Origin of the sequence: Janthinobacterium kochi, from assembly GCF_051380715.1 — a bacterium.
GTDB lineage: Bacteria > Pseudomonadota > Gammaproteobacteria > Burkholderiales > Burkholderiaceae_D > Janthinobacterium.
This window is the reverse complement of sequence record NZ_JBNYXO010000001.1, coordinates 1-227808: the sequence shown is the minus strand read 5'-3', so window position 1 is coordinate 227808 and position 227808 is coordinate 1. Positions and strand designations below refer to the sequence as shown.

Genomic DNA, 227808 nt, shown 5'->3' with positions numbered 1-227808 from the left:
GCACCAGCAGCATTTGCTGCCAGTCATGCGCCATCGGCAGCAAGCCCTCGCCCAGCAAGCGCAAGGTGATGGCAAACGCGGCCAGTTTCGGCGCGCCGCCCAGCAGCAGGGTCACGGCCGTTGGCGAACCTTGATACACGTCAGGCACCCACATGTGGAATGGCACGACGCCCAGTTTGAAGGCCAGGCCGGCAACCAGGAACACCAGGCCGAAGACCATGATGGTGCCGTTGGTCTTGCCGTTTTCCAGCGCCACGCGCAGTTCGCCCAGGTCCAGGGTACCGGAGGCGCCGTACAGCATCGAGATACCGTACAACATGAAACCGGAAGCCAGCGCGCCCAGGATGAAGTATTTCATGGCCGCTTCCGTGGCCTTGGCATTGTCACGGCGCAAGGCGATCAGCGCGTACAGCGACAGCGACATCAGTTCCAGACCCAGGTAGATGATCAGGAAGTTGTTGGCCGAGATCATGATCATCTGGCCCAGCAGTGCAAACAGGGCCAGCACGTAGAACTCGCCGCCCAGGTTACCCGACAGCATGTTGCGGTCGGTAGCGTAAGCACGCGAGTAGATCAGGGTCAGCGCCACGGCGCCGTACGAGAACAGTTTCAGCAGCTGCGACATCGGGTCCGACACGAACATATTGTGGAACGTGTAGACGGTGGTGCCCGCGTTGAAGTCGCCCACGGTCAGCAAGGCGCAGCCGGCCAGGGTCAGCAGCGACAGCGCATAGGTGATCGAACGCTTCGCCGCAGGCAAGAACATATCGATCAGCAAGAGCGCCGACGTGGCGATCAGCAGAAAGATTTCCGCGTACAGCGGTACCAGATTAGGTGCATTAGTCATGTTATCGGTCTTCTATTTAAGGCAACTTGCTGATGGCGACATGCTGCAGCAGGTCGGCAACCGAAGTTTGCATCGTATCGGTGAACGGGGCTGGGTACAGACCCATCACGAGCACGGCGATGGCCAGCACGCCAAGCATGAAGAATTCACGTTTGTTGATGTCGGTCAGTTCGGCCACATGCTTGTTCTTGATCTTGCCGAACACCACGCGCTTGGCCATCCACAGCGAGTACGCCGCGCCCCAGATCAGTGCCGTTGCAGCCAGCAGACCAATCCAGAAGTTGTATTTCACCGCGCCCAGGATCACCATGAACTCGCCGACGAAGCCGGAAGTCGCTGGCAAACCGCAGTTGGCCATCGAGAACAGCACGAAGAAGGCGGCAAATTTCGGCATGCGGTTCACGACGCCGCCGTAGTCGGCGATGTTACGGGTATGCATGCGGTCATACAGCACGCCGATGCACAGGAACATCGCAGCGGAGATGAAGCCGTGCGAGACCATCTGCACGATACCGCCCTGCACCGAAATGTCGTTGAACATGAAGAAGCCCAGGGTGACAAAACCCATGTGCGCGATCGACGAATAGGCGACCAGTTTTTTCATGTCGGTTTGCACCAGGGCAACCAGACCGATGTAGATGACGGCGATCAGCGACAAAGCGATCATGAAGCCCGACAGGTAGTGGCTGGCGTCCGGCGTGATCGGCAGCGAAAAACGCAGGAAGCCGTAGGCGCCCAGTTTCAGCATGATGGCGGCCAGCACGGCGGAACCGCCGGTAGGCGCTTCCACGTGGACGTCCGGCAACCACGTGTGGACCGGGAACATCGGCACTTTCACGGCAAACGCCATCAGGAAGGCCAGGAAGATGAAGATCTGTTCGTTCATCGTCAGCTTGAACGCATGCCAGGCCAGGATGTCGAAGCTACCCGTCACGTTGCGCAGGTAGATGATGGCAACCAGGGTCAGCAGCGAACCGAAGAAGGTGTACAGGAAGAACTTGAACGAGGCGTACACGCGGTTGTAACCGCCCCAGATACCGATAATGATGAACATCGGGATCAGGGTTGCTTCAAAGAAGAAGTAGAACAGCAAGCCATCGAGCGCGCAGAACACGCCGATCATCAGGCCCGACAGGATCAAAAAGGCACCCATGTACTGGGCGATGCGCTTCTCGATCACTTGCCAGGCCGAAATGACGACGATGACCGTGATGAACGCCGTCAGTGGAATGAACCACAGCGACAGGCCATCGATACCCAGCGAGTACCAGATATTGAAAGTTTCAATCCACGGTGCTTTTTCGACGAATTGCATGCCGTGTGCGGCGTTGTCGAAATGCTGGATCAGCGGCAAGGTGCACAGCATGCTGAGCACGGCGCCAGCCAGCGACAGCCAGCGGGTAAAGCCCGCTTTGCTGTCACGGCCAAGAGCCAGGACCAGGACGCCGCAAATGATCGGCACCCAGATCGACAGACTCAGGTAAGGAGGTAATGTAGAAATCGTAGACTGCATCATGGTTCTCAGTATTCTTTTATCAGGTCAGCTTACTTAGCGGGCCAGAATGGCAGGAAATAGATCAGGAAGCCCAGCACGCCCAGGATCATCACGAATGCATAGTGATAGATGTAGCCGGTCTGCAACACTCGCGACAGCGAGGACAGCCAGGCGACAACCTTGGCGCTGCCATTCACGACGAAACCGTCGATCAGCTTCTTGTCACCGAAGTTCCACAGGCCATTACCCAGCAAACGGGCACCGCCGGCGAACACGACTTCATTGAACTTGTCCAGGTAGTACTTGTTGTCCAGCAAGGTGTGGATCGCGTGGAACTTGGCAAAGAACCAGGCCGGTACGCGCGGGTTGACCATGTAGCAGTAGTAGGCTGCCACCACGCCGGACAATGCCAGCCAGAACGGTGCCGTCGACAAGCCGTGGAGCGCCATCGCCATTGCGCCGTGGAATTCATGCGACAACTCTTCCATTGCTGGATGGTTTTCGCCGACGAAGATCACGCCCTTGAAGAAATCGCCATGCAGCATCGGGCCGATCGTCAGGTAACCGATCAGCAGCGACGGGATCGCCAGCATCACCAGCGGGAACCATACGACGAATGGGGATTCATGCGGCTTCTGGCCAGGTTCCAGACCGTGATGCGCATGATCGTCTTCCTCTTCTTCATGATGGTCGTCATGCGCATCGCCGTTCGCGCCATGGGCCGCTTTCGGTGCGTGGTGGTCGTCATGGCCGTGCGCATGCACCTGACCGAAACGTTCCTTGCCGTGGAAGACCAGGAAATACATGCGGAACGAGTAAAAGGCGGTGACGAACACGCCAGCCAGCACGGCGAACTGGGCAAAGCCAGCGCCCCAGATGTGCGTCGCTTCGACGGCTTCGATGATGCTGTCTTTCGAATAGAAACCGGAGAACAGCGGCGTGCCGATCAGGGCCAGCGAACCGACCAGAGAAGTGATCCAGGTGATCGGCATGTACTTGCGCAGGCCACCCATGTTGCGGATATCCTGGTCATGGTGCATGCCGATGATGACGGAACCGGCGCCGAGGAACAGCAGTGCCTTGAAGAAGGCGTGCGTCATCAGGTGGAACACGGCCACGGAGTACGCGGACGAACCGAGCGCGACGGTCATGTAGCCCAGCTGCGACAGGGTCGAGTAAGCGACGACGCGCTTGATGTCGTTCTGGATGATGCCCAAAAAGCCCATGAACAGCGCCGTGATGGAGCCGATCACCAGGATGAAGGACAGTGCCGTGTCGGACAGTTCGAACAGCGGCGACATGCGCGAGACCATGAAGATGCCGGCCGTCACCATCGTCGCGGCGTGAATCAGTGCCGAGATCGGGGTAGGACCTTCCATCGAGTCAGGCAGCCACACGTGCAGCGGGAACTGCGCCGATTTGCCCATCGCGCCGATGAACAGGCAGATGCAGGCAACGGTCAGCAGGGCCCAGTCGGTACCTGGCAGTGTCAGGACGGACAAGGCTTCCTTCTTGGCGAAGATTTCCTGGTAATCCAGCGATTGACCATACGCCAGCAGCAGGCCGATGCCTAGGATGAAGCCGAAGTCGCCCACGCGGTTGACCAGGAACGCCTTCATGTTGGCCACGATGGCCGTCGGACGCTGGTACCAGAAACCGATCAAGAGGTAAGAGACCAGGCCCACGGCTTCCCAACCGAAGAACAGTTGCAGGAAGTTGTTGGCCATGACCAGCATCAGCATCGAGAACGTGAACAGCGAGATGTAGGCGAAGAAGCGGTTGTAGCCTTCGTCGTCCTTCATGTAGCCGATCGTGTAGATGTGCACCATCAGGGAGACGAAGGTGACCACGCACATCATCATCGCCGACAGCGAATCGATCTGGAAGCCGACTTCCATCTTCAAGCTGCCGATCGTCATCCAGTTATAGATCGTGCCATTGAATGTCGCGCCATCCATCACTGCCAGCAATGTCTGCACGGACAGGATGAACGCAATCAGTACGCCCAGGATCGTCGCGGTATGCGACGTCTTGCGTCCGACCAAATTACCCAGGAACTGGGTGCCAAGCAAACCTGCAATCGCGGCACCGGCCAGCGGCGCCAGCGGTACGGCAAGAAGGAGGTTAGGGTTGAGGAGTTGCCCCGCCATGATGAACCTTAATCGTTATTATTCGAGAGATCGAGTCTGAAAAACATCAGCCTTTGAGGCTGTCCAGGTCTTCGACGTTGATGGTATCCAGATTACGGAACATCACCACCAGAATAGCCAGACCGATAGCCGACTCAGCGGCGGCAACCGTCAGGATGAAGAAAACGAAGATCTGACCGGCCGCGTCGCCCATGAAATGGGAGAACGCGATGAAATTCATATTCACCGCCAGCAGCATCAATTCGATTGCCATCAGCAATACGATGATGTTCTTGCGGTTCAGGAAAATACCGACGATCGAGATTGCGAACAGGATCGCGCCCAGGACCAGAAAATGTGTGAGCGATAATGTCATGGTGCCTCCTTAACTTCCGGCTCAGCCGCAGGACGCTCGACGACCGCGTCCATCTTGATGATCTTCAGGCGGTCGTTGCGCTTGACGCGTACCGCATCGCCTGGAGCAAAATGCTTGGTGTCCTTGCGTTTGCGCAGGGTCAGTGCAACCGCGGCAACGATGGCCACCAGCAGCACGACGGCGGCGATCTCGAAGGCGAACACATATTCCGTGTAGATCAGCAGGCCCAGTTCCTTGGTGCCGCCCAGGTTGACGTTCACCGGAGCGATGCTAGGCGCAAAGTTGCGGAAACCGTGCCACAGGACAGCAGCCATTTCCAGCACGATGATCACACCCACCGTCACCGACAATGGCAGATAGCCCCAGAAGCCTTCGCGCATGCGGTCGATATTGATATCGAGCATCATGACCACGAAAAGGAACAGCACCATCACGGCGCCGACATACACCAATACCAGCACGATGGCCAGGAATTCAGCTTGCAGCAGCATCCAGATGCCCGCTGCGGAAAAGAAGGACAGCACCAGGAACAGTACTGCGTGGACCGGATTACGGGCCGTGATGACGCGCGTCGCTGCCAGAATCAAGATCAGCGCGAAGGCGTAAAACAAAATTGTTTTAAAGTCCATAAAAAACCCAATAGACGTACAGATGAACGAGGGGCGCGCCGCAGCCAGTGGCTACGGCGCATCCATCAGCGATAAGGTGCGTCGGCGGCGCGCGCAGCGGCAATGTCATTTTCATAACGATCACCCACGGCCAGCAACATCTCTTTCGTGTAATACAAATCCCCGCGTTTCTCGCCGTGGTATTCCAGGATTTGCGTCTCGACGATCGAATCGACCGGGCAAGACTCTTCGCAAAAACCGCAGAAGATGCACTTGGTCAAGTCGATATCGTAACGCGTGGTGCGGCGCGAACCGTCGTCACGCTGTTCCGATTCGATCGTGATGGCCATCGCCGGGCAAACCGCTTCGCACAGTTTGCAGGCGATGCAACGTTCCTCGCCGTTCGGGTAGCGGCGCAGCGCGTGCAAGCCACGGAAACGCGGCGAGATCGGTGTCTTCTCTTCCGGGAATTGCACCGTGATCTTGCGCGAAAACATGTACTTGCCTGTCAGCGCCATGCCCTTGATCAGCTCGCCTAACAAGAGGCTGCTGAAGAAATCTTTTACCTTATCCATTCGTATGCACTCTCTTACTTCCAAATATTCCAGGATGTCTGCATCCAGGCAGCGACGAAGACCAGGTAGACCAGCGTCAACGGGATAAACACTTTCCAGCCGAGGCGCATGATCTGGTCATAACGGTAGCGTGGGAAAGTACCGCGCACCCAGATGAACACCGAGACGATGAAGAAGGTCTTGGCGAACAGCCAGAAGAAGCCGCCGAAACCACCCCAGAACTCAAGGAAAGCAAATGGCGCGGACCAGCCACCGAGGAACATGATCGAAGCCAGGGCGCCGATCAGTATCATGTTGGCGTATTCGGCCAGCATGAACATGGCGTAGGACATGCCCGAGTACTCGACCATGTGGCCGGCGACGATTTCGGACTCGCCTTCGACGACGTCGAACGGGTGACGGTTGGCTTCAGCCAGGCCCGACACCAGGTAGATGACGAACATCGGCAGCAGCGGCAGCCAGTTCCACGACAGGAAGTTCACGCCCTTGTCGGCGAAGAAACCGATTTGCTGGCCGCCAACGATGTCGATGAAGTTCAGGCTGCCCGAGACCATCAGCACGATGACCATCACAAAGCCCATCGGGATTTCATACGAAATCATCTGTGCCGAAGCGCGCATGGCGCCCATGAACGAGTACTTCGAGTTCGAGGCCCAGCCGGCGATGATGATGCCGTAGACTTCCATCGAGGTAATCGCCAGCAGCATCAGCAAGCCTGCGTTGACGTTGGCCAGCACGGCTTGCGGACCGAACGGCACGACCGACCAGGCGGCCAGGGCCGGCATGATGGTCATGATCGGGCCGATCACGAACAGGCCTTTGGCGGCCTTGGACGGGATGATGATCTCTTTGAACAAGAGTTTCAGCGCATCGGCGATCGGTTGCAGCAAGCCCAATGGACCTACGCGGTTCGGGCCGACGCGGATCTGGATCCAGCCAATCAGCTTGCGTTCCCACAAGGTCAGGTAAGCAACCAGGCCCATCAGCGGCAACAGCACGCACAGGATCTTGATCAGGGTCCAGAAGAACGGCCAAGAGCCGCCCAGCAAATCCTGGCCACTGCTGTTGATGACGTTTACAAATTCAGGCAGAGCCATCAGATTTTCCCCTCTGCTGTTTCAACTGTGATGTCACCGAACATGCCGCCCAGGCTAGCCGTCGAGGCATGCGCCGCCGACACTTTGACCACATTGGCTGGCAGGCCGGCATGGAGTGCCGCCACCAGGATGGCGCTGCCGGAGCCTTGCGCCACTTTGACCTTGTCGCCCGCCTTGATGCCCAGCTTGTCAGCCAGCGCCAGGGACAGGTGCACTTGCGGCGCGGCGCCATCAACCGTGCGCAGCAGCGGTTCGGAGCGGCGTACCAGCGCGTCGGCGAAGTAGATCGGCACGTCGGCGATGCGTTGCAATGCCGGCGAAGCCGGTGCGTAGCTTGCCGCTTCCGGTGCATTTTTCGCGATGTTGTTCAGCTGTGCCGACAGATCGGTCACGCCAGCGCCAAACGCTTCGTCGCGGATCGCTTCGGAAGTGTCGTAGTCGAAACCGGCCAGGCCCAGGATGTTGCCCAGGACGCGCAGCACTTTCCAGGCTGGACGGGTATCGGCCAGCGGTTTCACGGTGCCGTTGAAGCTTTGCGCGCGGCCTTCGCAGTTGACGAAGGTACCCGAGGTTTCAGCGAACGGGGCGATCGGCAGCAAGACATCGGCGTAATCCATGCCGTGCTTGAAGGCCGACATGGCCACGACCATGTCGGCGCCATCCAGGGCGGCGCGGGCCGCTTGTGGATTGGCGGCATCGAGTTCCGGCTCGGCGTGCAGCAGCACGTAAGCTTTTTTCGGTACGGCAAAGGCGGCTTGCACATTGGCGCGTGGCTTGGCGACCAGGTGCGCGCCAACCGTGTTGGCCGCTTCCGTCAGGTAACCGAGCTTGGCGCCCGTCTGCTCGGCGATCCATTGCGCGGCAGCATGCAGTTGCGACGCTTGCGGGTGTTGCGTTGCCGCGTTACCCAGCAGCACGGCGCCATGGTCGCCAGCCATCAGGCTGGCGGCGATGGCGACCGCCACGTCCGAAGCGGCAACCGCTTCAAAACCGTTTGGCGCGGCGATTTCTTTCGCTTTGGCAACAGCAACGACCACTTCCGACAAGGCCGCCAGCCAGTCACTCGGCGCGACGATCATCTTGTTGGCGATGGTGATCAGTTGATCATCGTCGGACGCGTGCAGGATCGACAGCTTGGCGCCGCCCTTGACGGACGCGCGCAAACGCGTGGCCAGCAATGGGTGATCCTTGCGCAGGAACGAACCGATGACGAAGGCGCGCTTGATCTGGCCAAATTCGTTGATCGGCATGCCCAGCCATGGCTTGACGCCGGCGTCGAGGGCGAAGTCGGTCTGGCGCAGGCGGAAGTCGACGTTCTCGGAACCGAGACCGTGGGCCACTTTTTGCAGCAGGACCAGCTCTTCGACGGTCGAATGCGGCGTTGCCAGCGCGGCGATGGCGTCGGCGCCATGCTCGTGCTTGATGTTTTTCAAACCGTGCGCCACGTATTCCAGCGCGGTTTGCCAATCGACTTCTTTCCATTCGTTGCCTTGTTTCAGCATCGGGGAAGTCAGGCGTTCGGCACTGTCCAGCGCCTCGTACGAAAAACGGTCCTTGTCCGAGATCCAGCACTCGTTGACGGCTTCGTTTTCCAGCGGCAGTACGCGCTTGACCTTGCCAGCTTTCACTTGCACGATCAGGTTCGCGCCCAGGCCATCATGCGGGCTGACCGATTTGCGGCGCGACAGTTCCCACGTACGGGCGCTGTAGCGGAACGGCTTCGAGGTCAGTGCGCCGACCGGGCACAGGTCGATCATGTTGCCGGACAGTTCGGAGTCGACCGTCTGGCCGACGAAGGACACGATTTCCGAGTGTTCGCCGCGGCCGATCATGCCCAGCTCCATCACGCCGGCCACTTCCTGGCCAAAGCGTACGCAGCGGGTGCACTGGATGCAGCGCGACATTTCCTGCATGGACACCAGCGGACCGGCTTCCTTCGGCTGCACGACGCGCTTGTCTTCCTTGTAGCGCGATTCGCTCTTGCCGTAGCCCACTGCCAAGTCTTGCAACTGGCATTCGCCGCCCTGATCGCAGATAGGGCAATCGAGCGGGTGGTTAATCAGCAAGAATTCCATGACCGACTTTTGCGCCTGCACAGCTTTATCGCTGGCGGAGCGCACGATCATGCCGGCACTGACCGGGGTCGCACAAGCGGGCAAAGGCTTGGGCGCCTTTTCCACTTCGACCAGGCACATGCGGCAGTTCGCTGCGATCGACAATTTCTTGTGATAGCAGAAGTGCGGAATGTAGGTTCCCAATTTGTTGGCGGCGTCCATCACCATGCTACCAGCAGGGACTTCGACTTTTTTGCCGTCTATTTCGATTTCAACCATGGTGATCGTTACCTGACGCAGCTTAGATATATGCGGGCACTAAGCAATGCTTGTGCTCGATATGATATTCAAATTCTTCACGGAAATTCTTAATGAAGGCCCGTACCGGCATGGCAGCCGCATCGCCCAGCGCGCAAATGGTGCGGCCCTGGATGTTGTCGGCGATCGAGTTGAGCATGTCCAGGTCGTCTGGACGACCCTGCCCCTGCTCGATGCGGTGCACCATGCGGTACATCCAGCCTGTGCCTTCACGGCAAGGCGTACACTGGCCGCACGATTCTTCAAAGTAGAAGTAGGACAGGCGCTCCAGCGCCTTCACCATGCAGCGTGTTTCGTCCATCACGATGACGGCGCCCGAACCCAGCATCGAACCAGCTTTCGCGATCGAGTCGTAGTCCAGGTCAGTCTGCATCATGATGTCGCCGCGGATCACCGGCGCGGACGAGCCGCCAGGGATCACGGCCTTGATCTTTTTGCCACCGCGCATGCCGCCTGCCAGTTCCAGCAGTGTGGCGAACGGCGTGCCGAGCGGCACTTCGTAGTTGCCCGGTTTTTCCACGTCACCCGAGATCGAGAAGATCTTCGAGCCGCCATTGTTCGGCTTGCCCATCGCCAGGTATTTCTCTGGGCCAATGTTCAGCACGAATGGCACGGCCGCGAAGGTTTCCGTGTTGTTGATCGTCGTCGGCTTGCCGTACAGGCCAAACGAGGCAGGGAAAGGCGGCTTGAAGCGCGGCTGGCCTTTCTTGCCTTCCAAGGACTCCAGCAGGGCCGTTTCTTCGCCGCAGATGTAGGCACCATAACCATGGTGCGCATGCAACTGGAACGAGAACTCGCTGCCCATGATCTTGTCACCGAGGAAACCGGCGGCGCGCGCCTCTTCCAGCGCTTCTTCGAAACGGGCGTACTCGGCCCAGATTTCGCCGTGGATATAGTTATAGCCGACGGTGATGCCCATCGCATAAGCGCCAATGGCCATGCCTTCGATCAGGGCATGGGGATTGTAACGAATGATGTCGCGGTCCTTGAAAGTACCCGGTTCGCCTTCATCTGTATTGCAGACGAGGTACTTTTGACCCGGGAACTGGCGCGGCATGAAGCTCCACTTCAAGCCGGTAGGGAAACCCGCGCCGCCACGGCCGCGCAAGGACGAAGCCTTGAGGTCGGCGATGATCTGTTCCGGCGTGATTTTCTCTTCCAGGATACGCCGCAGGGCGCTATAGCCGCCGCGGTTCACATAATCTTGCAAATGCCAGTTCTTGCCATCCAGATCCTTCAGGATCAATGGATCGATATGGCGGTTGTGGAGTGACGTCATTTCTTGAGTTCCTCCAGCATGGCGTCGATTTTCTCGTTCGACATCCAGCTGCACATGGTTTTATTACTGACCAGCAAGACAGGCGCATCGCCGCAAGCACCCATGCACTCGCCCTCAACCAGGGTGAACTGGCCATCGGCGGTGGTTTCGCGGAAATCGATACCCAGTTTCTGCTTCAGGTACTCTGCAGCGCGCACGCCGCCCGACAGGGCGCATGGCAGGTTGGTGCACACGGTGATCTTGTGCTTGCCCACGGGTTTCACGTTGTACATATTGTAGAACGTGGCCACTTCCTGCACGGCAATGGCCGGCATGCCGATGTAATCGGCCAGTTCCTTCATGGTTTCCGGCGCCAGCCAGCCCAGTTCATCCTGGGCATGGGCCAGCGCGGCCATGACGGCCGACTGACGCTGGTCGGCCGGGTACTTGGCCAGCTCGCGGTCAATTTTCTTATAGCATTGCTCTGATAACAACATACTTTTTGCCTCTTAGCGGTCAATACTGCCGAACACGATATCTTGCGTCCCGATGATGGTCACGGCGTCGGCAAGCATGTGCCCACGCGCCATCTCATCGAGCGACTGCAAGTGGGCGTAGTCTGGCGCGCGCAGTTTCATGCGGTACGGCTTGTTGGCGCCATCGGACACCAGGTACACGCCGAACTCGCCCTTCGGATGTTCCACGGCGCTGTAGGCCTCGCCTGGCGGCACGTGGAAACCTTCGGTAAACAGCTTGAAGTGGTGAATCAAGGACTCCATGTTGGTCTTCATGTCGACGCGACCCGGAGGCGCCACCTTGCGGTTGCTGGTCATGACAGGACCTTCATTGTTGCGCAGCCACTCCACGCATTGCTTGATGATGCGGTTCGACTGGCGCAACTCTTCCACGCGCACCAGGTAGCGGTCGTAGCAATCGCCGTTGGTGCCGATAGGAATGTCGAAATCCATCAGGTCGTACACTTCGTACGGCTGTTTCTTGCGCAAGTCCCACTGCACGCCCGAGCCGCGCAGCATGGCGCCCGTAAAGCCCATGGCCAGCGCATCTTCCGGCGAGACCACGCCGATGCCGACGGTACGCTGTTTCCAGATACGATTGTCGGTCAGCAGCGTTTCGTACTCGTCCACGGAATTGGGGAAACGGCGCGCGAAGTCTTCGATGAAGTCCAGCAGGGAGCCCTGGCGGTTTTCATTGAGCTTGCCGATTGCCTTGGCGTTGCGGATGATCGAGGCCTTGTGCTGCGGCATCGCATCCGGCAGATCGCGGTACACGCCGCCCGGACGGTAGTAAGCCGCGTGCATGCGCGCGCCCGAGACTGCCTCGTAGGCGTCGAACAAGTCTTCGCGGTCGCGGAAGCAATACAGGAACGGGCCCATGGCGCCAACGTCCAGCGCGTGGGTGCCGAGCCACATCAGGTGATTCAGGATGCGCGTCATCTCGTCGAACATGACGCGGATGTATTGCGCGCGCAGCGGCACTTCCAGGCCCAGCATCTTTTCGATGGCCATCACGTACGCATGTTCATTGCACATCATCGACACATAGTCGAGACGGTCCATGTACGGCACGGATTGCAGATAGGTCTTCTGTTCGGCCAGCTTTTCGGTGGCGCGGTGCAGCAGGCCGATATGCGGATCGGCGCGCTGGATGACTTCGCCATCCATCTCCAGCACCAGGCGCAGCACACCGTGCGCGGCCGGATGCTGCGGCCCAAAGTTCAGGGTGTAGTTCTTAATCTCAGCCATTATTTCATCCCGTAATGTTCTTCGCGGATCACGCGCGGCACGTTTTCCCGCGGCTCGATCGTCACGGGCTGGTAGATCACGCGCTTTTGTTCCGGATCGTAACGCATCTCGACATAGCCGGAGACGGGGAAATCCTTGCGGAACGGATGGCCGATGAAACCGTAGTCGGTCAGCAGGCGGCGCAAGTCGTTGTGACCCTCAAAGAGGATGCCCAGCAAGTCGAACGCTTCGCGCTCGTACCAGTTGACGGCACGCCAGATGCTCACCACGGACGGCAGCAGCGGCATGTCGTCGTCGGGTGCGAACACGCGCACCCGTACGCGCCAGTTGTGCTTGACCGACAGCAAGTGCGAGACGGCCGCGAAACGCAGGCCATCCCAGCTACCGTCGCCATAGGTCGAGTAGTCGACGCCGCACAGGTCGAGCAACTGCTCGAAATGCAGACTCGGATCGTCGCGCAAGGTCTGCATCACGGCCAGGTAGTCCTCGGCCTTGACGACCAGAGTGACTTCGCCCAGCGCAACGGTCGTGCTAACGCGATCGCCCAGGGCAGTGCCGAGGGCGTTTTGCAATACTTCTAAATGTGTTGTCATAATCTGAAGCGGCCCGGTTAGCGTGCGATCGTGCTGGTACGCTTGATCTTGTTCTGCAACTGCATGATGCCGTACAGCAAGGCTTCAGCGGTTGGAGGACAGCCAGGCACATATACGTCGACGGGCACGATGCGGTCGCAACCGCGCACCACGGAGTAGGAGTAATGGTAGTACCCGCCGCCATTGGCGCAGGAACCCATCGAGATGACCCAGCGTGGCTCTGCCATCTGGTCGTAGACCTTGCGCAAGGCCGGCGCCATCTTGTTGCACAGGGTGCCGGCAACGATCATGACGTCGGACTGACGCGGCGACGGACGAAACACGACGCCGAAACGGTCCATATCGTAGCGGGCTGCGCCCACATGCATCATTTCGACCGCACAGCAGGCCAGACCGAACGTCATCGGGAACATAGACCCGGTGCGCGCCCAGTTGATCAGCTTGTCGGCCGAGGTGGTGATGAAACCTTCGCTTAATACGCCTTCAATAGCCATGGCTTATTCCCAGTCAAGGGCACCTTTCTTCCAAATGTACCAAAATCCGACCACGAATTCAGCGATGAACACCATCATCGTGACGAAACCGGCCCAGCCCAGGTCGCGCATTGCAACGCCCCATGGGAAAAAGAATGCCGTTTCCAGATCGAACAAAATAAACAGGATTGCGACCAGATAGTAGCGCACATCAAATTTCATGCGCGCGTCTTCGAATGCTTCAAAGCCACATTCGTACGGGGAGAGTTTTGCTGCGTCAGGCTTGTGAGGGCCTAACAGGCGTCCCAGGAGCTGGGGAGCGATACCGACACCAAGGCCGATAATAATGAACAGCAGGACGGGGAAGTAATTTTCGAGGTTCACGATTGATAAGCTTATATTGAACGATCGGTTAAATGAGGACACTGCGATCATTTGCAGCGTATCTAACGCACGACCCCAATCAAAGCTAAGACCAGGATCGAACGACACATCCTCGTAAAAAAAGCCAGCAACTTTGTACGAGCCATGGCTCGTGCGCCGTTGCTGGCTTCTGATTTCTGGTGCCGACGACGAGACTCGAACTCGTACAGCTTGCGCCACTACCCCCTCAAGATAGCGTGTCTACCAATTTCACCACGTCGGCGGTAAGGCCCGTATTCTACTCTGCTTTGCCGCTAAAGTTAATGCACAAATGCATCAAAACATAGATAAAAACGATAAATTTTTACATCTTCCAGCGCGCCACGATTTTTTCCTGCCGCACTGCTAAAACATTGAGCAATAATCTGCTCGTAATGAGAATTACTCTCGATGAGGTATCGAATTAATACAGAATTACTTCGGAATCGCGCCGGCAGGAGTGCTGGCAACCGGTGCCGCCGCTGCCGGAGCGCTGGCCGCTGGTGCCGCCGGGGCTGCTGGTACCGTCGTCGGGATCGCGCCCGCGCCGGTGACCGGCACTGGCTTGACGACTTTATCCATCACGCCGCCGCCCACCGTGGTGGCGCGCTGATTGGCCATCAGCGACAGGGCCAGGGTGGCGCCGAAGAAGATCGCGGCGGCAACGCCCGTCGATTTCGACATGAAGTTCGACGAACCCGTCGCACCGAACAGGCTGCCCGAGGCGCCCGAACCGAAGGCGGCACCCATGTCGGCACCCTTGCCGTGCTGCAACAACACCAGCGCGATAATCGACAATGCCGAAATAACCTGTACTACCACTACCAGATTGAACATCATGTTCATTGCAATTCCATTCTTAGTTTAAAGTAATTCAATCAGCGGCGTGAATAATCGCCAGGAAATCCGCCGCCTTCAATGCTGCTCCACCGATCAGACCGCCATCGATATCCGGCATCGCCATCAATTCTTTTGCGTTCTCTGGCTTCATGCTGCCACCGTACAGGATTTGCACGCCGGCGGCCGCTACCGCATTCTTTGCCGCCAGCTCGCCGCGCAATACCTGATGCACGTCCTGCGCCATTTGCGGCGTGGCTGTCTTGCCCGTGCCGATGGCCCAGACTGGCTCATAGGCCAGCACCAGTTTCGCCACGTCGTCGTTGCCAATGGCCGCCAGTACGGCGCCCAGCTGCTGCGCCACCACGGCATTGGTCTGGCCCGCTTCGCGCTGCGCCAGGGTTTCGCCGATGCAGACGATAGGCGTGATGCCTGCCGCCAGCGCGGCAACCGTCTTGGCCGCCACCTGCGCATCGCTCTCGCCGTGGTAGGCGCGGCGCTCGGAATGCCCGATCACCACATAGCTGCAGCCAAAATCCTGCAGCATGGCAGTCGAGATTTCTCCCGTGTAGGCGCCACTGGCCTGCGCGGACACATCCTGCGCGCCCCAGCCAAGAGCCGAGCCTGCCAATTGCGCCTGGCACTGCGCCAGATACGGCGCGGGCACACAGACGGCGCTGGCGGCGCCAGAGGCAGTCAGGCCCGCCACTATTTCAGACAATAACACCGCGTTCGAGGTGCGACTGCCGTTCATTTTCCAATTTCCGACGACGAGTTTGCGACGCATAGTAGCCTAAATTCTAATAACCCGTCATTCTAACTCCGGCACCGATGCCGGTCAAACAGGCAGTGCCCCGTTTCAGGCAACTTGCAACATGATCTTGCCCACATGCGTGCTCGCTTCCATCAAGGCATGCGCCTCGTTGGCTTTTTCCAACGGGAAAGTTTGATAGATCACAGGCTTGATCTTGCCCGCTTCGATCAGGGGCCAGACGGTGGTGCGCAGGTGGTTGGCGATGGCCGCCTTGAAGGCGACGGGACGGGGGCGCAGGGTCGAGCCGCTGACGCTCAGGCGGCGGCGCAGCACTTGCCCCAGGTCCAGGGTGGCCTTGCTGCCACCCTGCACGGCGATCAGGCCGATGCGCCCATCGTCGGCCAGGCAATCGATTTCGCGCGGCAAGTAGTCGCCGCCCACCATGTCGAGGATGACGTCGACACCGCGGCCAGCGGTCAATTCCTTGACGACAGCGACGAAATCTTCCGTGCGGTAATTGATGCCCCGTTCGGCGCCCAGCGCCTCGCAGGCGCGCGCCTTCTCGTCGCTGCCCGCCGTGGCGAACACGCGGTGGCCGAGCGCGGCCGCCAATTGAATGGCCGCCACGCCGATGCCGGACGTGCCGCCCTGCACCAATAACGTTTCGCCGTCAAGCAGCGCGCAGCGGTCGAAGACATTGCTCCACACGGTAAAGAAGTTTTCCGGCAGGGACGCACCCTCCAGCGCCGTCAAGCCTTGCGGCAAGGGCAGGCACTGGCCGGCGGGGGCGGCGCAGTATTCGGCATAGCCGCCGCCCTGCACCAGCGCGCAGACCAGGTCGCCTTTTTTGAATTCAGTGTTACTAAAGTCGCCATCGACGACTTCGCCCGCCACTTCCAGGCCAGGCAAGTCCGACGCGCCGGCGGGCGGCGCGTACTTGCCCAGGCGCTGCAGCACGTCAGGGCGGTTGATGCCGGCCGCGTGCACCTTGATCAGCAGTTCGCCCGCTTTATATTGCGGCATGGGACGTTCGGCGATCTGTAAAACGTCGGCGGGACCTGGCTGGCTGATGGCAACTGCACGCATGGCGGGACTCTTTCAAGGGAAAACGGCGATTGTACGCCAAGCCGCCAGCCCTTGCAGAGTGCCACCTCCCCCGTCAGGCACCACCCGTCTTCGACTGGCGCGGCAGCGGCGTGCCCGGCTTCCATTTCGCCGACAGGGCCTGCCCTTCCTCGACCTGCTCATGCGTCATCTTGCGCACTACGGCGGCGCGCTGGTCGGCCGCATTCGCGTTGCCATTGGCCGCCGCCAGGTTCCACAGCATGTAGGCGATGACGTTGTCCTGCGGCACGCCACCCATGTGGTAGCGGTACATCAGGCCCAGCACCTGCTGCGCCTCGGCATGGTTCTGCTCGGCAGCCTTGCGGAACCAGCCCACTGCCTGTTTATGATCCTGCAGCACGGCGTTGCCCGTGTAATACATGGCGCCCACCACATACTGGGCGTCGGCCTTGCCCTGCTCGGCCGCTTTGCGGTGCCAGAACATGGCTTGCTTGTAATCCTGCGGCAAGCCGCGTCCCATGTAATACATCAAGCCCAGCAAATGCTGGGCATCGGCGTTTCCGGTCTTGGCAAGGGGCAATATTTCCTTGTAAGCCTGCGCGTAATTCTTGTTGTTGTAGGCGCTGGCGCCTTCGGCGAAGCCAGCCCGCGCGGGTAGCTGTATCGTCAACAGCATGAGTAAGGTAATGATCAGTTTTTTCATCGGAATGGGATGTGGTCTGACTACTTATTCTTGTCCTGCCAATAACGGCTGCGGCAGGATGCTTTTATTTCCAGCTAACTTTGCCCAGGCCCTCGACGCTGACATCGCGGTTGACCGGCTTGCCATACACCACCACCGAACCGAGGCCGCTCAAGTTCAGCTTGGCATTCGTATGGGCATTCACCGTGGCATTGCCGAGGCCGCTCAATTCCAGGTTGACGGCATCGGCTTCGAATTGCTGCGCATTCAGGCTGCCCAGACCGCCCAGGCTGGCCTTCAAGATGCGCCCGCGCCCGCCCAGCACCACCGAGCCGGCGCCCTGCAAATCCAGCTCGGCACGCTCATTGTTGCCTATCCAGAGCTGCATGCTGCCTACGCCGCCCAGGCTGGCATTGAGCTTGCGGTAGTCGCCCACCAGCTTGATGCTGCCCGCCCCTTCCAGAGACAGGGTCAGTTCCTCGCCCTTGAAACCCGTGATGTCCGTGCTGCCAAAGCCTTCCGAGCTCAGTTCGCGCAAGTTCGGCAAGACCAGGTCGGCGCGGATCGCCGAAGGACCGATCTTGAAGCCGCGCACTTCCGTTTCGATATGCAGGGTATCGCCGCTTTGCGCCGTGCTGACATCGGCGATGTAGCGCTTGTCGGCCGTGATGCTCAAGGACGCCACGTTGCCCTGGCGAATGCGCACCTCCATCACGCCATCGAGCTTGACGCGCACCACGCGGGCATCGACGTTGCGCATTTCCAGCAAACGGGTCTCGGCGGCCGCGCCGCGCACCAGGCCCAGTGTCGCCAGGAACAGCAGCGCCAGTTGCAGTGTCTTTTTCATGTAGTACATCCTCGGTATCTTGTTTTTATGTGTCGCGGCGCCTCGCGGGGTTACCGCGCATTGCCATTGGCTAGCACTGTAGCAGCGCCGAAAACTGCTGACAATCAATTAAGCGAAACGGGCTTTTCCCGTGGCAGTCAGGCGCTTGGCCTTGACCACCACCACATGCATGGCAGCCTTGCCCGCTGGCGCGGCCAGAGTAGCCGTGGAGCTGGCCACTTGCAGGGCCGGAGCGGCCGGGGCGATGGCGTAGCAGCTGGCGCCGAGCACGATGGCGGCGGCAACGGCGATGACTTCCATGTTTTTAGCGACGTTCATTTGAATCTCCTCGGGTGTCTGGCAGTGGGCTTGCGGTATGGTGTCACTATAGCCATACCGCCCCCGGCCGACACGCCGATTGCGACGAACTGCGCTTTTGGCAGGCTGGCCTGACAAAAACGCGGATAAACGTTCATTTACTGCACAGCGATTAAAACTCTTCCCACTCGTCGGCGCCGGACTTGGCTGCCTTGACCGGCTTGGCCGGCGACAGCGCACGGGCCGACGCACGCGGCGCTGGCGCTGCCGGCCTGGCCTTGAGGCGCGTCACGGGCGCAGGCGCCGCGCCAGCACCTGCATCACCGAGGCGGAACATGCCGACCGCCTGCGCCAGGTCCACCGCCTGCTCCTGCAGGCTTTCCGCGGCAGCGGCGGCTTGCTCGACGAGGGCCGCGTTTTGCTGCGTCATGGTATCCATGTGCGTGACGGCCGTATTGATCTCGCCGATGCCGGCGCTCTGTTCGCGGCTGGCCACGGTGATCTCGCTCATGATGGTCGTCAATTGCTGCACCGAGGCCACCACCTGATCCATGGTCTGGCCCGCCTCATCGACGAGGCGCCCGCCCGCATCCACTTTTTCCACCGAATCGCCGATCAATGCCTTGATTTCCTTCGCCGCGCCAGCGGACCGTTGCGCCAGGTTGCGCACTTCGGACGCCACCACGGCAAAGCCCCTGCCCTGCTCGCCCGCGCGCGCCGCCTCGACGGCCGCGTTCAGGGCCAGGATATTGGTCTGGAAAGCGATGCCGTCGATCACGCCGATGATGTCGACGATCTTGCGCGAGCTTTCCTGGATGCCAGCCATGGTGCCGACCACCTGCTGCACCACGCGGCCGCCCTTGGCCGCCACTTCCGAGGCGGACACGGCCAGCTCATTGGCTGCATGCGCGTTTTCCGCATTCTGCTTGACGGTCGACGTCAGCTCATCCATCGAACTGGCCGTTTCTTCCAGCGCGCCCGCCTGCGCTTCCGTGCGCGACGACAGGTCGGCATTACCAGCGGCAATATCGGCCGATTCGCTGCGCACCAGGGTGCTGATGCTGCGGATCTGCACCAGCACGGTGGCAATCTTTTCGACGAACAAGTTAAACGCCTTGGCGATCTGCGCCAGCTCGTCCGAACCTTGCGCGTCGAGGCGGCTGGTCAGGTCGCCGTCGCCCGTGGCGATCGCTTCCATCGCATCGCGCACCAGACCCAGACGGCGCAAGGCACGCGCTACCAGCGCACTCAATACCGTGGCAGCCAGGGCCAGCACCAGCAATGCCGTCAGGGCCGAGGCGCGCAGCATGGAGCTCAGGGCCTGCGTCGCTTCTGCGCGGTCGAGCACGGTCGCCAGCAGCCAGTCGCTGCCCGGCACTTTACTTACATGCAAGATACCGTCACGCTCGCCCAGGCGAATGGCGGCGCCGTCGCCGCTCTTTTCAATATTACCCAGTGCCTGCGCGCTCAAGCCCGGGTCCAGCTCGGCCAGCGGCTTCAGGGTCAGCTTGCCATCCGGGTGGGCGATGATCTTGCCGCCGCCATCGACGAGGAAGGCGTAGCTGGACGCAGTCGGTTTGATCGAAGCGACGTTTTGCACCACGGCATCCATCATCACGTCAGCCGCCAGCACGCCCGTCACGCTGCCCTTGCCGCCCAGCGGCTCGGCAAACGTCACCACCAGCTTGCCCGTGCTGGCGCCGATATACGGCGCCGTGATGACGGGGCCGCCCGCTTCGGACGCCAGCTTGTACCAGGGCCGCGCCGTGGGATCGTAGTCGGCGGCGCGCTTGCGCTCCTGCGAAAAGACGGCGTGCTTGTCGGCAAAGCCGATATACGCCATGTCAAACGTGCCGGCCTGTTCGGCCGCCTTCAGGGCTGGCAGCGGATCGGCCGCCGTGGCGCCCTGCTTGAGCGAGCCCACGACAGCCTGCTTGGAACGCAGCCATTCGGCAATCGCCTGCGCGTGGCTGTGCGACAGCTGCAGCATCTGCGTGTCGAGCGCGGCCAGGGTGCTGGAGCGCGTAGTGAAGAAATTGGCGATGGCGACGGCCAGCATGGCCAGCACGACGATGGAAACGGCGATGGCGATCAGCCGCGCCTTAAGGGAGGACAACATGGTGCATCCAATAAAAAAGAGAAAATCGGGAGGGATGCGCCATGGTCGATGAATAAGATTTTGTCGTCAAGCAATACCGACAGTCAATTACCCATAAACAACAATTGATACCAAATATTAACTACATCTCAGCTACGTCTCGCCGCGCAGCTTGCGCAGGGCCGGCGACTCACCGCCCGTCGCCTCGATGCGGAAGCGGGCAAATGCCTGTTCCAGCTCGGGATAGCGGCACAGACCGCCTTCGGTAAAGTAGCGCCCGCCGGGGATGTCGCCCCATGCCAGGGGCGCGCTCAAGGCGCCGCCACCGGCCAGGGCCAGCAGCGGCTCGACCGCGCTGCGCAGGTCGTCCACTTCCGCATCGACGGGCGCCAGGCGCGCCAGCAACTGTTCCAGTTCGGCGGCATGGGCTTGCAAACGCTGTTGATCCATCAACTCTCCTCAATTCCTGATCGTGCCGATCAGCACGGGGGCCGACCACAGGCTGCGGTTGGGCAATAGATACTGTTGCGCGCCGCCACGGCGCCGCACCAGCCCGCCCAGCTCTTCTGTCGGCGCCACCTGGCTGACAAACACGTTGACGGTGCCCTTGGGCAGTATTTGATATACATCATACAGCGGCGCCTCGCTCTTCAAGGGCAAGCCGAAACAGTCGGCCAGGGTCACGCAGCGACCTGAGGCCAGCTGCAATTGCGCGCTGGTGGTGAAATACGGCGAGTACGGCGACACATTCTGGCCATGCGGCACGATCTTCACCAGCGCCGCCGACATGGCTTGCAGGTCGGGCAAGGTGCTGCCGGAAGCGAGCTGTTCTACTGCCCGCGCATAGATGGTCTCGGCCGGGGCGGCGGGATCGGCGGCGCGCAGTTCGCGCAGAAATTGCTGGCCCGGCGCGCTACCCAGGTAGGGATCGATCACCTCGCGCTGCAAGCCCGCCGTCTTGAAGGTGCTGAGGTCATTGATTTCGCGCGCATGCACGGCGCGCAAGGCCTCGAGGTCTTGCGCCGGCATGGCCGCGGATGCGGCGGCAACGGGAATCGGTAGCGGCACCGGCGTGGGCGCATTGTCCAGCTGTGCCCGGACACCGGGCGCGACGGCAAGCAGAAAGGCGGCGGCCAACCCGCAGAATATGCGCATGCTGCAGCTCCTTGGAAGGCTCGGTCAGGGGAAGATCCTCTCCCGAATCTACAGAGAACGGCGGCAGCCAATGTGAGCTGGATCAAGGCCAGCGCAGACAGGCGGGCAAGTCGCCCCCCACCTTCGATACAGCGCAAACAAGACGTAAAAAAACCGCCAGGGCTTGCGCGCTGGCGGTTTTTCAGCATGCGGACCAAGCCGCATTCAAGCTAACTTAAGCGGCTGGCGCTTCGTTGCCTTCAGCAGCTTTCATCGACAGCTTCAGACGGCCACGGTCATCCGTTTCCAGCACTTTGACGCGCACCAGCTGGCCTTCTTTCAGGTAATCGGCCACGGCGTTGACGCGCTCGTTGGCGATCTGCGAGATGTGCAGCAAGCCGTCCTTGCCTGGCATGACTTGCACGATGGCGCCGAAGTCCAGCAGTTTCAGCACGGTGCCTTCGTAGGTCTTGCCCACTTCGACGGAAGCGGTCAGTTCTTCGATGCGGCGCTTGGCTTCCTGGCCGGCGGCAGCGTCGACGGAAGCGATGGTGACCACGCCTTCGTCGCTGATGTCGATCTGGGTGCCCGTCTCTTCGGTCAGCGCGCGAATCACGGCGCCGCCCTTGCCGATCACGTCACGGATTTTTTCCGGGTTGATCTTGATGGTGATCAAACGCGGTGCGAAATCGGACAGTTCGGTTTTGACGTGCGGCATGGCTTTTTGCATTTCGCCCAGGATGTGCTCGCGGCCTTCCTTGGCTTGCGCCAGTGCCACTTGCATGATTTCCTTGGTGATGCCCATGATCTTGATGTCCATCTGCAGCGCCGTGATACCGTTGCGCGTACCGGCTACCTTGAAGTCCATGTCGCCCAGGTGATCTTCGTCGCCCAGGATGTCGGACAGCACGGCAAACTTGCCGCCTTCCTTGATCAGACCCATGGCGATACCGGCCACGTGTTCTTTCATCGGCACGCCCGCGTCCATCAGCGCCAGGCAGCCGCCGCAGACCGATGCCATCGACGAGGAACCGTTCGATTCCGTGATTTCCGAGACCAGGCGCACCGAGTAGCTGAACTCTTCAGCTGCTGGCAGGGCGGCGATCAGCGCGCGCTTGGCCAGGCGGCCGTGGCCGATTTCGCGGCGTTTAGGCGTACCGACACGGCCCGTTTCGCCAGTGGCGAACGGAGGCATGTTGTAATGCAGCATGAACGAATCGGTGAACTCGCCCATCAGCGCGTCGATCTTCTGGCTGTCGCGGGCGGTACCCAGGGTAGCGACGACCAGCGCTTGCGTTTCGCCGCGCGTGAACAGGGCCGAACCGTGGGTGCGTGGCAGCACGCTGGTGCGGATCGAGATAGGACGCACGGTGCGCGTATCGCGGCCGTCGATGCGTGGCTCGCCGTCCAGGATTTGCGTACGCACGATTTTCGCTTCGATGTCGAACAGGATGTTGTTCACTTCCGCGCTGTCGATGGACGCGCCACCGTTGGCGGCAGCTTCAGCCGACAGGTCGGCGATCACTTCCGACGTCGCTGCTTTCAGCTTGGCCGTACGCTCTTGCTTGTCCTTGGTTTGATACGCATCATTGATCTTGGCGTTGGCGAAATGCGCGACGCGGGCGATCAGTGCTTCGTTTTTCGGCGCAGGCGCCCATTCCACTTCCGGCTTGCCGCCGTCACGCACCAGGTCGTGAATGGCGTCGATGACGACTTTCATCTGGTCGTGGCCGAAGACCACGGCGCCCAGCATGATTTCTTCGGACAGCTGTTTCGCTTCCGATTCGACCATCAGCACTGCCGTTTCGGTACCGGCGACCACCAGGTCCATTTCCGACGTTTTCAGCTGCTGGACGGTCGGGTTCAGGATGTACTGGCCATTCGCGTAACCGACGCGCGCAGCGCCGATCGGGCCGCTGAAAGGCACACCCGATACGCACAGGGCAGCCGATGCGCCGATCATGGCGGCGATGTCCGGATCGATTTCAGGGTTGACCGACAACACGTGAATGATGACTTGCACTTCATTCAGGTAGCCTTCCGGGAACAGCGGACGGATAGGACGGTCGATCAAACGGGATGTCAGTGTTTCTTTTTCGGAAGGACGGCCTTCGCGCTTGAAAAAACCGCCCGGGATTTTACCGGCAGCATAGGTTTTTTCAACATAATCAACCGTCAAAGGGAAGAAATCCTGGCCTGGCTTGGCATCTTTGCGTGCCACCACCGTTGCCAGAACGACGGTATCTTCGATCGACACCAGCACTGCGCCGGATGCCTGACGTGCGATTTCGCCGGTTTCCAGGGTCACTTGGTGTTGACCGTACTGGAAGGTTTTCGTAACTTTGTTAAACATGGGGTATCCCTTTTCTAATTGCCGACAGATTTTCAGGGGCTGTCGTTCACCTCACCACAGGCGGTGGAAAAACCGTTGCCGCCTTTACTACTTTACTTTTAAAACATGATATCGGTAAGAGAATACTTTACTTACAGACATAAATCCGGAATTCAAATGACAAAATGCCCGCGTCAGCGAACTGGCGCAGGCATTTCTGTATAAACCTTGTACGGCAAAAATTACTTGCGCAGACCAAGTTTAGCGATCAGGTCGCGATAACGGGTAGCGTCTTTAGCCTTCAGGTAGGACAACAGGCTCTTACGACGGTTGACCATCATGATCAGGCCGCGGCGCGAGTGGTGATCTTTGGAGTGGGCTTTGAAGTGGCCGTTCAGTTCGTTGATGCGAGCTGTCAGCAGTGCAACTTGCACTTCAGGGGAGCCGGTGTCGTTTTGACCACGTGCGTTGTCCGCGATGATAGCGGCTTTGTTGATGTTTTCTACTGTCATGATAAACCTTTCACATGCGGTGCACAGAGTCTGAACCCTATCCACCGTGAACTACGATTATTAAAATACTGGCCTATGCTGCCAACCAGACGCGCAAGTATATCGGAAAAATGCCCGCCTGTATCCTGTCGTGCGGGCTTTTCTCGGCGCATGATAGGATTTTCCTGCTTTTCAGGAGCTCAGACATGAAAAAACTGCTCAAATTGGCAACACCGCTACTGTTTGCCGTGCTGGCGGGCTGCGCCAGCTGGAACGTCCCGCCGCCCCAGGCGGGCGAGCCGCGCGCCGCCGTGGAAGCGCGCCTGGGCCGTCCCACGGCCATCTACTCATTGCCCATGGGCCTGGAACTGGAATACGCGACGGGGCCGTACGGCCAATACACGTATATGGCCCGCTTCGGCCCCGACGACAAGTTAATTTCCTACGAGCAAGTGCTCGACACGCCAGGCTTTGCCCGGATCAAGGTGGGCGTGTCGACGCAGCAGGACGTGCTGCACCTGTTGGGCCGCCCGACGGAAAAATCCTACCTGTCGCTACCGAAACTAGTCGTCTGGTCTTACCGCTACAAGGAATCGGGCGTGTGGGATTCCATGATGCACGTGCACTTCGACCACGACGGCATCGTGCGCATGATGATGAACGGCCCCGATCCGGCCAAGGAAGAGCGGCGCTTTTTCTGGTGAATAGCGTCTTGCACCAAAACTAGCGCCTATCCCAAATGCAAATTCTGGGGTCAGACCCGGCGGGTCTGACCCCGGCTTATGGCTGCGGGTCGATCCGCTCATCCTTGGCGTGCAATTTGTTGAGCGCCGACAAATACGCCTTGGCCGACGCGACGATGATGTCCGGGTCGGCACCCACACCATTGACGATGCGCCCGTCGCGCGACAGTCGCATCGTCACTTCGCCCTGCGACTGCGTGCCCGTGCTGATGGCATTGACGGAGAACAAGACCAGCTCCGCGCCGCTGGCGGCCGCGCTTTCGATGGCGTTGACGGTGGCGTCGACGGGACCGTCGCCCTGCCCTTCGCAGCTGCGCTGCACGCCGCCGACGAGAAACTCCACGCGCGCGTGCGGCACCGCGCCCGTCGTCGACTGCTGCGTCAGGGAAATGAAACGGTAGTGCTCACTCTCCTGCGCCTGCTGTTCTTCGCTGACGAGGGCCATGATGTCTTCGTCGAAAATCTCGGATTTCCGGTCCGCCAGCTCCTTGAAGCGGAGAAAAGCCGCGTTGACTTCCGCCTCCGATTCGAGCGCGATGCCCAGCTCGTGCAGCCGCTGCTTGAAGGCATTGCGGCCCGACAGTTTACCGAGGACGATCTTGTTGGCGGTCCAGCCCACGTCTTCGGCGCGCATGATTTCATACGTCTCGCGCGCCTTTAAAATGCCGTCCTGGTGGATGCCGGAGGCGTGCGCAAAGGCGTTCGCGCCGACGACGGCCTTGTTCGGCTGCACGGCAAAGCCCGTAATTTGCGACACCATTTTGGAGGCCGCCACGATTTGCGTCGTGTCGATGCCGACCGTCAAGTTGTAATAGGCGGCGCGCGTGCGCAGCGCCATCACCACTTCTTCCAGCGCCGTGTTGCCGGCCCGCTCGCCGAGGCCATTGACGGTGCACTCGATCTGCCGCGCGCCGCCGATCATGACGCCGGCCAGCGAATTGGCCACGGCCAGGCCCAGGTCATTATGACAATGCACGGACCAGATGGCTTTATCGGAGTTAGGGATGCGTTCGCGCAAGCGCTTGATGGTATTGCCGAAGATCTCAGGCACGGCGTAGCCCACCGTGTCGGGGAAATTGATGGTGGTGGCACCCTCGGCGATCACCGCTTCCAGCACACGGCAGAGAAAATCCTCGTCGGAGCGGCTGCCGTCTTCGGGGCTGAATTCGATGTCGTCCGTGAACTGGCGCGCGTAGCGCACGGCGTTCTGCGCCTGCAGCAAGACTTGCTCGGGCGTCATGCGCAGCTTCATCTGCATGTGCAGGGGCGACGTGGCGATGAACGTGTGGATGCGCTTGCGCTCGGCAGGCGCCAGGGCTTCGGCGGCGCGGGCGATATCGCGGTCGTTGGCGCGCGACAGCGAGCAGATGGTGGACTCGCGCACGGCGCCGGCGATCGCCCGTATCGACTCGAAGTCGCCTTGCGAGGCGGCGGCGAAGCCCGCCTCGATCACGTCGACCTTCATGCGTTCGAGCTGCTTGGCGATGCGCAGCTTTTCCTCGCGCGTCATGGAGGCGCCCGGCGATTGCTCGCCGTCGCGCAAGGTGGTGTCAAAAATGATGAGTCGGTTGCTGGTGTTCATGGCTGCTCCTGGCTGGCTGAAGACTGGCGATGCGACCGACTCAGCGCATCAATGCTCGGGGTCGGTCTGGATGATGCTGACGGGCTTGCCCTTCGCCATGCGCCAGAAAAACACGGCGTAGCCGGACAGGCCATACACGACGAAAATCGGGAACAGCACCTTCGGCGGGTCGATGGAAATGAGCGCAAAGAACAGTGCCAGCAGGAATACCACGATGAAAGGCACGGACTTGCGGAAATTCACATCCTTGAAACTGTAGAACGGCACGTTGGTGACCATGGTCAGGCCGGCAAACAGGGCGATCGTCCACGATACCCAGGCCAGCTGGTTGCCGGCAAATTCCAGGTCGTTCATCAGCAGGATGAAGCCGGCCACCATGGCCGCCGCCGCCGGGCTGGGCAAGCCCTGGAAGAAGCGTTTGTCGACCACGGCAATGTTCGTGTTGAAGCGGGCCAGGCGCAAGGCGGCGCCGGCGCAATACACGAAGGCTGCCAGCCAGCCCAGTTTTCCCATGCCGCGCAGCGACCATTCGTAGATCACCAGCGCCGGTGCGGCGCCGAACGACACCATGTCGGACAGGCTGTCGTACTGGGCGCCGAATTCGCTCTGCGTATTCGTCAGGCGCGCGATGCGGCCGTCGAGGCCGTCGAGGATCATGGCGATGAAAATGGCCCATGCCGCATGTTCGAATTTCTGGTTCATGGCCATGACGATGGCGTAGAAGCCGCAAAACAGGGCTGCCGTCGTGAAGGCGTTCGGCAACAGATAAATGCCGCGGCGGCGCAAGGTTTTCTTGCCAGTGCCATCGGTCACCGGCTGGCGCACGAATTTGCTGAAGCGGGACGCTTTGGAGACTGCGGGAGTGCCGTTCTTGCCTCTACGACGGGGGAAGTTTGCCATGTTGTTCCATATCTTGTGTACTGCGGGGGATTCGGTGCCAGATGGCAAGCGCATTCGTCTCGCGGCATGCGCCTGCCGATGTTGCCATTATAGAGGAGCCACCGCCAAAGAAAAGCGCGACGGCGTCAAGCTGACAATATTGACGCCGATACTATCCTATTTGAACTTGATCTTCGCCACCAGACCCATGTTCAGGGTCGTTTCACCCGCCTCAAAGCTCGGTTCGGCCACCTGGTTGCCGCCATAAGCGATGGAGTCGGCGCTCATGGCGCGTGCACCAGCCATGTTGGCGCGCTGCGCGTAGTTGCCCGAACCTTCGAAATCGATGGTGTCGATCACGGCGTCATTGACATTGCGGCCCATGGCGCCGGCGATGGCGGCCACGCGCTCATTGAGGTTCTTGTAGGCGGCGGCGATGCGCTGGTCATCGAGCTTGCGGATGGTGGCGGGCGCCAGGCCGAAGTTCAGACGGTTCAGGGTCAGCACGCCTTGCGCCGCAGAAACCGTTTTCGGCAAGGCGGCCAGATTCGTCGTCGTCACCTGCAAGTATTGGCCCACGCGCCAGCCAGTCGGCACTCTCGGCTTGGCGACGGTGCCTGGCGGCAAGGGCGCCGTTTCCGGGTACACGGCATACGTGTAATAGCCCTGGGTTTTCAGCACGGCTTGCGGATCGGCTTTCTTGACGATGGCCGCGCCCTGGTTCATCTTCTGGTTCACGCGCGAGGCGGCGGCCGCCTTGTCCTTGTCCTGCTCTTCGATGGCCAGGGTGACGGTCACTTGGTCGTTCGCATGCACCACTTCGCCATTCGCGGGCACCACCACGAGGGTGCCTGAAGTGGGCAAGGCCTGGGCTTGTGCGCCCAGGGCAACGGTAGCGGCGGCGGCAGCCAGCATAGCTTTCATGACGGTCATGGTGTTCTCCTGGAAATAATGGGGCAAAAACAAGCATGGGGCCAACAGCCCCATGATTTTTTAAAACATGCTAACGCGGAAATATTTCCACGCTGGCGAACTGACTTGCGCTTACTTGAACTTGACCTTGCCGACGACACGCATGTCGAGCGTCGTTTCGCCCGGCTCGAAGCTCGGTTCGGCGACAGTGCTGTCTTCGGCCATCTTGGCGCTGCGCATCATCATCGGCGCAGCGGCAGGACGGCTTTCCGTGGCGTAGTTGCCCGAACCTTCGAAGTCCACCGTATCGAGCACGGCGTCGGACACATTGCGGCCCATGGCCTTGGCGATGGCGGCCACGCGCTCGTTCAGGTTTTTATACGTGGCGGCGATGCGCTGGTCGTCCAGCAGGCGGATGGTTTCCGGTTTCAGGCCGAAATTCAAGCCATTCAAGGTCAGCACGCCTTGCGCCGCCGACACGGTTTTTGGCAGGGACGCCAGATTGGCCGTCGTCACTTCCAGGTACTGGCCGACTCTCCAGGCCGTTGGCAAACGCGGCTTGGCAACGGCGCCAGCCGGCAATGGGCGCTCTTCCGGGTACACGGGATAGGTGTAGTAGCCGTACGATTTGAGTGCCGCCGACGGGTCGGCCTGCTTGACGATGGCGATGCCCTTGTTCATCTTCTGGTTGACTCTCGACGCGGCGGCAGCCTTGTCCTTGTCCTGTTCTTCGATGGCCAGGGTAGCGACCACCTGGTCATTGACATGCTTGACTTCGCCAAATGCGGGGACGACCACCAGGGTGCCGGAAGTTGGCAAGGTTTGCGCTTGTGCGCTCAAGGCAATGGTGGCTGCGGCGGCAACAAGGACGGATTTCATCACGGTCATGGGGGTACTCCTAGCTAGTTAATGTGGCTGACAGCCCGCGAAAGGGAAGCTTTTGCCACCCTTTCGCCTGAGAAACTTGTCAAACTGTGTAGATTCTAACGCCTCATTCATTCCCGTGGCGCAAATTAACAAATCGTCACAAAATGCGTCTGCCAGTCACATCTGCTCACATTTCAATACACTGTCATCATAAATAACAATGTTATTAGTGACCTACGACCGCGCCGCCGCTGCGCCGGCCCGGCTTGAAACTGTGGCGGTGTGCGCGCCAGGCGATGGTCAATGCCACCAGCAGCAAGGCCAGCATGGCCCATGGGAACGAGGCCGCGCCATAGCCGTCGAGCAGCATGCCGCCCGCCACGCCGCCGCCCGCGATGGCCACGTTCCAGATGGTCGCCACCATCGCCTGCGCCACATCCATGCCATCGCCGGCCGCGTCCGCCGACGCCGTCTGCAGCAGGGTGCCGGCGCCGCCGAAGGTGACACCCCAGATGGCCATGCTGACATAGATGACGATGGGGGAGTCCATCGCCAGCCCCAGCGCGACCATCACCAGGGCAAAGGCGGCGATGCAGCCCAGCACGAGCGGGCGCAGCCAGCGGTCGATCAGCTGACTGACCAGCCAGATGCCGGCCAGCGAACCCACGCCATACACGAGCAGCACCAGGTCGATGCGGGGGCGCAAGCCGGACGGCGCCAGGAACGGCGCGATATAGGTATACAGAATGTTATGCGCCAGCATCCAGGCGACGATCACTGCCAGAATCGGCCGCACGCCCGGCGTCACGAACACCTGGCGGATCGACAGGCGTTCGCCACGCTTTTGCCCCGGATAATCGGGCACGACCAGCAATACCCACGCGACCAGCACCACGGCCAGGCCGGACATGATACCAAAGATGCTGCGCCAGCCCAGCACGCCGCCCATCAGGGTACCCAGCGGCACGCCCAGCGACAGGGCCAGCGGCGTGCCGATCATGGCAATGGCCATCGCCCTGCCCTGCTGTTCGGGACGCACCATGCGGCGCGCATAGCCTGCCATCAAGCCCCATGCCAGCCCGGCGGCCATGCCCGTCACGAAGCGCGCGACCAGGGCGACCATATAGTTGGGCGCCAGGGCCGTCGCCGTATTGAAGATCAGGAAGCCGATGATGGCTAGCAGCAAGACATTGCGCCGGCGCCAGGTGCTGGTGAGCGCCGTCAGGGGAATCGCCGTCAATATGGAACCGATGGCGTAGACGGTCACCAGCTGGCCCGTCATGACTTCGGAAATGCCGAGGCCCTGGGCGATCTGCGGCAGCAAGCCGGCCGGCAAGGTTTCCGACAGAAGGGCAAGAAACGCCGTCATGGCCAGGGCCAGCAAGGCCAGGACGGGAAGCCGTTCGGAAATGGAAGATTCAGCAGTGCCCGGCATGGGTACTGTGGCGGTAATGCGGTCGGTCATAGGGGTCCTTCAGGTTGCCAAGCGGCTGATCAATTAGCGCCTGGCGTGCGACAAAAGCGGTGATGCGCGTTGCGGTCGGCAGATACCGAAACAGATGCAGTCCATGAGAAACTGCAAAGGAAGGGCGGGATTATATAGGAGACGGGCGAAAAGCGTGCGCACCAAAACAGCCGTGTTAAACCAGCCGTGCTCAAGCTGGCGTCATGCAGGCATCATTGGCCGCCTTGCGTGGCGAAAACCAGGCATTCGATTTCGGACTGAACAGGAACGCGCAGATGACGGCGAACGTGAGCGCACCAGGCAAGACGTTCATCTTCAGCGGCACGGTCGCCAGGTTGAGCGCAATGTCGATCACGCCCCACACCAGATAAACAGTGCGCGCGCCACGCTGCCTTTGCAGCATGGCCAGCGCTGCCACCAGGGTAATGCCCAGGCTGGCGAGCAACATCGCGTATTGCACATCGGCGGGAATCACGCTGTGCCCCATTCCGGCCAGCATGGCGGGATCGTTGCGGCCGAGGTAAGCCGACACCAGCGATGACAGCGAGCCGATGACCAGAAACCAGCAGCTGATGGCAAGCGAGACGGGGCGCTTGACCACATGAAGATTGCCGACAAAAACTTTAGAAAAAACAAGCATGGTGCTCACGGTATGGTTGAATGGCCCTGATTGTAATAAAAAAAGCCGGCTTGCGCCGGCTTCTTCGTGGAACGACTGCTGCCTAAGTAACCCCCAATAAATTATTGTGATTTCTGACTTCCATAACCGGCGCTCTGCGGCGTTGCCCGCTGCTAGCAGTGCTCGCACTGCGTCGCAACGGGCGCCTTGCATAGCATCCGGTTCTGTTCGTCATAATTTCACAATAATTTCCTGAGGATTACTTAGTTCTTCGACTGGTCAACCATCTTGTTCTTGGCGATCCAAGGCATCATGGCGCGCAGTTTGGCGCCCACTTCTTCGATCGGGTGCTCGGACGTCAGACGGCGGCGCGAGATCAGGGTCGGTGCGCCTGCCTTGTTTTCCAGGATGAAGCTCTTCGCGTATTCGCCCGTTTGAATGTCTTTCAGGCATTGACGCATCGCATCCTTCGTGGCCGAGGTCACAACTTTAGGACCGGTCACATATTCGCCGTATTCGGCGTTGTTCGAGATCGAGTAGTTCATGTTGGCGATGCCGCCTTCATAGATCAGGTCGACGATCAGTTTCAGTTCGTGCAAGCACTCGAAGTACGCCATTTCAGGCGCGTAGCCCGCTTCCGTCAGGGTTTCAAAGCCGGCCTTGATCAGTTCCACGGCACCGCCGCACAACACGGCTTGTTCGCCGAACAAGTCGGTTTCGGTTTCTTCACGGAAGTTCGTTTCGATGATGCCGGCACGACCGCCGCCATTGGCCGAGGCGTACGACAGGGCGATATCGCGGGCGATGCCCGATTTGTCCTGGTACACGGCGATCAGGTGGGGCACGCCGCCACCCTGGGTGTAGGTGGCGCGCACGGTGTGGCCCGGGGCTTTCGGCGCGACCATGATCACGTCCAGGTCGGCGCGTGGCACGACTTGGCCATAATGCACGTTGAAGCCGTGGGCGAAGGCCAGTACGGCGCCCTGCTTGGCGAACGGGGCGATGTTTTCATTGTAGACCTGGGCGATGTTTTCATCTGGCAGCAAGATCATGATGACGTCGGCTGCTTTCACGGCGTCGTTGACTTCCGCTACTTTCAGGCCCGCTTGCTCGACCTTGGTCCACGAAGCGCCACCCTTGCGCAGGCCGACGGTGACGTTGACGCCCGAATCGTTCAGGTTTTGTGCGTGCGCGTGGCCTTGCGAACCGTAGCCGATGATGGCAACGTTTTTGCCTTTGATCAAGGAGAGGTCAGCGTCTTTGTCGTAAAAAACTTTCATGGTATTTCCTATAATTTGATGATGCGTTGTTGTTTTAAATGCGGCCCGTGGGCCGCGTAGAGCTGCTGTGGGCTTTTATACTTTGAGGATGCGTTCGCCGCGGCCGATGCCGGAACCACCCGTACGGACGGTTTCCAGGATGGCGGCGCGGTCGATCGAATCGATGAACGCGTCGAGCTTGACCTTGTTGCCGGTCAGTTCGATCGTGTACGTCTTTTCGGTGACATCGATGATGCGGCCACGGAAGATATCGGCGGTGCGCTTCATTTCCTCGCGCTCCTTGCCCACGGCACGCACCTTGATCAGCATCAACTCGCGTTCGATATGCTGGCCTTCGGTCAGGTCCACCACCTTCACCACTTCGATGAGGCGGTTCAAGTGCTTGGTGATCTGCTCGATGATGTCGTCCGAGCCGCTGGTGACGATGGTCATGCGCGACAGGGTCGAGTCTTCCGTCGGCGCCACGGTCAAGGTTTCGATGTTGTAGCCGCGTGCCGAGAACAGGCCCACCACGCGCGACAGGGCACCCGCTTCGTTTTCCAGCAAGACAGAAATAATATGGCGCATGATTAGAGGTCCTCCGAGCCGAGCATCATTTCGGACAGGCCTTTGCCGGCTTTCACCATGGGCCACACGTTTTCGGACTGGTCGGTAATGAAGTTCATGAATACCAGCCTGTCTTTCATGCCAAATGCCTCTTTCAGGGCGCCGTCGACGTCGCCCGGTTTTTCAATTTTCATGCCCACGTGGCCATAGGCTTCAGCCAGCCTTTCGAAATCGGGCAGCGAATCCATGTACGACTCGGAATAGCGCGAACCGTAATCGATTTCCTGCCACTGGCGCACCATGCCGAGGAAACGGTTGTTGAGCATGATGATCTTCGGCGTCAAATGATACTGCTTGCACGTGGCGAGTTCCTGGATGCACATCTGGATCGAGCCTTCGCCCGTGATGCAGGCAACGGTGGCGTCCGGATTGGCCATCTGCACGCCCATGGCGTACGGCAAGCCGACACCCATGGTGCCCAGGCCGCCGGAATTGATCCAGCGGCGCGGCTTGTCGAAGCCATAATATTGCGCCGCCCACATCTGGTGCTGGCCTACGTCGGACGTGATGAAAGCGTCGCCCTTGGTGATCTGGAAGACTTTTTCCACCACCGATTGCGGCTTGATGACCAGGTCGGAGGTCGGGTATTTCAGGCATTCGCGGCCACGCCATTCGGCGATCTGCTTCCACCAGTTGCTCAAGGCATTGACGTTCGGCTTGGCTTCGGCCGCGTCCAGTTGCGCCAGGAATTCGATCAGCACATCCTTGACGTTGCCGACGATGGGGATGTCGACCTTGACGCGCTTGGAGATCGACGATGGATCGATGTCCACGTGGATGATCTTGCGCGGATGCGAGGCGAAATGCTTCGGGTTGCCGATCACGCGGTCATCGAAACGGGCGCCGATGGCGATCAGCACGTCGCAATTCTGCATCGCCATGTTCGCTTCATAGGTGCCGTGCATGCCGGGCATGCCGACATACTGCTCGCTCGAGGCGCGGTAGCCGCCCAGGCCCATCAAGGTGTTGGTGCAAGGGAAACCCAGGCGGTCGACCAGCTTGTTCAGCTCGGGCGCCGCATTCGCCAGGATCACGCCGCCGCCCGTGTAGATCATCGGACGTTCGGCTTGCAGCAGCAGCTGCACGGCCTTGCGGATCTGACCCGAGTGGCCCTTGTCGACGGGACGGTAGGAACGCATCTCGACTTCCTTCGGATAGTCGAAATGGCATTTGTGCATGCTGATATCCTTGGGGATATCGACCAGCACGGGTCCCGGACGGCCGGTACGGGCGATAAAGAAGGCTTTCTTGATCGTTGCTGCCAGATCCTTGACGTCCTTGACGAGGAAGTTGTGCTTGACCACGGGGCGGGTGATGCCGACCGTGTCGCATTCCTGGAACGCATCCTGGCCGATGGCGTGGCTCGGCACCTGGCCGGAGATCACCACCATGGGAATCGAGTCCATGTAGGCAGTAGACAGGCCCGTGACGGCATTCGTGACGCCCGGACCGGACGTGACGATGGCGACACCGACTTTGTTCGAGCTGCGCGAATAGGCATCGGCGGCGTGGATCGCGGCCTGCTCGTGGCGTACCAGGATATGCTGGAATTTGTTTTGCTGGAAGATGGCGTCGTAGATGTAGAGTACGGCTCCGCCCGGGTATCCAAAGACGTGCTCGACGCCCTCTTCAGCCAGACAGCGCACGACAATTTCTGCGCCGGTAATTGGTCCTGCTGCTGCTTCGGTATTCATGAAACATTCCTTTCAAGGTCCATTGGAGATTGATCGGATGTTCTTTCCTGACGAAGTTCGCCGTGCGCGACAGTGCTCCTGCTTCCCTTTTCATGCGGTCACGACATTTCTTTGGGCACCCATAGATACCTTACAAAACAACGCTTAACGCAACTCGTTTGGCCGGAGTTTCTGTGGCGCCTGTACGAACCGCTCGCGCTTGTGGCGCGGGTTAGAACAAACTGCCTACAAATGAAAGCGCGTCTTGCCGCGGATGGCCTTGTGTGCCGGTCGCGACTTGACCATAGGGCTTTGGGGTGTTCAAAGCGTCCCATACGTTATCGCGTTGCACCATTATGGTCAAGGAAAATGTCGGCCTCGCTGCATTTTTGCTCGCACGAGGTGCAAAAACCCTGCGGAAACGCACATTTTTTGCTAGCATGCACGGGGTTGCAAAAAGCATACCCGCCCCCAATTCGCCCACCGCACCCGCAGCCGCTAAGATCCCCCATACCGCATGGCAACAGACAAAGAATTATCCGACTTTCTAGAAAATGTCGAGCGGCGCGCTTTCAAGCAGGCCGCCTACGCGGTCCGCAAAGAAGAATCGGCACTCGACATCGTGCAGGATGCCATGATCAAGCTGGCCGAGAAATACGGCGACAAGCCGGCCGCCGAGCTGCCGATGCTGTTCCAGCGCATCTTGCAAAACACCATCCTTGATTATTTCCGCCGTGAAAAAGTTCGCAACACCTGGGTCAGTCTGTTTTCCAGCATGAAGCCCTCGGGCGACGAGCATGAGGATTTTGAACTACTTGACACGTACGAATCGGAACAGGGCAGCAGTGCCGCAGAATCGTCGGCCGACCAGGTCGAACGCGCGCAAATGCTTGATTTGATTGATATAGAGGTACAAAAACTGCCGTCACGTCAACGCGAAGCCTTCCTCATGCGTTACTGGCAGGACATGGATGTGGCTGAAACAGCGGAAGCGATGGGTTGCTCCGAAGGTAGCGTGAAAACACATTGCTCTAGAGCTACCCACACGCTCGCCGAATCGCTGAAAGCCAAGGGAATAAAATTATGAACACCGACGATCTCAATTTCGCTTACAAAGTGCGCCATGCACTGAACGAAAAACTCGACGACCTGCCCGCATCGGCCACCGATCGCCTGGCAGCGGCACGCAAGCTGGCCCTGTCGCGCAAGAAGGCGGACGCGCCCGCCGCCGTTGCCGTGCGCCAGAACGTGTTCGCCGGTGTCGCCAGCCATTTGCTGGTCGAACCGCTGTCGTGGCTGGGCCGCATGAGCGTGATCATCCCGCTGCTGCTGCTGGTCGGCGGCCTGGTGGGCATCTATCAGTTTGAGCAAGAACAACATATTGCCGAACTGGCAGAAATCGACGCCGCCGTGCTGTCCGACGAATTGCCGCTCTCCGCCTATATGGACCATGGCTTCAACGCCTACCTGACGAAACGCGAGCAATAGGCATGGCACGCATGAGCGTACGCAGAGGCTGGCTGGCTGGTGGTATCGGCTTGGGTGCCTGCGCCTTGGCTGGCGCCGCGTGGATGGGCCAGCACCAGACGCCTCCCGCCGCCACCACCGTGGCGGCAACACCCGCGGCTGCCGTAGCACCTGCCCCGGCCGTCAAGCCCGGCTCGCCCCGCACGGCAGGCAAAGGCAGCACGCCCAAGGCCAGCGACAACCCGTCCTGGAACAAGCTGTCGCGCGCGCAGCAGGAAGCCCTGCAGCCGCTGGCGGGCGAATGGAACAAGCTGGGAGCCTTGCGCAAGCAGAAATGGCTCGATATCGCCAGCCGTTTCGCCTCCATGACAGCCGACGAACAAACCCGCGTGCATGAACGCATGCGTGTATGGGTCAAGCTGACGCCGGCACAGCGCAGCCTCGTGCGCGAAAACTATACGCGCACGAAGAAGATTGATCCGGGTCAAAAAACCGCGCAATGGGAGCAATACCAGCAATTGCCGGAAGATCAAAAGAAAAAGCTGGCAACGGAACTGGTGCCAAAAAAACCGCTGGAGAAAGTGCCTGCAATCAATTCGACCACGAGCAAGCCAGCCGTGATCCTGGCGCCCGCTACCCCGGTCGCACCTGCTGCCGCGCCCGTCCTGCCGCCCGCCCCCGCGGCAGCAAGCGTGCCGCCAGCCGATCCTGCCGCAGCCCCTGCCACCGTGCCCGTCACGCCACCTGCCACGCCTGCCCCACTGACTACCAATGCCAAATAGCACGCCTGCCGCCAGCATCACCCATCCCTCGATCAAGCGCCGCCTGATTTCCATGGTGTACGAGTCACTGCTGGCCCTGGCCGTGCTGTTTTTGCCCTTCCTGCTGTTTGAACTGGCCGTGCAGGGCGCACATACGCCACTGATGGAACACATGCGCCAATGCCTGGCCTTCCTCGTCATGGGGGCGTATTTCATCCATCAATGGAGCCGCGAAGGGCAAACCCTGGCCATGAAGACCTGGCGCCTGAAAGTCGTGCTGCCAGGCCACGCCCACGTGCCGCTGCGCGTGGCCGCCTTCCGCTACATCCTTTCATGGATGTGGCTGCTGCCAGCACTGCTGGTGTCATATGTATTCGATTTGCAGCACTGGACAGCCCTGGGCGCCATCGGCATCGGCATCCTGGCCTGGTCGGCCACGGCGCTGTTCACAGGCAATGGACAATTCCTGCACGACAAGCTGGTGGGCACACAGATCGTGCAATTGCCTGCACCGTCCAAGAAGTCGAAGAACGTCGCCGCCTGAGTTTTTATGCGGCTTGACCTGGGTCATTGAAGCGCCACGGTGGCTCTGCGATCATGGCATGCCATGAACAATACCGCCCCCCTCCCCCACACCCGCTTCGCTCCCTACCGCGAGGAAGTCTGCAGCGAAGACGAAGTCAAGCAGCTCGTCCACACCTTTTATGCGGCCGCGCGCGATGACGCCATGCTGGGCCCCATCTTTGCCGCCGAGGTCAAGGATTGGGATGTCCATCTGGCAACCCTGGTCGATTTCTGGTCAGGCTTGCTGCGCGGCACCATGCGCTACCACGGCAAGCCACTGGCCCAGCACGCGCAAATGGAACACTTGACGCCGTGCATGTTCCGCCGCTGGCTGACCCTGTTCTTCGCCACGACCGAGAGCATGGGCAATGCAGCCCTGCAGGAGAAGGCCGACACCATCGCCTTGAATATTGCCGAACGGCTATGGAAAAGCTTTGCGGAAAGCCACGCCATCGTGGCGCCGCAGCTTTAAAATCTTTCGTAGCCCTGCAAGTAACGCCATTGCCCCGCGGGCATGGCGCCCATCGAAATACGGCCGATGCGCAAGCGCTTCATGGCGACGACGTCCAGTCCCACCATCTTGCACATATGGGCGATCTGGCCTGGCTGCACGTTTTTCAGGGCGAAGCGCAAGCGCGTTTCGTTCTGCCAGCTGACCTTGATCGGCGGCAAAGGCTTGCCATTGAACGGCAAGCCGTGATTGAGCAACGCCAGGCCGTTTTCCATGATGTCGCCCGACACTTCCACGATGAATTCCTGCTCCACCGTTTTCGCTTCGTCGACCAACTTGCGGGCGACGCGGAAATCCTGCGTAAACACCAGCAAGCCGGACGCCATGGTCTCGAGCGGATTGGTGATGGTCAAGCCGATCAGATGACGCTTGAGGAAGCGTGTGACAGAGCTGGGCGCCACATTTTCCGGCGTGAAAATTTCTTCGGGACGCAAGCAACCGAGGGCCGGCTTGCCTTCGCTGCCCACGCCGCCGTTGATCCCGGCCGGCTTGTGCAGCAGGATCGTCACGGGCGGCATTTCTTCCAGGGTGGCGTTCGGCAACAGCACCACCGCCTGATTGTCGGCCACGCGCGCGCCCGACTCTTCCACCAGCTCGCCATCGACCGTGACCCAGCCGCCCTCGATATACAGCTCGGCCTCGCGGCGCGAACAGGGCACGTCTTCAGACAGGCGCTTGGCCAGGCGGACGGTGGGCATTTCGTGTGGTGTGGTCATTGGGAGGCGCAAAAAGCAAGGGAGGAGAAAGCCGGTATTGTAACCGACCCGCTCCTCCCCTCGTGTGCGACAGCGTATGCTTACGCGGTGGCCTTGGCCAATTCTTCGGCAAAGAAACGCTGGCCCATCTCTTCCAGGCCCAGCGTTTGCAGCACTTCCTGCAGGCGCTCCGTCGGACGCTGGCGCGGCAAGTTCTTGTAGCTGGCGATGATCAGTTCATTCTTCATCGAATGCTCCCAGCCCACCAGCTCCGTCACGCTGACCTGATAGCCATGCGCTTCCAGCTGCAAACAGCGCAGCACGTTGGTGATCTGGCTGCCGAACTCGCGCGTGTGCAGCGGGTGACGCCACAATTCCGTCAAGACATTCTTGCCCAGGCTCTTGCCCTTGTTCTTCTTCAGTACGGACGCGACTTCCGCCTGACAACATGGCACCAGCACCATGAACTTCGCCTTTTTCTTCAGGGCGAAGTGGATGGCGTCATCGGTGGCCGTGTTGCAGGCGTGCAAGGCCGTAACGATGTCGATCTGCTGGGGTAGCAAGTTTGACTCCGTCGAATCGGCCACGGACAGGGGCAGGAACGACATACCGGGGAACTTGAATTTCTTCGCCAGCTCTTGCGAGCGCTGCACCAGCTCTTCGCGCGTCTCGATGCCGTAGATGTGCGAACCGTCGTTGCCATTCTTGAAGAACAAGTCGTACAGGATGAAGCCCAGGTAGGACTTGCCGGCGCCGTGGTCAACCAAGGACACGCCAGGGTGATCGAGCTGCACTTCGCGCAGCAGCGGCTCGATGAACTGCGTCAGGTGGTACACCTGCTTGAGCTTGCGGCGGCTGTCCTGGTTCATCTTGCCGTCGCGCGTCAGGATGTGCAATTCTTGCAGCAAGGCGACCGACTGGCCATCCTTGATCTCGGGCATGTTGCTGGCGGCCGTGATGATGTCTTTCGGCACGGAAGCCACGGCGGCGGACGCCGCGCCCTTAGCGCGCTTCATCGATCCACGCCATCTGTATCGCTTCGAGCACTTTTTCGCCGCCGCGCGTGTGGTCATCGTCGAAGCCGTCCAGTTCCACCACCCAGTTATGCAGGTCGGTGAAACGCACGGTCAGGGGATCGATCTCCGGATGCGCGTCGAACAATGCTTCGGCGATCGCGTGAATGTCGGACCATTTCATGTTAGTGACTGCCTTCGCTGACCTGGTTGATCGTGTATTTCGGGATTTCGACGACGAGGTCGGCCTCGGCCACGATGGACTGGCACGACAGGCGCGACACGGCTTCCAGGCCCCAGGCCTTGTCCAGCATGTCTTCTTCCAGTTCCGTCGCTTCGTTCAAGGATTCGATGCCTTCGCGCACCAGCACGTGGCAGGTGGTGCAGGCGCACGATTTTTCGCAGGCGTGCTCGATGTCGATGTCGTTTTCCAGCAGGATGTCGCAGATGGACTTGCCGGCCGGGGCTTCGATGACGGCGCCGTCCGGGCAAAGCTTGGCGTGCGGCAGAATGACGATTTGGGGCATATTACCTCTACAATTTCAATGATTTGGGGCGCCGCCGCAGCAATGGCACACGGCGCGCATGTCAACACTATTACAGCACCTGACAAAACCGTAGCGAGCGGCAGTGATTTGTAGCCGAGAAGCGCAACCGTACTCTAGTACGGTGAGCATCGCCGGCCGCAAAGCGCGACGCGCAGTAGGTTTGGTCAGGAGTCCTCACACGACCTGGTCGAGCGATTTGCCCTTCAGAGCAGTACGCACACTGCGGTCCATGCGGCGCGAGGCGAAATCTTCGGTGCCGTCGGCGAGCAGCTCGATCGCCAGCTTCAAGGCCTGGTGGTCGATGGCGCCGCTTTGCGATTGCGCAATGGCGTCGCGCACCTTGTTCATCAAGCCATCCACGGTGACGCGCTCGGCGTCATCGAGCAAGCCGCCGTCTTCATCGAGGGCCGACTGCGTGGCCAGCAGGATGCGTTCCGCTTCCACCTGCTCTTCGCGCAGCGCGCGCGCCACCATGTCGACGTCGGCCGACGTGTAGGAATCCTGCAGCATGCGGGCGATATCATCGTCGCCCAGGCCATAGGCCGGCTTGACGCTGATCGACGCTTCCACGCCCGAGCGCAGCTCGCGCGCCGACACCGACAGCAAGCCGTCCGCATCGACCTGATACGTGATGCGAATGCGCGCGGCGCCCGCCACCATCGGCGGAATGCCGCGCAGTTCGAAGCGCGCCAGCGAACGGCAGTCGCTCACCAGTTCGCGCTCGCCCTGCAGCACGTGCACGGCCAGGGCCGTCTGGCCATCCTTGAAGGTCGTGAATTCCTGCGCACGGGCACACGGTATGGTCGAATTGCGCGGGATGATCTTTTCCACCAGGCCGCCCATGGTTTCGATGCCGAGCGACAGCGGGATCACGTCCAGCAGCAGCCAGTCGTCGCCGGCGGCGCGGTTGCCTGCCAGCAAGTTCGCCTGAATGGCCGCGCCCAGCGCCACCACTTTGTCCGGGTCGATGTTCGCGTGCGGCGTCGTGTGGAAGAATTCGCTGACGGCGCGCTGCACGTGCGGCATGCGCGTGGCGCCACCGACCATCACCACGCCGTCGACGTCGTCCGCATCCACGTTCGCGTCGCGCAAGGCCTTCTTGATGGCGTTCATGGTCTTGCCGACCAGGTGCTGCGTCATGGCGGCAAATTCCGTCGCCGTGATGCGCAGGTGAATTTCTTCGCCCGAGTTCAGGGCCGCATCGATCATCGTTTCCGACTTGGTCGACAGCGTTTCCTTGATCTCGCGCGCTTTCACCATCAGGATGGCCGTGTCTTCGTCGGACAGGGGCGCCAGCTTGGCGTGTTCGCTGATCCAGCAGAACAGGCGGCGGTCGAAATCGTCGCCGCCCAGGGCCGAATCGCCGCCTGTGGACAGCACTTCGAAGACGCCCTTGCTCAGTTTCAGGATCGAGATGTCGAAGGTGCCGCCGCCGAGGTCATACACGGCGTACACGCCTTCGGAGGCGTTGTCGAGGCCATACGCGATGGCGGCGGCCGTCGGCTCGCTCAAGAGGCGCAAGACATTGATGCCGGCCAATTGCGCCGCATCTTTCGTCGCCTGGCGCTGCGCGTCGTCAAAATACGCGGGCACAGTAATCACGGCGCCGACCAGGTCGTCACCGAGGGAATCCTCCGCGCGCTGGCGCAGGGTGGCGAGGATTTGCGCCGACACTTCGACGGGGCTTTTCACGCCGGCCACGGTTTTCAGCTGCACCATGCCAGGCGTATCCTGGAAGTCGTAGGGCAGGTTTTCCGCGTAGGCGATGTCGGCCAGGCCACGGCCCATGAAGCGCTTGACGGACACGATGGTGTTCTTCGGGTCGGTGGTTTGCGCGGACAGGGCCTTGTAGCCGATGTTCGCATGGCCGTTCGGCAGGTAGCGCACGACGGAAGGCAGCAGGGAGCGCCCGTCTTCGTCGTTGAGCACCTCGGGAATGCTGTTGCGCACGGTGGCGACCAGGGAATTGGTGGTGCCCAGATCGATGCCGACGGCCAGGCGGTGCTGGTGCGGCGCGGTCGACATGCCTGGTTCGGAAATTTGCAGAAGTGCCATTGTATTCGTGCCTCGATTAATTTTGTGCGTGGTGCTGCTGATGCCTGTCGCGCATTATAAGACGCGCGCCGGACTGGCGCTTGGTCAGTCAGGCTTCCATGGCTTCGTATGCAAAACGGACTTCCTCGCCGAATTTGTCGAGGAACATCAGGGCGCGCACGCTTTGCGCGGCATTCACATAGTCGGCCCCGTCGAGCTGAGCCGCCACCTGGGCCAGCAGCGCCTTGCGTTCGCCGCGCAGCTGGCGGTCCAGGGCGTCGAGCGCGTCGGCATCCTTGCCGGCACGCGCGTCGCCCAGTTCTTCGCGCCACTCCATCTGCTGCATCAGGAAGCTGACGGGCATGGCCGTGTTCGATTCCGTCTGCAAATCGACGCCATGGAGCTCGCACAGGTATTGCGCGCGCTTTTGCGGGCTTTTCAGGGTTTGATAGGCTTCATTGGCGCGCGTGGCCCATTGCATCGCCACGCGCTTCTCGGCGCTGCTGGCGTTGATGAAACGGTCCGGATGGACCTTGCCCTGCACGTCGCGGTAGGCCGCGTCGAGCGCGCTCATGTCGAGCCCGAACTGCGCCGGCAACTGGAATAATTCGAAGTGGTTTTGCATAATGGTCGGTGGTCGCTGTACCGCAATCGATGGGTACAGCGCACCGACCGGGGTCTTGCCAGCTGTTTAAATCCTGAAGGACTCGCCGCAGCCGCAGGCGTCTTTTTCGTTCGGATTGTGGAACTTGAAACCTTCGTTCAAGCCTTCGCGCGCAAAATCGAGTTCCGTGCCGTCGATGTAAGGCAAGCTTTTCGGGTCGACGAAGACTTTCACGCCGTGCGATTCGAAGACGCTGTCTTCGGCCGCCACTTCATCGACATATTCAAGCTTGTAGGCCAGGCCCGAGCAGCCCGTGGTGCGCACGCCAAAGCGCAAGCCCATGCCCTTGCCGCGCCGTTCGATATAACGGTTGATGTGTTTCGCCGCTTTTTCGGTCAGTGTGATCATGTATTTCTCCGCTCCTGTTCCCACATGGGAACAGGTATCAAAATCCAACAAATTCTAGAGTGCCTGAAAAACGTTCAGGGCAAGGCGCATTGCCGAAGGCAGTACGACTAGTACGACAAGGCAATGCAACGCAGCCATGGGCGTTTTCTCAGGCGCTCTACGCTGCCGGATGGCGGGTCTGGTAATCCAGCACTGCCGCCTTGATGGCGTCTTCCGCCAGGATGGAGCAGTGGATTTTCACTGGCGGCAGGGCCAGTTCTTCGGCGATCTGCGTGTTCTTGATGGCCAGCGCCTGGTCCAGGGTTTTGCCCTTGACCCATTCGGTCACCAGCGAGCTCGACGCGATGGCCGAACCGCAGCCGTAGGTCTTGAATTTCGCATCTTCGATCAGGCCATCGGCGCCGACCTTGATCTGCAGTTTCATCACGTCGCCGCAGGCGGGCGCGCCCACCATGCCGGTGCCGATGGTGTCATCACCCTTGTCGAAAGCGCCCACGTTGCGCGGGTTTTCGTAGTGATCGAGTACTTTGTCCGAGTAAGCCATTTTGATGCTCCTTTAATATTCTTGCCAGCCCCGTTCGGGGCCTGATTAGCGTAAAGTGCCTGGAAAACCGTAGCGAGCGGCAGTGAGTTGTGGCCGAGAAGCGGAACTGTGCTGTAGCACAGTGAGCATCGCAGGCCGCAAATTGCGACGCGCAGTAGGTTTAACAGGTACTTTTAGTGGGCCGCCCATTGGATCGAATTGATGTCGATCCCTTCCTTGAACATGTCCCACAGCGGCGACAGCTCACGCAATTTGTGTACTTTCGATTTCAGCAGGTTCACGGCGAAGTCGATGTCTTCCTCGGTCGAGAAGCGGCCGATGGTAAAGCGGATCGAGCTGTGCGCCAGTTCGTCGCTGCGACCCAGGGCGCGCAGCACGTACGATGGCTCCAGGCTGGCCGAGGTGCAGGCCGAACCGGACGACACGGCGATATCCTTGATCGCCATGATCAGCGACTCGCCTTCGACGTAGTTGAAGCTGACGTTCAGGTTGTGCGGCACGCGGTGCTCCATGTCGCCGTTGATGTAGACTTCTTCGATCTCTTGCAAGCCCTTGGCCAGGCGGTCGCGCAAGGCCTTGATGCGGCCGATTTCGCTGTCCATTTCTTCCTTGGCGATGCGGAAGCTCTCGCCCATGCCGACGATCTGGTGCGTCGGCAGGGTGCCCGAGCGCAGACCGCGCTCATGGCCGCCACCGTGCATCTGCGCTTCCAGGCGCACGCGCGGCTTGCGGCAGACGTACAGGGCACCCACGCCTTTCGGGCCGTAGGTTTTGTGCGCCGTGAAGGTCATCAGGTCGACCTTGGTCTTTTGCAGGTCGATGACGAGCTTGCCCGTCGCTTGCGCGGCGTCGCAATGGAAGATGATGCCTTTCGAGCGGCAGAACACGCCGATTTCGTCGATCGGCTGGATCACGCCGATTTCGTTGTTCACCAGCATCACCGACACGAGGATGGTGTCCGGGCGCACGGCCGCGGCCAGCTGCTCGACGGTGATCAAGCCATTGTCCTGCGGTTCCAGATACGTCGCTTCGAAGCCGATGCGTTCCAGTTCGCGCACCGTGTCGAGCACCGATTTATGCTCGGTCTTGACGGTGATGATGTGCTTGCCCTTCGTCTTGTAGAACTGTGCCGCACCCTTGATGGCCAGGTTGTTGCTTTCCGTCGCGCCGGACGTCCAGATGATTTCGCGCGGATCGGCGTTCACCAGGGCCGCCACGTAGCCGCGTGCCTCTTCCACGGCTTTTTCCGCCGTCCAGCCATACATGTGGCTGCGCGATGCCGGATTGCCGAACTGCTCGCGCAGATAAGGAATCATCTTGTCGGCGACGCGTGGATCGATCGGTGTGGTGGCCGAGTAATCCATGTAGATCGGAAAATGCGGTGCGGTTTCAAAGTGCACTTGGCCTACGTTTTTTTCAGGGGCGTTCATCAATAACTCCAATGCAATCAGCAACTTAGTATTTTGTATTTATCAACCGAGGGCGGCGTGGTTACGGTGCATCACCATCACGCTTTGCTCGGCAATCTTTTGTCTCTGCTGGTCGACCAGGTCCTGCAGCGACACAGAATCCAGATAATCGACCATTTTTTCGTTGAGTGTGGACCACAATTCATGCGTCATGCAGCGCGCACCCGTAGCCGCGTCAGCGCCGTGGCAATGCTCCTTGCCGCCGCACTGCGTGGCGTCCAGCGGTTCGTCGACGGCGATGATGATGTCGGCCACCGTCACCTTGTCTGCACGGCGCGCCAGACTGTAGCCGCCGCCGGGGCCACGGATCGATTCGACGATTTCATGCCGGCGCAGCTTGCCGAACAGCTGTTCCAGGTAGGACAGGGAAATCGACTGGCGCTGGCTGATGCCGGACAAGGTGACCGGTCCCTTGCCTTGGCGCAAGGCAAGATCGATCATCGCTGTCACGGCAAAACGGCCTTTTGTAGTCAGACGCATACATCCTCGGTTCAACTAGTTTAAAATATTGCGGCTTTTCAACTTCTCAAACCCTGAGTAGTTGAATGATTTAGTCAAGTATAACAAATTCGGCAGGGTTTGTCAGAGCGCCCCTCGATGACCACAGGGCTGGCAGGGGCATAGCCGGCCGCGCCAGGCGCGGCGACTTCAGGAAAACAACAGTACGGTTCAAGCGCGGAGAGCGCTGCGCACTTTCATCAGTTCAAAACCCAGCAGGTTCAAGCCGTCCCAGGTGGCGGGGTCCAGGATGCGCGGGTTGTCCGACGCCAGGCCCACGCCCCAGATGCGGTCGACGGGACTGGCTTCGACGATGACGCGTTCGCCCGTGCCCAGCAAAAACTTGCGCAGCGCGGCCTTTTGCGAGAACTTGGCAAAGTTGCCATCGAAGACGATGCCGGCGCGCGCCGCTTCCCACACCTTGGCGTCAAAGTTCGCCACTTCACGCCCCAGCTTTTTCACTTCCGACGGCCGCCCGGCCGCCACGATGCGCGCCTGGACAAACGTGTCGCCAAACAGGGCCGCCTTTTGCGCCATCATGTAGTGCTCGGCCGTAGCATACGTCACGCCAGCGAGGCTGAATGGCGACGGAAACCACTGGCTGAAGCAGCTCTTGTCGGGCACCTGCGGCTGCGCCGGCGTGTGCCCCCAGAAATACAGATAGTCGGGCACGCCGCCCGCCGCTATCCACGCCTTCAATTCTTCCACATTACTGATTTGCATATTCCCCGCACTTCCGCCAGACAGGCGCCAATTCAAGCACGCAATAGTTGCATCGGGCCAAACAAGGCCTGCATGTCACGATTGCCGATAAAGGACAGATTATACGGATGTTCCGCCGTCACCTGCGGCAGCATTGTCGCCACCGGCAAGCGTTTGATGAGCTCGGCAATCCTTCCCCACAACACCAGTTGCGGCAAGGCCGCGCCGCCCTGCTGCGCCAGCGCTTCCAGCACCACCTGCAGGAAGGGCAGCCAGCCGCGCGCATCCTGCACGGGCGGCACGTGGGCACGGAATACCAGCGCCGCATTGAGCAGCAAAAAACCCTGCTCCGTCATCTTGCGCTGCAAGTCGGGCAGGGTCTGGATCACGCCGCTACCGGCTTGCTGCGCGGCGGCCGCCACGGGCGCCATGGCCGCGCCTGACGTGTCGCCGCCCTGCAACTGGCCATCGGCTACCAGCAGCATCTTCATGAAGTTGCGCAAGGACGTGGCGCGGTTGACGGGCTTCGACAGGCCCGTCGCCGACCACAGACTGCCGACGGCGCCATCCATGAAGCACACGCCCGTGGCGCTCTCGGCGCGCGGATACGGCCCCTCGCCTACCAGCACGTAGCGCACCTGCGCCAGCGGCAGGGCGAAGGCGGCAAACAGCCGGCCCTGCGTGGGCAGGTAATCGTCGACGGCCAGCGCCGGCAGGTAAGCGGGATCGGCCGCCATCACGGCATGCAAGCCGCGTAGCAGGATGGGACGCCAGGAAGCATGCGCCAGGGACAGGGCATCGGTGATGCTGGCAGGAACGGTGGTTGCGGTCATGGCGCGTAAAGTATTTGGACAAACGCAAATTGTAGCGCACCGGCAAGCTGGCATTGACGAAAAAACACCACCCCGTATCAAGCGCGCAAAAAAAGAGCCCCGGTCTGCATGCTGGCCGGGGCTGTTCACTGCTTGACGCGGATCACACTTATTCGGCGTCAGGCTGCTGCGACGGATGCGCGGCGGCAAACGCCGGCAAGCCGGCGCAGTGCGCATGGATGCGCGCCACGCGCGGGTATGGCGCCAGGTCGATGGCGAAACGCTGCGCATTGAACACTTGCGGCACCAGGCAGCAGTCGGCCATCGTCGGGCTCTCGCCATGGCAGAACAGACCCGTGCCGGCCGGGTCGCCCTGCGCCAGCAGCGCTTCGACGGCGGCCAGCCCCTCGGCCATCCAGTGGCGGTACCACTCCTGTTTGGCCTCGTCCGACAGGCCCAGCGTGTTTTTCAGGTATTTCAGGACGCGCAGATTCGTCAGCGGATGCGCATCGCAGGCGATCGCCAGCGCCAGCGCGCGCACGCGGGCGCGTCCCAGCGCATCGCCCGGCAGCAGCGGCACGACTGGCCGCGTTTCGTCCAGGTATTCGAGCATCGCCAGCGACTGCGTCAGGATGGCGCCGTCGTCATCGAGCGCCGGCACCAGCGCCGACGGGTTGACGGCGCGGTAGGCTGGCAGCAACTGCTGGCCGCCATCCTGCAGCAGGTGCACGGGGATGCTGTCGTAATCGATGCCCTTCAAATTGAGGGCAATGCGCACGCGGTAGGCAGCCGAACTGCGGAAATAGGTGTACAACTTCATGCTCATGGCGGGGCGTCCTTTCAGGCGCGGCCGGCGTACAGCGCGACCGTCTGCTCGATGCTGCCAAAGATGCTGGCACCGGCCGCGTCGCGCATCTCGATGCGCACCGTGTCGCCGAACTGCAAGTACGCCGTTTTTGGCGCGCCGTGTTCGATGGTTTCATACATGCGCACTTCGGCCAGGCAGCAGTAGCCCACGCCGCCGTTCTCGATGCTCGAACCGAACAGGTTGCCCTGCTTGTTCGACACGGTGCCGGAACCGACGATGCTGCCGGCGCCCAGTTCGCGCGTCTTCGCCGCATGCGCCACCAGCTGCGCAAAATTGAAGGTCATGTCTTCGCCCGCGTTCGGCTTGCCGAAAGGCTTGTCGTTCAGCTCCACGAGCAGCGGCAAATGCAGCTTGCTGTCGGCCCAGTTGGTACCCAGTTCATCGGGCGTGACGGCGACGGGCGAAAACGCGCTGGCCGCCTTCGACTGGAAGAAACCGAAACCTTTGGCCAGTTCGCCAGGGATCAGGTTGCGCAGCGAGACGTCGTTGACCAGCATGACCAGGCGGATGGATGCTGCCGCATCCGCCACGCTGACGCCCATGGCCACGTCGCCCGTAATGACGGCCACTTCCGCTTCCAGGTCGATGCCCCACTCTTCGGACAGGGCGAAGATGGGGTCGCGCGGGCCGATAAAGCTGTCGGAGCCGCCCTGGTACATCAGCGGGTCCGTGTAGAACGAGGCCGGCACATCCGCGTTGCGCGCCTTGCGCACCAGCTCCACGTGGTTGATGTAGGCGGAACCGTCGGCCCACTGGTAGGCGCGCGGCAGCGGCGAGTGGCACAGATTGGCATCAAACGGCTGCGCGTCCGGCGCCTTGCCCGCATTCAGATCGGCGTAGGCCTGTTCCAGTTTCGGCACGACGGCGTCCCAGTTGTCGAGTGCCGCCTGCAGGGTGGGAGCGATGGCGGCCACGCGTTGGTACTGGCGCAGGTCGCGGCTGACGAGGATCAGGGCGCCGTCGCGGCTGCCGTTTTTCAGGGTTGCGAGTTTCATGGTATTCCTTGTTTGGCGTAGTGTTCAGATGGTGTCAGTCTGCAGTGTTCAATCTGCGGCGTTTACGCGTCGGCCGGCGCGTGCATCCAGGCGGCGTGCTTGGGCGCGCGGCGCGTCTGCGACCATTCTTCCAGCATTTCCCATTTGACGGCGTCCAGTTTGGCCATCATCTCGGGCGTGCCCACGTTGGCCGCCAGTTCCAGGCGATGGCCGTTCGGGTCGAAGAAGTAAATCGACTGGAAGATGGCGTGGTTGACGGGGCCCAGCACCTCGATGCCGGCGGCCACCAGGCGCTCCTTGGCGGCCAGCAGTTCCTCCATGCTGCCCACTTCCAGCGCCAGGTGCTGCACCCAGGCAGGGGTATTGCGGTCGCGGTCCATGGGCGGCTGCGTCGGCAGCTCGAAGAAGGCCAGCACATTGCCCTGGCCCGCGTCGAGGAAAACGTGCATGTACGGGTCCGGCGCCTTGGTCGACGGCACCAGGTCTTCGGCGATGGCGAGGACGAAATTCATGTTCAAATGCTTGACGTACCACTCGACGGTTTTCTTCGCATCGATGCAGCGGTAGGCGACGTGGTGGATTTGCTTGATCTTCATGGTGTTTGTCTCCAATGGATGCGCCCTGGGCGCGATGGCGGGCCTGTTTTCAGCTTTTCACCATTAGAATCGAGTTACAGCTATCATACAAACAATTTTTAACCATTGATTTATCGGATTACCTTATGAGTCCCAGCCTGCGACAGATGCGCGCCTTCGTGGCGCTGGCCAAGACCGGCAGCTTTACCCTGGCCGCCGAATACCTGCACGTGACGCAGTCCGCCTTGAGCGGCTTGATCAAGGAACTGGAAAGCGTGCTGGGCGTGCGCGTGGTCGAGCGCAGTACGCGCAAGACGCAGCTGTCGGAAATCGGCCGCGAACTGTATCCGCTGTTTGAAAAGATGATCGAGGACCTCGATGGCGCCATGGCCGGCATCGCCCAGCGCAAGGCCCTGAAAACGGGCATGGTGCGCATCGCCGCGCCGCAGATGATGGCCTGCACCCTGCTGCCGGAAGTGATCGCCGCCTACCGCCAGGCGCATCCGGACGTGCAGCTGCGCCTGGTCGACTGCCCCGTGGAAAACGTGTCGGCGCGCGTCTTCAGCGGCGAAGTCGATTTCGGCATCGGTCCCGAACGCGATCCGACGGCGGAAATCGCCGCGCAAGTGCTATTTGAAATGCCCTTCGTGCTGGTCTTTCCCGAGCAGCATCCGCTGCAGCAGAAAGAGCGCGTCACCTGGGCCGACGTGGGCGATTACCCATTCATTTCACTGCAGGGCCAGTTCACGGAACGCCTGCTGCGCGACATGCACGGCGCGTTTCGCGAGCTGTCGCTCAATCCCTACAATGAAGTAACCTTCATGACGACGGCGCTGGCCATGGTCAGCGCCAACCTGGGCATCACGGTCTGCCTGCCGTACGCGGAACCGATGGTCAAACTATATCAATTGCACATGCGCGCCCTGCACGAGCCGGAACTGACGCGGCGCTTTTTCGTCTACACGAAGACGGGCCGTTCGCTGTCGCCGGCAGCCGAAAGCTTCATGGCCTTCCTGTTCCAGTTCGTCGAAACACACGAGTGGAACGTCGGCGGAAACAACGGCGCACGCGACGCCCTGCCGGCCGGCGGCCCGGCTGGCAGCGCTTTATAATGGCGCATCGCCCCTTGCCGCTTATGCCATGACCCAGCCTGACCAGCACGACCTGTCCGCTACCGACGCCGCCACCATCGCCATCAACCAGCGCATGAACAAATTCGACGGCCATGCACAGGTCTGGCTGTTCGGCTATGGCTCGCTGATCTACAAGGCCGACTTTCCCTATATCGAACGGCGCCCCGCCAGCATCGAAGGCTGGACGCGGCGCTTCTGGCAAGGTTCGCACGATCATCGGGGCACGCCGATGGCGCCGGGCAGAGTCGCCACCATCGTGCCACAGGCGGGCGCCGTGTGCGACGGCATGGCTTATCTGATCACGCCCGAAGTCTTCGCCCACCTCGACCACCGCGAAAAGAACGGCTATTTGCGCCTGGCCACCGAGATCACCTTCGACGATGGCAGCAACGTCGAAGGCCTGGTGTACATCGCGAACGAAGAAAACGCCGCCTTCCTCGGTGACGCCCCGGAACTGGACATCGCGCGCCAGATCGCCCGTTCAAACGGCCCCAGCGGCCCGAACAGCGAATACCTGCTGCACCTGGCCAGCGCCTTGCGTGAGCTGGGCAAGAGCGACCCACATGTCTTTGCCATCGAACAGCATCTGGCGCTGTTCCAGACCCATACCCAGGATGACGCCACACGATAGCGCCGCACGATAGAGCGCGCAGCGCCCTCCGGCACCTGTGGCAAGATCCTGTCTCCGGGTTCCCCAACGACGGCGCTCCCTTCCCGGTGAGCGGCGGCACTCCCCCAGCCGCAGGTCACCATCGCCCGCATTCCAGCGCGTGAACGCCACCCTGCCGCATCAGCGCTGAGGACGGTTTAACTTAAAACAAATCCAGCTGCCCCACATTGCCCCCTTTTTCCCTTGCCCCCAACGGCGGCACCACCAGCGGCCGGCGGAACTGCGTGCAATCGAGCTGCTTGAAGCGGCCGCCCTTGCCGTGCAGTCCCAGCCGGTGCACGGCTTTCTCGAAACGCTGGCGAATGAGGTCGGCCCACACGCCCTCACCCCGCATGCGCGTACCGAACGCGCTGTCGTAATCCTTGCCGCCGCGCATTTCGCGCACCCGGTTCATCACGCGCTGGGCCCGTTCCGGGAAGTGCGCTTCCAGCCATTGCTGGAACAATGGGCTCACTTCCCACGGCAGGCGCAGCACGACGTAATGGGCGTGGATGGCGCCCGCATCGCGCACGGCTTCGAGCAGCTGCTCGATTTCCGGCTCCGTGACAAACGGAATGATGGGCGCGATGCTCACGCCCACGGGAATGCCCGCCTCCGTCAGGGTGCGGATGGTGCGCAACCGCCGCGCCGGGGCGGCCGCGCGCGGCTCCAGCGTGCGCGCGATGGCGGGATCGAGCGTGGTGACAGTGACGGCCACGGCCGCCAGATGCTTGGCCGCCATGGGCGCCAAAATGTCGATATCGCGCTCGATCAGCGACGATTTCGTGATCAGCGCCACGGGATGCTCGCACTCGTGCAACACTTCCAGCACGCGCCGCGTCAGTTGCCGTTCGCGTTCGCACGGCTGATACGCATCCGTGTTCACGCCCAGGGCGATCGGTTCGGGCACATACGACGCCCTGGCCAATTCCTGCCGCAACAGTTCGGGGGCGTTCACCTTGGCGTAGATGCGGCTTTCGAAGTCCAGGCCCGGCGACAGGCCCAGATAGCTGTGCGTGGGACGGGCAAAGCAATAAATGCAGCCGTGTTCGCAACCCCGGTACGGGTTCAGGGACACATTGAACGGCAAATCGGGCGAGGCATTGCGCGTGAGGATGCTGCGTGCCTGCTCGTCGCTGACCTGCGTTTTCCAGCCCGGCACTGCTTCATCCCCGGCCACCTCGTCCAGGCCGCCCACGTTCCAGCCATCATCAAAACCGGCGCGCGCATGCGCCTCGTAGCGCCCTTGCAAGTTCGACACGGCACCGCGACCCTTGCGGGCTTTCAGCGATTGCGGCGGCAACATGGCTTGCCCGGCGAAGCTGTCATCGTGCTCTGGAATGATTGCTTTCATGAACGGCCTCATTAACTGTATATACGTACAGTATACTATGCCGCTGTGCGGGCAAGATCAAGGGTTACCGTGCTGCCGTTTCACGCTTTTTCACCATGCGGCATGACATAACTCAACTGCTGTTCGACAAAGCCATCAAATGCCGTGATCAGGGGAACGAAGCGGGGCGCGTCCCGCTCCAACTGCATCAAGGCATAGCAGGTCGCTTCCAGGGTCGATAACTGGTCTGGCGCGTGCGCCTTGCGGATCAGGTAATGGGAAGCGGGCGTATCGCGCAGGGGCAGGCGCGGCAACTGTTGCAAGCGGGAATTCAAGTACAGCATCTTGCGGCTCTTGCGCCAGGTGGCGTCCAGCACCACCAGCCGCACTCGGGCGGGATCGAGCAAGATGCCAGGGTCGAGCGCTGGCGGCGGCGCGATGCCCAGCGAACGGTCGCCTGGCGTATCCGGATACAGCAGCACGTTGTGCTTGTCGGCCAGCAGTGCGGCGAGCGTGTCCGGGGCAAACTGTTCGCCCGTCAGCATGCGGCTGTTGGGCAGGCTCAGGTGCAACAAGCGGGCACTGCCCTTGGCGTTGTGGACTTCCAGCGGATGTTGCAGGATCAATACCTCTACCACGTGGGCAACGGAGGTGGTCCAGCGGCAGATGCAACTGGTGGCGGCGCGCAGGCAGACCGCGCAGCGCTCGCGTTTGGGCGGTTCGGCGTGGGAGGGCAATGCAGAGGTCTGGCTGGAAGTGCTGGAGGTGCGACTGGTGGTCATGGCGGAGCGCGTGCGCGGGATTCTTCAAGCCGCGATTGTAGCGCCCGCGCCATGCCAGCGGGAATGGCCGAGCGAGCGGCCGCTTAAAACAAAGCTTAAAACTCTTCCCACTCGTCGGCGCCGGAAGCGACCGGTGCGCGCGGCTTGCTGGTGTGTGCCGTATCCGGTTTCGCTGCCTTGACGGGACCGCTGGCGGAATGGGCGACGACGGTGGGCGCGGAGGTGCGCGCAGCAGCGGTCACGGTGCGCCTTGCGGCTGGCTGGCCTGCGGCGGGACGGGCGGACACGCTGGCCGGGACATATTGCTGCGTAGCATCAAGCTTGAATACCCCCACCACATCGGCCAGCTTGGCCGCCTGTTCCTGCATGGATTCCGCCGCCGCAGCCGCTTCTTCCACCAGCGCTGCATTTTGCTGCGTCACTTGGTCCATCTGGCCGATGGCCTGGTTGACTTGCTCGATGCCGGCGCGCTGCTCATCGCTGGCGTCGGTGATCTGGTTCATGATCTGCGTCACATGGCTGATGCTTTGCACGATCTCGTCCATGGTGCGGCCCGCCTTGTCCACCAGTTGCGAACCGGCCTCGACCTTTTGCACGGAATCGTCGATCAAGCCCTTGATTTCCTTGGCCGCAGCGCTGGAACGCTGCGCCAGGTTGCGCACTTCGGAGGCCACCACGGCAAAACCGCGGCCCTGTTCACCAGCCCTGGCCGCTTCCACGGCCGCGTTCAGGGCCAGGATATTCGTCTGGAAGGCGATGGCGTCGATAACGCTGATGATGTCGACAATCTTGCGCGAGGAATCGTTGATCGAGCCCATGGTGCTGACCACTTCCGACACCACCACGCCACCCTTGCTGGCGATCTGCGAAGCGTCGATGGCCAGCTGATTGGCACTGCGGGCATTGTCGGCATTGAGTTTCACGGTCGAAGTCAGCTCTTCCATGGAAGAAGCCGTCTCTTCCAGCGAACTGGCCTGCTCTTCCGTGCGCGACGACAAGTCCAGGTTGCCGGCGGCAATTTCGCTCGACGCCGTGCTGATCGATTCGGTGCCGGCGCGCACCTGACCGACGATACTGACCAGTTTATCGTTCATGTTTTTCAGCGCATGCATTAATTGCCCCGTTTCATCGCGGCTTTCCACCACGATATGGCTGGTCAGGTCGCCAGCGGAAACGGCTTCCGCCACCTCGACGGCGCGCGTGATGGGACGCGTGATCGAACGCGTGATCCAGTAGGCGCAGGCGATGCCCAGCAAGATGGCGACCGCGCCCAGCGAGATCAGCAGCAAACGGCCATTTTCGTAGCGCGAACGGATGTGCGCAGCCGCTTCATCGAGCAATCTGGCTTCCAGCACTTCCAGCTTCTTCAGCGCCGCCAGGTAAATGTCGCGCTTGGCGGCCATGTCGCCTTCGTACAGGCGCTTGCCCAGTTCCAGGTCACCCGCATTCTTGGCCTTGAACACATTCTTGCGCACGTCCGTGTAGGCCTTGCGCGTGCTCAGCACTTCCTGGTACAACGCCTGCTCTTCAGCGTTCAGCTCGCTCTTGCCGATATCGTTCTGGATTTCCGTGGCGCGGGCGGACGAGACCGCCATTTCCTTTTCAAACTGTTTCTGGTGTTCTGGATCGCTGACTTTCCAGGCGGCCGCCGTGCGCGCCGCGTTCACCTCGATGACCTTGGTCCACTCCGCGATCAGGCGCTCATTGCGCACCTTGACGCTGATCAGTGTATCGGTTTCCTTGCTGGCGCTTTGCATCTGCACGATGCCCACCACGGTCAGGCTCGTCAACAGGAGCAAGACGGCGGCAAAAGCGCCACCGAGACGTATGCCGATTTTGAGGTTTTTCATTGCGTGATTCCTATCTGAAAAAAACAATGCACAGACGCCACGAAACCGACCTGCTGCTACGTATTAAATATAGCAGGCATCTGCCGTGCGGCAATCACGAGCGGCGATGCGACACTAGCCGCGTCACCAGTATGGCGGCACGCCGCAGCGCACCACTTTGGAGCAGATTGTGAGTGAATCAGGTTGGTATTGCAAGAAATAACATGCAGAAAAGCAACAATTGGAAGGCGTTATGCCGCCACGAACGGGCGGCAGGCAAGCAAGGTCAGTTTTGTTTCACATAGATCAATTTTGACGTATCGAAACCCAGTTCCCGGGCTTTCTCGACCAGGCGCTGCTGCAAGGCAGGGTCCATGGTGGGCGTGCGCGACAGCAACCACAAATATGACTTGTCGGGGCCGCTGATCATGGAGTAGCTGTAATCTTGCTGGTCCAAATCAAACACGATGTAGGAACCATAGAAGGGTCCGAAAAACGACACTTTCAGGTAGCCCACGTCTTTCTTGTCCACGAAATACGCCTTGCCTTCGGCTTCCTTCCACTTCGCGTCCGCGTCCTTGTAGCCGCGGTTGAGTACTTTCAGGCCGCCATCCTGGCGCAGGCTATAGTCGGCCGTCACATGGCTGAGGCCCCGTTCGAAGGAATGGTCGAGGCGTGCGATCTCATACCATTTGCCCAGATAACGGGTCGTGTCAAAGTGATTGACGGGATGAATATTCTCGGGCCGGCCCACACAGCCGGCCAGCACGAGCACACTCAGGAACAACAGTTTTTTCATGGTCTTCTCCATAGTTGAAATCAGGGCAGCAATGCGCGGTCGACAATGCGGCGGATCGCGCCACTATTCTGCATGCGCACGATGGCGGCATTGAATTGCTCGATAAAGTCATCGCGATAAGGGTAGGTGGCCGGCTGGCGCGCGGTAAAGCCCAGGTGGCCCTGCTGGCTGGCCAGTTGCGCGGTTTCCTGTATCGCCTGGAGCGCCTGCATCGGCGTGCCCGCAGGCCCTTCGCGCCGGATGCGCTGCAATTCCCACTGCGCAGACAGGCGGTCGCTGACATAGCAATCGATGCGCCCGCGCATCAGCTTGAGCAAATTCGTGCGCGTGCCCTTGGCCGGGGCGAGCACGATTTTTTCGGCGCGCAAGGACGCCGTCAGCGCCGCATCGCCCAGCAGAAAACCCGCGTTCACGCCGATGTGCAGACCGCCGTAATCGGCAGGCCACTGCCGCAGCGCGCGCCTGGCCAGCACGTCCTGATTGCACAGCACCACCAGCTGCTCCATCAGCAGCGGCACGGAATAGCGCACATACGGCCGTTCGCTGCGCCACGAATACGGCGGATACAGGGCAAACGCCTCGCCCGTCTGCAGCATCAGCAGCCCCCGCTTCCAGGGCACGGGACGCAGCTGCACCGCATACTGCGGCATCGATTGCAAGGCGACACGCACGATCTCCGTGTAGATGCCTTTCAGCTGTCCATTCTCGACGTAGGAGTACGGCGGATAATCGTCGTCGCCATAGATCACCAGCGGTGTCGCAGCCCCGGCCTGCGCGCTGGCAGCGATGAACAGGCATAGCGCGGCAGGCAACATGAGCATTCTGGACATGCCCAAAGATTAGCATGGAAGCGCCAACAACGATCACCCGTTCGCGCTGTTCGTGCCCAGCATCTCGTCGAGCTGCGCCAAGGTGCCCGAATCCTTCACGACGGCGCGCAGCCACAGGTGCAGCGGCAGTTCGCCCCAGCTGGCGGCCTTGTCGGCCAGATACGCGACGGGGCTGTGCGGCTCGGTGCGGCGGAAAAAATCGGCCACCTGGCGCAACTGGGCCAGTGCCTGCTGGCGCTGCACGATGGCGCCCCCGCCGTTGCTGGCGCCCTGGCCAGCAGCGGGCGGCGCGCCGGAAAAGTCCACGCCAGATGGCAGCGGCGCAATGAAATGAATGACGTTTTCCAGCGCTTCGCGCGCCGCGCGAAAACTCGGGCCATCGGTGCCGAAACGCGCATCGACACTGCGTTCGAACGCCAGCAGCGACTGCATGCAGTATTGTGCATCGGCCAGCAATGCGTCGGAAAAGGCGCGTGTATTCCTTTGCCGCGCTGCCTCCATCTGCGCCAGGGTCGCCCCTTCGTCGTGGCGCGCATCGCCCCAGCCCTGTTCCGCTGCGCCCTGCGCCAGGCTGGCGGCCGCGCGCTGGCGCGCCACATCGAAATCCTGCACTGAAAACAGGCCGTCGGCGCCTTCGGTCAGCGGAATCTCGCGCAGCAGCTGCGGCGTGCGCGACAGCAGCCAGAAGACATTGCCGATGCGCTGTTCCTGGTCGCCCTCTTCCGCCGGCGGGTACAGGCCCTCCCAGTAACGCTCGCACAGGCCGGCCAGCAGCGCATAGCCATCGCCCAGGCCACGGAAGTGGCGCGTTTTCGCGTGCGCCTCGGCCAGCCACACGGCAAGGCGCAAATCCTTGCTGCGCGCTGCGATCAGCTGTTCGCAGCGCGTCGCCACGAAAGGCCAGTCGGCTTCCTTCAGCGCCGTTACCCACTCGCCCTGGTCCAGGCTGGGGTCATCGTGCTGGCGCGCGCGCGCGATAGCGTCGAGCTCCTGGCTGAAAGTGATGTCTTCGCCGCAGGGACTGACGGCGCTGACGGGGTGCAGCAACTGCTCCAGATTGAACATGGCGCTCTCCGGGCGGTGGATTATCGGATTGTGTACTTGAACTGCCCCTGCTTGCTGGCACTGACGCGTATCGAGGCGATCGGCTCGCCTTCTGCCATGCGCGCCAGCACCGCTTCGGCGATCGCCGGCAGCAGGCTGCCGTTGAGGATATGGTCGACATTGCGGGCGCCCGAGTCGACCTCGGTGCAGCGCGCCAGCACCGCCTCGACCAGGCCCGCGTCATGGCTGAACTGCGCCTGGTGGTTGCGTGCGATGCGCTGCCCGATACGCGCCAGCTTCAGCGCGATGATCTCGGCCAGCACCGCGTCGTTCAAGGGATAGAAGGGCAGCACCTTCAGGCGTCCCAGCAAGGCCGGCTTGAAATGCGCCACCAGCTGCGGGCGCACCAGCTCTTCCAGCGCGGCCGGCGTGGGCAAGTCCTGCGCTGCCCGGTTCAGGCAGGCGGCCATCATCGTGCCCGAACCCAGGTTCGAGGTGGCGATGATGATGGTGTTGCGAAAATCGACTTCGCGCCCTTCCGCGTCATCGAGCACGCCCTTGTCGAAGACCTGGAAGAACAGTTCCAGCACATCGGGATGGGCCTTTTCCGCTTCATCGAGCAGCACCACGCTGTAGGGCTGGCGCCGCACGGCTTCCGTCAGCACGCCGCCCTCGCCATAGCCGACATAGCCGGGCGGCGAGCCTTTCAGGCCGGCCACGCTATGCGCCTCCTGGTACTCGCTCATGTTGATGGTAATGAGCTTGCGCTCGCCGCCATACAGCAGGTCGGCCAGCGCCAGCGCCGTTTCCGTCTTGCCCGTGCCGGAGGGTCCCGTGAACAGGAACACGGCTTGCGGCTTGTTCGGATCGTCCAGGCTGGCGCGCGCCGTGCGCACGCGCTGCGCCACCGCTGCGATGACGTGGTCCTGGCCCAGTACCCGTTCGCGCAGCGAACCGTCCAGGGTCAGCACCGTGCGAATCTCATCCTTGAGCATTTTCCCCAACGGGATGCCGGTCCAGCCGGCGACGATGCCGGCCACCACCTGCGCATCGACTTCCAGCGGCGACAGCGGCGCCTCTCCCTGCAGCGCCGTCAGTTCTTCCTTCAGCGCCAGCAGGCGTGCCGCGCCGATCTCGCCCGGCCGCTCGCCGCGCAGTTGCCCACGCAAGTCGCCGACCTGTGCCACCAGCGCCTTTTCACGCTCCCAGCGCTGCGCCAGCGCCGCAATCACCGCCTGTCCTTCCTCATGCTCGCGCCGCAGCTGCGCCAGGCGCGCGGTGCCGGCCTTGTTGGGCACTTCGCCATCGGCCGCCTCGCGCATCAGGGCGGCGATTTCCGCGCCGATACGTTCCTGCCGCCGGTTCGCGTTTTCCAGCTGCGCCGGCGTGGCGCGCTGGCCCAGCGCCACCTTGGCGCACGCCGTATCGAGCACGCTGATGGCCTTGTCGGGCAACTGGCGCCCGCTGATGTAGCGGTGCGACAGGCGCACCGCCTCGACGATGGCGGCGTCGCGCACGCGGATGCCGAAATGGCGCTCCATCAGCGGCGCCATGGCGCGCAGCATGGCGCAGGCGATGTCTTCGCTCGGTTCTTCCACCTTCACCACCTGGAAGCGCCGCGCCAGCGCCGCATCCTTCTCGAAATATTTTTTGTACTCGCTCCAGGTGGTGGCCGCGATCGTGCGCAGGGCGCCGCGCGCCAGCGCCGGTTTCAACAAGTTGGCCGCATCGTTCTGCCCCGCCTGGCCGCCGGCGCCGATCATGGTATGCGCCTCGTCGATGAAGAGGATGATGGGGTGCGGGCTTTTCGCCACCTCGTCGATGACATTCTTCAGCCGGCTTTCGAATTCGCCCTTCACGCTGGCGCCGGCCTGCAGCAAGCCCATGTCGAGCGCGTGGATGTGCGCGCCCTGCAGCACCTCGGGCACGTCGCCGGCAGCGATGCGCAAGGCCAGGCCTTCCACCACGGCCGTCTTGCCCACGCCCGCCTCGCCCGTGAGAATCGGATTGTTCTGGCGGCGGCGCAGCAGGATGTCGACGGCCTGGCGTATCTCCGCCTCGCGGCCGATCACGGGATCGAGCTTGCCGTCGCGCGCCAGCTGCGTCAGGTCGGTGGTGAACTGGTCCAGCGCCGGGGTTTTGCTGGCCAGGCTAGCAACAGCATCGTCGCCGGTGTCGGAAAGCCGCGGCACGCCAGCGCTTTCCTCCTCGCTGGAGCCGGCCGTCAGTTTGTCCGGATGGTGCTTCAATTGCTCGACGCTGAAACGGGCAAACAGCTTCGAGCCACGGTACGCGAGCTGCGACAGTTCCGGCTCCGTCAGCAGCGCCAATAACAGATGGCGGCTGCGGATGGCGGTCGGCCGGGTGGCATCCGCCACCGTGCCCAGCGAGGCGATCAGCCAGGCATGTTCGAACAGCAGCGGCAAGTGGGGCGAAAACACGGGCGTGCGCGCACTGCCCGTCCTGAAGCTGGCGATCTCGCGGCGCAGGTCGGCATCCAGCGCCGTCAAGCTGATTTCGCTACGCCGCGCAATGGTGACGAAATCGCTGCGCTCCTGCTCCAGCAGGGCCAGGAACAGGTGTTCGATATCGACTTCATACTGGCCCAGTCCCACGCAGATGCCAGCGGCGCGGGTGGCGGCCGTGCGCGCCGTGTCATTCAGTTTGGCGATCAGGGTTTTCAAATTATTGCTCATGCGGCGGCTCCCTTGCGGTTGATCGAATAGCGCAGCGACGACGGCTGCAGCACGGCGTCAAAATTGACCGTCTCGCCGCCGGACATCACGGCCAGGGTGCCGCTGATGACGAAGCCCACGCGGTTGATGCTGCCCGCTTCGCGCTCCAGGCGGGCGCGCACATTGCGCAGGCGCGGTTCATGGCGTTCGATGGCCGCCTTCAGCGCGGCGCAGATGCGGGCGCGGTCATCGCTGCTGGAGAGGCACATGCCGGCGAAATCGATCAAGCCATAGTTGACGATGGAAGCCGCGCATTCCGGATAGGCGTCCAGCGCGCCCGGCGGCAGCGCCACGCGCGTGTTGAGCAGCTCTTCCAGATCGCGCGCCACCGCATCCTTCAACTGCTCGAGCGACAGGCGCACCGCCACGCCGCCCGCTACCGCACCGCCGTCGCCCATCAGGCGGTCGAACAGGCCAGGTACATAACTGTCCATGCGCTCTCCTGAAAAGTCGGCGCGGCGCGCGGGCGCAGGTGGCCGCCGCGCGCCGCGCGCCATGGATCAAGCCACGCGGTTCGCGGCCAGGTCCCAGCCGCCCGAGGTATTGCCGCCAGCGCCGCCCGTCACTTTTTGCTGCGTGTATTTCCACTTCACTTTCGAGAACTTGAAGCCGACGTGTTCACCCAGGATGTCGCCTTCTTCCACGTTCGGCGTGACGGCGCCGATCAGCACATTCTCGATTTCGATTTCAAAGTACTTGACGCGCTCACCCTGGCCGTCGGCGCGCATGAATTCGAAGCGCGCCTTGGGAATGGTCTTGCCGGCCGAGCAGGTCTGCAGCAGCACCGGCGAGGCCAGGTCGGCCAGCTTGGAGATGACGATGTCCTTATGCTCGCAGCGTTCAGCCGTGTGGCCGCCGCCCGTCGAGGCGGTGGCGGACTTCGGCTGCTCGACGCTCCAACTGACCGATTTGCACTCGATCCAGTCCTTGTGCTTGTCATCGGTGGACTCGCCCTTGATGCCGTCTATCTGCAGATATACATCGATTGCCATGGTGTGCTCCTGTGGTTGAAAGATGGGTGAATCAGGAATTGGTCGACTTCGGCAACTCCGCGACCAGTCGGAGCGAAACGGATAATTCATCAAGCTGAAAGTGCGGCCGCAGGAACGACACGGCGCGGTATACGCCGGGCCGGCCCGGCACTTCATGCACCTGCACGGACGCCTCGCGCAGCGGGAACTGCGCCTTCTGCTCCTGGCTGGCGTTATCGTCGAGCAGCACGTACTGCATCAGCCAGCGGTTCAAAAAATCTTCCACGTTGGAGGCGGCGGCAAAGCTGCCGATCTTGTCGCGCATCATGGCCTTCATGTAATGGGCGATGCGCGAAACGGCGAAGATGTACTGCAACTGCGACGACAACACCGCGTTCGCGTTGGCCGCGTCGCTGTTGTACTTGCGGCTTTTCTGCGCCGACTGCGCGCCGAAGAATGCGGCATACGCCGTGTTCTTGCAGTGCACCAGCGAGATGAAGCCCAGGTCCGACAATTCCTTTTCGCGGCGGTCGGTGATCGCCACTTCGGCCGGGCATTTCAGGGCCACGTCGCCCTCGTCCGTCTTGAAGGTATGGGTGGGCAGGTCGTCCACCAGGCCGCCGCCCTCCACGCCGCGGATGGCGGCGCACCAGCCGTAATCGGCAAAGGCGCGCGTCAGCTTGCAGCCGAACGCATACGCGGCGTTACACCACAGATATTTGTGATGGTCGCTGCCATCGACTTCCTCGACAAAATTAAAGCCTTCGACGGTAGTGCCATCGACGGGATTGAACGGCAGCCGGCCCAGGAAGCGGGGCAAGGTCAGGCCCACGTAGCGCGCATCCTCGGATTCGCGGAAGGCTTTCCATTTCGCGTACTCGATGGTGTCGAACACCTTGGCCAGGTCGCGCGGCTTGCCCAGGTCGCCGTAGCTTTCCAGGCCAAACAGCTCGGGCGCGGCCGACGCGATGAACGGTGCATGGGCGGCGGCGGCAATGTGCGACATCTGCTCGACGAAATACATGTCTTCCGGCTGGCGGGAAATGGCGAAGTCGCCCAGCAGCGCGGCGAATGGCGCGCCGCCGAAAGTGCCGAATTCCTCTTCATAGACCTTCTTGAACATGCTGCTCTGGTCGAACTCCAGCGCCGCCTGGAAATCCTTCACCAGTTCGCGCTTGGTGGCGTTGAACATGCGGATCTGCAAGCGCGTGCCCGTATCGGAATTGCCGACCAGGTAGCGCAGCCCGGTCCAGCTTTGCTCAAGCTGCTGGAATGGCGACGCATGCATGATTTCGCTGAGCTGGGCGGAAATCAGGCGGTCGATTTCCGCCACGCGCGCGTCCAGGGTGGCCGACAGGCTGGTCGACATCAGCACCGTGCCGTCGAGCACCTGCGCCACCAGTTCCGAGATCAGGTCGCGCGCGCGCGCATGTTCGGCGCCGGACTTGGCGACGCGGCTTTGCTCGACGATCTGGTCCAGCAAGTCGGTGGCGGCCGGCGCACCGGGGGTGGCTACCGCAAGGGCTTCTGCCTGGGCGCTCATCTCAATCCTCCTGCGCTGGGAACTGCGGTTTCAGGGTGGCCAGGCTGTCCGTGTTGTTCAGCACTTCCGTCAGCAAGTCTTCCAGCTTGTCGTTGCCGGCCAGCTTGTTGCGCAAGTCCGCCAGCTTGGTGCGCGCCTCGAGCAGCTTGCGCAAGGGGTCGACCTGGCGCACCACCGATTCCGGGCGGAAGTCATCCATCGAGCGAAAGTGCAGGTCGACAGCGAACGTGCCGCCCGCCTCGCTGATGCGGTTCGGCACGGCGAAACGCGCCACCGGCTCCACGCCGGCCAGCACTTCGTCGAAATTGTCGCGGTCGAGAGAGACGAACTTGCGGTCCTTCAGGCGTTTTTTTTCGCTGTCCGGATTGCCGCCAAAGTCGCCCAGCACGCCGACCACGAAGGGCAACTCCTTGTTTTCAATCGCGTCGCCAATCTCGACGTCGTAGGTCATTTGCACGCGCGGCGCGCGTATCTTTTGCAGGCGTTTTTGCACGCTGTCGGACTTGGGCATGTCGCTTCCTTTGCAAGGGGATGGTGGGGATGCTGGCTTATTTCAGGCCGCTGAACGGGTCGGCCCCGCTGCCTTGCTGCGCCTCGCCTTTCGCCGCTGGCGTACCGGAACCGGATCTGGCAGCGCGCTTGCCGGCCGCCGGCGGACGCCTGGCCGGCGGCACCAGCACGTCTTCGCCGATGCTCGCGCGCAGCAGCTTGGCCAGGTCCTGCGCTTCCGAGCGCAGCGAGCCATTCAGATTGTTTTGCCGCGACAGGTCGGCCAGCGCCTTGCCGGACAGGCGCAAGCCGCTGACGGCGACGATGCTGTTGGCGACCTTGTCGTCGGGGTCGCGCTCCAGCGCTTCGAGCGCATGGCCGATCGCGTCGCCGTACTGGCCGCGATCGAACTTCATCTGCGCCATTTGCAGCCACGGCGCCTTGTCGGCCGGGTAGCTGCTGCCACCGCCCTTGAGCAGGGTCATGGCGCGCTCGTACTGGCCGGCGCGCGCGGCTGCATCGGCGTCGCTCATCACTTGCGCCAGGGTCGGCGCAGCAGGTTTCCTGGGCGCCGACTGCTCTGGCGTGGCGCAGGCGGCCAGCAGCAAGGCGCTGGCGAGGCAGGCAATACGGTGCAACATGGTGGCTGGCTTCATCGGGGCATTCCTTCACGTGGAGGACGCTACCGCTGGGAAAGATGGGCGGCGCCTTGGTGGAGGCCATTATTGATCGCCAATTTTTTTGCCAGATTGAGATTAATCAGCAAAGAAGAAGTTCCACGCTACAGCCGCGTACAGCGACATGAATCCTGATCTGGCGCAGTAATTGTCTTGATCGCAGACGGACTTTGTGCCAACGCAAGCAGGTCGCCCCTGCATGCGTTTAAATGACTGCAACACTTTTATTTCCACCCTTCACCTTGCAAAGATCACCCATGCCATCTGACGCCCCGCTCCGCCGCTTGGTCCGCGCCACCGCGCTACTGCTGCCGGCCCTTCTGCTGGCCGGCTGTGCGGGCGGCGCCATCGGCACCCTGGCCAACGCGGCGCTGCAAATGGCCGGCGTGGCCAAGCCGCCACCGGAACTGCCGGACGCGCAAAAACCGCCGCGCAACGTCAGCATCCGCCTGCACGCGGCGCAGCGCCTCAACACCGATGCCGAAGGCCGGCCGCTGGCGCTGGTGGCGCGCATCTACAAGCTGCGCCAGAGCGCCGCCTTCGAGCAGGCCCCATACGACAGCTTCCTCGACACGCAGCGCGAAAAGGCCGCGCTGGGCGCCGACCTGATGGAGGTGAAGGAAGTGCTGCTGGTGCCGGGCCAGCGCTACGAAGTGCAGGAAAAAGTCAGCAAGGAAGCGTATTTCATCGGCGTGGTGGCCCTGTTCCGCGCGCCTGCGGCACAGCGCTGGCGCGCCACCTTTCCCGCCGCCGAGGCGGAACGCGGCGGCATCACCGTCGGCCTGCACGCGTGCGCGCTGAGCGTGGCCAGCATGGACAGCGGCATGGCGCCGCTGTCCGCCCTGCGCTGCCAGTAGCGCGCACAGGCACGCCACACATTCAAGGAGAAACGAGATGGGCATGGCAGCGAAAGTCTTGTGGGGAGAAGGCCTGTTCCTGCGGCCGCAGCATTTCCAGCGCCAGGACCAGTATCACGAAGCGCGCCTGCATCACACGGCCAGCGCGCTGCATCCCTACCTGTGGGGCGTGGCGCACATGCAATGGGACCTGGCGGCGCTGAAGACGGGCACCCTGCGCCTGCAAGCCCTGTCGGCGATCTTCCGCGATGGCGAAGTGTTCGAGGCGCTGGGCGACGGCGCACCGGGCAGCGATACCCTGCCCCCGCCGGTGGATCTGGAAGCGCTGCCGCCGGCGGTGCAGGAAGTGACGTACTACGCGGCGCTGCCCATCCTCAACCGCGAAGGCATGAATTACACGGCGCAGGCGTCAAAGGCGGGCACGCCTGCAGCGACGCGCTTTGCGCACGCCATGCGCGCCACGCCCGACCTGTTTACGGAATCCGCCGTGGCCGACGTGGCGTACCTGAAAAAAACCGTGCGCCTGATTCCCGACAACGAGGCGCGCGGCTCCTACGACTGCCTGCCGCTGATCGCCCTGCGGCGCACGGTGTCGGGCGGCTTCGAGCCCGTGCCATCGTTCATGGCACCCAGCCTGGCGATCGCCGGCGCGCCGCGCCTGCAAGGCGTGCTGGAACATCTGCTCGACGCGCTGCAGGCGAAAGTGAGCGCGCTGCACGGCCACCACCGGGAGCCGAGCCGCAACGTGATCGAATTCCGCTCGGGCGACGTGTCCTCGTTCTGGCTGCTGCACACGGTCAGCACGGCCGCCGCCGCGCTGATGCACTATGTGCGCCATCCGGCCCTGCATCCGGAGCGCCTGTACGAGGCGCTGCTGGGCCTGGCGGGCGGCCTGCTCAGCTACTCCAAGCACTACACCCTGGCCAGCCTGCCCGCCTACGACCACGCGCAGCCGGGCGCCTGCTTCGACGCCATCGATGGCATCATCCGCGAACTGCTCGACACCGTCATCTCGTCGAAGTATTTTTCCATCGCCCTGCTTGAAGACAAGCCCTCGTACTATCTGGGCAAGCTCGATTCGGGCAAGATCGACCAGCACACCACCTTGTACCTAGCGATTCGCGCCGCCATGCCCGCCATCGAACTGGTGGACGTGGTGCCGCTGCGCGTCAAGGTGGGTGCACCAGACGACGTGGAAAAATGCGTGCTGACGGCCATGCCCGGCCTCAAATTGTCGCATGCGCCACAAGTGCCGGCAGCCATCCCCGTGCGGCCCGACACCTTTTATTTTGCGCTTGAAAACCGCGGCGTACTGTACGAGCAGATGCTCAAGGCGCAGTCGATTTCCGTCTACGTGCCGGCCGGCATACGCGACCTGCAGCTGGAACTGATCGCGGTGACGGCATGAGCCAGCTCATCGAACGGCGCGCAGCGCCCTCCCTGCTGGGACCACGCGGTGCCGCCCCTGCCGGCACGGCCAGCCGGCATGCCGGCAGCGCCCTGCTGGACCTGATGCACGAAGGCTTTTACATGCTGTTCATGCTGAAGCACGGTTCGGCGCCCGGCGACGAGCAAAGCTTCATGGAGCGCATCACGGCCTTCCTCGGCGACTTCGAGCGCGAAGCGAAAAAGATCCGCGCCGATGGCGACGATATCGAGGCGGCCAAGTATGCGTTTTGCGCCGCCGTCGATGAAATCATCCTGGCCTCGCCTTTCACCCTGCGCAAGCAGTGGGAGCGGCGCCCGCTGCAGTTGCTGATCTTCGGCGACCAGCTGGCCGGCGAACACTTTTTCGACCGCCTCGACGCCTTGCGCGGCAAGGGCGCCATGCGCGTGCAGGCGCTGCAGGTTTTCCACATGTGTTTGTTGCTGGGATTCCAGGGCAAGTATGCGATCGACGGCGGCGAAAAACTCAGCTACCTGACGGCGCGCCTGGGCGACGAGATCGCCCACATCAAGGGCAAGAGCCGTGGCTTCGCGCCGCGCGCGGAACGCCCCGACCAGGTGGTCAACAAACGCGGCAGCGACGTGCCGCTGTGGGCGCTGTCGAGCTTTTTCGCCCTGCTGGCCATCTGCGCCTACCTGGGCTTGAAAACGCATCTGACGCGCGGCACGCAAACGACCCTGGCCGCGTATGCGGACCTGGTCAAACTGGCGCCACGCCCAGCATACCTGACCATCACCCTGCCCTGAACACCTCACAAAACCTACTGCGCGTCGGTATAGGCGGCCTGCGATGCTCACCGTGCTCTAGCACGGTTGCGCTTCTCGACCGCCTCTCCCTTCCGCTCGCTACGGTTTTGTGAGGTGTCAACCCAATCTATTGCGCGATTCTGAACTCGATGCGCCGGTTCCGCGCCCGGCCATCGGCCGTGGCGTTGCTGGCCACGGGACGGTCCGGCCCCTGGCCCGACACCAGCACCGAATCGGCCACGACACCCTTGCTGGCCAGGTAGGCGCGCACGGCTTCGGCGCGCGCCTGGCTCAGGGTCACATTGCTGGCGCGCAGGCCCGTGTCGTCCGTATGGCCGATCACTTCCACCTTGCGTCCCCGCAGCTTGAGCATGACTGCCGCCATCTCGTCGAGGATGACCAGGCCGGCCGGCGTGATGGAAGCCTTGCCGCTGTCGAATTCGATGATGCGCTTGTCGAGCGCCGCATCGAGCAAGCCCTGCTCGGCCTCGGCCGTCTTGACGCGCAAGCCGTTGTTGACGGTGTAGGTGGGATTGAGGCTGGTGGCGATGTCGCTGGCGATCTGCTGGCGCTGCGCCTCGTTGGCCACTTCGCCGCGCACGCTGACGTTGTTGCCGGCGATGCTGATCTGCCCCCGCGAAATGAGCTTCAGGTTCGGTGCGATCAGCTTTTGCACGTAGGCGTTCCAGTTGGCCGGCACGGCCACGTTGCCGATGGCGATCTGGTCGACCACGCGCTCGGCGCCATACAGTTCGCGCAGGCGGGCCAGCACGGCCGCCTTGCCCGCCTCGTCGGCCAGGGTGCCCGTGACGAGGATCTGCCCCGGCATGGGCGTCTGGGGCACTTGCGCCTGCGCCGGGACGTGGCAGGGAGCGGCTGCGGCAAGCAGCAGGAAGAAAACGGGTGGCTTCATCGCAATCCTTCAGGCAAAGGTATCGGCAAACATGGCGCAGGCCGAGCGCAGCGACAGCTGCTCCTGCTGCAGGCAGGCGGACAACTGGCGCAGCGCCGCATCGTGTCCCAGCTGCTCGTCAACCCAGTCGAGCTGGTCGAACACGATCAGCCGTTCGCTGCCGGCCTGCGGATCGATCAGCGCGCGCAAGCCGTGCGGGTCGGCGCCGCAAAAACCGATCACCAGCACGGGCACCTCGTCGAGGTGGGAAAAGAACAGCGCCAGTTCAAAATCAGCCTGCCGCAGGAAAGGCGCGATCAGGTGCAGCCAGAAGCTCGCCACCAGTTCGCGCAGCTGCGCATCCTGCGGCAGCGGCAGCACCAGGCTTTTCTCCGGGCGCGGGAAGCCGCTCTGGCGCACCGGCTGCAGCAGCATACCCAGGCCCAGCAGCAGTTCGCGCACCGTCACGGGAAACGCGGGCGAAGCCAGCATCGCTTGCAAGCCAAGCACCGTCTGCGCCTGCAAAAAGGCGGCCAGCCGCGCCGCATGGCACGGCGCTACCGGTTCGACCTCGACCACGTTGCCGGCCAGCGCCAGCAGGGCCGGCCCCGGCTCGGCGCTTGCCACGATGCCTTGCGACAGCTGCTCCACGCGCTGCCACAGGGGCGCCAGCGCCAGCGGGCTGCAAGCGACAAAGGCTTCGGCGTCATCGACTTCCAGCGCGCCCATGGCCATGAAGGGAAAGCGCCGCTGCGACTGGTCGTTGCTCGCTTCCAGGCGCCCGGCGATGGCGCGCCGGCTGCGCGTGCCGACAAAGGCAAAGCGCAGCGGCGGCAAGGCGTCGTAATTGAGCTTCCAGCGCGGCTCCACCGTCAGGGCGTTCATGACCTGCGCCAGCCAGTCGTCGAGCAGCTGCACCAGCGCGTGATTGTCGCAAGCCTTGATGAAGTCGCCGCGCGCGGGGATCTTGCCGAAGTAGCCGAGGCGCACCGGCTGTTGCGCGCGCGTCATGGCGACACTCCCGCCGCCGCAACGGCGGCAATGGCCGGCACGGGTGCCGCAGCACCGACGATGGTCTCGGGCAGCTGCATGCCGCGAAAGCCCTGCTCCTGCAACGCCGCAGTTCCGCCCGCACCCGTCGCCGTCGTTTCCGCGCTGCTGGTGATTTTCAGGTCGACCGCCACGGCCACCTCGCCGCGCGCCCAGCGCAGCTCGAACACGCCGCCCTCCTTGCGCTTCTTGCTCGCCGCATCGATCATGCGCTTCAAGCCGAATTGCCCCGGCTCGTTGAACAGCTCCACCGTGCGTCCGTCGAAGGTGACGGCGGTGATGCGCGCGCCCTGGGGGCCCGCCGCGCCTTGCGGGCCCGGATGCACCATGTTCGTCCACTGCGCCGGCGTGTTGCGGTAGCGCAGCTGCTGGCCGTCGATCTCCACCGTGTATTCCAGGGTGCCCGGCGCGGGCGACGGCTGGATCTGGAACACCGTTTGCGCCGCCGTCGACGTAGTCGCCACACCGCCCGCGCCCAGCGGCGCGATCCAGCCGGGAAAGCGCGCCACCACCTGCGGCGCCAGGCTGATGCCCATGTCGGCCCAGGTGCGCGGCGCCAGCATGTCGCCGCGCCGCACCACCAGGGGGCCCATGGAGGTGGTGACGAATTTCGCCACCAGGCCTTCCGGGCCGAAGAACTGGCCGATCTCCAGGTTGCTCGCCTCGATGCGCGCGTTCGGGGCAAACGGATATTTGTTCGCCAGCGATTTCTGGAACGGTTCGTACACTTGCGCCGCCCAGGTCTTGTTGATCTCCAGTTCCGCCGGCGCGACGATGACGGCAAAGGTCTGCATCAATGGCCGCACGAGGATGGGACGAATCGCCTGCTTTTGCGCGTCGCTCATCCCCGTGAGCATCTGCTCGTCGACCAGTTTCAGGGTGTCGGCCAGTTCGGAACCGCTGCCCTCCAGCGTCTGCTGCATGAACTGGCGCGCGCCCGGTCCCGCGTCGCCCTGATTCTTCAGCTGGTTCAAACGGCTGCGCAGTTTCGACAGCGCTTCCAGATAGGCGCGCATCAGCGAGGCATTGTTGTCCCTGGCCGCCACCAGCTTGCCCACGCCGGCAAACTCGCGCCCCACGGGGCCCATGGGTTTATCCAGGCGGGCCGGGTCGAGCTGCGCATTGAGACCGGGACTGGCCGTCAGCTGCGATGGCGCGCGGCGCAGCACGGTTTCCTTGAACCAGGCGATGATGCCCCGCTCGGCCTTGCGCAATTGCGCATTCTGCAGCGCCGGGTTGTCCCACGAGGTTTCTGCGTAGATGTTTGTCAGCAGTTTGGCGATCGGCGACGCTTGCGGGTCGCCCAGGCGATTCATCGCTTGCACGGCGCCGTCAAAGCCTTTCAGGTCGGCGACAGCGACACCCTGCACGAATTTTTGCCACTCGCGCGCGTAGTCGGCCTTGTACATGGCCACCAGGTTTTTCTCGATCTGCTCCGGACTGCCTTCCAGGGTCAGGTCGTCGGTGGAGGCGCTTTTCAGCACCCAGTCGGCGCTTTGCAGCTCACGGTTGGCGGCGTCGCGAAACGCGCCCTCGACGAACTTTTCCCACGCCTGGCGCGTAAAGGCGCCGGAGACGGCGTAACTGCCCGCCAGCAGCGCCTGATCCTGTTCGCCGACGATGCGCGCCACCGTCATGCCGGGAAAACGCGTCGAAGCGCGCGCGCGTATGTCGGCATACACGCGCTCGCGCGCCGGCATGCCGCGCACCACACGACGCAGGTTTTCGCGCGCCTGGTCGACCAGCGCCAGCTTCTGCTCGATGCGCGGCCAGGACGGATCGCCGATCTGCGCCAGGTAAAACGTCAGCAGCCGTTCAGCGCTGCGTATCATCTGCTCGCGCGGCATGGCGCCCCGGTTACCTTCCAGCCAGCCGCGCCAGAAGCGCGTCAGCTGGTCGTTCAGGTGGCTGCTCTCGGCATGCGTCTTGTCGGCCAGCATCAGATAGGTTTTCAGCGCGTTGTAGGCATCCTCCACATTCGTCGCGCTGGCCGCCTGGTACTGCACGCTGCGCGGCACGACAGATGATGCAGCGCCTGGCGTCTGCGGCGTGCGCGCCGTGGGCTGCAGCTGGTCGGCGCTGGCGTTCATCTCGAACAGCAAGGCTTCCAGCGCGCCCGCCACGGGCGCCAGCATGACCTGGCGCGCGCCGGAAAAATATTCCTCGCGCAGCTTGCGTTCAAGTAACTCACCCTGGTACAGGCCCAAGCGCAGAGACCAGGGCCGTTGCGTGCGGTACGCTTCGAGCTGCTCGATGCGGTCCTGCAAGATCTCGAGCGCTTCCAGGCGCGACTGCAAGTCCAGGCGCCGCTCCTGCAGCTTCACCACTTTATTTAAATCGGCCTCCACGTTGGCCACCAATTGCCGGTTGCCCAGGTAGGACCAGCTCCAGCCTCCCAGGCAGGCGCCCAGCGACACCGTCACGGCAAAGAACACGGCATATTTGAAGCGCAGCTTGGCGCGGTTGGCATAGTTGGCTACCAGGTGTTTGTCGGCAAAAATGACCTTGCGGAACAGTTCCAGCAGGAAATAGCCATGCTGGCGCGCACCGGACGGCGCTGCGGCCGGGGCCGGTGCGTAGGCCAGGTCGAAGCGGCGCGCCACCTGCTGCGAGGAGGCACTCACGGGCTCGCCCTCCTGCAGCGCGCTGGTAAAGTAAAAGCCGCGGAACACGGGCTGGAACTGGAACGGATTTTCCTCGAACAGGGTGGCGATGAAGGCGCGCAGGGCCGGCTTGATGGCGGCAAATTCCAGCGGAAAAGTAAATACGCCGGGCGCCATCGTCTTGCGTTGCCGGTGTGCCATGTTGGCCAGGCTCAGCTCCGTCAAGCCATCGTGCAATTCATCGAAACTCTGGTCGAAAAACGCCAGCAAGTCCGCCGTGGGCAGCTTGCGCTGGTAAGGCATGGTGGCGCCCCAGACACGCTCGCGTTCGCTGCATTCGGCATCGGCAAAAAACTCCGTGAAGCCGGCGATCAGGTCCGCCTTGGTAAACACGATGTACAGCGGCGCGAACACTTCCAGGCGTTCGATGACGTCCTGCACGCGCTTGCGCAGGCTGCGCGCCAGTTGCATGCCCACATCGGGGTTGCCTCCCAGTTCGGCGATGCTGACGGCGATGAGGATGCCGTTGATGGGTGCCTTGCGCCGGTATTTTTTCAGCAAGTCGAGAAAGCCGAACCACTCGCCGCGGTGCTCGTCGACGACAGAATAACGTCCCGCCGTGTCGAGCACGATGCCATCCGTGGTGAAAAACCAGTCGCAGTTGCGCGTGCCGCCCACGCCTTGCACGATCTTGCCATCGGCGAAGGGGAATTGCAGGCCCGAATGCAGGATGGCGCTGCTCTTGCCGGCGGCCGGATTGCCGATGATCATGTACCACGGCAATTCGTACAGGGCGGCGGCGCCTGCTTTGAGGCCCAGCTTGGACGTCTTGATGGTCTCGATGGCAGCCAGCATGCCCGTGCGCACGGCGTCGAGTTCACCGTGCTGGGTGCTGTTGGCCGTCGAGGCCGAGGCCGCTTGCGCGGCGGCGATCTCGGCTTCGTTGAGGATGGCTTGCCCCAGCGCCTGGGCATTGCGCCGCGCGCGCCGCCGGCGCCACAGCCACAGGCCCAGCCAGGTGACAAAGGCCAGCAACAGCAAGGCCAGCGCCCAGATCAGCGCCACTTCCAGCACCTCGGCGCCCAGGTACAGGAACACGGCCAGCGCCACGAAGCCGAGGATGGTCAGATTGCGGCTGTCGGAAAGGAAATGCCAGAGTCGTCGCAGCATGATGAGCCCAGGGTGAGGTCGCAAAGCAAGGCGGATTCGACCCATGCTGACAGTAATACGGCGCGCCTTTGTTGACATATGGCAAGTACCAGGCGCCAGCGCGCGGCAGGCGCCGGCATGCCATTGACGCTGCGCAAGCAAGCTTGCAGCTGTGAAAATGATGGCGCGGCGCGACGCTAGAATGGCTGGCGCGGCTTACTTGCCCAGCACGCGCGGTTGCGGCAATTCCGTGTGGCCAAAATCCATCATGGTCCAGCGCCCGCCCCAGCGCAGGCCCACCGATTCGGCCGTCACACCATATAAACGGTAGCCGCGCATGGCCCAGGCATTTTTTTCAGAAATGATGAGCTTTCCTTCATGCATGAATGCGCAATCGGCGGCCAGGCCATACTGGTGATAGCTTTGAAACGCCCGGGCGTTCGTCACGTTCGGGCCGGCCGCCGCCAGTTGGTCCTGGCGCGCGGGACTGCGGTAGCCTTCCAGCAAGACCATGTCATAGCCATGCACGTCCTTCATGATCTTGAAGACCAGCAGCAGGCGCTGCGCGAAATCGTGGTCGAGCAATTGCCAGTTGCGGCTGGCGCCGCCCAGCAGCGGACGCAGCTGCGTTACTTCCGCCGTGGAAAACAGCAGTGGCGGCAAGGTTGGCGGCGGCACCAGCTGCTCGCCCTTGAGCAAGTCGCTGACCTGGTCATTGATGACGTGTTGCTGGTCGGCATAGCCACGCAGGGCGATGCGGTCGCTCGACAGCCAGGCCAGCAGCGGCGGCACGATGACCAGCACGCTGCCGGCCAGGCTCAGCCAGCGATGCCGCCACAGCAACTGCCAGGCGCTCGCCATGCCCGAGCCCGTGTGCTGCTGCACGCGCTGCCACTGCGCACCGCTGCCGCCCTTCAAGTGCTGCGCGCGCCGCTGCATGCGCCAGCCCAGGTTGACGAGCGTGTGCAGCACGACGGCGCGGCCGCCGGGAAACAGCAGCAGCCAGCAGGCAAAACAGGCGAGCAGGAAATACATCAGGACCAGGGCGACGAACATGGGGCGCTCCGTGACAGGGATGGGCGTGGGCCGGCCAGCAATTTCCCGGCGGTATCGCTAGATCGTAGGCGTCCGCGGCCCGCATGAGCGCGGTTTACATCAAGGTCAGTCGAGTTTGATCCACTGCGGAGGTGATATTTTGTCTTTATTGAAGAACGGAGATGGCCAGGCGCGCGGTCCGAACCTGCTGAGCAAGGCCGGCGCGGCTGGCGTGCCAATTGAAGGCAAGGGCATCCTGTCGCAGCTCGAACACGGCGTCGCCGCGCCCGTAGCCATGCCGGCCCTGCGCTGGCATCCTGACTGGCGGCACTGGAGCGCTGGCGCGCTGTGCCTGGCGGTGCTGATCACCGCCGTACTCGCCTATGAGAAGGAAGTCCCGCCCCTGCCGCCAGCGCCCGCCACGGCCACGACGGCGTCCGGAATGCCGGCACCAACGCTACTGCCGCACGCGATGCAGGCGGCCACCATCGTCAATACGGCGGCACCGCCCTTGCCCCAGGTGGCAGCCGCGAGTGCGCCGCGCAAGACGCCACCGCCTGCGCGCCAGGCCGCCGCGCGAGCACAGGGGACCAGGCCGGCTGTCGCGCCCGGCGACAGCGACGTCGCCTTGCTGACGGCCATGGTCGCCCATGCGCACCGGCAAGAAGGCACGGCAGCGCCTGCGCGCGACGTGGTGCTGCGCAGGCAGGAAGAAGAAACGGCGGAACTCTTGCGGCGCTGTCAGCAACTGGGCCTGATCGAAGGCATGCTGTGCCGCTCGCGCATTTGCTCGGGCCGCTGGGACAGCGATCCCGCCTGCCATTGAGAAACTCATGTGTTTCGCGGCTGAGTGGCCGCGTCCATGCGGCCTTGCAAAAAGCCTGCCATCAGCGCCAGCAAGGCCTGCGGCTGCTCCTGGTGCGGCGTATGGCCGCATTGCTCGACCAGGGCGGGCACGGCGTTGAGCGCCTGCGCCACGATCGTGTCGACCTGGGCCGCGCTGCCGTACTGGTCCTCGCTGCCCTGCAGCACCAGCGCCGGGCATTCGACGGAAGGCAGCAGGTATTCGATGTTCCAGAACTGGAATCCATAGCTGAGCCAGGTATCCGACCAGGCCTTGAAGATGGTTTCCGTCTTGTCGCCATGGTATTTCGCCAGCGCGCGCAGCTTGCCCGCGCCAAACGCCGCGTCCGCCACACGGATGCCATCGAGCGTGATGCCCTCGACAAACACGTGCGCCGCTTCGGTAATGATGCCGCGCAAGCGCGGCGGCTGCTGCGCCGCATAAATGAGGGCGATGCTGCCGCCATCCGAGTGGCCGATGAGAAAATGGTCCTGTCCCGGCAGCAGTGCAGCAAGCACCTGCGGCAGCTCGCACAGCGCATAGTCGTGCAAATAATGGAGTTGGCGGCGCGCCGCCAGCGGCGACGACTGCCCATAGCCGTGGCGGTCATACAGCAAGCCGCGGCACCCCGTCGCCTGGCATAGCTGCACGGGAAAATCTTTCCACATCGCACAACAGCCGAGCCCCTCGTGCAGGAATACCAGGCAGGGCTTGGCGGGGTCGCCTTCGATCAGTTCGTAATAGATATCGGTTTCGGCACTCAGGTTCAGTATCGGCATGGGCTAGGCTCGCAACAGGTTGCGCATCGACAGGTTGGCTGCACCTATTGTGCCATTGTCCTGCGCGGCATGCGTGCGCCCCATAAAAATAGCCTGCGGGAAAAGATCTTGCCACTTGCCTGCCAGGTGTTTGCGCCAGCACAAATAAGCGCCGTTTTTCCGGTGGCCCTGCGCGCTTTTTTTCCGCACGTTTGCCTAGAATGGCTTACTCCAACAGCATGGAGCAGGCGGCTACCTTATCAGCCAGGACGTGACACTGGCCGTCACGGCAACAGATAGGGCGTCTTGCCGCACGACGTCAGGCGCGGCGTCCAAACTATCGATCAGGAGTACATCATGGAAATGAAAGTAGAACATCGCACCGGCAGCAACCTGGCACTGGAAGAAACCGATGCGCCGATGGAGCAGGAAGGCAAAAGCGCAAAAGGCGCAGCCGCCCAGGACTTGAACCTGAGCGCCGCCGCCTTCACCACCTATTACACGTGGACCGCCAATGGCGTGCATCCTTCGGTCAACTTCGCCAATGCCAATGTGAAGGCCAATTCGCGCGTGCTGCTCAACATCAGCGAATATGGCGCGAATGCCCAAGACCGCTTCATCGGCGCCGCCCGCATGGCCGTGTACAACATCGCACCGTACAACGGCGGCTTCCGTGCCTGGGTGGATATCTCCTGGGGCAGCCCGCTCAAGGTCCGTTTCGATGTGTTTGTCGATCCCTGATCCGGGAAACACGGCGCATGCCCCTGCCACCAGCAGGCCAGCATCGCGCCCATCGCTAAGGACACTGAAGGGATGGCAAGCGTAGACGGAAACCGTGCGCGCATGACAAAAAGGGCCACGTGTTGCCACGTGGCCCTTTGCTACCGCTTGTTCTGGCTCCCCGACCTGGACTCGAACCAGGGACCTGCGGATTAACAGTCCGTCGCTCTACCAACTGAGCTATCAGGGAAAGGAGGCCGAATTATATACGTCAAAATTTCTCATGTCCAGTTTCAATCTGCATGGCCAGCAAAATACGCCGCCAGGGAACAAGCCTTGGCAGGTGGCTGCGTCCGTCTGCGCGGCACCACGCAAGATAGTAGAATAGCCAAGCCTTGCCGACACGCAAGGCGCTAACGGCATGCCGGCAGCGGGGCGTCGACCACCGCGCTGCCAGCATGCGCTTGCAAGGCTCATCCTTGCCCCTGGCTGACTGCTCTCACTTGACATGACAGAATCAAGCGCACCCCTGGTGGACAAGCACGGCAGCGGCGACAGTTCGGCGGAAATTGCCGAACATATGGCGGCCGCCATCGTGGCGCGCCAATTGCCGCCCGGTACGCGGCTGCGCGAAGAGGCGCTGTGCCGGCTGTATGGTGTCAGCCGCACCAAGATCCGCGCCGCCCTGCTCATTCTCTCGAAAGACAAACTGATCCGCATGGTGCCCGACAAGGGCGCCTTCGTCAGCCAGCCGACCGAAGCGGAAGCACGCGACATCTTCGCCGCGCGGCGCATCATCGAGGCGGCCCTGGCGCGCGAATTCGTCGCGCGGGCCAAAGCTGCCGATTACAGGATGCTGGAGCGGCACCTGAAAGCGGAGCGCCTGGCGCTGGCGCAAGCGACGCCGCTGCGCTCGCAACTGCTGGGCGACTTCCACGTCTTGCTGGCCGACATCGCCGGTAACGCCGTGCTGCGCGACATCGTGCGTGAACTGGTGGGCCGCAGCTCGCTGATCACCATGCTGTACCAGTCCGGCCACGCTGCCGCCTGCTCGTGCGACGAACACGGCCGCTTTCTTGAGGCGGCGCGCAGCGGCGACGCCGACCTGGCGGCGCGCCTGATGGTCGAGCACCTGGCGCATGTGGAAGCGGCCTTGCGCTTCGATGGCAGCGCCAGCGAGGCAAAGAAAGACCTGGTGGCCGCGCTGCTGATGTAAGCCACACCAAAAGAAAAGGCCGCCCCTGCGGATGCCCGGGCGGCCTTGTCATTGCGACGGCAACTGCTTGCCGACGCCTGCCCTGCTCTACCCGCTATTCGCCCAGGTAGATAAACTTGAACAGGAAGATGGCAGCGATGATGTAAGCCACCACCGACACTTGCTTGCCCTTGCCCGTCAACAGTTTCAAGACCGCGTAAGTGATGAAGCCGAAGGCCACGCCGCTGGCCACCGAATAGGTAAACGGCATCATCAGCGCCGTGATGGCGGCCGGAATGCTTTCCGTGCTGTCATCCCAGTCGATATAGGTCAGTTCGCGCAGCATCAGACAAGCCACGTACAGCAGCGCGGGCGCCGTCGCGTAAGGCGGCACCGTGTGCGCCAGCGGGGCGAAGAACAGGCTGCCCAGGAACAGCAGCGCGACGGCCACGGCCGTCAAGCCCGTCCGGCCGCCCGCTTGCACGCCGGCCGCGCTTTCCACGAAAGCCGTCGTGCTCGACGTGCCCAGGCAGGCGCCGGCGGCAATCGCCGTGCTATCGGCCAGCAAGGCCTTGTTCATGCGTTCCATCTTGCCGTCTTTTAATAAACCGGCACGGTTGGCCACGCCCATCAGGGTGCCCGTCGCATCGAACAATTCCACCAGGAAAAACACCAGCACCACGTTGACGATGCCGATCGACAGCGCGCCCATGATGTCGAGCTTGAACAGGGTCGGCTCGATGGCGGGCGGCAGCGAGACGATGCCGTTGAACTGGTTGCCGCCAAAGAAGAAGCTGGCAATGGTGATGGCGAGAATGCCGATCAGGATAGCGCCCTGCACCTTCAGACGGTCCAGCGCGACGATGATGAAAAAGCCGAGGATGGCCAGGATCGGCGCCGGCTTATGCAAGTCGCCCAGCGCAATGATGGTGGCCGGGTTCGACACCACCACGCCGGCGCTTTTCAGGGAAATGATGGCCAGGAACAAGCCGATACCGACCGTGATGGCCGTGCGCAGCGCGGGCGGGATGCTGTTGATGATCATCTCGCGTATCTTGAACAGGCTCACCAGGATGAACAGGCAGCCGGAAATGAAAACGGCGCCCAGCGCCACTTCCCAGCTCATGCCCATGCCCTTGACCACCGTGTACGAGAAATACGCGTTCAAGCCCATGCCAGGCGCCAGCGCGATCGGGTAGTTCGCGTACAGGCCCATGATCAGGGTGCCGATGGCGGCCGCCAGGCAGGTGGCGACAAAGACGGAGTCTTTCGGCATGCCCGCGTCGCCCAGGATGGACGGGTTGACGAAGATGATGTAGGCCATCGTCAGGAACGTGGTCAGGCCGGCCAGCAGCTCCGTGCGTACATTGGTTCCGTTGTCCTTCAGTTTGAAATAGCGTTCCAGGAACTGCATGATTAACCCCTTGTTTTGGTAAAACCGCGCGCCTGGTCTTGGACTATGCGCATCTTTTTTTCTTGCAACGACTAGTTACTTTGTCGGCGCGCTGGCCGGCTTGAAGGCCCACCAGCGGCTGCCCGCAAAATTCCAGACCAGCCCGATACCCGTCGCCAGCACCTGCGCCAGCCAGTAATACCAGCCCAGCTGGTGTACCAGCAGCCACATCAGCCCCGTATTGATGCACCAGCCTATGCCCAGCAAGGTGAAATACTTGGAAGCCGCCTCGCCATGCCCTTTGTCGCTCTTAAATGTGAAAAAGTAATTGAGGAGGTAGTTGACGACGGAACCCATGATATAGCCGATGCCGGAAGCGGCGGCGGCGCTGATGCCGGCCCATTCCACGCCGCCCCACAGCACGCTGTATTGCACGGCCGTGCCGGAAGCGCCGACGGCGGCGAAACGCAAAAATTGGTGATGCAGGGAATGGGACATTGTCAATTTTCAAATGGGCGAAAGCAGGATCTGGCCAGAATAAAAAATGGCTACGATTGCTCGTAACCATTTTTCAGCCTGCATTTTACTGCAAGTTGCGCCCAACGTTCATATTCTCCAACGTTTCTCCACCGCTTCGATGCTTACTCCTTGCGCTGGCGGCGCCGGCGCAGCCACACCAACAGCGCGATCAGCAACAAGATGCCCACGATGCCGCCGGGCAGCATGAACGGCTGTACACGCGCCAGCACGGGCTTCTCGCCGCCGCTGCGCGCCTGTGCCACATACGCGGGCGTGACGGAGACGTCCGGGTTGCCGTACTGTTTCAGCACGTAATTGGCGATAGCGGCGATCTGCTCGTCCGTCAATGGCTGCACGTAGGAACGCTGGTCGAAACGGGGCATGAACGCTTCGTGCTCCTCCCCTTCGATCTTGCGCTCGACGCCAAACAACATGGCCGAGACCAGATTGGCCGGCGTGTTGCCGCCCGTCGCCGTATTGTTGAACAGGGCCGGATAGGCCTGGCCCGTGCTGCCGGCGCCGCTGGCCGAATGGCAGCTGGCGCAGTAGCCGGAAAACAGCACGGCACCGCTGTTGAGCGAGTGGTGCTCGGTGGAGCTGGCCATGCCGCGCAGCAGCGGTTCTTCGCTGGCGGCGCTGCCATGGCTGAAGGCGGCCTTGGTCTGCCCCGGCGCGCGCACGGGCGGCACCGTGCGCAGCCAGGCGACGATGGCGGCCACGTCGTCGTCGCGCAGGAACTGCAGGCTGTTCTGGATGGCTTCGGCCATGCCGCTCGCCGCCTGCCCCTTGCCTTCCACGTGACCTGTTTTGAGGTAGGCGGCAATTTCTGCATCCGTCCAGGCGCCGATGCCGCTGACCTTGTCGGACGTGATGTTCGGCGCATGCCAGGACCCGAGCGAGGCGCCGGCCAGGGTTTGGCTGCCGATTTCCGCCATCAGCGCATTGCGCGGCGTATGGCAGGCGCTGCAGTGCGCCAGGCCTTCGGCCAGGTAGGCGCCGCGGTTGATCTGCGCGCTCTTTGAAGCATCTGGCACGAAGCGTTTATTATCGAGAAACAAGGTGTTCCAGCCCAACATGGAGAGGCGCACATTGAACGGGAATGGCAGGGCCGTCTGGCGCGCCGGCGCGTCGACGGGCTGGACGGCCTGCATGAAGTAGTAATACAGGTCGCCCACGTCCGCATCCGTCAGCATCGCATAGCTGGTGTAGGGCATGGCCGGATACAGGTGACTGCCATCGGCGCGCACGCCGTCGCGCAGGGCGCGCGCAAAGTCGGCTTCCGTGTAGTGGCCGATGCCGCCTTTTTTCGACGGCGTGATATTCGTCGCGTAAATCGTGCCCAGCGGCGAGTCGATGGCGTAGCCGCCTGCATACGGCTTGCCGCCCGCTGCCGTATGGCACGCCATGCAGTCGGCCGCGATGGCCAGGTAGCGACCCCGCTCCAGGCGCGCATCGGGGCTGCCGGCGGCAGGCGCGGCCGGGCGGTCCGGTGTCAGGGTGACGGGCGGCACCGCTGCCACCGCGTGCGCGGCCAGCGGCAAGATAGCCGCCAGGATCAGGCACAGCAAGAAACGGCGCATCATGCGGCCTCCTTTGCCAGGGTGCGGGCAATGTCGTCGGCAGCGCGCAAACCGAGCGCGGCCATGCTGAGGGTCGTGTTGACCACGCTGGCCGACGGCATGGCGCCGCCGCCCGGCAGCCACAAATTGGCGTGATCGTGGGCGCGGCAATTGCCGTCGACCACGGAGTCAAGACGGTTCGATCCCATGATGACGCCGCCCATGATGTGGTTATTCGCGTTCAGGCTGTCGGTGATATGGAATTCCACGGCGCCGAACAGCTTGCCGATGTGTTCGAGCTGCGCATGCGCGGCCTTCGCGCCATTGCGCACATAATCGCCCACGTCGTAATAAATGTCGGGGCAGGCCAGGCCCAGCGGATCCTTGCGCGTCTTGCTCAAGGTCAGGCGGTTATGCGCCTCGGGCAGCGGTTCCAGGCTGATCGACAGGTCCACGCCAAACGCGGCGCGGCGGCGGATCTCGTCGTCGAGATCCTTGCCAACCAGGCCCAGCTTCAACGACTGCTGGGTAGCAGGTGCTACCCTGGTGATGTTGTTCAGGATCATCTTGTTGGCCGAATACTGCGCGCGGAAGGCGCCGTCACGCGGACCCACCAGGCAGCTGCTCTGCGCCGGGCCGCGGCCCGTCCAGATCGGTTCATTGGCCAGGAAAGTGCAGTGAAAACCCGAGTGATCCATCATGTTGCGGCCGACTTGATCCGAACTGTTGGCGATGCCGTTCGGATTGTTCCGGTTCGCCGCCAGGAGTAAAAGGCGCGGTGTTTCGATGCCGTTGCAGGCAATCACGAAAGCCTTGCCGGTCGCCATGTGCGACTGTTTTTTCGCGTCATACCAGTGCACGGCCGTCACGCGGTTGTTCTGGTCCGTGTCGATACGGTAGACGACGGCCTCGGCCAGCACACTAGCGCCTTTCAGCTCGGCCCGCTCCACATGGTGGATGCCGTTATACATGGCGCCGATGGGGCAGATCGGCTGGCAATTGTTATTGCCGCAGCAGGTGGGACGACCCTGCCATGGACGCGTCGAGCGCCCTTGCGGAATCGGCACGGAACGGTAGCCGTGCGGGTTGACCACCTCGGCGAAGCGCTTGTCGCCATAACCCCAGGGCACCATGTCCATCGGATACGGCGCGCTGCGCTCGCTGGGCGACTGCAGCGCAGGATCGTTGGGGCCGGCCACGCCCATTTCCTGCTCGGCACGGCAATAGTACGGTTCCAGTTCATCGTAGGAAATGGCCCAGTCGCGCCCTACCCCGTAATCGCTCTTCATGCGCATGTCGGTCGGCAAATGGCGCCAGCACGACGCAGCCCAGTGCCAGGTGGTGCCGCCCACCGTGCGCAGATAGCCCTGCTGGAAACTGCTGCCGCTGGGGCCGGACAATTCCACGTAGTTGTTTTTTGGAAAATACAGGGGTGCGGGCGCGTTGTCCGCCTGCGGATACAGGCCCTGGAAGTCGGAACCGACGCGGTTTTCGAACGGCATATTGCGCCAGTTTTCCACGGCTTGCCCCCGCTCGATGCGCAAGCCCGCTTCCAGCATGATCACGGAATGGCCTTGCGCGGCCAGTTGGTCGGCCATCATGGCGCCCACGACGCCGGTGCCAACGATGACGACATCGGCGACGACGTCGCCATTACTCTTGAATTGGGGTGATTTCATTTTGCTTGCTTGCCTTTCGGTTCGGGAGTGCCGGTGGTGGCCGGGGCCGCTACGGGTTTCGGCGCCACGGGCGCGGAGACGCGCACGGCCGGCGGCGCCTTCAGCCACCACAGGGGGCCGTAGTTGCAATACGTGGGCACGACCTGGCCATCGGCCACCGTGCGGTACATCAACGCTTCCGCATACGCGACGACAATGGACTTGGTGCCCTGCGCGGGATGGCCGCCGACGGTGCCCGTGTACCAGGCGGCAACGATGGCCAGCGCCAGCTCGCGCAAGCTGGCGTCCGCAGCGGTGGCGGCCGCCAGCAGGGCCTTCGCTTCCTGGCCCGTGACGAGCAACGCGCCCAGCTGCGGCAAGCGTTCGGCAAAGCCGGGCACGTTGCTGCGCATGGCTTGCTCGATGCGCGCCGCCGTGGCGGCGGACAGGTCGCGGTGGCCCGTGATCGTTTGCGACAAGGTGTAGAACAGCATGGTGGCCGGTGCCAGGCCGGTCGCCGCAGCGCTGGCCGGAGACGGCATGGCGGCGGACAATGGATTGCTCCAGAAACCGGCCTGCGCCAGCAAGGCGGCCAGGCCGATCAGGGCGTGGCGGCGGCTGATGCGGGGAAGGGATGAAAAGGATGTTGCAGATGGTTCGCTGCCTGGATGGTTCATGAGACTCCCGCAAGACTTGTTGTTTTATTGACTTCGATGATTGCGCTACATTGCGTTTGCGCATAGATGGAACCGGTTCCATATTATCCTACAGAAGTAAATAGTCTGCCAATGTAGTACTACTACTGAGAGTCTGCCTTGTGCAAATCCTGCATGGATGCAGGCGTTTCGCGCAGGCAAAACGCCAGTCCCGGCTGGCCACCCAGGCGGTAATGGAAATCCAGCACGCTGCCGCCGGCCAGGGTCGGCTTGCCGGACAAAAACAGTGGAAGGTTCAGGCTGCAATCATGGTCGCCCAGGACAATGTCGCCATGCACGCGGATGCGCGTCAGCAAGCACGGCGCCTGCTCCAGCACGTCGGGCAGGCGGATGCTGGCGGCCGAGGCCCTGGTGCACAGTGACAGATGCCGGCGCTTGCGCCTGCAGATTGCGCAGGATAGCCACCTGCGGCTCCTTGCCCAGCGCCGTATTCATGGTTGCGCTGACGATCACGTCCGGCATGGCGTCGGCAGGAATGCGGTGAGCGGCCGCGTCGGCGCAAATGTATGCCGCGACATGGCGATCCAGGCCCAGGGCTGCGATCAGTTCGCGCGCATACGCCAGGGTCTCGGCATGCACGTCGAGGATGGCAAACTGCACGTCGCTGGCGCCCAGCAGCGCCATCACCGGCAAGGCCAGCAAGGCGAACGGGCCGCAGCCCGCGTACAGCACGCGTACGGGCCGTCCGCACGGGCGAAATGGCCCAGCCGCTGGGCAGGAAGCTTTCACCGTCGCGCAAGCCGTCCTGCCGCTCCATGGACAGGCGCGAGTGGCGTTCGACGAGCTGGCGCAGCTACACCGTTTCGCCGACCAGGCTTGCCAGGGAACGCTGCGGATCGCACAGCGCGGCCGCCGTGGCGGCCAGTTCCGCGCGTGCCGGATTCACGCGCGAGACAGAATGCATGGCGGCCTCCTTGAAATGATTGCAAGTACGCGGAAAAATTGGCAGCATAGCAAATAAACAAACGCCTGCGCATTTGCCACAACCTGCCGGAGCACCGATGCACAACTTACCGCTTTCCGCCCCTTATCAATTGCGCATCCAGCGCGACGACGACGATGGCTTTGCCGCCGCGCTGTACAGCTCCACACGCGACGACTTGCGCCAGATGCCGGCCGAGCCCGCCGACATCGAACAGCTGATCGCCATGCAGCAGCGCATGCAAAGCCACGGTTACCGCCAGGCGTATCCGCACGCGGCGTACCTGGTGCTGGAGCACGGCGACACCCCCATCGGCCGCCTGATCCTGGACCGCCAGGATCAGGATCAGGTGCTGCACCTGGTCGATATCGCCATCCTGCCCGCCGCGCAAGGTCAGGGCGCCGGCAGTGCCGTGCTGCGCGGCCTGCAGGCCCAAGCCGGGGCGGACCAGTTACACATCCACCTTGCCGTCAACAAAAGCAACACTGCCGCGCGCGCACTGTATCAGCGGCTGGGCTTTCGCCTGCGCGGGGAAAACGAGGTGCAGGAGCAACTGGAATGGAGTGCGCCATAGTGCCGGCGCCCGGCGCACCCAGCACCTGGCTGCAGCTGCCGCTGCACTTCGACGTGGCGCGCATGCAAGGCGACAGCGACCAGTTCGCCACGGACGAGTGGATCAGCCATTTCAACACGGGCGCCTACGACCAGGGCTGGAGCTGCGTGCCGCTGCGCTCGGCAGGCGGCCAGGCCGGCCACATCATGCCCGTCGACGCCGCCACCTATGCCGGCACGCCGCAACTGGCGCGCTGCCCTTGCCTGCGCGAGGTGCTCGCCAGCTTCGCATGCGAGATCCGCGCCGCGCGCCTGATGGCGCTGGCGCCGGGCGCCGTCATCCGCGCGCACCGCGATGCTGGCACGTCGCTGGCCGATGGCTTGATCCGCATCCACATCCCCATCCACACTTCGCCGCAGGTCGTGTTCAGCATCGACGGCGAGAACGTGTACTTCACGGCCGGGCACGCCTGGTACATGGACGCCAGTTGCCTGCACGCGGTGCACAACCGGGGCGCGGCGCCGCGCATCCACCTCGTGCTCGACTGCGTCGCCAATGCCTGGCTCGAAGCGCTGTTCGCCTCGGCCGGTTTCGTGCCGAAAGCGTCCCACAAATATGGCGACCCCAGCATCAACGATGGCAATGTGCGGGCCGTCATCGCCCAGTTGCAGCTGTCGCCCTCGCCTGCCAGCCTGGCGCTGGCCAGCCAACTGTCTGCCTTGGCCGACGGGAGCGCGCCATGAGCGCCGCGCCGTGCCTGGCGCAGCAGGAACGCCTGTTGGCCAGGGGCGAGACGGTGGCATGGCACGAGGGCATGGACTTGCGCGGCTGGTATCCGCTGTATGTGGAGTATATGGAGCGCGGCGGGGCACTGGCGGACGCCGCCATGTGCTGGCGCGAGCTGGGGGAAACGGCTTTCAGCGACGCCTTCTTTGTCAATACCCTGGCGCGCCAGCCGCATGAGGAGCGCCGCGTCTGCCGCACGCCGCTGGCGGCGCTGGCGACACTCGGCGATTGCCTGGCGCCCGACGCCCTCATCTTCCACGTCTCGCGCTGCGGCTCAACCCTGCTGAGCCAGCTGCTGGCGTCCTTGCCGCAGTGCATAGTGATGTCCGAGCCACCCGTCATCGACTCGCTGCTGCGCCTGCATCACGACAACGGCGACCCGGCGGCCAGTATCGCCCTGCTGCGCCAGGCCATCCTGGCACTGGGCCAGCGCCGCTCGGGCGAAGAGACGCATTTCTTCATCAAATTCGACTGCTGGCATATCCACAGCCTGGACTTGCTGCGGCGAGCATTTCCCGGCACGCCCTGCCTGTTCGTCTACCGCGAACCGCTGGCCGTGCTGGCCTCGCACCAGCGCCAGCGCGGACCGCAAATGGTGCCCGGCATGCTGCATCCGGCACAGCTGCCGCTGCCCGAACACCAGCTGGCACCGGGCGATCTCGATGGCTATACCGGCCTCGTGCTGGCCAGCCTGTTCACCGCCGCCGTGCCCCATGCCGCCGCCGGCCAGCTGCAGTTAATTAACTACAAGCAATTGCCAGATATCCTCTTCAGCGATTTATTGGCCCGCTTCGGCATCGCCCCGACAACGAGGCGGTTGCAAACGATGCGCGCACGTGGCGGCGTGCACGCGAAATACGGCACGGCCTACCATGGCGATGCACCAGCGCCCGCGGCAAGCGGCTTGGCCGCCATCGCCGCGCTGTTACAGCCCGGCTATCTGGCGCTGGAAGCATTGCGGCTACATGCCGGGCAAGACCAATGATTTCCATGAAACCAAACTCTGACAAGGAGGCATATCGACGTACCCGATGGAGTCCTTGCGATAGATAGCTGTTCAACTGCGGCGCAATGCACACGTGCAATGCGGCGCCCTTGCAAGCAACCTGAAACTCACCCTCACACCATGATAAAAAAAATGACATTGGCAGTGCTTCTTAGCGCCCTGATTCCCTTCTACGCATGCCAGGCGCAAGCCTTGGCGGAAGCGAAACCCGTTTCCGCTGAAGTCACCACCACCCTGACACCCGACATTGGCGGCATCAAGCAGGTGGTGGAAATCAAGACGGACGACGCAAGCAAACCCGTCCTGCTGTTTTTATCCGGCGGTCCGGGAAGCTCCATGATCAAGGGCGCGGATGCCTTTACGAATAGACTGAAAAGCAGATTTACGATTGTGCAATGGGACCAGCGGGACGCGGGAAAAACATTGACACTGAATCCTTCGCCCACCCAGCCATCCGTCGGACAGATGGAGAAGGATACGTATCAAGTCATACAATTTCTGCGCAAGGAGTTAAAGCAGGAAAAAATATACTTGCTGGGCAGTTCCTGGGGCAACGTCCTGGGCTTTTCTATCGTTAAAAATCATCCGGAACTGCTGCATGCCTATTTCGCTTCCAATCCTGTCGTGAGCCAGCTGGACAGCGAGAAAGAATTGCTGAAAACCTTGAAAGTGTATTTCAAGGACAATCCCCTCGCCAGCCAGGAACTGGACAGCGTCAGTTTCCCGTTTGCCAGTGACGAAAGCATGTTTTATTTAAGGAAATGGCTTTTCTACAAAGATGGCAAGGAATTTGCAGCGAGCGAAAGTTTCAAGAAGGGCTTTCTGCAATGGTCCAAGACCTGGTCGCCCGTCTGGAACGAGGTCATGAACCTTGATTTGCCCAGGACCTTGAAGAGCGTTGACTGCCCCGTGTATTTCTTCGTCGGCAAGAACGATATCCAGACCTCGACCAGGATCACGCAAGCGTATTTCGAGACCTTGAAGGCGCCAAAGAAAGGGCTGTTTTTCTTTGACCATTCCGGGCATCAGATACACCAGGATGAAGCGGTGAAATTTCAAGAAGCCATCATCAAGACATTGGAGACAATTCAACCGAACAATTAAGAGCGCCTGAAACGCAAAAAGCCCAACCGTGAAGGCTGGGCTTTTCGACACTGCTGATGTTCTGGCTCCCCGACCTGGACTCGAACCAGGGACCTGCGGATTAACAGTCCGTCGCTCTACCAACTGAGCTATCAGGGAAAAGAGGCCGCATTCTATAGGGTAAATTTTACGATGTCCAGATTTCCCCCAGAAAAAAGTGTATTTTTCCGACGTCACCCAGCCTGGCAGCGGTCAGCCCGGATGCTCTTGCGGATAGTAGTCAAATACCAGCACGCGACCCAGCCATGGCTTGAGCTGCTCGACAAAGGCCAGGTGGGCCGGATGGGTCAGATACACGTCGCGCGCGCCGGCACCATCGAAGGTCAGGGTAAAGCAATCGGTAAAGCCATCATCGAGGCCTTCCGGGCTGACGTTCGGCCCCCATTCAAATTGCCGCACGCCGGGAATGCGCTGCTTGAGCTGGGAAAACTCGTAGACGAGTTCGGCGTGCTTGGCAGACGTGATGCCATCGAGGAAGTCGCACAGGACAATATGGCGCAAGGCGGAGGTACAAGTCATGGGAAGGTGCTCCTGAAAGGATGCATTCAGGATAGCGCAAAACGCGATCACGCACAGGCAAGCCCAGCGGGCTGCGGCGGAAAACAGAAAAGGCCATGTTTTTCAACATGGCCTTCCGAATTCTGGCTCCCCGACCTGGACTCGAACCAGGGACCTGCGGATTAACAGTCCGTCGCTCTACCAACTGAGCTATCAGGGAAAAGAGGCCGTATTATATAGGGCAACTATTCAGATGTCCAGATTCCCATAGGGAAATTCTACTTTTGCCGCCACTCGCGCCTGTGGCGAAAAACAAAAAAGGCCACGTTTTTCAACGTGGCCTTTCGAATTCTGGCTCCCCGACCTGGACTCGAACCAGGGACCTGCGGATTAACAGTCCGTCGCTCTACCAACTGAGCTATCAGGGAAAAGAGGCAATATTATATGTCGATTGTTTCGTATTTGCAAGACTAATGCTGCATCTCGACAAACACGGCCATCGCCGACTTTCCACTGCCATCAGCGCCACACTTGCATGCAGCGCCGAAGAAGCAATATCTTAAAGCACTTTGGCGATCGCGTCAATAACGATGTCGATATTGCGCGAATTCAACGCAGCCACGCAGATACGCCCCGTGTCGACGGCGTAGATCGATTGCTCGCGCAGGGTCGCCACTTGCTCCTTGGTCAGGCCCGAGTACGAAAACATGCCGATTTGCTGGCGCACGAATTCGAAGTCGTGGCCTGGCGCCTTGGCCTTCAGTTTTTCCACGAAGGCATTGCGCATTTCACGGATGCGCACGCGCATGCCGGCCAGTTCCTCTTCCCACAACTGGCGCAGTTCCGGCGTGGCCAGGACGGTGGCGACCACTTTGCCGCCATGCGTAGGCGGGTTCGAGTAGTTGGTGCGCACGACGCGCTTCAATTGCGACAGCAAACGGGCCGCTTCATCGGCGCTGGCCGCGACGACGCTCAGGGCGCCCACGCGCTCGCCATACAGCGAGAACGATTTCGAGAACGAGTTCGACACCAGCAGCGGGCCGCCCGCGTCGGCGAAGCGGCGCACCACGGCGCCATCTTCGGCGATGCCGTTGGCGAAACCTTGATAGGCCATGTCCAGGAACGGCACCAGGCCGCGCGAGGTGACGACGCCGATGATCTGATCCCACTGGGCCACGCTCAGGTCGGCACCGGTCGGGTTGTGGCAGCAGGCGTGCAGCACGACGATGGAGCCGGCCGGCATGGCGTTCAGGCTGGCCAGCATGCCGTCGAAGTTCACGCCATGGGTGGCGGCATCGTAGTACGTGTAGTTATTCACGACGAAACCGGCGCTTTCAAACAGCGCGCGGTGGTTTTCCCAGCTCGGGTCGCTGATGTAGACCTGGGCACCCGGCGCAAAGCGCTGCAGGAAGTCGGCACCGATCTTCAATGCGCCCGTGCCGCCGATGGCTTGCACGGTAATGGCGCGGCGCTCTTGAATAACGGCGCTATCGGCGCCAAATACGAGTTCTTGCACCGCCTTGTCGTAGGCAGCCAGGCCTTCGATCGGCAGATAGGTGCGTGGCGTGCCCTGCTCGATCAGGATGGCTTCTGCCTTGCGTACGCAAGCTAACAGAGGCACTTTACCGTTGTCGTCATAATAGACGCCAACGCCCAGATTGATTTTGGCGGGATTCTGGTCCGCGTTAAATGCTTCGGTGATGCCCAGGATCGGGTCGCGTGGGGCCATCTCGATGGCGCTAAACAGACTGGCAGAAACAGTTGGGTTCGTCATGATAAGATTGGATTCGATTGGAAGCAGGTTCACAGCGGAGTTGTAGACAGCGCCCCAAATACAACGCCAGGGCCGCCAGCAGAGCACTATTCTAACAAAGGTCTGATTCACATGCCCGAATTATCTACCGCCAGCGAGGCGGAAAGCGCAATTATCTCTTTCCCGGATTCCCCCTTCAAGCTGCACCAGCCCTTCTCTCCGGCCGGCGATCAGCCGGCGGCGATCACCCAGTTGTCCGAGGGCATCGCCGATGGCCTGGCCTTCCAGACCCTGCTGGGCGTGACCGGTTCCGGCAAGACCTACACCATGGCCAACGTCATCGCGCGCATGGGCCGGCCCGCCATCGTCTTCGCACCCAACAAGACACTGGCGGCGCAGCTGTACAGCGAGTTCCGTGACTTTTTCCCGCAAAACGCGGTCGAATACTTCGTCAGCTACTATGATTACTACCAGCCGGAAGCCTACGTGCCGCAGCGCGACCTGTTCATCGAAAAGGACTCGTCGATCAACGAGCATATCGAGCAGATGCGCCTGTCGTGCACCAAGTCGCTGATGGAGCGGCGCGACGTCATCATCGTCGCCACCGTCTCGGCCATCTACGGTATCGGTAATCCGAACGAATACCACCAGATGATTTTGACGTTGCGCGTAAAAGACAGGGTCAGCCAGCGCGACGTCATCGCGCGCCTGATCCAGATGCAGTACACGCGCAACGAGGTCGACTTCGGCCGCGGCACCTTCCGCGTGCGCGGCGATACCATCGACATCTTCCCCGCCGAGCATGCGGAACTGGCCGTGCGCCTGGAAATGTTCGACGACGAGATCGAATCGATCCAGCTGTTCGACCCGCTGACGGGCCGCGTGCGGCAAAAAATCCCCCGCTTCACCGTGTACCCGGGTTCGCACTACGTGACGCCCCGCTCCACCGTGCTGCGCGCCGTGGAAACCATCAAGGACGAGCTGCGCGAGCGCCTCGAGTTCTTCCGCAAGGAAAATAAACTGATCGAGGAGCAGCGGCTGGAACAGCGTACGCGCTTCGACCTGGAAATGATGGCCGAAATCGGTTTCACCAAGGGCATCGAGAACTATTCGCGCCACCTGTCCGGCGCGCTGCCGGGCGAACCGCCGCCCACCCTGGTCGACTACCTGCCGCCCGACGCGCTGATGTTCCTCGACGAGTCCCACGTGCTGACGGGCCAGCTGAGCGCCATGTACAACGGCGACCGTTCGCGCAAGACCAACCTGGTCGACTACGGCTTCCGCCTGCCGTCGGCGCTCGACAACCGGCCCTTGAAATTCGAGGAATTCGAGCAGAAGATGCGCCAGACGGTGTTCGTCTCGGCCACGCCGGGCGACTACGAAAAAAACCATTCCGACCAGGTGGTCGAACAGGTCGTGCGCCCCACGGGCCTGGTCGACCCGCAAATCATCGTGCGCCCCGCCAGCAGCCAGGTGGACGACCTGATGTCGGAAATCGTCGAGCGCATCAAGAAGGATGAGCGCGTGCTGGTGACCACGCTCACCAAGCGCATGTCGGAGCAATTGACGGAATACCTGGGCGACCATGGCATCAAGGTGCGCTACCTGCACAGCGATATCGAAACGGTGGAACGCGTGGAAATCCTGCGCGACCTGCGCCTGGGCACCTTCGACGTGCTGGTGGGGATCAACCTGCTGCGCGAGGGCCTGGACTTGCCGGAAGTGTCGCTGGTCGCCATCCTCGACGCGGACAAGGAAGGCTTCTTGCGCTCCGAGCGCAGCCTGATCCAGACCATCGGGCGCGCCGCGCGTAACCTGAACGGCACGGCGATCCTGTACGGCGACCGCATCACGGACTCCATGCGCCGCGCCATCGACGAGACGGAACGCCGCCGCGCCAAGCAGATTGCCTTCAACACGGCCAACAACATCATCCCGATCGGCGTGAAAAAATCGATCCGCGAAATGATCGACGGCGTCTACAGCCCGCAGGAAGCGCGCGACAATCTGCAAGTGGCGCAGGAAGCGGCGAAGTTCGAATCCATGAGCGAGAAGCAGGTCAGCAAGGAAATCAAGCGCCTGGAAAAACTGATGCTCGACCACGCCAAGAACCTGGAGTTCGAAAAGGCGGCGCAGGTCCGCGACCAGCTGCACATCCTCAAGCAGCAGCTGTTCGGCGCACCGGGCACCGACAATGTGGCGTCGATACTGGGCAAATAAACGGCCATCCGTGCCGGGGCCGTGCCTTGGCCCGCTTACGGCTCCGGCAGCGAGTAATCGATGTCGTAGAAATGCTGGCCATTTTCAATGCGGATGGCCAGCGTGCCGCTGATACCCGTCAGCTGCCCGGTACCGGAATGCGGCACGATCACGATGCTCAGCTCCTGCCTGCCGTCGGCCATGGTGCCGAAATGCTGCGCCACGAAGCTGCCTTCCCTGCCCTGCAGGGTTCCCGTGATGGCTTCCATGGCGACATAGCCGGCCGCGCCCTTGGTGTCGGTGACGGCATTGAGCATCTCGCCCTTGGCAATGGCGACAAGATCGCCTGCATAGACTTTGTCGAGCAGTACCTTGCCCAAGGTCGTGCGCCCCGCGCGCTGCGGCGCTGCGGCCGGCGTCATGGTGATGCTAAAACTTCCTGTGGCGTGCGCGTGCATGCGATGATCTCCCTCTGTAGACGAGGCGGCGCCGGCTGGCGCCACCGATAGACAACATGCGGCCAGCACCAGGCCCGCCAAGCTGTGTGATTTCATGATTCCCTTTCCTTCAATACGAGAGAACCATCCTAGTGCCGCGCAGGAGACAAATATTGGATAAAACCGACAGCACGATGAATCTGCTCGCCGCGCGCGGCCAGGCGCCGAAAGGTATCGTCGACCCGCAGGCGGCGGCGCGCCGCATACGCCTGGCGACCTATCCACCGGCCGCCGCGCTGGTGCCGTTTGTCGAGTATTTCTGGGTCGTCGAATGGGACAGGCGGGGCCTGGCGCCGGAGACGCAGCGCGTGCTGCCCTACCCGAACGCCCACCTGGTATTCGACCTTGGGCGCACCGCCATCCATGGCGTGGTGCACGGCGCCTTTGACAGGCCTTTAGTCGGTGCAGGCAAAGTATTGGGCGTGCGTTTCGCGCCGGGCGGCCTGCGCCCGTTCATCACGCAGCCACTGTCGACCTTCACCGACACGACCATCGCCGCCGATGCGCTGCTCGGCATGCCGGCAACGCAGGCCGAGGTGCGGGTGTTAGGCGAGTCCGACGATCTGGCCATGGTGGCGCAGGTGCAGGCACTGCTGCTGACAAGGCTGCCGCAGGTCGATGACGCCGCCCTCTTGGCCGCCAGGCTGACGGCTGCCGCGGCGGCCCACAACGGCCCGGCGAGCGTAGCGCAGCTGTGCGAAAAAATGGCCATCGGCGAACGCCGGCTGCAGCGCCTGTTTGCCAACTACGTGGGCGTGCCGCCGAAATGGGTGATCCAGCGCTACCGCCTGCAGGAAGCGATCTGGCGCCTGGCGCAGCCCGATGCGCCCGACCTGGCCAGCCTGGCGCATGCACTCGGCTTTTTTGACCAGGCCCATTTCAGCCGCAGTTTTGCGGAACTGGTGGGCAGCACACCGTTCGACTATCGCCGCTCGCAGCTGCCCAAGTCAGTCTAAGCAGCCGCGTTGACGTCGTCCATGTACGCACGGATGATGCTGGCGAAATCCGCATCAGCCGTCAAGCCCAGCGCTTCGGCGCGCGCCGTGTCCCAGGCGCCGGGCCAGCTCTTCACGATGCGCTCGACGGCCGGATCGGGCGCGTGACTGATGCGGGCCGTCACGTCGCTGCCGGCCACGTCTTCAAGTGCCGCGATCATCTCGCCCACGCTGACGCTCAAGCCCGGCAAGTTCACCGTACGGCTGGCGCCAAACATCTCGCCCGCCAGCTCGTGGCCGGCGATCAGGGAGGCGATGGCGCCGCGCGGCGACAGCAGCCACAGACGCAAATCGGTCGCCACGGGGCAGACAGCCGCTTCACCGTTCAAGGGTTCGCGGATGATGCCGCTGGCGAACGAGGACGCCGCCTTGTTCGGCTTGCCGGGACGCACGCTGATGGTCGGCAGGCGCAGCACGCGCCCGTCGACAAAGCCGCGGCGGCTGTAATCGTTGAGCAGCAATTCGCCGATGGCCTTTTGCGCGCCATACGACGACTGGGGATTCAGAGCCGTCGTATCCTGCACCACGTCCGGCAGCTTGCCGCCATACACGGCCACGGAGCTGGTAAACACGACCTTCGGCTTGTGCCCAAGTTCGCGGCAGATGTCGAGCAGCAAACGCGAAGCATCGAGGTTGATGCGCATGCCCAGTTCGAAATCGGCTTCCGCCTGGCCGCTGACGATGGCGGCCAGGTGAAAGATGGATGCCGTCTGCGCATCGAGGGTGGCGCGCATCAGGGCACCGTCAGCGATATCGCCCGTGACCACCTTGACGCGCGCATCGTTGAAGTCATGCGCGGCCACCACGTCGACCAATACCAGCTCGCTGATGGTCTGCAACTGGCCGTGGCTGTCCGTCAGCTGGCCTTGCGCCAGCAACTGGCGCGCCAGGCGCTGTCCCAGGAAACCGGCGCCGCCGGTAATGAGAACTTTCATCTTCATGCTCCTTGTTTGTTGTTATAAGCGGCAAGCCAACCCAGGCCATCCTCGGTGCGCCCGCGCGGACGGTATTCGCAGCCGATCCAGCCCTCATAGCCCAGGTCATCGAGCAGGGTGTACAAAAACGGGTAATTGACTTCGCCATCGTCAGGTTCGTTGCGCGCAGGGACGCTGGCGATCTGCACGTGGCCGATGCCGTCGAAGTTGTTCTTGAACGTCATGGCGATATCGCCCTCGACGATCTGCGTGTGGTAAAAATCCATCTGCACCTTGACGTTGGGTGCGCCCGATTCCAGGCGCAGCGCATGGCCCTGCGCCTGCGTGACGAGGAAGTAGCCGGGCATGTCGCGCCCGTTGATCGGTTCGATCAAGAGTTCGACGCCATGCTCGCCCACGGCCTTCGCCGCGTACTGCAGGTTGGCCAGGTAGGTGGCGCGGTGCAGCGCGAGGTCGGCGCCCACGGGCAGCAGGCCTGCCATCATGTGTACGCGTGGCGTGCCCAGTGCCAGCGCATACTCGATGCCACGCGTCACGCCGGCACGGAATTCCGCTTCGCGGCCCGGCAGCGAGGCGATGCCACGCTCGCCAGCCGCCCAGTCGCCCGGCGGCAGGTTAAACAGCACGTTCTGCAAGCCGTGCTCGCGCAGCCAGCCGGCTACCTCCTGCGGTGCGTAATCGTAAGGGAACAGAAATTCGACGCCCTGGAAACCCGCTTGCGCGGCGGCGGCAAAGCGCTGCGGGAAAGGCACTTCATTGAACATCATGGTCAGATTGGCGGCAAAGCGGGGCATGCGTATCTCCTGGATTTCTTATATGTCGAGTTTGAATGTGTGTTTCAGGTCCGCGATCTGTTCCGCGTCGAGCGGGCGCGTGGGTACATCACGCAGCAGCAGGAACAGCTTGGCCGTCTCTTCCAGTTCCTCGGCCGCATACACGGCCGCTTCCAGGCTGGTGCCCGAGACCACGGGACCGTGATTGGCCAGCAGCACGGCCGAGTGCTTGCGCGCCATGGCGCCGATCGCGCCGGCCAGCGCCGGGTCGCCCGGACGGTGGTACGGCACGAGCGGCAAGCGCCCCACCTTCATCACAAAATATGGCGTGAGCGGCGGGATGCAATCGTCATGGTTCAAGCCGCACATGCACGACACGGCGGCCGAATGCGTGGAATGCAAGTGCACGATGGCGCCGGCGCTGCCGCGCTCTTCGTACATGGCGCGGTGCAAAAATGCCTCTTTTGACGGCGGCGCACCGCTGATCAGGTTGCCGTCCCAATCGAGCTTGGACAATTGCGCGGGATCGAGCCGCCCCAGGCTGGCATTCGTGGGCGTGAGCAGCCAGCCGTCGGACAGGCGCACGCTCAGGTTGCCGCTGCTGCCCGCCGTCAGGCCCCGCTCGAACAGGGACTTGCCGAAATCGACGATCTGCTCGCGCTGGCGCATCTCTTCCGGAGAAGTATGAAACGCAGCGGTACTCATGCCAGCACCTGCCAGGCTTTGCTGAAAAAATCGACCGTGCCGAAATTACCGGACTTGAGTGCCAACACCAAAGGCGCCATGCCATCGTCGCCCGGCGCGGCCAAGGCTTGTGTCCAGGGCACGCCGGGGTCGATCTCTGGCCCGATGCGCAAACCCGCCACGCCCAGCGCCTTGACGACGGCGCCCGAGGTTTCGCCGCCGGCGACGATCAGTTGGCCCACACCGAGGCGCACCAGCCCTTGCGCGATGGCGGCCAGGGCTTCCTCAACGAGGGCGCCGGCCCGCTCCACGCCCAGCTGCGCCTGCACGGCGCGCACGGCGTCCGGCGTGGCCGTGGCATAGATCAAGACAGGGCCTTGCGCCAGATGCGCGCCAGCCCATTCCAGTGCCTGCTCCACCACGGCGTCCACCACCTCACCTCCCGCGGCAAGCTGCAGCGGGTCGACGTGGAATGACGGGGCGCTCTCGCGCACGTGCGCCACCTGCTGCTGCGTGGCCACCGAGCAGCTGCCAGAAATCACGGCGCGAAATCCGGAGGCCGGCGGCAGGCGCCCTGCCTGTCCCGCAGGCGATGGCGACAACTGGCCCCGCTGGCGGAAATTCTGCGGCAGTCCCAGCGCGATGCCGGAGCCGCCCGTAATCAGTTTCAAGTCGGCGCAGGCGGCGCCGATCGCTTCCAGGTCGCGGTTAGAGACGGCATCGACGACGGCAAAATGGCAGCCCTGGCCACGCAAGTCCGTGAAGCGCTGGGCGATGGCGGCGGCGCCCTTCTCCACCACGGAGAAATCGGCCAGGCCCACTTTTGACGTCACCTGCTGCTGCAGCACGCGCACCAGGTTGGAATCCGTCATCGGCGTCAAGGGATGGTCGCGCATGCCTGACTCGGCCAGCGGCACGTCGCCGACGAACAGATTGCCCTTGTAGATGGTGCGGCCATTCGCGGGGAACGCGGGGCAGGCAATCGTGAAGTCCGTGTCGAGCGCCCGCATCAACGCCTCGGTCACGGGACCGATATTGCCGCGCGGCGTGGAGTCGAACGTGGAGCAGTACTTGAAGTAAAACTGGCGGCATCCGGCCTGCTGCAGCCAGGCCAGCGCGGCCAGCGACTCGGCCACCGCGTCTTCAGGTGCATTCGTGCGCGACTTGAGGGCGATGACGACGGCATCGACGTCGCCAGGTGGCGGCCCTTGCGGCACGCCGATCAATTGCACCGTGCGCATGCCGGCCTTGACCAGCATGCCGGCCAGGTCGGTGCCACCCGTGAAGTCGTCGGCGATACATCCCAGTAGTACGGTCATGATGGTTCCTTGTTGATTCAGTTACGCTTTCGCTGGCAATGTAATTCCAGGGAAAAGCTTGATGACGGCGGCGTCGTCCTCGCCGCCAAAACCGGCGGCCGACGCCTGCATGAACATCTGGTGCGCCGTGGCCGACAGCGGCAATGGAAACACGCTTTTTTTCGCGTAATCGAGCACGATGCCCAGGTCTTTCACAAAAATATTCACGGCCGACAGCGGCGTGTAGTCGCCCTTCAGGATGTGCGGCACCCTGTTCTGGAACATCCAGGAACTGCCGGCGCTGTTGGAAATGACTTCGTACAGAGCATCCGGATCGCAGCCGGCACGCAGGCCCAGCGCCATCGCTTCGGCGGCGGCGGCGATGTGCACGCCGGCCAGCAGCTGGTTGATCATCTTGACTTTCGAGCCCTGCCCCGGCTGTTCGCCCAGGCGGTACAGCATGGCGCAGATGGCGTCAAAAATACCGGCGCAGGCGTCAAACGCATCGGGCGCGCCGGCCGCCATCACCGACATTTCGCCGGCAGCCGCCTTGGCAGCGCCGCCGGAAATAGGCGCGTCGATGAAGCGCAATCCCATGGTCGCCAGGCGCGCGCCGAGCGCTTCGGCAAACTCCGGCGCCACGGTGGCACAGGCGATGACCACGCTGCCCGGTGCCAGGGCGCTGGCCGCGCCCTGCTCTCCAAACAGTACGGCTTCCGTCTGCTGCGCATTGACGACGACGATCAGCAGCGCCTGCACCTGCGCCGCCAGCGCGGCAGGCGACGCGGCAGCCCGGGCGCCCAGCTCCACCAGCTTTTGCACGGTCTCGGGCCGCACATCGCAGGCATGCACTTCAAAACCGGCGCGCAGCAGCGATTGGGCGATGCCCATGCCCATGGCGCCCAGGCCGATCACGCCCACTTTCTCGATTGTTGCAGTCATTGTTTACTCCATTATTTATTTACGAGCTTGGCCGGCACCCGCATGATGATAAAGGCACCAAACACGAGGATGCCGGCCAGCAGGTAGATGGCGATATCGGTCGACTGGGTCAAGTCCTTGATGGAGCCGATCATGTACGGCGCCGCGAAGCCGGCCAGGTTACCCACCGAATTGATGGCGGCGATGCCGGCAGCGGCCGAGACGCCACCGAGGAAGGCCGTCGGCAAGCTCCAGAACATGGGCGAGGCAGCCAGGATGCCACCGGCGGCGATCGTCAGGAAGAAGATGGCCCAGCCCGTGTTGTGGGCACCTGCCAGCGCGCTGCAGACGATGGCGGCGGCACCCACCACCAGCGGGATGGCCATGTGCCAGCGGCGTTCGCGGTACTTGTCCGAGCTGCGGCCCAGCAGGATCATGGACGCCACAGCTACCGAATACGGAATCGCGGTGAACAGGCCGATATTGAGCACGCCCGTCACGCCGGCCGCCTTGATCAGGCTGGGCAGCCAGAAGGTCAGCGAATACTGGCCCATCACGCAGCAGAAATAAATCAGGGCCATGACCCAGATGCGCGGATCGGCGAACATGGCGCGGATCGACGGGTGCGAGACCTTGCCCTGCGCTTCCGTGGCGATACGCTGCTCGAGGATGACTTTTTCGTCTTCCGTCAGCCACTTCGCGGCGCGGATGCTGTTATCCAGATACAGCAGCACGGCCACGCCCATCAGCGCGGCGGGAATCGCTTCAAGCACGAACATCCACTGCCAGCCCGCATACCCGTGCCAGCCGGCGAAGGTTTCCATGATCCAGCCCGACAGGGGGCCGCCAATCAGGCCCGCCACGGGAATGGCGGCCATGAAGGTGCACACCATGCGCGCGCGGCGCTCGGATGGATACCAGTAGGTCAGATACAGGATGATGCCCGGGAAGAAGCCCGCCTCGGCGATGCCGAGCAGGAAGCGCATGACGTAGAACTGGGTCGGCGTGGTGACGAACATGAAGGCGCCCGAGATGATGGCCCAGGTAATCATGATGCGGGCGATCCACACGCGCGCGCCGATCTTGTGCAGCATCACGTTGCTGGGCACTTCGAACAGGAAGTAGCCAAGGAAGAACACACCCGCGCCCAGACCGTACACGGTTTCGGAAAACTGCAGGTCGGCCAGCATTTGCAGCTTGGCGAAGCCCACGTTCACACGGTCGAGATAAGCGACGATGTAGCACAGCATGAGGAAGGGAATGATGCGCCAGGTCACCTTGCGGTAGACGGCGTCGTCGATGGTTTTCTGGCTTGCGGCGGCGCCGGCCGGCTGCCCGGGCAATGCTTGTGATACTTCCATGCTTGTCTCCTGATCGCTGGGGGATCGACCGTGCCGGGTTTTTATGGTCCACCGGAGGTGGCTGGCAACTTGTCTAAAATTTGTATGGATGTATATTATGTGTGTGTTTTGTGTGTGTCAAGCTGTATATTCCATATAATGGCAAGCAGGCAAGCCCCATGAGAACCGTTAGCGCAAGGATGCACCCGATGGACCGCACGTTCAGCTTTACCCTTCCCGCGCCGGAGCCCGCCGCGGGCAGTTTCACCACCGGCACCCTGGGTGCGCGCGTGGCGGCCCGGCTGCGCCAGCAGATCCACCACGATGGCCTGGCCGGGGGCACGCGTTTGCCATCGGAGCAAGCGATGGCAAGCCACTTCGGCGTCAGCCGCACGGTGCTGCGCGAAGCCATCGCCCTGCTGCAGGCAGACGGCATCGTCGCCACGCGCAAGGGCAGCGGCACCTTCGTGTGCGCACAGGATGGCGCGAAGACGGGCGAAAGGGGCGATGAGCTGACGGAGCAGTCGGTGCAATCGCTGCTGAACTTGATCGAGGTGCGCCAGGGACTGGAAGCGGAAATCGCCGCGCTGGCGGCCGTGCGGCGCACGCCGGGCCAGCTGGCCGATATCGAACACGCGCTGCGGCGCATCGAGGAAGCCGTGGCGGCCGGTGTCGACGGCGTGGAAGAAGACGTGCGCCTGCACCTGTGCATCGCCGAGGCGACGGGCAACCCCTATTGGCCGAAATTCGTCGCCATGTTCGCCGACCCGATCCGCTCTGCCGTCAAGGTGACGCGCGCGAATGAAGCGCGGCGCACGGACTTTTCCATCGAAGTGCGGCGCGAACATGAAAAAATCGTGCAGGCGATCGCCGCCGGCGACCCGCAGCGGGCGCGCCAGGCAGCCATGGAACACATGCAGCATGCGGCCGAACGCGTACGCCTGGCCGACCGCGAATTCTGGCGCGGCGACGGCGGCGCGCTGGCGCGCACCCTGGGACGCGATCCCATCATGCAGAAATAGCCTGCTCCCGTTCAGGGGTAGCTTGGCCGGCGCATCTGGAACAAGCTGTCCGGACCGATTTCAAAATAATCGGCCGGTCCGCCGCCGCGCAGGATGGGGGCGGCGGCGGCCGTGTCGTACACGCCGTCCTTGAGCAGATGGCGCGCGATATGCACGCCCACCACTTCCCCCAGCACCAGCCAGCTGCCGACGCCGTCGCCCCTGACGCCTTGCAGTTCGATGATCTGCGTGCGCCGGCATTCGAAGGACACGGGGCTTTCGGCCACGCGCGGCACATTCACGATGCGCGAGGCGGCCGGCGTCAAGCCGGCCAGCGCGAATTCGTCGACCTCGGGCGGCGCCGGCGCGCAACTGGCATTCATCGCCTCGGCCAGCGGACGGGTTGCCAGGTTCCACACGAATTCGCCCGTCTGCTCGATATTGCGCAAGGTGTCCTTGCGGCCGATGCTGGAAAAACCGATCAGCGGCGGCGTGTAATTGAAGGCGTTGAAAAAACTGTACGGCGCCAGATTGAGCACGCCATCGCCGCTGCGCGAGGCGATCCAGCCGATCGGACGCGGCCCCACGATGGCGTTGAAGGGATCGTGCGGCAGGCCATGGCCCTGCGCAGGTTCATAAAAGTGAATGGGGTCAAGCACGCGCGCTCCTGAAGTCAAAAGAAGTCAACGGCACCCAGGATGGAGCGCCTGGAACGACAGCTTACTGGAATTGCAGCCACCGCGCTGCCGGCGCGCCGGCGCCAGGCGTGTCCGCGCACAGACTACCAAGGCGACAATTGTATGGCACGCGGCACGCGGCCTCGCTTATGATGAGACAACTCAACCCTTATCATAGCGCTACCGCCCATGCATACCCTCACGCTGCACCAGAAAGTATTCTTGCTCCTCCTGAGCATCGTCACTATCGGCTTCGGCTGGATACTGGCGCCGTATGCGGGCGCCATCTTCTGGGGCGTCGTCCTGGCGATCCTGTTCGCGCCCGTGTACCGCTGGCTGCTGCGGAAAACCAGGGGCCGCGCCGGCCTGGCGTCGCTGCTGACCTTGCTGCTGATCGTCGTCATCGTGATCCTGCCACTGTCGCTCATTTCCGTGTCGCTGGTGAACCAGGCGGCCAGCGTCGTGGAAATGGTACGTTCGGGCGAAATCACGGTCACCATGTTCTTCAATAAAATCATGGCGGTACTGCCGCAATGGTCGATCAACTTGCTCGAGCGCTTCCACTTGAGCAGCCTGGCCAGCCTGCAGGACAAGCTGGCCGAAGGCGCCACGCAGCTGAGCCAGGTGGTGGCGATGAAAGCCATCAATGTGGGCCTGTACACCTTCGAATTCCTCACCAGCCTGTGCATCATGCTGTACCTGCTGTTTTTCCTCATGCGCGATGGCTCGGCCCTGTCGGCCCGCATCAAGGGCGCCGTGCCGCTGAGCCGCAAGTACAAGCAGCGCCTGTTCACCAATTTCACCACGGTGATCCGTGCCACGGTAAAAGGCAACATCCTCGTGGCGATTGCCCAGGGCGCCCTCGGCGGCCTGGCGTTCTGGTTCCTGGAGGTGCCGGCGCCCCTGCTGTGGGCCGTGTTGATGGCCTTCCTGTCGCTGCTGCCGGCCGTCGGCGCCGCCCTCGTCTGGGCGCCCGTGGCCGTCTACTTCCTGGCCACGGGCGCCATCTGGCAAGGCGCAGGCCTGGCCGCCTTCGGCGTCTTCGTCATCGGCCTGGTCGACAACGTGCTGCGCCCCATCCTGGTGGGCAAGGACACCAAGATGCCCGACTACGTGGTGCTGCTGTCGACCGTGGGCGGCATGGCCCTGTTTGGCCTGAACGGCTTCGTCATCGGCCCGGTGGTGGCGGCCCTCTTCATCGCTTCGTGGGACCTGTTCGTCTCGGCCAGCGAATTCCAGGCCGAGGATTGAGGCGTGGCGGCCTGGAATGACGGCTGAACAAAATCATCGCTCAGGCGCATTTTTCAGTACCCTGGGGAGCACCATCCGCGTCCTGCCAAAAACCTGTTTACAGCGCTGTTGCAAATTTGCATACTGGTGCCACCTTCATCACGGCAGGCGTGGAACAGATGCGCATCGACCTTGCACTACAGGAGCATGATTTCTCTCTCGGCCAGCGTCCCCATGGCCGCTACATCGCCGCGATTATCCTGCTGCACCTGGCGCTGTTCTGGCTAGCCACGCGGCCGGCACACACAAGAATCGGGCACGATGACCGGGTCTGGCTGCAGCTGATGCCATCACTGCTGACAACAAGAGCGGTCATTCCACCCACCGAGCCAGATCCGGCGCCGGCACGTCCGCCAGCCCTTCCCTCCAGCGCGGCAAGCGTGTCGCCACCGAAGGAAGCGACGGCATCGGTGCAAGACAAGCCGCAAGACTATGCCCTGCCGGCAGAACCGGTGCCTGCCGCACCCAGGGCCGCCCCCCTCACCCTGGCGCAACAGGCGCTGCAGGCAGCCGGCGCCATCGACCGCCAGCTGCGCGCCGAGCATCCACAGGAGTTCGTGGCGCCGCCCGATACGGCGCACACGCGCCTGGCGAAAGGCTTCGCCGAAGCACATGCGGCAGTCAAGCCGAAGTGGTTCGAAGCAGCGCGTATCGAACTGTGGAGCGCACCAAACGATCCCAAGCGCATCTATCGCGTCATCACGGCGACCGGTGAATACTGCATCTATTTACCGGACAAAGGCAACATGACGCTGAATCTCAGCGCGCGATCCGGCTACGCCGGTTTTGGCGAGGGGACTGCGGCGCCTTGTCCCATCCGGTTCTAACGACGGGTGATGGCGCGTGGCGGCAGGCGCACGAACGGCCCGTATCGCTTGCATTGATCCTGTCCTTGCACTATCGTTGCAGCACGCGCGTGTTGCCAACCTTGCAAAATGACGGGAGATTCACCGTGTCGCTCATACTCTACGGCCATCCCTTTTCCTCGTACACGCAAAAGGTGCTCATTGCCCTGTACGAGAACGCCATACCGTTCGACTTCCGCTGCCTGGCGCCGGACATGCCGCAGCACCTGCAGCAGTGGCTGGAGCGCTGGCCGCTGCGCAAGTTTCCGCTGCTGGTGGATGGGGAGCGCAACGTCGCCGAGACCAGCATCATCATCGAATACCTGCAACTGGCCCATCCCGGCCCGCTGCGCCTGCTGCCGGATGACCCGATGCAGGCGCTGGAAGTGCGCTTTCTCGACCGCTATTTCGACCTGCATGTCATGACACAAGTGCAGCATGCGGTGGGCGCTGCCCTGACTGGTGACCCGGAGAAGGCCCGGGAAGGCCGCGCGTTTGCCGGCGAAAAGCTGGACCTCGCCTACGCCTGGCTGGAAGCCCGCCTGGCCGGCAAGACATGGGCCGCCGGCGAACATTTCAGCCTGGCCGACTGCGCCGCCGCCCCCTCGCTGTTCTATGCGGATTGGACGCAGCCGATTCCCGCAACGCTGCCCCTGCTGCGCGCCTACCGCGCGCGCCTGCTGGCCCGTCCAGCGTTCGCCCGCGCGGTGGAAGAGGGACGCCCGTACCGCCACCTCTCCCCCCTGGGCGCGCCGCAGCGCGATTGAGACGATTCAGCCAAACACCGGCCGGAAAAAACTGCGCTCATAGCTGACGATGCAGCGCGTCTCCTCGGCATAGCGGAAGGCGGCCTGGCATTCCGCATCCTGCATGGAGTCGCTGCGGTACTGTTCGTACAGGGCCAGGCTGGGAAAAGAGAACATGGCCAGCGCGACGTTGCTGGCGCCTTCGGACGGTAAAAAATAACCGTGGTGCTGGCCGCCGAAACGTTCGACCAGCGGTATCCACAGCTTGCCGTAGGCTTCGAATTCCCGCAGTTTGTACGGGTCGATAATGTAGCGCAAATAGCAGGTAATCATGCGGTCTCCTTGTGAAGGTTCAAATCCATCAGCATGCCCGCTTCCCAGGAGCCGATGGCGGCCAGTGGCGAAGCAGGCAAAAAGTCCAGTGCGCATGGATACATAAAAGCGTGTTGTGCCAGGACATCGAGCGCGGGCCAGCCGTAAAACAGCAGCTTGCCCTTGCCGATGCGTCCCAGCGCGCTGCCGTCTGGCAGCCAGCGCAAGGCGTCGCCCGTGCCGCCGCCCGCCTCCACAGGCACCCTGGCCAGCACGCGGCCATCGTCCAGCGCATGCACGGACAGATACTGCGTGCCGCCCGCGTGGTGCAGCATGGCCAGAGACGCTCCATCTGGCGACGGCGCACACGACATCATGCCAGGCAGCGACAGCACCACGCGCGCGCCACCGTCTTGCAAGGGCCAGTCCCACACGCTGCAGTAATCAGGCGGCTGGACCCGCCCCTCGTCCACCGATTTGACGCCGTGCTGGAGCAGCAAACGCCGCCCGCCATCGATGGCGCAGACACCGCGCAGCATCTCGCCCGGATGCTCCTGCGTGAAGAGCACCTCGCCCGTCTGCGCGTCGCGCATCCGCAGACGGCCATCCCAGCCGCCGTCGGCCAGATAGCGGCCGCACGGCGACCACGCGGGACCGCAGCCTTCGCCATCCTTCTTGTTCTGGAAGTTCAGCAGCAACTGGCCCGCCTGGGCATCCACCAAGGCCATCTGGCCCGTCGTGCTCTTGATGGCCAGCCGAGCGCCGTCAGGCGAGAAGGCCATGCCCGACATGTGCGCGATGAATTTGCCGCGCCACAGTTTCTGCCGCGCCGCCACATCCCACAGCACCAGGTCGCGCCCCAGCACGGCCAGGCGCGTGCCATCGGGCGAAAAACGTACGCCGTAGCTGCAGCCCAGCTTCAGGGGCTTGTGCATTGCCGTCATGGGCGCGCCAGGCGGTACACCACGCTGTCGAGGTCGTAGTGGCGCTCCATGCCCGCGTACTGCATGCCCAGGCGCGTCATGACCTTGATCGAGGCGGCATTGTCCGGGTGCGCCACGGCCACCACTTCGGGCGCGCCGACGACGTCGAAGGCATGCGCGACGATGGCGGCGGCGGCCTCGCTGGCATAACCCTTGCCCCAGCCAGAGCGCGCCAGGCGCCAGCCGATTTCATGCGGCTTGGCCTTGTCGCCGCCGATATGCTGCAAGCAGGCCAGTCCCACCAGCACCTCATCTTCGGTACGCATCAAGGCCCACCACGAATAGCCCCACTCGGCCCAGCGCCCCATGATGCGGGCAACGGCGGCGCGCGTGTGCTCTTCCGTCTCCGGCTGGCCCGCATTGAGGTAGGTCATCACTTCGGTATCCGAGTTCATGGCGTGCATGGCGTCGTAATGCTTGTCGGTGACGGGTTCGAGGCGCAGCCGCACCGTGTGCAGAATGGTCATGCCAGATTCCTTCAGACGAAAAAAAAGACGATACATGATCGTCTTTTTTTTGCAAGAGCGCACGCAATTACTTGCCTGCTTCGCCCTTCTTGATCCACGCCGCCAACTGGTGCGGACGCAGGCCGTCGTAGTCTTCGAACGGCTGGTGGATCCACGGATTGTGCGGCAGTTCGTCGAGGAAGTAGTCGGGACGCACGACGGAGCAGCCCTTCAGCCAGATCACGGCCGATTTGACTTCGGTCACGTCAGGGAAGTTTTCCTTCAGGTGACGCGTGACCTTGTCCAGCGTGACGCCCGAATCGGCCAGGTCGTCGACCAGCAGGATGCGGCCGGCCAGCGGGCCCTTGGTCATCGTCATGTACTTGGCGATATCGAGGTCGCCGCGCACCGTGCCCGCGTCTTCGCGGTAGGAGCTGGTCGACAGGATAGCCAACGGCAAATCAAAAATGCGCGAGAACACGTCGCCGGGACGCACGCCGCCGCGCGCCAGGCACAATACTTGGTCGAATTTCCAGCCCGATTCGTAGACCTTGAGCGCCAGGCGCTCGATCAGGCGGTGGTATTCTTCCCAGTTGACCCAGAGATGTTGATCGTTCGATTGTGGGGTAGTCATGATAGTGGAATCTTATTATTAGCGTGATTAAAAAAATCCGCCTTGCGGCGGATTGTGTCCAGCAGCTTACTCGAATGGGTGGCGCAGCACGATCGTTTCTTCACGATCCGGACCGGTCGAAACCATGTCCACCGGTACGCCGACCAGTTCTTCGATGCGCTTGATGTAAGCGCGCGCCGTTGCCGGCAGGGCCGCCAGCGATTTCGCGCCGACCGTGCTTTCCGTCCAGCCTGGCATCTCTTCGTACACCGGCACGCAACGGGCGGCTTCTTCGGCGCCCGATGGGAAGATGTCCGTGGCTACGCCGTCGATGGTGTAGCCGGTGCACAGTTTCAAGGTTTCGATACCGTCCAGCACGTCCAGCTTGGTCAGGCACATGCCCGTCACGCCATTGATCTGCACGGAGCGGCGCAGCAAGGCGGCGTCGAACCAGCCGCAGCGGCGGGCGCGGCCCGTCACGGTGCCGAATTCATGGCCAACCTGCGCCAGGTGGTGGCCGACGCCCGCATCCGTTGGCAGTTCCGAAGGGAACGGGCCGGAACCGACGCGCGTCGTGTAGGCCTTGGTGATGCCCATGATGTAGTGCAGCATGCCTGGGCCCACGCCCGAACCGGCGGCGGCATTGCCGGCCACGCAGTTCGACGAGGTGACGAACGGATAGGTGCCGTGGTCGACGTCAAGCAGGGAACCCTGCGCGCCTTCGAACAGCAGGTTCGCGCCGGCCTTGTGCGCCTTGTACAGCGCGCTCGACACGTCGGTCACCATCGGACGCAGACGCGGCACATAGGCCAGCGCGTCGTCGAGGGTCTTCTGATAGTCGACTTTCGGTGCCTTCAGGTAGTTTTCCAGCACGAAGTTGTGGTAATCGAGGTTTTCCGCCAGCTTTTCGGCAAAGCGCTTCTCGTTCAACAGGTCGGCGATACGGATCGCGCGACGCGCCACTTTGTCTTCGTAGGCCGGGCCGATGCCCTTGCCGGTGGTGCCGATCTTCGCATCGCCACGCTTGGCTTCACGCGCCAGGTCGATCGCGGTGTGGTAAGGCAGGATCACGGGCGCCGCGTCCGACACTTTCAGGCGCGAGGCGACTTCGACGCCGACAGCTTCGAGCTTGTCGATTTCGCGCAGCACGTCCGGCACGGAAACGACCACGCCGTTACCGATGTAGCAGGCGACGCCTGGACGCATGATGCCCGAAGGGATCAGTTGCAGCGCGGTCTTGACGCCGCCGATGACCAGCGTGTGGCCTGCATTGTGGCCGCCCTGGAAGCGCACCACACCCTGGGCGTGATCGGTCAACCAATCGACGATCTTGCCTTTACCCTCATCGCCCCATTGGGTGCCGATGACAACGACGTTCTTTGCCATAATTTTCTTTGACATCACTCAACCTAAGTTTTTAAGAATCCAGCTACTACCATTATCGGCAAGTACCAGCACGCGATCGCACTCGAACTCGTCTTGTTCATTACTGTGACCCGGCATACTCTGGATCACGACCTCGCCCGCATTGCGCAACTCGGCGATTTTTTCCTTCAGTTCTGGCGCGCTGCCCCACGGCGCGCGAATCGAATGCTTCCGTTCCGCGGTCGGCAACAGGCGCGCCAGTTCGCGCAAATCGAGCGAGAAGCCGGTCGCGGGACGTGCCCGGCCGAACGCTTCGCCGACGTGGTCATAACGGCCGCCGCGCGCAACCGCGTTCGGCAAGCCAGGTACATACAGCGCAAACATCGCGCCACTTTCATATTGGTAGCCGCGCAAGTCGGCCAGGTCGATCGCCACTTCGGCGCGGCCCAGCGCCTTAGTTTCCACAGTCGCGGCCAGTGCGGCCAGTTCGGCCAGCGCTTTCAGCACGCCCGGCAGCGGCGGCAGCACTTCGCGCGCACGCGCCAGCACGTCGATGTCGCCGTACAGGTTCGGCAAGGCCAGCAGCGCATCGCGCGTCACGGCATCGTAGGATGCGGTCAGGGCACGCAGGCCCGGCGCATCTTTCGCACGCAGCAAGGTGTACAGCGCAGCCTCGTCGCGCACGGCGGCGGCGTCTTGCGCAATGATAGCGCGCAACAGGCCGACGTGCGACAAATCCAGGCGCACCGCGTCGAAACCGGCCAGTGCCAGCGAAGCGAGCGCCAGTTCCTGGATCTCGGCGTCCGCTTCCAGGCCGGCGTGGCCATAGATTTCGGCGCCGATCTGCAGCGGCTCGCGGGTGGCGTGCAGGCCCGACGGACGGGTATGCAGCACGCTGCCGGCGTAGCACAGGCGGGTCACGGTGGCACGGTTGAGCAGGTGCGCGTCGATGCGCGCCACTTGCGTCGTCATGTCGGCACGCAGGCCGAGCATGCGACCCGACAGCTGGTCGACCAGTTTAAAGGTGCGCAGGTCGGTATCCTTGCCAGCGCCGGTCATCAGCGATTCCAGATACTCGAGCAGCGGCGGCATCACCAGTTCATATCCGTACAGACGGAAATTATCCAGCATGAGGCGGCGCAGCTCTTCGATCTTGCGCGCTTCCGACGGCAGAACATCGGCAATATTTTCGGGCAAAAGCCAATTCGGCATGAGGGAGCGAGATACGGAAGAAAGTTGAAAAAATGCATCATGCGAGGCAGCGGCAGGCGCGCCAGGCATGAGGCCGAACCTGATATTTTACGCGAAAACACGGGCCTTTAGGGACAAGTTCTCCGAATAGCTGCCACGCAACCCTAAAAACACCGCATTTTACGCCTTCCCGCAACAACTAGACGGGCACAAAAAAACGGGGCCGGCGTCAATGCCGGCCCCGCTGCTGCTGCCCCGGTCCTCGCGGCCCGGTGCAGTCTGGATGCTGCTTTACTTCTTGGACGGAGCGGCCGTGCCGTTACCCTTGAAGTACTTGAAGAATTCCGAACTCGGATCGACCACCATCACGTCGCCCTTGTCCTTGAAGGTGGCGCGGTAGGCTTCCAGGCTACGGTAAAACTTGTAGAACTCCGGATTCTTGCCAAACGCTTCCGCATACACCTGCGACGCCTTGGCATCGCCCTCGCCGCGGATCTTCTCGGCTTCGCGATACGCTTCGGCCAGGATCACCGTGCGCTGCTTGTCGGCGTCGGCGCGGATTTTCTCGGAGTCGGCCGAACCGGTCGAACGCAGCTCGTTGGCCACGCGCACGCGCTCGGACTTCATGCGCTCGTACACGGAGTTGTTGATCTGCTCGACGTAATCGACGCGTTTCAGGCGCACATCGACGATGCCCACGCCGATGGCCTCGGCCTCGGCCGCCACCTTGGCCTTGATCGCCTGCATCACCTTGCCGCGCTCGCCCGAGATCACTTCGCGCACCGTGCGCTTGGTGATTTCATCGTTCAGGGCGGCCTTGACGATTTGCGACATGCGGTTGCGGGCGCGGCTTTCATCGCCGCCGAAGCTGCGGAAATAGGTCTTCGGATTGACGATGCGCCACTTCACATACGCGTCGACGAGGATGTTCTTCTTCTCGGCCGTGATGAAGCGTTCCGGCTCCGGCGTGTCGAGCGTCAGGATGCGCTTATCCAGGTAGATGACGTTCTGGAACGGCGGCGGCAGCTTGAAGTACAAGCCTGGTTCGCTGATCACGTCCTTGACTTCACCGAGGGCGAAGACGATGGCGTATTTACGCTGATCGACGACAAACACGGTCGAGGAAAGGAGCATGATCGCGATAAAGCCCGCGATCAGGGCGGCAACGATACGGTTCATTAGCGGCTCTCCCGTTCACGCGAAGAGCGGCTGTCGCGGCGCGTATTGACTTCTACTGTCGGCATGGCTTCCTGTGGCAAAACGGTGTTGGCTGCGGGTGTCGCGGCAGCACGGGCGGCGGCAGCGGCGGCATCGGTGGCAGCCGTCTGGGCGATCAGCTTGTCGAGCGGCAGATACAGCAGATTGCTGCCCGTCTTGGCATCAACCATGACCTTGCTGGCACTGCTGAACACTTGCTGCATCGTTTCCAGGTACATGCGGTCGCGCGTGACGGCCGGCGCCTTCTGGTACTCAACCAGCACCTGCTTGAAGCGCGAGGCATTACCTTCGGAGTTCTCGGTCACCATGGCCCGGTAGGCCTCGGCTTCCTGCACCAGGCGGAATGCTGCGCCGCGGGCTTTTGGAATGACGTCATTGGCGTAAGCCTGGCCTTCATTCTTCTGGCGCTCACGGTCCTGGCCTGCCTTGACGGCATCGTCGAAGGCGGCTTGCACCTGCTCCGGCGGCTGCACGGCCTGCATCGTCACGTTGTTAATCAACACGCCAGCCTTGTAACCCTCAAGAATCTGCTGCATCAATTTCTGCGTGTCGAAGGCCACTTTTTCGCGGCCTTCATACAGCACGAAGTCCATCTTGCTGCGGCCGACCACTTCGCGGATCGCCGTCTCGGCGACCTGGCGCAAGGTGTCTTCCTGGTCGCGCAGGCTGAACAGCCATTCCACCGGGTCTTTCAAGGTGTACTGCACCGCGAACTGGATATCGATGATGTTTTCATCGTCCGTCAGCATCAGCGACTCGCTGGCCTGCTTGTTGCGCAGCGACGTGCGATAACCGACTTCCACCGTGCGCACCTGCGACACATTGACGGTTTCATCGGTCTGGAACGGATACGGCCAGCGCCAGTTGAGACCGGCCGGCGCCGTGCGCGTATATTGGCCAAACGTCAGCACCACGCCGCTCTGGCCCTCTTGCACGATGAAGGCGCCGCTGGCGAGCCAGATGAAGACGGCGATCACGCCGACCACGCCGGCGGTGATGCCGGCACCCTTCATGTCGGGACGCGGACCACCGCCACCGCCGTTGTTATTGCCGCCGTTGTCGGGACGGTTCTTCTGTCCGAAAAAGGCGTTCAGGCGCTGATTGAAATCGCGCCACAACTGGTCGAGGTCCGGCGGACCTTCGCCGGGCTTTTTGCCTTCTTGGGCTTTCTTGCCGTCGTCCTTGCGATTGCCCCAGCGGGGATCGTTCAGGGACAACTTCAAGCCTGTTTTTTTGAGTAGGGAGACAAGCATAACTATCGTGTTCCGACTTGGGAGTGGGTGGAAATCGTATCGTCCTCGCCAGGCTCTTCGTCCTGGTCCGGGGCGGCGCCATCGTGCTGGTCGTACTGACCGTCCAACTGATCTTCCTGCGGTGCTGCGTCGTTCTGATACAGGTGCGCCGAACCGGGCGCCTTCCTGGCCATCTCGACAATCGCATCGCGCAGCAGGTCGAGACCGCTGCCCTTCTGCGCACTGACGAAGACGCGACTGATCGTAGCATATTCATCGCGCTCCACCGAAGGCTCCAGCCCGGCCGCATCGATCTTGTTCCACACGAGGATTTGTGGAATGTGATCGGCGCCGATCTCTTTCAAGACCAGGTTGACCTGCTCGATCTGCTCCATGCGCACCGGCGACGCGGCGTCGACGACATGCAGCAGCAAATCGGCATGAATGGTTTCTTCGAGCGTGGCGCGGAAAGCGGCCACCAGTTGATGCGGCAATTCGCGCACGAAGCCGACCGTGTCGGAGATCACCACATTGCCCACTTCCTGGCCCAGGTAAACCCGGCGCGAGGTGGTGTCGAGGGTGGCGAACAACTGGTCGGCGACATACACGCCGGCCTTGGTCACGGCATTGAACAGGGTCGACTTGCCGGCATTGGTATAGCCGACCAGGGACACCGAGAATGTGTGATTGCGCCCGCGTGCGCGGCGCTGCGTTTCGCGCTGCTTGTGCAGCTTTTCCAGGCGCGCGCGCAAGGCCTTGACACGGTCGCCGATCAGCCGGCGGTCGGTCTCGAGCTGCGTCTCGCCGGGACCGCGCAAGCCGATACCACCCTTTTGCCGCTCAAGGTGGGTCCAGCCGCGGATCAGGCGTGTGGCCAGATGCTGCAACTGGGCCAGCTCGACTTGCAACTTGCCCTCGTGGCTCTTGGCGCGCTGCGCGAAGATGTCGAGGATCAGGCTGGTACGGTCGAGCACCCGCACATTCAGGCGCTTTTCCAGATTGCGCTGCTGGGCAGGTGAGAGGGCATGGTTAAAAATGACGATTTCCAGGCCATCGTTGACGACGACGTCGCCAATTTCATCGGCCTTGCCGCTGCCGACGAAATACGCGGAATCGGGACTGGAACGCTTGGCCGTGATGGTGGAAATCGGGTCTGCACCAGCCGAGCGCGACAACAGCATGAGTTCTTCCATGCTGGCGTCGAAGTCGCTGTGACCGAAGTCAACCCCGACTAGTACGGCGCGCATGATGGCATCAGACAAGTTGCGGCGGACGCCGACGCCGATGCAACCGCATCAGCGCCGCTGGCGCGGACGGAGGCGATGGAGGGTGAAAGGCGCTGGGCCGTCAAGCTCAACGCTTTACTCCGCTTCAGATTCAATATTGAGATTGACGGCACGGGCCGGCACCACTGTCGAGATGGCATGCTTGTACACCATCTGTGTCACCGTATTGCGCAGCAACACGACATATTGATCGAACGATTCGATATGGCCCTGCAATTTAATGCCATTGACCAGGTAGATCGAGACAGGAACATGCTCTTTGCGTAATGCATTGAGGAATGGGTCTTGTAACAGTTGCCCTTTGTTGCTCATAACAGCTCCGTTGTTTATGTTGTTGTGTAAGAATTGGAGGCGACTCGCTTGATTTCAAGTGCTCTCACACCTTTCAAAGAAAGAAAGATGCGTCAGAGCTACTGTAACCTGTTTTCGCGATCGCTGTCGCGCATGGCGCATTAACACTTTATTATTTTCGTGCAAAAGCCATCACATTGGCTGATGGCGCCGCATTATCTCCGCGGCGCCTTAATATGCACTTAATTCAGCATTTAAAACATTACTTGCTCGGCGTGCGTGCAAACGGGTTTTTACCCGTGCGCAGTTCGATGCGCAGCGGCGTACCGACCAGCGCAAACGTATCGCGGAAATGTTTTTCCAGATAGCGTTTGTAAGGATCGCCAACGGCGTCGAGCGCATTGCCGTGAATGACGATCACAGGCGGGTTCATGCCGCCCTGGTGGGCATAGCGCAGCTTCGGACGGATCGAGCCCTTGCGGCGTGGCTCCTGCTTCTCCACGGCCTCGATCAGGGCACGCGTCAGTTTCGGTGTCGACAGGTCGCACATGGCGGCTGCATACGCGGCGTTGAGCGACTTCATCAGTGGAGCGATGTTGGTGCCCTTCAGCGCCGAAATGAAATGCATCTGCGCGAACGACAGGAAATCGAGCTTGCGGTCGATATCGATCTTGATCTCGTCGCGTTCGTGCGATTGCAAGCCATCCCATTTGTTCACGGCCACGACCAGCGCGCGGCCCGATTCCAGGATAAAGCCGGCGATGTGCGCGTCTTGCTCCGAGATATCCTGCTGCGCATCAAGCATCAGCACCACCACATTGGCTTCGGAAATCGATTGCAGGGTTTTCACCACCGAGAATTTCTCGATCGCTTCAAACACCTTGCCGCGACGGCGGATACCGGCCGTGTCGATCAAGGTGTATTGCTGGCCATCGCGCTCGAACGGGATCTCGATCGAATCGCGCGTCGTGCCCGGCATGTCGAAGGCGATCACGCGCTCTTCGCCCAGCAGGGTGTTGATGAGCGTCGACTTGCCCACGTTCGGACGGCCGACGAGGGCGATCTTGATGCCGCGGTCGGTCTTTTCCAGCTCTTCAGGCTCATCCGGACGCTGCGCGAACGCCAGGTCCAGCATCACTTCGACGAGGTCGTTGACGCCGTCGCCGTGGGCCGACGAGATCGCATACGGATCGCCCATGCCCAATTCATAGAATTCAGACACGACGGCGGTATAGCGCATGCCTTCGCTTTTATTGACCACCAACAAGACCGGGCGGCCGCTCTTGCGCAGGAAGTCAACGATGGTTTTGTCATGCGGCGTCAGGCCTTGACGGCCGTCCACGATGAAGACCACCACGTCGGCCTCGGCCACGGCCTGCTTGGTCTGCAGTGCCATCTGGTGCATGATGCCTTCCTTGGCGACGGGTTCGAAACCACCCGTATCGATGACCAGGAAGGGACGTTCGCCGACACGGCCTTCGCCATAGTGACGATCGCGCGTCAACCCAGGCAAATCCGCCACCAGCGCATCGCGCGAGCGGGTCAGACGATTGAATAAAGTCGATTTCCCAACATTGGGTCGACCTACTAGTGCAATTACCGGCTTCATTGTATTACTCGACCGCGAGAGCGGTCACTGTCCCTGATTGGGTTTGAAAAATCAAATTCGAACCTGCCACAACGGGAGCCGAAACAATCGGGCTACCGTCGGTGCTGACCCGACCTATTAATGCGCCATCTTCCCGTGACAGGAAGTGGATATAACCTTGATAGTCACCGACGGCGACGCTGCGGCCGAAAGAGGCCGGCGTCGACAGGCGGCGGCGCGCCAGCGCCTCATTCTTCCAGGCGCTCTGGCCGCCTTCGCGGCTGAACGCCACCACGGCGCCCTGGGCGTCGGCGGTAAACACGAAACGCTGGTCGACAGCCACGCCCACATCGGACGAGATCGGCTTGGTCCAGCGCGGCACGCCCGTGGCGGCATCGAAGCAGCCTGCCTTGCCCTGGTACGTGACGGCGCACACTTCGCCCTCGAACACCACGGGCGTGCCGGCGATATCGGAGACACGCTCCAGCTCGGTGGCGCCGCGCGGTTCGCTGACGACGATCTCCCAGCGTACCACACCGGTGGCGGCCGTCAGTGCCAGCAGCTTGCCGCCCGGCTGGGCCACGTAGACATTTGCGCCGCCCAGCACCATGCCCGGCGCATTGCGCAGGGTCAGTGCCGGCGTGGCGCGCTGTACCGTCCACTTGCGCTCGCCCGTCTTGGCATCGAAGCCGACGATGCGGTTGTCCACACTGCGCACCACGACCACGCCCTGCCCTACGACGGGCGCCGTCAATACTTCGCTGGACGCCTGCGCCTTCCACAGCTGCTTGCCATCGGCGTCAAACGCCAGCACGGCACCCTTGGCGGCGCCCACGGCCACGACCGTGCCATCGCTGCCGGCGCTGGAGGTGATGTCGCTGCCGGCCTTGATGCGCCACGTTTCACGGCCGCTGGCCGCGTCCAGGCGCGCCAGCGCGCCATCGGCATTGACCACATACAGGCTGTTGCCGGCCAGCGCAGGCGTAAACGCGTACACGCCGGCCTTGCCGATCGAATACTTCCAGGCGTCGCGTACGGCAATGCTCGATTTTAACTCGACCAGCTTGGCCGGTTCGACTTTCGGGTCTTTCGAGGCAAACGGGTTCCAGGACGAGCAACCGGCCATCAGGGCCAACAGACTTGCAGCTACCAGCTTTTCAGTGACACGCATAAGTGTTATCCAACCTTTTTCTTGTACTTGTAAGGGCATGGCAGGCGACGCAAAACGCCGCATGGCCGCACCATCAGTGTTCCTGTCAGGCGGCGGCCTTGTCAGCCTTGGCCTTGTCTTCCGGTACCGTACCGCCGATCGCTTCCAGTTTGACCTGGATCAGTTGACGCCCTGGATTGTTCTTGTCCGTCGCGGCTATCGCGGCCAGGTAAGCCGTGCGCGCATCGGCCAGCTTGTTTTGCGCCACCAGAATATCGCCCTTGCGGTCGGCCACGGCGCCGGCAAATTGCGCCACGCTGGTCGTCGCCAGCACTTTCAACGCTTCATCGTAGGCTTTTTCGTCCAGCAAGACACCGGCCAGGCGCAGCTTGGCGATGGCCTTGTACTCTTCCGTGCCGTGCTCGGCTACCCATTGCAACTGGGTCTTGGCAGTTTTCAGGTCATTCGCGTCAAACGCCACCTTGGCCGCGGCCAGGGCGCTCATCTGCGCATATGCCGTGCCGCTGAAACGCGATTGCATGTCGCCGGCCGCGCGCATCACCTTGGCGGTGTCCTTGGCGGCGATGGCGTTTTGCAGTTCGTCGTACAACTGGCCCGCTTGCGCAGCCTGCGTGCGCTGGTAGTACTGCCAGCCAGCCCAGCCGCTATAGCCTGCCAGCGCCACGATCAGGACCCAGGAGGTCAGATTGCCATTGCGCTGCCACCAGGCTTTGAGGGTTGCCAGTTGTTCTTGTTCTTCGTGATCGTATGCCATGGGTCGTCAGTTTTAATGAGTAGTTGATCGAGGGTAGTACGGTCTTGCTTCAAATTAATGGTGGTGATGCACGTGACCGCCAGGACCGTGGTCGTGGCCGCAATCGTTGTCGCCGATGATCTGGTCCACCACGTAATCGACGACATCGTCGAACGGTACCGTGTTCTGCTGCGCGCCAGCATCGGCTTCGCGCATAGCTTTCACCGTGGCAACATTATTGGCGATTTCATCCTCGCCCATGATCACGGCAAACGCCGCGCCGCTGGCATCGGCCTTTTTCATTTGCGTCTTGAAGCTGCCACCACCGTTGCTCGCTGCGCAATGTAGCACAACGTCGAGGCCTGCATCGCGAATCCGCTCGGCCAGCACGAAGGCTTGCAAGCCAGCCTGCTCGCCCTGGTGCACCAGGTAGACGTCGCACTGGGCCGGTTGCTCCGGTTCGGCCGCATCCTTCATCAGCAGCACCAGGCGCTCGACGCCCATGCCGAAACCGACGGCGGGCGTTGATTTGCCGCCGAACATTTCCACCATGCCGTCATAGCGGCCACCGGCGCAGACCGTGCCTTGCGCGCCCAGTTTGTCACTGACCCACTCGAACACCGTGCGGTTGTAGTAATCGAGGCCGCGCACCAGGCGTGGATTGATGGTGAATGGAATATTGTTGTGGTTCAAGATCTTCTGCACGCCGTGGAAGTGGGCCAGCGATTCCTCACCCAGATAGTCCAGCAGTTTCGGCGCGCCATTGACCAGGTCCTGCATGGCAGGATTCTTGGTGTCGAGGATGCGCAGCGGATTGCTGTGCAGGCGACGCTTGGCTTCCTCGTCGAGCAGTTCGCTGTGGCTTTCCAGGTAGGCGATCAGGTCGGCGCGGTGGCGCAGGCGCTCGTCCGCGTCGCCGATCGAGTTCAGTTCCAGGCGGATGCCTTCCAGACCCAGGTCATCCCACAGGCGGCGCGACAGCATGATGATCTCGGCGTCGATATCCGGGCCCGTGAAACCGATGGCTTCCACGCCAAACTGGTGGAACTGGCGGTAGCGGCCTTTTTGCGGGCGCTCGTGGCGGAACATCTGGCCCTTGTACCACAGGCGTTTCGGGCCTTCGTAGACGAGGTTGTGCTCGACCACGGCGCGCACCACGCCAGCCGTGCCTTCCGGGCGCAGGGTCAGGTTGTCGCCATTCATCGAATCGGTGAACGAGTACATTTCCTTTTCCACGATATCGGTCACGGCGCCGATGGCGCGCGCGAACAATTTCGTTTCTTCCACGATCGGCGTGCGGATCTGCTGGAAGCCATAGCTTTGCAGCACGGATTGCGCCGTGTTTTCAAACAATTCCCACAGTGGGGCGTCAACGGGCAGGATATCGTTCATGCCTTTGACTGCGGTGATCTTGTCGAGCTTTTTATTTTCGGACATAGTGTTCTTCTTTACTTTTTTATCGGATCAGGCTCAGACGGCAACCGTGTTTCCATAGTGACTCTGTACATACTTCAAGACGATGTCCTGGAATTCCTCGACGATGCGTTCGCCGCGCAAGGTGACGACTTTTTCGCCGTCGACAAACACGGGCGCGGCCGGCGACTCGCCCGTGCCGGGCAGGCTGATGCCGATGTTCGCATGCTTCGATTCGCCGGGACCGTTGACGATGCAGCCCATGACGGCCACGTTCATCGCTTCCACGCCCGGATACGATTTCTTCCACTCCGGCATCTGCTCGCGCAGATAGGTCTGGATGTTGTCGGCCAGTTCCTGGAAGGTGGTCGACGTCGTGCGTCCACAACCAGGACAGGCGATGACCATGGGCGCAAACTTGCGCAAGCCCATGGTTTGCAAAATTTCCTGGCCGACGATGACTTCGCGCGTGCGGTCGCCGCCCGGTTCCGGCGTGAGCGAAATGCGAATGGTGTCGCCGATGCCTTCCTGCAACAGCACGGACAGGGCCGCCGTCGAGGCGACGATGCCCTTGCTGCCCATCCCCGCTTCCGTCAAGCCCAGGTGCAGCGGATAGTCGCAGCGCTGGGCCAGTTCGCGGTACACGGCGATCAGGTCTTGCACGCCAGACACTTTGCACGACAGGATGATCTTGTCGCGGCCCAGTCCCAGCTCTTCGGCGCGCACGGCGTTTTCAATCGCCGACGTCACCAGCGCTTCATACATGACGGCTTGCGCCGGCCACGGGTCGCTGCGGCCCGCGTTTTCATCCATGATGCGCGCCAGCAAGGCTTGGTCCAGGCTGCCCCAGTTCACGCCGATACGCACCGGCTTGTCGTACTTGCACGCCGCTTCGATCATTTGCGCAAATTGCGTGTCGCGCTTGGCGCCCTTGCCCACGTTACCCGGATTGATGCGGTACTTCGACAGCGCGCGCGCGCAATCGGGGTAGTCGCCCAGCAGGGTATGGCCGTTGTAATGGAAGTCGCCCACCAGCGGCACGTCGATCTCCATCTTGTCGAGCTGTTCGCGGATGTAGGGCACGGCGGCCGCCGCTTCCGGACGGTCCACCGTCAGGCGCACCAGTTCCGACCCGGCACGCGCCAGTTCCTTGATCTGGATCGCCGTGCCGATGGCGTCGGCCGTATCCGTGTTCGTCATCGACTGCACCACCACGGGGGCGTCGCCGCCCACCCAGATCTGGCGCTGGCCGTGCGCGATCAGCACTTTGCGGCTGTCGCGCCGGCCGGAAGGACCGGAGCCGATCGCTGTTTTCGAGGTAGCCATAATAGTGTCTTGTGAGTTATTGGATACTTGCTTGATGCTTATTTGATATTAACGCGCGAGATCGTGCCGCCCGCAACGGTCGGCAAGTCCAGCTTGGCGCCGCGCAAGGTTGCCTGCACAACACCCGGCTTGCCCACCACCAGGGTGGCCGGGCCGGTGATATCAAACGTTTCCGTGCTGCCAGCCTTGACCATGCGCGAAATCAGCGGCGCGGCGCCAGGACGGCGAATCTCGACCCAGGAATCCTGCTCCACCTTCAACACCAGCGCATTCGAGACCGCTGCCGGCGGCGTGACGGTCGCCGCTGCCGGCGTCGCGACTGGCGCGGCTGGCGCGGCTGCCGGCGCGGACGCGGCTGGCGCACCCGTCTGCGTGTCGTTGCCCGGAGGCGGCGGCACGGAGATCAGCGGCACGGACGGCGTCTGCACGGGCGTCAGATCCTGCCCCGGCTTGACCAGCGTCGTTTCCACGGGGCCAACCACGTTCGGATGCACGGCTTCCTTGTCGGCTTGCGCCAACAGGCTGGCCGGCACATAACCCAGCTTGTACGCACCAAAAGCGGCAGCCACGACCACGGCGACGGCACCGGCGATCCAGAGGGGCGTCTGGTTCGACGAACGCTGCGTCATCGACGGGAAGCGCGATTCGGAGAAGGTGGCGGAAATCTCGCGCCGCACGGGCGCGACAGCCGGGTCTTGCGCCGGCACCGGATGCACTTCGATCATGGCTACCAGCGGCGCCGCGTCGAGCTTGACCACCTTGGCATAGGCGCGCACGAAACCGCGCACTACGGCCACGTTCGGCAAGGCCGCCATATCGCCCGCTTCCAGCGCGATCACCTGGCGCGTCGCCAGCTTGAGCTGGTCGGCCACCTGTTCCACCGGCCAGCCCAGCGCTTCGCGCTGTGCCTTCAACTGTGCGCCTGCCAACGCCAGATTGCCCTGGGGCTGCTGCTGCGGCGTTTCTGCCCACTCTGAATTCATTGGTATCCCTGTCTCACTCATCAAACGCCCCATTTTGATAAGCAGCATATTCGGGGGAGCCGGAATGGTGGTTGCGCAAATGCGCCACCAGGCCAGCTTCCGCACCCGCATCCCCGAGCTTATGCTGCACCTTGATCCCGAGCCACAGCACATCGGCCGTCTGGCTCTCCATTGTCGCTATCTTACCGAGCCGCTGCAAATAATGAGCCGCTTGCCGGTAGTCTTGCTGTTGGTAATACACGCGCACCAGGCCGGCATTCGTTACTGCCACATCCGGTGCGATGCGTACCGCGCGCATCAAATACGCGCCGGCACGCGGGTAATCATGCAGGGCCAGGCTGCAAGCGCCCCCATTGTTGAGCGCTTTTTCCGGCGACACATACGCCGCGTCCGCCAGTGCCGCATCGAAATACGCCAGCGATTGCGCGGCGCGTCCCGTCTGGCACAAAAACAGGCCGTAATTATTGCTCAACTCAGGATTGTGGGGCGCAAGGCGCAAAGCGTAAAGGAAATCTTTCTCGGCAGGCGCAGTTTGCCGCCGAGCCGCCAGGATCAGGGCACGCATGCCATAGGCTTGCGCATCGTTCCGCGCCAGCTGCACGGCTTGCTCCGCTTCCGCCAGGGCCACGTCGAGTTGGCCTTGCGCATAATACGCGCTGGCCAGCTGCAGGCGCAGCGCGGCGCGCTCATCGGCGCTCGCATCCTGGCCAGCGGCCGTGGCGCGGCGTGCGGAAGAAGCAGAAGCACAGCCGACCAGCAACACAGCCAGGCAGACAGCGGCCACAGCGAGCGAGCGTTGGTAAGCCATGCCTTCCCTCATCAGGAGCGGATCTCCACGATCTTGCCGAAATTGGCGCCAAATTTCTGTTGATACTCAGTCATCTTTTCCATCCGTTCCTGCACCCGCGTGCGGTCTTTGACTTCGCCGGCCAGCTGGCCGCAGGCAGCATCGATATCGTCGCCGCGCGTCTTGCGCACGGTGGTGATGATGCCGCCATCCATCAGCACCTGGGCAAACGCCTTGATGCGCGGGTTTTTCGAGCGGAACAGGCCCGACTCGGGGAAGGGATTGAATGGAATCAGGTTGAACTTGCAATTCACGCCAAACTCGCGGTCTTGTACCAGCGCCAGCAGTTCGCGCGCGTGCTCGTCGCTGTCGTTGACGCCGTCGAGCATGCAGTATTCAAACGTAATGAAATCGCGCGGGGCGAATTCCAGGTAGCGTTTACAGGCCGCCATCAATTCCTTGAGCGGATACTTCTTGTTCAGTGGAATCAAACCATCGCGCAGCGCATCGTTCGAGGCGTGCAGCGAGACGGCCAAGGCCACCGGCACTTCCTGCGACAGCTTGTCCATCATCGGCACCACGCCCGAGGTCGACAGGGTCACGCGGCGGCGCGACAAGCCGTAGGCGTTGTCGTCGAGCATCAATTTCAAGGCCGTGACGGTCGGCTCAAAGTTCAGCAGGGGCTCGCCCATGCCCATCATCACCACGTTGGTGATCTGGCGCTCCCCTTTCGGGCCAGGCTCGATGCCCTTGGTGCGGCGCAATTCAAATTCGGCCATCCACAGCTGGCCGATGATCTCGCCCACGGACAAGTTGCGGTTGAAGCCTTGCTTGCCCGTCGAGCAGAAACGGCAGTTCACGGCGCAGCCGGCCTGGGTCGAGATGCACAGGGTGCCGCGGTTTTCTTCCGGAATGAACACGGTTTCCACGGCATTGCCATTGCCCACGTCGACCAGCCACTTGCGCGTACCGTCCGTCGACGTGTGATCGCTGATGATGGCCGGGGCGCGCACTTCGGCGCGCGTGGCCAGCTTGTCGCGCAGCGACTTGGCCAGGTCCGTCATGGCATCGAAGTCGGAAGCGCCGAACTGGTGTATCCAGCGTTGCAATTGTTTCGCACGAAACGGTTTCTCTCCCAACTCGGCGCAGTAGGCGATGAGTTGCGCGGGATCGAGGTCCAGCAAGTTGGTGAGGGTCGTCGTATTCATGATCATGTCTATTCTAAAAATCCGTCCCCGCGCGCATCAGGAGGTCAAAGCCACCACAGCGCAGCGGGAACAGGGGGTGATAAGTTATTTCACAGATAACGCCAGGAAATAACGTTATCTAAGGCAATTAAGCCTTCAGTTCTGGGAAGAAGTAAGCGATTTCCACTTTAGCAGCGTCGACAGCGTCGGAACCGTGTACGGCGTTGGCGTCGATCGAATCGGCGAAATCGGCGCGGATCGTGCCTTTTTCTGCTTTCTTCGGATCGGTCGCGCCCATCAGGTCACGGTGGGCCAGAACGGCGTTTTCGCCTTCCAGGGCCTGGATCATGACGGGACCGGAAACCATGAAGTCGACCAGATCCTTGAAGAAGCCGCGTTCTTTGTGCGCTGCGTAGAAGCCTTCAGCTTGTTCGCGCGACAGTTGGGTCATGCGTGCTGCAACGATTTTCAGGCCAGCGTTTTCAAAACGGGTGTAAATTTGACCGATGACGTTTTTTGCAACTGCGTCTGGTTTGATGATCGACAGGGTGCGTTCGATTGCCATGTGTGAAAACTCCAATAAAAAGTAAGGTTTAAAACGGTAAATTGATAACTCAATCAACCTTTGATTTTACCATACTCCACCCCATATCACCCAGACAGGCAGGGGGCATCCCTCCCTGCCGCTTGAGTTTAATGAAATCTTAAGCTGGTTTTTTTGTAAAAACCGGGGTCCATGCTATCCTTGGGTAAAGTAGTAATTTGAATTGACAACACGGAGGCACTATGAATCAGAACATGCAACGCACCTTTGACCTGTCGGGGGGCATGCAGCAAGTCCGCCACCAGGTCTTGCGCAACACTTACTGGCTGCTGGCACTGTCCATGATACCGACCGTGCTGGGCGCCTTCATCGGCGTGCAAATGCACTTGCCGATGCTGACCGGCGGCATGGGTTTCATCATCTTCATGGCCGTCGCATTCGGCTTCATGTACGCGATTGAGAAAACCAAGAACTCGGGCCTGGGCGTTGCCGTCCTGCTGGGCTTTACCTTCTTCATGGGCCTGATGCTCACGCCTCTGCTGACGCGCACGCTCGGCTACTCGAACGGCGGCATGCTGATCATGACGGCGTTCGGCGGCACGGCCACCATCCTGGCCGTGATGGCGACGATTGCCACGGTGTCGAAGCGCGACTTCTCGGCCATGGGCAAGTGGCTGTTCGCCGGCGTGATCGTGCTGATCCTGGCATCGGTGGCGAACATCTTCCTGGGCCTGTCGGCACTGTCGATCGTGATCTCCATGGTCGCCATCGCCATCTTCTCGGCCTACATCCTGTATGACGTGCAGCAAATCATCAACGGCGGCGAGACCAACTACATCTCGGCCACCCTGCGCATCTACCTGGATGTGTACAACATCTTCACCAGCCTGCTGTCGCTCCTGGGTTTCGCCGGCGGCAGCCGCGACTAATCGCTAACGTAAAAACGCCCAGGGCGGCGTTGCAGTGCCTCGCCGTACCAGTCGTACTGTCTTCGGCACCGCGCCTTGCCCTGAACGTTTTATGCACTGCGATGAAGAATAAAAAAGCCGACCCTCGGGTCGGCTTTTTTACGTCTGCAGCATCTACTTGATTCTCTCCGCCACCCCCAGCAGGCAGACCCGGGCGCGGTCCAGGGTGGGGTTGTCGCGCTGGGCCGCATACACGGCATAGGCGGAATGCGAGAATTCGGGCGCGTCGCGCACGCGGTGCAAGAGGCCCGCATGGAGGTAGGGCTGGGCCGAGCCGATGCGAAAGTAACTGGTGCCGCCCACCTCCAGCAAATACACGAGGGCCAGCGGCCCCAGCGAAATCGACACAGGCGGGCTGCTCAATTCCGGATACGCCGCCTGGTGATTGGCCGCGAAGCTGGGGCCCCAGTCCACATACACATACGTATCGGCATGCATCTGCCCGTCGGCGCGCGTGGTCACCATCACCAGCTTTTCCTCGGCCAGCAATTCGCTGGTCAGGCCCGGGCGCTGCGGCGGGTTGTACAGCACGGCAAGGTCGAGCGAACCGTCGTGCACGGCGTCGAGCAGGCGCGCAGGGCTGTCGACTTCCGCGCGCAAGGCGATCTCGGGGCAGTCCCGGCTCATGCGTATCAGCCAGTCACCGAGCAGCGGCTGCCACAGGCTCAGTTCACAGCCGATGCTGACGGCGTCATCGCGCCCCGGTGGCAAGGCTACCTGCTGGCGCGCCCTTTCCCACACCTGCACCATGGTGGCTGCATGGCGCATGAAGCGCTCGCCGGCCGACGTCAGGCGGGCGCCCGCCTTGTTGCGCACGAAGAGCTGGCGCCCCAGTTGCTGCTCCAGGGTGCGGATGCGGGCGCTGACAGCCGTTTGCGTCACGTGCATGCGCTCTGCCGCCATGATGAAACTGCCGCAGGAAGCCACTTCCAGGAAGGTACGCGCTTGATTGATATCCATCAAGCCATGATATCAGCTGCCGCGCATCTCAACTGACACGCTCATAGCCGCCCAGCACGCCCTGCTTCGACAGCACCCATTGCCACAGCTGCAAGTCGCGCGCGCGGAAAGCGCCCGCGCAGGACAGCAGGTAATACGACCACATGCGGTGGAAGCGTTCGCCCAGCTGGGCGGCAAACTGCGGCCACGCCTGCTCGACATTCGCATGCCAGGCCATCAGGGTCTTGTCGTAGTCGGCACCGAAGTTGTGCAAGTCCTCGGCTACGAACAGATCGTCCATGGCGTCACCGATCTGGCCGATCGACGGCAAGTCGCCATTCGGGAAGATGTATTTGTCGATCCACGGGTCGCACGCGGATTGACGCTTGTTCTTGCCGATGGTATGCAGCAGGAACAGGCCGTCGTCTTCCAGGCAGCGGTGCGCCACTTCCATGAAGGTGCGGTGGTTTTTGTGACCCACATGCTCGAACATGCCGATGCTGACGATGCGATCGAATTTTTCATCCGTATCGCGGTAATCCTGCAGGCGGAAGTCCAGGTGCTCTCCACCCGGCATGCCGCGCGCGTACGCGACCTGCTCTTGCGAGATGGTCACGCCCACGCATTGCACCTGGTATTTTTCCGCCGCATAGCGCATGAAACTGCCCCAGCCGCAGCCGATGTCGAGCACGCGCATGCCCGGCTGCAGCCGGAGCTTGCGGCAGATCAAATCGAGCTTGGCGTCCTGCGCCTCGGCCAGGTTGGCCGCATCCTTCCAGTAGCCGCAGGTATAGGTCATGCGCGCATCGAGCATGGCCGCATAGAAGGCGTTGCCCAGGTCGTAGTGTTCCTTACCCACCATCCACGCGCGGCGCTCCGTCTGCAGGTTGAACAGGCGCGCAGTCAGCGCATGGAAGGCCAGGCGCATGGGACGCACGTCGTCAGCCACCCTGGCGCGCAGCAGGTGGCAAAAGAATTCGTCGAGCTGGTTCGCATCCCAGTCGCCATCCATGTACGCTTCGCCCAGGCCCAGATTGCCGCTGGCGAAAGCCCGTTCAGGCACGCCTGGTTTGCGCAGCTGCATGTCCCAGGCGGCGCGACCATTCAAATGGATGCCGGCCCTGGCCAGCAACTCGGCCGCTTCGCGGGTCAGCCGCGTGTCGAGCTGGAGTCCGGCGCTAGCTGCCGGTGTTTGCTGTAACTGCATAGCTGCTTGTGTCGTTTGCTGCGTGTTCATGCCCTGCCGCCTCCAGATGGTTGTCGGTGCTGGCGCGCCGGCAGGTCCACTCAGAGGCCCGGCGGCGCACCAGTAACAAAATTATCTACCCCTCATCCGCATCTGGATAATGAAACATCATGGCCATTCATATCAAAAATTTTGCTCTAAAATGATTTGAGTCAATTTTTTTGTGGGAAAATTTTTCGCATGAAACGCTCTGAAGCATGAAAAAAGCCGCCTGTACGGCGGCAGATTCGCGCCATTTGGCAGCACGATCAAAAGTCGTGATTCTGCGGATACTTGCTGTAAAAATCGTTATCCCATTTGAAATTGGTAAACGCCACCGTCATCGATATGTCGAGCGCCTCGACAAAATGCCAGCAGCCGACGGGCAAAAACAGGATTTCGCCCGGCGCCAGCACGCATTCGCGCACCTGCACGTCGGCCATCAGCGGATAGCGCTGCAAGTCGATGTCGCGCCCGTCGACGGGGGTAAAACAGTGGCGCTGGTTGTACACGCGCGCCACCTCGCAGGCGGCCATGATGCGCAGCCGCTTGCGCCCTTTCACCTGGGCCATGAAGTTGTTCGTCAAGTCATGATGAAATGGCGTCACCGTACCGGCCGGGCCAAACCATAAAAAGCCCGCGGGGGTGCCATCTGGCTTCAGGTATTCGGGCAGCTGGCCGATATCGTCCCACAGCTCGCGCAAGGCTTGCCGGTTCTGCGAATTGTTGTTCGCCGTCATGTAAAAATCGTTGGTCGTGCCGCTGCTCTCGACCAGGCTGGCATACTCGCCAAACGCCATCTTGCGCTTGTGCGCCACGCTATTCATTTCGTACTGGGCGTCCGCTTCGCGACCAAACTGCACTTCCACTTCGCGCTGCGCGTAATGTTCGCGGAAGTAGGCCGGGCTCCACTTGACCATGGCAGGCCAGTCGTCCAGCATGCCGGTGATGATCACGGGCTGGTTGGTGGAATAGTATTCGTCCAGAAACGCTTGCGCGGACAGCTTGTCGCGGCGGGGAATCTCGGTCGGACGCAGGTGGTTCAGCTTGCGCTGGATATCGATCACCCAGTCGCGCTTGGCCAGGCGGTTCGACAGGCGCACGGCGCCCGCCAGGTAGGGGCTGTGCAGCGCCAGCGCCACTTCGCGGCGCGCCAGGGGCTCCGCGATGCCGGCCTGTTGCAGCACCGGCATCAGCGCCGACGGATGGCTGCCCAGCATGAGGTTTTCCGCGATCCAGCTGCGCCATTCACGGCTCAGCTCCTGTTCCAGCTCCTGCTGCTTGACTCCGAATGTCGATACCGCCGCCATCACCCGTCTCCTGTTTTTTATGTGATCAAGCGGCCGGGCAACGTATGCCGCCCGGCCGCCTCCTACTCTAGCGCAGTATTACCGCACCTTCCACACCTCGGTCGCCAGCACGCCATTCGCGTCGCCATCGAGTTCCCACGAGAACGCGCCGCGCAAGCCCTGGTCCTTGACATATTTCACCTTGGTGCCGATGACGGTCGGATCGTCGTAGCTCCACCATTGGCCACCCGCGCCCGTGTACAGGTACAGCTGCTTGGTTACGGGATGGTAGTAGCGCGTGCCGGCCTTGGCGACGAGGATTTTATAATCCTCGATGCCCGACTCGTAGGTACCTGGCGCCGTGCCCGTGGCCGCCTGGTACAGGCCATCGCCGTTCGGTCCCGGCGCCACGCCCGTCCAGCCGCGGCCATAGAACGGGATGCCCAGCAGCAGCTTGTCGCGCGGCACGCCGGCGGCAATCATGTACTGCACCGCCTTGTCGCCCACGTATTCGCGCGCCATGCCCGTCGACGGATCGGCAGGGTCGGCAAACAGCTGGGCGTTGAAGTTGGTGCTGTTTTCCCAGCCGCCATGGAAATCGTAGGTCATCAGGTTGATCCAATCCATGTACTGCGAGTACAGGGCCGGTTCCGTGTTGTCGATCTTGTCCTTGCCGGCACCGACAGCCGCCGTCAACAGGTAGCGCTTGCCGTTGGCGGCACCGAGTGCATCGAGCTGGCTGCGGAATTCCGCCATCAGCAAGGTGAAGTTGCGCTTGTCATTGGGGCTGACCGTGTTGTACGGCTGGCCGCCGCCCACCGGGTATTCCCAGTCGATATCGATGCCATCAAAGATGTTGGCTGCCGCCCCCACGCCACCGCGCCCGCCCTGCACCGGCAAGTTGCCCTTGATATAGATATCGATGCAGGAACGCACCATCTGCTTGCGCAGGGCATCGGTGGCCGAACCGACGGAGAAGTTCTTCGACCAGCTCCAGCCACCCAGCGAGATGAACAGTTTCAGGTTCGGGTGCGCCGCCTTCAACTTTCTCAGCTGCAGGAAGTTGCCCGACAGGGGAGCATCCCACGGGATGGCCTGGCCATCGACGGTGCGCTTCGGCGTGCGGATATAGTCTGCCTCGGCATCGCCGCCCGTGCCCGCGTCCGGCGAATTCGGATTCGTCGCGCCCGGCTCCGTCTTGGTGATCATGGCGCACTCGTAGCCACCGTTTTTCGGATAAATGTTGCCGAAAGCGTAGTTGATGAAGGTCAACTTGTCGGCCACGCCGCTGGTGTGCACGTTCGCCACTTCATAGTCGCGGCCATACACGCCCCACTGCGCGAAGTACGACCCCACTTCGCGGCCCGTTGGCGTTGGCGTTGGGGTTGGCGTTGGCGTTGGTGTCGGTGTCGGTGTCGGTGTCGGTGTCGGTGTCGGTGTCGGTGTCGGTGTCGGTGTCGGTGTCGGTGTCGGTGTCGGTGTCGGTGTCGGTGTCGGTGTCGGGGTTGGCGTTGGAGTAGGTGTCGGGGTAGGCGTCGGCGTGGTGCTGCAGATTTCCAGGCTGGTCCACGGCTTGCCCGTGCCGGCGGCGCCGCTGCTGGTCGACGGGTTGTCGCCCTGCGTCCAGTAGTTGGCGCGGTAATTCGTACCGCCGTAGCTGACGGTGGCGCCCGCGCTGTAAGCCGTGCCGGCCACCCATGCCAGTGCGCAGGTGCCGCCGGTGGGCGTTGGTGTCGGCGTGGGCGTCGGGTTCGGCGTTGGCGCCGGTGTCGGCGTTGGCGTCGGCGTTGGTGTGGGAGTCGGTGTCGGCGTGGTGCCGCCATCGCAGATGCCGCCGGCGCTCCACAGGCTCGGCGTGGAGACGGGGTTCCAACCCGAGCCCACGTGATCGGTCTGCGTCACCAGGGCCGTGTAGTTGGCGCCCAGGTAACTGACTACCGTGCCGGCGTTGTAGGTGCCACCCTCTTGCCATCGCACGCAGGCGACCACCGTGCTGGCCGCCAGCAATTGCGAGCCGGCCGGCGCACCGGCGTCACCGCCGCCACCGCCGCATGCCGCCAGCACGCCACCGCTGGCCAGACATACCATCATGTTCCTGATTGTTTTTTTGAGTATTAAATTTTCCACGTTGTCTCCTGTTCAGGTTTGCGGAAATACCACGCTGCTTCAATGAAAAAGCTACCCTGTGATTTTGTTTTTTGCAGTTGCAAGAACAGCATGCTGCTGAAAAAATAGGCGGTCAAGTGGTTTTGAAGTGGCCTCAAAGTGGGCAATACCACTTCACGCAGAAAGCGCAGCGGCAGGGGTAGATGGCGTGTTGTCCTACTGGACAATGAAAAAACGGCAGAGGGAGGAAGAAAAACGACGCTGGATCTGGAAAAAACAGACCAGTTTTATGGCACTGCGTAAGTGGTATTGGGGCAGAGTCGGGAGAAAAGGTGAAATCCCTGCAAACAGCCTGAATGGCCTCGGCGCGCCTGAAAAACGTTCAGAGCAAGGCGCCTTGCCGAAGACAGTACGAATAGTACGGCTAGGCTAGGCAACGCAGCTATGGACGTTTTCTCAGGCGTGCCCTCAGACCAGATCAAACACTGCCATCGATTCGACGTGCGAGGTGTGCGGGAACATGTTCACCACGCCTGCCTTGCTCAGCACATAGCCCGCTTCCAGTGCCAGGATGCCGGCGTCGCGCGCCAGGGTCGACGGGCTGCACGACACATACACGATGCGTTTCGGCATCAGATCGGGACGCACTTGCGACAGGCCGACCAGCGCCTGGCACAGGGCCATGGCGCCATCGCGCGGCGGATCGACGAGGATGCGGTCGAACTTGCCCAGCGCGATCAGGTCATCCGTCGTCACTTCGAACAGGTTGCGCGTCGAGAACGAGGTTTTTTCCGCCAGGCCATTGGCCAGCGCGTTTTCCAGCGCCCGTTCCGTCAGGGTGGTGCTGCCTTCGATGCCCACCACTGCGCTACCTTGCGTGGCCAGCGGCAAAGTAAAATTGCCCAGGCCGCAGAACAGGTCGGCCACGCGGTCCGTCGGCTGCACTTCCAGCAAACGCAGGGCTTTCGATACCAGCACGCGGTTGATGTGGTGGTTCACCTGCGTGAAATCGACAGGCTTGAACGGCATCTTGACGCCGAATTCCGGCAGCAGGTAGTGCAATTGCTTGTCCAGCGGATAGAACGGCACGGCCGTTTCCGGCCCTTTCACCTGCAACCACCATTGCACGCCGTATTCGTCGGCAAAGGCCTTCAATTTCGTTTCATCGTCCGTCATCAACGGCGCCATGATGCGCAGCACCATGGCGGTGACGTCTTCGCCCACGGCCAGTTCGATCTGCGGCATCTGGTCGAAGATCGACAGCGAAGCAATCAATCCACGTAGCGGCAACAGCATGGCGGAGATGTGCGGTGGCAAGATTTCGCAGCTATCCATGTCGGCGACGAAGGCCGATTTCTTTTCATGGAAGCCCACCAGCACGGCGTCCTTCTTCTTGACGTGGCGCACGGACAGGCGCGCGCGGTAGCGGTAGCCCCAAGTCGGGCCATACATGGGGCGCATGATGCTTTGCGGACGCACCTTGCCGATATGCCACAAGTTGTCTTCCAGAACGCGCTGCTTGATCGCCACCTGCGCCGACGGTTCCAGGTGCTGCATCGAGCAGCCGCCGCAGTTATCAAAGTGCTTGCACTTGGGCGTCACGCGCATCGACGATTCGCGGTGCAGCACCGTCATGCGGGCCATTTCCCAGTTCTTCTTTTTCTTGTACGTCACAAAGCTGACGCGCTCGCCCGGCAATGCGCCTTCGACAAATACGACCTTGCCCGGCGAGCCGTCTTCGTTTTCAATATGGCCAACGCCACGGGCGTCCATGTCGAGCGATTTGATTTCGATGATATTTTCTTGCATAGCGATCAATAGGTAAGAGTGGGCCAGGACGCAGGGCCGCGCTGGAACTTGAAAGAATGGGGGAAAGGTCAGGCGCCGCGAGCGGGGCGTATGATAGCAGATGCTGGCTCGCGACAGCCGGGCTAGAAGGATTACAAAAGGGAATCTCTCACCACGCCGCGCGCCGCCATGGCGCGTTTGAGTTTAATCAGCGCTTCCTGCTGGATCTGGCGCACGCGCTCGCGCGTCACGCCCATTTCCTCGGCCAGGGTTTCCAGGGTGGCCGGATCGTCGTTGTCGAGGCCGAAACGGCGCATGATGACCACGCGCTGCTTGTCGGGCAGCTTGGTCAGCCAGTCGCGCACCAGCACCGTCATTTCATGGTGTTCCGCGCGCGCGTCGGGGCTGTCTTCGCTGGCGCCGGGCAGCATGTCCATCAGCGACGACTGCGGGTCGTTGTCGAGCGGCGCGTCGAGCGAGGTGGCGTGCTCGGACAGGGCCAGGATATCCTGTACCTCTTCCACGGGACGGCCCACCAGATGGGCGATGTCTTCCGCAGTGGCATCCTTGCCGTCGTGATGCTGGGCTTCCAGGTGGTATTTGCCGCGCAGGATCTGGTTCAGTTCGCGCACCATGTGCACCGGCAGGCGCACCGTGCGCGCCTGGTTCATGATGGCGCGCTCGATGCTCTGGCGTATCCACCAGGTGGCATACGTTGAAAAACGGAAACCGCGTTCGGGCTCGAACTTGTCGATCGCCCGCATCAGGCCGATGTTGCCCTCCTCGATCATGTCGAGCAAGACCACGCCGCGGTTGATGTAATGCTTGGCAATCGACACGACCAGGCGCAGGTTGTGCTCGATCATGGTTTGCCGGGCTTCGAAATTGCCCTGCTTGGCGAGGGTGGCGTAATGCACCTCTTGCGCCGCCGTCAGCAATGGCCGCGTGCCGATCTGGTTCAGATAGTGCTGCGTGGTATCGGTCGACAGCTCGGCCGCCAGCACTTTTTTCAGTTCATCGACACTTTCAACCAGCACGCTGACGCTGGCCACCTCGCCGCCCTCGACCGCGTCGACGGTGTCAATGCCGTCGAGTTCGCCGGCATCGTCCGTCACGACTTCGTCTGCCCCGTCTTCCGGCAGTTCCGGCTCATCGTCCAGCTGATCGTGCGGCGCGTGTGTCATTGCTTTACCTAACGGTTAGGCAGGAATTTCGAAGGGTCGACAGGCTTGCCCTGCTGGCGGATTTCAAAGTGCAGCTTCACGCGGTCGGCATCGGAATCGCCCATTTCGGCGATGGCCTGGCCTTTGTTGACGTTCTGCCCTTCCTTCACCAGGATGCTGCGGTTATGCGCATACGCCGACAATAAACTATTACTGTGCTTCACGATGACAAGATTACCATAACCGCGGATTCCGCTCCCGGCATACATGACTTTTCCCGCGCCGGCCGCCACCACCTGCTGGCCCGCCTTGCCGGCGATATCGACGCCCTTGTTCTTGCCTTCGTCGAAAGTGCCGATGACCTTGCCTTCGGAAGGCCACATCCAGCTGATCTTCTCGTCGCCAGGCGCCGATGCCGCAGGTGCTGCCGCGGCGGCGGCCGGCACGGCGGCGACAGCTGCTGCTGGCGCAGGCTTGACGTCGCTGGCGCCGCCATCGGCGCGCAATTCGGCCAGGGTGGCATCGGAATACGCGCGCTTCTCGCCGCGCGGGCCCGTTTTCTTCGGCACGACAGGCGCGGCCGGTTTGATTTCCGTGACCGGTGGCATGACGATGGCCGACGTTTGCGCGCCGCCCGCGTCGCCATTCGGCGGCAACACGCGCAGCACCTGGTCGACCTTGATGTCGTTCGGGTTGCTCAAGTCATTCCAGGCTACCAGGTCGCGGTAATTCTGGCCGTGCTCCAGGGCGATGCGCAACAGCGTGTCGCCGCGCTTGACCGTGTAATAGGCCGGGTCGCGGTCGCGCGGGTCGCTGGCGGCGGCGCTGCTGGCCGATGGATGGCGCTCCACGACGGGCGCCTGGACGCCAGTGGTGCCGCAACCGCTCAACAGCGCGGCCAAGGTGATACCACATAAAAATAGCTTACTTTTCTTAATCATTCGCATGTAATTGTATGTCCTGCTTGCTAGCTGATCCGGGGATCATATGGTGCCCGGGCGCAAAGGCACGAAATGGCAATCTTCCAGGGTTTGGCTAGTCCATTCCATTTTCCCCACCCGGGTAATGAGTTGTAAGTGTTGCAATTTAGCCCCCACCGGCGCAACCAGACGCCCGCCGGGCGCCAGCTGTTCCAGCAAGGCTTGCGGGACTTCCAGGCCGGCAGCGGCAAGGATGATCCCGTCGAAGGGCGCCGCCTGCGGCAGGCCAAGCATACCATCTCCGTACTGCAAGCGCAGATTTGACACGCGCAGCGGGCGCAGATTGGTCTTCGCCAGCTCGTGCAAAGGCCGGATGCGCTCGATCGAAAACACCTCTTTCGCCACCAGCGACAACACTGCCGCCTGGTAGCCGCAGCCGGTGCCGATTTCCAGCACGCGCTGCAAGCTGCCACCCTGGCGCATCACTTCGATCATGCGCGCCACGATATACGGCTGCGAAATGGTCTGATGGTGGCCGATGGGCAAGGAGGCATCGATATACGCCTGCGATGCCAGCGCCTCGTCCATGAACAGGTGGCGCGGAACGGCTTGCATGGCGTCGAGCACCACCTGGTCCTTGACGCCCTGTTTCGCGATGCGCGCTACCATGGCCCGGCGCACGGCGTCCGAAACGAGCGGGTTTTGCCGTGGCGGCGACACCACGGCCGGCTGCGCCCGCTCATTGGCGATGGCCTGCGCGCGCGATGGCGCGATGGCCGCGTGCGAGCCATACGGCTGCGCAATGCCCCGTGCGGCGTTTTGCGCCGCATTCTGCGTGGCCGTCTGCGGCGTGGCAATCCTGGACTGGGCCAGCGACTGCCCCCCGCCCTGCCTGGCGGGCTTGCCAGCCAGCGAATCGAGGGAAAGGGGGAAGGTACGCGGCTTGTCAGTCATAGTGAGCGTTCATGCCAGGCCTTTTGCCAGTGCATCGAGTTGGGTGGTATGCGTCAGGTCGATCTGCAGCGGCGTGATCGATACTTGTCCATGTTCAACGGCATGGAAGTCCGTGCCCGGACCGCCTTCCTTGGCGGCACCGGCCGGACCGATCCAGAAAATTTCACGGCCACGGGGATCGAGGGCGCGGATCACGGGCTCGGCCGAATGGCGCTTGCCCAGGCGCGTGGCCACCATGCCTTGCAATTGCGCGTAAGGGATGGCGGGTATGTTCACATTCAATAAGTACGGTTTTTGCAGGGCGTCAAACTGGCGCTCGACGATTTCCCTCGCCACGCGGGCGGCCGCGTCCAGGTTCGCCCAGCCAAACTGCGACTGGGAAAAGGCGATGGCGGGAATACCGAACAGATAGCCTTCCGTGGCGGCGGCCACGGTGCCCGAATACAGGGTGTCGTCGCCCATATTGGGGCCATTGTTGATGCCCGAGACCACCAGGTCGGGGCGTTCGATGAGCATGCCCGTCAGCGCCACATGCACACAGTCGGTGGGCGTGCCATTGACAAAATAAAAGCCGTTGGCAGCCTTGTGCACGGACAAGGGCCGGTCCAGGGACAGCGAATTGGACGCGCCCGAGCGATTGCTGTCGGGCGCCACCACGACGATGTCGGCAATGGGGGCGAGCGCGTCGGCCAAGGCCGCCAGACCTGGCGCCAGGTAACCGTCGTCGTTACTGATAAGAATTCTCATAACGAGATTTTACCTGAAGCAATGCCAACACTGCGCGTGCCACGCACCGATAGACTGCATTATTTGTGCCGCCGCGCGGACATGGCGCGCAGCGTCAGCGCTGCTCGATGCGCGCCTCCGACAACGCCCCTTCCAGCGCCTGCACTTCATCCTCCTGCAAGGCCAGCAAAGCATTCAGATCACCTTGCAATTTATACATTCTTTTCAGTTGCGCCATGCCGCGCCTGCGCAGCTTGCCTGGCACCCCCGGGCGCAGCAGGCATGCCTTCAAATGTGCGGCCAGTTCGCCCGCCTGCGCATACTGTTCGCGCTCTATCATGCCTTGCAACATCAAGATCATGCTGGCCAGGGTGTCCGGCTCGGCCCCTTCGTGCCCGTTGGCGCGGCCAGCCAGGATGGTTTCCTGCAAATGCCGCGCGCCGTCCAGCACGCTGTCCGCAAGCCCCGTGACGGGCGCATTCAACAGCCGGTCGCTGCCGCTGAGCACCGCGTCTTCCAGCAGGCGCGCCGCCTCGCTGTCGCCCTGCTGCAGCAGGGTGCCAGCCAATTGCTTCTTGCTGTGCAAGGTATCGAGGTGGTCTTCGCCCAACAGGCGCGCATGCACTTCCAGCACCTGCTCCTGCACGCTGCGCGCTGCATCGAGCTCGCCACGCCGCAGCAGCGCCTCGGCCAGCTTGCGCTGGCTCATCAGGGTTTCAGGATGGTCGAGCCCGTGCGTGCGCTCGCGCGCCGCCACCTGGTCTTCGTGCAGCTGGCGCGCGCCGGCCCAGTCGCCCTGCCCGGCCACGATATCGGCCAGCAAGTCGCGCGTGGCCAGGGTGGCCGCATGGTCGTTGCCCAGGCGCCGCTCCTGCGCCTGCAGCACGGCAACGAACAGACGCCGCGCGCCTTCCAGGTCGCCTTCGTGCCCCAACGCCTGCGCCAGGGCCAGCTTGCTGCGCAAGGTGTCGCCATGCTCGGCGCCAAACAGGCGCTCGCGCGCCGCTACCACCGTGCCCAGCACTTGCTGCGCCTGCGCCAGCCGGCCCATGCGCAGCAAGGTGGCGGCGCGGCCATCCATCGCCTCCAGGGTCAGCGGATGCTCGCCGCCCAGCTGGCGGGCGTAAGTTGCCAGCACGGTATCTTGCAGCAGCAGCGCCGCCGCCAGCTCTCCTTGCAGCAACAGGGTTTGCGCCAGGCAGGCCTGGGCTACCAAGGTATCGGGATGCTCGCTGCCCAGCACCCGCTCGCGCACGTCGAGCACGTCTTCTTCCAGGAAGCGGGCTTCATCGAGCTTGCCCAGCTGGCGCAGCAGGCGCGCCATGCCGCTCTTGCACGCCAGGCTGTCGGGATGTTCCTCGCCCAGCAGGCGCACGCGGATCTCGACGCTCTGGCGGAAGGCATCGAGCGCCTGCCCGCTGCGCCCGTCCTTGCGGTATAGCTCGCCCAGGCGGGCCAGGTCGCGCGCCAGCGGCAGGGCCACGGCGCGACCCGGTTCGAACAGCAAGGCCTGGCGCGCTTCGCTGATGGCGCCCAGCAAGGCGATTTCACGGCTCGATTGCCATGGAAAATAGCCACCCGTCAGCCAGTGCAGGAAGGCTTCGAAGGTACGCGTGAGGGAGAAGCGGTCGCCGCCCTGATCGATGCGCACGGCCAGCTGCTCGCCATAGGCAAAGGTTTTCGTCTGCTGCAGCTGGACTTCGTCGAAATAGCTGTCGAGGGAAATCTGCGGCAAACCGTAGGAGGTACGCAGCAGGCGCTCGAACAGGGGCTGGAAGCCGGCGATACCCTTGTGCGCGTCGCCGCGGCGCCACTCGGCGCGCTGCGCCCAATCGCCCATTTCTATGCGCGAGGGCAAGGGATACACGAGCAGCGGACGCTGTTCGTCTTCATGGCTGCGGCGGTACTCGATGGCCCGCGTGACGAGCGCATCGACACCTTCCAGGCTTTGCCGGTTCGGCGTGAAGACCACCACCAGCTTTTTCGGCAGCAAGGTAGTGCAGATGCCGGCACTGTCCGTGCGGCCCGTGCGGGAATCGACCAGTACATAGCGGAAATGCTGGGCCAGGGTGTCGGCGAAGCAGCGGAACAGGCCCGGGCAGGTGTCGAACAGCTGGTCCCAGTGCATCTGCGCCAGGCGCTCGCTGTAGCTGGCATCGAAACGCCCCGCGCGCATCAGGTACAGCGGGCTGCCCTGGTCGACGCGCACCACATATTGCTGCCAGTCGATAGCGTCGAGCACGCGCTGCGCCAGCGCCGCGTCCTCGCGGCCTGTACCCGGCCCGCCGGCGCGCGCGCCCGCCGTTTGCAGGCTGATGCGCTCGATCTGCTGGCGGCACGCCTCGAAGAACTCGAGCACACCAGGTCGCTCCTCATGCTGCTCGAAATAATGGTGCAGGCCTGGCGCCTCCATGTCCCAGTCCAGCATCAACACGGGCACACTGGCGTTATCACGGCGCGCCAGCAGGACGGCGATGTTCGACAGGGCCATGGTGCGGCCGGTACCGCCCTTATAGGAATAGAAGGTGACGACTTCGCCAGGGGCGCTCAAAGGTGGCAGGGAGAGGCGTTGGCATTCCATGACGGGACCTTTTACGTGATTAACGTGGAAAGTGGGGAGGCGGAATGGCGCGCCATTCCGGCGGGATAGCGGGCAACACGAAACGGCTGCAATCGTGGCCGGGCGGTGTCGACCGCTTGAGCAAGTGGTAATGCGTGGCAATACGCTGCACGATGCGTTCGATATCGGGCAGGTATTGCGGATTCGACTTCAGGTCGCCGCTGGCCAGCGTATAGCCGGAAAAATCGACGTACAGGCCCGACTCCGTGATTTGCGGCGGCAAGCCGTCCGGATGGCGCGTCATGATGATGGGGATGATCAGGTGGCTGGGCAGTTCATACCAGGCACGCCGCTCCTGTTCGATCAGCTGCATGGCGGCAAACTCTCGCCGCGTATAGCCGTGCGCTTCATATTTGGGCGTGTACAGCACGATCATGCAGACGCTCTGGCACATGGCACGCGCCACGCGCAGGTCGATATCGTCGCCGCCGCCCAGTTGCTCGCTGTCGATGAACAGCACTTCCTCGCGGTCGAGGTGCGGCTCCAGATAGCACGCCAGCGCCTCGATGAGATCATTCTTGAACTTGTTCATGAACGCATATTGGCCGTGTGCATAGCTCAAGAAACAGCCGTAGCGGATCTCCATGGCATCCCCCTGTTCCCCGTGCGGCCTGCCATCGCCGCGCCTTGATCCTGCAAGGCATGGACTCACTGTAGACCGCCCGGCAACAGCTCAGTTTGCGCTGGCGCAAAGATGTGTCTGGCGTCCTCGGCATGCGTCACAATGCCAGAAACTGGCGCGATCACGCCGCTTTCTGGCATGTCAGGCGCGCAAGACCGTATCGCGCAAAAAACGCTACTCGCTTGATAACAAAGGGGAAATAAGCCGGCGCGCGGATGGCGCCGGCAACGAGGAATTACGCGCCCTTGGCGGGCAGGTTGCGGAAGAACTCCACCACTTCGGCTGTGTCGCGTGTGCGCTTGAACGGTGGCAGGCTTTGCCAGATGCGCTTGCCGTACGGCTTGGAAATGAGGCGTGGATCGCAGATCATCAGCACGCCGCGGTCGCCCTCGTCACGAATCAGCCGGCCCGCGCCCTGCTTCAGGTTGATGATGGCTTCCGGCAGCGAGTGGTGCATGAAACCGTTCTTGCCCTGCTTTTCCATCACCTCGATGCGCGCGGCCAGCACGGGATCGTCGGGCGGCGCGAACGGCAGCTTGTCGATGATCACGAGAGACAGCGCATCGCCGCGCACGTCGACGCCTTCCCAGAAGCTCTGGCTGCCGATCAGCACGCCATTCCCGGCGGCGCGGAACTGATCGAGCAATTCCGTGCGGCCCTTGTCGCCCTGCACGAACAGGGGGAAGTTCAAGCCCCGCTGCTTGAATTCGTCAGCCAGGCGTTCGGCCGCGCGCTTCACGGCGCGCAAGGTGGTGCACAGGAAGAAGGTGCGCCCCCCCGCCGCCTCGATGATGGGCAAGGCGCAGTCGATGACGGCATCCGTGTAGCCCAGCGAATTGGGTTGCGGCAGGTTTGGCGGCACGAACAGCAAGCCCTGCTGGCCATAGTCGAAGGGACTCGGCCAGGTGTGTGACGGCTCGCCCGTCAAGCCCATCTGTTCGGAAAAATGCTTGAAGTCGTTTTTCACGGCCAGGGTGGCGGAAGTAAAAATCCAGCTGCGCGGTGTGCCTTCGCGCTGGTTATTGAAAATCGGCGCAATCGATAATGGCGTCTTGTGCAGCTGCAGCGAGCTGGAAAACGCTTCCACCCAGAACACGGCTTCTTCGCCGGCCGCCACTTTCGCCTTCGGATCGAACTTCCAGCCGCTCAGCTGCTGCGCCAGCTCGACGCCGCGCACGCGGCACTGCTCCAGGGTTTCCGCCCGTTCCGCCTGGGTTTCCAGCACCGCCACCATGCCGTCGAGCTCATCTTTGAGGGTGTCCAGCGCGGGAAAGAAGTCGCTCGACGGGGCGATTTGCGGCAGGGACAGACGCACGATATCCTGAGGGAAGGTCAAACGCAGGTCGCGCGCCGCCTTTTCCACCACCGTCACGGTCTTGGCCCAGTCGATGCCGCGCGCATGCGCCAGGCCCTCGGCCAGCACGTCGCGGCACAGTTCCAGGATTTGCGACGTCGATACCGTATTGCCAAAGAATAAAGTGGCCGTGTCGGGCAGCTGGTGCGCCTCATCGAATATGATGGTATTGGCCGAAGGCAGCAATTCGGCCACGCCCGTGTCCTTCAGGGCCACGTCGGCAAAGAACAAATGGTGGTTGACCACCACCACGTCGGCCTGCTGGGCTTCCTTGCGGGCCTTCATGACGAAACAATCCTGGTAATACTGGCACTCGGCGCCCATGCAGGTGTCGCGCGTGGACGTCACCAGGTTCCAGATCATGGCGTTTTCCGGCACCTTGGCCAGCTCCGCCTTGTCGCCGGAGCTGGTCATCTTGATGAAGCGCGATATTTCGCGCAAATGCCCCACGTCGTCGCGCGACGTCATGCGGCCGTTCTGCAGGGTGCGTTCCAGGTGATAGTGACAAACGTAGTTCGAGCGGCCCTTCAGCAGGGCGACGGAAACGGGCGCCTGCAGTGCGGCGCGCACGGTGGGGATATCGCGCAGGAATAGCTGGTCCTGCAAGTTCTTCGTGCCGGTGGAAACAATGGTCTTGCCACCCCACATCAGGGCCGGCACCAGGTAGGCAAAGGTTTTACCCGTGCCCGTGCCCGCCTCGGCGATCAGGGTTGTCTGGCTGTCGATGGCATGGGCGATGGCCTTGGCCATTTCCGTTTGCGAACGGCGCGGCTTGTAGCTGCCCACGGCGGGACCGAGCGGGCCGCCGGCACCGAACAGGCGCTCGATGTCGGCATCGTGCTTGCCAGGCGCCGCCTGCGGTTCGGCTGGCAGATCGGCAGGCTGGCCATCTGGGTTTACTGGCAATAAATTGTGATCGGTCAAAATATACTTAGGTGAAGGCTGGACTGGACGCTACTGGCGCCCCTCAGGCGGGAACGTCGGGCACCAACTGCATTTTCAGCAAGGTGATGTGATCCTTCAATTGCAATTTGCGCTTTTTCAGGCGGCGCAGTTGCAGCTCGTCATGGTGGCCATCGAGTATCAGCAACTCGATGACGGCATCGAGGTCACGGTGTTCCACGTTGAGTTCAATCAGGCGCCGCTCTATTTGCTGTGCATCGCTCATGTGTTGCGTTCCAGGCAGTGTTGGTAACAGTATTGGGAAACCGGCGCGCGCAGCGTACGCAGGCAGCCGTAGTGTGTAGTTTAACCTGCCGCGCGCGTTAGGGCACGCCATTTCCGGCATGCCCCCCCTGCACAGCGGCCTTATTTGGCAGGCGGCACAGGCACGGCAACGGCCGGCGTGCTGGCAGCTGCCGCAGCCGCCTTGGCCTGGGCTTCGGCCTGACGCTCGGCCAGGCGTTGCGCCACGCGTTTCTGGCGTGCCACGGCGTCAGCCTGCTTGCGCGCATAGTCTGCCTCGCGGGCCGCGCGGCGCGGCGCGTCGGCAGCGTCGGCGGCAGCCTGTCTCGCCACCTTCGCCGCTTGCTCAGCCTCGCGCTCGGCAACGCTCTTGCCTTCCGGCTTGGGCGGCGCCGGTTCGGGCGCGACGACCTTCACGGGCTTGGGCATGGCCGCAGCCCGCTGCTCGGCATCGAGGCGCGCACTTTCCTGCGTCCTGGCCAGGTCGATATCGCGCAGGCGCACGGACTCGGCGCGCTTGAAGTAGTTCGCTTCCGCTTCCACGGCGCGCAGGCGTACCAGGATCAGACGGCGCTTTTCCTTGGCCGTGTCCAGGCAGTTATTCACGAAAAACTTGTTGTAGCACTCCAGTTCGCGCGCGGCAAACTCATCCTCAGCGGCCTCGCGCTCGCTGGCGGCCTGTTTCAGCTTGGCGTCCGCCTCTTCCACCGACAAGGTGGCGGGCACCTGCGGGGCGCCGACCTCATCCAGTGCCGCACGCCCCTGGTGCGCGCAGGCAGACAACGCCAGGGCCAGGCCCAGTGCCGCTCCCAGCTTGTATAGTGTATTTGCCATCATCTTCATTATCCCTGCCTCAAACGATCGCGTCGGCCGCGCCGCGCTGTTCTTTTTCCATGTATTCGCGCGATTGCATCTCGATGATACGCGAAACGGTGCGGTGAAACTCGTTGGCCAGCATGCCATTCGTGTACAGCTCCTCGGGCGCCACTTCGGCCGACATGATCAGCTTGACCTTCTGGTCATAAAACACGTCGATCAGCCAGGTAAAGCGGCGCGCTTCGGACGACTGCGCCGCCGACATGGCCGGTATGCCGGACAATATCACCGTATGGAAGCGGCTGGCGATTTCCAGGTAATCATTTTGCGAGCGGGGACCGCCGCACAGGGTGGCGAAATCGAACCAGATGATGCCGCCCGCGCGGCGCAGGCAATGGATTTCGCGGCTCTCGATGCGGACGCGCGCATCTTCGTCGGCCGTCTCGGCGATGCGCGTGTAAGCGTCGCGCAGAGCCTTGTCGGTGGCGGCGCCCAGCGGCGTGTAGTAGCTTTCCACCTGCTCGAGCGCGCGGCCGCGGTAATCGACGCCCGCGTCGACGTTCATCACGTCGAGCTTGTCCTTCAGCAGGGCGATGGTCGGCAGCATGCGGTCGCGGTGCAGGCCGTCCGGATACAGCAGGTCCGGATCGTAATTCGAGGTCATGATGAAGGACACGCCATTGGCGAACAGGGCCGACAGCAGGTTGTACAGGATCATCGCGTCGGCGATGTCGGAGACGTGGAATTCATCGAAACAGATGAGGCGGTATTTCTTGGCGATGCGCTTGGCCACTTCGTCGAGCGGGTCGGCCACGCCTTTCAACTCATCGAGCTGCTGGTGCACGCCGCGCATGAACTCATGGAAGTGCAGGCGCGTTTTGCGCACCAGGGGCACGACCGAGTAAAAACTGTCCATCAGGAACGATTTACCGCGCCCCACCCCGCCCCACATGTACACGCCTTTCGGCACGGCAGGACGGTTCAGCAGGCGCTTGAAGGTGCTCGAGCGCTGGCCCTTGTAGGCCACCCACTCGTCATAGCACAGCTGCAGGCGGTCGACCGCGCGCCGTTGGGCGGCATCGGCCTTGAAATCACGTTTCTGCAACGCGTGCTGGTAAAACTCTTCTACGTTCATGGGATTCGCTTTAACGCACAAGGGCGCCGGCGGAAAAAATCCGCGAGCGCCCCTGTAGGACTAACTACAATTAAAAGTTCAACGTGCGCTTGTCAACCGCCAGTGCCGCTTCCTTGGTCGCTTCCGACAGGGATGGGTGAGCGTGGCAGATGCGCGCGATGTCTTCTGCCGAGGCCTTGAATTCCATCGCCACGACGGCTTCGGAAATCAGTTCGGACGCCATCGGGCCGACGATGTGCACGCCGAGGATTTCATCGGTGGTCGCATCGGCCAGGAATTTCACCATGCCCGAGGTGTCGCCCAGCGCGCGTGCACGGCCGTTGGCCATGAACGGGAAGGTGCCAGCCTTGTAGGCGATGCCTTCGGCCTTCAGGGTTTGCTCGGTCTTGCCGACCCACGCGATTTCCGGCGAGGTGTAGATCACCCAGGGAATCGTGTTGAAGTTGGTGTGACCATGCTGGCCGGCGATACGCTCGGCCACGGCAACGCCTTCTTCTTCCGCCTTGTGCGCCAGCATCGGGCCGCGCACGACGTCGCCCACTGCCCATACGTTCGGCAGGTTGGTCTTGCAGTCGCCGTCGACGGCGATGAAGCCGCGCTCGTCGAGCTGCAGGCCGACTTTGTCAAAGCCTAAGCCATTCGTGTTTGGCGTGCGGCCGATCGAAATGATCAGTTTGTCGAACACGGCTTTCTGCGCTTCGCCCTTGGCGTCCACGAATTCCACGGTGACGTCTTTCTTGCCTGGCGTGATCGCGCCGATCTTGCAACCGAGGTTGATCTTCAAGCCTTGCTTGATGAACAACTTCGACGCTTCCTTGGCGATCTGCTCGTCGACGGCGCCCAGGAAGACCGGCAGGCCTTCGAGTACGGTGACGTCGGAACCCAGGCGGCGCCAGACGCTGCCCATTTCCAGGCCGATCACGCCGGCACCGATGACGCCCAGCTTGGCTGGTACGGCGTCGATGGCCAGTGCGCCCGTGTTCGACAAGATCAATTTCTCGTCGAATGGTGCGCCCGGCAGTTCGCGTGCGTTCGAGCCCGTGGCGATGACCACGTGCTTGGCCGTCAAGGTTTCATTGGCTGCGCCCGTCACGCTGATGTCATACGTGCCAGCGGCGGCGGCGGCGAAAGCGGCGCGGCCGTGGAAGAAGGCGATCTTGTTCTTCTTGAACAGGTACAGGATGCCATCGTTGTTTTGCTTGACGACCGTGTCTTTGCGCTTGAGCATCTGGCCCAGGTTCAGTTTCAGGCCGGCGACATCGATGCCGTGCTCGGCGAAGCTGTGGCCCGCGTGTTCGAAATGCTCGGACGATTGCAGCAGCGCTTTCGACGGGATGCAGCCAACGTTGGTGCAGGTACCGCCAGGTGCGGCGCCGCCCTTGGCGTTCGACCACTCGTCGACGCAGGCGACGGAAAAGCCCAGCTGCGCTGCGCGGATGGCGGCGATGTAGCCGCCAGGGCCCGCACCGATGACAACTACGTCAAATTGTTTAGTACTCATGTTTTGTTATTCCAATCTCTTCGTCTGGTACGAAAATCCACAATAGAAGGTAAATCACCACGCCGAAGCCGAAGGTCAATGTAAACAGGACGAAGACCAGGCGCCAGATCCACGCTTCCATGCCGGAAGCGCGGCCCAGGCCGCCGCAGACGCCACCGAGCCAGCGGTCGTTGCGCGAGCGGCGCAGGCGGTTGAATTCCTGCACCAGGTCGTTCGCCGGACCGGAGTCGGATGGAGTGTCCGATTTGTCCAGGTTGATATTGCTCAGGAGCTTGGCTTTCGCTTGCGCGAACTCCGCGTCGCTCAGGGCGCCCGCCAGGTGCAACTCGTGCAGACGCTTGATTTCTTCAGAGACGTTCATGGGAATCCTCTTTCATTGAGATCAGCCAGCTGCGTCTTCTGGCAAGGGGTATCAACTACATTGCCCCGGCGGCGACGCCGGGGGTCTACAGTGCTTACAGGTCCAGCAACAGGCGTGCAGGATCTTCCAGCGCTTCTTTCATCGCCACCAGGCCCAGGACGGCTTCGCGGCCGTCAATGATGCGGTGGTCGTAGGACATGGCCAGGTAGTTCATCGGACGCACCACGATCTGGCCGTTTTCGACGACGGCGCGGTCCTTGGTCGCATGCACGCCCAGGATGGCCGATTGCGGCGGGTTGATGATCGGGGTCGACAGCATGGAGCCGAAGGTGCCGCCGTTCGAGATCGAGAACGTACCGCCCGTCAGGTCGTCCAGGGTCAGCTTGCCTTCCTTGGCTTTCGCGCCGAATTCACCGATTTTTTTCTCGATGTCGGCGATCGACAGCTGGTCCGCATTGCGGATGATAGGCACGACCAGGCCGCGTGGCGAACCGACAGCGATGCCGATGTCGAAGTAGCCGTGATAGACGATGTCATTGCCGTCAACGGAAGCATTGATGATCGGGTACTTTTTCAGGGCAGCGACGGCGGCCTTGACGAAGAAGGACATGAAGCCCAGCTTGACGCCATGCTCTTTCTCGAACTTGTCCTTGTACTTGTTGCGCAGGTCGATGACCGGCTGCATGTTCACTTCATTGAACGTGGTCAGGATGGCGTTCGTCGATTGCGATTGCAGCAGACGCTCGGCGATACGCGCGCGCAGGCGGCTCATCGGCACGCGCTCTTCCGGACGGTCGCCCAGGCTGGCGGCCGACGGCGTGGCAACTTGTTGCAGCGCTGGCTTGGCAGCGGCTGGCGCCAGTGGCGCGACAGCTGGCTTGGCGGAAGCGGCCAGGGCGTCGCCCTTGGTCACGCGGCCATCTTTGCCGGAACCGGCGACGTCGCCAGCGGACAGGCCTTTTTCGGACAGGATCTTGGCAGCGGCAGGCATGGCGACATCGCCTTTGGTCGCAGCGGCTGGCGCCGAAGCGGTAGCAGCGTCTTGCGCGGCGGCAGCCAGGGCTGGCGCAGGCACAGCCGACACTTCCATCGGGCTGACCTTGGCCGAACCGTCGGTATCGATGATGGCGATGACTTCGCCGGCGACGACGGTGGCGCCGTCAGCCTTGATGATTTGCACGATCACGCCAGCGGCAGGCGCCGGCAGTTCCAGCACCACTTTATCGGTTTCGATATCGATCATGTTTTCGTCGCGCGCAACTGGTTCGCCGACTTTCTTGTGCCATGCCAGCAGGGTCGCTTCTGCAACCGATTCCGACAACTGGGGAACTTTGACTTCGATTTGTGCCATGTAAAACTCCGTTTATTTTGTTATTGCGGCGCCGCCCTGCGTAGCAAGGGCGGCGCTCCGTCATGATGTCTGCGAGCAGACGCCATGCATAGGCATGGCGCCCCTTACCCTGCCACTTACTTGGTCAGGATAAAACCCTTCAGCTTCGAGAATGCCGTTTCCAGCAGATCTTTTTGCTGGGCGTAGTGCTTGTCATAGTAACCGACAGCAGGCGACGCCGAAGCAGGACGGCCGGCGTAGGCCAGACGCTGACCCGATTCCAGGCCTTCGAAGATGTTGTGCTGGATCTGGAACCAGGCGCCCTGGTTTTGCGGCTCGTCCTGGGCCCATACGACTTCGACCAGGTTCGGGAACTTCTTCAGCTCAGCAGCGAACGACTTGTGCGGGAACGGATACAGCTGCTCCAGGCGCACGATGGCCGTGTCGGTCTGTCCGCGCGTCTTGCGTGCGTTGACCAGGTCGTAGTAGACCTTGCCCGAGCAGGCGACCACGCGCTTGACTTTCTTGGCATCGATTTTGTCGTCGACTTCGCCGATGACGGTCTGGAAACCACCCTTGGCCAGGTCGGTCAGCGGCGAACCGGCATCCTTGTTGCGCAACAGCGACTTCGGCGTCAGGATGACCAGCGGCTTGCGGAACTGGCGCACCATCTGGCGGCGCAGCAAATGGAAGATCTGCGAAGCCGTCGTCGGCTGCACCACTTGCATGTTGTTATCTGCGCACAGCTGCAGGAAACGTTCAGGACGCGCGGACGAGTGCTCAGGACCCTGGCCTTCGTAACCGTGCGGCAGCATCATGACCAGGCCCGAAGCGCGGCCCCACTTGACTTCGCCGGAGCTGATGAATTGGTCGATCACCACTTGCGCGCCGTTGGCGAAGTCGCCGAACTGGGCTTCCCAGATCGTCAGCGTGTTCGGTTCAGCGGTCGAGTAGCCGTATTCGAAGGCCAATACGGCTTCTTCGGACAGCACCGAGTCGATGACGGTGAACGGCGCCTGGTTGTCCGACACGTTTTGCAGCGGAATGTAGGTACCGGCATCCCAACGCTCGCGGTTTTGATCATGCAAGACGGCGTGGCGGTGCACGAAGGTACCGCGGCCGGCGTCCTGGCCCGTCAGGCGGATGGCGTAGCCGGACGATACCAGCGAAGCGTAGGCCAGGTGTTCGCCCATGCCCCAGTCCAGGTTCATTTCGCCACGGCCCATGGTGCCACGGTCGCCCAGTACTTTTTCAACCAGGGAGTGGACCTTGAAGTCTTCCGGCACGGTGGTGATGCGGGTGGCCAGGCGTTTGAGTTCAGTCATCGGCACGGCGGTGTCGGCCGAATCGGTCCACTTCTTGTTCAGGAACGGCAGCCAGTCGACGGCGTACTTGTTCTTGAAGTTCGAGATGACCGGATCGACGGTATGCTTGCCGGCGTCCATGGCGTCGCGGAAAGCGGCCACCATCTTGTCGCCGCCATCAGCAGGGATCACGCCTTGCGCTACCAGTTTGTCCGCGTACAGCTTGCGGGTGCCTGGATGCTGGCCGATCTTCTTGTACATCAGTGGCTGCGTCAGTGCCGGCGTATCTTGCTCGTTGTGGCCCAGCTTGCGGTAGCAGATGATGTCGAGGACGATGTCCTTCTTGAATTCCATGCGGTAGTCGAGCGCGATCTGCGTCGCCAGCACCACAGCTTCAGGATCATCGGCATTGATGTGCAGGACCGGTGCTTCGATCATCTTGACGACGTCCGAGCAGTACAGGGTCGAGCGTGCATCGCGCGGATCCGAGGTGGTGAAACCGATCTGGTTGTTGATCACGATATGCACCGTGCCGCCCGTATGGTAGCCACGGGTTTGCGCCAGATTCAGCGTTTCCATGACCACGCCCTGGCCGGCGAAAGCGGCATCGCCGTGCACCAGGATAGGCAGCACTTGCGCGCCCTGCGCATCGCCGCGGCGATCCATGCGGGCCTTGACGGAACCTTCGACGACAGGGTTGACGATTTCCAGGTGCGACGGGTTGAACGCCAGCGACAGGTGGACCGGGCCGCCTGCAGTGGAGATGTCCGACGAGAAGCCTTGATGGTACTTCACGTCGCCGGCAGGCAGGTCGTCGCCATGCTTGCCTTCGAATTCTTCGAACAGTTCCTGTGGCGCCTTGCCCAGGGTGTTCACCAGCACGTTCAGGCGGCCGCGGTGGGCCATGCCGATGACGATTTCCTGCACGCCTTTTTCGCCGGCGCGCTGGATGGTTTCATCCATCGAGGCGATGAAAGTTTCGCCGCCTTCCAGGGAGAAGCGCTTCTGGCCCACGTAACGGGTGTGCAGATAGCGTTCCAGGCCTTCAGCCGCGGTCAGGCGGTCGAGGATGTGGATTTTTTTCTCTGGGGTGAAATTCGGGGTGGAGCGGATCGATTCCAGCTTCTCTTGCAACCAGCGCTTTTCGGCCGGATCGGAGATGTACATGAATTCGGCGCCGATCGAACGCGTGTAGGTGTCGCGCAGATAATTGAGCAGATCGCGCAGGGTGGCGGTCTCGGGGCCAAAATAGGTATTGCTGATGTTGAACACGGTGTCCATGTCCGCATCGGTGAAACCGTAGAAGCTCGGCTCGAGCTCAGGGATCATCGGACGTTCCTGGCGTTGCAGCGGATCCAGATTGGCCCAGTGCGAACCGAGGTAGCGGTAAGCGGCGATCAGTTGCGTTGCAGCAACACGCTTGCGGCCCATTTCAGCATCGAAGGAAGCGGTCACTGTGCGGATCGGACCAGCTTTTGCGCGCTCGGCGAACGAGGCGACGACGGAGGCATGCGCCACGTCAGGCTTGTTGGTGCCGTCGACGGCAGGCACGTGCTGCATCGCGTCGAAATAGGAACGCCAGTTATCGGGTACCGAGCCTGGATTGTTCAGATACGCCTCGTACAGGTCTTCCACGTACGGAGCATTCCCACCGAACAGGTAGGAGTTGGTCGTTAATTGCTGCATATATTGCTCACCTTTCTTCGCGCTTCGCGAGATTAGCGGGTTAATCTAACCTTCCGCGACACGGCCTGACCGGTTAGCGGATTGCACATCAAGTTGTGGGGAAGGGCTTTTTTATTGCACCAGCATTCTGCATACCGTCATTTAGAATAGCACGCGGTATTGTAACGCAACAACCACTAGTTGAATTTTATTTGGCAAGCAAATGTAAGCTGCGTCGTTGATTTTCCGGGGCTTGCCAGCTTTTACTGTTGCGCTTACGGCACTTCCTTGTCCACGCTGGCGTGCCGCTTGCGCCCAACTGGTCTGCCAGACAAAAGCGGCGGCGCGATGGCTGCCAGCCAATCGGCATCGCCCGCAAACCACTCGACCAGGAAGTCGAGCATGGTGCGCAGCAGCGGCGACATCTGCTGGCGCGACGTATAGATGCCATAGATGCCCATGTCCTGCGGCAGATACGCGGGCAAGAGTTCCACCAGCTGGCCGCTGGCGATCAGCGGCGCGGCCGAATAGCGCGGCTGCATGGCGATGCCCGCCCCCGCCACCGTCGCCACCAGTAGTACCAGCGACTCATTGGCCGACAGGCGGCCGCTGACGGGGACAGTAAGCGCTTCCCCGTCGTGCGTAAACTGCCACAGGCTCTTGCCGAAATACGTATAGGTCAGACAATTATGCAGGGCCAGGTCTTCCGCCCGGCGCGGCGTGCCGTGCGCTGCCAGGTACGATGGTGCAGCGCACACCACCGACGCGCAACTGGCCAACTGGCGCGCGATCAGGTTCGGTTCGAGCGCGTTGGTGATGCGGATCGCCAGGTCGATGCGCTGCTCTACCAGGTTGACGGCGCGGTTCTCCATCTGCAGGTCGACGGCGGCGCGCGGATAGCACCGCAGGTAAGCGGTCACTGCGCCAGCGAGCGCCGTCTGCGCCAGCGATTGCGAACAGGTAATGCGCAACAAGCCGTGCGGCGTGTCGAGGCCTTCGGGCGAAGCAACGCCCATGGCGCCGGCCACTTCCAGCATCTGGCGGCAGCGCGCCAGCGTGACCTCGCCCGCATCCGTCAGGCTCAGCCGGCGCGTGGTGCGATGCAGCAGGCGCGCCCCCGCCCACTGCTCCATCTCGGCCAGGTAGCGCGTCACCATGGCGCGCGACATATCGAGCGCCTCACTGGCGGCCACCATGCTGCCGCGCTCGGCGATGGCGACAAATACTTGTGCGGCGGTGATGCGGTCCATCTGCGACTCTCCATTGATTCGGTCGATCCATGCAACCAAGTATTGCAATCTACCCTATTTCTTGCGCCTGGTCGAAAGCAGAATATGTCTGCACGCGCCGCCCGCCCCTCCACCTCATTACTGTTGAGCGCGTTGGCGGACGCCATCCTGATCAACGCCCAGTTCCTGCACGACGATGCAGCGCAGTTAGCGCACACCATCGCCACCAGCGACAAGCGCCGGCACAGCCCGCCTTACGAGGCAGCCAGAAAGCGCTCATACTCTTGCGCGCTGCGTGCCAGCCGCTCGGCATAGCCCGTTTCCTTCGGACCGTCTTCCGCACCATAGAAAGCAAAGAAACGGCGATTGTCGGCGCCGATATACGCAAGGGTGATATCAAACGGCGCCAGCAGCTGCGCAAGGGTGACGTTCCACTTGCCTTGCGGCGTGAAGTCCTCCTGGCGGATGCCGGCCGTGACGGCCAGCGCCACCTTGCGGCCCTGGAAGGCATCGCCGCCCGTGCCGTAAGCCCAGCCATACGCCAGCACCTCATCGAGCCACTGCTTCATCATGGGCGGACAGTTAAACCAGTACACGGGGAATTGCAAGACCACATTGGCGTGCGCCTCCACCAGCGCCTGTTCGCGCGCCACATCGATTTTTCCATCCGGATAAGCCTGCTGCACATTATGGATGGTGTAACGGTCGGGATACTGCGCCAGCTCCTGCAGCCAGCGCTTGTTGGCGACTGACGTATCGATGGAGGGATGGAAAACGATAACGAGGGTTTTCATCATGCTGCTTTCATGAAAATGGATGGACGCACCAGCCCCGCCCTCTCAGGAAAGCAGGCAAGCCGGTACCCTGCCCCGTGGTGCGCAGCCCGTGGCCGCGCACCTGCAGAGGCAAAAACAGCATAACCACGCTGAGTACTTTTCACAAGTACGCACCTTTACTACCCATACCGTATAAAAGGTAAGCTACCCAACCGCAGAAAGCCGCCTGGCCATGCACTTCCGGATCAGGCTGGCTGGTGCCGCTCGCCCCATTCGCACAGGGTATGCAGCACGGGGATCAGCGAGGTGCCCTTGCTTGAGAGCGAATATTCAACCTTGGGCGGCACTTGCGGATATTCCTTGCGGATAATCAGCGCATCAGCCTCCAACTCCTTCAGCACGACGCTGAGAGTCTTGAAGGCGATGCCTCCGAGATGACGCTTGAGTTCGTTGTGCCGCAACACCTTGTTTTCCGCGAGCGCATACAGGATCAGCATCTTGTACTTGCCGCCGATCAGCGACAAGGTGTAGCCAAATGCCGTATCGCCGAGGGCCACGCCGCCGGGGGCGCATGTTTCTTGATTCATCGCGTTGTGTTTCCTGTTGGTCCTGGGTCCGAGCATACCAGCCTGACAGCCCTGATTTGCCTCGCCCGGCAAGACGCGCATAAAAAAACGGGCCGAAGCCCGTTTTTTGTTTGCTCGATACCGCCGTGGATTAACGCTTGTCCAGTGGCAGTACTTCGCGCGTGGTCGAACCGACGAACAGTTGGCGCGGACGGCCGATTTTCTGTTCCGGGTCGGCGATCATCTCGTTCCATTGGGCGATCCAGCCGATCGTACGGGCCATGGCGAAGATACCGGTGAACAGCGATACCGGGATGCCCAGTGCGGACTGCACGATGCCCGAGTAGAAGTCGACGTTCGGGTACAGTTTGCGCGACACGAAGTACTCGTCGTTCAGCGCAATCTTTTCCAGTTCCATCGCCAGCTTGAACAGCGGGTCGTCTTGCAGACCCAGTTCTTGCAGCACTTCGTAGCAGGTTTCACGCATCAGCTTGGCGCGTGGGTCGAAGTTCTTGTACACGCGGTGGCCAAAGCCCATCAGCTTGACGCCGGAGTTCTTGTCCTTGACTTGGGCGATGAAGGCAGGGATGTTCTCGACGGTGCCGATTTCTTTCAGCATGTTGAGTGCCGCTTCGTTGGCGCCGCCGTGGGCAGGGCCCCACAGGCAGGCGATACCGGCAGCGATACAGGCGAACGGGTTGGCGCCCGACGAACCGGCCAGACGGACGGTCGAGGTCGATGCGTTTTGCTCGTGGTCTGCATGCAGGATCAGGATGCGGTCCAGGGCGCGCACCAGCACGTCGTTGACCTTGTACTCTTCGCACGGATTGGCGAACATCATGTGCATGAAGTTGGCGCTGTACGACAGGTCGTTGCGTGGGTACACGAACGGTTGGCCGACCGAGTACTTGTAGGTCATGGCGACCAGGGTTGGCATCTTGGCGATCAGGCGGATGGCCGACACTTCGCGGTGATGCGGGTCGTTGATGTCCAGCGAGTCATGGTAGAACGATGCCAGCGCGCCGACGGTGCCCACCAGGACCGACATCGGATGCGCGTCGCGGCGGAAGCCACGGAAGAAGAATTGCATCTGTTCGTGCACCATCGTGTGCTTGGTGACGGTGTCGACGAACTTGGCTTTCTGCGCCGCGTTCGGCAATTCGCCGTTCAGCAGCAGGTAGCACGATTCCATGAAGTCGGCGTTGACGGCCAACTGTTCGATCGGGTAACCACGGTACAGCAGCTCGCCCTTGTCGCCGTCGATGTAGGTGATCGACGAGTTGCAGGCGGCCGTCGACATAAAGCCTGGGTCGTAGGTGAACTTGCCGCTACCGGCGTACAGTTTACGGATGTCGATGACGTCCGGGCCAACCGTGCCTTTGTAGATTGGAAATTCAAGCGATGGGCTGCCATCGGAGAACGACAGGGTAGCTTTTGTGTCAGAGATATTCATGGGCTCTTCCTTCTCGGGAGTGAGTCGAAATAAAAAATCAAAAATTCTGGCTGCAATTCGCACCGCAATTCGGCAGTGCTACAGCGCGCCACTCGCACCGTTTGCAATATATCGCCCAGGCGTCTAGGCAATGCGCAGTCGTTGCAGCAGTGCGCGCACATGCGGCAGATCGACTTCGCCTTCCGGCTCTTTACGGGCCAGTACCAGATCCATTAACGCATTGTCCGATAAATCCAGCAAACGCGTCAGCGCGTCAACTTCTTCATCGGTCAATTCGGTTTCATACGCATCGAGAAAACGGGTCAGGATAATGTCGTTTTCCAGCAGGCCACGGCGTGAACGCCAGCGCAGGCGGGCGCGGTTGGCCGGGTCGGCCTGATGCGAGGACAAAATTGATTCTGTCATTTGGTTTACCACTTTACGTGTGCCTTGCGGCACGCTGCTGCTTTGCAGGCGCCGCCTGCAGGCAAGAGAGGATACCCTCTTCCCGCAAACGGCGCCCGGCGGACGCGATTCGACGAATCAGATCGCGCGGCGGACCATCAATTCCTTGATCTTGCCGATCGCCTTGTTCGGGTTCAACCCTTTCGGGCAGACGTCGACGCAGTTCATGATCGAATGGCAGCGGAACAGGCGGTACGGGTCTTCCAGGTTGTCCAGACGCGCGCCGGTGGCTTCGTCGCGCGAATCGGCGATGAAGCGGTAGGCTTGCAGCAGGCCGGCCGGGCCGACGAATTTGTCCGGATTCCACCAGAACGACGGGCACGACGTGGAGCAGCATGCGCACAGGATGCACTCGTACAGGCCATCGAGTTCTTCGCGCTGTTCCGGCGACTGCAGGCGTTCTTTTTCAGGCGGGATCGAATCGTTGATCAGGAACGGCTTGATCGAATCGTACTGCTTGAAAAATTGCGTCATGTCGACGATCAGATCGCGGATGACCGGCAAACCTGGCAACGGACGCAGCACGATAGGCTCGGACAGTTCGTTCAGGTTGGTGGTGCATGCCAGGCCGTTCTTGCCGTTGATGTTCATCGCGTCCGAACCGCACACGCCTTCGCGGCACGAGCGGCGCAGGGCCAGCGAGTCATCGACGTCCGCCTTGATGCGCTGCAATGCATCGAGCAGCATCTTGTCGGTGTCTTTCAGTTCGACCGTCAGGTCTTGCATGTACGGCTTGGCATCCTGGTCAGGATCGTAGCGGTAAATTTTGAATTTAAGAGTGCGTGCCATGTTCTGACCTTTAGAAAGTACGTGGTTTTGGCTTGAAGGTATCGACCGTCAGCGGTTTCGTGACGACTGGCTTGTACGCGAGGCGGTTGCCTTCGGAATACCACAGCGTGTGCTTCATCCAGTTGTCATCGTCGCGTTGCGGGTAGTCGTCCTGGGCGTGCGCGCCGCGCGATTCCTTGCGCGCCGCTGCCGAGACGATGGTCGCCTTCGCCGTTTCGATCAGGTTGTCCAGTTCCAGCGCTTCCACGCGGGCCGTGTTGAAGACCATCGATTTATCCTTGAAGGAGACGTGCTTGCGGCGCTCGTCAAGCTTCATGATTTCTTCGACGCCTTTGTTCAGCATCTCGTCGGTACGGAACACGCCACAGTACTTCTGCATCGTTGCGCGGATGTCGTTTGCCACGCCCTGCACGGTTTCCGAGCCGGTCGAGTTTTCCAGGCGCGCCAGGCGGCCCATGGCAAATTCGGCAGCATCGGCTGGCAAAGGCTTGTTTTCCTTGGCTTTCAGGCCGCTGCCCACGATGTGGTTGCCGGCCGCGCGGCCGAAGACCACCAGGTCGAGCAGCGAGTTCGTGCCCAGACGGTTGGCGCCGTGCACCGAGACGCAGGCGCATTCGCCGATCGCGTACAGGCCGTTGACGACTTGCGCCGAATTATCCGGACCGGTCGGGGTGACGACCTGGCCGTGGATGTTCGTCGGAATGCCGCCCATCTGGTAGTGAATCGTCGGCACGACAGGAATCGGTTCCTTGGTCGCATCGACGTTGGCGAACTTGTGGCCGATTTCCAGGATCGACGGCAGGCGCTTGGCGATGGTATCGGCACCGATATGGCGCAGGTCCAGCATCACGTGGTCCTTGTTCGGACCGCAGCCGCGGCCTTCCTTGATTTCCTGGTCCATCGAACGCGAGACGAAGTCGCGCGGCGCCAGATCCTTCAGGGTCGGCGCATAGCGCTCCATGAAGCGTTCGCCTTCGCTATTGATCAGGATGCCGCCTTCGCCGCGCACGCCTTCGGTGATCAAGACGCCCGCGCCGGCAACGCCGGTCGGGTGGAACTGCCAGAATTCCATGTCTTGCAGCGGCAGGCCGGCACGTGCCGCCATGCCCATGCCGTCGCCGGTGTTGATGAAGGCATTCGTCGAGGCGGCGAAGATGCGGCCTGCGCCGCCCGTTGCCATGACCGTCGTCTTTGCTTCCAGGATCATGCATTCGCCGGTTTCCATTTCCAGCGCAACAACACCAATCACGTCGCCTTCGGCGTCGCGGATCAGGTCGAGTGCCATCCATTCGACGAAGAAGTGCGTACGCGCACGCACGTTGCGCTGGTACAGCGTATGCAACAGGGCGTGACCGGTACGGTCGGCTGCCGCGCAAGCGCGCTGCACCGGCTTTTCGCCGAAGTGGGCCGTATGGCCGCCGAAGGGACGCTGATAGATGGTGCCGTCAGGGTTGCGGTCGAATGGCATGCCGAAGTGTTCCAGTTCGTACACGACTTTCGGTGCTTCGCGGCACATGAATTCGATGGCATCCTGGTCGCCCAGATAGTCGCCACCCTTGACGGTGTCGAACATGTGCCAGAACCAGTTGTCTTCGGCCATGTTGCCGAGCGATGCGCCGATACCGCCCTGCGCCGCCACGGTGTGCGAGCGGGTCGGGAAAACTTTCGACAGAACAGCGACGTTCAGGCCGGCTTCAGCCAGTTGCAACGACGCGCGCATGCCGGAACCACCGGCGCCAACGATAACCGCATCAAAGCGGCGGGTAGGAATTGCAGATTTATATGCTGCCACGATTACACACTCCAGAGTATCTGCACCGTCCAAGCGGCACAAGCGATCAACCACAGCATGGTGGCAATTTGCAGCGTCAAACGGAGGCCAGCGCTTTTCACGTAGTCCATCCAGATATCGCGTACGCCCACCCATGCGTGGTAAAACAGGGCGACGAAAGTCACCAGGCTGAATAATTTGAACCATTGCTGTGCAAACAATCCTGCCCAGCCTTCATAGCTGAAGTTGCTGCCGGTGAGGAAGGAAATCAGCAGGATGGCCACATAAGCCACCATGACGATGGCGGTGACGCGTTGCGCCAGCCAGTCGCGCAAGCCGTAATGGGCACCGACGACGAGGCGTTTCGGTCCGATGTTATTGTCTGCCATTAAAATACTCCAAACAGTTTCAAAGCGACCAATGCCGTCAACACCACGCTCACGACCAGTACGGACGTCGCGGTCTTGCGTGCCGAATCTTTTTCGATAGCAACGTGCACATCCATGAACAGGTGACGGATGCCGGCGCAGAAGTGGTGCAGGAAGGCCCAGACCAGCGCCAGGGTGATCAGCTTGACGAACCAGTGCGATGCGATGCCCTGGAAGTAAGCGTAGGACATTTCGGAACGCAAGCTCTGTTCCAGCATGTACAGGATGCAGGGCAGCAGGGCGAACATGATGAAACCGCTGATGCGATGCAGGATCGAGACGATGGCGCCGACAGCCATGCGGTAGTTCGACAATTCGGTAACATGAATGTTACGGAATTCCGGCCGTTCTTTTTTTGGTACTTCTCTTACGGCTTCAGACATAACAAAAACCTCCCCTTGATAACTAAATATTGAAGCGAAGCCGCGATTTTCGCCTATTTTCGCAACCCACACCAATATCTATTGTTGCATATAACCAAAATGGTTTTTTACTACAAAATATCGCGCTACTTTCCGTAGTTCACGTAATTTAATTACAGAATCGCCGGCAAAGCACGGCCCGCCGGAGCGGGCCATGCTTTAGCTGCGCTTTCTGCTGTCTCCGCTGCCCGCCTTGCGGCAGGCATCTTGCAAGCGATGCACTTCAGCCTTGCTGCTTGTCCGGACACCCGCAGGCGCCCCGCCGCTTCAGCTGAGTTCATTCTGATAATGATGGCGACTGGTCAGATACAAGCCGCGGCGCAGTTCGACCGGCTTGTCGCCGTAGGTAAACGACACGCGCTCCGAGCTGAGCAAGGGCGTGCCGAGATCGATATTGAGCAGTTGCGCGGCGCCCGCGTCGGCGCACACGGCGCGGATCTGCTCGGACGCGCGGATCATGCGCGTGCCAAATTCCGTTTCGAACAGGCCGTACATGGGCCCCTTGTATTCCACCAGGCGTTCGGCCGTCAGGCCCTTGAAGATCAGGCCGGGTAGCCACAGCTCCTCGACGATGGTCGGCACGCCGTCGAAATACTGCACGCGCTTGATGAAGATGACGGCGTCGCCGGACTTCAGGTCCATCAGGCGCGCCACGTCGGCCGGCGCGCGCACGCGCTTGACCTCGATAAACTTGCTTTCCGGGTAGTGCGGCACGCCTTCGTCCGGCACCAGGCGCAGGAAGCGGAAATGCGCGCGCGCCTCATGGTGGGTGGAAACGAAGGTGCCCTTGCCCTGGCGGCGCATGACGAGATTCTCGGCAGCGAGTTCATCGATGGCCTTGCGCACCGTGCCCTGGCTGACCTTGAAACGGCCTGCCAGCTCGACTTCGCTGGGAATGAGCTCGCCCGGTTTCCACTCGCCCGATTGCAGGCTCTGCGTAATCAGCGCCTTGATCTGCTGGTACAGGGGACTGAAGGTAGGTGCTGCGCTGGCGACAGGCATCGCCGGCGTAGTGGCATTGCTGCTGGCCACCGCGGTGACGGGCGTGCTGGCCGCTGCGGCGACGGGCGTGGCCGCAGTGCCCGCGGTCGGACTGACCGCCCCGCTTGCAGCAGTGGCATTGTTGGTCAGATTGGACGAGGCGGAATTCATAGTCCGACATTTCAACACAAATCACTGCCCGCGTCCAGTAAAACACTCGCAGTTATCTGTCTTATATAAGACATAAGATATGATTGACAGATACAGATCAGAGGCCTAAACTGCCCTCGATAAAACTTGTGTGCCAGCGTTTTATGTTGTCGGCCAGCCACTCTGGCCTCGTGCAACACAGGCGTGACGGCAGCGTACACCAGCAATTCGGTGACGCGGGCCGGTTTTGGTATCATTATAGTTTTTCCGGATAAGCGTAAGCCCAGCTTCAAGCCCGTTTTCTTTCCCACTTTGGAGATTCATCATGGCTAAAACCCCAATGCGTGTTGCAGTGACCGGCGCCGCCGGCCAGATCGGCTACGCCCTGTTGTTCCGCATCGCCAATGGCGACATGCTCGGCAAAGACCAGCCTGTCATCTTGCAACTGCTTGAAATCCCGGACGAAAAAGCCCAGAAGGCGCTCAAGGGCGTGATGATGGAAATCGACGACTGCGCCTTCCCGCTGCTGACGGAAATGACTGCTCACGCCGATCCGCTGACCGCATTCAAGGATGTCGACGTGGCCGTACTGGTTGGCGCGCGTCCACGCGGCCCAGGCATGGAACGCAAGGACCTGCTGGAAGCGAACGCCCAGATCTTCACGGTACAAGGCAAGGCGCTCGACGCCGTCGCTTCGCGCAATGTCAAAGTCCTGGTAGTCGGCAACCCTGCCAACACCAACGCTTACATCGCCATGAAATCGGCACCATCGCTGCCGGCGAAAAACTTCACCGCCATGCTGCGCCTGGACCACAACCGCGCGCTGTCGCAAGTCGCTGCCAAGACCGGCACCGCCGTCAAGGATATCGAGAAGCTGACCGTCTGGGGCAACCACTCGCCTACGATGTACGCCGACTACCGTTTCGCCACCGTCAATGGCAAGGCCGTCAAGGACCTGATCAACGACCAGGAATGGAACGCCAACACCTTCCTGCCGACCGTCGGCAAGCGCGGTGCGGCCATCATCGAAGCGCGCGGCCTGTCGTCGGCAGCGTCGGCAGCGAACGCCGCCATCGACCACATCCACGACTGGATGCTGGGCACCGCCGGCAAGTGGACCACCATGGGCGTGCCTTCCGATGGCTCGTATGGCATCCCTGAAGGCACCGTCTTCGGCTTCCCGGTCACCACCGACAACGGTGAGTACACCATCGTTCAAGGCCTGGAAATCGATGCATTCTCGCAAGAGCGCATCAACCTGACCCTGAAAGAACTGACCGAAGAGCGCGAAGGCGTGAAACACCTGCTGGCGTAAATACAGTATTGGCGGCGCGGCCTGAGCGCCGCCCGCCAAGAAGGCCGCCCCGCGAGATTCGCGGCGCGGCTGTTTTATCAAGTAGTCTTTACCTGCAGAAATGCCTTAAGCATGCACCCTTCCGAGGTTTTATTCCAAGGCAAACGCCAGCCGCTGTTGCTCGCCGCTTGCGACCACTACGCCGGCTCTGAAAAGCTGATGCGTAAATCGATTGCTTTGCAACAAGAGCTTGGGCCCCTGTTCGACATCACATTCGACTGCGAAGACGGCGCCAGCGCCGGCAATGAAGAGTCGCACGCCCACATGATCGCCGGCCTGCTGGCCAGCGACGAGAACCAGTTCAACCGCATCGGCGTGCGCGTGCACGACGTCGACAGCCCGTTTTTCGCGCGCGACGTGGAAATCATCTGCGCCGCCGCGGCCCGCCTGGCCTACATCGCCGTACCCAAGGTGGGCGGCGTGCAAGATGCCATGCTGGCCATCGACCTGATCAATCTGCACGCGCGCCGCGCCGGCCGCGACAACCTGCCCGTGCACATCCTGATCGAGACGCATGGCGCGCTGCGCGACGCCTACGCCATCGCCGCCCTGCCCCAGGTCGAATGCCTGTCCTTCGGCATCATGGATTTCGTCTCGGCCCACTACGGCGCCATTCCCGCCGCCGCCATGCGCACGCCGGGCCAGTTTACGCACCCGCTGGTGGTGCGCGCCAAGCTGGAAGTGGCGGCCGCCTGCCACGCGCACGGCAAGGTACCGTCGCACAATGTGACGACCGACGTGCGCGATTCGGCCGTGGTGGCGAATGACGCCCAGCGCGCGACGGCCGAGTTCGGCTACACGCGCATGTGGAGCATCCATCCGGACCAGATCAAGCCCATCATCAAGGCCTTCACGCCGCGCCTGTCCGAAGTCAACGAGGCCAGCAACATCCTGAATGAAGCGCTGCGCGCCAACTGGGGACCGATTGCGCAAAATGGCCGCTTGCATGACCGCGCCAGCTACCGATATTATTGGACCGTTTTACAACGCGCCAAACTGGCAGGCCTGGGCTTGCCCGAGGCGGCCGCTGCATTACTCAACACCCCCTCTTCCAGCACCACTGAAAACTGACAGGAATTACACGATGTCCCTCTCCAAATTAGCCATTGCCTGCAGCGTCGCGCTGGGCGCCATGACCCTCACGCTGGCGCCAGCCAGCTTCGCCGCCACGGATACCAAGGAGCCGGCAAAAGCCAAGGCCGTCAAGGCCAAGCCGAAAGCCAAGGCCGTCAAGGCCAAGGCGGCCGCCAAGGAAGCGCATCCGCTCGCCATGTCGGTCGTCGACAAGGAAGAATCGGATGAGCCGGACACCGCAGGCTCGGCCTCCACCGATTTCAATTGTGAACTTGGTAATAAAATTACCATCTACACCAATGCTACTGACGACAAACACATCGCCCTGCGCTGGAAGAAGCGCCTGCACCGCCTGAGCCGCGTGGGCACCACCACCGGCGCCAACCGCTTCGAGAACCGCTTGTACGGCCTGGTCTGGATCGGCATCCCGGCCAAAGGCATGCTGCTCGATTCCAAGCAGGGCCGCCAGCTGGCCAATGAATGCAAGGATGCGGAGCAAGCCAAGCCGGCAGCCTTGGTGGAAGCCCCGCCATCGCTGGGCGTCTTGCCAGTCACCGGCGGCTGATGTGCGTAGCAAGGGCCTCTTCGGGGGCTCAGTCATGTTTTGTAATTTGAATCATCAATAAATAGACGATACCCAACAAGGAGAGGTCATGTCCCGCAACACTCTGAACACGCTCAAGGACTTTAATATTTCGGATAGCAAGAAGGGCAAGCTGTACTCCCTGCCTGCGCTGGAAAAAAGCCTGGGCATCAATGTCTCCCGCCTGCCAGTGTCGATTCGCATCGTGCTCGAATCGGTATTGCGCAACTGCGACGGCAAAAAAGTCACCGAAGAACACGTCAAGCAATTGGCGAGCTGGGGCCCGACCGCCGAGCGCACCGACGAGATCCCGTTCGTAGTGGCGCGCGTCGTGCTGCAAGACTTCACCGGCGTTCCCCTGCTGGCCGACCTGGCAGCCATGCGCAACGTGGCCGCCAAGATGGGTATCAACGCCAAGAAAATCGAACCGCTGGTGCCAGTCGACCTGGTGGTCGACCACTCGGTGACCATCGATCACTACCGCGAAAAGAAAGCGCTGGACCTGAACATGAAACTGGAATTCTCGCGTAACAACGAGCGTTACCAGTTCATGAAATGGGGCATGCAGGCATTCGACACCTTCGGCGTCGTGCCACCAGGCTTCGGCATCGTCCACCAGGTCAATCTGGAATACCTGGCACGCGGCGTGCACCACGCAGGCAAGAAAGCCGGCGACGTGTACTACCCTGACACCCTGGTCGGCACCGACTCGCACACCACCATGATCAACGGCATCGGCGTAGTCGGCTGGGGCGTGGGCGGCATCGAGGCGGAAGCGGGCATGCTGGGCCAGCCGGTTTACTTCCTGACGCCTGACGTCATCGGCGTGAACCTGACCGGCGCGCTGCGCGAAGGCTGCACCGCCACCGATCTGGTACTGACCATCACCGAATTGCTGCGCAAAGAGAAAGTCGTCGGCAAGTTCGTCGAATTCTTCGGTGTAGGCACCGAGTCCTTGACCCTGACGGACCGCGCGACGATCGCCAACATGGCACCGGAATACGGCGCGACCATGGGCTTCTTCCCGGTCGACGACGCGACCATCGATTATTTCAAGGGCACCGGCCGCAGCAAGGCTGAAATCGCCGCGTTCGAAAGCTACTTCAAGGCGCAAAACCTGTACGGCATTCCAAAAGCGGGCGACATCGACTACACCCGCGTGGTGGAACTGAACCTGGCCACGGTCGCACCGTCGCTAGCCGGCCCGAAACGCCCGCAAGACCGTATCGAAATCGGCAACGTCAAGGCGAACTTCGCCGAACTGTTCGCCAAGCCGACCACGGAAAACGGCTTCAACAAGAACCCGGCCGACCTGAACGCCGTGTACGAAACGACGAATGGCGTGAAAGTGTCGAACGGCGACGTGCTGATCGCCGCGATCACTTCGTGCACCAACACCTCGAACCCGAGCGTGATGCTGGCGGCCGGCCTGCTGGCCAAGAAAGCCGTCGAAGCCGGCCTGAAAGTTGCGCCGCACATCAAGACGTCGCTGGCTCCCGGCTCGCGCGTCGTCACCGAGTACCTGACGGCTGCCGGCCTGCTGCCTTACCTGGAAAAACTGGGCTTCGGCGTCACCGCCTACGGCTGCACCACCTGTATCGGCAATGCGGGCGACCTGACGCCTGAGCTGAACGCCGCGATTGCCACGCACGACATCGTCGCCTCGGCCGTGCTGTCGGGTAACCGCAACTTCGAAGCGCGTATTCACCCGAACATCCGCTCGAACTTCCTGGCTTCGCCACCGCTGGTCGTCGCCTACGCCATCGCCGGCAACATGACGCGCGACCTGATGACGGAACCTGTCGGCAAGGGCAAGGGCGGCAAGGACGTCTACCTGGGCGACATCTGGCCGACCTCGGCTGAAGTGTCGGCCATGATGAAGTTCGCCATGAACGCCAAGGTGTTCAAGGACAACTACGCCGACGTCAAGGGCGCGCCAGGCAAGCTGTGGGAGAAAGTCACCACCGTGTCCGGTCAAGTCTACAACTGGCCAAAATCGACTTACATCGCGGAGCCACCGTTCTTCGACAACTTCTCGATGACGCCAGCAGCAGTGGCCACCGGCATCGAAGGCGCGCGCGCACTGGGCGTGTTCGGCGATTCCATCACCACCGACCACATCTCGCCAGCCGGCTCGATCCAGGAAAACGGTCCTGCAGGCAAATGGCTGAAGGAAAACGGCGTCCTGAAAGCGGACTTCAACTCCTACGGCTCGCGTCGCGGTAACCATGAAATCATGATGCGCGGCACGTTCGCCAACGTGCGTATCAAAAACCGCATGATCCCTGCCAAGGCAGACGGTTCGGCGGTCGAAGGCGGCATCACGATCCACCAGCCTTCCGGCGAAGAAATGTCGATCTACGACGCAGCGATGAAATATGTTGCTGAAGGTACGCCAACCATGGTTTTCGGCGGCGAAGAGTACGGTACGGGCTCGTCGCGCGACTGGGCAGCCAAAGGTACGCAACTGCTGGGCGTGAAAGCCGTGATCACCCGTTCGTTCGAGCGTATTCACCGCTCGAACCTGGTGGGCATGGGCGTGCTGCCGCTGCAATTCATCGGCGACGACAGCGTGCAAACCCTGGGCATCACCGGCAATGAAACCTTCGACCTGAAAGGCCTCGAAGGCGAAATCAAGCCACAGCAACTGGCCACCCTGGTGATCCACCGCGCCGACGGCACCAGCGTCGACGTGAAAGTGCTGCTGCGCATCGATACGCCGATCGAAGTCGATTACTACAAGCACGGCGGTATCCTGCCATTCGTGCTGCGTCAACTGCTGGCCGAGTAGTCAGCCCAGCTGTGATGTAAGATAAGAGCGCCGGTTTCGACCGGCGCTTTTTTTCGTCCCTGCACCCCGTTTTTCCTTGAAATTTCGACTATTGGCATGATCTAAGGATAGCTTACGTATTGCGTGCGGCCGAATCCTCTACAATACGGTTATAAGGGTTTATCATTGTTTGACTGATCCATTTTTTTCACTTTCCGAGACTCTTATCCCGCTATGCGTCGTCCTTCCAAAGATTCATCCCATAAACTGACTGCCGACAGCCAGCGCCTGGTCACCTTTGCCCAGGCGATCGTACAGGCAGCCAGCCGTCTCGAAGAGCGGTCCTGGGAACACAGCCTGGATACGCAGCTCCAGAAATTACTCAAAACCGGCCACCAGGACACCATCGACAACACCCTGGGCAGCCTGTTCAAGGAAGACTTGAACGCCTACGACGTGCTGATGGACTGCGTTGAAGCCATCAGTGAATCGACCGTCATCACGCATGAAGACGTGCGCTATGACGCCCTGCTGGTCGCCGTGCCCATCCTGGCATGGACGCGCTTCTCCATCGCTTCCGGCCCCATGGCCGGCGATGCGCACGGTGTGCTGTCGGCGCATTTCGCCGCCCACCTGCTGGCCGATGGCACGAAGATGGCCATGGCGCCGACCCTGTACTCGATCGACCAGTTGCCGCGCAGCCACGTCGAGACGTATGTCAAGACGCAGAAGCTGGCACTGGCCGCCCTGAAAGGCACGGCCGTCAAGCCTTCAAGCAAAGAGGCGGAAACGGCGCCCTTCCTGGCCGACACACGCTACCTGCTGGTGGCCGTGGTGGCGCCTGCTGGCGCGCCGCTGTTCCGCTGGCAGACGCCGGCCAGCCAGCTCGACTTCATCGCCGAGCGCAGCGCCGCCCTGGACCAATGGCGCGCGCAAGCAACGCCAACCATCGCCCGCCTGCTGCCCGGCTGCGGCCTGGAGTTGCTGTTGCCAGAAGCGTACTACGTGGCCTGCCGCGAAGCGGACAAGCTGATACGTCCCGTCTCCGTGCGCGCCGCCGTGCACTACCTGACGCACACCTTGGCCATCGAACCGTCGGAACTGCGCGCCGTCATCGCCGGCTTCGGCGAAGAAGCGGCCGATGGCCAGGTCGACGAGTACCGCATCGCCTTCACCCTGCGCCAGACGCCGGACGTCATCTACGGCATCGTCTGGCCCCTGTACGGCCAGGAAGACGAGGATGGCACGCCGATCGAAGGCCTGATCCAGGTCGGCATTGCCGCGCTGGACAAGCAAAAGACGCCCGTCGATGAAATCATCGAGCACCTGAACGCGGCCGGCGTGACGCACATCAAGCGCCACGCGGAACGTTTTGTCGGTGAATACTGTGACGATTGCGGCGCGCCCTTGTTTGCCGATCCTGTCGGTGAACTGGCGCATGCGGAAATGCCGGAAGATACGCCGCAAGGCAGCGAGCATTTTCATTAATTGATAACGCATAGGGCCGGAGGTTTCTTCCGGCCTTTTTTTCGCCCCGACCGCCGATGCATTCCAGCCCAGCCACGCCCTCTCCCCTGCGGCCAGCATTGCTGGCGCTGTCATTGCCCATGCTGGCAATGCTGCTGGCGAGCGCATTCATCGCCATGCGCGTCATGGGCACGCTGGGTCCCTTGGGTTTGTTCTGGATGCTGCCACTGAGTTTTTGCGTGATGGCAGCCTTGCCCTGGATCTTGCTGTCGCCGCAAGGACGGCGCAGCATCGGTCTGCAAGCCCCCTCTGGCAAAGCGCCCTACGCCCTGGCGTTGACCTGCGGTGTGGCTGCCGCACTCCTGTGCTTTGCGCTGGGCATGCTGCTGTATGGCGCCACGACGGACAACTGGTTTGTCAGCATAGCGACCAGCTTTCGCCGCACGGCGCCCACGGCCGGGCTGAGCATCTGGATGCTGCACCTGATGATCACCGTGCCGGCTTGCATCTTCAGTCCTATCGGTGAGGAAATCTTTTTTCGAGGCGTGCTGCAAAATGCACTGGAGGAAAAACTGTCTGTGCGCAGCAGCACCTGCGGGGAAGCAGGGCTGTTCGGCCTGGCACACCTGTGCCATCATGGCTTGAGCGTGACGGCTGCCGGCGTATCGCTGAATGTGGTCTCGGCGGCAGTGTGGGTGGCGCTGATGTTTGCGACAGCCTGCCTGTTCGCGTGGCTACGGCGCCGCCATGCTTCGCTCTGGCCAGCAATGGCGGCACACGCAGCATTCAATCTGACGATGAATGCCGTGATTTTCCAGTTCCTGTGGCCACCATCACCACTGTGAAAACGGATGGCGGATCAGGTTCGCATTGTAGTAACGCGCATCGCCCGACACTTCCGCCCCTATCCAGTCGGGCTTGTCGAAGGGCTGGTCTTCCGAGGCCAGTTCGATCTCGGCCACCACCAGGCCCGCATTGGCGCCCAGGAACTCGTCGACTTCCCACACCATGCCCGCGTATTCGATGCGGTGGCGGAACTTTTCGATCAGCGGCTGTTCGCACAGGCCGTCGAGCAGTTCAACGGCGTCGGCCAGCGGGATCGGATACTCCCACTCGCCGCGCGTCGCGCCCACGTTCGCGCCCTTGATGGTCAGCATCGCCTGCTCGCCTTCGATGCGCACGCGCACCACGCGCTCGCGCGCGGAGGACAAATACCCCTGGCGCAGCAGGACCGGTTGGCCCAGCCCGCGCCAGGCGTCGCCGGCAAGCAAAAACTTACGCTCGATCTCGATACCCATGAACAACGCCGTTCAATCCAGCGACAGCAGGATAGGCTGCAGCATGGCCGCGCCCAGGGCCGCGCTGCGCGCGCCGTTCCAGCCCACGGCCGGATCGGGCAAGTCGGCGTTTTCCTTGAACGGCATTTCCAGGGTCAGCGCCAGGCAACCGAAGTGGTGGCCGATGTATTTCGACGCCAGGGTCAGCATGTCCGACTTGTACTTGCTGGCCGCGTAGCCAAACTTGTCCTGGAAGTCCGGGCTGGCCTGCTTGTAGCGCTCGATGAAGGCTTTCTGGTGCGCCGCTTGCGCCGGCGTGAAATTTTCCAGCATTTCGTTGCCGGCCACGAAGTTGTACGGCAGCGCTTCATCGCCGTGGATGTCGAAGAACATGTCGACGCCCGTTTCGTGGATCTTGTTTTTCACGCACAGCACTTCCGGGCTGGACGCCAGCGATGGCGTCATCCATTCGCGGTTCAGGTTGGCGCCCGCCGCATTCGTGCGCAGGTTGCCGCGGACGGAACCGTCCGGATTCATGTTCGGCACGATGTGGAACACGGCGCGCTGCAAGAGCTTGCGCGCGATCGGATTGGCGTCGTCGAGCAGGGAGTCGATGAGGCCTTCGACGAACCATTCGGCCATCGATTCGCCCGGATGCTGGCGCGCGATGACCCAGATTTTCTTTTCCGCCTGCGGGTTGCCGATGGTGACCATATTCATGTCGCGGCCGTCGACCGTGCTGCCCAGGTCGGATACGCGCGCCAGCGGATGCTCGGCCACTTCGCCCAGCAGGCGCAAATGGCGCTCCCACGAATACGGCTCGAAATAGGCGTAGTACACGCTGTCGAGTTCCGGCGTATGCGCAATCGTCATGACCTGGCCATCGAACGACGTCGGCACGCGGAACCAGTTTTCGCTGTCGTAGCTGGCCACGGCCTGGTAGCCTTCATAGCCGGCCGGATAGGTGGCCTGGCCCGCGTTCAGGATGCGCATCGTGCATGCCTGGCCGCGCGCGCCCTGCAGGCGGAAGTGGAACCACTGATGGATGTCGGCGTGGCTATCCTTGCGCAAGTTCAGGTCGATGGCGCCGGCACTGGCGGCGCTTACCACCTCGATGGCGCCCGAGTCGAAGTTCTGGCTGATTTTAATGGTCATGTAATGATCCCGTCCAAATGTAAGAGTTCCGGCGTCGCCTCGTGGGCTGGCGCCGTCGCGCTAAAAACGCAGTGTAAGCTATCCCGCTATTTTCCGCCCTTTGGCCCCGTTCGCAAAGCCTGGGCGGGCGATTTATGCACCAATCCGGGGCATCGATGGCAAAGCGCCGGGCAAAAGGGCGAAAAATCGGCCCACTGTCGCATCGACCGGACAAAAAACTGAATTGTAACAATGCCGGACACATTGGCAGCTCAGCGCCATCCTATAATTCTTGCTTTCATTGAGTCGCCAGGAAAGAGTCGTGGACAAGAAGTTGACCAATATTCAAGAAAGAAAGTTACGCGAGGCCCAGGCGCGGCGCGAGCACATCATCGACGTCGTCAAAGATCTCATCAAGAAGGGCGGCGCGCGCGCCGTCTCCATCCGCAAGGTGGCCGAGGCGGCCGGTTTTTCCACTACCGTCGTATACGCCCTGTTCCGCGACAAGGCCACCCTGATCGCCCAGGCCATGGACAAGGACTTGCTGGAACTGGTGCGCGCCATGCGCAGCGCCAGTGAAGCCGGCGGCGATCACTGGGAACGCATCCGGCTGACGGGGCGGGCCTACATCGAGTACGGTTTCCAGCACCCCGATGAATACTCGCTGATCTTCATGGAATTGCGCCCACATGCGGAAATCGACGCCGTCGAAGTGGAACACGGCAATATCGAGCAAGATCCATATGCGTTTGCCCTCTCCCTCTTCACCGAACTGGCCAAGGCGGGCGAGGTGCGCGGCGACGAAGCGGTGCTGCACACGATGACGCAAATCTTCTGGCAATCGCTGCACGGACTCGTGTCGCTGCGCATCGTCATGGATGCGGGCGACCCATGGACGCCGCACCCGGAAATGCACGCGCATATCGACGACTTGCTGGCTGTCGTCATGACAGGCATTCGCCTGCGCTTTGCGCCGGGTGCCTGACAACAGCATTCAAAACCGAAGTAAAAAAGGCAGGCGCGGTACTGCACCGCCCTGCCCTGTCTTGATGTGAACGAAGCTTACTGCGCTTCAAGCATGCTCTGCGTTTCCTGGTAGCGCGTATGCCACGACAGCGCCTGCTCCAGGATGTGCGGCGTGTGGCCGCCGCGCTGGCATGCCGCGTCGTAATACGCGCGCAATTGATCACGGTAATCAGGATGCGTGCAGCGCTCGATGATCAACGGCGCCCGTTCGCGCGGCGCCAGTCCCCGCAAGTCTGCATAGCCCCACTCCGTCACCAGCACGTCGACGTCATGCTCCGTATGATCCACATGCGAGACCATCGGCACGACGCTGGAAATGCGCCCGCCCTTGGCCGCCGATTTCGACACGAACATCGATACTTGCCCATTGCGCGCAAAATCGCCCGAGCCGCCGATGCCGTTCATCATGTGCGTGCCGCACACGTGCGTGGAATTGACGTTGCCGTAGATATCGAATTCCAGCGCCGTGTTCAGGGCGATGATGCCCAGGCGGCGCACGATTTCCGGATGGTTGCTGATCTCTTGCGGGCGCAGCACGATCTTCGAGCGGTAATGGTCGATATTGTCCATCAGCTTTTGATGCACGGCAGCCGACAGGGTGATCGACGAGGCCGAGGCGAACGCCAACTGGCCCGAGTCGAGCAGCTCGATCGCGCTATCCTGCAGCACTTCCGAATACATGGTCATGTTCTGGAAGGGCGAACCGATCAGGCCATGCAGCACGGCATTGGCGATGGTGCCGATGCCCGCCTGCAGCGGCAGCAATTCCGGGCCCATACGCCCGGCCGCCACTTCGCCTTGCAGGAAGGCGATCACGTGGCCGGCGATCGCCTGCGTTTCCGCGTCGGGCGGCAAGGCGTTCGACGGGCTGTCGGGGCTGTCCGTGATGACGATGGCGGCGATGCGGGCCGGGTCGATGGCGATGGCCGTGCTGCCCAGGCGCTGGTCGACGCGCGTGAGCGGTATCGGTTCACGGCCCGGCAGGGATTGCGGAATATAAATGTCGTGCAAGCCTTCCAGCGCCAGCGGCGTGGACAGGTTGATTTCGATGATGACTTGCGTGGCCTGCTGGGCGAAGGCGGCGGAGTTGCCCACCGACATGGTCGGGATGATGGCGCCGGCGGCCGTGATGGCCGTCGCTTCGATGACGGCGATGTCGACGGCGGCCAGGTTGCCCGAGCGCAGCTGCTCGGCCGTTTCCGACAGATGCTGGTCGATGAACATGACTTCACCGTTGTTGATCTTGCCGCGCAAGATCGGGTCGACCTGGAACGGCATGCGGCGCGCCAGCACGCCCGCTTCGGCCATCAGGCCGTCGCTGCCATTGCCCAGCGAAGCGCCCGTGATCAGGGTCAGGCTGAGCGGATCTTGCAGGGCGCGCTCGGCCAGCGCGCGCGGCAGGGCCTTGGCGTCGCCGGCACGGGTGAACCCGCTCATGCCGACACGCATGCCGTTGTGGAACAATTTGGCTGCCTCGTCGGCGCTCATGATTTTGCTGAGCAAGCCTGGGTGGCGGATACGGTCCTCGTACATCGTGATGCTCCTGATATTCTTAATATTCTCAAACTGGATGGCTGTCATACACCAACCCCATAAGTGGATTCAGTATAAAATCCCGGCTACATGCATGGCATGAATTAATTTCGCCAAACCCAGTCGATATTTTCATGCTTCGCCGAGGCGAGCCCCATCTTGGATATCCGTTCCCTGCGCTATTTTGTCGAAACCGTGCGCCTGTCGAGCTTTACGCAGGCGGCAGAATCGCTGCACCTGACCCAGTCGACCATCAGCAAGATGGTGCGCCAGCTGGAAGAGGAAGTGGGCGCCCAGCTGCTGGTGCGCGACGGGCGCAAGCTGACCCTGACGGACACGGGCCGCATCGTCTACCAGCACGGCCAGGAAATGCTGGCCAACATGCGTCAGCTGACGCTGGAAGTACGCGACACCCAGGCCTTGCAGCGCGGCAGCCTGACGGTCGGCATCCCGCCCATGATCAATGTGCTGTTCACGCCTGTATTGAAGGCCTTCCGCGCGCGTCACCCGAACATCAGCCTGACCCTGCAGGAAGACACGGGCCAGCAGATCGAGCGCCAGGTGGCGGGGGGGGAGCTGGAAATCGGCATGACGGTGCTGCCGGCGGACCCGGAACTGGACCTCGTGGCGGTCACCATCGCCAGCTACCCGATCTGGGCCCTGGCCGAGCCGGGCACGTTCCAGAAAAAACGCACGACACTGCCCTTCAAGGCGCTGGCCGACCTGCCGCTGGTGCTGTTAAAAGATGACTTCGCCCTCACGCGCAGCCTGCGCCAGCATTTCGCGCAGGCGGGCTTCACGCCGACCATCGCGGCGCAGAGCGGCCAGTGGGACTGGCTGGTGGCGATGGCCTCGGCCGGCCTGGGCGTGGCCCTGCTGCCCGAACCGTTCATCCACCGCCTGGCTGGCGAACCTCTGGAGGCGGTGCGCCTCGTCGAACCGGAAGTGGCATGGCAGGTGGCGCATATCTGGAGCGGGCGCTATCTGTCGCATGCGGCGCGCGCCTGGCTTGAGGTGTGCCAGGATGTGCTGGGCACGCCGTTCGCGCACTGATGTAAAAAAGGGTGGCCGAGGCCACCCTTTCGATTGATCACGACAGCACAGCTTATTTGGCGGCGGCGTCGTTGTACATGCTGGCGTATTTCCAGCCGAAGTACAAAATAAAGGTATAGCACAGGGCCGGCACGAGGAAGGACAGTTGCAGGTTGATGTGGTCGGCCAGGAAGCCCTGGATGAACGGCACGATGGCGCCGCCGACGATGGCCATGCACAGGATGCCGGAACCTTGTCCCGTTTGCGCGCCCAGCTTGTTCAGGGCCATGCTGAAGATGGTCGGGAACATGATGGAGTTGAACAGGCCGACGGCGATCAATGCCCACATGGCCGTGTGACCGCTGGAGAACACGGCGACGAGAATCAGCGCGATGACGACGGCGGCGTTGAAGGCCAGGGTCTTGCCCGGGCTGACATAGCGCATCACGGCAAAGCCGACGAAGCGGCCCAGCATCGCGCCCCCCCAGTAATAGCTGACGAAATAGGCGGCGTCGGCGTGGCTGAGGCCAGCGATATGGCTCTCGCCCAGGAAGTTGATCAGGAAGCTGCCGATGCTGACTTCACCGCCCACATACAGGAAGATGGCCAGCGCGCCCAGTACCAGGTGGCGGTGCGACCAGATCGAGACCTTGTGGCCATCCTGCGCCAGGGCAGCCGCATCGTCGGCATGCGAAATCTTCGGCAATTTTGCCAGCGCGAACAGCACCGCCAGTATCACCAGGGTAGCGGCCAGCACCAGGTAAGGACCTTGCACGGAGGCCGCTTCCTTGGCGCGGTAGGCCAGTTGCTCGGCCGCCGGCAGCAGGTCGAACTGCTGCACCGTCAGCACGGTGCCCGATAAAATCAGCATGCCGCCCAGCGCCGGCGCCACGGTGGTGCCCAGCGCGTTGAACGCTTGCGTCAGGGTCAAACGGCTCGACGCCGTCTGCGGGTCGCCCAGTTCCGTCACATACGGATTGGCCGCCACCTGCAACACGGTGATGCCTGCCGCCAGGATGAAGAAGGACAGCAGGAACAGCGCATAACTGCCGGTGGACGCCGGGTAGAACATGGCGCAGCCGGCGGCCGCGATCAGCAAGCCGGCGACGACGCCGCGCTGGTAGCCGATTTTCTTGATCAGCATGCCGGCCGGCAGCGAGACGATGGCGTAGGCGCCAAAGAAGCAAAACTGCACCAGCATCGCCTGGACATAGGTCAAGGTGTAGATCGAGCGCAAATGGGGAATCAGCACATCATTGAGCGAGGTCAGCAGTCCCCACATGAAAAACAGCACCGTGACAATGATCAGGGCGCCTGTATTGTTTTGCGTGCCGGCCTGTGCGGACGGTACGCCCTGGCCTTGCTTTACGTATTCCATACCTTCTCCATTTTTCAATTCCAAGTTGATCTTGCCAGGTATGGAAGCGTTTCCACCCGGGCAGCACCAGGGCGCGCAAGCGTCACGCAGATATCAGCGTGGGCCATGACTGCCATCAGCGATACGGGGCAGGCATGGCGACTCTTGCGCGCGGCAGGCGCACGGCCGACCGTTTTTCGTCAGAACGATGTCTTGTGGGCGCGGCACGCCTGCGGGCTGCGTCTGAAAACAACATTCAGGACAAAACAGTCTTGTAGTAAAACTACGATACTGCGCCCGCATTATGCCTTAAAGCCCCGTATTGCGCAGCTTTCCCGCCTGTTATTTGAAAAATGAATAGCTGACATTTGAAATCAAAAGTAGCCTTATAACTTGGAATCGCTATACTTATATTGCAGTGCAGCACAACGCGGCACGCCACACTAGGAGTCTGCCATGTCAACCGCATTTAGCTATCACACCACGCAAAACAGCAATATCGTCGCCACCCTGGTCCAAGCCGCCAAACGTCTGGGCGCCTGGCTGAACCACAGCAGCGACCGCCGCGAACGTGCTTACGAAGAAGCCTACCTGGCCGAATCGACCGACCGCTACGATCTGGAATACCGCATGCGCGAACTGGCCCGCGCCAACCCGCAGCCTAGCTGGATGAGCGGCCTGAGCCGTTAAGAGTGCCGCAGTACCCAGCCACTCATCGCAGCCCATCATCGGCTGTTGCAAGATCCATAGCGCCATCCTGCTCGCCTTGCGCTTGAGCACAGGATGGGCTATACAGGCGCAATGAAAACGCCCATCACCATCCTCGCCATCGCCGGCAGCCTGCGCGCCGCCTCGCTGAACACCGCCCTGCTGCACGCCATCGCCCGGCTTGCCCCAGCGGAATATACAATCCGCATCTACCAGGGACTCGGCGAATTACCCCTGTTCAATTCCGACCTCGACGCCGACAGCCTGCCGGCCGTGACGGGCCTGCGCGACGCCATCCTGGCGGCTGACGTGCTGATGCTGGCCAGCCCCGAGTACGCGCACGGCGTGAGCGGCCCCATGAAGAATGCGCTGGACTGGATGGTGGGAAATGAATCGTTCATCGACAAGCCGCTGGTGCTGCTGAACGCCGCGCCGCGCGCCACGCACGCGCAGGCGGCCTTGCGCGAAACGGTGCGCACCATGTCGGCGCGCCTGATCGACGAGGCCTGTATCAGCCTGCCTTTGCTGGGGTCGGGTCTCGATGCCGACGGCATCGCTGCGGACCCGGCATTGCGCCGGGCCATCTTGGATATGCTGCAGTGCATCAGGTCATTTTCATGACCCTCTGCACGTTTCACTGTCAATTCATCTAGTTTTACTACGTACTTCTACGGACCGCTCAGTGCGGGATCATGCCGGTGAACACGTACGCCTGCAGCATGGTAATGATGCCGATGATGACGGCAAACAACAGGCTGTGCTTCAAGGTGAAGCGGAACAGGTCGGATTCCTTGCCTACCAAGCCCGTTGCGGCGCAGGCGACGGCGATCGATTGGGGCGAAATCATCTTCGCCGTCACGCCGCCCGTCGTATTGGCCGCCACCAGCAAGGTGTCGGAGACGCCGATCTGGTGCGCCGTGGTGTTTTGCAGGGAGCAGAACAAGGCATTCGAGGAGGTGTCGGAACCCGTCAGGAAGACACCCAGCCAGCCGAGGAACGGCGAGAAGAACGGGAAGGCGGCGCCGCTGCCTGCCAGCAACAGGGCCAGGGTGGACGACATGCCCGAGTAATTGGCAACGAAGGCAAATGCCAGCACCAGGCCGATCGACAGCACGGGACGGCGCAATTCCACCACGGTTTCCACGAAGGCCTTGATGCCATCGCGCGGCTTCATGCGCAGCATCAGCATAGCCAGCACGGCCGTCAGCAAGATCGCCGTACCCACAGCCGACAGCAGGTCCAGCTTGAACACGGCGTCATACGCCTTCGGCACGGTCACGATGGGCATGCTCTTGATCACCAGCTGGTCCAGGTAGGGCACGTGGATTTTGATGACCAGGCTGGACAACGCACCGCCGGCGGCAAACAAGGCCTTGAAGCCGGGCAGGCTCCACACGGTGACGATGGCCGTCAGCAGGCCGAACGGCGCCCAGGCGCGCATGGTCTGCGCCGTCGTGTAGGGCGAGGCGGCGCGGCTGCCGCTGCCGCGCACGTCCGCCTTGCCTGCGCCACCGCCAAAACCGGACAGCGCGGCCGTGCCGCCGCCGACGGCATGGGCCACTTTCGCATTCTTCGGCTGCCACACTTTCAGGAACAAGGTCAGCGACACCAGGCTGACGAGGGCCGAGGTGATATCGGGCAGCTCGGGGCCGATGTAATTGGACGTGTAGTACTGGGTCACGGCAAAGCTCAAACCCGTCACCAGCGCGGCCGGCCACACTTCGCGCACGCCGCGCAAACCATCCATCATGAACACCAGCCAGAACGGCACCAGCAGCGACAGCAGCGGCAACTGGCGGCCCGCCATGGCGCCGATCAGGAACGGGTCGATGCCCGTCACCTGGCCCGCCACGATGATGGGGATGCCCATGGCGCCAAAGGCCACGGGCGCCGTGTTGGCGATCAGGCACAGGCCCGCCGCGTACAGCGGGTTGAAGCCCAGGCCCACCAGCAACGCCGAGGTGATCGCGACGGGCGCGCCGAAACCGGCCGCCCCCTCCAGGAAGGCACCGAAGGCAAAGCCGATCAGCAGCACCTGCAGGCGCTGGTCGTCCGTGATCGACAGCACGGAGGCGCGGATGATGTCGATCTGTCCCGTCTTGACGACAATTTTATACAGGAAGACGGCCGTGACGATAATCCAGGCGATGGGCCACAAGCCATAAGCAAAACCATAGCCGGCCGCCGCCAGCGCCTGCGGCACGGGCATGCCGTAAGCGAAAATTGCCACGGCCAGCGCCAGCGCCAGGGTGACGGCGGCCGCCACGTGGCCCTTGATGCGCAGCGCGGCCAGGGCGATGAAGAAGAAAATGATGGGAACGGCTGCCGCCAGCGACGACAGCCACAAGCTGCCGAGCGGGGTGTAAAGTTGGGTCCAGGTTTGCATGTCGGGTCTCCTCCGGTGGATGCGGGTTAATGAAAAAAAACGGCTGTTGATGTATTTTTTGTGTAGCGTGTTTTTATGCTTGAGCGGGGCCTGTTTATTCTTCCTGCCCGCGTGCATTGAGCAGGTCGGCCAGGCTGCGCGGCGCCGTCATCAAAGGTTTGCGGTGCTGCGTCCAGCCCAGTTGCGCGCGCGGCGTCAGCAGCCGCAACCGCGTGGCGGCCCAGCGGAACAGACGGTAGCTGGCGGGACGCGCAAAGGCGCCGCTCCAGAAGCGCCAGATCAGGCTTTCACCGCGGCTGAACTTGGCTCCCTGCCCGCGCAGCGGATGCGCAACCTGCTCTGCCGGATTGCGGTTCGCTTCCGTGCGCAGGCGCACCAGCAGCTGCGGAATCGGGATGCGCACGGGGCACACCTCGCCGCAGGCGCCGCACAGGCTCGACGCCGTGGCCAGGTCGGCCGTCGCGTCGAGTCCCAGCAAGTGGGGCGAAATGATCTTGCCGATCGGCCCCGGATACGTGGTGCCGTAGGCGTGGCCGCCGATACGCGTGTAGACGGGACAGTGGTTCATGCAGGCGCCGCAGCGGATGCATTGCAGGGTGGCGCGCAGCTGCTCGTCGGCGTAGGCCTGGCTGCGGCCGTTATCGAGCAAGACCAGGTGCACTTCGCGCGGCCCATCCTTTTCACCGGCGCGGCGCGGGCCGGAAATCAGGTTGAAATAGGTAGTGATGGCTTGCCCCGTCGCCGAGCGCGTCAAAAGACTCGCCAGCGGCACGATGTGTTCCAGCTTGGCCACCACTTTTTCCATGCCCATGATGGCGATGTGCACCTCCGGCACGGACGTCGTCAGACGGCCATTGCCCTCGTTTTCCACCAGCCACAGGGTGCCCGTGTCGGCCGCCGCGAAGTTCACGCCCGACAGGCCGATGTCGGCCTCGACGAAGGCGTGGCGCAGGGCGCGCCGGCCCGTCTGGATCAGGCTGTCGACGTCTTCCGTGTAGGGCGCATCGGGGATATGCTCGGCGAACAGGCCGGCGATATCGGCGCGGGTCTTGTGAATCGCCGGCATGACGATGTGCGACGGCTTTTCGCCGGCCAGCTGCACGATGTACTCACCCATGTCCGATTCCAGGCAGGTCATGCCGCGCGCTTCCAGGTAGTGATTGAGCTCGATTTCCTCGCTGGCCATCGACTTGCCCTTGATGAAGCGCGTCGCCCGGTTCTTTTCGGCGATGGCGTGGATGATGGCGTTGGCCTGCTCGCCATCTTCGGCCCAATGCACCTGCACGCCCGCCGCCGTCAGCTTGTCTTCCAGCTGCACCAGCAAATCAGGCAGGCGCGCCAGCGCGTGCTGGCGCACGGCTTCGCCGATGTCGCGCAGGCGTTCCAGTTCATCGCCGTCGGGGAACTGGGCGCTGCGCTTGTCCTGCAAGAAATCCATGGCGCCGCGAAAGCTCTGGCGCAGCTTCGGGTCGTCCAGCGCGGCGCGGGCGCGCGCATGGAAATCGGCCGGCTTGACGAATTGCATGGGCTTGGCGTTCATGGCTGACCTCCTTCATGGGCTGACAAGTCATCGATGATCAGCACCCACAGCCAGCGCGGGCCGTGCGCGCCATACGCCAGGGTCTGCTGGATATCCGACGTTTTCGAGGGGCCCGACACCAGCACCAGGTTGGCCGGCATGCCGTCCGCCCAGCGCTCGGCGCGCGCCGCCGCATGCAAGTCCGCGTGCAAGGTGCTCGCATACACGAGGCAAATGTGCAGCGGTGGCGCCAGCGACACCGTGCGCGGCGTGGCCGCGTCGGGCGCGATGACCAGGCTGCCGCTGGCGGCGATGCCGGAACGGGCGACGGTAAAACCCGCCTCCACCGTGTCGAACAATTCACTTTTCCACTGCGCCAGCGGACGCTCGAAGGACAGCGTCTCCACGCCAGCCGGCAAGGCGGTGCGCAAGGCCAGTCCTTCCCGGCTGTCGGCATCGAGCAGCAAACGGCGCACGCCGTGCGCGTCCAGGCGCTGCGCCAGCAGGGCGGGCCAGGCGTCCATGCTGACGCAATCGACATCCGCATGCGCGGCGCGCAAGGCTGCCTGCATGGCGGCTATGTGCTGGCGCGGCGACTGCGGCGATGCGGCGCGGCGCGCCTGGTAATGGCTGTCGATGGCGGCGTCGATGACGTCCACCGCGTCGGGCGAGGCGGGCGCCGAGGCGCGCAGACGCCCCAGCATGCGTTCGCGCGCAGTCAATGCCGTACTCATGGCGCACCTCCCGTGCGGCGCCACAAAAAGCTGGCCAGGTGCTCGACGGGCAGCGGCGCGCCCTGGTGCTGCGCGGCGTGGCCGATATTGAGCAGGCAGCCGCAGTCGGCCGAGACGAGCCGGTCGCAGCCCGTGGCGCAGGCCGAGGCGATCTTGTCGCTGACCATGGCGCCGGAAATGTCCGGGTGCTTCAATGAGAACGTGCCGCCAAAGCCGCAGCATTCCGATTCGCGCTGATGTTCGATGCGCGTCACGCCGGGCAAGGCGTCGACCAGGGCCACGCCATGGAGGCGCGTGCCCATTTCGCGGCGCGCGCCGCACGAGGTATGCAGCACCACATTTTCATCCGCCTGCCCGGGGCCGGCCAGGGCCAGGCTGGCCAGGTCGAGCTTCAGCACGCAGACGAGAAATTCGCTCAGTTCATACACGCGTTCGGCCAACGCCAAGGCCTTGGGACCGGCCACGGGGTCGTCCTGGAACAGCTGCGGCCAGTGGTGGCGCATCATGCCGGCGCACGAGCCGGACGGCACGATCACGGGCCAGGGTTGCGCAAACAGGTCCAGCTGGGCGCGCGCCACGGCACGCGCCTGTTCCGGGTTGCCGCTGCTGTAGGCAGGCTGGCCGCAGCAGCTCTGGCCGCGCGGATAATGCACCAGCAAGCCTTCCCGCTCCAGCAGGCGCACCGCATCGAGCCCCGCCTGCGGCACGAACAGGTCGACCAGACAGGTGGCGAACAGGTACACCTGGAGCGGTGCGGGCGGATAGTGGCGTGGTGCGCGGTTCGGTACGTGAGGCGGCTGGCGCGGGTCTGGCTGCATGTGTGTGTCTCCCGGCGCTCTGTGTGTTGCTGCGGCGCCGCTGTGTGTTGTTAAAAATGACCGGTTCACGCATAATTCCAGCTTCCGCAAGCCACTTCAAATTGCTCGGACCACTTTAAAACAACACCGAAAGACAGCGATGGCGACAGGCATGCAAACGCGGGGCAGGGTCGAGATGGTGATGCGCAGGCTGGAGACCGCCCTGCTGGACGGCAGCCTGCCGGCGGGCGCGCAGCTGCCGGCCGAGCGCCTGCTGGCGCTACAATATGGGGTCTCGCGCAATACCGTGCGCGAAGCGGTGCAGCGGCTGGCAGCGCGGGGACTGGTGCGCAGCCGGCGCGGCGCCGGCGTCTTTGTGACGGATCAATTGCGCACCGGCATGGCCTCGCCGTGGAGCCAGTTGGTGGCCGACCACCCCGCCCTGCGCGACGACATCCTGGAATTTCGCCGCGTGCTGGAAGGGGCGACGGCCTACTTTGCGGCCCAGCGGGCCAACAGCGGCGAGCGCGAACAGATCATGGCGCTGCTGGCCGAGCTGGAACAGGCACGCGCGGACGACGACAAGCACGGCGAGGCGCAGGCCGATGCGCGGCTGCATGAAATCATCGCGCAAGCGTCGCACAACACCATGTTCCTGCACTTGCACACCAGCATCATCGGCATGCTGCGCGAACATATCACCCTCAATGGCACGGGCTTGCGCCAGCAGGACGACGCCACCTCCTTGCAGCTGCTGTCGCAGCACCGCACCCTGTGCGAGGCCATCTGCGCCAGCCAGCCAGAGGAAGCGCGCACGGCCATGCAAAGCCACATCGATTTCGTGCGCACGCGCGTCACCAGCGACGAATAGGGTTACTGGTAGGACCAATCTGGACGACTGCGCATCGGGAGAGTTGATGCGTCATGCCTTGTCGCAGGGCCGGGCAAGAATGGGGTCCCGATTCGCCATCCGACAGGTTTCCATGCATTTGCACCATGCCACTGACGCTATCCCCAGGCCGGCGCCGCATCCCTTGCTGACGCTGCATGCCGGCGCCAGCGCCGTCTTTGCCGCCACACTGTTGCCACCCGCCGGGTGGCCACTGGCCCTGGCCTGCAGCCTGGTCATCCTGGCGATGCTGTTGCGGACCTTGCGCACACAGCCTTGCCGCGCCGCCTCCGGCAGCGCGCTGCTGGCGCTGGACCTGGTCGTCTTCCTGCTCTGCTATGCACTGCGCGAGAGCGATGCCGACTGGCACGTGACCGCCTTTTGCACCCTGCTCGCCGCGCCCTATGCCGGCATCACACGACAGATGCTGGGCGGTGCCGGCCTGGCCATCCTGGCCAGCCTGGCCTGGCTCGGCTTGCAGGATGACATCCAGGCCAGCAACGCGGCGACCTTGCTGGTATTTAATCTGGCCGGCATCTGTACCTACCATAGCCAACAGCGCCAGCACCGCGAGCACTTGCTGCAACACGCCGTCCTTGCCGAGCAGGCCGTGCGCGACCACCTGACCGGCTGCTACAACCGCCGCTACCTCGATGAGCACTTGCTGGGCGCCGAACTTGCGCGCTCACAACGCCATGGCCTGTGCCTGACGGCCATCCTGTGCGATCTCGACCATTTCAAGCGCATCAACGACGCCCGTGGCCATGCCGCAGGCGATGCCGTGCTGCGCACCTTTGCCGCCCTGCTCGGCAATGCCACGCGCCGTGGCATCGACAGCGTGGTACGCCACGGCGGCGAGGAGTTCCTGTTGATCCTGCCGGAAACGGACCTGGCTGGCGGCGTGCGCCTGGCCGAACGCTTGCGCGCCAGCCTGATGCCGCACATCGGGACCACGGCCAGCTTCGGTGTGACCTGCATCGCGTTTGCACCTGGCAGCCAGGCGTCAGGCCCCGCCGCCCTGGTCGCCGCTGCCGACAGCCTGCTATACCAGGCCAAGCACGCGGGGCGCAATTGCGTCAGGGCGGCCATGCTGGAGGCCCTGTAATTGCCATCGAATCAATGTTACCATTCGTTAACTTATGTACTTGTCAGTACACATCCTGCCACCGAATTGAACGGAACCACCATGTCTGAACACGCGCCCCGTCCCTCCACCATCATGCGCCAATGGCAAATGCTGCGCCTGATACCGCAGGCGCCTCGCACCATCACCGCCAACGAATTGCACGACAAGCTCAAGGCCATCGACTTTGCCATCGGCGTGCGCACGATCCAGCGTGATTTGCTGGACCTGGCCGAGATTTTTCCGCTGACCAATCCAGCCGACAGCAAGCCATTTGGCTGGTGCTGGATGGAAAATGCGGCGCGCATGGACATGCCGGGCCTGTCGACGCCTGCCGCACTGACCCTGGCGCTGATGGAGCAGCACCTGCGCCATGCGCTGCCGCCGTCCACCCTGGACAGCATGCAACCGTATTTCAGCGCGGCGCGCCAGACCCTGAACGCCGCCAGCGAGCGTGGCAGCGCGTCGGCCTGGCTGGGCAAGATACGCGTCATCGCCCCCATGCAGCGCTTGCTGGCGCCCGAGATCGACGAAGCGTGCCAGCGCACTGTGTATGAAGCGCTGATGCAGAACCGCCAGCTCAAGCTGAGCTACAAGAAGCGCGACAGCGACAATCCCGTCAGCTATGACGCCGTCCATCCGCTGGCCATCGTGCAGCGGGGTCAGCTGCTCTATCTGGTATGCCTGTTCGCCGACTACAACGATGTGCGCACCCTGGTCCTGCACCGCGTGCAGCAAGCGGAAATGCTCTACCTGCCCGCGCGAGCGCAGCCAGGCTTCGACATCGACGCGTACATAGCCTCCGGCGCCATGGGCATCCGCGATGGCGAACCGCTGCTGCTCGAAGCCGTGTTTGCCCGGCGCAGTGGCGAACATCTGTACGAGACGCCGCTGAGTACGGACCAGCAATTACAGGAACGCGAGGATGGCTCGCTGCACCTGACCGCCACCGTACCCAGTACGCGCGAACTGCAATGGTGGCTGCTGGGCCTGGGCGATGGTGTGGAAGTGCTGGCGCCCGCCGTCCTGCGCGAGCAAATGAAAAGCACCATCGCCAGCATGGCCAGCCGCTACGCCGCCTGACGACGGCCCCGGCGGCAGCAAAAACTGCTACTATCGCGCGCCGCCACTTACTGCATCCTCGCATGACCGTCCTTAGCCACACTCATCCGCTGGTGCGCCAGCTGGAAAACGACTTGCTGCCCCGGTTCCGCGCCGCCCTGCCGCCACTTGCGGCCGCTGCGCCTCAGTTACTCGCCTCCGTGTTCGCCTTTTCCAGCGGTACGGCCAGCGCCTTCCAGGATTATCATTTCGGCATTTCCTGCCTGCTCGGAGAAGTCCCCGAGGATGCCCCGGAAGAAGTCGCCCTGCTGGTCAGCGTCACGGGCCTCGACGCCAGCGTCCGGCTGAGCGCCAAGGTCGTCTGGGGCCAGCCATCGGGCCTGGTGGAAATGCAGACCGAGCTACTGGATGGCGACCTGCCCGCCCTGCATGCGGCCCTGCCCGGCTTGCTGGCCAGCCTGCAACAGGCAGCCAGCCGTGGCGCGCCAAGCATGTGACAGGCGCATGAAAAAGTGCCAAGAAACAACAACTTACGATTTCCGCAGCGCAACTTTATTGACTTCCACTAGCCCTAGCCCCTATCCTTTCAGTTACGTTTGGTGAGAATGTGTGCATGTTCATGCGAACATGCAGACGGCGTCGCCTTGCTTGCGCAAAGTCCATTCCGCATTCATTTATTGCAACCATCAAGGCAACGCGCCTGGACGGCCGCTGCCAGCAAATACGGAGCTGACTGCCATGCCATCGCACCATCATTTTCCTGCAACATCCTTGCTGGGTTGCGTCTTCCTGCTGGCCGCCCTGCCCGTGCAGGCGCAGACCACGGACAACACTGCCGCCACCTTCAGCGCCAATGCCAGCCTCACCTCGCAATACATTTCGCGCGGCTTTCGCCAGACCTGGGGCAAACCAGCGCTGCAAGCGGGGGCCGACTACGCACACCCAAGCGGCTGGTCGCTGGGAACCTGGGTTTCCACCGTCAGCGACCGCTATATCGAAGACGCCAGCATCGAATGGGACCTGTATGGCGGCTACAGCGGCACGGTGGGCGAACTGGGCTATAGCGTGCTGGCGTATTACTACAAGTATCCGGGCGCCGTCTACCGCGCCACGGGCGTCAAGTATGACTATGGCGAACTGTCGCTGGGCCTGAGCTACAAGATGCTGTACGCCAAGTACAACCATACCGTCACGCGGGACTTTTTCGGCATCACGAATGCGCGCGGCACGGGCTACCTGGACGTGGGCGCGAATGTCGACCTGGGCAATGCCTGGACCTTGAATCTGCACGCCGGCAATGGCCGGGTGGCGGGCGCCGGTAATGCCATCTGGAACTGGCGCGACGCCAAGGTCGGCGTCACCAGGGCCTTCGATGGCGGCTGGAGCGCCAGCGCCGCCCTCACGCGCGCCTGGGGCGCCACCGACGCCTACGACCATTACACGCTGGGTATCCCGAATGCGGCCGGCCAGTTCGACACCTCGAACCCCGCCGCGGCCACGCTGGTCGTGGCCATCAGCAAGACGTTCTAGGTGCGCCCCGCGCGCCGCCCATGACACCGATATCCTCCCCATCAAGGAACAGCCTCATGCAACTTTCTCTCAACAGCAAAATCTGCGTCGCCGCCACCGCGCTCGCCATCCTCAGCCTGGGCGTCACGGCGGCGGTGATCGGTTACAAGAGCAGCGCCAGCGCCGAGGCAGCCGCTTTGGCACTGGCGCGCACGTCGGCACGCGAAGTGGCTGGCGCCTTGCAGGCACGCATCGCCAGCAACCTGGCCAGCGTTTCCAGCCTGGCCGGCGCCATGCGCGGCACCAAAAGCGCCAGCCTGCCCCTGCAGCGCGAGCAGATCAATGAACTGACCAAGGCCACGCTGACCAGTTCGGAAGACTTGCTGGGCGCGGCCGTGACGTGGGAGCCGGACTCGCTCGACGGCAAGGATGCGGAATTTGCCAACCAGAAGCCGTACTACGACGCCAGCGGCCGCTTCATGCCCTACTGGACGCGCGGCGCCGGCGGCAAGTTGCAAGTCGAACCCATCGTCTTCGACCCGAAACCGGGCGCCAACGACTGGTATGACGTGCCCAAGCGCACGGGAAAAACCTTCTTTACGGAACCGTACATCTACCCCGTCGACGGCAAGGATGTACTGATGGCCTCGCTGGTCGCCCCCATCATGATCGACGGCAGCTTCAAGGGGGTGGCCAGCGCCGACTTCATGCTCACGCGCCTGGCGAAAATCCTGGCCGACCTGAAAGTGATCGAGGGCGGCAAGCTGGCCCTGATCTCGAACGGCGGCCTGTACGCCAGCCATCCCGCGCCCGAGCGGCTGGGCAAGAAGGCCGACGACGTGCCGGCGGCCGGCCTGGAAAAGGTACGCCAGGGCCAGCCGTATGAATACGAGGATGGCCAGGGCTACATCCATTTGCTGCAGCCGCTGCAGATCCACCCCGATATCGCGCCCTGGAGCGTGGAACTGAATTTCCCGAAAAGCGTGGCCATCGCCTCGGCGCGCGACCTGATGACCTACACCCTGATCGTCGCCCTGCTGTGCGCGGCGGCCACGGCCGGCATTTTGATCCTCGTCGTCAACCAGCTGACGCGACCGCTGCGCACGCTGGGCCGCACCATGACGGACCTGTCCAGCGGCGACGCCGACCTGCGCGTGAAGCTGGAAGTCAAGGGCACCGACGAGCTGGCCGTCATCGGCAAGGGCTTCAACGCCTTCGTGGAAAAGATCCACGCCGTGCTGCTGCAAGTGCAGGCCAGCGCCGACAACGTGGCCCGTGCCAGCGCGGAAATTGCGCAAGGCAATAACGACCTGTCGGCGCGCACGGAACAGCAAGCCAGTTCACTGGAAGAGACGGCCGCTTCGGTGGAAGAGCTGACGGGCACGGTGAAGGAAAACGCCGACCATGCACGCCAGGCGAATCAACTGGCCGCTTCCGCATCGAGCGTGGCGCAAAAGAGCGGCGAAGTGGTCGGCAAGGTGATAGAGACCATGACATCGATCAATGACTCGTCGAACAAGATCGTCGACATCATCAGCGTCATCGATGGCATCGCCTTCCAGACGAATATCCTCGCCCTGAACGCGGCCGTGGAAGCGGCGCGCGCGGGCGAACAGGGACGCGGCTTTGCCGTCGTCGCCACGGAAGTGCGCAACCTGGCACAGCGCTCGGCCGCGGCGGCCAAGGAAATCAAGCTGCTGATCGACGATTCCGTGGGCAAGGTGGCCGCCGGCAGCAAGCTCGTCGATGAAGCGGGCGCCACCATGGAGCAGGTGGTCGACAGCGTGCGCAAGGTCACCGCCATCATGGCCGACATCAGCGTCGCCACCACCGAGCAAAGCGACGGCATCGCCCAGGTCAACCAGGCGCTGGCGCAAATGGATGGCGTGACGCAACAAAACGCGGCCCTGGTCGAGGAAGCGGCGGCGGCCGCCGAAAGCCTGCAAGACCAGGCCAGCCATCTGGCCAAGGTGGTCAGCGTGTTCAAGCTGGGCGAGCAGGTGCACCAGACGGCACCGGCAGCAAGCGTGGCAACGCCGCGCGCCGCGCCGCCAAAAACACCCGTGCCAGCCAAGCGCCTGAGCGGCGCCAAGCCGCAAGCGGCGCAGCACGCGCCCGCCAAGGCAGCGGCCGGCGATGACTGGGAAGAGTTTTAAGCGCAATGAGGTGACGCTAACCCGCAAAGATTCCCTCTTTGCGGGCGGCGCAGCAGCATGGTGAGTTTTTCGTGAATTTCCATAGAGAAATATTTCGTATAATCTGGCGCGCCTCTGGCACGCCACTTTGCCGATTATTGGAAACACATGAAAAAAACCCTCGCTGCACTTACCTCTTCCACACTGCTGGCCGCTTGCGGCGGTGGTTCTTCCCCTCCTGCCGAACAAGCCGCAGCGCCCCTGGCCGTGTATGCGGGCAACTGGCAGACGCCCTGCCAGGACAAGGCGCTCGAGACAATGACCATCACCAGCAAAGCCGACGGCAGCCTGGAGATCGCCGACAAGATCGAGCACTTCGAGACCGCAGACTGCTCCGGCACGCCATTTGCCACCCAAAGCCCCACTGTCACCTCCACCGTTAGCTATGGCAGCACGGCCGAGGTGCAGGTCCAGCTCAACCCTGCTGGCACCACGAACGCCACCCGCATTGACAAAATCACCATCAGCAGTCCCGCTTATACGAGCGTCTTCACCGGCAAGGACCTGACCTATTCCGTCGAACTGGGGGAGCCGGCCTGGTGCATCACTCACCCGGACAAGCCGCGCTCCTGCGCCGCTGACGCGGGACAGGAGCCCGCCAGCACGCAAACGGGTGGCTTGTACCTGCAAGGCGACAAGCTGTATCTGCTCTTGCCAGATGCGGCCGTCTACACAACAAATTTTGTATTGACCCGCAAGTAAGCGAACTGCGCCAGATGCAGCCGCGCGGCGCATCTGGCATAACTGTCCACCTGATTCCGTATCGTCCTCTTGGGAAAGATATTGATCCAAATCAAGTCACTGATAGATTCGGTGAGAATTGTCCCCTGTCAATACTCCTATAATCAGGCCGCGTTGACGGCACGCACCGCTGCCGGATAAAAAGGACTCTGAATGAAAAAATTATTGGCAGTATTGGCCGGCTCGGCCGCAACACTCTTGACCGCCTGCGGTGGTGGCGGCAGCGGCACGACGCAGCAGCTTGCCGGCGACTCCGGCAGCACCTCGCCGCTGGCCGCGTATGTCGGCACCTGGCAGTCGGCCTGCGACAATCACGACCGCCAATTGCTCGTCATCGCGCTCAAGACCGACGGCAGCGGTTCGCTGGAACTGACGCCGACTGGCGAAACCTACTTCAAGGCCGATTGCTCCGGCCCCGTGGTCGCGACAGACCGCATGAGCACGACAATCACCGGCAAGCCGGATGGCTACGCCGACATGCAGATCAAGCTGGCGGAAAACGCCGCCGCAACGAGCTTGCGCGTCGACAAGATCACCTCATCGGTCCCGGCCTATACGTTCCAGAGGACCGGCGCCACCGTGAAAAATGTAATGATGGATGGCAAGAACAACTGGTGCGTCGACGTGGACAATGGCAGTTCCTGCATGCAGGACGACGGCATGCAAGCGGCACAAAGCATCCCCGGCGGCCTGTCCTTGCGCGGCAACGACCTGTACACGGTGATGCTGGACAAGGGCGTGTATGTGCTGGACATGCACTACGTGAAAAAGTAAGCGCCTGATCTGCTGCAGGGCCGCCCGGCCCTGCAGCTTGCCGCAGCCGTGCCATCGCGCCCACCGCTGCATAGACTTGAGGCCGTTAGCGAGTGTATGTGCAGAATCGAACATACATTGCGAAAACACAAAGCTATTCTGTTGAAAAACAGGAGCTTGTCATGTCGCCTAACACCTTTCCCCTGCCGTCCAACGCTGCACTGGCCGCCCTGCTGCAGCCACAGGACAGCGCTTTCCACCCGATCGAAGGCTTGCGGCGCCTGCGCGACGCGGGACTCGACCAACTGCCCCTGCCCGGTCACGGCGCCACCCTGCAGCGCTGGCAAATGCTGGCCGCCATCGCCGCCATCGACCTCTCCCTGCTCAAGCTGTATGAGGGCCATACCGATGCGCTGGCCATCCTGGCGGAAATCGACGGTCCCGGCGTGCCGGCCGGCAGCAGCTGGGGCGTATGGTGCGCGGACATGCCGGGCGCACGCGTGCAGATGCAGCAAGCGGCCGATGGCCGCTATGTGCTCGATGGCCGCAAGGCCTGGTGCTCCGGGGCGAATGGACTCAGCCATGCCTTGATCAGCTGCTGGAACAAGGACGGCCAGGCATGCCTGGCCTCCGTGGCCCTGTCGCAGCCGGGAGTGCACGTCACGGATGAAGGCTGGCAAGCGGTCGGCATGCTCGCCTGCGCCAGCGTCGACGTGACCTTTTCCGGCGCGCGGGCCTTTCCCGTGGGCGCTCCGGGTGCCTACCTGGAGCGCCCCGGCTTCTGGCATGGCGGCGCCGGCATCGCGGCCGCCTGGTATGGCGCGGCCTGCGCCGTCGCCAGCCACCTGCATGCGCGCGCGCAGCACGCCGCGCCCGATGCCGTGCGCCTGGCGCAACTGGGGCAGATCGACTGCGCGCTGCGCGCCGCCGGCGCGCTGCTGCGCGAAGGCGCCGCCGACATCGACGCACAGCCGCAGCGCGACGCCATGGGCCTGGCGCTGCGCCTGCGCCTGACGGTGGAAGACGCCGCCACCCTGGTCCTGCACCTGGCCACGCGTGCGCTGGGCGCCGGCCCCCTGTGCCGCGATGCCCGCTTCGCGCGCCTGGTGGCCGACCTGCCCGTCTTCCTGCGCCAGAGCCATGCCGAACGCGATCAGGCCGTGCTGGGCGGCATCGTCGCCGGCGCCGAAGACCATCCGTGGGCGCTTTGACATGCTGCCCCAATCCGATACGCATGCGCGCCGCATCGAAGGCAACGGCACGCCGGACCAGGAATGGCTATCCTGGCCGGGGCTGAACGACATCCCCGCCATCAGCGCTCACTTCCTGGTACCGCCAGGGATGCGCGCCGTCATCGTCGCGCCCCATCCCGACGATGAAATCCTCGCCTGCGGCGGCTTGCTGCAACTGCTGGCGGCGCAGGGCAGCCAATTGCTGTTCATCGCCGTCACCGATGGCGACGCCAGCCACCCGGACTCTCCCCTCTGGCCGCAGGAACGCTTGCGCCAGGTGCGTCCGCAGGAATCCGCACAAGCGCTGGCCACGCTGGGATTGGCACCGCCCGCGTGGCTGCGCCTGCACCTGCCCGATGGCGGCGTGGCCGGCATGACGCCATACCTGAGCGCCACATTGGCAGCGCAGCTGCGTCCGGGCGACAGGGTCTTCACCACCTGGCGCCTGGACGGCCATCCGGACCATGACGCATGCGGCCGGGCCTGCGCTTTAGCTTGCGCGGCGAACGGCGCCACCCTGGTGGAAATGCCCGTCTGGGGCTGGCACTGGGCCGCGCCGGGCGACATACGCGTGCCGTGGCACCGCGCGCACCGCCTGCCATTGCCGCCCCCCATCCTGCAGCGCAAGCGCGCGGCCCTGCGCTGCTTCGCCAGCCAGATGCAAGACGACCCGTCGACGGGCCGCCCCGCCATCGTCGCCGGCGACGCCTTGCAACGCCTGCTACATGCCTGGGAGGTGTATTTTCTATGAACCCATCTTCCACGCCGGACGACCAGCGCGGCAGCTATTTCGAACAGCTGTACCGCCAGGATGCCGATCCGTGGCGGGTGCGCCAGCGCTGGTACGAAGAGCGCAAGCGCGCCCTGCTGCTGGCCAGCCTGCCACAGCGGCGCTACCGCCACGCGTATGAACCGGGCTGCGGCAATGGCGAGCTGACGGCCGAACTGGCGCAGCGCTGCGAGCGCGTGCTGGCGGCCGACCTCTCGGCCGAAGCGCTGGGGCTGGCGCAGCAGCGCCTGCTGGACGCCGGATGCGGCGGCAACGTCAGCCTCGCGCAGCACCGGCTGCCGCAGGACTGGCCGCGCATCCTGCCGGGCGCCGACAAGTTCGACCTGATCGTCCTGAGCGAGATCGCCTATTACCTGTCGGCGCAAGAGCTGGCGCGCGTGGTCGAACACAGCATCGCCAGCCTGGCGCCGGGCGGCAGCATCGTCCTGTGCCACTGGCGCGCGCCGTTCGCGCAGCGCATCGTCTCGACCGTGCGCGTACATGCGGCCTTCCAGGACGCGCCCGGCCTGCACCGCGTGCTGCGGCACGAAGAAACCGACTTCCTGCTGGGGATCTGGTCGAACGATACGCGCTCGGTGGCGCAGCGCGAGGGCTTCGCATGATCGGCGTGGTGGTGCCCGTGCATAACGAGGAGGCGTGCCTGGGCGCCTGCCTGGAAGCGTTGCGCCTTGCCGCCACCTGTCCCTTGCTGCAAGGCGAGGCGGTGTGCATCGTCGTCGTGCTCGATGCCTGCAGCGACCAGTCGCAGCGCATCGTGCTGGCGCATGCCATGCAGGCGGACCTGCGCTGGCGCCTGGACTGCATCGCCGTCAATGCGCAGAACGTGGGCACGGCGCGCGCCGCCGGCGCGCAGCAACTGCTGCAACGCGGCGCCCGCTGGCTGGCCTTTACGGATGCGGATACGCGCGTGTCGCCCTCCTGGCTGAGCACCCAGCTGGGTTTGAACGCCGATGCCGTCTGCGGCACGGTCGCGGTGGACGACTGGTCGCCGCACGGGTCCAGTGCCGCTGCCCTGCTCGCACACTTCGCCCGTACCTACACGGATGCCGATGGCCACCGCCACATCCATGGCGCCAACTTCGGCGTGCGCGCCAGCGCCTACCTGCGCGCCGGCGGCTTCGCGCCCTTGGCCTGCAGCGAAGACGTGGCCATGGTCGCCGCCCTGCAGGCGTGCGGCGCGCACATCGCCTGGAGCGCTGCGCCGCGCGTCACCACCAGCGCCCGCCGCCATGCCAGGGCACGGGGCGGCTTTGGCGATACCTTGCTTCAGGTGGCGGCGGCGCTGGAAGCGTCACCACGCCTGACGCTGACATAAGCCCAAAAAAAATCGCCGGACCGGTTTGTTCTCCGGTCCGGCGATCAGGTCTGGCCTGATGCTGATCTGATTATTTGAGCGGCATGGCGATACCGAACATTACCGACTGGGTACGCCCGCTATCGATATTCAGATTGCTGTTGTAGTCCAGCGTGATGGTCATGCCGTTCGACAGCAGCAGCTTCACGCCCAGCCCCGCCGTCCAGTTGCCCGTCTGCTGCGGCAAGGTGCGGATCACGTACACGGGACCGTCCGCCGCCAGGTCGGCATACGCCAGGCGCGCATCATCGGCGCCCTGGAACTGGTGGCGGTACTCAAGCCGCGCACGCGGGAACCACGTGCCCAGGCCACCCACGTACAAGCCCTCGGCCCGCATGCCCAGCGCGCCGATGCGCGAACGCACGGTTTGCTTGAAGTAGCTCAAGGCATTGATGCCCGCTGCCTTCTCCGTGTACGGATCGAGCTTGGCCGACATCAGTTCCACGCGGCCGTATGGCGACCACATCCAGGTCTCATGGCGCACTTCGATACCGCCGACGACTGCACCGAACACTTGCTTGCCGTCGCGCTCACCGGTGGCGAAACCGCTGCCATCGCTCAGGTAGCGCGACGCGTCGTATTGCAAGGTGCCATAGCCGAGCACGCCATCGAGGAAGACGCCCTTGCTTGGGCGCAGGCTGCCATACACGGCCGCCACGGCGCTGTCGGCCGTGCTGCGGCTGCCGTTCTGGCCCACATCGCTGCGGTCATGGCTGAAACCGGCACCCACACCCAGGGTCGCCAGGTCGCTGAGGCGGTAATCGCCACCCACGCTCACGCCATTGGTGCGGAAACGGAAGCCCGTATCGCGGCCATTCACATAGTGCTGGCCGAAATCGACCGCGCCACCGAGCCACAGCGACAAGGCCTGCTTCTGCGTGTCCGGCTTCTGCGGCATGTCCGGCAAGCCATTCGTGGCCTGGCTGACATCCGCACCGCCCGCCTGTTTGTCGCTACTGAAACCGGCATCGGTCTGGCGCAAGGCTGCCTTGCGCATGTAAGGCTTGACTGCCGAACCAAACACGCGGTCCGCTTCCTGCTCCTGCCAGCGTGCCAGTGCTGCCGTCGGGTTGCCGCTGTCGTTCGGCAGCGTCAGGCTCAGGCCGAAGCTGGAACGTCCCCAGCCATCGCCATGCAGGCTTTCCAGGCGCTGCGTGAAGTTCGACAACTGCGCGCTGGCGAAACGCCGCGCCGCATCGGCTTGCGCCGCCTGCAGGCCGATCACTTCCGGATCGACCGACGGATCGCGGCGCGCCGTCACGGTCACGTTGACCACGCCCGGTTTCGAGGTGGCGAAGGCATTGCTCAGGGTGTAGCTGACGACGGCCGCGCCGGCAAACTTGCCCGACGCCGCAAAGCTCAGCTGATACGACGGCTTGCCGGCCGTGCCCACGTCGCGCACCACCGCCTTGCCCGCCTCGGCCGGCGTGACGCTGAGCACATTGGCCGCCGTGAACGGTCCGCCCGTGGCGCCCGCCGTCAGGTCGACGGTCACCGTCAGGCCGGCCACCACCGTGGCGCTCTGGCTCGTCACCTGCGGCATCGGATTGACGCTAATCGTCGACGTCACCGGCGCCGAGATGCCGAACACATTCGACAGGGTGTAGCCGATGCTGATGTCGCCGCTGGTATTGATACCTGGCGTGTAGATGATATCCATGCCGCTGACCGTCGCCGTGCCGCTGGCTGGCTGCGTGGTGATGGCCACTGCCGTGAACGGGCCGCCGGTGGCGCCTTCCGTCACATGCAGGGTCACCGGCGTGCCGGCCAGTACCGTCGCCGTCTTGACGACAGGCACGGGCACCGGCTGCGGCGCTACCACCAGGCTGAATGTGGCCGGTGGCGATACGCCGCCTGCGCCTGTCAGCGTATAGCTGAAGCTATCCGGACCAAAATAATCCTTGTTTGGCGTATAGGTGACGATGAAGCGGGTAACAGCAGGAGCAGCAGCACCAACGCTGCGGGCCATGCTTGCCATGCGCGCCGAAGAAACGACATCGACCCGTCCATGGCTGGGCGGCGTGACGATGGTGACTGCCGTGATAGGGCTGCCATCTGCGGCATCAATGGTCAGGCTCACCTCCTGGTTGGCCGATGTCGCCGCCGTTTCATTGACAACGGGTGGCGGCGCCTGGTTCACCTGCAGGGTCAACGCCTGCTGCACCGTGAACTGGTGCGCGTCCGCCGCGCGTATCGTGAAAACGAAGCTGCCGAACGCGGTCGGTGTGCCACTCAGCACGCCGCTGGCAGCATTGAGCACCAGACCGGCAGGCAAGGCGCCGCTGCTGACCGAATACGCGTATGGCGCGACGCCACCGGCAGCCGTGAACTGCTGGCTGTAGGCGTCGCCGGCGCGGATCGCGGTCAGGCTGCCAGGCGCCAGACTCAGGGCCGGTGCCGCAATCGTCAGGGTATAGCTGTTGGTCGCGCTGAACGGCGCGCCCGTCCCCGTGCTGCTGTCGCTGGCGCGCAGGCTGAAGGTGAAGCTGCCTGCCACATTCGTCGTGCCCGACAATACCCCCGTGGCGGCATTCAGGCTCAGGCCGGCCGGCAGGCTGCCGCTGGCCACGCTATAGGTGTACGGCGCCGTACCGCCCGCTGCCGTCAGCGCTGCAGAGTAGGCCGCTTCCGCCGTCGGATTGGCCAGCGTGGCCGGCGTCAAGCTGACCGTGGCCGAAGAGACGACCAGGGTATAGCTTTGCGTGCCAGTAAACAAATGCGCATCGGCCGCTTGCACGGTCAAGGTAAAACTGCCGCCCGCCGTCGGCGTACCACTGAGCAAACCGCTGCTGCTCAGGGTGAGACCGGCAGGCAGGCTGCCGCTCGACACCGTGTAGGCATACGGAGCCACGCCGCCGCTGGCCGTCAATTGCTGGCTGTACGCAGTGGCGACGCTTGCCGCTGGCAAGGTGCTTGGCGTCACCGTGATCGTCGGCGAAGCCACGCTCACGGTGTAGCTGTTGGTCGCACTGAACGGCGCGCCCGTCCCCGTGCTGCTGTCGCTGGCGCGCAGGCTGAAGGTGAAGCTGCCCGCCACATTCGTCGTGCCGGACAATACCCCCGTGGCGGCATTCAGGCTCAGGCCGGCCGGCAGGCTGCCGCTGCTGACACTAAATGTGTATGGCGCCGTACCGCCCGCTGCCGTCAGCGTTGCTGTGTAGACCGCTTCCGCCGTCGGATTGGCCAGCGTGGCCGGCGTCAGGCTGACCGTGGCCGAAGAGACGACCACGGTATAGCTTTGCGTGCCAGTAAACAAATGCGCATCGGCCGCTTGCACGGTCAAGGTGAAACTGCCGCCCGCCGTCGGCGTACCACTGAGCAAACCACTGCTGCTCAGGGTAAGGCCGGCAGGCAGGCTGCCGCTCGACACCGTGTAGGCATACGGAGCCACACCGCCATTGGCCGTCAATTGCTGGCTGTACGCGGTGGCCACGCTTGCCGCTGGCAAGGTGCTTGGCGTCACCGTGATCGTCGGCGAAGCCACGCTCACGGTGTAGCTGTTGGTCGCACTGAACGGCGCGCCCGTCCCCGTGCTGCTGTCGCTGGCGCTCAGGCTGAAGGTGAAGCTGCCCGCCACATTCGTCGTGCCCGACAGCACACCGGTGGCCGTATTCAGGCTCAGGCCGGCAGGCAGGCTGCCACTGCTGACACTGAATGTGTATGGCGCCGTGCCGCCTGCTGCCGTCAGCGCTGCAGAGTAGGCCGCTTCCGCCGTCGGATTGGCCAGCGTGGCCGGCGTCAGGCTGACCGTAGGCGTGCCCACCGTGATCGTCACGGTAGCTGCCGCCGAGGTGCCGCCGCCATTGCTGGCCGTGTAGGTGAAGCTGTCTTGCCCGGAATAACCTGCCGTCGGCGTGTAAGTGATGCTGGTGCCGCTGGCCGTCGCCGTGCCATGCGCGGCGGCGGACGCCACCGCCACCGACGTCGCCGCGCCGCCGCTCAGGCTCAAGGTGATCGGATTGGGACCGCTGCCGTAAGCCACCGTGGCACTGACGGCGCCGGCAACTGGGGGACTGGGCAATATCGTGACGTTATAGACAATGGGGTTCAGGCTATCGTCACCGACAGTAAAGGTATCAAAGGTGGCATTGTCGCTCGCTCTATTTACATAGTGCACGATATTCGTGCTCACCGGATCCTCGATTATGTCACCATGCAACGGCGCAACCTGTATCGGCATCAGACCCCAAGTACAAGGATTGGGATTATAGTCCTCCAGAACAAACCCCCCTGACACAATGGTGATGTTGACTGGGTTCTGGCAACTAGTGGCGGCAACGGCATGATGCGACCACGACGACATCAGGATAAACAGCACGGCCACCGCCACGCGCATCAGCCAGGGCGGCAAGAGCGCGGCACGCGACGCGGGGCACCTGTCGGAAGTCCAGAAATCCACACCACTGACAGGGGACGGGCAACTCAATTTGCGGAGATTTGGAAACATCATTTTCCTTCGATACATTTTTTGGATGAGGAAAGTCTGGACCAGGCCCTGCGCCATCACGGCCACCGTTTACGTGGATTTCAGCCACCGCCGGCGGGTCTGAAAAGGATTCCCAATTTTATTGACGCTTGCTTTGCATCAACGTATGCTACTACGAGTAGCAAATAAAGCAACTAAAAAGTGTTGCTAAAAAGAGATATATTAATGTAAAACAATTACCGCCAATAAAAGTATTATTCTGTGTTCCATTTAACAACAGTTATGGGGAGATAATGCGATGTCTGAAGTCTTTGTAGGCCAAATCATGATGGCTGGTTTTGGCTTCACACCAAAGGGATTTGCGGCTTGTAGTGGCCAAATCATGTCCATCCAGCAGAATGCCGCTCTGTTTTCCCTGCTGGGCACCCAGTACGGCGGCAACGGGCAAACGACCTTTGCCTTGCCCGACTTGCGCAGCCGCACGCCTTTCGGTTCAGGAGCCTCTGCCGACGGGAACTGGCAACCAGCCCCACTCGTCCAGGGCACGCCGGCCGGTTCGGAAACTGTCACCTTGCTAGCCACCCAGCTTCCAATGCACAACCATGCGGCCAGCGCGCTGGCGCCCCCGGGATCGGTCAAGAATCCCGCTGGCGCACTGTATGCCAGCAGCGGGACCGAATCGATTTATGTCGCCGCATCAGGACCGCAGGTGGCGCTGGCGCAGCAGACGCTTGGCAGCGTTGGCGGCAATGGCCCGCATAACAATATGCAGCCCTTCCGCGTCATCAATTTCAACATTGCCTTGTATGGTGTTTTCCCCTCGCGTAACTAAACCGCATCCCACTTTGTTAACGGAGAACATCCATGTCCCAATGTTATGTAGGTGAAATTCGCCAGTTTGCCTTTCCACGCATCCCCACCGGGTGGTTTGCCTGCGACGGCAGCCTCAAACCTATTGCTGAATATGAAGTGTTGTTCATGCTGATCGGCACTACCTATGGTGGCGATGGCCAGGTCACTTTTGGCGTGCCGGATTTACGGGGTCAGTTGCCTTTGCATCAGGGGCAGGGACCGGGCTTAACGGCGCGCATTCTCGGCGAAAGCGGTGGCAGCGAACAAGTCACCTTAACAACAGCACAGATTCCCCAGCATATTCACACCTATTTCGCCACCAACGCCACCGCCACTGCCGCAACACCGGGGCCGACGCTGGCGCTGGGGGCTGCCACCAACAGCGACAATATGTACGCGACCAGTGCAACGGGGGCCCTGCCGTCGGTGCTGTCGGGCGTCGCCTGCGGCCTGCGTGGTAGCAACCTTCCCCATGACAACGTCATGCCAACGGTGGCTGTGTCATTTTGCATTGCCTATGAAGGGGTCTTCCCTACGCAGCAGTAATGACGGCAGTCCACCCGACTTCACAGGAGAAAAATCGTGGCATCACCATTCCTTGGCGAGATTCAGATCTTCGGTTTCAACTATCCACCAGTAAGCTGGGCACTGTGCAACGGCGCCACCTTGTCGCTGACCCAAAACACCGCCCTGTACGCACTGATCGGCACCACCTACGGCGGCAATGGCACCACCACCTTCCAGCTCCCCAACCTGGTCGGGCGCTCCGCCTGCAGCCAGGGTATGGGACCAGGCCTGTCGCCACGTGACATCGGCACGCCCTTTGGCAGCGCTGGCGTGACGCTGACGACGGATGAATTGCCGGCGCACAGGCATGGCATGACGGTCAACCGCCAGCCCACGGCCAGCCTTCAAAGCAATGTCCCGGTGGCAAACGCCCTGCTGCTGGCACCGGGCAAGACGATAGCCATGACGGTCAGCATCACTCCCGATACCTCGCTGGCGCCCAACGTCATTGGCTTTACCGGTGGCAACCAACCGCACGAAAACCGCCAGCCTTTGCTGGGATTGAACTATTGCATTGCATTGCAGGGAGAATTTCCCCGTTTCGATTGAACGCAGCGGGATAGGGAGAGAGGCAGGCGCACAGTCTGCCTCACCGATAAGCGCGCCAGCAACTGGCGCGCACGCCTAATTGAACACGGCCTGATACAGGAAGCCGTGGTTATCGCGCGCCACCGGCACCAGGAAAATCCCCACTTCGCCGAAAGCATCATGCTGCAGCTGGAAAATTTTCTGGTTGAAGAGGATGGCGGACGAGTTGCGAAAAAGCAGGCTGAACGGCGAACGCAGCGCCCCCTGCAAGGTCGATGCCGGCAGCGGTCTCGCCTCCACCAGGATGAACGGCGCATTGCCGTCGCTGACCGAAACAAACGTGTCATTCAGGCGCGGGGCAAAATGCTCGAGGGTCAGTATATCCATGGTGCATTTCCGTTTTGATAGAGACAGGACAGTGACTTATTCTAAATGAATCATTATTACATTGAAACTCTTTTAATGCGGGAGCCGCAAGCAGGCGGTTCCCGCGAGCTTGCAGTGCCTAGCGCATCGCCTCCTGCAAGCCCGGCGCAAACTCGGCGCCATGCTTGACCTGCGCGGTGGACGCCTTCAAGGTGCCGCCGATCGGCTCGGCGCTGCCATCCAGGCATAGTCCCAGGAAGTTTTCCGTCACCGCATTGAAGGCGATGTTGTTCACGGGCCGGGCAAAGCCATGGCCTTCATCGGGGAACAGCACATACGTGACGGGGATATTCTTCGCCGCCATGGCCGCCACGATCTGGTCCGACTCGGCCACGTTGACGCGCGGGTCGTTCGCCCCCTGGCCGATCAGCAGCGGGCGCTGGATATTCTGCGCAAAGTTCAGCGGCGAACGCTCCTTCAGCAGCGCGCGGCCTTCTTCCGTGGTCGGATCGCCCATGCGCTTGTAGAACTGCTGCTTGCCCGCTTCCCAGTAAGGCGGGATGGTTTGCAGCAGGGTGAACAGGTTCGACGGGCCGACGATGTCGACGCCGCAGGCGAACGTGGTGGGCGTGAATGCCATGCCAGCCAGGGTGGCATAGCCGCCGTACGAGCCGCCCATGATGGCCACCTTGTCGGCGCTGGTCACGCCGCTCTTCACGGCCCATTGCACGGCGTCGAGCAAGTCGTCGTGCATCTTGCGGCCCCACTGCAGGTCGCCGGCCGAGATGAATTGCTTGCCGAAGCCCGTCGAGCCACGGTAATTCACCGACAGCACCGCATAGCCGCGGTTGGCCAGCCACTGGTGGTAGCCGTTGTAGCCATAGGTATCGCGCGCCCACGGGCCGCCGTGCACCAGCAGCACCATCGGCACCGCCTGCGATGGCACGCCGCCGGCGTTCGCCTTCGATGCCTGCGGCAAGGTGAGGTAGGACACCAGGGTCAGGCCGTCGCGCGCCTTGATTTGCTGCGGATACATGGGCACCAGCGGCGCGCCTTCCAGTTCGGGCCGGGTAACATATAAACGCGTCAGTTTTTTGGTCTTGCGCTCGTACAGCCAGCTCGATGGCGGCGCCGTGACGGCGTCGACGCTCACCAGCCACTTGTCGTCGGCATCCGTGCGCGAAGTCACCGTGAACTGGCCCTGGGTGTTTTTCTTCAGGAAGGCCAGGTCGGCCTTCAGCTCGTCCGCCAGCGGCAGGTATTCCTGCTGCAGATAGTCGACGGAATAGGCTTGCACCTGGCCCGTGCGCGTGTCGTACAGGGCGTCAGAAATATCGGCACGCGGGTCTTGCGCCACCAGCCTGGTCTTGCCGCTGGCCACGTCCTGCGCCAGCAGCGCCGAGGTATTGCGGCCGCGCGAATCGGTCCAGTACAAGGTCTTGCCATCGACCGTAAACGCCAGCGGCGCCGTGGTCTGCGAGTCTTCCAGGCCGACCTCGGCCAGCGGTGCGCTCTCGACCTTGCCATCCGTCATGCGGAAATACTGCATGCCGCCATCGGTGCGCGCCTTGCTGGCGATGCGCAGCCTGAGCTGCTCGTCGGCCAGGTAGCCGCCATAGCCATCATTCTGCTGCACCAGGGTCAGCTTGCCGCTGGCCAGCTCCAGGCTGTACACGTCATGCCAGCGCGCATCGCGGTTATTGATGCCCACCAGGATGCGGTCCTTGACCTTGCTGCTGATCTGGACGATCCGCACGCGGGTCTTCTCGAACGGCGTGTAATTGATCTGCTTGCCCGTTGCCACGTTCACGCCATACAGCAGAAAATTTTCATCGCCGCCCTTGTCCTGGATGAACAGCAGGGTTGTCGAATCGGGCGACCAGAAGCTGCCGCGGATGGGCCGCACCTTCTCTTGCGTCAGCGGACGCGCCTGCGCCAGGTCGCTGGCCGGCGCCACCCACACATTGAGCACGCCATCGCGCGGCGCGATCCACGACAGCCACCGTCCATCGGGACTAAGCTTGCCACCGGACTTGCTGGGATTGCCGAACAGTTTGGCCCGCTCGATCAGCGGCGTTTCCTTGACAGGGGCTTGCGCGTGCGCCGGCAGTGCGCTGGCGAACAACAGGACAGGCAGGACATAGCGAATCATGGACACCTCATGGTTGATGAATGAAGGGAAAACATCACACGTGCACGTGCCAGCAAATCATAGGCCAAAGCGGTATTGCCAGGTTGATTACAGCGACAGGGGACGGAAATCGGGGGATAGAATGGCGAAAACGGGGGCTGGCAGGTCCGTCAAGTCACTGACGCGGGCGCGGCCAGGGGCTTACTTAGCAAACGCCGCCAGCCTCGCTCGTGCCTGTACGCAGGTCAAGCCCAAGCAGGCAGGTGTCGCCGTTTTCCCTGCTGCAGACGCACAGAAGATGCCCTCGGCGCCATGAATACCGTGCTCTGCTTGTCAGTGCCGGATGCAGCTTCGTTCGCGCGCCATCGCAGTGGACTCTGCGGCGAGCACCTTGGCCTGCCAGCGGCGCGAGAAACCTCGCCGGGACTGGCTGATGCCCCCGATCGCATTCTGCCCGGTTTCCTGGGCACAATGGTCCAGGGCCTGGCGCAGCATCGTATCGATGCTGGTCAGGGAAACCTGATACTCGTCCGCGACTTCCTGGCGCGTCTTTTCTTCGATCCTCAGGGCAAGCAGAACAGAACGGTGCCGGTACGGCATGCGCTGCATCGCGCGCTCGACTGCGGCCAAATCGGAGCGGGCCGAAGCAATGAGGTCCGGACCGGGGGCCGGGTCAGTCAGATGCTCGATTGCAACCTCATCGTCGTGCTGCGACGAGCGCGTGCCGCGCAGCTGGTCCATCGCGACGTTGCATGCTACCCGGTAGACATAGGCGTTCGGGTTTTGCACGAACACAGGGTCGCTCATGCCCGCCAATCGTAGCCAGGCATCGTGCAGGCAATCGCTGGCCAGGTCGGGACAACCGAGATTGCGCAACAATCGGCGGTACAGGCGGGCGTAGTTCGCAGCCAGAAAATCGCCCAGCACGATGCCGTGGCCGCTCTCGCCAAATGCGTCGCCGACGACCTCATCGGCAACAGTGGACGCCTTCAAGCCATCCAGGGTACTCGGGTTCATGACGGGTATACCTCGGTGTTCGTCTGCAAGACGCGCAAGCCTCGGGGCAGCGCGACGTCAGCAGCAAAGGGGGAAACGGCGACCGATGCAAAGCGAATGCATGGAGCGCCCCATCCTGCTCCCTGCACGGGCAGGTAACAGGTGGGTCATAGCGCTGCATGCCACGGGCCTAGCGGCCCTGCTGCAACTCACGCCGCTGTTCGGGGCTCAAGCGTGCCAGCTGCTTGGCGTCAAAGTCGCGGCCGACGCCAACGAACTGCACCGGACTGGCAGCGTCGTAGGGAAGGCCGTGAGACGACTGCAGCCCGGCCCGAGGTGGCGGCGGTGCTTCAATCTCTTTCTCCATCGGCTCATTGCCAAAGCCGATCAAGCGCACCGTGAAAATCGACGGCAGGTTCTGACGCGCCGTGGTGCGCTCGCGTTGCAGGACATCCTGCGCGGCCGCCGTTGCCTGCGACGCCGCCGCACTGGCATTGCTCAATGCGCCGACATTCACCGCTGCAATGCTCGGCATGCCCATAGCCTCACCCTTGACGGCGATGTTGGCCGCGTTCACCACTTGCAGTGCCGCCAGGTTGACATTGCCCGACACGCGGATACCCGCTTCGCCTGCGTCGATCGTGCCCAGTGGCGCGATCAGGTCGATGTCGCCGGCCGGCACTTCCGGAATCGGCGCCAGCGTGGCGATGCCGGCGCCCGTGCTCGGCACGTTGGACGACAGCGTGACGTTGCCCCACTGGTCGTACACACGCTTGGGCGGCGTGTAGACCACCGTGGTCTTCGAGCCCCGCCCCGCGTTGATGTCGCCTGCGGCCGACCAGCCCAGGATGGCGCCGCCGAAGGTGGTCATGATGCGGCTCTGGCCCAGCAGGATGCTGCCCAGCGAATAGATCGCGATGTCGCCTGTGCCCTGGGTCAGCACGCCCGAGTCGGATGGCGGCGCCTCGCCCTCGATGCCGTAGACCTGGCGGCCGCCCGGCGTCATGAGCTCGATGTCGCCACCAAACAGCGTGCGTACGAAGCCGCTGCGCGGCGTGGCGCCGACCTTGCCGCGGAACATCGTGATGTCGCCACTGTAGTTGATCGGCGTTCCATCCGCAGCCCCCTTGGGGAACAGCGCCGCGATGGCATTGCGCCCGCGCAGGTAGCTGCCGAAGCGCGCGCCGTCGGCGTCGTTGTACTCGCGCCCGCCAGCCTTGAGTTCGGCGAAGTACGCCTGGCGCGCAAAGATGCGTTGCTGCGTCGCCGGCAGCGCGTCGAAGAAGACCTGCGCCTCGCCAGCCGTACCGGTGAAGCCCAGGCCGTGGACCGGGTCGGCCAGCCAGGTGGCCAGCTCGGCCTCGTAGGTCTTGACGACCTTGCCCGGCTGGTCCGCCAGCGGCAGGCCTGCCTGGGCGCGCTTGCCTTCGCCGAGGTAGCGCGCCAGGAAGCCCTTGTAGTCGGGGCCGTTCGCGCCCACGCCGGCCAGCAACGAGATGCTTGCACCGGGCCGGCTGTCGCCCGGCACCACCGGGCCAAGGCTGCTCACGCCCGCTCGGTCTTCCATCTGGATGTGGCGCCCTGCGGTAATCTCCAGCGTGCCGGGGCCGGCCACGTTAAAACTGCTGTAGACGATGTCGCGACCGGCCGACACTACCGACACGTCGGTCGGGGCGCTGTGCGCGAACAGGTTGCCCGAGCTGTCATAGCGCGCGCCCAAGCCCGCGTCAATGCGCAGGGCCTGGCCGATGGGCGTGCCGCTGCCGACGATATCGCGCCCGGCCATCATCCACACCGGCTGCCCGGCCTCGTAATAAGTCTGGCCAGCGCGTGTCGGGTCGTTGGACGCAAAGACGTTGATGCGCCCCGTGGCCACGCCCACCAGGTCGCCGTGCAGGGCATAGAAGCGCACCGGTTCGCTGCCATGTCCGCCGCCTGCCGAAACAGTGTTGGCGCCCAGCGCGAACAATGGCCTGCCATCTTCAATGAGGTTGCCGGCCTGGGCGAGATTGCTCACAACTGTGCCGTTCGCCAGCGTGCCCCGGAAAGCCGGATGGAAGGGCGTGGCCATGGCAATCTCGGCCGCGCCCGAGGGGCTCACGCTGTAGCCGCCGCCATGAATCGAATCGCTGGCAAGAAACTCCAGCAGGCTGTTGGCCGATGGCGCGAGCACCAGCGCGCCGGTCGCCTCTGTCGTTCTGTCCGTGGCCATGCTGCCGTAGTAGAGGCTGCCGCTGGCCGCGACCGCGCTCAGGATCGACGGGTAGACGTTCGCCATGTCGGTCGGGAGCGCGCCAAGGTTGGCCATCTGCGGCGTCAGGTCGCCGCCGGCCGAGAACAGGCGGATGGCGGTGTTCGGCGTCCACAGCGTGAACCAGCTGTCGCCGCTGCCCTTGGCAGCGTCCACCATGAAGGGGGTACGGTTCTGTATCACGGCGCGGCCCGCATCGTTGGCGTCCGTCACGACCAGGTCGCCGCGCGTGTTCAGCTGGTAGCTCGCATCGCCCGGCACCAGCAGCATGCCGCCCTGCGCCACCGCGCGCCCGGCCGAGAACGGATCTATCGCCCGGGGGTCGCGTTCGGACAGCTGGCCGGTGTACTGCGCATAGCGCAGCGACTGGGTGCCCATCGCGCCGGCTTGCATCTGCACGTCGCCGCGCAGGTTGACGACGGCGCCGTTGAGCACGGCGTTGGTCTGGCTGTCGTTCAAGGGATCGAGCGCCAGGGGATTGAGTGCGCCGCCGACGCGCAGGCTCAGATCGCCCCCGCCGGTGAGCGCCAGGCTGCCATCGGCCAGCACGCGGCCGGTGCCGCCCACGGCCAACACCAGGCCGTCGCTGCGCAGGTTGACCGTGCCGGTGCGAACGGCCGCCCCCCGCTTGGACACAAGGCCCGCGTCGCCGCCCACGTCCACGCGCAGGTCGCCTCCGCCCAACGTGCCGTAACCGGTGAAACCCAGCAGCGTGTCGGTCGTGCCGCGCGTGGCGTAGCCGCCAAAGTTGATCCACCAGGCCGTAGCCTGATCGTTGCCTCCCCCGAGCGTGCTACCGCTGCCCTGGCGCCACAGCCAGTTGGCGGTGTCGTTGGTCGTCACGCCCTTATCGGCCGGGTTGGGGCGGCCGACGCCGGTCGAGGTGATGGCCTGCGCCGTCTCGCCGGTCAGGTTGCCGCCTGCCTGCAGCGTAAGGTTGCCGCCGCCGGCCGGGTACCAGGCGCGCGCGAGGCTCTCGGCCCCGCCATCGACGAACTTCTCGTAACCCTTGTTCTTGTCGCTCAGCACCGTGCCACTGCTGCCCACCACGCGCGGCAGGTTATACGGGTCGCCGGCCTGCGTGGCCTGCGACGAGGCGCCGGCCGTATAGATGCCGTAGAGCGAGTTCATGCCCAGGTTGCCGGCCGCGCGCAGGTCCAGGTCGGCGGCGCCGGTGCGCAGCACGCTGAAGCGGGTGCTGCCAGGCAGGTATTCGTAGTAGATGTTCACGGGCAGCGAGACGCAGTAACTGGAACCTCCCTCACACAGCGCGTTGGCCGTCTTGAACCCGCCTTTGGTCAACCGCACAACATCGGCATCGAGTATGGGCTTATCCGCAAGCGCAGGTTCTTTGAATCTCCGGGCTGCGGACGCCGACCAATTGAACGCGTAGACGGGCGTGCAATAGGATCCGTTCGCCGCGCACAGCGCCGCAGCGGTCTGGTATCTGCCGCCCATGAGTTGCTGCGCGACTTCGTCGGTGATTTCCACGCCTGCATTCAAGCCCAGATCGGTAGCCGCGAGCGATGTCCATGCGAACGCGCCCTTGAACGGCAGCGCCTTGGCAAACAGACCGTAGTGGGTGTCGGCCATGCGCAGCAGACCCGCTGCGGGGTTCTGCTGCGGCGTGCGCGGGTCGGCCGCACCGAGGTCGGCGCCGCCCGCCAGTTGCAGCGACCACGACTGCGAGCCTTCCGGCAGCATCGCGGCCACGCCCCACAGCCGGCCCGCGCCGCCAGGACGGAGCTCGACCGACTTGGCGTCGCCCGGCAGCTTGATGTTGGTCGAAGAAGGCAGCAGCGCGCCCACGGGCAAAGCCGTGTCGCCCTGCATCAGGTACTTCGCGCGTACGGCCGGCAGCGCGACGCCCTTTGGCCAGACCAGCGCGTCCAGCGTGGTGGCGCCCGGCAGGCGCGTGCCCGCGTCCAGGCGCGTGCCTTGTGGCAGCGTCATGGTTTCGCCGGCGATGCTGCCGGCCGCGTGAATGATCTGGCCCGAGGCATCGCGCACGTTGGCAGCGAGCACGGTCCCGGCGGGCAGCAGCATCTCAGCCGTCAATTCGCTGGACACGGGGATCAGCGTGCCGGCGGCAAAGTCACTCGACTGTATCGGCAAGTCAAAATTGAGCGTGTTGCCGCCTTCGAACGCCGTGCCATCGGCCAGCACGATGCCGGCACGCGGGATCACCGTGTCGGCGCCGAAGAAATTCCCCCCCGAAAGCAACAGCCAGCCTTTGTCGTCCTGCGTGGCGGGTGGCGGCGCGAAGCCGTCGTTGATGCTGCCATAGATATCGAGGTTGCCCGCCGCGCGGATGCGCAAGGTACCGACTTCGCCCGAGCCATAGACGCCGGTCTTTTGCGTGTGTGGGTTGACGCTGGCGTAGCGGTAGCCCGACAGGTCCAGGTCGCCCGACACGACGATGTCGCCACCCGGGTTGATCAGCGCATTGCTTGTGATCTCGATGCCGGGACGCAGATGGAAGGCGTCGGCATAGGCCGGGTTGCGCAGGCCGGCAAGCTTGCCGGTCATGAGGCTGGCGCGCGCCAGTGCGGCATCGATGAAATCGTTGTTGCGGTCGTGCTTGTCCTTCAGCCAGGTCTGGGTGATCTCCTGGTAGGGTCGTCCGCTGGCGGCCGGCGAGCTGACCAGCGGGGCGTCGTCGTAGCGTTGCATGGCGTTGACAGAGATGGAGCGAGCGCCGCGGATGTCGAGCGCACCGCGCGCGTCGATGGCGATGTCGCCGTAGACCGCCGCATCGGCTGCCCCGTTGATGCCCGGCAAGCCGTTGGCGCCGATGCGCGGCGCCGAGAGTTCGAGCGTGCCGCGTGCGCGGCCGTCGTTCTGCCCCCGCTGCGTGCCCAGGGGCGCGGCTGTGCCGTGGCGCAGGTCGACGCGTGCGCCGTCGGCCAGCGTCAGCACGCCGCCCTGCGTACTCAGGTCGACGATCGCGCGGTTGGGCGAATCGATGATCTTGCCGTAACTGTCCACGCGCAGCAGCGTGCCGTGCGCATCGAGCACGGCCGAGCCCGCCACCGTCAGGGCGTTCTTCGCCGCGAGGGAGATGCGACCCACGCGCTCGCCGCTGGCGTCGACGGTGCCGTTGACCGTCAGGCTGCCGTTGTCGACCGACACATTGACCTCGCCGGCCTTCAGGCCGTCGCCGATGGTAAGGTCGCCCTGCTTGAGCTGGAAGGTGCGCGTGCCGGACACGCCGCCTTCGTTGAGACGCTGGTTGAGGGATGCGAACTGGCTGTCGAGCGCTGCGCCATCACCGAGATGCTGTGCGCGGATTTCCACGCCCCCAGCCAGATACGGCACCAGCGTGCCACCCGCATCATAGCGCCCCGTGCTGCCGCCGCGGATCGCGCCCTGCAGGTCGATCACGCCGGCCTGGTCGCCAAGCGCCAGCGCCTTGAGCGTGCCGGCGCGGTTGTTCCGCGCCGACAGGTCGATCACCGAGGCCGCGGCCTGGCGCACATTGCCGGCCAGGCTTTCGAGCGTGACGTCGCCGCCCCAGCTGTACTTGGACACGTCGTTGAAATCGATCTTGCGGCCGGCCAGGTCGAGCTGAGCGCGCCCGGTCAGCGTGAGGTCCTTGTCGGCGCTGATCACGAGCTTGCCGCTGGGCAGCGCCAGCGTGCTGTCGACGATCACGTCACGGCCCGCAAGGCGCAGCTCCGCGCCGAGTGCGGCATCGGCGACCGGTGTGGTCGCCGGCACCGAAGCGCTCACGCGCAGGTCGCCGCCCGCGGTGATGCGGTTGACCGAGCCCGCCGCGCCTGTCACCAACGGCGCGTCGATGCTGAGGTTGCCGCCGCTGTAGGCATAACCCTTGCCGGCTTCATATGCGCCTTGCGACTGGTAGACCGACAGGCTGCCCTTCTGGTTGGCCGTGACGCGCTCACTGGCGGTGAGTCGCACGTCGGCAAAGCCCAGCGCCAGACGTGCGTCGTCGCTGGTGCCCGTGGCTTGCGCGCCTGGGCCATAGCCGAATTCGATGGTCCCGGCCTCGATGGCCAGCGTGCCGCTGCCGGCGCCGGCGCCGCCCGTGACTGCTGCGCCGGGCGCCACGGTCGATCCCTTCCAGATCAGGTGGCCGGTGCGGATGGTCGCCACATCGCCGGCCGCGCCCGCGCCATAGATGGCGGGCGTGCCCAGCACCAGGCGCGCGAGCGTGGATTTGCCGGTGGCCGGGTCGATGGTGTCGAGCGAGGCGCTGCCGAAAAAGCGCAGGCCGCCGCTGGCATTGAGCTCCAGCGTTTGGAGCGCAGGAGCGCCGTACTGCGTGTCGCCGCGCAGCAGGCGGTTGAGCACACCCTGGTTCAGCGCAAGGCCGGACGGTAGCGTGTTGCGCGCGGCCGCGTCGGCCAGCGCGGCGCTGTCGCCGACGTTGATGCCCTGCACCGCCAGCGTGAGGTTGCGCGTGCCGTAGCGCACCGTGTCGTCGAGCACGAAGCGGTCGGGCGTGGACAGCGCGATGGTGCCTTCGGAATACAGCTCGGCTTGGCCCACGCAGGGTGAGATGGTGCACACGCCCACCTGCAGGCTGCGGTTCCCTACCAAGTCCACGCTCGGCAGACCCGGCAGCATGCTGAGCACGCCGTTGGACACGGCCACCAGATTGCCGGCCGAGCCCGCGTAGACGAAGCCGTCGGCCGAGTCGTAGGCCGCGCGGCCCTTGCCCAGCGTGCGGATCGCCGCACCCTGCTCGATCACGAGATGACTCGGGTTATCGGTGTTGGTGGCATCGGCCAGCAGGAACACCTCGGGTGCCGACAGCACCGCACCCTGGCGCAACGTGAGGCTGTTCGTGCCCGTGCCGAACATCACGATGCGGCCGCCCGGGCCGTAGGTCACGTACTGCAGACCGCCGAGCATGAGCCGCGAGGCACCCATCGCATTGAGCGCATCAGCATTCAGCGTCACGCCCTCGAAGCCGGTCGTGGCGTTCGCACCGCCGCCCACGATCTCAATCTGGCTTTGAGGCCCCCCAGATCCCGCAAAAACGGCCACCGTGCCGCCGTAGCCGCCCTTGGCCGCGTCGAAGCGGCCGATGCCCCCGAAGTGGAAAGCGTCGACGCCGGCGCCGGTGTTCGGCATGAGGGCCAGCAGCAGCGTGCGCGCGTCGGCCGGCGCCATCGCGCGCGGCACGCCGATGCGCGCGGCGTCGTTCACGATGAACTGGTTGAACGAGGTCTCGTTGTACTGCGAGTAGCTGCGCAGCACCTCGGCCGGTGTGAGGATAGCCTGGCGGAACAGCGTATCGCTGATGGCGGTATTGGCGATGCCGAGCCGCGCGGCGGCCGACCACGAGCCGTTGCGCATCGCGCTACCGGGCTGCGCCGCGCCCTGGCCGGCGCTGCCGTTGAGCTCGACGCGGAAGGCGCCGGGCAACAGGGCATAGGTGGAAGGCATCAGCGTGTAGGTACCCGCGGGCAAGCCCGGCACGCCGGCGCCCAGCGTGATCTGCTGGCCGATCAGCGGGTCGACCGCGCCACGTTCGCCGCCCACCGGGGCGACCGGGGCTTGCACGCCGGGCACGACGGCATACACCGGGTTGCCCACGAGACCGGGCAGGCTGAAACTGCCATCGGCCGCAGTGCGCACCAGCGGGTGGTAGCGTGCATCGGTCGAGCCGCCGCGGCCACCGATAAAAGCAGAGCCCGTGAGTTCGCCGCCGCCAGAGAGGTCCAGCACCGCGCCGGGCTGCACGTTGGCGCTCGCACCGCCCAGCGTGATGCCGACCGTCAGCGTCTGGCCGTACGAGCCGGCGCCGCCCACGCCGATCAACTCGACCTTCGTGCCGTCGTAGAGGTAGTTCAGGCCGTCGACCGTGCCGCCATAAGGCATCAGCAGGCCGTTGCCACTGACCGAGGTCAGGCTCCCAGGCAGGAAGTCGACCCGCGTGGTGTTTGCGTCACCGATGCGCAGGCTGCCCAGCGGCACGCGCAGCACGCCGCCCTGCTCGATGGTCGCGGCGCCGAGCGCCAGGCCGCCGAAGGCCGTATAGGGCACCGCCGGTGCGGCCTGACCCTTGCCTTCGATGCGCAGCACGCGATCCGGTGCATAAGTTCCGTCGTGCAGCACACCCGCCTGGATCGAGGCCGAGACACCGATGGCCGGGTAGATTTGCGCAGCCCGCAGCGTGAGGTCGCCCGGGGTGGCCAGGCTGGTCGTCGGCACCCCGTTGGTCAAGGCCGGCACATCGGACAGAAAGCGCAAGTCGCCGTCGCTTTGCAGCGTGGTCTGGCCAAAGCCGCGCCGCTCGACCCTGATGCTGCCTGGGTTCTCCGGCGCGTCGATGTCGGACGATAGCGGTATGTCGCCGTTGACACCGGACATTCGAACCGCCGAGCGCACATCGATGAGGCCGGCATGCACCTCGAGATGCGCCTCGGAGGGTAGCCAGTCGCCGGTGCCGATGACGCCGAAGCGACCTCGGGTCACGTCCAACGCTACGCTCTGCGTGATGCCGGCCAGCCGCACGTAGGGCGCTTCCAGCGTGATGTGCGCGTCATTGCGCGCGTTGTTGGCCAGCATCAGCGCGCCGTAGGCCGACAGGCTCTGGCCGAGCCGCAAGCTGGCGTTGTCTTCCAGGCTGATGCCGCCCGCGCTGAGCAGCGCGAGGTTATCGAAGCCGCCCCGTGTGACGCTATCGCCGCCCAGCCGGCCGTGGCCATACACCAGCGCCGCATCGGCCGCGCCGGGGGCCAGTCCGGCCGGCAGGTCCGATGGACCCTGCAGCCCGCCGATCACCAGGTCGCGGTAGTTGCGCACCGCGTTCTCGGCCAGCGTGTATTCCGCCGAACCGGAACTCATGCGCACTTCGGGTGATTCCAGCGCGACTTGCAGCGTGCCGCCGGCCGCGCCCGCGCCGCCCGAGCGGGCCCGCAGTTCGCCGTCAAGGTAGAGGCCGTTGTTCGAGGCCAGCGCGATGTGCCCGCCGCGGCTCGCGACCGCGACCGGGCCGGCATCGCCCATGTCGAGCACGGCGGCGGTACCCGAGGCATCGAGCACGGCGCCGTCGCGCACAATGACAAAGCCGTTGGCAGCCGTGGCCGAACCGTCGCTTTCCTTGATCTCGCCACCGATCACGATGCTGCCGCCGTCGCGCACGATGCCGTAGCGCCGCCCCTGCGCATCGAGCGCGGTCGCGGGCGTGGCGGACACGTCGATCACCGCCTGCTCGCCGAGCCAGATCGAGCGGCTGTGCGCCCCATCCACGGCATGCTCCTGCTCCATGCGCGTGAGGTCGAGGTTCTTCAGCGAAATGCTGCCGCCGTGCGCCTGCAGCCGGCCTTGCAGCGTGAGCTGCCCGACGCTGCGCACGTCGATGGCCTGGCCGGGGTCGACCGTGATCTGCGCACCCTGTCCGATGACCGCAGCCACCGCCGGCAGGTCGGCCGCCAGGGTCTGCGCCGTACCCGCCTGCAGGCTCAGGCTAGCGCCCGCGCGCTGCGTGAGCACGCTCTTGGCGGCATCCTCGGCGTAGAGCGGTGGTGTCCACGCTTGCAGCGCTTTGCCCGCGTCAAAGGTGGTCGCGACATTCCTGGCGTCGGGCGTTACGCGCAGCACCGGCATCGTCACCTCGACCTGCGTGCCGTCGGCCACCGTGACGCCACGGTCACCGATGAGTGCGTAGCGGCTGAAGCCCTTGTCGAAGAAGTTGCCGGCAAGCACCAGCGTGCTGGCATCGGCCGCAGCCACCGATCCGTCGTTGACGAGTACCTGTCCGGCCTGCAAGCTCAGCGTGCCGCCACCCGAAGTGCCCCAGCCGCGCAGCGCGCCATCGATCGCCAGCACGCCACCGCCACCGCCGGTCTGCGCATTCGCCTGCAGCCGGACGTCGCCGCCCTTGCCGCCGCGCTGCGAGGTGCCGTTGGCCAGCAAGGCCGCACCTGAGGACACGTCGATGACGCTACCTTGGGCCAGCAGCACGTCGCCGCTGCTGCGGATCGACACGCTGCCGCCATTACGCCAGGCCATCGCGTGCGTATCGGCCGGATCGATACGCAGGTTGCTCCACAAGCCACGCGTGTCCAGTGCCACGCCCTGGGCCATCGCCACGCCCGCGCGCACGCCTTCGGGCGTGGTGATCTGCGTGGTGTCATCGAGGTAGTTGGTGCTGGCCTGCGCGAACGTGTCGCCCAGGCGGATGCTGCCGCCGTGCGCCGTGAGGTTTGCATTCACCCCGACCTTCGGGCCGTAGAGTGCGATGTCGCCGCCATTGCCCAGCGTCAGCGCCGAGTCCACCGTGATCGCGTTCGCGGCCGCAATGCGCACCGCGCCCAGCGAGAAGCCGTTCAGCAACGTGGTGTCGAGGGTCAACGTGTCCTGGCGCGCGGCGGGCAACGCCGCCGTGAGGTCGAGCCCGGCGGCGATGCGTTCGGCCGTGTCGCTCAGCACCACGTCCTTCACCCCCGCATTGTCGAGCCGGCGGTGCATCAGGCCGGTGTTCTTGTCGTAGAGGGCACCATAACTGCCGACCACCAGCTGCCCGCCGCGCGCCACCGCCACCTGCGACTGGTCATACCCGTCGAGTCCGGTCTGCGCCGCCTGCGTCTGGCCGCTTCCCTGGAAGGTGTCGCCCGCGATGTCGCCCTCGATCACCGCACTCTTCGTCCCGATCACCAACGTGCCGGCATCGCGCCCCACCGTGTAGCCGTTTTCCAACTTTCTTTGCGGTGCGATCAGCGGGTTGTGGAAATGCTCCGAGACCTGCCAGCGCTCGTGGTCCGACTCGTAGCCTTTGTAGACGCCCGTGTAGCGCTGGTCGCCCGGCGCCTTGTTTACTTCGTACAGCCGCCCATCGGTCCCCTTGAGCCAGGTCTGACTGATGAAACCGCTCTGCACATTCAGCGTGCCGCCCGACAGGTTGATGCTGGAGCCTGCCTGCGTGACCACATCGTTGCCGCCAAAGCTCAGCGTGCCGCCCTGGGCCATCCATTCGCCCACAGTGTGCCCCGCCGTACCCAGATACCCGCCGACTTCGAGCAGGCCGCCCGCGGTATACCAGCGGTCGGTGGCGTAGCCGTTCGTGCCCTTGGGTACGAACACCAGGCTGCGGCGGTCGATCCACACGTCGTTGCTGTTGAGGGTCTTGCCATCCCGGTTGATCGGCGCATCGCGCTGTTCGTTGCCTTGGACGTTGACCTTGACGTTGTTCGATTCCATGGCCAGGTTCACGCCCACGACGCCGGAGACGTCGATCCGGGCGCGCTCTCGCACCAGGCTGCGCTGGGCTGCATGGATGTCGATCTGACCGCCGGTGGCCAAGGTCAGGGAGTCGCCCTGGAAATCGACCGTGCCGCTGCTGCTGATCTCGATGCGCGGCTGGTCGCGGCGGTCGGTGATGGCCACGATGTTTTCGGCAGCCGTGATCGCAGGTCCCCGCAGGCCGTCGCGCTGGCTGTCCAAGGCAGTGGTCTTGCCGTCGTCCTCGATCACCACGGCGGTGGTGGCACCCTGGCCGAAGGCGACCTTGCCGTCCGCGCCGATGGCATTGAGGTGCACGGTGCCGCGGGTGTTGACGCTGGTGGTGGCAAGTACGACACCGTTTTGCTGCACCTCACGCCCAACCATCGTCACGTCGCCCTCGCGAGCCTGGATCAGGCCGGTGTTGCTGACCTTGCCCGACAGGCTGTCGCTGCTGAACTGTGGAGTGATCTCGTTGCCGCGCGTGGTCGACGCCTGGTTGCCGTCGGTGCCGACGCCCTTCTTGATGACGAAGCTGTCGCCGGCCGCAAGCGCGGTCTGGCCTTTCTGCGCGGAAATGTCTCCCCCGTTGTGCACCTCCTTGCCGAGCAGCAGGACATAGCCGCCGCCTTCGGTGGAAGTCTTCGGGGCCAGCGTGGCGATCCGCGCACCGGCCTGGACCTCTACCTTGCCCTCGGCATTGGTAAAGCTGGGTTCGCTGGCGTTGGCGCTGTAGATGCCGTGGGTCTTGAACTGGCCGTCGCCGATCTCGGCGGCGGCGGCGATGAGATTGCGCGTGTTGACCTGGCTGCTGCCATTGAAGACGATGCCGTTGCGGTTAACGATGAGCACCGTGCCATCGGCCTTGATCTGGCCCTGGATCTGCGAGGGCCGTGCGTTCGGGTCGTTGACGCGGTTGAGGACGGCCCAGTCCTTCTGCTGCCTGAACTCGACCGTGGTATTGCGCCCGACATTGAAGGTCTCCCAGTTCAGGATGGCCTTGTCGCCGGTCTGCTGGATGGCGACGTTGGTGCGACCGTCGACCTGGGAAAGCTCCGGGGCATTGGCGTTGTGCCAGCCCGCAGTCAGCGAGTTGGTATCGATTTTCAGGCCACCATCGGTCATGCCATCGGGGGTGGATGCCCCCTTGGCGGCCGCCAGGCGGGCGGCGGCCTGGGCCGACTGCTGCGCCGCGATGCCGCGCGCGGCCAGGTTCAGATTGCTGATGGAGCGCTGCAGTTGCTCGTTGGCCTTCTGCTGCTGTCCGAGCGGGCTCGTCAGGTTTGCTGCGGGCAGGCCGTTGGGCAGCCGGCCCGTTTGCGACGCCGTGTCCCGGACCGCGCCCTTGTCGGCAAACCATGCCGGACTGAACGTGCGCTGCGCATGGGCAGGCACCGTTACTGCGCCTGCGACCAGTGTCAGCGCGATGGCCCGCGCCAACGGTGCCAACCTGAATACCCGATCCTGTTTACGTATCGTTTGATTTTCCTTGCCACTGCGCCCGCGTGTGTTCATGTAAGTTTCCGCCTGGTCATTGAGTCGATGCCGTTCGGCTGCCCGTCTCGCGCCGGCCAGCCACATTCAAGGAGGCTTTCCGCATCGCAACCGAATAGCGTCTGCGACAAGCCCCTATGTATGGGTGACGAACAGCACCACGCAAATACCGCAAACTATTTTGGAACTTTTTTCGCAGCCCCCGACATATCCTGTGCAAGATCGCACGGACCCGCAGTGCAAGACGATGGGGAAAGCCGTTCAGCTCAAGAGCAACAATCCCGCCGGCAGCGACCGGGCGTGCAACTGAAACGATTCCTGCAACTGCCACAGTGCCAGATCCAGCGAAGCCGTGGAAAAGCGCCCGCTGACCGGCTTGTTGCGCGCGGCATCATTCATCAGCACCACGCGACCGGAGCGGTAACGATTGATCTCGTCGAGCACATCGGCCAGAGGGGCCTGGTCAAACACCAGCAGCCCTTGGCGCCAGGCCGACACTGTTTTCGGATCGATGCTGGCGATGTCGCCCAGCGAACTGGCGCCATACACCATTTGCTGGCGGGCATGGAGTTGACGCGTTCCTGCAGGATGTTGCACGCGGACGCTGCCTTCGATACAGGTGACACAGACCTTGCCATTCAGATGACGCACTTCGAGCCGGCCAGATTCGAGCAGGCTGCGGCCAACGCCGGCCACCACCGCAAATGCCCTGCCGCCCGTCAAATCGATGGCGGCTTCGCCCGTGATCAGGTCCAGGCCGACCAATTGGCCGCCATCGGTCTGGCGGCGAACACTGGTTCGCGTGTTCAGCAACACATCGATACCGGCGGACAGCGCCAGCGTGCGCTGTTCCCCGGTGGCGGTGCGGTCATCCGCATTCCACTCATCCGGCGCCGGCCACAAGCCCAGGGGGGGATGCACCACGGCCACGCCAGCGACCGCCGCCGCACTGATGGCAGCACCGAGGAAGGCCCGCCGCCCACCCGGCACCAGGCGAGGACGGCACGCGCCCAGCGTCGCGGCTTCCGGCTTAACGCGCAGCAACTCGCGGGCCGGGGCCTCAATCGCATCCCAGCGGCGCTTCACGTCGTTGTAGGCGGCTTGATGCAAAGGACTCGCTTTGATCCAGCGCCTGAACTGCTGTGCATCCACTTCGCGCGCGTCTCCCGAAGTGAGCAGGCGCAACCAGTTCCACGCCTGGGCGTCCAGCTCGGAGGGCGAAGTGGCGTGACTGTTCTTGGGCGGCGGCATCTTCATCGTGTCATATCCAGCGGCCAGGCGCGGCCGTAAAGCAGGAAACCGGCAGGCTGCTGCGTGTTGCGTGTATATATTTTTTGCTCTCTCATACTGGATGACGAATGGCGTCCCGGAAAACCCGCATTATTTATTCTCCGCCGCCAGATACGCGTCAAGGCGTTCATGCACGCGCTTCAATTCGTACTCGACCGTCCGCAGCGACACGCCCAGCCGTCGTGCGGCCTCTTTTTGCGTCACGCCTTCCGCATGTACGAGCAGCGCGACGGCCCGACGGCGCTCGGGCATGCGATCAAGAAGCTGGAACAAGCCATCGAGGTCCGAGCGTATCTCGGCGGTCCGCGCCGGGCCAGGCGCCGGATCCACCATTTCCTCCAGCAATGCATCGATATTATCGCCTGACAGCAGGCGGCTGTGTCGGCGCTGGACATCCACCGCAATGTTGATCGCCATGCGGGACAGGTAGGCCCCCGGATTCTGGATCGGCCCGTGGTCCTCGCTGCCCTTCAGCCGCAGCCAGGTGTCGTGCAGCGCATCGCCGGCATCCTCCGCATTGCCGAGCTTTCGCGTCAGGCGCTGCTTGATGGATGTGTAATGCTTGCCCAGGTAGTTCAGCAGGAAGAGCTGCGTGCCTTCGGACATGGCTAGCCCGCCCCCGGTTGCTGCTCGCACTGCGGCCCTGCATCCGGTGCATTCGGTGCAACCATCATGGACAAGCGCTGCCGCGCGATCGCCGCTGGCGGCAGGCGGCCGATGTGCACACCGCGCAGCGTGTGCAGCAACGCGGCATCGCGGCGGGCATCGCCGCTGCTGCCGAGAAGACGGACACCGCCGATGCGGCCATCCGGCTCCAGGTAAAACTGCAGCAAGGAAGTATAGTTACCCGGCCGGGTACGCGCATCCGAGCACAGCGCCTGCCAAATACGCATCTGGACCAGTCCGGCATAGCCATCCTCGCGGAACAGCTCGGCCAGGCCATTGTGAGTCGATGCGGACGCCGGCACTGCGGATGCCGCACCGGCCTCTTTCAGAATGAATGTCTGGCCCAGGCCAGAACTCCGCTTGTCCGCAATCAGCCCCGTACCTTGCAGCAGGATACGCAATGCTCCTTCTGCCGAGTGAAGGCCGTGTACCGCCGTGGAGGTACGGGCATGCACTAGATCGCTGGGAAACAAGGCCGGTTGTCCGGTGGTGTCCGCATACTGGTTCAGTGCCGCATTCAGCGGCTGCGCCGGGATGTTGAAAGCAACGGAAGGCATACCTGCATCAGCGACGGGTTTGACACGTGCAACGCCCGCGAGCGGCAGATCAGGAGAAGCACCAAGGGCATTTCCCGCTGATCCGATAACCCCACCCAGTACCCAGAAGAGCGCCATCGCGCTACAGCCCAACGCACCAGCGTACACACGCCCGCAACGGTGCTGCAAGGGCCATGGCAGGAGGACGGATCGAATCGGCAAGGTAGGCACACCACTCTGAAAAGGTGCATAGTGGCATTCAAATGTGACGGTGTTGTTACATCAATACCAGTCCATCCTTGGGCTGGCAGAAGCATGTTGGGTTGACGGGGCAGATCACCAAGTCGATGGCGGGGTTATCGGACTGACACGTCCAGGAATAGGTTGACACTTTTTTGATGGATAGAAAGAGTGCCAGATGTAGCAAGGGCTATTCGCCCTGGCCAAGGACGCACGCGAGGTGGTGATGCAGCTCGAGCACAGGCAGCTACATTTCCACTCAGTTATAAACTGTCTCCAAGACAGCGATTTTCAGCGCGGCAATTTATACCGTACCAGCAGCGTAGGTCCCTTGCCGCCGGGTGGCGTCAGCAGTATCTCGTCACCCGGCTGCATCTCTTCATACATCACGGTGCAACAGGTCGGCATCGAGTGTCCGCGTGCCGGATAAACGCCAACGTCGGTGTGCAGGGTCGCAGCACGCACGTCCACGCTGGTCTTGCCGGCCTTTCCCTCTTCTTGCAGCAGTTTGCGCAGTGCGGTGACGAAGTCCCCTTTCCTGAGTCTGGCAAGTGCCTGGCTTGCTTGCGGGCGAGCGCTTGCGTCGTTTTTCATGGCAGTTTCTTTCAGTGTATACATTCCCGCCACTATATCATTGCCCCTTAGCGGCATCACGCCAAAATAGACGCTCGCCCGGGCCGCCTAATTGAATCGCCACCAGTCGCTTGGCTGCGTCGGGAGCGAAGCCGTAAGGTTATGATTCACGGCAAATGGTGTGGGTCGTTAGTAGAACAAATAGAGTTGGTCGGACCACAACCACAGTTAAGTGTGTGATTCAATAAGCCTAGCGAACAGGGAAACTAGACGCGATAGCAAGCACAGTCCGCCGTGACTACCGGTCCAGGTCAGGCATCAGGATGTTCTCAAGCCATTCGACGAAGATGCGTACCCGGCGTGACAGGTTATGCCGGTGTGCTACCACGATAGATACTGGCAAGGATTTTGGCCGCAAATCAGGCAGAACTTCTACTAGCTCGCCACTGCGAAGGAAAGGCTTAAGGCTCGAAAGGCCGGCCTGAATCAGTCCAAGCCCCGCCAGGCCGGCGCTATGGTATGTCTGCACGTTGTTGACGCTGAGCGATCCTGGAAGTGCAAGCACAGCATAGGTCTGGCCTGCAGGATATTCCCAACCAAGCGTCCGACTGCCCAGTGTTGGGCTGTAGTGCACCATGCGATGTCCCTGCGCCAACAGGTCTTCCAGCGTGTGCGGAACGCCGTACCGCGCCAGGTAGGCTGGACTCGCGGCATTCACCATCCGCAAGGTGCCAAGCGTCCGCGCAACGAGGGTCTCGTCAACGATGCCACCAACGCGAAGGACACAATCCATTCCTTCCTGAATCAAATCAACGCGCCGGTCGGTGCTGGATAACTCCAGCTCGATTCCGGGGTATCTCTCCATGAACGTGGGCAACGCCGGCATTACCGTGGAGCGAGCAAATTCAGTAGACAGATCGATGCGGAGACGGCCGCTGAGCGGGGCCTCGCTCGCGGCGAACATCGCGCTTAGGTCCTCAGCATCGGCAAGCAATGCACGTGCGCGCGCGGAAAAGCTGCGGCCATCCTCAGTCAACTGCACTGTCCGGGTTGAGCGGTGCAGCAAACGGGCGCCCATCTGCGCCTCCAGTTCACGCACCACGTTCGATGCGCGTCCTTTCTGGATGCCGAGACTCTCTGCGGCGCGAGTGAAACTGCCCATTTCTGCAATGCGAACAAAGATTGCCAGCGCCTCAAGATTTTGCATTGTAATTTTTTAGGGTAACAATGGGTTTTGATTGGAGTACTTTATAGCAAAATTCGCACAGGGCATAGTTAACTCTACTGGAGCAAAGGGTTGCTCCCACGAATGTTGGAGGTCGCAATGCTCTACAAGCAACTGGGAAACACTGGACTGTTCGTGTCCGAGCTCTGTCTCGGCATCATGACCTTCGGGCCTTCGGGACAACAAGGCCTGGATCACGATATCGCGGGGATGGATCAGCTGACGGCAGATAGCATCGTTGAACAATGCATCGCTGCCGGGGTCAACTTCTTCGATACCGCTGATGTTTACACGCAGGGCCAGTCCGAGCGAATGCTGGGGCAGGCTTTAAAAAACCTGGCGTGGCGTGCAAGGACATTGTCATTGCCAACGAGGCCGCCGTTGATCTCTGAGCGACGCGCAGAGTGCAGCTTAAAGCAACGGCAAAAGCACACTTATCGCAGCGTTGTGTATTCCGTTTTTTTCTGACGTCCGCTAAAGCTAGCGAATCACATTACTGAACATTAAGGTTTTTATCATGAGCATGCATTCTTCGGAATTAAAAGGTGTCGTTATTTTCCATTCGGGCTATGGCCACACTAAGCGGGTGGCGGATGCCGTTGCGACAGGCGCGAGAGCAAGCTCGTTGCAAATCGATGCAGATGGGAATCTGTCCGACCAGGCATGGGCGGAAATCGATCAAGCACATTTCATCATTTTGGGATCGCCCACCTATATGGGCGGACCTAGCTGGCAATTCAAGAAATTCGCGGACGCTTCGTCCAAACCATGGTTCGCTGATCTTTGGAAGGACAAAGTTTTTGGCGGATTCACTAATAGCGCCAGCGTCAATGGCGACAAACTGGCGACGCTGCAGTATTTCAGCCTGCTTGCCGCACAACATCGCGGTATCTGGGTGGGCGTGGGAATGAAGTCGTCCAACACAAAGGCCTCTCAGCGAGATGACATCAATCGTATGGGGTCCTTCCTCGGGCCAATGGCGCTGTCGCCGGCCGATGCGGCACCGGAAGAAATGTCTTCAGGCGACTTGGAAACCGCGCGTCTTTACGGCTCGCGTGTTGCCGAGATAGCGGCCAAATTGCTCTTGGGCGCTACCCCATACTGATTCCTCCTCAAGCAACTAAACCAATTACTCTCATGAATACGTCAAATATAGACTTGTCCTCGCAATTACGCACCGAACGCATCGCAGTTGAAACGCTGTATCGCGCGTTCAACGAGCAAAACCCAGATATCGTGGATTCGATCCTTGCACCGGAGTGGGAGGATATTCCGCTGGCGCCAGGCCAAGGGTCCGGTCCAGCCGGCATCAAGCCCATCATTCGCATGGTTGTTGCCGCGTTCCCGGACGTGCACATCACTATCCACGACATGGTTCAAGAGCCGGGCAAGGTTGGCGTGCGTGCCAAGCTCAGCGGTACCCATCTCGGCGAACTGTTCGGCATTGCGCCAACCGGCAAAAAGGTGAGCTTCCGTCTGCACGAATTTCACACCGTAGCCACCGGCCTAATCACCACCACCTGGCACATGGAGGACTGGTTCGGTTTGTTCTTGCAACTGGGCCAATTCCCATCGCATGGTTAAATTCATCAATATCGGCCGGCATTACATCAGAAATATCAGCTGATGGAGAGTGCTGGCATCTGAACCGCGGCTCCCCCGCCGCGCAAAGAACTGACGCCAGCTGTTGGCCTGGTCGTCATTCAATGGTCTGGGCAGCGTCAGATCACCTTTGCCTGGCTAACGACAGGGTCGCGGCGTTCACGAGGACGTAGAGGGGGCATCAAGTCGGCCGGGTCAATTCGGCCAGCAAACGAACACGCTCGGGCCTGGGGAAGGATCCTCAGTAGAAAAACCTGTTTCAAGCCATACCAAATGATTGCAAACAAGCCCATGTTTTCGTAGGGGTAAATGCAGGGGTAAAAACTCACACCCATGAAAAAGGCCAATCCGAAGATTGGCCTTTTTCTTTCATTCTAATGGTCGGGACGGGAAGATTCGAACTTCCGACCCCATGCACCCCATGTGAAAAACTGATGTACGAGCACGTACATCAGTATCAATCAATAGAACAAATAACCATTACAAATCAAAGACTTACAAAATACACATGTACGAATACGTATGAGGAGATACACTAGCAACCAATATTATTTAAGGCACGGTTAAGGCACGGAATCGATATGGCGAAAATGACGGCGAATCAGGTGGCAGCACTCAAGCCCAAGGACAAGCCCTATAAGCAAACCGTGGATACCGGATTGCAGTTGCGCGTTGCCACCAATGGCGTGAAGACTTGGGTGATCCAGTATGTCGTTTCAGGCAGGCAGCGCGAGCTTCGGCTGGCGCGTCCGTTCGGGACCACCAGCAGCGATGGCTATATTTCGCTTGCCGATGCGCGCGATGAAGCGGCGAAGGTTCGTGCAATGGCGCGCGCCGGTATCGATATTCAGGTTCAAGAGGAAGAACGGCGCGCCGCCATCGAGCAGGCCAAGGCCGAGGCGGCCGCTGCGCAGTCTGCAGCGGAAGCCATCAGCAAGGCCTCGGCCCTTACGGTACAAGACATGTTCGATGCATGGATAACTGACGGCGTGCGCCGCAAGGATGGCAACGCCATGCTCAAGCGCATGTTCGCCACCGACGTGCTGCCGGCAATCGGCACCGTGGCCATCAAGGATGTCACCGAGCACCATTTGCGCGCCGTGCTGCGCGCCATGGTCGAGCGTGGGGTCAACAGGTCGGCCGTGATGCAGCGAAACAGCCTGACGCAAATGTTCGCCTGGGCCCGCAAGCGACAGCCCTGGCGCAAGTTGCTGGTCGATGGCGATCCGATGGAGCTGATCGAGATCGATAAGATCGTCAGCCCCGACTATGACCTCGACAATATGCGAGACCGCATCCTGTCGGCCGACGAGATCCGCGAGTTGCACACCATCATCACCAAGATGCACACGGACTACGATGCAGCGCCGAACAAGCGCATCGTGCAGCAGCCGCTGGAAGCGACGACCGAGCGCGCCATCTGGATCATGCTGTCGACCATGTGCCGAGTCGGCGAAACCGCGAAGGCACGCTGGGAGCATGTGGACCTGGCCGCCGGCACCTGGTTCATCCCGAAAGAAAACGTCAAGGACAACGTGGCCGACCTGACCGTCTACCTTTCGGCGTTCGCGCTGGGCCAGTTCCAGCAGCTGCACGCGCACACTGGCCATAGCGCCTGGTGCTTCCCAGCCCGGAACAATGAAGCCAGCATTGAGGGCAAGTCGATCAGCAAGCAAGTCGGCGACCGCCAGTCAATGTTCAAGAAGAACAAGGACGGCACGCCGCGCGCGCCACTGAAGAATCGGCGCAGCGACGACACCCTGGTGCTGGCCGGTGGCAAGAATGGCGCCTGGACGCCACACGACCTGCGCCGCACGGGCGCGACGATGATGCAATCGCTGGGCATATCGCTGGAGCTGATCGATCGCTGCCAGAACCATGTTCTACCGGGTAGCAAGGTGCGGCGGCATTACATGCTGCACGATTATGCGGATGAGAAGCGGGCGGCTTGGGCTGCGCTGGGTGAACGGCTGAAGTGTTTATTGGCAATTGATCTGAATCGTGTGATTATTGGTGACAATTTGATACATTCTGCAAAGTAAAAAAGTTTACACTATGAAAATGTCTCAATTGTAGCCATAAGAGATACGTGCACACTTACAGCCAGCCCCTCCTCATCACAGAAAAAAGCCATGTCCGACAACAAGAAAAATCCACTGCCATCTAACAAGCCAATCCCAACACAAGACCGCAGGCCAGCCCAAGATTCGAACAGAGGCAACGTGCACGGCACCTACGACAATGGCAATAAAAATAGTATCATTCCAAAAGTTCCAACTCCAGACAACCCCACCAGGCCTAGAAAATGACTTTGCAAACGCCACCGCTCGCTCAAGAATTTACTGAGGCCGAGCTTGATCACGCCTTCGAAAAGCGGTGTGTTGCATTATATAGAGCCGAATTGTCAGCCCTGTACCACCAAAAACGAGAGCGTTTTTTTGAACTCGCCGACAAGCTTGGTAAGGCCGCGTCTTTATTTGGTGGCTCCGCCGCACTTTGGAAAATTGGAGACGAAAATATGGTCAAAAACCTGGCGGCCTTCATTACCGCCAGCTCCGCCCTATCGTTAGTTTTTTCTTTTTCAGAGCGTTCAAAACGTCATGCGGAATTAGCGCAAGGATTTAGAGCAATAATTTCCGAAATTCTTGCGAAGAGTGAGTTTGAAATTATCCCTGTTGATGCTGGCACTTGGATGAGCAAAATCTGCACACTTGAAGCAAAAGAGCCGCCATCACTATCCGCATTGACCGTAATGTGTCAAAACGAATTAGCAATTTCCAAAGGGGCGAATGATAGGATTCGTCCGCAGAGTTGGCGCACCAGAATTTTTGCGCATTTCTTCGACATGCCACTGAGTAGCGCTCCTATACCTACTCAAAAAGCGCCTTCTTCGTAATCGCCTAAAATTCACTGACATAATTGCGACCTTTCGGCCAGGCGAGTTAGGGTCAAGAAACTAAGAAGTTGGTGCGAGCAAGTATCGTTGATTACAATTGTTTTGAAGTTATATCTATCGACAATTATCATACATAAAAATACTTCCAATGGAACCATTATGGGTGAGGCAAAAAGAAGAAAAACTACGGAAGCCAGCTTCGGTACAATACCGAAAATTCGCCCATATCGCGGACTCATCATAAGCCCTCCCTTAGAAATAAATGGAACAAATCTGCACATTAAATCAACAAGCATCGATGCACAAGAACTTCGATTTTCATTGTTGTTTTGGGATAAATTGATTTGGCCCTCATCGCGAAACATATATATTGGAAGCGGACCCGAAGAAAAATTCCTCGAATCTGCGGGCATTTTATCTCGCCCTGATTACACGTTTAACGGTGATGGAGCTCAAGGAATTGCGCGAGGTCAGATGCAAGCATTCCGAGATAGAAACCTGACGGAGCCAGGCGTTTGGGCACTTGCTCAAGGCGAAAACTCCTTCACGCTTTTAGGCGAAAAAATTGATGAAAATACTGGATCATTAATTGAGTTACACAGAGCAATACCATTGCCGACCCGAGAAGTGCCACTTGCTGATATATTAGAATTCAAAGAAAAGCGACGTGATGAATTATGGGTTCTGCGGAACACCTTGGAGAGTTTTGTATTTTGCATAGAGAATTCTCATGATAAAGAACACGAATTAAAAAAAACCATTTCCGAATTGGACAGAGCTTGTTCCGATTTAATTTCTTTGGGAAAGGAGTGGCGATTTCCGGTGTACTTATCAAATCTAAAAGCATCCTTCAATCTTGCTCCAACCAAATTCTTGCCATCTGTAATTGCTGGCTGGAAGGTGGGAGAGCCTTATGGACTTACTGCCGCCAGCATCGCAGCAGGCTCAGCAGGAATGGTCAGTACTATTGATATTAAAGCAGACTGGGGATTCCGTTCCATTAAAAATCCAATGAGCCCCTATCGTTACGCTTATCATATCGAACGGGAGCTGTAGCAATATTTCCATTGAGTTGCCGAGGCGAAATATATCCGCCTCACTAGTTACAACTAAAGCCCGAAGCCAGAGTCTGTAGGGAAATTACCTCCCACTCCCTATTGTTCTGGCGAAGCCTTGACAATCCCGCCCCGTCGCGGCCACCTCCTCCGTCTGCAGGATCAAGGCTTGAATAGCTCGCGCCACTGAGTCAGGAAGTAGCCCGCTGGCGGTACCGGCTGCAGCGCATCCTTCGGTGCCACTGGCACCGGCGGGGGCGGCAGGTTCAGCACTTGCACAGAAGGCGGGCTTGCGCATACGCTCAGCGCTCTGCTTTTGCCTCTGGCAAAACGCAACCCGCAATTGCCGCCTCCAGTTCCACTTCATACTTCCGGCCGCGCGGCCAATCCCGGGCCAGCGCCAGGACGATCTCACCATCCGTTGCCGCTGGCGCCAGCTGGTCAAACTCATAGGCCGGCCGCTGCGGCACCGACTTTACACATGGTGTAAAGATGGGAATTTCGACGCGCTGCACAGCCGGCGGCGCACTGGCGCATCCGGCCAACAGTGCGGCACACGAGATTGCGAAATTGCGAATTATCGAAAGTTTCCGTGCTTTCATCGCACGCCCTCCAGCAGCAGCCTGACGGCAGGCATGGCCTCGTCGCAGGTGGTGGCGCGCGCGCCAGCGATCTGCGCCAGGGCCGCGTCGTACTTCTTGCCCTTGACAGCAGCGGCCACCTGCGCCGCCGCACCGCGTTCCTGCGCTACCAGCGTTGCCCTGGCCATGCCATCGATGGCGACGTTCTGCTCAGTGATCGATGTGCGCAGGGCAGCGCTGGCGCCCTGCTCCACCGCCAGCGCCGCGCGCGCCGTATCGCGCTCGCCAGCGGCCAGCCGCCAGGCGGTACCGGTAGAGCTGGCCACCAGCAGCAGCGCGGCGGCCAGCACGATGGCCGTCGCCTTCCAGATTCCGCTGACGGCGGCGCCCGCCAGCACGCTGACGGCGCTCAAGATGCCCGCCAATCTGGCATTTCAACAGTCTGGCTGGCCAGATCATGGTCGCAATCGCCGAGAAACTGGATCCGACCATCGATGACGAATGAATGGCATACCTCCGGCGGATCCCCCTCTTCTTTCACAAATGACGAATCAACCGCGCGACCTGTCGTGACCAGCACAGAAGGCGAAAACGTTGGTTTATCGCCGTTGCCATTGAACGACCAGGTGGGGCCGGACCAGCCTTGTCCGGCTTCGTGGACGACGTGTTCATAGCCGCAACCGGGGCAATGAAACATCAGCCCGCCCAGCTGGCTGCGCCACAGCTTGCTGCCCTGGGCGCTCACGGCCGCACCTGCAAGATGCCAGCGCGCGTGCCGTGGCGGTCGATGGTGATAATGCGGTTGATCGGCTTGGCCACCATCTTTGTGCTGACATGCACCCAGGTCAGCTCGTTGATGATCTGGCCGATGCCGAACTCGTCCAGCTTGGGCAGTAGCGCCTGGCACACCTGGTACGGCGTCATGCGCAGCGCCTTGAAGTCGGCTGCCATGCCGCGCACATGGTCGCTGCCATCGCTGCTGCCGATGCCCCGATTCACAGGAATCGAGCGGTAGCCGCTGATATTGGTCAGCGGCGTGTCGATGCCGGCGCAAGCCGTCAGGTAATTGCGGATGCGCTGCAGCAGCTCGGCCGTACGCTGCAGTTCGGCCAGCACGACGGCCGGCGGCGTGTTGTCGACGCCGTGACGCGCGGCCCAGTCGGAGGCAGTCAGTTCCTGCAGGGTAAAATTCTTGGTCAGGTTCACAGGCCACCCCGCACATCCTTGACGACGGCGGCCGCATCGCGCGCCAGCTCGCCGATATCCTTGTCGCGGCGCTTGTCGAACCAGCGCACCGTGGCACCCAGCACCCACCAGGCGGGCAAGCCGGCCGCCACCATCAGCGGCGCAGCGATGAACAAGAAGCCCAGCGCCGGGTCGCTGCCGTACAGCACGGCGACGGCGCGCGCGCTGTCGAACAAGCCCGGCATCCAGTTGCGCACGACCACGACCAGGGCCGGCCCCATCAGGGCGGAAAAGAGAATAGTGACGAAGAAGCGCACGCCCGCTTCCTTGGCAGTTTTTGGCCACATGAACATGAATCCCAGAGAGGTTGCGGCAGCGCCGGCTAAGACCGGGATGCCAAAAATTTTAATCAGTGCGCCGCCGGCGGCGGTCGTTTCGATGGCCATGTAGTGCCTTTCAGGTGGTGGAAATGAAAAAACCCGCCGAGGCGGGTTTGAGGTGAAAATTACAGACATGAGCTACACGGCTTCTAGTGCAGCAAGGCGCGCCTCTGTTTTGGCGAGGTGGGTCATCAGTCAGTAGCCTACCGCTAGGACTTGGTTGCACATGCGGCAAGCATCGCGCGCAGCTCCTTGACCTCACGTGCCAGCATGATGGCGGCGGTCAAGGCAGTGTGTGCGTAATTCACGGTAAGGAGGCCATGGCTGTCCTCATACACAGATTCAGGGGATACCTCCCGAATCTCCTGTGCAGACACACCGATGTGCCGCACATCAGGATCGCCCATAGCGTACATCATGTATGTGCCGCACTTGACCCCAGCGAGGTCGTCGAGCCAGTTTGTAGGCAAACCGAGCCAATCGTATTTCAAGCGCTCATCGGACGGGGAGCTAATGTTCGCCGCCCACATATTGCCCGAGTTACTCAGGCCAGCTACAGCGGCACCGGACGTGTTAGTCCAGAAAATATCCGCGGAGGTTCCCGAGTCGAGGATGTAGTTGCGCGTCAACCCGTTAGCTAATTTCAGACCTATGATCGACTGGCCGGTACCCGACTGGGAAGCAACCAAAGAAGTTCCGCTCACCGAGCCGCTGGCTGTAATACTGCCATTGGCCTCCACGTTGCCTGAGTTGGTAACTCGCAGCACATACGTAACGCCGGATTTTTCCGCCACACGGAAACAATAAGTAGCGTCCGATCCGATACCGCCCAGCATGGTGTCGCCGCTCTTGAACATGATCCTGAGCGTGTTTGCGGAATCTACCGTGAGCGAGGCCTTGACTACAGGGTTTTCGATGGGCGCCTTCAAATCCAGCGCCGCTTTTTGCAGAATGCTGACCGGCTTGTCCTGATCGGCGGTATTGTCGACTTTGGAAAGCGACACTTTGTCGGCCTTCAAATCAAGCGCAGCTTTTTGCGCGGTGCTGATCGGCTTGTCCTGATCTGCGGTATTGTCGACTTTGGAAAGCGACACTTTGTCGGCCTTCAAATCAAGCGCAGCTTTTTGCGCGGTGCTGACCGGCTTGTCCTGATCGGCGGTATTGTCGACGCGACCCAAGCCAACATCGCCCTTGCCGCCTGACGTGGCCACCGCTGCAAACTGTGGCTTACCAGTAATGCTTACCCAGGTCGGAGCGTATGCGCTCGGCAGCGCGTCAGTAATGCCATAGCCAGCCAACGTTGTCGCGCGAGCCGCTTTTTTGGTATCCAACTCTGCCAGCGCCGCCTGCACATTTGCCGCAACGATCCCGCCCACCGGCGTGCTTGCAACTTGTGAGGCAACGTTGGCCGGAATCGTCACCCAGGCGCCGGCCTGGAACACTCGTAGGCAGCCGCCGTTCAGCACCGTGTCCCAGTAGGTCGCGCCGGCCAGCAGCGCGCCGCCGCCATTGTCCAGTTCGGGCGGCAACGCCTTGGCACCGAGATAACGCGCATCGAGCGCCCGGAATGAAGCCGCCGCTGCAGTTGCAGAGATTGCCGCAGCGCCATTCGACTGAGCCGCCGTAGCGGCCGCAGAGGCCGCAGATGCTGCGCTCGCTGCGGCCGCCGCGGAATTCTGCGGGATATCG

212 protein-coding genes and 5 tRNA genes (1 of these 217 only partly in view) are annotated in these 227808 nt (G+C 62.4%); 57 read left to right on the top strand and 160 right to left on the bottom strand.

Features of this window, described 5'->3' with window-relative positions; all coding sequences use genetic code 11:
- The 26 genes from nuoN to rpsO form a co-directional block, all read right to left on the bottom strand.
- Positions 1-847: the 5' portion of an NADH-quinone oxidoreductase subunit NuoN gene (nuoN, locus tag ACQ4WL_RS01085; protein WP_436507530.1), read on the bottom strand. Its footprint begins 656 nt before the window's first position; the window shows 847 of its 1503 coding nt (coding positions 1-847); it begins with the start codon at positions 845-847; its stop codon lies beyond the left edge, outside the window.
- 16 nt (positions 848-863) lie between these two features.
- The gene (locus tag ACQ4WL_RS01080; RefSeq protein WP_436507529.1) at positions 864-2363 is read right to left on the bottom strand and encodes an NADH-quinone oxidoreductase subunit M; all 1500 of its coding nucleotides are present in this window, start codon (positions 2361-2363) and stop codon (positions 864-866) included.
- Positions 2364-2392: 29 nt separating this feature from the next.
- Positions 2393-4492, bottom strand: coding sequence for an NADH-quinone oxidoreductase subunit L (gene nuoL, locus ACQ4WL_RS01075; protein WP_436507527.1), 2100 nt, complete (start codon positions 4490-4492; stop codon positions 2393-2395).
- Positions 4493-4538: 46 nt separating this feature from the next.
- Positions 4539-4847 (bottom strand): NADH-quinone oxidoreductase subunit NuoK, encoded by a 309-nt coding sequence (gene nuoK, locus ACQ4WL_RS01070; protein ID WP_010399724.1) that lies wholly within the window; start codon positions 4845-4847, stop codon positions 4539-4541.
- Positions 4844-5476: an NADH-quinone oxidoreductase subunit J gene (locus ACQ4WL_RS01065; RefSeq protein ID WP_034749981.1), complete on the bottom strand. Its 633-nt coding sequence runs from the start codon at positions 5474-5476 to the stop codon at positions 4844-4846. The genes nuoK and ACQ4WL_RS01065 overlap by 4 nt, the downstream gene beginning before the upstream one ends.
- A 65-nt stretch (positions 5477-5541) precedes the next feature.
- Positions 5542-6030 (bottom strand): NADH-quinone oxidoreductase subunit NuoI, encoded by a 489-nt coding sequence (gene nuoI / locus ACQ4WL_RS01060; RefSeq protein WP_010399726.1) that lies wholly within the window; start codon positions 6028-6030, stop codon positions 5542-5544.
- 14 nt (positions 6031-6044) lie between these two features.
- Complete coding sequence (gene nuoH / locus ACQ4WL_RS01055) at positions 6045-7127, bottom strand: NADH-quinone oxidoreductase subunit NuoH (protein ID WP_436507525.1); 1083 nt, start codon at positions 7125-7127, stop codon at positions 6045-6047.
- On the bottom strand, positions 7127-9460 hold the full coding sequence (gene nuoG, locus ACQ4WL_RS01050; protein WP_436507524.1) for an NADH-quinone oxidoreductase subunit NuoG: 2334 nt from the start codon (positions 9458-9460) through the stop codon (positions 7127-7129). Before nuoG ends, nuoH begins: the two co-directional genes overlap by 1 nt.
- Before the next feature lie 22 nt (positions 9461-9482).
- Complete coding sequence (gene nuoF, locus ACQ4WL_RS01045) at positions 9483-10778, bottom strand: NADH-quinone oxidoreductase subunit NuoF (protein WP_071076361.1); 1296 nt, start codon at positions 10776-10778, stop codon at positions 9483-9485.
- Complete coding sequence (gene nuoE / locus ACQ4WL_RS01040; protein ID WP_035820520.1) at positions 10775-11254, bottom strand: NADH-quinone oxidoreductase subunit NuoE; 480 nt, start codon at positions 11252-11254, stop codon at positions 10775-10777. The genes nuoF and nuoE overlap by 4 nt, the downstream gene beginning before the upstream one ends.
- Positions 11255-11266: 12 nt before the next feature.
- On the bottom strand, positions 11267-12520 hold the full coding sequence (locus ACQ4WL_RS01035; RefSeq protein WP_034749992.1) for an NADH-quinone oxidoreductase subunit D: 1254 nt from the start codon (positions 12518-12520) through the stop codon (positions 11267-11269).
- Positions 12520-13113, bottom strand: coding sequence for an NADH-quinone oxidoreductase subunit C (locus ACQ4WL_RS01030; RefSeq protein ID WP_436507523.1), 594 nt, complete (start codon positions 13111-13113; stop codon positions 12520-12522). Before ACQ4WL_RS01030 ends, ACQ4WL_RS01035 begins: the two co-directional genes overlap by 1 nt.
- A 17-nt stretch (positions 13114-13130) precedes the next feature.
- Complete coding sequence (locus ACQ4WL_RS01025) at positions 13131-13607, bottom strand: NuoB/complex I 20 kDa subunit family protein (RefSeq protein ID WP_010399733.1); 477 nt, start codon at positions 13605-13607, stop codon at positions 13131-13133.
- Between the two features lie 3 nt (positions 13608-13610).
- Entirely contained in the window at positions 13611-13970 is a 360-nt protein-coding gene (locus ACQ4WL_RS01020; protein ID WP_071076971.1) for an NADH-quinone oxidoreductase subunit A, read from the bottom strand.
- A gap of 177 nt (positions 13971-14147) precedes the next feature.
- A tRNA-Leu gene (locus tag ACQ4WL_RS01015) sits at positions 14148-14232 on the bottom strand.
- A 191-nt stretch (positions 14233-14423) separates the two neighbouring features.
- A complete protein-coding gene (gene secG / locus ACQ4WL_RS01010; RefSeq protein WP_070255615.1) occupies positions 14424-14834 on the bottom strand; it encodes a preprotein translocase subunit SecG in 411 nt (136 codons plus the stop codon).
- A 28-nt stretch (positions 14835-14862) separates the two neighbouring features.
- Entirely contained in the window at positions 14863-15612 is a 750-nt protein-coding gene (tpiA, locus tag ACQ4WL_RS01005) for a triose-phosphate isomerase (RefSeq protein WP_436507521.1), read from the bottom strand.
- A 72-nt stretch (positions 15613-15684) separates the two neighbouring features.
- Positions 15685-16665 (bottom strand): NAD(P)H-quinone oxidoreductase, encoded by a 981-nt coding sequence (locus ACQ4WL_RS01000; protein WP_436507520.1) that lies wholly within the window; start codon positions 16663-16665, stop codon positions 15685-15687.
- Between the two features lie 73 nt (positions 16666-16738).
- Entirely contained in the window at positions 16739-17347 is a 609-nt protein-coding gene (locus ACQ4WL_RS00995) for a tetratricopeptide repeat protein (RefSeq protein ID WP_436507518.1), read from the bottom strand.
- Positions 17348-17411: 64 nt separating this feature from the next.
- Positions 17412-18173 (bottom strand): GIN domain-containing protein, encoded by a 762-nt coding sequence (locus ACQ4WL_RS00990; RefSeq protein ID WP_436507517.1) that lies wholly within the window; start codon positions 18171-18173, stop codon positions 17412-17414.
- Between the two features lie 108 nt (positions 18174-18281).
- Positions 18282-18491: a hypothetical protein gene (locus ACQ4WL_RS00985; protein ID WP_436507516.1), complete on the bottom strand. Its 210-nt coding sequence runs from the start codon at positions 18489-18491 to the stop codon at positions 18282-18284.
- Between the two features lie 151 nt (positions 18492-18642).
- Positions 18643-20589: a methyl-accepting chemotaxis protein gene (locus ACQ4WL_RS00980; RefSeq protein ID WP_436507515.1), complete on the bottom strand. Its 1947-nt coding sequence runs from the start codon at positions 20587-20589 to the stop codon at positions 18643-18645.
- A 132-nt stretch (positions 20590-20721) separates the two neighbouring features.
- Positions 20722-21018 carry a hypothetical protein gene (locus ACQ4WL_RS00975; protein ID WP_436507514.1) on the bottom strand — a complete coding sequence of 99 codons (297 nt, stop codon included), beginning with the start codon at positions 21016-21018 and terminating at the stop codon, positions 20722-20724.
- A 9-nt stretch (positions 21019-21027) separates the two neighbouring features.
- Positions 21028-21723 (bottom strand): hypothetical protein, encoded by a 696-nt coding sequence (locus ACQ4WL_RS00970; RefSeq protein ID WP_436507513.1) that lies wholly within the window; start codon positions 21721-21723, stop codon positions 21028-21030.
- 214 nt (positions 21724-21937) lie between these two features.
- Positions 21938-24055 carry a polyribonucleotide nucleotidyltransferase gene (pnp, locus tag ACQ4WL_RS00965; RefSeq protein WP_071076349.1) on the bottom strand — a complete coding sequence of 706 codons (2118 nt, stop codon included), beginning with the start codon at positions 24053-24055 and terminating at the stop codon, positions 21938-21940.
- A gap of 221 nt (positions 24056-24276) precedes the next feature.
- Complete coding sequence (rpsO, locus tag ACQ4WL_RS00960; protein ID WP_010399743.1) at positions 24277-24546, bottom strand: 30S ribosomal protein S15; 270 nt, start codon at positions 24544-24546, stop codon at positions 24277-24279.
- A gap of 185 nt (positions 24547-24731) precedes the next feature.
- Between rpsO and bamE the strand changes: the two genes are divergently transcribed.
- On the top strand, positions 24732-25229 hold the full coding sequence (bamE, locus tag ACQ4WL_RS00955; protein ID WP_436507512.1) for an outer membrane protein assembly factor BamE domain-containing protein: 498 nt from the start codon (positions 24732-24734) through the stop codon (positions 25227-25229).
- Positions 25230-25305: 76 nt separating this feature from the next.
- Here the strand turns inward: bamE and ACQ4WL_RS00950 are convergent, their stop codons facing one another.
- The 9 genes from ACQ4WL_RS00950 to ACQ4WL_RS00910 form a co-directional block, all read right to left on the bottom strand.
- Positions 25306-26850: a 2-isopropylmalate synthase gene (locus ACQ4WL_RS00950; RefSeq protein ID WP_436507511.1), complete on the bottom strand. Its 1545-nt coding sequence runs from the start codon at positions 26848-26850 to the stop codon at positions 25306-25308.
- A 48-nt stretch (positions 26851-26898) separates the two neighbouring features.
- Positions 26899-27750, bottom strand: coding sequence for a CDP-diacylglycerol--serine O-phosphatidyltransferase (gene pssA / locus ACQ4WL_RS00945; RefSeq protein WP_436507509.1), 852 nt, complete (start codon positions 27748-27750; stop codon positions 26899-26901).
- 156 nt (positions 27751-27906) lie between these two features.
- Positions 27907-28662, bottom strand: coding sequence for an SIMPL domain-containing protein (locus tag ACQ4WL_RS00940; protein WP_436507508.1), 756 nt, complete (start codon positions 28660-28662; stop codon positions 27907-27909).
- Positions 28663-28773: 111 nt separating this feature from the next.
- Positions 28774-29529 carry an SIMPL domain-containing protein gene (locus ACQ4WL_RS00935; protein WP_436507507.1) on the bottom strand — a complete coding sequence of 252 codons (756 nt, stop codon included), beginning with the start codon at positions 29527-29529 and terminating at the stop codon, positions 28774-28776.
- Between the two features lie 205 nt (positions 29530-29734).
- On the bottom strand, positions 29735-30973 hold the full coding sequence (locus tag ACQ4WL_RS00930; RefSeq protein ID WP_436507506.1) for an MFS transporter: 1239 nt from the start codon (positions 30971-30973) through the stop codon (positions 29735-29737).
- 190 nt (positions 30974-31163) lie between these two features.
- Positions 31164-31805: a hypothetical protein gene (locus ACQ4WL_RS00925; protein ID WP_436507505.1), complete on the bottom strand. Its 642-nt coding sequence runs from the start codon at positions 31803-31805 to the stop codon at positions 31164-31166.
- A gap of 50 nt (positions 31806-31855) precedes the next feature.
- Entirely contained in the window at positions 31856-32872 is a 1017-nt protein-coding gene (gene ilvC, locus ACQ4WL_RS00920) for a ketol-acid reductoisomerase (protein WP_096236700.1), read from the bottom strand.
- Between the two features lie 75 nt (positions 32873-32947).
- Positions 32948-33439: an acetolactate synthase small subunit gene (gene ilvN / locus ACQ4WL_RS00915; RefSeq protein WP_010399754.1), complete on the bottom strand. Its 492-nt coding sequence runs from the start codon at positions 33437-33439 to the stop codon at positions 32948-32950.
- 2 nt (positions 33440-33441) lie between these two features.
- Positions 33442-35172: an acetolactate synthase 3 catalytic subunit gene (locus ACQ4WL_RS00910; protein ID WP_100873806.1), complete on the bottom strand. Its 1731-nt coding sequence runs from the start codon at positions 35170-35172 to the stop codon at positions 33442-33444.
- Positions 35173-35668: 496 nt separating this feature from the next.
- Here ACQ4WL_RS00910 and ACQ4WL_RS00905 point away from each other — a divergent pair, with 496 nt between their 5' ends.
- The 5 genes from ACQ4WL_RS00905 (at position 35669) to ACQ4WL_RS00885 (ending at position 38415) form a co-directional block, all read left to right on the top strand.
- Positions 35669-36238, top strand: coding sequence for an RNA polymerase sigma factor (locus ACQ4WL_RS00905; RefSeq protein WP_436507504.1), 570 nt, complete (start codon positions 35669-35671; stop codon positions 36236-36238).
- Complete coding sequence (locus ACQ4WL_RS00900) at positions 36235-36639, top strand: DUF3619 family protein (protein ID WP_436507503.1); 405 nt, start codon at positions 36235-36237, stop codon at positions 36637-36639. Before ACQ4WL_RS00905 ends, ACQ4WL_RS00900 begins: the two co-directional genes overlap by 4 nt.
- A gap of 11 nt (positions 36640-36650) precedes the next feature.
- The gene (locus ACQ4WL_RS00895; RefSeq protein ID WP_436507502.1) at positions 36651-37400 is read left to right on the top strand and encodes a DUF3106 domain-containing protein; all 750 of its coding nucleotides are present in this window, start codon (positions 36651-36653) and stop codon (positions 37398-37400) included.
- On the top strand, positions 37390-37923 hold the full coding sequence (locus tag ACQ4WL_RS00890) for an RDD family protein (RefSeq protein WP_436507501.1): 534 nt from the start codon (positions 37390-37392) through the stop codon (positions 37921-37923). Before ACQ4WL_RS00895 ends, ACQ4WL_RS00890 begins: the two co-directional genes overlap by 11 nt.
- Before the next feature lie 63 nt (positions 37924-37986).
- Positions 37987-38415, top strand: coding sequence for a group III truncated hemoglobin (locus ACQ4WL_RS00885; RefSeq protein WP_436507500.1), 429 nt, complete (start codon positions 37987-37989; stop codon positions 38413-38415).
- Here the strand turns inward: ACQ4WL_RS00885 and ACQ4WL_RS00880 are convergent.
- From ACQ4WL_RS00880 to ACQ4WL_RS00810, 15 genes are all read right to left on the bottom strand, one after another.
- The gene (locus tag ACQ4WL_RS00880; protein WP_436507499.1) at positions 38412-39170 is read right to left on the bottom strand and encodes an rRNA pseudouridine synthase; all 759 of its coding nucleotides are present in this window, start codon (positions 39168-39170) and stop codon (positions 38412-38414) included. The two genes, ACQ4WL_RS00885 and ACQ4WL_RS00880, sit on opposite strands and share 4 nt — an antisense overlap.
- Before the next feature lie 80 nt (positions 39171-39250).
- Positions 39251-40165, bottom strand: coding sequence for a class I SAM-dependent methyltransferase (locus ACQ4WL_RS00875; RefSeq protein ID WP_436507498.1), 915 nt, complete (start codon positions 40163-40165; stop codon positions 39251-39253).
- The gene (gene iscX / locus ACQ4WL_RS00870; RefSeq protein ID WP_436507497.1) at positions 40152-40346 is read right to left on the bottom strand and encodes a Fe-S cluster assembly protein IscX; all 195 of its coding nucleotides are present in this window, start codon (positions 40344-40346) and stop codon (positions 40152-40154) included. The genes ACQ4WL_RS00875 and iscX overlap by 14 nt, the downstream gene beginning before the upstream one ends.
- A gap of 1 nt (position 40347) precedes the next feature.
- Positions 40348-40689 (bottom strand): ISC system 2Fe-2S type ferredoxin, encoded by a 342-nt coding sequence (fdx, locus tag ACQ4WL_RS00865; protein ID WP_034750070.1) that lies wholly within the window; start codon positions 40687-40689, stop codon positions 40348-40350.
- A 195-nt stretch (positions 40690-40884) separates the two neighbouring features.
- Entirely contained in the window at positions 40885-42765 is a 1881-nt protein-coding gene (gene hscA / locus ACQ4WL_RS00860) for a Fe-S protein assembly chaperone HscA (protein ID WP_436507496.1), read from the bottom strand.
- A gap of 88 nt (positions 42766-42853) precedes the next feature.
- Positions 42854-43369: a Fe-S protein assembly co-chaperone HscB gene (gene hscB, locus ACQ4WL_RS00855; RefSeq protein ID WP_436507495.1), complete on the bottom strand. Its 516-nt coding sequence runs from the start codon at positions 43367-43369 to the stop codon at positions 42854-42856.
- 66 nt (positions 43370-43435) lie between these two features.
- Positions 43436-43756, bottom strand: a complete 321-nt coding sequence (iscA, locus tag ACQ4WL_RS00850; protein WP_010399774.1) for an iron-sulfur cluster assembly protein IscA — start codon at positions 43754-43756, stop codon at positions 43436-43438.
- Positions 43757-43913: 157 nt separating this feature from the next.
- On the bottom strand, positions 43914-44300 hold the full coding sequence (gene iscU, locus ACQ4WL_RS00845) for a Fe-S cluster assembly scaffold IscU (protein WP_436507494.1): 387 nt from the start codon (positions 44298-44300) through the stop codon (positions 43914-43916).
- 173 nt (positions 44301-44473) lie between these two features.
- Complete coding sequence (locus ACQ4WL_RS00840) at positions 44474-45730, bottom strand: IscS subfamily cysteine desulfurase (protein WP_436479670.1); 1257 nt, start codon at positions 45728-45730, stop codon at positions 44474-44476.
- A 42-nt stretch (positions 45731-45772) separates the two neighbouring features.
- Positions 45773-46249: a Fe-S cluster assembly transcriptional regulator IscR gene (gene iscR, locus ACQ4WL_RS00835; protein ID WP_034779566.1), complete on the bottom strand. Its 477-nt coding sequence runs from the start codon at positions 46247-46249 to the stop codon at positions 45773-45775.
- Positions 46250-46438: 189 nt separating this feature from the next.
- Positions 46439-46990: a riboflavin biosynthesis intermediates N-glycosidase gene (gene ybiA / locus ACQ4WL_RS00830; protein ID WP_436507492.1), complete on the bottom strand. Its 552-nt coding sequence runs from the start codon at positions 46988-46990 to the stop codon at positions 46439-46441.
- Positions 46991-47022: 32 nt separating this feature from the next.
- Complete coding sequence (locus ACQ4WL_RS00825; protein WP_436507491.1) at positions 47023-47802, bottom strand: uracil-DNA glycosylase family protein; 780 nt, start codon at positions 47800-47802, stop codon at positions 47023-47025.
- Positions 47803-47950: 148 nt separating this feature from the next.
- Positions 47951-48601: a maleylacetoacetate isomerase gene (gene maiA, locus ACQ4WL_RS00820; protein WP_436508331.1), complete on the bottom strand. Its 651-nt coding sequence runs from the start codon at positions 48599-48601 to the stop codon at positions 47951-47953.
- A 20-nt stretch (positions 48602-48621) separates the two neighbouring features.
- The gene (locus tag ACQ4WL_RS00815) at positions 48622-49644 is read right to left on the bottom strand and encodes a fumarylacetoacetate hydrolase family protein (RefSeq protein ID WP_436507490.1); all 1023 of its coding nucleotides are present in this window, start codon (positions 49642-49644) and stop codon (positions 48622-48624) included.
- Positions 49645-49706: 62 nt separating this feature from the next.
- Positions 49707-50240: a VOC family protein gene (locus ACQ4WL_RS00810; protein ID WP_070311278.1), complete on the bottom strand. Its 534-nt coding sequence runs from the start codon at positions 50238-50240 to the stop codon at positions 49707-49709.
- 125 nt (positions 50241-50365) lie between these two features.
- Between ACQ4WL_RS00810 and ACQ4WL_RS00805 the strand changes: the two genes are divergently transcribed.
- Together ACQ4WL_RS00805 and ACQ4WL_RS00800 are read left to right on the top strand one after the other, a co-directional pair.
- Positions 50366-51331, top strand: coding sequence for a LysR family transcriptional regulator (locus ACQ4WL_RS00805; RefSeq protein ID WP_436507488.1), 966 nt, complete (start codon positions 50366-50368; stop codon positions 51329-51331).
- Between the two features lie 28 nt (positions 51332-51359).
- Positions 51360-51983: a gamma-glutamylcyclotransferase gene (locus tag ACQ4WL_RS00800; RefSeq protein WP_436507487.1), complete on the top strand. Its 624-nt coding sequence runs from the start codon at positions 51360-51362 to the stop codon at positions 51981-51983.
- Positions 51984-52164: 181 nt separating this feature from the next.
- Here the strand turns inward: ACQ4WL_RS00800 and ACQ4WL_RS00795 are convergent, their stop codons facing one another.
- The 12 genes from ACQ4WL_RS00795 to ACQ4WL_RS00740 form a co-directional block, all read right to left on the bottom strand.
- Positions 52165-53355 (bottom strand): PA0069 family radical SAM protein, encoded by a 1191-nt coding sequence (locus tag ACQ4WL_RS00795; RefSeq protein WP_436507485.1) that lies wholly within the window; start codon positions 53353-53355, stop codon positions 52165-52167.
- Between the two features lie 80 nt (positions 53356-53435).
- On the bottom strand, positions 53436-54116 hold the full coding sequence (locus tag ACQ4WL_RS00790) for a tRNA-uridine aminocarboxypropyltransferase (protein ID WP_436507484.1): 681 nt from the start codon (positions 54114-54116) through the stop codon (positions 53436-53438).
- A gap of 95 nt (positions 54117-54211) precedes the next feature.
- Entirely contained in the window at positions 54212-55966 is a 1755-nt protein-coding gene (locus tag ACQ4WL_RS00785; RefSeq protein ID WP_436507482.1) for a methyl-accepting chemotaxis protein, read from the bottom strand.
- A gap of 265 nt (positions 55967-56231) precedes the next feature.
- On the bottom strand, positions 56232-56744 hold the full coding sequence (locus ACQ4WL_RS00780; RefSeq protein ID WP_436507480.1) for a lipocalin family protein: 513 nt from the start codon (positions 56742-56744) through the stop codon (positions 56232-56234).
- 20 nt (positions 56745-56764) lie between these two features.
- A complete protein-coding gene (locus tag ACQ4WL_RS00775) occupies positions 56765-57574 on the bottom strand; it encodes a substrate-binding periplasmic protein (RefSeq protein WP_436507478.1) in 810 nt (269 codons plus the stop codon).
- A 33-nt stretch (positions 57575-57607) separates the two neighbouring features.
- Positions 57608-58639: a type VI secretion system protein TssA gene (gene tssA / locus ACQ4WL_RS00770; RefSeq protein WP_436507477.1), complete on the bottom strand. Its 1032-nt coding sequence runs from the start codon at positions 58637-58639 to the stop codon at positions 57608-57610.
- A 20-nt stretch (positions 58640-58659) separates the two neighbouring features.
- A complete protein-coding gene (tssH, locus tag ACQ4WL_RS00765; RefSeq protein WP_436507475.1) occupies positions 58660-61314 on the bottom strand; it encodes a type VI secretion system ATPase TssH in 2655 nt (884 codons plus the stop codon).
- Positions 61311-61787 (bottom strand): type VI secretion system baseplate subunit TssE, encoded by a 477-nt coding sequence (gene tssE / locus ACQ4WL_RS00760; RefSeq protein WP_436507474.1) that lies wholly within the window; start codon positions 61785-61787, stop codon positions 61311-61313. Before tssE ends, tssH begins: the two co-directional genes overlap by 4 nt.
- A 66-nt stretch (positions 61788-61853) precedes the next feature.
- Positions 61854-62345 carry an Hcp family type VI secretion system effector gene (locus ACQ4WL_RS00755; RefSeq protein WP_034750126.1) on the bottom strand — a complete coding sequence of 164 codons (492 nt, stop codon included), beginning with the start codon at positions 62343-62345 and terminating at the stop codon, positions 61854-61856.
- 31 nt (positions 62346-62376) lie between these two features.
- Positions 62377-63867, bottom strand: a complete 1491-nt coding sequence (tssC, locus tag ACQ4WL_RS00750; protein ID WP_436507473.1) for a type VI secretion system contractile sheath large subunit — start codon at positions 63865-63867, stop codon at positions 62377-62379.
- Position 63868: 1 nt separating this feature from the next.
- The gene (tssB, locus tag ACQ4WL_RS00745; protein ID WP_436507471.1) at positions 63869-64378 is read right to left on the bottom strand and encodes a type VI secretion system contractile sheath small subunit; all 510 of its coding nucleotides are present in this window, start codon (positions 64376-64378) and stop codon (positions 63869-63871) included.
- A gap of 37 nt (positions 64379-64415) precedes the next feature.
- Positions 64416-65012 carry a hypothetical protein gene (locus ACQ4WL_RS00740; RefSeq protein WP_436507469.1) on the bottom strand — a complete coding sequence of 199 codons (597 nt, stop codon included), beginning with the start codon at positions 65010-65012 and terminating at the stop codon, positions 64416-64418.
- Positions 65013-65290: 278 nt separating this feature from the next.
- Here ACQ4WL_RS00740 and tssJ point away from each other — a divergent pair, with 278 nt between their 5' ends.
- From tssJ to icmH, 3 genes are read left to right on the top strand one after another with little or no spacing between them, the layout of a single operon-like run.
- Complete coding sequence (gene tssJ / locus ACQ4WL_RS00735) at positions 65291-65890, top strand: type VI secretion system lipoprotein TssJ (protein ID WP_436507467.1); 600 nt, start codon at positions 65291-65293, stop codon at positions 65888-65890.
- 37 nt (positions 65891-65927) lie between these two features.
- A complete protein-coding gene (gene tssK, locus ACQ4WL_RS00730; protein ID WP_436507466.1) occupies positions 65928-67298 on the top strand; it encodes a type VI secretion system baseplate subunit TssK in 1371 nt (456 codons plus the stop codon).
- Positions 67295-68083, top strand: a complete 789-nt coding sequence (gene icmH / locus ACQ4WL_RS00725) for a type IVB secretion system protein IcmH/DotU (protein WP_436507465.1) — start codon at positions 67295-67297, stop codon at positions 68081-68083. The genes tssK and icmH overlap by 4 nt, the downstream gene beginning before the upstream one ends.
- A gap of 127 nt (positions 68084-68210) precedes the next feature.
- Here the strand turns inward: icmH and ACQ4WL_RS00720 are convergent, their stop codons facing one another.
- The 4 genes from ACQ4WL_RS00720 to ACQ4WL_RS00705 all read right to left on the bottom strand — a co-directional run bounded on the left by ACQ4WL_RS00720 (position 68211) and on the right by ACQ4WL_RS00705 (position 74833).
- Positions 68211-68996 carry an OmpA family protein gene (locus ACQ4WL_RS00720; RefSeq protein WP_436507464.1) on the bottom strand — a complete coding sequence of 262 codons (786 nt, stop codon included), beginning with the start codon at positions 68994-68996 and terminating at the stop codon, positions 68211-68213.
- A gap of 9 nt (positions 68997-69005) precedes the next feature.
- The gene (gene tagF, locus ACQ4WL_RS00715) at positions 69006-69986 is read right to left on the bottom strand and encodes a type VI secretion system-associated protein TagF (protein ID WP_436507463.1); all 981 of its coding nucleotides are present in this window, start codon (positions 69984-69986) and stop codon (positions 69006-69008) included.
- Positions 69983-73798, bottom strand: a complete 3816-nt coding sequence (gene tssM, locus ACQ4WL_RS00710) for a type VI secretion system membrane subunit TssM (protein WP_436507462.1) — start codon at positions 73796-73798, stop codon at positions 69983-69985. The genes tagF and tssM overlap by 4 nt, the downstream gene beginning before the upstream one ends.
- Before the next feature lie 195 nt (positions 73799-73993).
- Positions 73994-74833, bottom strand: a complete 840-nt coding sequence (locus ACQ4WL_RS00705; protein WP_436507461.1) for a M15 family metallopeptidase — start codon at positions 74831-74833, stop codon at positions 73994-73996.
- A gap of 139 nt (positions 74834-74972) precedes the next feature.
- On the opposite strand from ACQ4WL_RS00705, the gene ACQ4WL_RS00700 reads away from it, so the two are divergent.
- A complete protein-coding gene (locus ACQ4WL_RS00700; protein WP_436507460.1) occupies positions 74973-75638 on the top strand; it encodes a hypothetical protein in 666 nt (221 codons plus the stop codon).
- Positions 75639-75643: 5 nt separating this feature from the next.
- On the opposite strand, the gene ACQ4WL_RS00695 is transcribed toward ACQ4WL_RS00700, so the two are convergent.
- Positions 75644-76435: an alpha/beta fold hydrolase gene (locus ACQ4WL_RS00695; RefSeq protein ID WP_436507458.1), complete on the bottom strand. Its 792-nt coding sequence runs from the start codon at positions 76433-76435 to the stop codon at positions 75644-75646.
- 336 nt (positions 76436-76771) lie between these two features.
- Here ACQ4WL_RS00695 and ACQ4WL_RS00690 point away from each other — a divergent pair, with 336 nt between their 5' ends.
- On the top strand, positions 76772-77155 hold the full coding sequence (locus ACQ4WL_RS00690; RefSeq protein ID WP_436507457.1) for a hypothetical protein: 384 nt from the start codon (positions 76772-76774) through the stop codon (positions 77153-77155).
- Positions 77156-77308: 153 nt separating this feature from the next.
- On the opposite strand, the gene ACQ4WL_RS00685 is transcribed toward ACQ4WL_RS00690, so the two are convergent.
- A tRNA-Asn gene (locus ACQ4WL_RS00685) sits at positions 77309-77384 on the bottom strand.
- A gap of 258 nt (positions 77385-77642) precedes the next feature.
- Between ACQ4WL_RS00685 and ACQ4WL_RS00680 the strand changes: the two genes are divergently transcribed.
- Positions 77643-78350, top strand: coding sequence for a GntR family transcriptional regulator (locus ACQ4WL_RS00680; protein ID WP_436507456.1), 708 nt, complete (start codon positions 77643-77645; stop codon positions 78348-78350).
- A 94-nt stretch (positions 78351-78444) separates the two neighbouring features.
- Here ACQ4WL_RS00680 and ACQ4WL_RS00675 read toward each other — a convergent pair whose 3' ends face one another.
- The 7 genes from ACQ4WL_RS00675 to ACQ4WL_RS00645 all read right to left on the bottom strand — a co-directional run bounded on the left by ACQ4WL_RS00675 (position 78445) and on the right by ACQ4WL_RS00645 (position 84846).
- On the bottom strand, positions 78445-79743 hold the full coding sequence (locus ACQ4WL_RS00675; RefSeq protein ID WP_436507455.1) for an NCS2 family permease: 1299 nt from the start codon (positions 79741-79743) through the stop codon (positions 78445-78447).
- Positions 79744-79818: 75 nt separating this feature from the next.
- Complete coding sequence (locus ACQ4WL_RS00670; RefSeq protein ID WP_436507454.1) at positions 79819-80220, bottom strand: GtrA family protein; 402 nt, start codon at positions 80218-80220, stop codon at positions 79819-79821.
- Between the two features lie 143 nt (positions 80221-80363).
- On the bottom strand, positions 80364-81824 hold the full coding sequence (locus ACQ4WL_RS00665; protein ID WP_436507453.1) for a c-type cytochrome: 1461 nt from the start codon (positions 81822-81824) through the stop codon (positions 80364-80366).
- A complete protein-coding gene (locus ACQ4WL_RS00660) occupies positions 81821-83479 on the bottom strand; it encodes a GMC family oxidoreductase (RefSeq protein ID WP_436507451.1) in 1659 nt (552 codons plus the stop codon). Before ACQ4WL_RS00660 ends, ACQ4WL_RS00665 begins: the two co-directional genes overlap by 4 nt.
- Positions 83476-84135, bottom strand: a complete 660-nt coding sequence (locus tag ACQ4WL_RS00655) for a sugar dehydrogenase complex small subunit (RefSeq protein ID WP_436507450.1) — start codon at positions 84133-84135, stop codon at positions 83476-83478. The genes ACQ4WL_RS00660 and ACQ4WL_RS00655 overlap by 4 nt, the downstream gene beginning before the upstream one ends.
- Before the next feature lie 122 nt (positions 84136-84257).
- Complete coding sequence (locus tag ACQ4WL_RS00650) at positions 84258-84470, bottom strand: hypothetical protein (RefSeq protein ID WP_436507449.1); 213 nt, start codon at positions 84468-84470, stop codon at positions 84258-84260.
- Positions 84421-84846 carry an SAM-dependent methyltransferase gene (locus tag ACQ4WL_RS00645; RefSeq protein WP_436507448.1) on the bottom strand — a complete coding sequence of 142 codons (426 nt, stop codon included), beginning with the start codon at positions 84844-84846 and terminating at the stop codon, positions 84421-84423. Before ACQ4WL_RS00645 ends, ACQ4WL_RS00650 begins: the two co-directional genes overlap by 50 nt.
- Before the next feature lie 329 nt (positions 84847-85175).
- Between ACQ4WL_RS00645 and ACQ4WL_RS00640 the strand changes: the two genes are divergently transcribed.
- The 4 genes from ACQ4WL_RS00640 (at position 85176) to ACQ4WL_RS00625 (ending at position 88545) form a co-directional block, all read left to right on the top strand.
- On the top strand, positions 85176-85670 hold the full coding sequence (locus ACQ4WL_RS00640; protein ID WP_436507446.1) for a GNAT family N-acetyltransferase: 495 nt from the start codon (positions 85176-85178) through the stop codon (positions 85668-85670).
- The gene (locus ACQ4WL_RS00635; protein WP_436507445.1) at positions 85655-86392 is read left to right on the top strand and encodes an aspartyl/asparaginyl beta-hydroxylase domain-containing protein; all 738 of its coding nucleotides are present in this window, start codon (positions 85655-85657) and stop codon (positions 86390-86392) included. Before ACQ4WL_RS00640 ends, ACQ4WL_RS00635 begins: the two co-directional genes overlap by 16 nt.
- Entirely contained in the window at positions 86389-87420 is a 1032-nt protein-coding gene (locus tag ACQ4WL_RS00630) for a sulfotransferase family protein (RefSeq protein WP_436507444.1), read from the top strand. The genes ACQ4WL_RS00635 and ACQ4WL_RS00630 overlap by 4 nt, the downstream gene beginning before the upstream one ends.
- A 141-nt stretch (positions 87421-87561) precedes the next feature.
- Complete coding sequence (locus tag ACQ4WL_RS00625; protein ID WP_436507443.1) at positions 87562-88545, top strand: alpha/beta fold hydrolase; 984 nt, start codon at positions 87562-87564, stop codon at positions 88543-88545.
- Positions 88546-88607: 62 nt separating this feature from the next.
- On the opposite strand, the gene ACQ4WL_RS00620 is transcribed toward ACQ4WL_RS00625, so the two are convergent.
- The 5 genes from ACQ4WL_RS00620 to ACQ4WL_RS00600 form a co-directional block, all read right to left on the bottom strand.
- Positions 88608-88683, bottom strand: a tRNA-Asn gene (locus ACQ4WL_RS00620).
- A 93-nt stretch (positions 88684-88776) separates the two neighbouring features.
- Positions 88777-89103, bottom strand: a complete 327-nt coding sequence (locus ACQ4WL_RS00615; RefSeq protein WP_436507442.1) for a Dabb family protein — start codon at positions 89101-89103, stop codon at positions 88777-88779.
- 123 nt (positions 89104-89226) lie between these two features.
- Positions 89227-89302, bottom strand: a tRNA-Asn gene (locus ACQ4WL_RS00610).
- Positions 89303-89434: 132 nt separating this feature from the next.
- Positions 89435-89510: transfer RNA gene (locus ACQ4WL_RS00605), tRNA-Asn, on the bottom strand.
- A gap of 131 nt (positions 89511-89641) precedes the next feature.
- Positions 89642-90856, bottom strand: coding sequence for an amino acid aminotransferase (locus ACQ4WL_RS00600; protein ID WP_436507441.1), 1215 nt, complete (start codon positions 90854-90856; stop codon positions 89642-89644).
- A gap of 111 nt (positions 90857-90967) precedes the next feature.
- On the opposite strand from ACQ4WL_RS00600, the gene uvrB reads away from it, so the two are divergent.
- The gene (gene uvrB, locus ACQ4WL_RS00595; RefSeq protein WP_436507440.1) at positions 90968-93055 is read left to right on the top strand and encodes an excinuclease ABC subunit UvrB; all 2088 of its coding nucleotides are present in this window, start codon (positions 90968-90970) and stop codon (positions 93053-93055) included.
- Between the two features lie 35 nt (positions 93056-93090).
- Here uvrB and ACQ4WL_RS00590 read toward each other — a convergent pair whose 3' ends face one another.
- Positions 93091-93588 (bottom strand): DUF3224 domain-containing protein, encoded by a 498-nt coding sequence (locus ACQ4WL_RS00590; RefSeq protein WP_436507438.1) that lies wholly within the window; start codon positions 93586-93588, stop codon positions 93091-93093.
- Between the two features lie 56 nt (positions 93589-93644).
- On the opposite strand from ACQ4WL_RS00590, the gene ACQ4WL_RS00585 reads away from it, so the two are divergent.
- On the top strand, positions 93645-94487 hold the full coding sequence (locus ACQ4WL_RS00585; protein WP_436507437.1) for a DUF6597 domain-containing transcriptional factor: 843 nt from the start codon (positions 93645-93647) through the stop codon (positions 94485-94487).
- Here ACQ4WL_RS00585 and denD read toward each other — a convergent pair.
- The 6 genes from denD to ACQ4WL_RS00555 are packed head-to-tail and all read right to left on the bottom strand — an operon-like array spanning position 94484 to position 100498.
- Positions 94484-95461, bottom strand: coding sequence for a D-erythronate dehydrogenase (gene denD, locus ACQ4WL_RS00580; RefSeq protein WP_436507436.1), 978 nt, complete (start codon positions 95459-95461; stop codon positions 94484-94486). The genes ACQ4WL_RS00585 and denD overlap by 4 nt on opposite strands.
- Positions 95462-95463: 2 nt before the next feature.
- Positions 95464-96255 (bottom strand): 2-oxo-tetronate isomerase, encoded by a 792-nt coding sequence (gene otnI, locus ACQ4WL_RS00575; protein ID WP_436507434.1) that lies wholly within the window; start codon positions 96253-96255, stop codon positions 95464-95466.
- A gap of 18 nt (positions 96256-96273) precedes the next feature.
- The gene (gene otnC, locus ACQ4WL_RS00570; protein ID WP_436507433.1) at positions 96274-96939 is read right to left on the bottom strand and encodes a 3-oxo-tetronate 4-phosphate decarboxylase; all 666 of its coding nucleotides are present in this window, start codon (positions 96937-96939) and stop codon (positions 96274-96276) included.
- Positions 96936-98237: a 3-oxo-tetronate kinase gene (gene otnK / locus ACQ4WL_RS00565; protein ID WP_436507431.1), complete on the bottom strand. Its 1302-nt coding sequence runs from the start codon at positions 98235-98237 to the stop codon at positions 96936-96938. Before otnK ends, otnC begins: the two co-directional genes overlap by 4 nt.
- 21 nt (positions 98238-98258) lie before the next feature.
- On the bottom strand, positions 98259-99158 hold the full coding sequence (gene ltnD, locus ACQ4WL_RS00560; protein ID WP_436507429.1) for an L-threonate dehydrogenase: 900 nt from the start codon (positions 99156-99158) through the stop codon (positions 98259-98261).
- Positions 99159-99169: 11 nt separating this feature from the next.
- The gene (locus tag ACQ4WL_RS00555) at positions 99170-100498 is read right to left on the bottom strand and encodes an MFS transporter (protein ID WP_071076292.1); all 1329 of its coding nucleotides are present in this window, start codon (positions 100496-100498) and stop codon (positions 99170-99172) included.
- 158 nt (positions 100499-100656) lie between these two features.
- Between ACQ4WL_RS00555 and ACQ4WL_RS00550 the strand changes: the two genes are divergently transcribed.
- Entirely contained in the window at positions 100657-101499 is an 843-nt protein-coding gene (locus ACQ4WL_RS00550; protein ID WP_436507427.1) for a FadR/GntR family transcriptional regulator, read from the top strand.
- An 11-nt stretch (positions 101500-101510) separates the two neighbouring features.
- On the opposite strand, the gene ACQ4WL_RS00545 is transcribed toward ACQ4WL_RS00550, so the two are convergent.
- Positions 101511-102137 carry a flavin reductase family protein gene (locus ACQ4WL_RS00545; protein ID WP_436507426.1) on the bottom strand — a complete coding sequence of 209 codons (627 nt, stop codon included), beginning with the start codon at positions 102135-102137 and terminating at the stop codon, positions 101511-101513.
- A 207-nt stretch (positions 102138-102344) separates the two neighbouring features.
- Between ACQ4WL_RS00545 and ACQ4WL_RS00540 the strand changes: the two genes are divergently transcribed.
- The 3 genes from ACQ4WL_RS00540 to ACQ4WL_RS00530 all read left to right on the top strand — a co-directional run bounded on the left by ACQ4WL_RS00540 (position 102345) and on the right by ACQ4WL_RS00530 (position 105057).
- A complete protein-coding gene (locus tag ACQ4WL_RS00540) occupies positions 102345-103406 on the top strand; it encodes an AI-2E family transporter (RefSeq protein WP_436507425.1) in 1062 nt (353 codons plus the stop codon).
- A gap of 116 nt (positions 103407-103522) precedes the next feature.
- A complete protein-coding gene (locus ACQ4WL_RS00535; RefSeq protein WP_436507423.1) occupies positions 103523-104272 on the top strand; it encodes a hypothetical protein in 750 nt (249 codons plus the stop codon).
- Between the two features lie 125 nt (positions 104273-104397).
- Complete coding sequence (locus ACQ4WL_RS00530) at positions 104398-105057, top strand: glutathione S-transferase family protein (protein WP_436507422.1); 660 nt, start codon at positions 104398-104400, stop codon at positions 105055-105057.
- A gap of 6 nt (positions 105058-105063) precedes the next feature.
- Here the strand turns inward: ACQ4WL_RS00530 and ACQ4WL_RS00525 are convergent, their stop codons facing one another.
- From ACQ4WL_RS00525 to ndk, 19 genes are all read right to left on the bottom strand, one after another.
- Positions 105064-105369 carry an NIPSNAP family protein gene (locus tag ACQ4WL_RS00525; RefSeq protein WP_034789018.1) on the bottom strand — a complete coding sequence of 102 codons (306 nt, stop codon included), beginning with the start codon at positions 105367-105369 and terminating at the stop codon, positions 105064-105066.
- Complete coding sequence (locus ACQ4WL_RS00520) at positions 105366-106292, bottom strand: WD40 repeat domain-containing protein (protein ID WP_436507420.1); 927 nt, start codon at positions 106290-106292, stop codon at positions 105366-105368. Before ACQ4WL_RS00520 ends, ACQ4WL_RS00525 begins: the two co-directional genes overlap by 4 nt.
- The gene (locus tag ACQ4WL_RS00515) at positions 106289-106798 is read right to left on the bottom strand and encodes a GNAT family N-acetyltransferase (protein ID WP_436507419.1); all 510 of its coding nucleotides are present in this window, start codon (positions 106796-106798) and stop codon (positions 106289-106291) included. The genes ACQ4WL_RS00520 and ACQ4WL_RS00515 overlap by 4 nt, the downstream gene beginning before the upstream one ends.
- Positions 106799-106865: 67 nt before the next feature.
- A complete protein-coding gene (locus ACQ4WL_RS00510) occupies positions 106866-107411 on the bottom strand; it encodes a phosphoribosyltransferase (protein ID WP_034752020.1) in 546 nt (181 codons plus the stop codon).
- A 66-nt stretch (positions 107412-107477) separates the two neighbouring features.
- A complete protein-coding gene (locus tag ACQ4WL_RS00505) occupies positions 107478-108791 on the bottom strand; it encodes an adenylosuccinate synthase (protein WP_034752021.1) in 1314 nt (437 codons plus the stop codon).
- A gap of 3 nt (positions 108792-108794) precedes the next feature.
- On the bottom strand, positions 108795-109967 hold the full coding sequence (locus ACQ4WL_RS00500) for an ATP phosphoribosyltransferase regulatory subunit (protein WP_436507417.1): 1173 nt from the start codon (positions 109965-109967) through the stop codon (positions 108795-108797).
- Between the two features lie 270 nt (positions 109968-110237).
- Positions 110238-111125 (bottom strand): protease modulator HflC, encoded by an 888-nt coding sequence (gene hflC, locus ACQ4WL_RS00495; RefSeq protein ID WP_141170199.1) that lies wholly within the window; start codon positions 111123-111125, stop codon positions 110238-110240.
- A complete protein-coding gene (hflK, locus tag ACQ4WL_RS00490) occupies positions 111125-112417 on the bottom strand; it encodes an FtsH protease activity modulator HflK (RefSeq protein WP_436507414.1) in 1293 nt (430 codons plus the stop codon). Before hflK ends, hflC begins: the two co-directional genes overlap by 1 nt.
- A gap of 2 nt (positions 112418-112419) precedes the next feature.
- Positions 112420-113643 carry a GTPase HflX gene (hflX, locus tag ACQ4WL_RS00485; protein WP_071076957.1) on the bottom strand — a complete coding sequence of 408 codons (1224 nt, stop codon included), beginning with the start codon at positions 113641-113643 and terminating at the stop codon, positions 112420-112422.
- Between the two features lie 114 nt (positions 113644-113757).
- The gene (gene hfq / locus ACQ4WL_RS00480) at positions 113758-113994 is read right to left on the bottom strand and encodes an RNA chaperone Hfq (protein WP_008450615.1); all 237 of its coding nucleotides are present in this window, start codon (positions 113992-113994) and stop codon (positions 113758-113760) included.
- A gap of 241 nt (positions 113995-114235) precedes the next feature.
- On the bottom strand, positions 114236-115582 hold the full coding sequence (gene der / locus ACQ4WL_RS00475) for a ribosome biogenesis GTPase Der (RefSeq protein ID WP_010399874.1): 1347 nt from the start codon (positions 115580-115582) through the stop codon (positions 114236-114238).
- Positions 115583-115586: 4 nt separating this feature from the next.
- Positions 115587-116732 carry an outer membrane protein assembly factor BamB gene (bamB, locus tag ACQ4WL_RS00470; RefSeq protein ID WP_436507412.1) on the bottom strand — a complete coding sequence of 382 codons (1146 nt, stop codon included), beginning with the start codon at positions 116730-116732 and terminating at the stop codon, positions 115587-115589.
- Positions 116733-116817: 85 nt separating this feature from the next.
- Positions 116818-117486, bottom strand: coding sequence for a YfgM family protein (locus tag ACQ4WL_RS00465; RefSeq protein WP_436507410.1), 669 nt, complete (start codon positions 117484-117486; stop codon positions 116818-116820).
- A 54-nt stretch (positions 117487-117540) separates the two neighbouring features.
- Entirely contained in the window at positions 117541-118902 is a 1362-nt protein-coding gene (hisS, locus tag ACQ4WL_RS00460) for a histidine--tRNA ligase (protein ID WP_436507409.1), read from the bottom strand.
- Positions 118903-118935: 33 nt separating this feature from the next.
- Positions 118936-120204, bottom strand: a complete 1269-nt coding sequence (gene ispG / locus ACQ4WL_RS00455; RefSeq protein WP_436507408.1) for a flavodoxin-dependent (E)-4-hydroxy-3-methylbut-2-enyl-diphosphate synthase — start codon at positions 120202-120204, stop codon at positions 118936-118938.
- A gap of 38 nt (positions 120205-120242) precedes the next feature.
- Complete coding sequence (locus ACQ4WL_RS00450) at positions 120243-121187, bottom strand: RodZ domain-containing protein (protein WP_436507407.1); 945 nt, start codon at positions 121185-121187, stop codon at positions 120243-120245.
- A gap of 13 nt (positions 121188-121200) precedes the next feature.
- Positions 121201-121995, bottom strand: a complete 795-nt coding sequence (pilW, locus tag ACQ4WL_RS00445; protein WP_436507405.1) for a type IV pilus biogenesis/stability protein PilW — start codon at positions 121993-121995, stop codon at positions 121201-121203.
- Between the two features lie 11 nt (positions 121996-122006).
- On the bottom strand, positions 122007-123182 hold the full coding sequence (rlmN, locus tag ACQ4WL_RS00440) for a dual-specificity RNA methyltransferase RlmN (RefSeq protein WP_034752035.1): 1176 nt from the start codon (positions 123180-123182) through the stop codon (positions 122007-122009).
- Between the two features lie 127 nt (positions 123183-123309).
- Entirely contained in the window at positions 123310-123726 is a 417-nt protein-coding gene (gene ndk / locus ACQ4WL_RS00435; protein ID WP_436507404.1) for a nucleoside-diphosphate kinase, read from the bottom strand.
- A 233-nt stretch (positions 123727-123959) separates the two neighbouring features.
- Between ndk and ACQ4WL_RS00430 the strand changes: the two genes are divergently transcribed.
- Positions 123960-124634: a Bax inhibitor-1/YccA family protein gene (locus ACQ4WL_RS00430; protein WP_411268305.1), complete on the top strand. Its 675-nt coding sequence runs from the start codon at positions 123960-123962 to the stop codon at positions 124632-124634.
- Positions 124635-124787: 153 nt separating this feature from the next.
- Here ACQ4WL_RS00430 and ACQ4WL_RS00425 read toward each other — a convergent pair whose 3' ends face one another.
- From ACQ4WL_RS00425 to ACQ4WL_RS00285, 29 genes are all read right to left on the bottom strand, one after another.
- Positions 124788-125633 carry a LysR family transcriptional regulator gene (locus tag ACQ4WL_RS00425; RefSeq protein WP_436507403.1) on the bottom strand — a complete coding sequence of 282 codons (846 nt, stop codon included), beginning with the start codon at positions 125631-125633 and terminating at the stop codon, positions 124788-124790.
- A gap of 28 nt (positions 125634-125661) precedes the next feature.
- The gene (cfa, locus tag ACQ4WL_RS00420; RefSeq protein ID WP_436508330.1) at positions 125662-126819 is read right to left on the bottom strand and encodes a cyclopropane fatty acyl phospholipid synthase; all 1158 of its coding nucleotides are present in this window, start codon (positions 126817-126819) and stop codon (positions 125662-125664) included.
- 287 nt (positions 126820-127106) lie between these two features.
- A complete protein-coding gene (locus tag ACQ4WL_RS00415; protein WP_436507402.1) occupies positions 127107-128147 on the bottom strand; it encodes a cupin-like domain-containing protein in 1041 nt (346 codons plus the stop codon).
- Positions 128148-128225: 78 nt separating this feature from the next.
- A complete protein-coding gene (locus tag ACQ4WL_RS00410; RefSeq protein ID WP_436507401.1) occupies positions 128226-130217 on the bottom strand; it encodes a glycosyl hydrolase family 18 protein in 1992 nt (663 codons plus the stop codon).
- A gap of 483 nt (positions 130218-130700) precedes the next feature.
- On the bottom strand, positions 130701-132041 hold the full coding sequence (gene rlmD / locus ACQ4WL_RS00405; protein ID WP_436507400.1) for a 23S rRNA (uracil(1939)-C(5))-methyltransferase RlmD: 1341 nt from the start codon (positions 132039-132041) through the stop codon (positions 130701-130703).
- Between the two features lie 131 nt (positions 132042-132172).
- Complete coding sequence (gene rpoS / locus ACQ4WL_RS00400; protein WP_436507399.1) at positions 132173-133204, bottom strand: RNA polymerase sigma factor RpoS; 1032 nt, start codon at positions 133202-133204, stop codon at positions 132173-132175.
- Positions 133205-133212: 8 nt separating this feature from the next.
- The gene (locus tag ACQ4WL_RS00395) at positions 133213-134124 is read right to left on the bottom strand and encodes a peptidoglycan DD-metalloendopeptidase family protein (protein ID WP_436508329.1); all 912 of its coding nucleotides are present in this window, start codon (positions 134122-134124) and stop codon (positions 133213-133215) included.
- A 42-nt stretch (positions 134125-134166) separates the two neighbouring features.
- Complete coding sequence (locus ACQ4WL_RS00390; RefSeq protein ID WP_436507398.1) at positions 134167-135057, bottom strand: protein-L-isoaspartate(D-aspartate) O-methyltransferase; 891 nt, start codon at positions 135055-135057, stop codon at positions 134167-134169.
- Between the two features lie 9 nt (positions 135058-135066).
- Positions 135067-135804 carry a 5'/3'-nucleotidase SurE gene (gene surE, locus ACQ4WL_RS00385; protein ID WP_102121583.1) on the bottom strand — a complete coding sequence of 246 codons (738 nt, stop codon included), beginning with the start codon at positions 135802-135804 and terminating at the stop codon, positions 135067-135069.
- Between the two features lie 94 nt (positions 135805-135898).
- Positions 135899-138364, bottom strand: a complete 2466-nt coding sequence (locus ACQ4WL_RS00380) for a tetratricopeptide repeat protein (RefSeq protein WP_436507397.1) — start codon at positions 138362-138364, stop codon at positions 135899-135901.
- Between the two features lie 19 nt (positions 138365-138383).
- Positions 138384-138989, bottom strand: coding sequence for a toll/interleukin-1 receptor domain-containing protein (locus ACQ4WL_RS00375; protein WP_102121582.1), 606 nt, complete (start codon positions 138987-138989; stop codon positions 138384-138386).
- Between the two features lie 271 nt (positions 138990-139260).
- Positions 139261-141303 carry a DNA repair helicase YoaA gene (yoaA, locus tag ACQ4WL_RS00370; protein WP_436507395.1) on the bottom strand — a complete coding sequence of 681 codons (2043 nt, stop codon included), beginning with the start codon at positions 141301-141303 and terminating at the stop codon, positions 139261-139263.
- Between the two features lie 43 nt (positions 141304-141346).
- Positions 141347-141547, bottom strand: coding sequence for a YdcH family protein (locus ACQ4WL_RS00365; RefSeq protein WP_034752051.1), 201 nt, complete (start codon positions 141545-141547; stop codon positions 141347-141349).
- Between the two features lie 140 nt (positions 141548-141687).
- Positions 141688-142401: a hypothetical protein gene (locus ACQ4WL_RS00360; RefSeq protein WP_436507394.1), complete on the bottom strand. Its 714-nt coding sequence runs from the start codon at positions 142399-142401 to the stop codon at positions 141688-141690.
- Positions 142402-142417: 16 nt separating this feature from the next.
- Positions 142418-143515, bottom strand: coding sequence for a cell division protein ZapE (gene zapE / locus ACQ4WL_RS00355; protein ID WP_436507392.1), 1098 nt, complete (start codon positions 143513-143515; stop codon positions 142418-142420).
- Between the two features lie 70 nt (positions 143516-143585).
- The gene (lpdA, locus tag ACQ4WL_RS00350; RefSeq protein ID WP_436507391.1) at positions 143586-145016 is read right to left on the bottom strand and encodes a dihydrolipoyl dehydrogenase; all 1431 of its coding nucleotides are present in this window, start codon (positions 145014-145016) and stop codon (positions 143586-143588) included.
- Positions 145006-145377 carry a PspC domain-containing protein gene (locus ACQ4WL_RS00345; protein WP_436507389.1) on the bottom strand — a complete coding sequence of 124 codons (372 nt, stop codon included), beginning with the start codon at positions 145375-145377 and terminating at the stop codon, positions 145006-145008. Before ACQ4WL_RS00345 ends, lpdA begins: the two co-directional genes overlap by 11 nt.
- Positions 145378-145471: 94 nt before the next feature.
- Positions 145472-146728: a 2-oxoglutarate dehydrogenase complex dihydrolipoyllysine-residue succinyltransferase gene (gene odhB, locus ACQ4WL_RS00340; RefSeq protein WP_436507388.1), complete on the bottom strand. Its 1257-nt coding sequence runs from the start codon at positions 146726-146728 to the stop codon at positions 145472-145474.
- A gap of 116 nt (positions 146729-146844) precedes the next feature.
- Entirely contained in the window at positions 146845-149697 is a 2853-nt protein-coding gene (locus tag ACQ4WL_RS00335; RefSeq protein ID WP_034752063.1) for a 2-oxoglutarate dehydrogenase E1 component, read from the bottom strand.
- Between the two features lie 254 nt (positions 149698-149951).
- The gene (locus ACQ4WL_RS00330; protein ID WP_436507387.1) at positions 149952-150926 is read right to left on the bottom strand and encodes a LysR family transcriptional regulator; all 975 of its coding nucleotides are present in this window, start codon (positions 150924-150926) and stop codon (positions 149952-149954) included.
- 233 nt (positions 150927-151159) lie between these two features.
- The gene (locus ACQ4WL_RS00325) at positions 151160-151702 is read right to left on the bottom strand and encodes an NAD(P)H-dependent oxidoreductase (RefSeq protein WP_436507386.1); all 543 of its coding nucleotides are present in this window, start codon (positions 151700-151702) and stop codon (positions 151160-151162) included.
- A gap of 224 nt (positions 151703-151926) precedes the next feature.
- The gene (locus tag ACQ4WL_RS00320) at positions 151927-152268 is read right to left on the bottom strand and encodes a winged helix-turn-helix transcriptional regulator (RefSeq protein WP_436507385.1); all 342 of its coding nucleotides are present in this window, start codon (positions 152266-152268) and stop codon (positions 151927-151929) included.
- Positions 152269-152398: 130 nt separating this feature from the next.
- Entirely contained in the window at positions 152399-153700 is a 1302-nt protein-coding gene (gltA, locus tag ACQ4WL_RS00315; RefSeq protein WP_131688203.1) for a citrate synthase, read from the bottom strand.
- Between the two features lie 123 nt (positions 153701-153823).
- Entirely contained in the window at positions 153824-154105 is a 282-nt protein-coding gene (locus tag ACQ4WL_RS00310) for an FAD assembly factor SdhE (protein ID WP_034752073.1), read from the bottom strand.
- A gap of 117 nt (positions 154106-154222) precedes the next feature.
- Entirely contained in the window at positions 154223-154933 is a 711-nt protein-coding gene (locus tag ACQ4WL_RS00305; protein ID WP_034752075.1) for a succinate dehydrogenase iron-sulfur subunit, read from the bottom strand.
- A 10-nt stretch (positions 154934-154943) separates the two neighbouring features.
- Positions 154944-156725, bottom strand: coding sequence for a succinate dehydrogenase flavoprotein subunit (gene sdhA, locus ACQ4WL_RS00300; RefSeq protein WP_436507383.1), 1782 nt, complete (start codon positions 156723-156725; stop codon positions 154944-154946).
- A 2-nt stretch (positions 156726-156727) separates the two neighbouring features.
- A complete protein-coding gene (gene sdhD, locus ACQ4WL_RS00295; protein ID WP_071076254.1) occupies positions 156728-157093 on the bottom strand; it encodes a succinate dehydrogenase, hydrophobic membrane anchor protein in 366 nt (121 codons plus the stop codon).
- The gene (sdhC, locus tag ACQ4WL_RS00290; protein WP_071076253.1) at positions 157093-157515 is read right to left on the bottom strand and encodes a succinate dehydrogenase, cytochrome b556 subunit; all 423 of its coding nucleotides are present in this window, start codon (positions 157513-157515) and stop codon (positions 157093-157095) included. The genes sdhD and sdhC overlap by 1 nt, the downstream gene beginning before the upstream one ends.
- 306 nt (positions 157516-157821) lie before the next feature.
- On the bottom strand, positions 157822-158706 hold the full coding sequence (locus tag ACQ4WL_RS00285; protein WP_436507382.1) for a GntR family transcriptional regulator: 885 nt from the start codon (positions 158704-158706) through the stop codon (positions 157822-157824).
- Positions 158707-159010: 304 nt separating this feature from the next.
- On the opposite strand from ACQ4WL_RS00285, the gene ACQ4WL_RS00280 reads away from it, so the two are divergent.
- The 6 genes from ACQ4WL_RS00280 (at position 159011) to ACQ4WL_RS00255 (ending at position 166778) form a co-directional block, all read left to right on the top strand.
- Complete coding sequence (locus tag ACQ4WL_RS00280; RefSeq protein WP_436507381.1) at positions 159011-160000, top strand: malate dehydrogenase; 990 nt, start codon at positions 159011-159013, stop codon at positions 159998-160000.
- Between the two features lie 111 nt (positions 160001-160111).
- On the top strand, positions 160112-161110 hold the full coding sequence (locus ACQ4WL_RS00275) for an HpcH/HpaI aldolase/citrate lyase family protein (protein WP_099762940.1): 999 nt from the start codon (positions 160112-160114) through the stop codon (positions 161108-161110).
- 13 nt (positions 161111-161123) lie between these two features.
- Positions 161124-161678, top strand: coding sequence for a hypothetical protein (locus ACQ4WL_RS00270; RefSeq protein ID WP_436507380.1), 555 nt, complete (start codon positions 161124-161126; stop codon positions 161676-161678).
- Positions 161679-161766: 88 nt separating this feature from the next.
- Positions 161767-164487: an aconitate hydratase AcnA gene (gene acnA / locus ACQ4WL_RS00265; protein ID WP_436507379.1), complete on the top strand. Its 2721-nt coding sequence runs from the start codon at positions 161767-161769 to the stop codon at positions 164485-164487.
- 213 nt (positions 164488-164700) lie between these two features.
- Positions 164701-165954, top strand: coding sequence for a DUF2863 family protein (locus ACQ4WL_RS00260; RefSeq protein WP_436507378.1), 1254 nt, complete (start codon positions 164701-164703; stop codon positions 165952-165954).
- Positions 165955-166010: 56 nt separating this feature from the next.
- Positions 166011-166778 carry a CPBP family intramembrane glutamic endopeptidase gene (locus ACQ4WL_RS00255; RefSeq protein ID WP_436507377.1) on the top strand — a complete coding sequence of 256 codons (768 nt, stop codon included), beginning with the start codon at positions 166011-166013 and terminating at the stop codon, positions 166776-166778.
- Here ACQ4WL_RS00255 and ACQ4WL_RS00250 read toward each other — a convergent pair.
- Both ACQ4WL_RS00250 and ACQ4WL_RS00245 read right to left on the bottom strand, forming a co-directional pair.
- Positions 166767-167231 (bottom strand): CYTH domain-containing protein, encoded by a 465-nt coding sequence (locus ACQ4WL_RS00250; protein ID WP_436507376.1) that lies wholly within the window; start codon positions 167229-167231, stop codon positions 166767-166769. The two genes, ACQ4WL_RS00255 and ACQ4WL_RS00250, sit on opposite strands and share 12 nt — an antisense overlap.
- A 12-nt stretch (positions 167232-167243) precedes the next feature.
- A complete protein-coding gene (locus ACQ4WL_RS00245; RefSeq protein WP_436507375.1) occupies positions 167244-168365 on the bottom strand; it encodes a M14 family metallopeptidase in 1122 nt (373 codons plus the stop codon).
- Between the two features lie 301 nt (positions 168366-168666).
- On the opposite strand from ACQ4WL_RS00245, the gene ACQ4WL_RS00240 reads away from it, so the two are divergent.
- On the top strand, positions 168667-169329 hold the full coding sequence (locus ACQ4WL_RS00240; protein ID WP_436507374.1) for a TetR/AcrR family transcriptional regulator: 663 nt from the start codon (positions 168667-168669) through the stop codon (positions 169327-169329).
- Positions 169330-169406: 77 nt separating this feature from the next.
- Here the strand turns inward: ACQ4WL_RS00240 and scpC are convergent, their stop codons facing one another.
- Entirely contained in the window at positions 169407-170903 is a 1497-nt protein-coding gene (scpC, locus tag ACQ4WL_RS00235) for a succinyl-CoA:acetate CoA-transferase ScpC (protein ID WP_436507373.1), read from the bottom strand.
- Positions 170904-171062: 159 nt separating this feature from the next.
- Here scpC and ACQ4WL_RS00230 point away from each other — a divergent pair, with 159 nt between their 5' ends.
- Positions 171063-171956, top strand: coding sequence for a LysR substrate-binding domain-containing protein (locus ACQ4WL_RS00230; RefSeq protein WP_436507372.1), 894 nt, complete (start codon positions 171063-171065; stop codon positions 171954-171956).
- A gap of 52 nt (positions 171957-172008) precedes the next feature.
- Here the strand turns inward: ACQ4WL_RS00230 and fucP are convergent, their stop codons facing one another.
- Complete coding sequence (fucP, locus tag ACQ4WL_RS00225) at positions 172009-173313, bottom strand: L-fucose:H+ symporter permease (RefSeq protein ID WP_436507370.1); 1305 nt, start codon at positions 173311-173313, stop codon at positions 172009-172011.
- Positions 173314-173418: 105 nt separating this feature from the next.
- Between fucP and ACQ4WL_RS00220 the strand changes: the two genes are divergently transcribed.
- From ACQ4WL_RS00220 to ACQ4WL_RS00210, 3 genes are all read left to right on the top strand, one after another.
- The gene (locus ACQ4WL_RS00220) at positions 173419-173649 is read left to right on the top strand and encodes a hypothetical protein (RefSeq protein WP_436507369.1); all 231 of its coding nucleotides are present in this window, start codon (positions 173419-173421) and stop codon (positions 173647-173649) included.
- Between the two features lie 99 nt (positions 173650-173748).
- Positions 173749-173982 carry a DUF3563 family protein gene (locus ACQ4WL_RS00215; RefSeq protein ID WP_436507368.1) on the top strand — a complete coding sequence of 78 codons (234 nt, stop codon included), beginning with the start codon at positions 173749-173751 and terminating at the stop codon, positions 173980-173982.
- Between the two features lie 111 nt (positions 173983-174093).
- Complete coding sequence (locus ACQ4WL_RS00210) at positions 174094-174621, top strand: NADPH-dependent FMN reductase (protein WP_436507366.1); 528 nt, start codon at positions 174094-174096, stop codon at positions 174619-174621.
- A gap of 58 nt (positions 174622-174679) precedes the next feature.
- On the opposite strand, the gene ACQ4WL_RS00205 is transcribed toward ACQ4WL_RS00210, so the two are convergent.
- From ACQ4WL_RS00205 to ACQ4WL_RS00190, 4 genes are all read right to left on the bottom strand, one after another.
- A complete protein-coding gene (locus ACQ4WL_RS00205) occupies positions 174680-176386 on the bottom strand; it encodes a lactate permease LctP family transporter (protein WP_436507365.1) in 1707 nt (568 codons plus the stop codon).
- A gap of 94 nt (positions 176387-176480) precedes the next feature.
- Entirely contained in the window at positions 176481-177926 is a 1446-nt protein-coding gene (locus tag ACQ4WL_RS00200; RefSeq protein WP_436507364.1) for a LutB/LldF family L-lactate oxidation iron-sulfur protein, read from the bottom strand.
- Positions 177923-178639: a LutC/YkgG family protein gene (locus tag ACQ4WL_RS00195; RefSeq protein ID WP_436507362.1), complete on the bottom strand. Its 717-nt coding sequence runs from the start codon at positions 178637-178639 to the stop codon at positions 177923-177925. Before ACQ4WL_RS00195 ends, ACQ4WL_RS00200 begins: the two co-directional genes overlap by 4 nt.
- Positions 178636-179457: a (Fe-S)-binding protein gene (locus ACQ4WL_RS00190; protein WP_436507361.1), complete on the bottom strand. Its 822-nt coding sequence runs from the start codon at positions 179455-179457 to the stop codon at positions 178636-178638. The genes ACQ4WL_RS00195 and ACQ4WL_RS00190 overlap by 4 nt, the downstream gene beginning before the upstream one ends.
- A 151-nt stretch (positions 179458-179608) precedes the next feature.
- On the opposite strand from ACQ4WL_RS00190, the gene ACQ4WL_RS00185 reads away from it, so the two are divergent.
- The 12 genes from ACQ4WL_RS00185 (at position 179609) to ACQ4WL_RS00130 (ending at position 191045) form a co-directional block, all read left to right on the top strand.
- Positions 179609-180307 carry a FadR/GntR family transcriptional regulator gene (locus ACQ4WL_RS00185; RefSeq protein ID WP_436507360.1) on the top strand — a complete coding sequence of 233 codons (699 nt, stop codon included), beginning with the start codon at positions 179609-179611 and terminating at the stop codon, positions 180305-180307.
- Between the two features lie 112 nt (positions 180308-180419).
- Complete coding sequence (locus tag ACQ4WL_RS00180) at positions 180420-181430, top strand: GGDEF domain-containing protein (RefSeq protein ID WP_436507359.1); 1011 nt, start codon at positions 180420-180422, stop codon at positions 181428-181430.
- Between the two features lie 81 nt (positions 181431-181511).
- Positions 181512-182531, top strand: coding sequence for a helix-turn-helix transcriptional regulator (locus ACQ4WL_RS00175; RefSeq protein WP_436507357.1), 1020 nt, complete (start codon positions 181512-181514; stop codon positions 182529-182531).
- A gap of 62 nt (positions 182532-182593) precedes the next feature.
- Entirely contained in the window at positions 182594-183007 is a 414-nt protein-coding gene (locus ACQ4WL_RS00170; protein WP_436507356.1) for a hypothetical protein, read from the top strand.
- Between the two features lie 241 nt (positions 183008-183248).
- Positions 183249-184040, top strand: a complete 792-nt coding sequence (locus ACQ4WL_RS00165; protein WP_436507355.1) for a TorF family putative porin — start codon at positions 183249-183251, stop codon at positions 184038-184040.
- 56 nt (positions 184041-184096) lie between these two features.
- Positions 184097-186175: a methyl-accepting chemotaxis protein gene (locus tag ACQ4WL_RS00160; protein WP_436507353.1), complete on the top strand. Its 2079-nt coding sequence runs from the start codon at positions 184097-184099 to the stop codon at positions 186173-186175.
- A 147-nt stretch (positions 186176-186322) separates the two neighbouring features.
- Complete coding sequence (locus ACQ4WL_RS00155) at positions 186323-186916, top strand: hypothetical protein (RefSeq protein ID WP_436507352.1); 594 nt, start codon at positions 186323-186325, stop codon at positions 186914-186916.
- A 192-nt stretch (positions 186917-187108) separates the two neighbouring features.
- Positions 187109-187729 (top strand): hypothetical protein, encoded by a 621-nt coding sequence (locus ACQ4WL_RS00150; protein WP_436507351.1) that lies wholly within the window; start codon positions 187109-187111, stop codon positions 187727-187729.
- Between the two features lie 161 nt (positions 187730-187890).
- Entirely contained in the window at positions 187891-188919 is a 1029-nt protein-coding gene (locus tag ACQ4WL_RS00145) for an acyl-CoA dehydrogenase family protein (protein WP_436507350.1), read from the top strand.
- Between the two features lies 1 nt (position 188920).
- A complete protein-coding gene (locus tag ACQ4WL_RS00140) occupies positions 188921-189691 on the top strand; it encodes a PIG-L deacetylase family protein (protein WP_436507348.1) in 771 nt (256 codons plus the stop codon).
- Positions 189688-190332, top strand: coding sequence for a class I SAM-dependent DNA methyltransferase (locus tag ACQ4WL_RS00135; protein WP_436507346.1), 645 nt, complete (start codon positions 189688-189690; stop codon positions 190330-190332). Before ACQ4WL_RS00140 ends, ACQ4WL_RS00135 begins: the two co-directional genes overlap by 4 nt.
- Entirely contained in the window at positions 190329-191045 is a 717-nt protein-coding gene (locus ACQ4WL_RS00130; protein WP_436507344.1) for a glycosyltransferase family 2 protein, read from the top strand. Before ACQ4WL_RS00135 ends, ACQ4WL_RS00130 begins: the two co-directional genes overlap by 4 nt.
- Positions 191046-191115: 70 nt before the next feature.
- On the opposite strand, the gene ACQ4WL_RS00125 is transcribed toward ACQ4WL_RS00130, so the two are convergent.
- Positions 191116-195216 carry a putative Ig domain-containing protein gene (locus ACQ4WL_RS00125; RefSeq protein ID WP_436507342.1) on the bottom strand — a complete coding sequence of 1367 codons (4101 nt, stop codon included), beginning with the start codon at positions 195214-195216 and terminating at the stop codon, positions 191116-191118.
- A 592-nt stretch (positions 195217-195808) separates the two neighbouring features.
- Between ACQ4WL_RS00125 and ACQ4WL_RS00120 the strand changes: the two genes are divergently transcribed.
- The 3 genes from ACQ4WL_RS00120 to ACQ4WL_RS00110 are packed head-to-tail and all read left to right on the top strand — an operon-like array spanning position 195809 to position 197478.
- Positions 195809-196342 (top strand): phage tail protein, encoded by a 534-nt coding sequence (locus tag ACQ4WL_RS00120; RefSeq protein WP_436507340.1) that lies wholly within the window; start codon positions 195809-195811, stop codon positions 196340-196342.
- A gap of 32 nt (positions 196343-196374) precedes the next feature.
- Positions 196375-196908 carry a phage tail protein gene (locus ACQ4WL_RS00115; RefSeq protein WP_436507339.1) on the top strand — a complete coding sequence of 178 codons (534 nt, stop codon included), beginning with the start codon at positions 196375-196377 and terminating at the stop codon, positions 196906-196908.
- Positions 196909-196944: 36 nt separating this feature from the next.
- Positions 196945-197478, top strand: coding sequence for a phage tail protein (locus ACQ4WL_RS00110; RefSeq protein ID WP_436507337.1), 534 nt, complete (start codon positions 196945-196947; stop codon positions 197476-197478).
- Positions 197479-197553: 75 nt separating this feature from the next.
- On the opposite strand, the gene ACQ4WL_RS00105 is transcribed toward ACQ4WL_RS00110, so the two are convergent.
- The 9 genes from ACQ4WL_RS00105 to ACQ4WL_RS00065 form a co-directional block, all read right to left on the bottom strand.
- The gene (locus ACQ4WL_RS00105) at positions 197554-197844 is read right to left on the bottom strand and encodes a DUF6916 family protein (RefSeq protein WP_436507336.1); all 291 of its coding nucleotides are present in this window, start codon (positions 197842-197844) and stop codon (positions 197554-197556) included.
- Positions 197845-197962: 118 nt separating this feature from the next.
- Complete coding sequence (locus ACQ4WL_RS00100; protein ID WP_436507334.1) at positions 197963-199975, bottom strand: S9 family peptidase; 2013 nt, start codon at positions 199973-199975, stop codon at positions 197963-197965.
- 312 nt (positions 199976-200287) lie between these two features.
- Positions 200288-200971: an RNA polymerase sigma factor gene (locus ACQ4WL_RS00095; RefSeq protein ID WP_436507332.1), complete on the bottom strand. Its 684-nt coding sequence runs from the start codon at positions 200969-200971 to the stop codon at positions 200288-200290.
- Between the two features lie 169 nt (positions 200972-201140).
- Positions 201141-213911: a filamentous hemagglutinin family protein gene (locus ACQ4WL_RS00090; protein WP_436507331.1), complete on the bottom strand. Its 12771-nt coding sequence runs from the start codon at positions 213909-213911 to the stop codon at positions 201141-201143.
- A 240-nt stretch (positions 213912-214151) separates the two neighbouring features.
- Complete coding sequence (locus ACQ4WL_RS00085) at positions 214152-215147, bottom strand: FecR family protein (protein WP_436507330.1); 996 nt, start codon at positions 215145-215147, stop codon at positions 214152-214154.
- Positions 215148-215270: 123 nt separating this feature from the next.
- Positions 215271-215786 (bottom strand): RNA polymerase sigma factor, encoded by a 516-nt coding sequence (locus ACQ4WL_RS00080; protein WP_436507329.1) that lies wholly within the window; start codon positions 215784-215786, stop codon positions 215271-215273.
- Between the two features lie 2 nt (positions 215787-215788).
- Positions 215789-216520 (bottom strand): TonB C-terminal domain-containing protein, encoded by a 732-nt coding sequence (locus ACQ4WL_RS00075; RefSeq protein WP_436507328.1) that lies wholly within the window; start codon positions 216518-216520, stop codon positions 215789-215791.
- Positions 216521-216913: 393 nt separating this feature from the next.
- Complete coding sequence (locus ACQ4WL_RS00070; RefSeq protein WP_436507326.1) at positions 216914-217216, bottom strand: HNH endonuclease; 303 nt, start codon at positions 217214-217216, stop codon at positions 216914-216916.
- 277 nt (positions 217217-217493) lie between these two features.
- Positions 217494-218402 carry a LysR family transcriptional regulator gene (locus tag ACQ4WL_RS00065; protein ID WP_436507325.1) on the bottom strand — a complete coding sequence of 303 codons (909 nt, stop codon included), beginning with the start codon at positions 218400-218402 and terminating at the stop codon, positions 217494-217496.
- A gap of 117 nt (positions 218403-218519) precedes the next feature.
- On the opposite strand from ACQ4WL_RS00065, the gene ACQ4WL_RS00060 reads away from it, so the two are divergent.
- The 6 genes from ACQ4WL_RS00060 to ACQ4WL_RS00035 all read left to right on the top strand — a co-directional run bounded on the left by ACQ4WL_RS00060 (position 218520) and on the right by ACQ4WL_RS00035 (position 223974).
- Positions 218520-218888, top strand: coding sequence for an aldo/keto reductase (locus ACQ4WL_RS00060; protein WP_436507324.1), 369 nt, complete (start codon positions 218520-218522; stop codon positions 218886-218888).
- 49 nt (positions 218889-218937) lie between these two features.
- A complete protein-coding gene (locus ACQ4WL_RS00055; protein WP_436507323.1) occupies positions 218938-219525 on the top strand; it encodes a flavodoxin family protein in 588 nt (195 codons plus the stop codon).
- Between the two features lie 53 nt (positions 219526-219578).
- Complete coding sequence (locus ACQ4WL_RS00050) at positions 219579-220004, top strand: ester cyclase (protein ID WP_436507322.1); 426 nt, start codon at positions 219579-219581, stop codon at positions 220002-220004.
- 599 nt (positions 220005-220603) lie between these two features.
- Positions 220604-222064 carry a tyrosine-type recombinase/integrase gene (locus ACQ4WL_RS00045; protein WP_436507320.1) on the top strand — a complete coding sequence of 487 codons (1461 nt, stop codon included), beginning with the start codon at positions 220604-220606 and terminating at the stop codon, positions 222062-222064.
- A 263-nt stretch (positions 222065-222327) separates the two neighbouring features.
- Entirely contained in the window at positions 222328-222918 is a 591-nt protein-coding gene (locus ACQ4WL_RS00040) for a hypothetical protein (protein WP_436507319.1), read from the top strand.
- Positions 222919-223077: 159 nt separating this feature from the next.
- Complete coding sequence (locus tag ACQ4WL_RS00035) at positions 223078-223974, top strand: DUF6236 family protein (RefSeq protein ID WP_436507318.1); 897 nt, start codon at positions 223078-223080, stop codon at positions 223972-223974.
- A gap of 301 nt (positions 223975-224275) precedes the next feature.
- Here the strand turns inward: ACQ4WL_RS00035 and ACQ4WL_RS00030 are convergent, their stop codons facing one another.
- From ACQ4WL_RS00030 to ACQ4WL_RS00005, 6 genes are all read right to left on the bottom strand, one after another.
- Positions 224276-224575: a hypothetical protein gene (locus ACQ4WL_RS00030; RefSeq protein ID WP_436507316.1), complete on the bottom strand. Its 300-nt coding sequence runs from the start codon at positions 224573-224575 to the stop codon at positions 224276-224278.
- Positions 224572-224967: a hypothetical protein gene (locus tag ACQ4WL_RS00025; RefSeq protein ID WP_436507315.1), complete on the bottom strand. Its 396-nt coding sequence runs from the start codon at positions 224965-224967 to the stop codon at positions 224572-224574. Before ACQ4WL_RS00025 ends, ACQ4WL_RS00030 begins: the two co-directional genes overlap by 4 nt.
- Complete coding sequence (locus tag ACQ4WL_RS00020) at positions 224964-225299, bottom strand: ubiquitination-like system serine protease family protein (RefSeq protein ID WP_436507313.1); 336 nt, start codon at positions 225297-225299, stop codon at positions 224964-224966. Before ACQ4WL_RS00020 ends, ACQ4WL_RS00025 begins: the two co-directional genes overlap by 4 nt.
- The gene (locus ACQ4WL_RS00015) at positions 225296-225760 is read right to left on the bottom strand and encodes a D-Ala-D-Ala carboxypeptidase family metallohydrolase (protein ID WP_070345369.1); all 465 of its coding nucleotides are present in this window, start codon (positions 225758-225760) and stop codon (positions 225296-225298) included. The genes ACQ4WL_RS00020 and ACQ4WL_RS00015 overlap by 4 nt, the downstream gene beginning before the upstream one ends.
- Entirely contained in the window at positions 225757-226086 is a 330-nt protein-coding gene (locus ACQ4WL_RS00010; protein ID WP_227742029.1) for a hypothetical protein, read from the bottom strand. Before ACQ4WL_RS00010 ends, ACQ4WL_RS00015 begins: the two co-directional genes overlap by 4 nt.
- Positions 226087-226328: 242 nt before the next feature.
- Positions 226329-227808 (bottom strand): tail fiber domain-containing protein (locus ACQ4WL_RS00005; RefSeq protein WP_436507311.1); only part of this gene is annotated, 1480 nt, incomplete at its 5' end.

Coding starts and splice junctions, on each gene's coding strand:
- nuoG (WP_436507524.1), bottom strand. CDS start 9,460: ATGGTTGAAATCGAAATAGACGGCAAAAAAGTCGAAGTCCCTGCTGGT.
- ybiA (WP_436507492.1), bottom strand. CDS start 46,990: ATGCAAATCAGTAATGTGGAAGAATTGAAGGCGTGGATAGCGGCGGGC.
- ACQ4WL_RS00410 (WP_436507401.1), bottom strand. CDS start 130,217: ATGATGGTATGTCTGGCCAGCGGTGGCGTGCTGGCGGCATGCGGCGGT.
- iscU (WP_436507494.1), bottom strand. CDS start 44,300: ATGGCTTACTCGGACAAAGTACTCGATCACTACGAAAACCCGCGCAAC.
- tssE (WP_436507474.1), bottom strand. CDS start 61,787: ATGGACAGTTATGTACCTGGCCTGTTCGACCGCCTGATGGGCGACGGC.
- ACQ4WL_RS00880 (WP_436507499.1), bottom strand. CDS start 39,170: ATGACCACACCACACGAAATGCCCACCGTCCGCCTGGCCAAGCGCCTG.
- iscR (WP_034779566.1), bottom strand. CDS start 46,249: ATGCGTCTGACTACAAAAGGCCGTTTTGCCGTGACAGCGATGATCGAT.
- ACQ4WL_RS00515 (WP_436507419.1), bottom strand. CDS start 106,798: ATGACCATTCTGCACACGGTGCGGCTGCGCCTCGAACCCGTCACCGAC.
- ACQ4WL_RS00080 (WP_436507329.1), bottom strand. CDS start 215,786: ATGTCCGAAGGCACGCAGCTCTTCCTGCTGAACTACCTGGGCAAGCAT.
- ACQ4WL_RS00985 (WP_436507516.1), bottom strand. CDS start 18,491: ATGAACGTCGCTAAAAACATGGAAGTCATCGCCGTTGCCGCCGCCATC.
- ilvC (WP_096236700.1), bottom strand. CDS start 32,872: ATGAAAGTTTTTTACGACAAAGACGCTGACCTCTCCTTGATCAAAGGC.
- hflK (WP_436507414.1), bottom strand. CDS start 112,417: ATGCTTGTCTCCCTACTCAAAAAAACAGGCTTGAAGTTGTCCCTGAAC.
- ACQ4WL_RS00170 (WP_436507356.1), top strand. CDS start 182,594: ATGACCGTCCTTAGCCACACTCATCCGCTGGTGCGCCAGCTGGAAAAC.
- ACQ4WL_RS00070 (WP_436507326.1), bottom strand. CDS start 217,216: ATGAAAAACGACGCAAGCGCTCGCCCGCAAGCAAGCCAGGCACTTGCC.
- nuoF (WP_071076361.1), bottom strand. CDS start 10,778: ATGACGTCACTCCACAACCGCCATATCGATCCATTGATCCTGAAGGAT.
- hflC (WP_141170199.1), bottom strand. CDS start 111,125: ATGAACCGTATCGTTGCCGCCCTGATCGCGGGCTTTATCGCGATCATG.
- ACQ4WL_RS00335 (WP_034752063.1), bottom strand. CDS start 149,697: ATGCAGCAATTAACGACCAACTCCTACCTGTTCGGTGGGAATGCTCCG.
- ACQ4WL_RS00740 (WP_436507469.1), bottom strand. CDS start 65,012: ATGAAGCCAGCCACCATGTTGCACCGTATTGCCTGCCTCGCCAGCGCC.
- ACQ4WL_RS00670 (WP_436507454.1), bottom strand. CDS start 80,220: ATGTCCCATTCCCTGCATCACCAATTTTTGCGTTTCGCCGCCGTCGGC.
- ACQ4WL_RS00785 (WP_436507482.1), bottom strand. CDS start 55,966: ATGAAAAACCTCAAAATCGGCATACGTCTCGGTGGCGCTTTTGCCGCC.
- ACQ4WL_RS00100 (WP_436507334.1), bottom strand. CDS start 199,975: ATGATTCGCTATGTCCTGCCTGTCCTGTTGTTCGCCAGCGCACTGCCG.
- rlmD (WP_436507400.1), bottom strand. CDS start 132,041: ATGCAAGAAAATATCATCGAAATCAAATCGCTCGACATGGACGCCCGT.
- tssK (WP_436507466.1), top strand. CDS start 65,928: ATGGGCATGGCAGCGAAAGTCTTGTGGGGAGAAGGCCTGTTCCTGCGG.
- hflX (WP_071076957.1), bottom strand. CDS start 113,643: ATGCGCGCCGTACTAGTCGGGGTTGACTTCGGTCACAGCGACTTCGAC.
- ACQ4WL_RS00450 (WP_436507407.1), bottom strand. CDS start 121,187: ATGAATTCAGAGTGGGCAGAAACGCCGCAGCAGCAGCCCCAGGGCAAT.
- ACQ4WL_RS00135 (WP_436507346.1), top strand. CDS start 189,688: ATGAACCCATCTTCCACGCCGGACGACCAGCGCGGCAGCTATTTCGAA.
- ACQ4WL_RS00430 (WP_411268305.1), top strand. CDS start 123,960: ATGCAACGCACCTTTGACCTGTCGGGGGGCATGCAGCAAGTCCGCCAC.
- ACQ4WL_RS00200 (WP_436507364.1), bottom strand. CDS start 177,926: ATGAACGCCAAGCCCATGCAATTCGTCAAGCCGGCCGATTTCCATGCG.
- ACQ4WL_RS00280 (WP_436507381.1), top strand. CDS start 159,011: ATGGCTAAAACCCCAATGCGTGTTGCAGTGACCGGCGCCGCCGGCCAG.
- ACQ4WL_RS00720 (WP_436507464.1), bottom strand. CDS start 68,996: ATGAAGCCACCCGTTTTCTTCCTGCTGCTTGCCGCAGCCGCTCCCTGC.
- ACQ4WL_RS00210 (WP_436507366.1), top strand. CDS start 174,094: ATGAAAACGCCCATCACCATCCTCGCCATCGCCGGCAGCCTGCGCGCC.
- tssM (WP_436507462.1), bottom strand. CDS start 73,798: ATGCTGCGACGACTCTGGCATTTCCTTTCCGACAGCCGCAATCTGACC.
- ACQ4WL_RS00505 (WP_034752021.1), bottom strand. CDS start 108,791: ATGTCAAAGAAAATTATGGCAAAGAACGTCGTTGTCATCGGCACCCAA.
- ACQ4WL_RS00950 (WP_436507511.1), bottom strand. CDS start 26,850: ATGAACACCAGCAACCGACTCATCATTTTTGACACCACCTTGCGCGAC.
- ACQ4WL_RS00780 (WP_436507480.1), bottom strand. CDS start 56,744: ATGAAAAAACTGTTGTTCCTGAGTGTGCTCGTGCTGGCCGGCTGTGTG.
- ACQ4WL_RS00180 (WP_436507359.1), top strand. CDS start 180,420: ATGCATTTGCACCATGCCACTGACGCTATCCCCAGGCCGGCGCCGCAT.
- ACQ4WL_RS00360 (WP_436507394.1), bottom strand. CDS start 142,401: ATGATGGCAAATACACTATACAAGCTGGGAGCGGCACTGGGCCTGGCC.
- ACQ4WL_RS01065 (WP_034749981.1), bottom strand. CDS start 5,476: ATGGACTTTAAAACAATTTTGTTTTACGCCTTCGCGCTGATCTTGATT.
- ACQ4WL_RS00040 (WP_436507319.1), top strand. CDS start 222,328: ATGACTTTGCAAACGCCACCGCTCGCTCAAGAATTTACTGAGGCCGAG.
- ndk (WP_436507404.1), bottom strand. CDS start 123,726: ATGGCAATCGAACGCACCCTGTCGATCATCAAACCAGACGCAGTTGCA.
- ACQ4WL_RS00260 (WP_436507378.1), top strand. CDS start 164,701: ATGCGTCGTCCTTCCAAAGATTCATCCCATAAACTGACTGCCGACAGC.
- icmH (WP_436507465.1), top strand. CDS start 67,295: ATGAGCCAGCTCATCGAACGGCGCGCAGCGCCCTCCCTGCTGGGACCA.
- secG (WP_070255615.1), bottom strand. CDS start 14,834: ATGAACATGATGTTCAATCTGGTAGTGGTAGTACAGGTTATTTCGGCA.
- ACQ4WL_RS01080 (WP_436507529.1), bottom strand. CDS start 2,363: ATGATGCAGTCTACGATTTCTACATTACCTCCTTACCTGAGTCTGTCG.
- cfa (WP_436508330.1), bottom strand. CDS start 126,819: ATGCAGTTACAGCAAACACCGGCAGCTAGCGCCGGACTCCAGCTCGAC.
- nuoI (WP_010399726.1), bottom strand. CDS start 6,030: ATGGATAAGGTAAAAGATTTCTTCAGCAGCCTCTTGTTAGGCGAGCTG.
- ACQ4WL_RS00095 (WP_436507332.1), bottom strand. CDS start 200,971: ATGAACCCGAGTACCCTGGATGGCTTGAAGGCGTCCACTGTTGCCGAT.
- ACQ4WL_RS00160 (WP_436507353.1), top strand. CDS start 184,097: ATGCAACTTTCTCTCAACAGCAAAATCTGCGTCGCCGCCACCGCGCTC.
- ACQ4WL_RS00935 (WP_436507507.1), bottom strand. CDS start 29,529: ATGACCGTGATGAAATCCGTCCTTGTTGCCGCCGCAGCCACCATTGCC.
- iscX (WP_436507497.1), bottom strand. CDS start 40,346: ATGAAATGGTCCGACATTCACGCGATCGCCGAAGCATTGTTCGACGCG.
- ACQ4WL_RS00375 (WP_102121582.1), bottom strand. CDS start 138,989: ATGGAGATCCGCTACGGCTGTTTCTTGAGCTATGCACACGGCCAATAT.
- ACQ4WL_RS00090 (WP_436507331.1), bottom strand. CDS start 213,911: ATGAACACACGCGGGCGCAGTGGCAAGGAAAATCAAACGATACGTAAA.
- ACQ4WL_RS00520 (WP_436507420.1), bottom strand. CDS start 106,292: ATGACGGCAATGCACAAGCCCCTGAAGCTGGGCTGCAGCTACGGCGTA.
- ACQ4WL_RS00175 (WP_436507357.1), top strand. CDS start 181,512: ATGTCTGAACACGCGCCCCGTCCCTCCACCATCATGCGCCAATGGCAA.
- ACQ4WL_RS00675 (WP_436507455.1), bottom strand. CDS start 79,743: ATGCAGTTCCTGGAACGCTATTTCAAACTGAAGGACAACGGAACCAAT.
- ACQ4WL_RS00320 (WP_436507385.1), bottom strand. CDS start 152,268: ATGAATCAAGAAACATGCGCCCCCGGCGGCGTGGCCCTCGGCGATACG.
- ACQ4WL_RS00810 (WP_070311278.1), bottom strand. CDS start 50,240: ATGAAGATCAAGCAAATCCACCACGTCGCCTACCGCTGCATCGATGCG.
- ACQ4WL_RS01030 (WP_436507523.1), bottom strand. CDS start 13,113: ATGACAACACATTTAGAAGTATTGCAAAACGCCCTCGGCACTGCCCTG.
- ACQ4WL_RS00600 (WP_436507441.1), bottom strand. CDS start 90,856: ATGACGAACCCAACTGTTTCTGCCAGTCTGTTTAGCGCCATCGAGATG.
- otnC (WP_436507433.1), bottom strand. CDS start 96,939: ATGAGTACCGCTGCGTTTCATACTTCTCCGGAAGAGATGCGCCAGCGC.
- gltA (WP_131688203.1), bottom strand. CDS start 153,700: ATGAATATCTCTGACACAAAAGCTACCCTGTCGTTCTCCGATGGCAGC.
- ACQ4WL_RS00310 (WP_034752073.1), bottom strand. CDS start 154,105: ATGACAGAATCAATTTTGTCCTCGCATCAGGCCGACCCGGCCAACCGC.
- ACQ4WL_RS00690 (WP_436507457.1), top strand. CDS start 76,772: ATGGAAATGAAAGTAGAACATCGCACCGGCAGCAACCTGGCACTGGAA.
- ACQ4WL_RS00680 (WP_436507456.1), top strand. CDS start 77,643: ATGACAGAATCAAGCGCACCCCTGGTGGACAAGCACGGCAGCGGCGAC.
- ACQ4WL_RS00695 (WP_436507458.1), bottom strand. CDS start 76,435: ATGCCGATACTGAACCTGAGTGCCGAAACCGATATCTATTACGAACTG.
- ACQ4WL_RS00755 (WP_034750126.1), bottom strand. CDS start 62,345: ATGGCAATCGATGTATATCTGCAGATAGACGGCATCAAGGGCGAGTCC.
- ACQ4WL_RS00215 (WP_436507368.1), top strand. CDS start 173,749: ATGTCAACCGCATTTAGCTATCACACCACGCAAAACAGCAATATCGTC.
- ACQ4WL_RS00165 (WP_436507355.1), top strand. CDS start 183,249: ATGCCATCGCACCATCATTTTCCTGCAACATCCTTGCTGGGTTGCGTC.
- ACQ4WL_RS00145 (WP_436507350.1), top strand. CDS start 187,891: ATGTCGCCTAACACCTTTCCCCTGCCGTCCAACGCTGCACTGGCCGCC.
- nuoH (WP_436507525.1), bottom strand. CDS start 7,127: ATGGCTCTGCCTGAATTTGTAAACGTCATCAACAGCAGTGGCCAGGAT.
- ACQ4WL_RS00115 (WP_436507339.1), top strand. CDS start 196,375: ATGTCCCAATGTTATGTAGGTGAAATTCGCCAGTTTGCCTTTCCACGC.
- fucP (WP_436507370.1), bottom strand. CDS start 173,313: ATGGAATACGTAAAGCAAGGCCAGGGCGTACCGTCCGCACAGGCCGGC.
- ACQ4WL_RS00325 (WP_436507386.1), bottom strand. CDS start 151,702: ATGATGAAAACCCTCGTTATCGTTTTCCATCCCTCCATCGATACGTCA.
- ACQ4WL_RS00995 (WP_436507518.1), bottom strand. CDS start 17,347: ATGAAAAAACTGATCATTACCTTACTCATGCTGTTGACGATACAGCTA.
- lpdA (WP_436507391.1), bottom strand. CDS start 145,016: ATGAGTACTAAACAATTTGACGTAGTTGTCATCGGTGCGGGCCCTGGC.
- odhB (WP_436507388.1), bottom strand. CDS start 146,728: ATGGCACAAATCGAAGTCAAAGTTCCCCAGTTGTCGGAATCGGTTGCA.
- sdhC (WP_071076253.1), bottom strand. CDS start 157,515: ATGTCTGAAGCCGTAAGAGAAGTACCAAAAAAAGAACGGCCGGAATTC.
- ACQ4WL_RS00525 (WP_034789018.1), bottom strand. CDS start 105,369: ATGATTACCTGCTATTTGCGCTACATTATCGACCCGTACAAACTGCGG.
- ispG (WP_436507408.1), bottom strand. CDS start 120,204: ATGGCTACCTCGAAAACAGCGATCGGCTCCGGTCCTTCCGGCCGGCGC.
- ACQ4WL_RS00890 (WP_436507501.1), top strand. CDS start 37,390: ATGCCAAATAGCACGCCTGCCGCCAGCATCACCCATCCCTCGATCAAG.
- ACQ4WL_RS00055 (WP_436507323.1), top strand. CDS start 218,938: ATGAGCATGCATTCTTCGGAATTAAAAGGTGTCGTTATTTTCCATTCG.
- ACQ4WL_RS01025 (WP_010399733.1), bottom strand. CDS start 13,607: ATGGCTATTGAAGGCGTATTAAGCGAAGGTTTCATCACCACCTCGGCC.
- ACQ4WL_RS00140 (WP_436507348.1), top strand. CDS start 188,921: ATGCTGCCCCAATCCGATACGCATGCGCGCCGCATCGAAGGCAACGGC.
- ACQ4WL_RS00885 (WP_436507500.1), top strand. CDS start 37,987: ATGAACAATACCGCCCCCCTCCCCCACACCCGCTTCGCTCCCTACCGC.
- ACQ4WL_RS00010 (WP_227742029.1), bottom strand. CDS start 226,086: ATGTGGCCAAAAACTGCCAAGGAAGCGGGCGTGCGCTTCTTCGTCACT.
- ACQ4WL_RS00555 (WP_071076292.1), bottom strand. CDS start 100,498: ATGGAAGTATCACAAGCATTGCCCGGGCAGCCGGCCGGCGCCGCCGCA.
- ACQ4WL_RS00975 (WP_436507514.1), bottom strand. CDS start 21,018: ATGGATCAACAGCGTTTGCAAGCCCATGCCGCCGAACTGGAACAGTTG.
- otnK (WP_436507431.1), bottom strand. CDS start 98,237: ATGACCGTACTACTGGGATGTATCGCCGACGACTTCACGGGTGGCACC.
- nuoK (WP_010399724.1), bottom strand. CDS start 4,847: ATGACATTATCGCTCACACATTTTCTGGTCCTGGGCGCGATCCTGTTC.
- ACQ4WL_RS00625 (WP_436507443.1), top strand. CDS start 87,562: ATGATAAAAAAAATGACATTGGCAGTGCTTCTTAGCGCCCTGATTCCC.
- ACQ4WL_RS00425 (WP_436507403.1), bottom strand. CDS start 125,633: ATGGATATCAATCAAGCGCGTACCTTCCTGGAAGTGGCTTCCTGCGGC.
- otnI (WP_436507434.1), bottom strand. CDS start 96,255: ATGCCCCGCTTTGCCGCCAATCTGACCATGATGTTCAATGAAGTGCCT.
- ACQ4WL_RS00510 (WP_034752020.1), bottom strand. CDS start 107,411: ATGACTACCCCACAATCGAACGATCAACATCTCTGGGTCAACTGGGAA.
- ACQ4WL_RS00380 (WP_436507397.1), bottom strand. CDS start 138,364: ATGGAATGCCAACGCCTCTCCCTGCCACCTTTGAGCGCCCCTGGCGAA.
- ACQ4WL_RS00105 (WP_436507336.1), bottom strand. CDS start 197,844: ATGGATATACTGACCCTCGAGCATTTTGCCCCGCGCCTGAATGACACG.
- ACQ4WL_RS00330 (WP_436507387.1), bottom strand. CDS start 150,926: ATGGACCGCATCACCGCCGCACAAGTATTTGTCGCCATCGCCGAGCGC.
- ACQ4WL_RS00655 (WP_436507450.1), bottom strand. CDS start 84,135: ATGAACCATCCAGGCAGCGAACCATCTGCAACATCCTTTTCATCCCTT.
- ACQ4WL_RS00875 (WP_436507498.1), bottom strand. CDS start 40,165: ATGAAGCGCGCTAAGGGCGCGGCGTCCGCCGCCGTGGCTTCCGTGCCG.
- der (WP_010399874.1), bottom strand. CDS start 115,582: ATGAAGCCGGTAATTGCACTAGTAGGTCGACCCAATGTTGGGAAATCG.
- sdhD (WP_071076254.1), bottom strand. CDS start 157,093: ATGGCAGACAATAACATCGGACCGAAACGCCTCGTCGTCGGTGCCCAT.
- tssA (WP_436507477.1), bottom strand. CDS start 58,639: ATGTTCAATCTGGAGCAGTTGCTGCACCCCGTCAGCGCCGTCAGTCCC.
- ACQ4WL_RS00615 (WP_436507442.1), bottom strand. CDS start 89,103: ATGACTTGTACCTCCGCCTTGCGCCATATTGTCCTGTGCGACTTCCTC.
- ACQ4WL_RS00465 (WP_436507410.1), bottom strand. CDS start 117,486: ATGGCATACGATCACGAAGAACAAGAACAACTGGCAACCCTCAAAGCC.
- ACQ4WL_RS00220 (WP_436507369.1), top strand. CDS start 173,419: ATGACTGCCATCAGCGATACGGGGCAGGCATGGCGACTCTTGCGCGCG.
- ACQ4WL_RS00630 (WP_436507444.1), top strand. CDS start 86,389: ATGAGCGCCGCGCCGTGCCTGGCGCAGCAGGAACGCCTGTTGGCCAGG.
- tssB (WP_436507471.1), bottom strand. CDS start 64,378: ATGCCCAAGTCCGACAGCGTGCAAAAACGCCTGCAAAAGATACGCGCG.
- ilvN (WP_010399754.1), bottom strand. CDS start 33,439: ATGCGCCATATTATTTCTGTCTTGCTGGAAAACGAAGCGGGTGCCCTG.
- ACQ4WL_RS00540 (WP_436507425.1), top strand. CDS start 102,345: ATGCATACCCTCACGCTGCACCAGAAAGTATTCTTGCTCCTCCTGAGC.
- ACQ4WL_RS00120 (WP_436507340.1), top strand. CDS start 195,809: ATGTCTGAAGTCTTTGTAGGCCAAATCATGATGGCTGGTTTTGGCTTC.
- ACQ4WL_RS00030 (WP_436507316.1), bottom strand. CDS start 224,575: ATGAAAGCACGGAAACTTTCGATAATTCGCAATTTCGCAATCTCGTGT.
- denD (WP_436507436.1), bottom strand. CDS start 95,461: ATGAAAGTTCTCATTACCGGCGGCGCCGGTTTCCTGGGACAGCGCCTG.
- bamE (WP_436507512.1), top strand. CDS start 24,732: ATGAAAAAACTGCTCAAATTGGCAACACCGCTACTGTTTGCCGTGCTG.
- ACQ4WL_RS00250 (WP_436507376.1), bottom strand. CDS start 167,231: ATGGGTATCGAGATCGAGCGTAAGTTTTTGCTTGCCGGCGACGCCTGG.
- tpiA (WP_436507521.1), bottom strand. CDS start 15,612: ATGCGTCGCAAACTCGTCGTCGGAAATTGGAAAATGAACGGCAGTCGC.
- ACQ4WL_RS00795 (WP_436507485.1), bottom strand. CDS start 53,355: ATGAAAGCAATCATTCCAGAGCACGATGACAGCTTCGCCGGGCAAGCC.
- ltnD (WP_436507429.1), bottom strand. CDS start 99,158: ATGACTGCAACAATCGAGAAAGTGGGCGTGATCGGCCTGGGCGCCATG.
- rpsO (WP_010399743.1), bottom strand. CDS start 24,546: ATGACAGTAGAAAACATCAACAAAGCCGCTATCATCGCGGACAACGCA.
- ACQ4WL_RS00205 (WP_436507365.1), bottom strand. CDS start 176,386: ATGCAAACCTGGACCCAACTTTACACCCCGCTCGGCAGCTTGTGGCTG.
- ACQ4WL_RS00345 (WP_436507389.1), bottom strand. CDS start 145,377: ATGAACGTCTCTGAAGAAATCAAGCGTCTGCACGAGTTGCACCTGGCG.
- zapE (WP_436507392.1), bottom strand. CDS start 143,515: ATGAACGTAGAAGAGTTTTACCAGCACGCGTTGCAGAAACGTGATTTC.
- ACQ4WL_RS00085 (WP_436507330.1), bottom strand. CDS start 215,147: ATGAAGATGCCGCCGCCCAAGAACAGTCACGCCACTTCGCCCTCCGAG.
- ACQ4WL_RS00660 (WP_436507451.1), bottom strand. CDS start 83,479: ATGAAATCACCCCAATTCAAGAGTAATGGCGACGTCGTCGCCGATGTC.
- ACQ4WL_RS00045 (WP_436507320.1), top strand. CDS start 220,604: ATGGCGAAAATGACGGCGAATCAGGTGGCAGCACTCAAGCCCAAGGAC.
- tssH (WP_436507475.1), bottom strand. CDS start 61,314: ATGAGCAATAATTTGAAAACCCTGATCGCCAAACTGAATGACACGGCG.
- ACQ4WL_RS00895 (WP_436507502.1), top strand. CDS start 36,651: ATGAGCGTACGCAGAGGCTGGCTGGCTGGTGGTATCGGCTTGGGTGCC.
- ACQ4WL_RS00065 (WP_436507325.1), bottom strand. CDS start 218,402: ATGCAAAATCTTGAGGCGCTGGCAATCTTTGTTCGCATTGCAGAAATG.
- ACQ4WL_RS00190 (WP_436507361.1), bottom strand. CDS start 179,457: ATGCAGCCAGACCCGCGCCAGCCGCCTCACGTACCGAACCGCGCACCA.
- ACQ4WL_RS00840 (WP_436479670.1), bottom strand. CDS start 45,730: ATGAACGCCCCTGAAAAAAACGTAGGCCAAGTGCACTTTGAAACCGCA.
- iscA (WP_010399774.1), bottom strand. CDS start 43,756: ATGATCACACTGACCGAAAAAGCGGCGAAACACATCAACCGTTATATC.
- ACQ4WL_RS00980 (WP_436507515.1), bottom strand. CDS start 20,589: ATGTTGTCCTCCCTTAAGGCGCGGCTGATCGCCATCGCCGTTTCCATC.
- bamB (WP_436507412.1), bottom strand. CDS start 116,732: ATGCGTGTCACTGAAAAGCTGGTAGCTGCAAGTCTGTTGGCCCTGATG.
- ACQ4WL_RS00285 (WP_436507382.1), bottom strand. CDS start 158,706: ATGAATTCCGCCTCGTCCAATCTGACCAACAATGCCACTGCTGCAAGC.
- ACQ4WL_RS00185 (WP_436507360.1), top strand. CDS start 179,609: ATGCAAACGCGGGGCAGGGTCGAGATGGTGATGCGCAGGCTGGAGACC.
- acnA (WP_436507379.1), top strand. CDS start 161,767: ATGTCCCGCAACACTCTGAACACGCTCAAGGACTTTAATATTTCGGAT.
- tssC (WP_436507473.1), bottom strand. CDS start 63,867: ATGAGCGCCCAGGCAGAAGCCCTTGCGGTAGCCACCCCCGGTGCGCCG.
- pilW (WP_436507405.1), bottom strand. CDS start 121,995: ATGGCTTACCAACGCTCGCTCGCTGTGGCCGCTGTCTGCCTGGCTGTG.
- ACQ4WL_RS00275 (WP_099762940.1), top strand. CDS start 160,112: ATGCACCCTTCCGAGGTTTTATTCCAAGGCAAACGCCAGCCGCTGTTG.
- ACQ4WL_RS00255 (WP_436507377.1), top strand. CDS start 166,011: ATGCATTCCAGCCCAGCCACGCCCTCTCCCCTGCGGCCAGCATTGCTG.
- fdx (WP_034750070.1), bottom strand. CDS start 40,689: ATGCCCCAAATCGTCATTCTGCCGCACGCCAAGCTTTGCCCGGACGGC.
- ACQ4WL_RS00790 (WP_436507484.1), bottom strand. CDS start 54,116: ATGACCACCAGTCGCACCTCCAGCACTTCCAGCCAGACCTCTGCATTG.
- ACQ4WL_RS00500 (WP_436507417.1), bottom strand. CDS start 109,967: ATGCCGAATTGGCTTTTGCCCGAAAATATTGCCGATGTTCTGCCGTCG.
- maiA (WP_436508331.1), bottom strand. CDS start 48,601: ATGAAGTTGTACACCTATTTCCGCAGTTCGGCTGCCTACCGCGTGCGC.
- ACQ4WL_RS00365 (WP_034752051.1), bottom strand. CDS start 141,547: ATGAGCGATGCACAGCAAATAGAGCGGCGCCTGATTGAACTCAACGTG.
- ACQ4WL_RS00590 (WP_436507438.1), bottom strand. CDS start 93,588: ATGAAATCACACAGCTTGGCGGGCCTGGTGCTGGCCGCATGTTGTCTA.
- ACQ4WL_RS00635 (WP_436507445.1), top strand. CDS start 85,655: ATGGAGTGCGCCATAGTGCCGGCGCCCGGCGCACCCAGCACCTGGCTG.
- scpC (WP_436507373.1), bottom strand. CDS start 170,903: ATGTACGAGGACCGTATCCGCCACCCAGGCTTGCTCAGCAAAATCATG.
- ACQ4WL_RS00905 (WP_436507504.1), top strand. CDS start 35,669: ATGGCAACAGACAAAGAATTATCCGACTTTCTAGAAAATGTCGAGCGG.
- tssJ (WP_436507467.1), top strand. CDS start 65,291: ATGCCATCTGACGCCCCGCTCCGCCGCTTGGTCCGCGCCACCGCGCTA.
- ACQ4WL_RS00415 (WP_436507402.1), bottom strand. CDS start 128,147: ATGGCGGCGGTATCGACATTCGGAGTCAAGCAGCAGGAGCTGGAACAG.
- pssA (WP_436507509.1), bottom strand. CDS start 27,750: ATGGCAAACTTCCCCCGTCGTAGAGGCAAGAACGGCACTCCCGCAGTC.
- ACQ4WL_RS00305 (WP_034752075.1), bottom strand. CDS start 154,933: ATGGCACGCACTCTTAAATTCAAAATTTACCGCTACGATCCTGACCAG.
- ACQ4WL_RS00270 (WP_436507380.1), top strand. CDS start 161,124: ATGTCCCTCTCCAAATTAGCCATTGCCTGCAGCGTCGCGCTGGGCGCC.
- hscA (WP_436507496.1), bottom strand. CDS start 42,765: ATGGCACTTCTGCAAATTTCCGAACCAGGCATGTCGACCGCGCCGCAC.
- ACQ4WL_RS00130 (WP_436507344.1), top strand. CDS start 190,329: ATGATCGGCGTGGTGGTGCCCGTGCATAACGAGGAGGCGTGCCTGGGC.
- ACQ4WL_RS00665 (WP_436507453.1), bottom strand. CDS start 81,824: ATGATGCGCCGTTTCTTGCTGTGCCTGATCCTGGCGGCTATCTTGCCG.
- ACQ4WL_RS00775 (WP_436507478.1), bottom strand. CDS start 57,574: ATGTCCAGAATGCTCATGTTGCCTGCCGCGCTATGCCTGTTCATCGCT.
- ACQ4WL_RS00900 (WP_436507503.1), top strand. CDS start 36,235: ATGAACACCGACGATCTCAATTTCGCTTACAAAGTGCGCCATGCACTG.
- ACQ4WL_RS00800 (WP_436507487.1), top strand. CDS start 51,360: ATGACCCAGCCTGACCAGCACGACCTGTCCGCTACCGACGCCGCCACC.
- ACQ4WL_RS00925 (WP_436507505.1), bottom strand. CDS start 31,805: ATGCAAGGCGCCCGTTGCGACGCAGTGCGAGCACTGCTAGCAGCGGGC.
- nuoL (WP_436507527.1), bottom strand. CDS start 4,492: ATGGCGGGGCAACTCCTCAACCCTAACCTCCTTCTTGCCGTACCGCTG.
- ACQ4WL_RS00930 (WP_436507506.1), bottom strand. CDS start 30,973: ATGACCGACCGCATTACCGCCACAGTACCCATGCCGGGCACTGCTGAA.
- rlmN (WP_034752035.1), bottom strand. CDS start 123,182: ATGAATACGACGACCCTCACCAACTTGCTGGACCTCGATCCCGCGCAA.
- ACQ4WL_RS01035 (WP_034749992.1), bottom strand. CDS start 12,520: ATGGCTGAGATTAAGAACTACACCCTGAACTTTGGGCCGCAGCATCCG.
- surE (WP_102121583.1), bottom strand. CDS start 135,804: ATGAGAATTCTTATCAGTAACGACGACGGTTACCTGGCGCCAGGTCTG.
- ACQ4WL_RS00195 (WP_436507362.1), bottom strand. CDS start 178,639: ATGAGTACGGCATTGACTGCGCGCGAACGCATGCTGGGGCGTCTGCGC.
- ACQ4WL_RS01000 (WP_436507520.1), bottom strand. CDS start 16,665: ATGCGTGCAGTTGCCATCAGCCAGCCAGGTCCCGCCGACGTTTTACAG.
- ACQ4WL_RS00990 (WP_436507517.1), bottom strand. CDS start 18,173: ATGAAAAAGACACTGCAACTGGCGCTGCTGTTCCTGGCGACACTGGGC.
- ACQ4WL_RS00075 (WP_436507328.1), bottom strand. CDS start 216,520: ATGGCGCTCTTCTGGGTACTGGGTGGGGTTATCGGATCAGCGGGAAAT.
- ACQ4WL_RS00815 (WP_436507490.1), bottom strand. CDS start 49,644: ATGAAACTCGCAACCCTGAAAAACGGCAGCCGCGACGGCGCCCTGATC.
- ACQ4WL_RS00940 (WP_436507508.1), bottom strand. CDS start 28,662: ATGACCGTCATGAAAGCTATGCTGGCTGCCGCCGCCGCTACCGTTGCC.
- uvrB (WP_436507440.1), top strand. CDS start 90,968: ATGCCCGAATTATCTACCGCCAGCGAGGCGGAAAGCGCAATTATCTCT.
- hisS (WP_436507409.1), bottom strand. CDS start 118,902: ATGTCCGAAAATAAAAAGCTCGACAAGATCACCGCAGTCAAAGGCATG.
- nuoE (WP_035820520.1), bottom strand. CDS start 11,254: ATGTTGTTATCAGAGCAATGCTATAAGAAAATTGACCGCGAGCTGGCC.
- tagF (WP_436507463.1), bottom strand. CDS start 69,986: ATGACGCGCGCGCAACAGCCGGTGCGCCTCGGCTACTTCGGCAAGATC.
- ACQ4WL_RS00970 (WP_436507513.1), bottom strand. CDS start 21,723: ATGCGCATATTCTGCGGGTTGGCCGCCGCCTTTCTGCTTGCCGTCGCG.
- ACQ4WL_RS00395 (WP_436508329.1), bottom strand. CDS start 134,124: ATGATTAAGAAAAGTAAGCTATTTTTATGTGGTATCACCTTGGCCGCG.
- ACQ4WL_RS00035 (WP_436507318.1), top strand. CDS start 223,078: ATGGGTGAGGCAAAAAGAAGAAAAACTACGGAAGCCAGCTTCGGTACA.
- ACQ4WL_RS00150 (WP_436507351.1), top strand. CDS start 187,109: ATGAAAAAATTATTGGCAGTATTGGCCGGCTCGGCCGCAACACTCTTG.
- hscB (WP_436507495.1), bottom strand. CDS start 43,369: ATGCAAAACCACTTCGAATTATTCCAGTTGCCGGCGCAGTTCGGGCTC.
- hfq (WP_008450615.1), bottom strand. CDS start 113,994: ATGAGCAACAAAGGGCAACTGTTACAAGACCCATTCCTCAATGCATTA.
- ACQ4WL_RS00060 (WP_436507324.1), top strand. CDS start 218,520: ATGCTCTACAAGCAACTGGGAAACACTGGACTGTTCGTGTCCGAGCTC.
- ACQ4WL_RS00245 (WP_436507375.1), bottom strand. CDS start 168,365: ATGACCATTAAAATCAGCCAGAACTTCGACTCGGGCGCCATCGAGGTG.
- ACQ4WL_RS00550 (WP_436507427.1), top strand. CDS start 100,657: ATGAGAACCGTTAGCGCAAGGATGCACCCGATGGACCGCACGTTCAGC.
- ACQ4WL_RS00155 (WP_436507352.1), top strand. CDS start 186,323: ATGAAAAAAACCCTCGCTGCACTTACCTCTTCCACACTGCTGGCCGCT.
- ACQ4WL_RS00705 (WP_436507461.1), bottom strand. CDS start 74,833: ATGTTCGTCGCCCTGGTCCTGATGTATTTCCTGCTCGCCTGTTTTGCC.
- ACQ4WL_RS00910 (WP_100873806.1), bottom strand. CDS start 35,172: ATGAATACCGAAGCAGCAGCAGGACCAATTACCGGCGCAGAAATTGTC.
- pnp (WP_071076349.1), bottom strand. CDS start 24,055: ATGTTTAACAAAGTTACGAAAACCTTCCAGTACGGTCAACACCAAGTG.
- rpoS (WP_436507399.1), bottom strand. CDS start 133,204: ATGACACACGCGCCGCACGATCAGCTGGACGATGAGCCGGAACTGCCG.
- ACQ4WL_RS00825 (WP_436507491.1), bottom strand. CDS start 47,802: ATGACCGCAACCACCGTTCCTGCCAGCATCACCGATGCCCTGTCCCTG.
- ACQ4WL_RS00390 (WP_436507398.1), bottom strand. CDS start 135,057: ATGACTGACAAGCCGCGTACCTTCCCCCTTTCCCTCGATTCGCTGGCT.
- ACQ4WL_RS00640 (WP_436507446.1), top strand. CDS start 85,176: ATGCACAACTTACCGCTTTCCGCCCCTTATCAATTGCGCATCCAGCGC.
- ACQ4WL_RS00805 (WP_436507488.1), top strand. CDS start 50,366: ATGAGTCCCAGCCTGCGACAGATGCGCGCCTTCGTGGCGCTGGCCAAG.